Source organism: Aeromonas sp. FDAARGOS 1404, assembly GCF_019047085.1.
Taxonomy (GTDB): Bacteria; Pseudomonadota; Gammaproteobacteria; order Enterobacterales; family Aeromonadaceae; genus Aeromonas; species Aeromonas veronii.
Map to the genome: position 1 here is coordinate 2,647,501 of NZ_CP077237.1, position 195,000 is coordinate 2,842,500.

At 56.4% G+C, this 195,000-nt stretch carries 176 protein-coding genes, 1 tRNA gene, 2 rRNA genes, 1 pseudogene and 1 riboswitch (2 of these 181 cut by a window edge); of the genes and pseudogenes, 104 read left to right on the forward strand and 76 right to left on the reverse strand.

All coding sequences use genetic code 11. The features are described from left to right. The 3 genes from I6L34_RS12315 to I6L34_RS12325 form a co-directional block, all read left to right on the forward strand. A 23S ribosomal RNA gene (locus tag I6L34_RS12315) occupies positions 1-956 on the forward strand (it extends 1,934 nt beyond the left edge of the window). A gap of 109 nt (positions 957-1,065) precedes the next feature. Then, positions 1,066-1,180, forward strand: a 5S ribosomal RNA gene (gene rrf, locus I6L34_RS12320). 96 nt (positions 1,181-1,276) lie between these two features. After that, positions 1,277-1,353: transfer RNA gene (locus tag I6L34_RS12325), tRNA-Asp, on the forward strand. A gap of 479 nt (positions 1,354-1,832) precedes the next feature. Here I6L34_RS12325 and I6L34_RS12330 read toward each other — a convergent pair. Both I6L34_RS12330 and fabR read right to left on the reverse strand, forming a co-directional pair. Then, positions 1,833-2,198, reverse strand: coding sequence for a YijD family membrane protein (locus I6L34_RS12330; RefSeq protein ID WP_019444675.1), 366 nt, complete (start codon positions 2,196-2,198; stop codon positions 1,833-1,835). Between the two features lie 19 nt (positions 2,199-2,217). Further along, entirely contained in the window at positions 2,218-2,838 is a 621-nt protein-coding gene (gene fabR / locus I6L34_RS12335; protein WP_005339921.1) for an HTH-type transcriptional repressor FabR, read from the reverse strand. 147 nt (positions 2,839-2,985) lie between these two features. On the opposite strand from fabR, the gene I6L34_RS12340 reads away from it, so the two are divergent. Continuing rightward, entirely contained in the window at positions 2,986-4,104 is a 1,119-nt protein-coding gene (locus I6L34_RS12340; protein WP_058056275.1) for an acyl-CoA desaturase, read from the forward strand. A gap of 79 nt (positions 4,105-4,183) precedes the next feature. Here the strand turns inward: I6L34_RS12340 and I6L34_RS12345 are convergent, their stop codons facing one another. Further along, entirely contained in the window at positions 4,184-4,327 is a 144-nt protein-coding gene (locus I6L34_RS12345; protein WP_162182404.1) for a hypothetical protein, read from the reverse strand. A 187-nt stretch (positions 4,328-4,514) separates the two neighbouring features. Between I6L34_RS12345 and I6L34_RS12350 the strand changes: the two genes are divergently transcribed. Further along, positions 4,515-5,141 (forward strand): lysoplasmalogenase, encoded by a 627-nt coding sequence (locus I6L34_RS12350; RefSeq protein WP_005348507.1) that lies wholly within the window; start codon positions 4,515-4,517, stop codon positions 5,139-5,141. A 78-nt stretch (positions 5,142-5,219) separates the two neighbouring features. Here the strand turns inward: I6L34_RS12350 and I6L34_RS12355 are convergent, their stop codons facing one another. Next, positions 5,220-6,773, reverse strand: a complete 1,554-nt coding sequence (locus I6L34_RS12355) for a DHA2 family efflux MFS transporter permease subunit (RefSeq protein WP_026034841.1) — start codon at positions 6,771-6,773, stop codon at positions 5,220-5,222. Further along, positions 6,773-7,825: an HlyD family secretion protein gene (locus I6L34_RS12360; RefSeq protein ID WP_005357630.1), complete on the reverse strand. Its 1,053-nt coding sequence runs from the start codon at positions 7,823-7,825 to the stop codon at positions 6,773-6,775. The genes I6L34_RS12355 and I6L34_RS12360 overlap by 1 nt, the downstream gene beginning before the upstream one ends. A gap of 96 nt (positions 7,826-7,921) precedes the next feature. Between I6L34_RS12360 and I6L34_RS12365 the strand changes: the two genes are divergently transcribed. Next, on the forward strand, positions 7,922-8,824 hold the full coding sequence (locus tag I6L34_RS12365) for a LysR family transcriptional regulator (protein ID WP_019444678.1): 903 nt from the start codon (positions 7,922-7,924) through the stop codon (positions 8,822-8,824). A 9-nt stretch (positions 8,825-8,833) separates the two neighbouring features. Continuing rightward, the gene (locus I6L34_RS12370; protein ID WP_216954767.1) at positions 8,834-9,148 is read left to right on the forward strand and encodes a DUF2007 domain-containing protein; all 315 of its coding nucleotides are present in this window, start codon (positions 8,834-8,836) and stop codon (positions 9,146-9,148) included. An 11-nt stretch (positions 9,149-9,159) separates the two neighbouring features. Here the strand turns inward: I6L34_RS12370 and I6L34_RS12375 are convergent, their stop codons facing one another. Continuing rightward, positions 9,160-10,443, reverse strand: a complete 1,284-nt coding sequence (locus I6L34_RS12375; protein WP_216954768.1) for a dicarboxylate/amino acid:cation symporter — start codon at positions 10,441-10,443, stop codon at positions 9,160-9,162. Between the two features lie 209 nt (positions 10,444-10,652). Here I6L34_RS12375 and I6L34_RS12380 point away from each other — a divergent pair, with 209 nt between their 5' ends. Then, a complete protein-coding gene (locus tag I6L34_RS12380) occupies positions 10,653-10,898 on the forward strand; it encodes a YecH family metal-binding protein (protein ID WP_005357633.1) in 246 nt (81 codons plus the stop codon). Between the two features lie 99 nt (positions 10,899-10,997). Next, positions 10,998-11,597, forward strand: a complete 600-nt coding sequence (locus tag I6L34_RS12385) for a YhgN family NAAT transporter (protein ID WP_041202392.1) — start codon at positions 10,998-11,000, stop codon at positions 11,595-11,597. A 77-nt stretch (positions 11,598-11,674) separates the two neighbouring features. Here I6L34_RS12385 and I6L34_RS12390 read toward each other — a convergent pair whose 3' ends face one another. Next, the gene (locus I6L34_RS12390; protein WP_005357635.1) at positions 11,675-12,643 is read right to left on the reverse strand and encodes a LysR family transcriptional regulator; all 969 of its coding nucleotides are present in this window, start codon (positions 12,641-12,643) and stop codon (positions 11,675-11,677) included. A 276-nt stretch (positions 12,644-12,919) separates the two neighbouring features. On the opposite strand from I6L34_RS12390, the gene tatA reads away from it, so the two are divergent. The 3 genes from tatA to I6L34_RS12405 all read left to right on the forward strand — a co-directional run bounded on the left by tatA (position 12,920) and on the right by I6L34_RS12405 (position 15,051). Then, positions 12,920-13,081: a twin-arginine translocase TatA/TatE family subunit gene (tatA, locus tag I6L34_RS12395; protein WP_005339944.1), complete on the forward strand. Its 162-nt coding sequence runs from the start codon at positions 12,920-12,922 to the stop codon at positions 13,079-13,081. A 16-nt stretch (positions 13,082-13,097) separates the two neighbouring features. Beyond that, positions 13,098-13,400, forward strand: a complete 303-nt coding sequence (locus I6L34_RS12400; RefSeq protein ID WP_005339945.1) for a YfcZ/YiiS family protein — start codon at positions 13,098-13,100, stop codon at positions 13,398-13,400. Between the two features lie 229 nt (positions 13,401-13,629). Next, positions 13,630-15,051 (forward strand): lytic transglycosylase F, encoded by a 1,422-nt coding sequence (locus I6L34_RS12405; RefSeq protein WP_216954769.1) that lies wholly within the window; start codon positions 13,630-13,632, stop codon positions 15,049-15,051. Here I6L34_RS12405 and I6L34_RS12410 read toward each other — a convergent pair. Further along, entirely contained in the window at positions 15,029-15,205 is a 177-nt protein-coding gene (locus tag I6L34_RS12410; RefSeq protein ID WP_216954770.1) for a hypothetical protein, read from the reverse strand. The two genes, I6L34_RS12405 and I6L34_RS12410, sit on opposite strands and share 23 nt — an antisense overlap. 73 nt (positions 15,206-15,278) lie before the next feature. On the opposite strand from I6L34_RS12410, the gene I6L34_RS12415 reads away from it, so the two are divergent. Then, positions 15,279-16,532, forward strand: coding sequence for a phosphatidylserine/phosphatidylglycerophosphate/cardiolipin synthase family protein (locus I6L34_RS12415; RefSeq protein ID WP_216954771.1), 1,254 nt, complete (start codon positions 15,279-15,281; stop codon positions 16,530-16,532). A 520-nt stretch (positions 16,533-17,052) separates the two neighbouring features. Here I6L34_RS12415 and I6L34_RS12420 read toward each other — a convergent pair. The 6 genes from I6L34_RS12420 to I6L34_RS12445 form a co-directional block, all read right to left on the reverse strand. Then, the gene (locus tag I6L34_RS12420) at positions 17,053-19,608 is read right to left on the reverse strand and encodes a TRAP transporter permease (protein ID WP_139438671.1); all 2,556 of its coding nucleotides are present in this window, start codon (positions 19,606-19,608) and stop codon (positions 17,053-17,055) included. A gap of 103 nt (positions 19,609-19,711) precedes the next feature. Continuing rightward, positions 19,712-20,683, reverse strand: coding sequence for a TAXI family TRAP transporter solute-binding subunit (locus I6L34_RS12425; RefSeq protein WP_005339950.1), 972 nt, complete (start codon positions 20,681-20,683; stop codon positions 19,712-19,714). A 413-nt stretch (positions 20,684-21,096) separates the two neighbouring features. Then, positions 21,097-23,250 (reverse strand): S9 family peptidase, encoded by a 2,154-nt coding sequence (locus I6L34_RS12430; RefSeq protein WP_216954772.1) that lies wholly within the window; start codon positions 23,248-23,250, stop codon positions 21,097-21,099. Between the two features lie 234 nt (positions 23,251-23,484). Next, positions 23,485-23,916, reverse strand: a complete 432-nt coding sequence (locus I6L34_RS12435) for a DUF411 domain-containing protein (protein WP_005339953.1) — start codon at positions 23,914-23,916, stop codon at positions 23,485-23,487. Between the two features lie 45 nt (positions 23,917-23,961). After that, complete coding sequence (locus I6L34_RS12440) at positions 23,962-24,285, reverse strand: hypothetical protein (protein WP_043826217.1); 324 nt, start codon at positions 24,283-24,285, stop codon at positions 23,962-23,964. A gap of 88 nt (positions 24,286-24,373) precedes the next feature. Further along, entirely contained in the window at positions 24,374-25,096 is a 723-nt protein-coding gene (locus I6L34_RS12445) for an SDR family oxidoreductase (RefSeq protein ID WP_005348556.1), read from the reverse strand. Between the two features lie 142 nt (positions 25,097-25,238). Here I6L34_RS12445 and I6L34_RS12450 point away from each other — a divergent pair, with 142 nt between their 5' ends. The 5 genes from I6L34_RS12450 to I6L34_RS12470 all read left to right on the forward strand — a co-directional run bounded on the left by I6L34_RS12450 (position 25,239) and on the right by I6L34_RS12470 (position 30,360). Then, entirely contained in the window at positions 25,239-26,081 is an 843-nt protein-coding gene (locus I6L34_RS12450; RefSeq protein WP_058056284.1) for a LysR family transcriptional regulator, read from the forward strand. A 101-nt stretch (positions 26,082-26,182) separates the two neighbouring features. Next, a complete protein-coding gene (locus I6L34_RS12455) occupies positions 26,183-26,779 on the forward strand; it encodes an NAD(P)H-dependent oxidoreductase (protein WP_216954773.1) in 597 nt (198 codons plus the stop codon). 67 nt (positions 26,780-26,846) lie between these two features. Further along, entirely contained in the window at positions 26,847-28,703 is a 1,857-nt protein-coding gene (locus tag I6L34_RS12460; protein WP_216954774.1) for a monovalent cation:proton antiporter-2 (CPA2) family protein, read from the forward strand. Then, positions 28,700-29,086: a SirB2 family protein gene (locus tag I6L34_RS12465; protein ID WP_042081419.1), complete on the forward strand. Its 387-nt coding sequence runs from the start codon at positions 28,700-28,702 to the stop codon at positions 29,084-29,086. Before I6L34_RS12460 ends, I6L34_RS12465 begins: the two co-directional genes overlap by 4 nt. 287 nt (positions 29,087-29,373) lie before the next feature. Then, positions 29,374-30,360, forward strand: a complete 987-nt coding sequence (locus I6L34_RS12470; protein WP_005339987.1) for a YafY family protein — start codon at positions 29,374-29,376, stop codon at positions 30,358-30,360. A gap of 854 nt (positions 30,361-31,214) precedes the next feature. Here I6L34_RS12470 and I6L34_RS12475 read toward each other — a convergent pair. Beyond that, positions 31,215-31,526, reverse strand: coding sequence for a DUF1145 domain-containing protein (locus I6L34_RS12475; RefSeq protein WP_058056286.1), 312 nt, complete (start codon positions 31,524-31,526; stop codon positions 31,215-31,217). Next, positions 31,510-32,139, reverse strand: coding sequence for a 16S rRNA (guanine(966)-N(2))-methyltransferase RsmD (gene rsmD / locus I6L34_RS12480; protein ID WP_005339991.1), 630 nt, complete (start codon positions 32,137-32,139; stop codon positions 31,510-31,512). The genes I6L34_RS12475 and rsmD overlap by 17 nt, the downstream gene beginning before the upstream one ends. Positions 32,140-32,249: 110 nt before the next feature. Here rsmD and ftsY point away from each other — a divergent pair, with 110 nt between their 5' ends. From ftsY to hutH, 10 genes are all read left to right on the forward strand, one after another. Then, entirely contained in the window at positions 32,250-33,821 is a 1,572-nt protein-coding gene (gene ftsY / locus I6L34_RS12485) for a signal recognition particle-docking protein FtsY (RefSeq protein WP_216954775.1), read from the forward strand. A gap of 89 nt (positions 33,822-33,910) precedes the next feature. Then, positions 33,911-34,579: a cell division ATP-binding protein FtsE gene (gene ftsE / locus I6L34_RS12490; protein WP_005339995.1), complete on the forward strand. Its 669-nt coding sequence runs from the start codon at positions 33,911-33,913 to the stop codon at positions 34,577-34,579. Further along, positions 34,579-35,532 (forward strand): permease-like cell division protein FtsX, encoded by a 954-nt coding sequence (gene ftsX, locus I6L34_RS12495; RefSeq protein WP_005339996.1) that lies wholly within the window; start codon positions 34,579-34,581, stop codon positions 35,530-35,532. The genes ftsE and ftsX overlap by 1 nt, the downstream gene beginning before the upstream one ends. A gap of 451 nt (positions 35,533-35,983) precedes the next feature. Next, on the forward strand, positions 35,984-36,838 hold the full coding sequence (rpoH, locus tag I6L34_RS12500) for an RNA polymerase sigma factor RpoH (RefSeq protein WP_041209606.1): 855 nt from the start codon (positions 35,984-35,986) through the stop codon (positions 36,836-36,838). Positions 36,839-36,963: 125 nt separating this feature from the next. After that, entirely contained in the window at positions 36,964-37,623 is a 660-nt protein-coding gene (gene can, locus I6L34_RS12505; RefSeq protein ID WP_033112576.1) for a carbonate dehydratase, read from the forward strand. Positions 37,624-37,634: 11 nt separating this feature from the next. Next, positions 37,635-38,339: a histidine utilization repressor gene (hutC, locus tag I6L34_RS12510; RefSeq protein ID WP_216954776.1), complete on the forward strand. Its 705-nt coding sequence runs from the start codon at positions 37,635-37,637 to the stop codon at positions 38,337-38,339. A gap of 154 nt (positions 38,340-38,493) precedes the next feature. Continuing rightward, positions 38,494-39,729, forward strand: coding sequence for an imidazolonepropionase (hutI, locus tag I6L34_RS12515; RefSeq protein WP_254202856.1), 1,236 nt, complete (start codon positions 38,494-38,496; stop codon positions 39,727-39,729). Further along, on the forward strand, positions 39,722-40,666 hold the full coding sequence (gene hutG, locus I6L34_RS12520) for a formimidoylglutamase (protein WP_216954777.1): 945 nt from the start codon (positions 39,722-39,724) through the stop codon (positions 40,664-40,666). Before hutI ends, hutG begins: the two co-directional genes overlap by 8 nt. Before the next feature lie 54 nt (positions 40,667-40,720). Then, positions 40,721-42,430: a urocanate hydratase gene (hutU, locus tag I6L34_RS12525; protein WP_216954778.1), complete on the forward strand. Its 1,710-nt coding sequence runs from the start codon at positions 40,721-40,723 to the stop codon at positions 42,428-42,430. A 4-nt stretch (positions 42,431-42,434) separates the two neighbouring features. Beyond that, positions 42,435-43,967: a histidine ammonia-lyase gene (gene hutH, locus I6L34_RS12530; protein ID WP_216954779.1), complete on the forward strand. Its 1,533-nt coding sequence runs from the start codon at positions 42,435-42,437 to the stop codon at positions 43,965-43,967. A gap of 145 nt (positions 43,968-44,112) precedes the next feature. On the opposite strand, the gene I6L34_RS12535 is transcribed toward hutH, so the two are convergent. Both I6L34_RS12535 and I6L34_RS12540 read right to left on the reverse strand, forming a co-directional pair. After that, a complete protein-coding gene (locus I6L34_RS12535; protein ID WP_040069504.1) occupies positions 44,113-45,210 on the reverse strand; it encodes a calcium:proton antiporter in 1,098 nt (365 codons plus the stop codon). 300 nt (positions 45,211-45,510) lie between these two features. Then, positions 45,511-47,037 carry an EAL domain-containing protein gene (locus I6L34_RS12540; protein WP_216954780.1) on the reverse strand — a complete coding sequence of 509 codons (1,527 nt, stop codon included), beginning with the start codon at positions 47,035-47,037 and terminating at the stop codon, positions 45,511-45,513. A gap of 504 nt (positions 47,038-47,541) precedes the next feature. On the opposite strand from I6L34_RS12540, the gene I6L34_RS12545 reads away from it, so the two are divergent. Further along, positions 47,542-49,470 (forward strand): EAL domain-containing protein, encoded by a 1,929-nt coding sequence (locus tag I6L34_RS12545; RefSeq protein ID WP_058056293.1) that lies wholly within the window; start codon positions 47,542-47,544, stop codon positions 49,468-49,470. Positions 49,471-49,534: 64 nt separating this feature from the next. Here the strand turns inward: I6L34_RS12545 and I6L34_RS12550 are convergent, their stop codons facing one another. Continuing rightward, complete coding sequence (locus tag I6L34_RS12550) at positions 49,535-50,458, reverse strand: 1-aminocyclopropane-1-carboxylate deaminase/D-cysteine desulfhydrase (RefSeq protein WP_216954781.1); 924 nt, start codon at positions 50,456-50,458, stop codon at positions 49,535-49,537. An 87-nt stretch (positions 50,459-50,545) separates the two neighbouring features. Here I6L34_RS12550 and I6L34_RS12555 point away from each other — a divergent pair, with 87 nt between their 5' ends. The 27 genes from I6L34_RS12555 (at position 50,546) to tldD (ending at position 79,735) form a co-directional block, all read left to right on the forward strand. Then, on the forward strand, positions 50,546-51,409 hold the full coding sequence (locus I6L34_RS12555; protein WP_005340015.1) for a hypothetical protein: 864 nt from the start codon (positions 50,546-50,548) through the stop codon (positions 51,407-51,409). Beyond that, positions 51,409-52,002 carry a PilN domain-containing protein gene (locus I6L34_RS12560; protein ID WP_216954782.1) on the forward strand — a complete coding sequence of 198 codons (594 nt, stop codon included), beginning with the start codon at positions 51,409-51,411 and terminating at the stop codon, positions 52,000-52,002. The genes I6L34_RS12555 and I6L34_RS12560 overlap by 1 nt, the downstream gene beginning before the upstream one ends. Next, complete coding sequence (locus I6L34_RS12565; RefSeq protein ID WP_005340017.1) at positions 52,002-52,649, forward strand: hypothetical protein; 648 nt, start codon at positions 52,002-52,004, stop codon at positions 52,647-52,649. Before I6L34_RS12560 ends, I6L34_RS12565 begins: the two co-directional genes overlap by 1 nt. Further along, on the forward strand, positions 52,642-52,971 hold the full coding sequence (locus I6L34_RS12570) for an MSHA biogenesis protein MshK (protein ID WP_005342886.1): 330 nt from the start codon (positions 52,642-52,644) through the stop codon (positions 52,969-52,971). Before I6L34_RS12565 ends, I6L34_RS12570 begins: the two co-directional genes overlap by 8 nt. Positions 52,972-53,041: 70 nt before the next feature. Next, positions 53,042-54,715, forward strand: coding sequence for a pilus (MSHA type) biogenesis protein MshL (gene mshL, locus I6L34_RS12575; RefSeq protein WP_216954783.1), 1,674 nt, complete (start codon positions 53,042-53,044; stop codon positions 54,713-54,715). Positions 54,716-54,807: 92 nt separating this feature from the next. Continuing rightward, positions 54,808-55,698: an ExeA family protein gene (locus tag I6L34_RS12580; protein WP_075116156.1), complete on the forward strand. Its 891-nt coding sequence runs from the start codon at positions 54,808-54,810 to the stop codon at positions 55,696-55,698. Next, positions 55,695-56,774 (forward strand): tetratricopeptide repeat protein, encoded by a 1,080-nt coding sequence (locus I6L34_RS12585; protein ID WP_058056300.1) that lies wholly within the window; start codon positions 55,695-55,697, stop codon positions 56,772-56,774. The genes I6L34_RS12580 and I6L34_RS12585 overlap by 4 nt, the downstream gene beginning before the upstream one ends. Positions 56,775-56,848: 74 nt before the next feature. Then, positions 56,849-58,558: an MSHA fimbrial ATPase MshE gene (gene mshE / locus I6L34_RS12590; RefSeq protein WP_216954784.1), complete on the forward strand. Its 1,710-nt coding sequence runs from the start codon at positions 56,849-56,851 to the stop codon at positions 58,556-58,558. 3 nt (positions 58,559-58,561) lie between these two features. Next, the gene (locus tag I6L34_RS12595) at positions 58,562-59,782 is read left to right on the forward strand and encodes a type II secretion system F family protein (protein ID WP_216954785.1); all 1,221 of its coding nucleotides are present in this window, start codon (positions 58,562-58,564) and stop codon (positions 59,780-59,782) included. Positions 59,783-59,802: 20 nt separating this feature from the next. Continuing rightward, on the forward strand, positions 59,803-60,264 hold the full coding sequence (locus I6L34_RS12600) for a hypothetical protein (RefSeq protein ID WP_058056357.1): 462 nt from the start codon (positions 59,803-59,805) through the stop codon (positions 60,262-60,264). Positions 60,265-60,341: 77 nt separating this feature from the next. After that, on the forward strand, positions 60,342-61,013 hold the full coding sequence (locus tag I6L34_RS12605) for a prepilin-type N-terminal cleavage/methylation domain-containing protein (protein WP_058056303.1): 672 nt from the start codon (positions 60,342-60,344) through the stop codon (positions 61,011-61,013). Positions 61,014-61,027: 14 nt separating this feature from the next. Then, positions 61,028-61,462, forward strand: a complete 435-nt coding sequence (locus I6L34_RS12610; protein WP_042032245.1) for a prepilin-type N-terminal cleavage/methylation domain-containing protein — start codon at positions 61,028-61,030, stop codon at positions 61,460-61,462. Positions 61,463-61,547: 85 nt separating this feature from the next. Beyond that, positions 61,548-61,994 (forward strand): hypothetical protein, encoded by a 447-nt coding sequence (locus tag I6L34_RS12615; RefSeq protein WP_050547840.1) that lies wholly within the window; start codon positions 61,548-61,550, stop codon positions 61,992-61,994. Next, positions 61,981-62,541 (forward strand): prepilin-type N-terminal cleavage/methylation domain-containing protein, encoded by a 561-nt coding sequence (locus tag I6L34_RS12620; protein ID WP_075116154.1) that lies wholly within the window; start codon positions 61,981-61,983, stop codon positions 62,539-62,541. The genes I6L34_RS12615 and I6L34_RS12620 overlap by 14 nt, the downstream gene beginning before the upstream one ends. A gap of 38 nt (positions 62,542-62,579) precedes the next feature. Then, positions 62,580-63,470 carry a PilW family protein gene (locus I6L34_RS12625; RefSeq protein ID WP_075116153.1) on the forward strand — a complete coding sequence of 297 codons (891 nt, stop codon included), beginning with the start codon at positions 62,580-62,582 and terminating at the stop codon, positions 63,468-63,470. 37 nt (positions 63,471-63,507) lie between these two features. Continuing rightward, positions 63,508-63,933, forward strand: a complete 426-nt coding sequence (locus I6L34_RS12630; protein WP_141108923.1) for an MSHA biogenesis protein MshP — start codon at positions 63,508-63,510, stop codon at positions 63,931-63,933. Then, a complete protein-coding gene (locus I6L34_RS12635) occupies positions 63,933-67,664 on the forward strand; it encodes a DUF6701 domain-containing protein (protein WP_216954786.1) in 3,732 nt (1,243 codons plus the stop codon). Before I6L34_RS12630 ends, I6L34_RS12635 begins: the two co-directional genes overlap by 1 nt. Positions 67,665-67,868: 204 nt before the next feature. Beyond that, positions 67,869-68,909 carry a rod shape-determining protein gene (locus I6L34_RS12640; protein ID WP_005340051.1) on the forward strand — a complete coding sequence of 347 codons (1,041 nt, stop codon included), beginning with the start codon at positions 67,869-67,871 and terminating at the stop codon, positions 68,907-68,909. Between the two features lie 42 nt (positions 68,910-68,951). Continuing rightward, positions 68,952-69,842: a rod shape-determining protein MreC gene (mreC, locus tag I6L34_RS12645; RefSeq protein ID WP_005340053.1), complete on the forward strand. Its 891-nt coding sequence runs from the start codon at positions 68,952-68,954 to the stop codon at positions 69,840-69,842. Beyond that, a complete protein-coding gene (gene mreD / locus I6L34_RS12650) occupies positions 69,842-70,327 on the forward strand; it encodes a rod shape-determining protein MreD (protein ID WP_005340054.1) in 486 nt (161 codons plus the stop codon). The genes mreC and mreD overlap by 1 nt, the downstream gene beginning before the upstream one ends. 2 nt (positions 70,328-70,329) lie before the next feature. Continuing rightward, positions 70,330-70,917: a nucleoside triphosphate pyrophosphatase gene (locus I6L34_RS12655; RefSeq protein ID WP_005340055.1), complete on the forward strand. Its 588-nt coding sequence runs from the start codon at positions 70,330-70,332 to the stop codon at positions 70,915-70,917. A gap of 95 nt (positions 70,918-71,012) precedes the next feature. Continuing rightward, the gene (gene rng / locus I6L34_RS12660; protein ID WP_005340056.1) at positions 71,013-72,482 is read left to right on the forward strand and encodes a ribonuclease G; all 1,470 of its coding nucleotides are present in this window, start codon (positions 71,013-71,015) and stop codon (positions 72,480-72,482) included. After that, positions 72,483-76,376, forward strand: a complete 3,894-nt coding sequence (locus I6L34_RS12665) for a YhdP family protein (RefSeq protein ID WP_216954787.1) — start codon at positions 72,483-72,485, stop codon at positions 76,374-76,376. Positions 76,377-76,410: 34 nt separating this feature from the next. Beyond that, positions 76,411-76,743, forward strand: a complete 333-nt coding sequence (locus tag I6L34_RS12670) for a Dabb family protein (protein ID WP_216954788.1) — start codon at positions 76,411-76,413, stop codon at positions 76,741-76,743. Further along, positions 76,740-77,327 (forward strand): nucleotidyltransferase domain-containing protein, encoded by a 588-nt coding sequence (locus tag I6L34_RS12675; protein WP_216954789.1) that lies wholly within the window; start codon positions 76,740-76,742, stop codon positions 77,325-77,327. Before I6L34_RS12670 ends, I6L34_RS12675 begins: the two co-directional genes overlap by 4 nt. A gap of 19 nt (positions 77,328-77,346) precedes the next feature. Then, complete coding sequence (locus I6L34_RS12680; protein ID WP_058056311.1) at positions 77,347-78,153, forward strand: carbon-nitrogen hydrolase family protein; 807 nt, start codon at positions 77,347-77,349, stop codon at positions 78,151-78,153. A gap of 133 nt (positions 78,154-78,286) precedes the next feature. Continuing rightward, positions 78,287-79,735: a metalloprotease TldD gene (gene tldD / locus I6L34_RS12685; RefSeq protein ID WP_216954790.1), complete on the forward strand. Its 1,449-nt coding sequence runs from the start codon at positions 78,287-78,289 to the stop codon at positions 79,733-79,735. Positions 79,736-79,867: 132 nt separating this feature from the next. Here tldD and I6L34_RS12690 read toward each other — a convergent pair whose 3' ends face one another. From I6L34_RS12690 to I6L34_RS12700, 3 genes are all read right to left on the reverse strand, one after another. Then, positions 79,868-80,071 carry a hypothetical protein gene (locus I6L34_RS12690; RefSeq protein ID WP_005340062.1) on the reverse strand — a complete coding sequence of 68 codons (204 nt, stop codon included), beginning with the start codon at positions 80,069-80,071 and terminating at the stop codon, positions 79,868-79,870. Positions 80,072-80,230: 159 nt separating this feature from the next. Beyond that, entirely contained in the window at positions 80,231-80,953 is a 723-nt protein-coding gene (locus I6L34_RS12695) for a MarC family NAAT transporter (protein WP_108612743.1), read from the reverse strand. A gap of 138 nt (positions 80,954-81,091) precedes the next feature. Beyond that, a complete protein-coding gene (locus tag I6L34_RS12700) occupies positions 81,092-82,411 on the reverse strand; it encodes an MFS transporter (RefSeq protein ID WP_216954791.1) in 1,320 nt (439 codons plus the stop codon). 166 nt (positions 82,412-82,577) lie between these two features. Here I6L34_RS12700 and I6L34_RS12705 point away from each other — a divergent pair, with 166 nt between their 5' ends. Both I6L34_RS12705 and aphA read left to right on the forward strand, forming a co-directional pair. Beyond that, entirely contained in the window at positions 82,578-83,252 is a 675-nt protein-coding gene (locus tag I6L34_RS12705) for an adenine nucleotide alpha hydrolase (protein WP_216951666.1), read from the forward strand. A gap of 106 nt (positions 83,253-83,358) precedes the next feature. Further along, the gene (gene aphA / locus I6L34_RS12710; RefSeq protein ID WP_005348672.1) at positions 83,359-84,078 is read left to right on the forward strand and encodes an acid phosphatase AphA; all 720 of its coding nucleotides are present in this window, start codon (positions 83,359-83,361) and stop codon (positions 84,076-84,078) included. Positions 84,079-84,150: 72 nt separating this feature from the next. Here the strand turns inward: aphA and I6L34_RS12715 are convergent, their stop codons facing one another. Beyond that, the gene (locus I6L34_RS12715; RefSeq protein WP_005348674.1) at positions 84,151-84,417 is read right to left on the reverse strand and encodes a hypothetical protein; all 267 of its coding nucleotides are present in this window, start codon (positions 84,415-84,417) and stop codon (positions 84,151-84,153) included. Positions 84,418-84,586: 169 nt separating this feature from the next. On the opposite strand from I6L34_RS12715, the gene I6L34_RS12720 reads away from it, so the two are divergent. Then, positions 84,587-85,408: an HDOD domain-containing protein gene (locus I6L34_RS12720; protein WP_005357745.1), complete on the forward strand. Its 822-nt coding sequence runs from the start codon at positions 84,587-84,589 to the stop codon at positions 85,406-85,408. 128 nt (positions 85,409-85,536) lie between these two features. Then, positions 85,537-86,034 (forward strand): GNAT family N-acetyltransferase, encoded by a 498-nt coding sequence (locus tag I6L34_RS12725; protein WP_058059976.1) that lies wholly within the window; start codon positions 85,537-85,539, stop codon positions 86,032-86,034. A 153-nt stretch (positions 86,035-86,187) separates the two neighbouring features. On the opposite strand, the gene I6L34_RS12730 is transcribed toward I6L34_RS12725, so the two are convergent. Further along, positions 86,188-86,364, reverse strand: a complete 177-nt coding sequence (locus I6L34_RS12730) for a hypothetical protein (protein WP_005340085.1) — start codon at positions 86,362-86,364, stop codon at positions 86,188-86,190. Positions 86,365-86,869: 505 nt separating this feature from the next. Further along, positions 86,870-88,147 carry a sodium:proton antiporter gene (locus tag I6L34_RS12735; RefSeq protein ID WP_216954792.1) on the reverse strand — a complete coding sequence of 426 codons (1,278 nt, stop codon included), beginning with the start codon at positions 88,145-88,147 and terminating at the stop codon, positions 86,870-86,872. Positions 88,148-88,363: 216 nt separating this feature from the next. Here I6L34_RS12735 and metH point away from each other — a divergent pair, with 216 nt between their 5' ends. Next, positions 88,364-92,059, forward strand: coding sequence for a methionine synthase (metH, locus tag I6L34_RS12740; RefSeq protein WP_058059975.1), 3,696 nt, complete (start codon positions 88,364-88,366; stop codon positions 92,057-92,059). A gap of 231 nt (positions 92,060-92,290) precedes the next feature. Next, positions 92,291-93,187, forward strand: coding sequence for a 30S ribosomal protein S6--L-glutamate ligase (gene rimK / locus I6L34_RS12745; protein WP_005340088.1), 897 nt, complete (start codon positions 92,291-92,293; stop codon positions 93,185-93,187). 54 nt (positions 93,188-93,241) lie between these two features. Here the strand turns inward: rimK and I6L34_RS12750 are convergent, their stop codons facing one another. Next, positions 93,242-94,504 (reverse strand): HAMP domain-containing sensor histidine kinase, encoded by a 1,263-nt coding sequence (locus I6L34_RS12750; protein WP_058059974.1) that lies wholly within the window; start codon positions 94,502-94,504, stop codon positions 93,242-93,244. Next, complete coding sequence (locus I6L34_RS12755) at positions 94,501-95,169, reverse strand: response regulator transcription factor (protein WP_005340090.1); 669 nt, start codon at positions 95,167-95,169, stop codon at positions 94,501-94,503. The genes I6L34_RS12750 and I6L34_RS12755 overlap by 4 nt, the downstream gene beginning before the upstream one ends. Before the next feature lie 88 nt (positions 95,170-95,257). Between I6L34_RS12755 and I6L34_RS12760 the strand changes: the two genes are divergently transcribed. From I6L34_RS12760 to thiH, 9 genes are all read left to right on the forward strand, one after another. Beyond that, positions 95,258-95,680, forward strand: a complete 423-nt coding sequence (locus tag I6L34_RS12760) for a hypothetical protein (protein WP_005340092.1) — start codon at positions 95,258-95,260, stop codon at positions 95,678-95,680. Positions 95,681-95,766: 86 nt separating this feature from the next. Continuing rightward, positions 95,767-96,252 carry a hypothetical protein gene (locus I6L34_RS12765; RefSeq protein WP_058059973.1) on the forward strand — a complete coding sequence of 162 codons (486 nt, stop codon included), beginning with the start codon at positions 95,767-95,769 and terminating at the stop codon, positions 96,250-96,252. A gap of 260 nt (positions 96,253-96,512) precedes the next feature. Beyond that, complete coding sequence (aerA, locus tag I6L34_RS12770; protein WP_162838751.1) at positions 96,513-97,976, forward strand: aerolysin AerA; 1,464 nt, start codon at positions 96,513-96,515, stop codon at positions 97,974-97,976. Positions 97,977-98,228: 252 nt separating this feature from the next. Beyond that, a riboswitch (TPP riboswitch) is annotated at positions 98,229-98,341 on the forward strand. A 280-nt stretch (positions 98,342-98,621) separates the two neighbouring features. Next, a complete protein-coding gene (thiC, locus tag I6L34_RS12775; RefSeq protein ID WP_302054746.1) occupies positions 98,622-100,613 on the forward strand; it encodes a phosphomethylpyrimidine synthase ThiC in 1,992 nt (663 codons plus the stop codon). After that, positions 100,610-102,217: a thiamine phosphate synthase gene (gene thiE / locus I6L34_RS12780; RefSeq protein ID WP_216954793.1), complete on the forward strand. Its 1,608-nt coding sequence runs from the start codon at positions 100,610-100,612 to the stop codon at positions 102,215-102,217. Before thiC ends, thiE begins: the two co-directional genes overlap by 4 nt. After that, positions 102,207-102,995, forward strand: a complete 789-nt coding sequence (locus I6L34_RS12785) for a HesA/MoeB/ThiF family protein (protein WP_216954794.1) — start codon at positions 102,207-102,209, stop codon at positions 102,993-102,995. Before thiE ends, I6L34_RS12785 begins: the two co-directional genes overlap by 11 nt. Beyond that, entirely contained in the window at positions 102,992-103,198 is a 207-nt protein-coding gene (thiS, locus tag I6L34_RS12790; RefSeq protein ID WP_069555221.1) for a sulfur carrier protein ThiS, read from the forward strand. Before I6L34_RS12785 ends, thiS begins: the two co-directional genes overlap by 4 nt. 85 nt (positions 103,199-103,283) lie before the next feature. Beyond that, positions 103,284-104,051, forward strand: coding sequence for a thiazole synthase (locus I6L34_RS12795; protein WP_123173902.1), 768 nt, complete (start codon positions 103,284-103,286; stop codon positions 104,049-104,051). A 173-nt stretch (positions 104,052-104,224) separates the two neighbouring features. Beyond that, the gene (gene thiH / locus I6L34_RS12800; RefSeq protein WP_254202970.1) at positions 104,225-105,295 is read left to right on the forward strand and encodes a 2-iminoacetate synthase ThiH; all 1,071 of its coding nucleotides are present in this window, start codon (positions 104,225-104,227) and stop codon (positions 105,293-105,295) included. A gap of 687 nt (positions 105,296-105,982) precedes the next feature. Here thiH and I6L34_RS12805 read toward each other — a convergent pair. The 5 genes from I6L34_RS12805 to I6L34_RS12825 all read right to left on the reverse strand — a co-directional run bounded on the left by I6L34_RS12805 (position 105,983) and on the right by I6L34_RS12825 (position 109,800). Further along, positions 105,983-107,503, reverse strand: coding sequence for a cell division protein FtsZ (locus I6L34_RS12805; RefSeq protein ID WP_216954796.1), 1,521 nt, complete (start codon positions 107,501-107,503; stop codon positions 105,983-105,985). A gap of 284 nt (positions 107,504-107,787) precedes the next feature. Beyond that, a complete protein-coding gene (locus tag I6L34_RS12810) occupies positions 107,788-108,366 on the reverse strand; it encodes a GNAT family N-acetyltransferase (protein ID WP_216954797.1) in 579 nt (192 codons plus the stop codon). A gap of 3 nt (positions 108,367-108,369) precedes the next feature. Next, a complete protein-coding gene (locus tag I6L34_RS12815) occupies positions 108,370-108,795 on the reverse strand; it encodes a GNAT family N-acetyltransferase (RefSeq protein ID WP_216954798.1) in 426 nt (141 codons plus the stop codon). 28 nt (positions 108,796-108,823) lie between these two features. Then, positions 108,824-109,459, reverse strand: a complete 636-nt coding sequence (locus I6L34_RS12820; RefSeq protein ID WP_216954799.1) for a Vat family streptogramin A O-acetyltransferase — start codon at positions 109,457-109,459, stop codon at positions 108,824-108,826. A gap of 23 nt (positions 109,460-109,482) precedes the next feature. Further along, the gene (locus I6L34_RS12825; protein WP_005355042.1) at positions 109,483-109,800 is read right to left on the reverse strand and encodes a hypothetical protein; all 318 of its coding nucleotides are present in this window, start codon (positions 109,798-109,800) and stop codon (positions 109,483-109,485) included. Between the two features lie 349 nt (positions 109,801-110,149). On the opposite strand from I6L34_RS12825, the gene I6L34_RS12830 reads away from it, so the two are divergent. Further along, on the forward strand, positions 110,150-111,040 hold the full coding sequence (locus I6L34_RS12830; protein WP_058059743.1) for a sensor domain-containing diguanylate cyclase: 891 nt from the start codon (positions 110,150-110,152) through the stop codon (positions 111,038-111,040). 471 nt (positions 111,041-111,511) lie between these two features. After that, entirely contained in the window at positions 111,512-112,786 is a 1,275-nt protein-coding gene (locus I6L34_RS12835; protein ID WP_005340121.1) for an amino acid permease, read from the forward strand. Positions 112,787-112,852: 66 nt separating this feature from the next. Here the strand turns inward: I6L34_RS12835 and I6L34_RS12840 are convergent, their stop codons facing one another. Next, on the reverse strand, positions 112,853-113,491 hold the full coding sequence (locus I6L34_RS12840) for an exopolysaccharide biosynthesis protein (protein ID WP_216954800.1): 639 nt from the start codon (positions 113,489-113,491) through the stop codon (positions 112,853-112,855). Positions 113,492-113,742: 251 nt separating this feature from the next. Between I6L34_RS12840 and I6L34_RS12845 the strand changes: the two genes are divergently transcribed. Further along, positions 113,743-114,366: an outer membrane beta-barrel protein gene (locus I6L34_RS12845; protein WP_216956917.1), complete on the forward strand. Its 624-nt coding sequence runs from the start codon at positions 113,743-113,745 to the stop codon at positions 114,364-114,366. Between the two features lie 90 nt (positions 114,367-114,456). Here I6L34_RS12845 and I6L34_RS12850 read toward each other — a convergent pair whose 3' ends face one another. Next, complete coding sequence (locus I6L34_RS12850) at positions 114,457-115,380, reverse strand: GGDEF domain-containing protein (protein WP_216954801.1); 924 nt, start codon at positions 115,378-115,380, stop codon at positions 114,457-114,459. Positions 115,381-115,885: 505 nt separating this feature from the next. Here I6L34_RS12850 and amt point away from each other — a divergent pair. After that, positions 115,886-117,313 (forward strand): ammonium transporter, encoded by a 1,428-nt coding sequence (gene amt / locus I6L34_RS12855; protein WP_058054153.1) that lies wholly within the window; start codon positions 115,886-115,888, stop codon positions 117,311-117,313. 70 nt (positions 117,314-117,383) lie between these two features. On the opposite strand, the gene I6L34_RS12860 is transcribed toward amt, so the two are convergent. The 9 genes from I6L34_RS12860 to I6L34_RS12900 form a co-directional block, all read right to left on the reverse strand. After that, positions 117,384-117,851: a glycine zipper 2TM domain-containing protein gene (locus I6L34_RS12860; RefSeq protein WP_005340126.1), complete on the reverse strand. Its 468-nt coding sequence runs from the start codon at positions 117,849-117,851 to the stop codon at positions 117,384-117,386. A 97-nt stretch (positions 117,852-117,948) separates the two neighbouring features. After that, positions 117,949-118,446 carry a GNAT family N-acetyltransferase gene (locus tag I6L34_RS12865; protein ID WP_021231619.1) on the reverse strand — a complete coding sequence of 166 codons (498 nt, stop codon included), beginning with the start codon at positions 118,444-118,446 and terminating at the stop codon, positions 117,949-117,951. Positions 118,447-118,558: 112 nt separating this feature from the next. After that, complete coding sequence (locus I6L34_RS12870) at positions 118,559-118,963, reverse strand: nitrous oxide-stimulated promoter family protein (RefSeq protein WP_005340128.1); 405 nt, start codon at positions 118,961-118,963, stop codon at positions 118,559-118,561. An 87-nt stretch (positions 118,964-119,050) separates the two neighbouring features. Beyond that, on the reverse strand, positions 119,051-120,853 hold the full coding sequence (locus I6L34_RS12875; protein WP_058056335.1) for an aminopeptidase P family protein: 1,803 nt from the start codon (positions 120,851-120,853) through the stop codon (positions 119,051-119,053). A 33-nt stretch (positions 120,854-120,886) separates the two neighbouring features. Then, positions 120,887-121,552 carry a GntR family transcriptional regulator gene (locus tag I6L34_RS12880; protein WP_058056336.1) on the reverse strand — a complete coding sequence of 222 codons (666 nt, stop codon included), beginning with the start codon at positions 121,550-121,552 and terminating at the stop codon, positions 120,887-120,889. 193 nt (positions 121,553-121,745) lie between these two features. Next, positions 121,746-123,371: a phosphoenolpyruvate carboxykinase (ATP) gene (gene pckA / locus I6L34_RS12885; RefSeq protein WP_058056337.1), complete on the reverse strand. Its 1,626-nt coding sequence runs from the start codon at positions 123,369-123,371 to the stop codon at positions 121,746-121,748. 149 nt (positions 123,372-123,520) lie between these two features. Continuing rightward, a complete protein-coding gene (hslO, locus tag I6L34_RS12890; RefSeq protein ID WP_216956918.1) occupies positions 123,521-124,405 on the reverse strand; it encodes an Hsp33 family molecular chaperone HslO in 885 nt (294 codons plus the stop codon). Between the two features lie 77 nt (positions 124,406-124,482). After that, positions 124,483-124,881, reverse strand: a complete 399-nt coding sequence (hslR, locus tag I6L34_RS12895) for a ribosome-associated heat shock protein Hsp15 (RefSeq protein WP_005356527.1) — start codon at positions 124,879-124,881, stop codon at positions 124,483-124,485. A 256-nt stretch (positions 124,882-125,137) separates the two neighbouring features. Further along, positions 125,138-125,518: a hypothetical protein gene (locus I6L34_RS12900; protein WP_005340143.1), complete on the reverse strand. Its 381-nt coding sequence runs from the start codon at positions 125,516-125,518 to the stop codon at positions 125,138-125,140. Positions 125,519-125,703: 185 nt separating this feature from the next. Here I6L34_RS12900 and I6L34_RS12905 point away from each other — a divergent pair, with 185 nt between their 5' ends. Together I6L34_RS12905 and ydiK are read left to right on the forward strand one after the other, a co-directional pair. After that, positions 125,704-127,092 carry a phosphatase PAP2 family protein gene (locus I6L34_RS12905; protein ID WP_216954802.1) on the forward strand — a complete coding sequence of 463 codons (1,389 nt, stop codon included), beginning with the start codon at positions 125,704-125,706 and terminating at the stop codon, positions 127,090-127,092. Next, positions 127,089-128,174: an AI-2E family transporter YdiK gene (ydiK, locus tag I6L34_RS12910; RefSeq protein ID WP_216954803.1), complete on the forward strand. Its 1,086-nt coding sequence runs from the start codon at positions 127,089-127,091 to the stop codon at positions 128,172-128,174. Before I6L34_RS12905 ends, ydiK begins: the two co-directional genes overlap by 4 nt. A gap of 234 nt (positions 128,175-128,408) precedes the next feature. Here ydiK and I6L34_RS12915 read toward each other — a convergent pair whose 3' ends face one another. Further along, positions 128,409-128,867: a hypothetical protein gene (locus I6L34_RS12915; RefSeq protein ID WP_216954804.1), complete on the reverse strand. Its 459-nt coding sequence runs from the start codon at positions 128,865-128,867 to the stop codon at positions 128,409-128,411. 570 nt (positions 128,868-129,437) lie between these two features. Between I6L34_RS12915 and dhaR the strand changes: the two genes are divergently transcribed. After that, complete coding sequence (gene dhaR / locus I6L34_RS12920) at positions 129,438-131,339, forward strand: dihydroxyacetone kinase operon transcriptional regulator DhaR (protein ID WP_216954805.1); 1,902 nt, start codon at positions 129,438-129,440, stop codon at positions 131,337-131,339. A 95-nt stretch (positions 131,340-131,434) separates the two neighbouring features. On the opposite strand, the gene I6L34_RS12925 is transcribed toward dhaR, so the two are convergent. The 8 genes from I6L34_RS12925 to I6L34_RS12960 form a co-directional block, all read right to left on the reverse strand. Beyond that, positions 131,435-132,517, reverse strand: coding sequence for a glycerol dehydrogenase (locus I6L34_RS12925; RefSeq protein WP_216954806.1), 1,083 nt, complete (start codon positions 132,515-132,517; stop codon positions 131,435-131,437). 150 nt (positions 132,518-132,667) lie between these two features. Next, the gene (gene dhaM, locus I6L34_RS12930) at positions 132,668-133,384 is read right to left on the reverse strand and encodes a dihydroxyacetone kinase phosphoryl donor subunit DhaM (protein ID WP_216954807.1); all 717 of its coding nucleotides are present in this window, start codon (positions 133,382-133,384) and stop codon (positions 132,668-132,670) included. Between the two features lies 1 nt (position 133,385). Then, positions 133,386-134,015: a dihydroxyacetone kinase subunit DhaL gene (gene dhaL / locus I6L34_RS12935; RefSeq protein WP_216954808.1), complete on the reverse strand. Its 630-nt coding sequence runs from the start codon at positions 134,013-134,015 to the stop codon at positions 133,386-133,388. Positions 134,016-134,024: 9 nt separating this feature from the next. Continuing rightward, entirely contained in the window at positions 134,025-135,095 is a 1,071-nt protein-coding gene (dhaK, locus tag I6L34_RS12940) for a dihydroxyacetone kinase subunit DhaK (RefSeq protein ID WP_064341830.1), read from the reverse strand. A 238-nt stretch (positions 135,096-135,333) separates the two neighbouring features. Continuing rightward, positions 135,334-136,692 (reverse strand): NCS2 family permease, encoded by a 1,359-nt coding sequence (locus I6L34_RS12945; protein WP_005340164.1) that lies wholly within the window; start codon positions 136,690-136,692, stop codon positions 135,334-135,336. A gap of 305 nt (positions 136,693-136,997) precedes the next feature. After that, the gene (gene cspA, locus I6L34_RS12950) at positions 136,998-137,210 is read right to left on the reverse strand and encodes an RNA chaperone/antiterminator CspA (RefSeq protein ID WP_005316548.1); all 213 of its coding nucleotides are present in this window, start codon (positions 137,208-137,210) and stop codon (positions 136,998-137,000) included. Between the two features lie 595 nt (positions 137,211-137,805). Continuing rightward, on the reverse strand, positions 137,806-138,090 hold the full coding sequence (gene yjbD / locus I6L34_RS12955; RefSeq protein WP_005340165.1) for a DUF3811 domain-containing protein: 285 nt from the start codon (positions 138,088-138,090) through the stop codon (positions 137,806-137,808). Positions 138,091-138,236: 146 nt separating this feature from the next. Next, the gene (locus tag I6L34_RS12960; protein WP_075116113.1) at positions 138,237-139,139 is read right to left on the reverse strand and encodes a cation diffusion facilitator family transporter; all 903 of its coding nucleotides are present in this window, start codon (positions 139,137-139,139) and stop codon (positions 138,237-138,239) included. Positions 139,140-139,600: 461 nt separating this feature from the next. Between I6L34_RS12960 and I6L34_RS21960 the strand changes: the two genes are divergently transcribed. Continuing rightward, the gene (locus tag I6L34_RS21960) at positions 139,601-139,726 is read left to right on the forward strand and encodes a hypothetical protein (RefSeq protein ID WP_019445191.1); all 126 of its coding nucleotides are present in this window, start codon (positions 139,601-139,603) and stop codon (positions 139,724-139,726) included. 72 nt (positions 139,727-139,798) lie between these two features. Here I6L34_RS21960 and I6L34_RS12965 read toward each other — a convergent pair whose 3' ends face one another. Then, the gene (locus tag I6L34_RS12965; protein ID WP_234781296.1) at positions 139,799-140,554 is read right to left on the reverse strand and encodes an ABC transporter substrate-binding protein; all 756 of its coding nucleotides are present in this window, start codon (positions 140,552-140,554) and stop codon (positions 139,799-139,801) included. A gap of 780 nt (positions 140,555-141,334) precedes the next feature. On the opposite strand from I6L34_RS12965, the gene I6L34_RS12970 reads away from it, so the two are divergent. Both I6L34_RS12970 and I6L34_RS12975 read left to right on the forward strand, forming a co-directional pair. Then, positions 141,335-142,348, forward strand: a complete 1,014-nt coding sequence (locus I6L34_RS12970) for a protein kinase (RefSeq protein ID WP_216954809.1) — start codon at positions 141,335-141,337, stop codon at positions 142,346-142,348. After that, positions 142,345-143,541: a hypothetical protein gene (locus tag I6L34_RS12975; protein ID WP_104015817.1), complete on the forward strand. Its 1,197-nt coding sequence runs from the start codon at positions 142,345-142,347 to the stop codon at positions 143,539-143,541. Before I6L34_RS12970 ends, I6L34_RS12975 begins: the two co-directional genes overlap by 4 nt. On the opposite strand, the gene I6L34_RS12980 is transcribed toward I6L34_RS12975, so the two are convergent. After that, a complete protein-coding gene (locus tag I6L34_RS12980; RefSeq protein ID WP_216954810.1) occupies positions 143,533-144,240 on the reverse strand; it encodes a hypothetical protein in 708 nt (235 codons plus the stop codon). The two genes, I6L34_RS12975 and I6L34_RS12980, sit on opposite strands and share 9 nt — an antisense overlap. A gap of 92 nt (positions 144,241-144,332) precedes the next feature. Here I6L34_RS12980 and I6L34_RS12985 point away from each other — a divergent pair, with 92 nt between their 5' ends. The 3 genes from I6L34_RS12985 to I6L34_RS12995 all read left to right on the forward strand — a co-directional run bounded on the left by I6L34_RS12985 (position 144,333) and on the right by I6L34_RS12995 (position 147,671). Next, a complete protein-coding gene (locus tag I6L34_RS12985) occupies positions 144,333-145,076 on the forward strand; it encodes a metallophosphoesterase (RefSeq protein ID WP_216954811.1) in 744 nt (247 codons plus the stop codon). A gap of 73 nt (positions 145,077-145,149) precedes the next feature. Then, positions 145,150-146,460 (forward strand): hypothetical protein, encoded by a 1,311-nt coding sequence (locus I6L34_RS12990; protein ID WP_216954812.1) that lies wholly within the window; start codon positions 145,150-145,152, stop codon positions 146,458-146,460. Positions 146,461-146,810: 350 nt separating this feature from the next. Continuing rightward, positions 146,811-147,671, forward strand: coding sequence for a TIGR02285 family protein (locus I6L34_RS12995; protein ID WP_216954813.1), 861 nt, complete (start codon positions 146,811-146,813; stop codon positions 147,669-147,671). Between the two features lie 139 nt (positions 147,672-147,810). Here the strand turns inward: I6L34_RS12995 and I6L34_RS13000 are convergent, their stop codons facing one another. The 4 genes from I6L34_RS13000 to norV all read right to left on the reverse strand — a co-directional run bounded on the left by I6L34_RS13000 (position 147,811) and on the right by norV (position 152,188). Further along, a complete protein-coding gene (locus I6L34_RS13000; RefSeq protein ID WP_204381163.1) occupies positions 147,811-149,028 on the reverse strand; it encodes a 4Fe-4S binding protein in 1,218 nt (405 codons plus the stop codon). A gap of 108 nt (positions 149,029-149,136) precedes the next feature. Beyond that, positions 149,137-149,478 carry a DUF1971 domain-containing protein gene (locus tag I6L34_RS13005; protein ID WP_081043423.1) on the reverse strand — a complete coding sequence of 114 codons (342 nt, stop codon included), beginning with the start codon at positions 149,476-149,478 and terminating at the stop codon, positions 149,137-149,139. A 62-nt stretch (positions 149,479-149,540) separates the two neighbouring features. After that, the gene (gene norW, locus I6L34_RS13010) at positions 149,541-150,710 is read right to left on the reverse strand and encodes an NADH:flavorubredoxin reductase NorW (RefSeq protein WP_204381164.1); all 1,170 of its coding nucleotides are present in this window, start codon (positions 150,708-150,710) and stop codon (positions 149,541-149,543) included. After that, entirely contained in the window at positions 150,707-152,188 is a 1,482-nt protein-coding gene (gene norV / locus I6L34_RS13015; RefSeq protein WP_017408675.1) for an anaerobic nitric oxide reductase flavorubredoxin, read from the reverse strand. The genes norW and norV overlap by 4 nt, the downstream gene beginning before the upstream one ends. A gap of 170 nt (positions 152,189-152,358) precedes the next feature. On the opposite strand from norV, the gene norR reads away from it, so the two are divergent. Together norR and I6L34_RS13025 are read left to right on the forward strand one after the other, a co-directional pair. Further along, positions 152,359-153,885, forward strand: coding sequence for a nitric oxide reductase transcriptional regulator NorR (gene norR, locus I6L34_RS13020; RefSeq protein ID WP_058053329.1), 1,527 nt, complete (start codon positions 152,359-152,361; stop codon positions 153,883-153,885). 126 nt (positions 153,886-154,011) lie between these two features. Continuing rightward, entirely contained in the window at positions 154,012-154,674 is a 663-nt protein-coding gene (locus tag I6L34_RS13025) for a response regulator (RefSeq protein ID WP_058055682.1), read from the forward strand. 113 nt (positions 154,675-154,787) lie between these two features. Here I6L34_RS13025 and I6L34_RS13030 read toward each other — a convergent pair whose 3' ends face one another. The 3 genes from I6L34_RS13030 to I6L34_RS13040 all read right to left on the reverse strand — a co-directional run bounded on the left by I6L34_RS13030 (position 154,788) and on the right by I6L34_RS13040 (position 157,905). Next, entirely contained in the window at positions 154,788-155,747 is a 960-nt protein-coding gene (locus I6L34_RS13030; RefSeq protein ID WP_081043421.1) for a sensor domain-containing diguanylate cyclase, read from the reverse strand. A 257-nt stretch (positions 155,748-156,004) separates the two neighbouring features. Continuing rightward, the gene (locus I6L34_RS13035; RefSeq protein ID WP_107683372.1) at positions 156,005-156,757 is read right to left on the reverse strand and encodes a hypothetical protein; all 753 of its coding nucleotides are present in this window, start codon (positions 156,755-156,757) and stop codon (positions 156,005-156,007) included. A gap of 188 nt (positions 156,758-156,945) precedes the next feature. After that, positions 156,946-157,905, reverse strand: a complete 960-nt coding sequence (locus I6L34_RS13040; protein ID WP_216954814.1) for a diguanylate cyclase — start codon at positions 157,903-157,905, stop codon at positions 156,946-156,948. Between the two features lie 837 nt (positions 157,906-158,742). Between I6L34_RS13040 and I6L34_RS13045 the strand changes: the two genes are divergently transcribed. Further along, positions 158,743-160,308, forward strand: coding sequence for a sensor domain-containing diguanylate cyclase (locus I6L34_RS13045; protein WP_047437265.1), 1,566 nt, complete (start codon positions 158,743-158,745; stop codon positions 160,306-160,308). A gap of 372 nt (positions 160,309-160,680) precedes the next feature. Here the strand turns inward: I6L34_RS13045 and I6L34_RS13050 are convergent, their stop codons facing one another. Beyond that, positions 160,681-161,232 (reverse strand): antitoxin Xre/MbcA/ParS toxin-binding domain-containing protein, encoded by a 552-nt coding sequence (locus tag I6L34_RS13050; RefSeq protein WP_201976755.1) that lies wholly within the window; start codon positions 161,230-161,232, stop codon positions 160,681-160,683. 12 nt (positions 161,233-161,244) lie between these two features. Here I6L34_RS13050 and I6L34_RS13055 point away from each other — a divergent pair, with 12 nt between their 5' ends. The 3 genes from I6L34_RS13055 (at position 161,245) to I6L34_RS13065 (ending at position 162,761) form a co-directional block, all read left to right on the forward strand. Beyond that, entirely contained in the window at positions 161,245-161,436 is a 192-nt protein-coding gene (locus I6L34_RS13055) for a hypothetical protein (protein ID WP_058059819.1), read from the forward strand. Positions 161,437-162,031: 595 nt separating this feature from the next. Next, entirely contained in the window at positions 162,032-162,439 is a 408-nt protein-coding gene (locus tag I6L34_RS13060; protein ID WP_042024860.1) for an H-NS family nucleoid-associated regulatory protein, read from the forward strand. A gap of 61 nt (positions 162,440-162,500) precedes the next feature. Next, positions 162,501-162,761: a hypothetical protein gene (locus tag I6L34_RS13065; RefSeq protein ID WP_216954815.1), complete on the forward strand. Its 261-nt coding sequence runs from the start codon at positions 162,501-162,503 to the stop codon at positions 162,759-162,761. 75 nt (positions 162,762-162,836) lie between these two features. On the opposite strand, the gene I6L34_RS13070 is transcribed toward I6L34_RS13065, so the two are convergent. The 4 genes and pseudogenes from I6L34_RS13070 to I6L34_RS13080 all read right to left on the reverse strand — a co-directional run bounded on the left by I6L34_RS13070 (position 162,837) and on the right by I6L34_RS13080 (position 166,126). Continuing rightward, positions 162,837-163,664 (reverse strand): Fic family protein, encoded by an 828-nt coding sequence (locus I6L34_RS13070; RefSeq protein ID WP_235671866.1) that lies wholly within the window; start codon positions 163,662-163,664, stop codon positions 162,837-162,839. Positions 163,665-163,778: 114 nt separating this feature from the next. Next, a pseudogene (locus tag I6L34_RS21855) lies at positions 163,779-163,964 on the reverse strand (DUF4172 domain-containing protein); the annotation flags it as partial. A 609-nt stretch (positions 163,965-164,573) separates the two neighbouring features. Further along, positions 164,574-165,677 (reverse strand): DUF3289 family protein, encoded by a 1,104-nt coding sequence (locus tag I6L34_RS13075; RefSeq protein ID WP_216954816.1) that lies wholly within the window; start codon positions 165,675-165,677, stop codon positions 164,574-164,576. A 242-nt stretch (positions 165,678-165,919) separates the two neighbouring features. Next, entirely contained in the window at positions 165,920-166,126 is a 207-nt protein-coding gene (locus tag I6L34_RS13080) for a helix-turn-helix domain-containing protein (RefSeq protein WP_074045178.1), read from the reverse strand. Positions 166,127-166,244: 118 nt separating this feature from the next. On the opposite strand from I6L34_RS13080, the gene I6L34_RS13085 reads away from it, so the two are divergent. Next, complete coding sequence (locus I6L34_RS13085) at positions 166,245-166,811, forward strand: hypothetical protein (protein WP_216954817.1); 567 nt, start codon at positions 166,245-166,247, stop codon at positions 166,809-166,811. Positions 166,812-166,869: 58 nt separating this feature from the next. Here I6L34_RS13085 and I6L34_RS13090 read toward each other — a convergent pair whose 3' ends face one another. The 7 genes from I6L34_RS13090 to I6L34_RS13120 all read right to left on the reverse strand — a co-directional run bounded on the left by I6L34_RS13090 (position 166,870) and on the right by I6L34_RS13120 (position 175,540). Continuing rightward, positions 166,870-169,119, reverse strand: coding sequence for an AAA family ATPase (locus I6L34_RS13090; RefSeq protein WP_216954818.1), 2,250 nt, complete (start codon positions 169,117-169,119; stop codon positions 166,870-166,872). After that, complete coding sequence (locus I6L34_RS13095) at positions 169,116-169,622, reverse strand: hypothetical protein (protein WP_058059302.1); 507 nt, start codon at positions 169,620-169,622, stop codon at positions 169,116-169,118. The genes I6L34_RS13090 and I6L34_RS13095 overlap by 4 nt, the downstream gene beginning before the upstream one ends. After that, positions 169,619-170,038, reverse strand: a complete 420-nt coding sequence (locus I6L34_RS13100) for a hypothetical protein (RefSeq protein WP_005895563.1) — start codon at positions 170,036-170,038, stop codon at positions 169,619-169,621. Before I6L34_RS13100 ends, I6L34_RS13095 begins: the two co-directional genes overlap by 4 nt. Then, positions 170,035-172,098, reverse strand: coding sequence for an integrase (locus tag I6L34_RS13105; protein ID WP_254202860.1), 2,064 nt, complete (start codon positions 172,096-172,098; stop codon positions 170,035-170,037). The genes I6L34_RS13100 and I6L34_RS13105 overlap by 4 nt, the downstream gene beginning before the upstream one ends. Continuing rightward, positions 172,095-173,633: a site-specific integrase gene (locus I6L34_RS13110; protein ID WP_254202861.1), complete on the reverse strand. Its 1,539-nt coding sequence runs from the start codon at positions 173,631-173,633 to the stop codon at positions 172,095-172,097. Before I6L34_RS13110 ends, I6L34_RS13105 begins: the two co-directional genes overlap by 4 nt. Next, positions 173,599-174,771: a site-specific integrase gene (locus I6L34_RS13115; RefSeq protein ID WP_216954819.1), complete on the reverse strand. Its 1,173-nt coding sequence runs from the start codon at positions 174,769-174,771 to the stop codon at positions 173,599-173,601. Before I6L34_RS13115 ends, I6L34_RS13110 begins: the two co-directional genes overlap by 35 nt. Positions 174,772-174,952: 181 nt before the next feature. Beyond that, on the reverse strand, positions 174,953-175,540 hold the full coding sequence (locus I6L34_RS13120; RefSeq protein WP_058059298.1) for a single-stranded DNA-binding protein: 588 nt from the start codon (positions 175,538-175,540) through the stop codon (positions 174,953-174,955). A gap of 426 nt (positions 175,541-175,966) precedes the next feature. Between I6L34_RS13120 and I6L34_RS13125 the strand changes: the two genes are divergently transcribed. The 12 genes from I6L34_RS13125 (at position 175,967) to I6L34_RS13180 (ending at position 190,518) form a co-directional block, all read left to right on the forward strand. Continuing rightward, complete coding sequence (locus I6L34_RS13125) at positions 175,967-176,614, forward strand: LuxR C-terminal-related transcriptional regulator (protein ID WP_042080923.1); 648 nt, start codon at positions 175,967-175,969, stop codon at positions 176,612-176,614. Continuing rightward, on the forward strand, positions 176,614-177,057 hold the full coding sequence (locus tag I6L34_RS13130; protein WP_058059297.1) for a curli production assembly/transport protein CsgE: 444 nt from the start codon (positions 176,614-176,616) through the stop codon (positions 177,055-177,057). Before I6L34_RS13125 ends, I6L34_RS13130 begins: the two co-directional genes overlap by 1 nt. Before the next feature lie 11 nt (positions 177,058-177,068). Beyond that, positions 177,069-177,470 (forward strand): curli assembly protein CsgF, encoded by a 402-nt coding sequence (locus tag I6L34_RS13135; protein ID WP_019445195.1) that lies wholly within the window; start codon positions 177,069-177,071, stop codon positions 177,468-177,470. A 7-nt stretch (positions 177,471-177,477) separates the two neighbouring features. Beyond that, positions 177,478-178,317: a CsgG/HfaB family protein gene (locus I6L34_RS13140; RefSeq protein ID WP_005355003.1), complete on the forward strand. Its 840-nt coding sequence runs from the start codon at positions 177,478-177,480 to the stop codon at positions 178,315-178,317. A gap of 186 nt (positions 178,318-178,503) precedes the next feature. Continuing rightward, on the forward strand, positions 178,504-179,025 hold the full coding sequence (locus I6L34_RS13145; RefSeq protein ID WP_058056347.1) for a curlin: 522 nt from the start codon (positions 178,504-178,506) through the stop codon (positions 179,023-179,025). 34 nt (positions 179,026-179,059) lie between these two features. Beyond that, positions 179,060-180,649 carry a curlin gene (locus I6L34_RS13150; protein ID WP_058056348.1) on the forward strand — a complete coding sequence of 530 codons (1,590 nt, stop codon included), beginning with the start codon at positions 179,060-179,062 and terminating at the stop codon, positions 180,647-180,649. Further along, positions 180,649-181,074, forward strand: coding sequence for a curli-like amyloid fiber formation chaperone CsgH (gene csgH / locus I6L34_RS13155; RefSeq protein WP_058056349.1), 426 nt, complete (start codon positions 180,649-180,651; stop codon positions 181,072-181,074). The genes I6L34_RS13150 and csgH overlap by 1 nt, the downstream gene beginning before the upstream one ends. A gap of 89 nt (positions 181,075-181,163) precedes the next feature. Then, the gene (gene uvrA / locus I6L34_RS13160; protein WP_058056350.1) at positions 181,164-183,992 is read left to right on the forward strand and encodes an excinuclease ABC subunit UvrA; all 2,829 of its coding nucleotides are present in this window, start codon (positions 181,164-181,166) and stop codon (positions 183,990-183,992) included. A gap of 121 nt (positions 183,993-184,113) precedes the next feature. Then, positions 184,114-185,787 (forward strand): diguanylate cyclase, encoded by a 1,674-nt coding sequence (locus tag I6L34_RS13165; protein WP_216954820.1) that lies wholly within the window; start codon positions 184,114-184,116, stop codon positions 185,785-185,787. Between the two features lie 457 nt (positions 185,788-186,244). Further along, the gene (locus I6L34_RS13170; protein WP_019445202.1) at positions 186,245-186,838 is read left to right on the forward strand and encodes an OmpW family outer membrane protein; all 594 of its coding nucleotides are present in this window, start codon (positions 186,245-186,247) and stop codon (positions 186,836-186,838) included. A 222-nt stretch (positions 186,839-187,060) separates the two neighbouring features. After that, positions 187,061-189,040 carry a methyl-accepting chemotaxis protein gene (locus I6L34_RS13175; RefSeq protein ID WP_216954821.1) on the forward strand — a complete coding sequence of 660 codons (1,980 nt, stop codon included), beginning with the start codon at positions 187,061-187,063 and terminating at the stop codon, positions 189,038-189,040. Positions 189,041-189,048: 8 nt separating this feature from the next. Then, positions 189,049-190,518: an ABC transporter substrate-binding protein gene (locus I6L34_RS13180; protein WP_216954822.1), complete on the forward strand. Its 1,470-nt coding sequence runs from the start codon at positions 189,049-189,051 to the stop codon at positions 190,516-190,518. Positions 190,519-190,590: 72 nt separating this feature from the next. On the opposite strand, the gene I6L34_RS13185 is transcribed toward I6L34_RS13180, so the two are convergent. Next, positions 190,591-191,391, reverse strand: coding sequence for a GNAT family N-acetyltransferase (locus I6L34_RS13185; protein ID WP_058056353.1), 801 nt, complete (start codon positions 191,389-191,391; stop codon positions 190,591-190,593). 329 nt (positions 191,392-191,720) lie between these two features. Between I6L34_RS13185 and metF the strand changes: the two genes are divergently transcribed. Further along, on the forward strand, positions 191,721-192,611 hold the full coding sequence (gene metF / locus I6L34_RS13190) for a methylenetetrahydrofolate reductase (protein ID WP_005340191.1): 891 nt from the start codon (positions 191,721-191,723) through the stop codon (positions 192,609-192,611). A 69-nt stretch (positions 192,612-192,680) separates the two neighbouring features. Here metF and I6L34_RS13195 read toward each other — a convergent pair whose 3' ends face one another. Both I6L34_RS13195 and I6L34_RS13200 read right to left on the reverse strand, forming a co-directional pair. Then, positions 192,681-193,745: a DUF3103 family protein gene (locus I6L34_RS13195; protein WP_021231648.1), complete on the reverse strand. Its 1,065-nt coding sequence runs from the start codon at positions 193,743-193,745 to the stop codon at positions 192,681-192,683. 122 nt (positions 193,746-193,867) lie between these two features. Next, on the reverse strand, positions 193,868-195,000 hold the 3' portion of the coding sequence (locus tag I6L34_RS13200) for a benzoate/H(+) symporter BenE family transporter (RefSeq protein WP_058059296.1). The gene runs 43 nt beyond the window's last position; the window shows 1,133 of its 1,176 coding nt (coding positions 44-1,176); its start codon lies beyond the right edge, outside the window; the stop codon is at positions 193,868-193,870.

The following is a 195,000-nucleotide window of genomic DNA, read 5'->3' on the forward strand; positions in this document are numbered from 1 at the left end:
GTAAGTTCCGACCTGCACGAATGGTGTAACCATGGCCATGCTGTCTCCACCCGAGACTCAGTGAAATCGAATTCGCCGTGAAGATGCGGTGTACCCGCGGCTAGACGGAAAGACCCCGTGAACCTTTACTACAGCTTGGCACTGAACATTGAACCTACATGTGTAGGATAGGTGGGAGGCTTTGAAGGCGTGACGCCAGTTGCGCTGGAGCCGTCCTTGAAATACCACCCTTGTATGTTTGATGTTCTAACGCAGGGCCCTGAATCGGGCTCGCGGACAGTGCCTGGTGGGTAGTTTGACTGGGGCGGTCTCCTCCCAAAGAGTAACGGAGGAGCACGAAGGTTGGCTAATCCTGGTCGGACATCAGGAGGTTAGTGCAATGGCATAAGCCAGCTTAACTGCGAGACGGACAGGTCGAGCAGGTACGAAAGTAGGTCATAGTGATCCGGTGGTTCTGAATGGAAGGGCCATCGCTCAACGGATAAAAGGTACTCCGGGGATAACAGGCTGATACCGCCCAAGAGTTCATATCGACGGCGGTGTTTGGCACCTCGATGTCGGCTCATCACATCCTGGGGCTGAAGTCGGTCCCAAGGGTATGGCTGTTCGCCATTTAAAGTGGTACGCGAGCTGGGTTCAGAACGTCGTGAGACAGTTCGGTCCCTATCTGCCGTGGGCGTTGGATGATTGAAGGGAGTTGCTCCTAGTACGAGAGGACCGGAGTGAACGAACCTCTGGTGTTCGGGTTGTCACGCCAGTGGCACTGCCCGGTAGCTAAGTTCGGAATCGATAACCGCTGAAAGCATCTAAGCGGGAAGCGAGCCCTGAGATGAGTCATCCCTGACCCCTTGAGGGTCCTAAAGGGCCGTTGGAGACCACAACGTTGATAGGTGGGGTGTGTAAGCGCAGTGATGTGTTGAGCTAACCCATACTAATTACCCGTGAGGCTTAACCATACAACACCCAAGAAGTGTTCTAAGGCTTGTAACAGATACCAAGCGAACTACTAATTCAGTGATAATGACCTAGTCGTTATTCACGTCAGCTTTCTAGATTAAGAATTTGCCTGGCGGCCATAGCGCCGTGGAACCACCTGATCCCATGCCGAACTCAGAAGTGAAACGCGGTAGCGCCGATGGTAGTGTGGCATTCGCCATGCGAGAGTAGGACACTGCCAGGCACGCAATTAAACGGTGATGTGAAGAATCACGTCACTGGCTGCGAGGATGACACCTCACTGACGCGGCAAACAATTTAGCGCAAGCTAACCGAATGCGGAGCGGTAGTTCAGTCGGTTAGAATACCGGCCTGTCACGCCGGGGGTCGCGGGTTCGAGTCCCGTCCGCTCCGCCACTAATTTGAAGGCCTTCCCTACTGGGAAGGCCTTTTTGCTATGTGCGATCTTGCCCATAAGTCCCACAGATTTGTACGCAAGAACCAACACAAAGCCCGGTTTCATAACCGGGCTTTTGTATTTTTAGCGCCTTAAACCACCAATATCTGGCTTTTCTCTGCCAAGTAAGAGTGCCAGATAGCCGATTATTCCCACCATTTTCTGGCTATATCCGAGCCCTATCAGTTTCATTCACTGCCATTTGAACGACTCTACAGATGGTCAAATCAGCCTTCTGCCGCCTGCTGACTACAGGGCAGCCCCATATTGACTACCTCCGCTTCCATCTGCACGTCGATCTTGAAGCCCAGCAGCTTGGCTAGGTTGGGAATACCGAGATTGCCGGATTAATCAGGTACCGTTCAAGCAAAGAGGCCTTCCCGTCGGGAAGGCCTCTTTGCTTTATCTATCAACTGATTACCATCACTCGGTCGATTTATCAGCGCTTCTCTTTGTTGCCAATGCTCAGGCCGAGCTTGATGGAGAGGGCTGCCAGTAACAGCAGCATCATGATCAGGGAAAAGAAGTTGCTGCCAAGCTCCGGGTATTGCACCTTGAGCAGCGCGGAGTGGCCGAAGACACCGATAAAGAAGCAAAGCAGGGTGCAGATGGGGGTGTTGCCCACCATGGGTTCATGGCGATAGTGCTGGAACAGCTGATAGGCCGCCAGCCAGAGGGCAATCAGCGGGAAGAAGGAGAAAGGCACGACCGAGTTGGTCAGCACGGCCAGAGAGGCATCGCCACAGATACCAATCAGCATGGCCATGGCGAGCGGTTTTTTCGGGATCATAAGCTGTTCAGTCATATCGTTCTCCATCCTGTGGTCATGGGTGAGGTTCACGGCGCTTCTGGTTTTGTACCTCGGCGCCCATGGCGATCATCCGCAGTTGGCGAATTGTTCGGTCGGAGAGTGCACGGCACTCTTCGCTGGTCATGTCGAGTGCATCGGCACCGGCACTGAAGACGATGGTGACCATGGCTTCTGCCTGGATGTAGGCATCTTCCCGTGGTGCTTCTGTGGTGGCTTCCAGATAATCGGTCAGCTCTGCGATAAAGTGCTGGATTTCGCGAGCCACCGCCTGACGAAAGGCGGCCGAGGTGCCGGAGCGTTCCCGCAGCAGCAGCCGGAAGATGTTGGGGTTGTTCTCGACGAACTCCATAAAGGTTTGCACCGAGGTGCTGATGACACTGCCACCACCGGCAATGCGCTGGCGTGCCTGGCGCATCAGTTGGCGCAGGGTAAGGCCTCCTTCGTCAACCAGGGTCAGGCCCAGTTCCTCCATATCGCGAAAGTGGCGATAGAAAGAGGTGGGCGCGATGCCCGCTTCGCGAGCGACTTCCCGCAGGCTGAGATTGGAGAAACTCCGATTGGCGCACAGTTGGCTGAATGCAGCATCGATCAATGTACGCCGGGTTTTTTCTTTTTGTTGAGCGCGAATACCCACGAAATCAGTCACCTTCAGCTTATTGAGGACAAATGATAACCCGAAGGCGCCTCAGGATCAGGTTTGTATCCTACTTTTTTACCATTGACCGTGAGGAAATCACCATAGAAAATGGCTAACAGCTGTTCGCTGAAAGGATGCAATGAGATGGCCAGACCCCCCATTATTTTCACCAATACCCTGCTGTTCTCCCTCTCCGGGATAGTGGCGTTGATTGTCGTGCCCTGGTACGGCGTGAGCCACGGTTACGATCTCTGGCAGTGGGCCAGTTTCCTGTTGTTGTTCTGCCTTAGTGGTCTCTCCATCACCGCAGGCTATCACCGGCTCTGGTCGCACAAGGCCTACAAGGCGCACCTCGCTTTGCAGTGGTTGTTTGCCATCGGCGGTGCGTTGGCGCTGCAGAATTCGGCCCTGCACTGGTCGGCCGATCACCGCCGTCACCATCGTCATGTGGATGACAACGATAAAGACCCCTACAGCGCGGGGCGCGGCTTCTGGTATTCCCACATCGGCTGGATGTTGCGGGAGCATCAAGGAGATCGCTATGGTGATTACAGCAATGTGCGTGACCTGCAAAACAACCCGGTGGTCGCGTTTCAGCACCGTCACTATCTGACGCTGGCACTGGCGGCTAATCTGGGGCTGCCGCTGCTGCTCGGCCTGTGGCACGGGGACTTGCTCGGCATGTTGCTGTTGGCGGGCGTACTGCGGATGGTGATGACTCACCACACTACCTTCTTCATCAACTCGCTGGCCCACATCTGGGGCAGTCAGCCCTATACCGATCGCAATACCGCTCGCGATAACGGCATTCTGGCTTTTTTCACCTTTGGCGAGGGGTACCACAACTTTCACCACCTGTTCGAGAATGACTACCGCAACGGCATTCACTGGTGGCAGTTCGATCCGACCAAGTGGTTGATCCGGCTCGCCTCCTGGTGTGGTCTGGCGTGGGATCTCAGATCCTCGCCGGAGGAGCGTATCGAACAGGCCCGGCTGCAGATGCAGCTGAAACGGGCACAAGCCAAGTTGCGCAAGCAGGAAGATCGCGAACTGTGGCAGGCGCTGCTGCAGGAGGAGTACGACAAGCTGAGCCAGCAGTTGCAACACTATTATGCCAGTCGCAAGCGGCTGCTGGAGCTGCGCAAGCGCAAGGCGCTGGCGCGCTATGACCGCCTCAAGCTGCAACTGGAGTACCGCGCACTGCGGGATGGCCTTATCGCAGGTAAACGCAACTGGAGTCGTCTGCTGGCAGGTATTGCATGATGCCGTCCGGTTATCACAGAGACTAAAAGAGAAGACCGCCTGCTGGCGGTCTTCTCTTTGGTATGCGTGTTTGAACGGACTAGTTGGCTTGGCTCTGCTGTTGCTGCAACTGATCCAGTGCCTGCTGCTCCTGCTGGCTAAGACCCAGTTGTTCACAGGCCTGCTCAAAGCTGATCCCCAGATGGCACATCATGATATCGATGGCGGGCAGATAGTTTTTCATAGCTTCTTCCATGGTGATCCTCCAGACCCGTCACTTATGCCCTGAACCACTCGGGGCGGCAATTAGACTTTAGGCTTAGTCTGTCCATTTGATAAGCACCCCTGCCACTGGGGGAGGGAATTTGTTACCCTGCACCATGATAAAAACGGTTGCCGTATGACTGCGAGCAACAGGTGAGGAGCAGGGCATGTTATTGAGTTTCTTGATCATCGCTTCAGGTTGGTGGCACATCCGTGCGGCCTACGGTTCAGACAGCCGCCAGTTCTATATCAGCAAGCCGCTGACCATGCTGCTTATCATCGCGTTGGCGTTCGGCTACCAGAGTTATGACCACGATGGTTCCCACGCCTGGATCCTGCTCGGCCTCTGCCTCTCGCTGGCGGGCGATGTGCTGCTGATGCTGCCAAGCGATCGCTTCATTCAGGGGTTGGCGGCATTTCTTGTCGCGCATCTCTGCTATATCGTTGGTTTTGCCCAAGGACCATTGCTGCTCAATCTGGTGGATGGTTTGCTGCTGTTGCTGATCGCCGGCATGGTCTTTGGCCTGCTGTGGGGCAAGCTGGGGGAGATGCGGATCCCGGTCTTCTGCTACATGCTGGTGATCATCGGCATGGCCTGGGTGGCTGCCGGGGCCTGGCACGCCTCTCTCACAGCCGGTTCGGCCGCCGCTCTGGTGGGGGCGCTGATGTTCCTCTTCTCCGACAGCATGCTGGCGCTCGATCGCTTCCGCCGCCCCTTTCCCCACGCCCGCGCCTGGGTGATGAGTAGCTACTTCGCGGCGCAATTCCTGATTGCAGGGTCGCTGGCGGGATAACGCCTTCTGGTTGAGTGCAGGTAACAGATAACGAAAAACGGGCCTTGGCCCGTTTTTCGTTTTATGCTCGGCGGTTTTTCACGCCTCTAGCGGTTCGGCATCCGCAGCCCGTGGGGCAGGGGATTTGAGCAACAGCATCAGGCCGCTGGCGATCAGCAGGAAGATCCCCATGATGTAGAACACCTGGTTGTAGGCCATGATGGCCGCCTCCCGGTTGATGGTATTGGCCAGCATGGCGTGGGCTTGCTGCTGAGCAATCTCGGGGCCTGAACCCTGCGCCATCATGCTCTGGGCCAGCTGCAGCAGATAGTTTTGCCCCTCGATACTGCTGGCGGCCAGAGTGCTGCCAATTTGCAGCACATGGGTGCGGGTATCGTTGTCGAGCATGGTCGCGATGATGGCGATACCGAACGCACCACCGAGGTTGCGCAGCACGTTGAGCAGGGTCGAGGAGGAGGGGATCTCGTCGTGGCTCAGGCTGGCGGTGGCGACCAGGGAGAGCGGCACCATGATGAAGGGCTGCCCCAGCGCCCGCACGATAAGCGACTGGATCAGCTGCGGCCCGGCGTAGTCGGCACTCATGTTGACGTTCATAAAGCAGCTGACGGCGAAGATCAGGAAGCCGAAACTCACCAGATAGCGCGGGTCTATCTTGTGGGTCAGTTTGGGCACCAGCGGCAGCACCAGCAGTTGCGGTAGTCCCATCCACATCAGGACTTCGCCGATTTCCAGCGCGTTGTAGTTGTGGATCTGGGTCATATAGAGCGGCAGCACATAGATGGAGCCCATCAACGCCATGCCGAGGATCAGATAGGCGAAGCAGGCCAGCGCGAAGCGCGGGTTGTGCAGCAACCGCAGATTGACCAGCGGGTGACGGCGGATCAGCTGGCTGATGACGAAGAACACCAGCGCCACCGCCGAAATGACTGCCAGTCGCACGATGAAGCTTGAGCCGAACCAGTCTTCCCGGTTGCCCTCTTCCAGTACCACCTCCAGCAGGCCGAGGCCAAGCGCCATGGTGACAATCCCGATAAGGTCGACCCGCTTGATCACGGCCCAGTCCACCGGTTTTTTATCCAGCCCGTGGGCCAGCATGGCCATCACCAGCAATCCTGGCGGCACGTTGAGATAGAAGATGTAGTGCCACGACATCTGCTCGGTGAGCCAGCCACCGAGGGTTGGGCCGATGGCGGGGGCGAAGGTGGCGCAGAGGCCAAACAGCGCCATGCCGGTGGCCCGCTTCTGTAACGGCAACAGGGTGACAATGAGGGAAAAGGCCATCGGGATCAGCGCCCCGCCGGTGAAGCCCTGCAGCGCCCGGAAGACGATCATGCTGGTGAGGTTCCAGCTGAACGAGCAGAGCACGGAGGCGGCGATAAAGGCGCCAGTGGTCCAGAGCAGGTAACGGCGCACGCTCAGCCCCCGGCTCAACCAGCCGCTCAGGGGGATGGCGATCATCTCCGCCACCAGATAGGAGGTGGAGATCCAGGAGCTTTCGCTCAGGGTGGCCGACAGGGCCCCCTGAATATCCTTCAGGGAGGCATTGGTGATCTGGATATCGAGGATGGCCATAAAGGCGCCGATAAGGCCCCCCATGACCGCGATCCAGTTGCGACGTGGAATGGGCTCCATCAGTTGGCAGCCACCACGGGATCAGGAGTGCGGGTATCCACGATCACTTCGGTCGAGAGACCCGGCAGCAGCTTGCCTGCCAGCGGGCCCGGCTCGGGGATGCGGATCTTCACCGGTACCCGTTGCACGATTTTGGTGAAGTTGCCGGTGGCATTCTCCGGTGGCAGCAGGGCGAACTTGGCACCGGTCGCCGGGGCCAGGCTGTCGATAATCCCTTCGACCGGTTGATCCGGGTAGGCATCGAGTACCACTTCGACCTTCTGGCCCGGCTGCATATGGGCGAGCTGGGTCTCCTTGAAGTTGGCCTCGACCCACACCTGTTGCAGAGGCACCAAACTGGCGACCTGCATGCCGGACTGGACGTAGAGCCCTTCCCGCAGGCTGCGCTTGCCGATGATGCCATCGGCCGGTGCCCGCAGCTCGGTGTAGCCGAGCTCCAGCTTGGCCTGCTCCAGTTGTGCTTCGCTCAACGCCAGCTTGGCCAAGTTCTGTTTGCGCTCGGCATCCAGTACCAGCAGTCGCTCACGGGCCGCTTGCAGGGCGGCTTGGGCCTCCCGGGCTTGCGCCTGATTGACCTGCAGGCCGGCACGCACCTCGTCCAGACTGTCTTGCGAGCTGTAGTGGCGCTGGTTGAGCTGACTGATCCGGTTGACCTGCTGGCTGGCGCGCAGCTGTTCGGCCTTGGCGGAGGCGACCTTGGCCTCGGCCTGCTGAATCAGGCTCAGTTGTTGGGTGCGGGTGGCCGCCAAATTTTCGGCCGTCGCCTGATTGAGGCGCAGGTCGGCTTCGGCCTCCGCGACCCTGGTTTTGTATTCGCGATCATCGAGACGGGCTATCAGTTGGCCCGCTTTGACCGGCTGGTTGTCGGTGACCAGCACTTCGCGGATATAGCCGGGCAGCTTGGAGCTGATCCCGGTCACTTCACTTTGCAGATAGGCGTTGTCGGTGCTTTCAAAATAGCGGCCGTGAAGATACCAGTAACCGGCGAACAGCAGACCGAGCAGCGCCAATATCATGGCTGCCAGCAGGGGAATTTTTTTGTGTTGACTCATTTTTGTGATTCCTGAACTTAAGGGGCGCAGGCTAACACTGGTCAACTGTTTCGATTAGTATTGGTTCACGAGATATACAGTTTCACTGGTGCAACAATGGATCTCAATGCCGCGTTAATTCTGGTGCGTATCGTCGACAAGGGCTCGTTTACGGGGGCCGCCCGCGAGCTGGGGATGACCAAGGCGATGGTCAGCCGCCGCATCGCCGAACTGGAACAGCGGCTCGGAGTGCGTCTGCTCTATCGCTCCACCCGTCAGCTCACTTTGACCGAGGAGGGGGAGAAGTACTACCTGCACTGCAGCAAGGCGGTCGATGCCCTGACCGAAGCCGAGCTGATGCTGAGCGCCAGCCAGCAGGAGGTAACCGGCACCCTCAAGCTGGCGGTGCCTATCGAGACGGGGCAACTGGTGGTTGGGCGCTTGGTCGCCAAGTTTTTGCAGGCCTATCCCGCCCTGCAGGTGGAGCTGGAGCTGACCAACCGGGTGGTGGACCCCATCAGTGAAGGGCTGGATGCGGTGGTGCGGATTGGCGATATGAGCGACTCCAATCTGGCGGCGCGCCGACTCTGGAGCACCGGACGGCTGCTCTGTGCCAGCCCGGACTATCTGGCCCGCAGCCCGGTCATCGAGCGGCCGGAGGATCTGGCCAACCACGAGCGGGTGACGGTGAGCAGCGGGTTTCTCGCCTCTCACTGGTGCTTCGAGCTGGATGGCAGAGAGGTGCTGGTTGACCCCCCATCCCGTTTTCGGGTCAATAATATTACCTGTGCCCGGGAGGCGGCGAAGGCGGGGCTGGGGTTGGCCTCGTTACCCGCTATGCTCTGTCAGGATGAGCTGGCCAGCGGCGAGCTGGTGATCCTGCTGCCAGAGTGGCAGCAACCCAGGGTGCCGATTTATTTGCTGTTTCCGGAGCGGCAACTGATGCCGCGCAAGTTGCGGGCATTCATCGATTTCATGATTGAGAACGGCGCCGAGTTTGGCATCGACAAGTTGTTGTAAGGGGGAGCTATGGATAACTGGATCAATCTCTATCGCGCCTCACACACCCTGGAGGCGCACGCGTTGAAAGGGGCGCTGGAGGCGGAAGGGGTGCAGGTGCGCCTCAATGGCGAGGGGCTGTCTGGCGCCCTTGGCGAACTGCCGGTCGACATGTTGCAGGTGACCCTGATGGTGCGGGCAGGGGATCGCAGCAAGGCAGGAAGGGTCATCGAGCGTTACCAGCAGCGTCAGGGTAACGGCTGGCTGTGCGGCCAGTGCGGGGAGGAGAACGGCGCCAACTTCGACGTCTGCTGGCGCTGTCATCACGATCCCCACGACAGTTGATCTCTCTTCCGCTAGCGCGGCGGGAACTCGATATCTTCCCCTGCGCTGGCATCGTGATAGGTCGCCAGATCCAGCTCGTTTTCGCTGCGGGCGATCAGCACCGACACCAGAATATCCCCCGATACGTTGACCGTGGTGCGCGCCATGTCGAGGATCCGGTCAATGCCCGCAATCAGTGCCACCCCTTCCAGCGGCAAGCCCACCGCCGTCAGGGTCAGGGTCAGCAGCATCAACCCGGTGCCCGGGGTGCCAGCGGTGCCAATACTGGCCAGGGTGGCAATGCTGATGATGGTCAGGTAATCGACCATGTGCAGATCCACCCCGAATGCCTGAGCCACGAACAGCGCTGTGACCCCCTGATAGAGGGCGGTGCCATCCATGTTGATGGTAGCGCCGATGGGCAGCACCTTGGCGGTGATGGCGGGGGAGACTCCCAGCCGCTTCTCGGCGCAGGCCAGACTGATGGGCAGGGTGGAGTTGCTGGAGCTGCTGGTGAAGGCCACCGCCTGAGCGTCAACGATGCTCTTGAAGTAGTGCAGTGGATTGAGCCGTGCCAGCAGGAGCAACAGAGTGCTGTAGACCCCGAGCACGTGCAGCAGGCAGCCGAGGTAGACGGCGCCGATCACCTTGAGCAGCGGCAGCAGCAGGTCGAGACCGTACTTGCCGGTCATCCAGGCCATCAGGGCGCAGACACCGTAAGGGGCGAGCGCCATCACCATCTGGGTCAGTTTGAACATCCCCTCGGCCAGCGATGTGAAGAAGAGGATGGCGGGACGGCCACGGCGACCGCTGGCATTGAGGGCGACCGCCAGCGCCACCGCAAAGACGATCACTTGCAGGATCTTGCCATCCACCATCGCCTGTACCGGGTTGCTCGGTACCAGATGGCTCAGCACGCTGGCCAGGGTTGGTGGTTCCGACATACCGACCCGATCATAGGGGCCCATGTCGGCACCCATGCCGGGTTCCAGCAGCCAGCCCATCATCAGGCCGATGCAGATGGCGATGGCGGTCGAACAGAAGTAGAGGCAGATCGCCTTGCTGCCGATGCGATCGAGGGCCTTGCCCTTGAGCAGCGAGGTGAGACCGGCGATGACCGAGCAGAAAATGAGGGGCACCATCAGCATCTGGATGGTGTTGACGAACAGGACGCCAAGGGGCTTGAGCAACAGGGCTTGCTCTTCAAAGCCGACGCCCAGACCCACCCCTGTCAGCATGCCGATCAGGGTCTTGAGCCAGAGTGGTCGGCGGGTCCAGATCTGCCAGGGCTTGAGAGCCTCTCCATGGAACAGCATGACGCCAATATCCTTATACATTGTCTGCGATGGCCAAAAAGGGGCGCCAGTGTAGCGATCCCTGACGCGGGTTGCCACATTATCGACAAAGCGGTGGCGGTGACCACTCCCCTGACCAGGAAATGCGCAATTTATTGGCCTATATCAAGATCCCTCCGGACGGGGAGATATTTAATTGGCATTAAATATGTTCATTATTGAGGTGAGAGATGTCGCAATCGGTTCATGGTCACGAAGTGATGGAGATGATGTTGGCACAAGGGGGGCAATTTACCCGTGCCAGCCTGAAACAGGCGATGGCCGAACGGTTCGGTGCCGAGGCCCGTTTTCATACCTGCAGCGCCAGCGAGATGGATGCGGAAGCGCTGATCGACTTTCTGGCTGCTCGCGGCAAATTCATCGACTCGGCCGAGGGTTTCCAGACCCGTGCCGACAAGATCTGCAACCACGGTTAATCCCGCTGCGAGCGCATCATGGCGCTCGCTCAATTCTTCGCCCTTTGCTATATTTCGCCCCCTCTCTTTTCCCTATTCAGGGCGTAGCCCGGGCGTTGTATGGATACTTTCTCTGCCGCAGTCATGCTGTTTCTGATCATGGACCCGCTGGGCAACCTGCCGGTCTTCCTCTCTATCCTGCGTCATATCGATCCCAAGCGCCGCCGCAAGGTGATGGTGCGCGAGCTGCTCTTCTCGCTGGCCATCATGATGCTGTTCCTGTTCGTCGGTCAGCAGATCCTCGGTTTCCTCAACCTGCGGCAGGAGGCGGTCAGCATTGCTGGGGGCATTATCCTGTTCCTGATCGCCATCAAGATGATCTTCCCGAGTGAGGGGGGCGTGACCGGGCTGGCGGCGGGCGAGGAGCCCTTCCTGGTGCCGATGGCGATCCCGATGATCGCCGGTCCTTCTATCTTGGCTTCTTTGATGCTGCTGGCCAATCAGGAGCCGGCCCGGATGGTGGACTGGTCGCTGGCGCTCTTTATGGCCTGGGCCGCCAGCGCGGTGATCCTGATGTTCTACGAGGTATTCAACAAGCTGCTGGGTGAGCGGGGACTCACTGCGGTGGAGCGGTTGATGGGCATGCTGCTGGTGATGATCTCGGTTCAGATGTTGCTGGACGGGGTACATCACTATCTGGCGGTGACCGGTCAGGGCTGACCGGTTTACATACCGAAATAAATGAAACGGGGCTACGCAGAGCCCCGTTCTTTTTTTCCTGCCGAGAGGGCGTGCCGTCACCCGTGAGTGGTCGCAGCGGGTTCCAGTTTGCTCATGATGAGGGAGAGCAACAATTCCCGCAGCCAGCGGTGGCCCGGATCCTCGCTGTGACGCTGATGCCAGATGAGCAGATGGGAGATGCTGTCCAACCCGATGGGCAGCGGCAACTGCAACAGCGGATAGACCTGGGTGGCGTGGCGGGCGTAGAGCCTGGAGAGGGTCACTATCATGTCGGAGTGCATCCCCATCCGCAGCGCCGCCTCGAAGGAGGGCACGGTTGCCTCGATACGCCGGTAGAGATCCTGCTCTGCCAGCTTGTGATCCAGCATCCAGCGGTCCCGTCCCTCGCAGTAAGTCTGCACATGGGGATAACTGAGGTAGTGCTCCAGATTCCAGTTGGGCTCTCGCAGCGCGGGGTGGTGCTGCTGCACCAGACAGGTGAGATCATCGACCGCCAGCACTCGCTGACAGATGCTGTCGGGCAGGGTATCGAGCCGATAATCGGAGCTGATGCAGTTCTCCCGCACCGCGAAGGCGATGTCCACCTGTCCCTGACTCATCTCGGTCAGACTGTTCTCGGTCCACTCCTCGTAACGCAAGCGGATCCTTGGTGCCTGCCGCTTCAGCTCGCTCAGGTAGAGCGGGGCAAACAGGGTGAAGGCGCTGTCCATGCTGGCGATGACGAACTCCCGCTCCGAGCTGGCGGGGTCGAACTCGGGCGGCTGGATCAGGTTATCCAGCGACAGCAGGATGGGTTGCAACTGCTGTTGCAGCGCAAGGGCGCGGCCGGTGGGTTCCAGCCCGTAGGCAGAGCGGATGAAGAGGGGATCATTGAAGGTATCGCGCAGACGGCCGAGGGCTTTGCTGACGGCGGACTGGCTCAGATGAAGGCGGCGTGCCGCCTTGCTGCCGTTGCGCTCCTCCAGCAGCACCTGCAGGATAATCAGCAAATTGAGGTCGATGCGACCCAGTTGTTCCAGCAGCATGATATGAATCCTCTTCAATTCTAAGATGAATTTATACCATTTGTTTTCATATCTTGGCGATCTTATCCTCGAATGGTCTCAGGTTCGCATGAACCACTGGTACAGGATGTAGCGGTTGAGGGGACATGTAGCACAATCAATATGGCGACCTTTGGGTCGCCCTATTTTTTGGCTATGATTTATTTGCTCACTTGCACCTGCCTTGATTTTGCCCAACAATCCCTGCGCTCTATTTTGATACAAGTAACAGATATCTCTTTGTGAGGGAGTATCCCTATGGGACTCGGTGGAATTCATATCTGGCATATGTTGATCCTCTTGCTGGTCGTTGTGCTGGTCTTCGGCAGCAAGCGTCTTGCCAGTGCAGGTGAGGATCTGGGTACCGCCATCAAAGATTTTCGCAAGGCGATGCGTGACGACGCAAATCATCCGAAATAAGCAGTAGGAGTAGAAAATGTCTGTAGACGAGAAAGTTGAACTGAACGAAACCTGTGACAGCTGTGGCTGTTTTGCCGAGATCGGCACCATCATCGGCGAAGGCGACGATGTGATGGATCTGGTGATTGAAGCCGCTGCCGAGGCTGATGCCCGCGCCAAGCTGGCTGCCTATGAAGCACTGGCCAAACAGGTCACTGCCGAAGCTCAAGTGAGCAGCGAACTGACCCAGGGCGCCAACGGCGTGATCCTGAAAGCCCGCCTGCAATTCACCTGCACCGCCGAAAAACTGATTTTCGAAATGCGGGCCCGCTCTATCTGAGTTGTCTGATAACGCGGCAGGTTTGCCTGCCGTGTTGACCCTTCTGCTGTGGGTCGGCGTTCTATAGTTACTCTATCCCACAGACGTTTTTGCCCGGCGCGAGTCGGCCAACAGAAGGCGTAAACATCATGACGCAGCGATGGATCTCTGCCCCCAATCCCACCCTCTATCGTGATCCGAGCTGCCAACAGGCAGCAGGCGTGACCTCAGCACAGGGGCAGCCATCGTGATGCAACGCTGGATCTGGGCGCTGCTGGCCCTCTGCTGTTTTCCCCTGCTGGCGGCTGAACTCAAGCCACAGCGTCTGCCCCAACCCGGGGACCTCGAAAGCATTCTGCAAAAGCGCGAACTCAGGGCGCTGGTGGTCTATGAGCGCGGCTTCTACTTTCTCGATCGCGGCGCCCAGTACGGCATTCTGGTCAATCAGCTGCAAGGGTTCGAACGCTGGCTGAACAAGACCTATCTCGCCAAAGAGAAGGTCAAACTCAAGGTGGTCTACATCCCGGTGCGTCAGGACAAGCTGCTGGACTATCTGACCGAGGGGCGTGGCGATCTGGTGGCGGCGACCATGACGGTGACTCCGACCCGGCGTGAACAGGTGGCCTTCTCCCGGCCGCTCATTTCATCCATAGAGGAGTGGGTGGTGAGCCAGCAGAGCCTGCCCGCCTTCAGCCGCATTACCCAGCTCTCCGGCAGGCGGGTCTGGGTGCGGGCCAGCTCCAGCTACTACGAGAGCCTGCGTCAGCTCAACTGGCTGTTTCGCGAGCTGGGGCTGCCCCCCGTCTATATCGAGACGGTGCCCGAATATCTGCAGGATGGCGATCTGCTGGAGATGGTGGCCGCAGGTATTATTCCCCTGACGGTGACCGACAGCTACAAGGGGCGGATCTGGCTGGGTGGCATGATCTCCGGCCTCAAGGCCCACAAGCTGATCCCCCTGCGCAGCAACGGCACCAGCGCCTGGGCGCTGCGCAAGAACAGCCCCGAGCTGCTCAAGGCGGTCAATGGTTATCTGGCGAGTGTCAGCCGCAACAGCCTTTACAGTGACATGACCCTGCGCCGGTTGCTGGTTCGCAGCGATCAGATGAGCAATATCCTGGCGCCGGACCCCATGGGGCGCCTCGCGAACATTCGCAAGGTGCTGGAGAAGTACGCCAATCAATACGATCTCGACTGGCTGATGCTGGCGGCGCTTGGCTACAAGGAGTCCGGCCTCAATCCCAAGGCGCGCTCGCCCAAGGGGGCCGTGGGCCTCATGCAGCTGCTACCCAGTACGGGGCGGGAGGTCGGCATCAACGGCGCCAGACTCACCACGCTGGAGGGCAATGTGGAGGCCGCCTGCCGCTACATGCGGTTGATCCTCGATACCTACTTCAATGATCCCAAGCTGGATCGGCTCAACCGCCACCTGTTTGCCCTCGCCGCCTACAACGCCGGGCCGAACCGGGTGCAGGCGCTGCGAGGCAAGGCGGAGAAACTGGGGCTCGATCCCAACGTCTGGTTCGGCAACGTGGATCAGTTGGTGGCCAACGAAGTCGGACAGGGGCCGATCAACTATGTCGGCACCATCTACAAGTACTACGTAGCCTATCGTTTCAGCCTGCCCCAGATCGAGGGCAAGGCTGCCGCTATCGAAGCGGCTCAGCCCTGAGCCGGTTGACCGGCAGGGTCGCCTGCACGGTCGGCAATTGCCAGCCACCGTCCCTGTGTTGCAAAAACCAGTGGGCGGGGTCGGTGGCCGGGATGAGATCTGGCTGGCTGAGCTGGCCCAGATAGCGCAACATCGGGGTATCATGCAGTTCCATCAGCAACTCCTTTTGAATATGTGAAGAGGCTCGCCAGCGTTATGACACCCGGCCATGACAGCAGGATGACACCATGATCCCCGGATCCTTTGCCCTGATCGATGATCCCCTGCTGGCGCTCAAGGTGCGTTGCCACTGGATCCGCCATGCCCGAGAGCGGATCCAGGCGCAGTACTACAGCTGGGAGGAGGACAGCAGCGGCAAGCTGCTGCTGAGCGAGCTGCTTCACGCCGCCCGGCGCGGCGTCAAGGTGCAGCTGCTGGTGGATGATCTCTATGCCGGTGACAACCGCTTTCTGGAGATGGTGGCTCACTACCCCGGGATCGAAGTGCGGCTGTTCAACCCCTTCTGGCTGCGGGGCTGGCGCCCGCTGGCACTGCTGCTGGAGGGACTGCTCAGCTTTCGCCGCATCAACCACCGGATGCACAACAAACTGCTGCTGGTGGATGGCAAGCTGGCGCTGATCGGCGGGCGCAACATAGGCGATCGCTACTTCGGTCTGGATCTGCAAGCGCCCTTCGTGGATCTCGATCTCGCCTGTCAGGGGGGACTGTGCCAGCAGATGGCGCAGGGGTTCGAGCAGTTCTGGCACAGCCGCTGGAGTCACCCCATCCGCCATCTGCTGCGCCGCGAGCTGCTGCCCGCCGAAATAGAGGTGGTCAACGACTTCCTGTTCACCATGACGGATCCGGCGGTAGCGACGGTCTACGATCTGCCCGCGGCGCTGTTTGACGAGAGCGATGTACCGCTGCAGTGGCACGAGGGGCGGGCAGAGGTGTGGTTCGACCGTCCCGGCAAGGGGCTTATCTCCCGTCCCACCACCGCCCGTCAGCTCTGGCGCCAGCTGGCTGACAATCCCGGCTCGCTGGGGTTGGTTACCCCTTACCTCATCCTTACTCGCGGGTTCCGGCACCGTCTGGCGCGGCTACGCCAGCAGGGGGTCGCCATCGACATTCTCACCAACTCGCTGGCCAGCACCGATGTGCCGCTGGTCTATGGTGCCTATCAGCGCTATCTTGGCTGGTTGCTGCGGCGCGGGATCCGGGTCGCCGAGTTTGACCATGGCCACGGCAGCCTGCACGCCAAGCTGATCCTGCTGGGGGAGGAGCGGGCGCTGTTTGGCAGCCTCAACCTCGATCCCCGCTCGCTGTTTCTCAATACCGAGCTGATGCTGCATCTACACTGCCCGCAGATCTGCGAGGCGCTGCGAATGTGGCTGACTCGCTGGCAGGAGCAGGCCGGTGGATTGCCGCGCAAACCCGAGGGGTGGTCAAGGCGACTGATAGCCCGCCTGAGCGACTGGTTGCCACTGCGGCGTTGGCTGTGAGGCGGCCATTTTTTGTGCGAGATCTCGCAAAGCCTTGTAAGCCATTGCTGATGCCCTTTGCGGGTGAATAACCATGCATGAATCTATCTTACTGTTTTATAACAATTTAGTGGTGATGATAAGGCTGTTTTTTGTACTCTGATGTGAATGGAATCAGCATAAAAACGTTTTTTATTTTGTTTTTATGCGTAATATTTCAGTTGCAAGGACAAACACGGTGGCTTGTCTGCCGTGTGGACGAAGGTTGTAACGGGTAGCTGGTCGGTTGCATCGCTGCAATTGGCGCTCACGTCAGATGGGTCGCGAACTATCGAAAAGTGAAACAGAGACCCGGTGTGGCCGGACTCCAATATGGAACATGCCATTTGCGAGGGGGTGACATGGACATGTCACCCCACTTTTTTGGCCGCTCGCCACCGTTTACCCTTTCCATGACTGTCGCTCATCGCAAGAGCCGCAGAGGGCAAGGCAATAAAAAGAGGGCCGCAATAGCGGACCTCTGTCTCATCTGCCCGGTGGATTAACCGGCCTTGATGCTGCGGCGACGCTGCAGCCAGACGATCGCCCCGAACAGCAGGAAGCCCGGGATCCACATCCACTCCTTGGTCCAGCGCTCGGTCGGCGCCTTGACGGTGAGGATCTCCTGATCGAACTCCAGTCCCATGGTGGCGGCCGGGCTGCCAAAGGCGACGTTGTCGATCAGCGTCTTGCCATCCTGCTCATAGAGGCTCAGCCCCAGATTGGCCAGCCGCTCCTCGCCATTTGCCCCATCCGGTACGGCGACCAGCAGGGTGAACTTGCGTGGCTTGCCCACGGCATCTTCACCGAGGATCCGCAGCCGCAGGGTGCTCTCCGCCTCCACTTCACCCATGGTTTGGGCCAGCTGGGCAGGCGGGGTCTCGCGATAGGGGTCGTGCACCATGTCCATCCAGAAACCCGGGCGGAACAGGGTAAAGGCGACCAGCAACAGCAGCACACTCTCGTACCAGCGGCTCTTCACCAGGAACCAGCCCTGAGTGGCGGCGGCGAAGATCAGCATGGCGATGGTCGCCACGATGAAGATCAGCACCCCGTGGGCGAAGTCCACGTCGATCAGCAGCAGGTCGGTGTTGAAGATAAACAGGAATGGCAGCGCCGCGGTACGCAGGCTGTAGTAAAACGCCGTGATCCCGGTCTTGATGGGATCGCCCTTGGAGACAGCCGCAGCCGCGAAGGAGGCCAGTCCCACCGGTGGCGTCACATCCGCCATGATGCCGAAGTAGAAGACGAACAGGTGCACCGCGATCAGCGGCACGATCAGCCCGTTTTGCTGCCCCAGCGTCACGACCACCGGTGCCAGCAGGCTGGAGACGACGATGTAGTTGGCGGTGGTGGGCAGCCCCATGCCAAGGATCAGGCTCAGCAGGGCGGTGAGCAGCAGCATCAGCAGCAGGTTACCCATGGAGAGGAACTCCACCAGATCCGCCAGCACCAGACCAACCCCGGTCTGGGAGACCGCACCCACGATAATCCCCGCGGTGGCGGTGGCAATGCCGATACCGATCATGTTGCGGGCACCGGCAACCAGCCCTTCCCGCAGATCCACCACGCCGTCAGCGACGGTGCCGTAGTCGTGCTTGCCGTCCTTGCGCAGCCAGTTGAGCAGCGGGCGCTGGGTCAGCAGGATGATCACCAGCATCACGGTACCCCAGAAGGCCGACAGCCCCGGCGAGAGGCGCTCCACCATCAGGCACCATACCAGTACTACCACCGGCAGCAGGAAGTGCAGGCCGGAGAGCAGCACGGCGCGGGTGTTGGGCAACTCGGTGAGCGGCTTGTCGGGATCTTCGGCAGGCAGCGGTTCATTGCTGGCGGCGATCTTCAACAGAGCCACATAGGTGGCAGCCAGCAGTACCGAGATCCCCGGCAGGGCGTAGTCACCCAGAGCAGGTTTGAGCCAGCCGAGGCCATAGTAGACCGCCAGTGACAGGCCGCTGATGAGGGCCGCGCCAAAGGCAAAGCCGGTCAGGCGACGCAGCCAGGGTTTGGGCTGATGGTTGCCGATGGGCTGCATGCCCAGTTTCAGCGCCTCCAGATGGACGATGTAGAGCAGCGCTATGTAGGAGATGGCGGCAGGCAGGAAGGCGTGCTTGATGATCTCCACATAGGGGATACCCACGTATTCGACCATCAGGAAAGCCGCAGCCCCCATCACGGGTGGCATGATCTGGCCGTTGACCGAGGAGGCTACTTCCACCGCCCCCGCTTTCTCTGAACTGAAGCCCACCTTCTTCATCATCGGGATGGTGAAGGTACCGGTGGTCACCACGTTGGCAATCGACGAGCCGGAAATCAGACCGGTCAGGCCGGAGGCGACCACTGCCGCCTTGGCCGGGCCGCCGCGCAGGTGACCGAGCAGGCTGAAGGCGAGCTGGATAAAGTAGTGACCGGCACCGGCCCGCTCCAGCAGGGCGCCGAACAGCACGAACAGGAACACGAAGCTGGTGGAGACGCCAAGGGCGATGCCGAACACCCCTTCGGTGGTGATCCACTGGTGGTTGGCCAGCGCGGTAAAGCCGACCCCGCGATGTGCCAGCAGTCCCGGCATCCAGGGGCCCGCCAGGCTGTAGATCAGAAAGACGATGGCGATGACCGCCAGTGCTGGCCCCAGGGCGCGGCGCGCCGCTTCCAGCAGCAGCGGAATGCCGATGCAGGCGGTCACCAGATCGGCGGTGGTGAGGGTGCCGGGACGCAGCGCGAGTGCTTCATACATCACAAACAGGTAAGAGGCGGCGCCAGCAGCGATCAGGCCGAGGGCGATATCACCGAGGGGTACCCGATCCCGCGGCGAGGAGCGAAATGCCGGGAACACCAGAAAAGCGAGCAACAGAGCAAAGGTGAGGTGAATGGAGCGGGTTTCGGTGTCATTGAGTACGCCAAACCCCACCATGAAGGGGAGTGGCGAAGCGATCCAGAGCTGGAACAGGGACCAGGCCAGCGCCAGTGCTGTGATGAGCCAGCCCATGATGCCCAGCGGCAGGCGAGCGCCCACATCCTGGGCGATCAGTTCCTCGGTAGAGAGTTGTTTATCTTGCATAGGGTTAACTTGTGCCAACGAGTACAACAAGAGCGACACCCGCCCCCGCAATCAGGCGGCAGACGGGTGTCGAAGAGAGTGACAAAGGCCCCGGGGCCTTCAATCAGAGCCAGCCGCGCTCTTTGTAGTAGCGGGCAGCCCCTTCATGCAGCGGTGCAGAGAGACCCACCTTGATCATGTCGGCCTCTTTCAGGTCGGCAAAGGCAGGGTGCAGGCGCTTGAAGCGATCCAGGTTGTCGAACACCGACTTGACCAGCTGATAAACCACTTCCGGATCGGTTTTAGCGCTGGTGGAGAGTACCGCTTTGCCACCGATGGAGGGGGTCGGCTTGTCGCTGCCCTTGTAGATGCCGCCCGGGATCTCGGCCTTGCTGTAGTAGCTCTTCTCGGCCAGCAGCTTGTCGATGTCGGCGCCGGTCACCGGTACCAGTACCGCATCTGTGGTGGTGGAGGCTTCCTGAATGGCGCCGTTCGGGTGACCGACGAAGTAGCTCATGGCATCGATGTTGTTGTCACCGAGGGCGGAGGCCTGTTCGGCCGGTTTCAGCTCGGAGACCAGACCGAAGTCACCCTTCTTCCAGCCTTTGACCGCCATGATCTCTTCCATGGTGTCACGTTGGCCGGAGCCCGGGTTGCCGATGTTGACGCGCTTGCCTTTCAGGTCGTCAAAGCTGGCGATCTTGGCATCGCGGCGAGCCAGGATGGTGAACACCTCGCTCTGCAGGGAGAAGACGGCGCGCATGTCGTCCATGGCCCCTTCGGCCTGGAACGGCGGCAGCCCCTTCATCGCCTTGAACTGGTGGTCGGATTGCATGATGCCGAAGTTGAATTCACCGCTGCGGATGCCGTTGACGTTGGCAACACCGCCGCCACTGGCCGGGGCGTTGCACTTGATCTGGTGATCGGCGGCGCCGCGATTGAGGAAGCGGCAGATGGACTGGCCAGCGACATAGTAGACGCCGGTCTGACCGCCGGTGCCTATGGTCACGAAGCGCTCCTGCGCTTGTACCGGACCACCGAATGAAACACCGACCAGAGCCGCCGACAGGGCGCATGCCAAAGTTAATCCTTTCATTTTTTCTCCCTTTTCTTTGATTTTGTTTATCCGATCCCCGGATAAATTGATGGCAGTCCCGTTCTGCGCCGGGCTTGCCCGCTCTTCTCGTTGCGCGAAAGCGGGGGAGTTGATCACCCCCTTTCCGGCAGTCACCCTCATCCTGTGGTGAGGCTACCGACCTCCTGTCGGTCGAAGATAAATTGGCCCCTGAGGGGCCAAATAAAAAGTTGCAAGCACTCCGATTAAGCACATTCACCCAACATAAATCAAACGAAATGGCAAAATAGCGGAGTTAAATCTTGAGAAACATGACCTCGATCATTCATTTTCTTGCCGAAGATTAATTTGATATGGAGGGAAATGGAAGAGGGAAAAACTACGAGAGGATTCTTATGCGGCCCTTGAATGACAAGGGCCGGAGTCATGAGAGATCAGTTGGCCGGGGTGGCCAGATCCAGGAGAAAGGCGTATTCCAGCGCGATATCCTCGTAGGCTTTGAAGCGGCCCGACTTGCCGCCGTGGCCGGCGTCCATGTCGGTGTTCAGTAACAACTTGTTATCATCCGTTTTCAGATCGCGCAGCTTGGCGACCCACTTGGCGGGCTCCCAATACTGCACTTGCGAGTCGTGCAGCCCGGTGGTGACCAGCAGGTTGGGGTAGGCTTGCGCCTTCACCTGATCGTAGGGGCTGTAGCTCTTCATGTAGTCGTAGTAGCGCTTCTGGTTCGGGTTGCCCCACTCGTCATACTCCCCGGTGGTGAGGGGGATCGACTCGTCCAGCATGGTGGTGACCACATCGACAAACGGCACCTGCGCCACCACGCCGCGATAGAGTTCGGGCGCCTGATTGATGACCGCCCCCATCAGCAGGCCGCCGGCGCTGCCGCCCATGGCGTAGACCTGATCCCTGGCCCCGTAGCCTTGCTCAACCAGCGCCTTGGTGACATCGATAAAGTCATTGAAGGTGTTCTGCTTTTTCAGCAACTTGCCATCTTCGTACCAGTGACGGCCCAGCTCTTCACCACCCCGGATATGGGCGATGGCGTAGACGAAGCCTCTGTCCAGAAGGCTCAGGCGCGAGCTGCTGAAGTCGGGATCCATGCTGGCGCCGTAGGAGCCGTAGCCATAGACCAGCAGCGGATTCTTGGGCGCATCGGCCTGCTCTTTCTTGAACTTGTCCTTGCGATAGACCAGCGACACCGGCACCGATACGCCGTCGCGGGCGGTCACCCAGAGTCGCTCGCTGGCGTACTGGTCGGCCTTGAAGCCTGCCACCGGCTGCTGCTTGAGCAGGGTGCGCTTGCCGCTCGCCATATCCAGCTCATAGGTAGAGGCGGGGGTGGTCATGGAGGAGTAGCCATAACGCAGGGCGCTGGTATCCGGCTCCGGGTTGTAGGCGAGCCAGGTGACATAGGCGGGATCGTCGAAGGCGATCTCCTTCTCGTCACCGCTCTGCCAGTTGATCTGGCGCAGTCGGGTCAGCCCCTTGTTGCGCTCTTCCAGAACCAGCCAATTCTTGAACAGGGCGTAGCTCTCCAGCAGTACTTCCGGATTGGGGGCGATCACCGCCTTCCAGCGATCGACCGGGCTCTCTTTGGTCTCGTAGAGGCCGAAGTTCTTGCCATCCTTGTTGGAGCGCACATAGAAGCGGCCGCGGTAGTGATCCAGGCTGTATTCGTGATCCACCTGGCGGGGCAGGAACAGGCGGGGGGCGTGCTCCGGCTGGTTGGCATCGATCAGCCGCGCTTCGCCGGTGGTGGTGCTGGAGAGGGCGATGACGATGAAATCTTCCGAGGTGGTGGCGTAGAGGCTGATGTAGAAGGAGTCATCCTTCTCCTCGTAGACCAGCTTGTCCGTGGCCGGATCCGTCCCGAGCGTGTGGCGATAGACCTGATAGGGCAGCAGGGTCTGCGGGTGCTTGCGCACATAGAAGACGGTCTTGTTGTCGTTGGCCCACACCAGATTGCCGGAGGTATTTTCCAGTTTGTCGGTGGCCCACTGGCCACTCTCCAGGTCGAGGAACTGGATCTGGTACTGACGGCGGGAGAGGAAATCTTCCGCCACCGCCAGCCAGCGGTTGTTGCGGCTCACCTCAAGGGCGCCGAGGGCATAGAACTCGTGCCCTTCAGCCCGCAGGTTGCTGTCGAGCAGCAGGCTCGCCTGCTCTTCACCGAGCTTGGTGCGCGAGTAGATCCCGTACTCCTTGCCCGGCTCATAGCGGGTCTGGTAGCGGTAGCCATTCTTCACATAGGGTACCGACTCATCCTGCTGGGGGATGCGGGCGACCATCTCTTTGTAAAGCTGTTCGCGCAGGTGTTGGGTCGGCTTGAGCATGGCCTCGGTATAGGCGTTCTCGGCCTTGAGATAGTCCAACACCTCGGGCTTCTGCCGCTCGTCGTCACGCAGCCAGTAGTAGTTGTCGATGCGGGTATCCCCGTGTTTTTTCAGAGTGCGGGGATGTTTGGTGGCCACGGGCGGCTGGATTGGATGTTCGCTTGTCAGCATGGCGGGCTCTTCATTGGCATAAGTGGGGGGGAGAACTGTCAGAAAGGCTAGCAGCAGAACTCCTCGGGAAAAGGTAAACATGTCGCATCCTTGGCGCTGGAAAGGGTTGGTAGACCTGAGCATCGGCTCCATGAATTGGCGTTAAATCTGCCCCTTGTTGCCGGTGGTTGCAAGCAATCCCTTGTTATTGCAGGAAATGTAATCAAAAAAAGCCGCTATCTCGCGATAGCGGCCCTCTTTCTGGCCATGAGCGGCAAGAGTCCGCTCAGGTGTGCCTCACATGATATGGGAGTGCCGGTTCATGGCCAGTTTTCGTCAGCCGGGGTAGCTCGACCAGCGGTTGGTCGCGCCCTCGTTGCTGATACTCAATACCTCATAGGGATGGCCCGGAATATCCATGCCCGGCGCACTCTGGGGCATGCCCGGAATGGTCAGGCCACGGATCGCCGGTTTTTCCCTGAGCAGCTTCTGCACATCGGCGGCCGGTACATGCCCCTCGATCACATAGCCATTTACGATACCGGTATGGCAAGAGGCCAGTTCCGGCGCGATACCGTATTGCTGCTTCACTGCGCCGAGCTGTTCGGTTTCGATGACCTCCAGTTCGAAGCCATTCTGCTCCATGTGCTCGTTCCAGCTTTGGCAGCAGCCACAATATTTGGATTTGTAGACGGTCATCTTCTCGGCCGCGAGGGCCGAAAAGCTGACGGTACCGGCCAGCATGGCCAGTAACAGGGGTTTGTACATCACTCACCTCAGATGAAAGAAAAGATGCCCGATACGGGATGACTTTCAGGCCTGAGTGCGAGGGGGACGTTCGAGCCGCTTCAGCGGCGCTTCCGGCATATAGAGAGAGGGGGAGGCGAAGTCGGGACTATCCGGTTCCAACACCGCCACCGTCAGGCTGTCGCTGGCCAGCAGCGTCATCGAAAGTGCAGTGGTGAAACTGCCGCAGGGCATCGCTTTTTCCAGCGAACGTTCGCTCTGGCTGCAGTGAGTGGTCAGGGTACAGAGATCGGTTGCAGCCCGGCTGCCAAACGACATCAACACCAGCACCAGGCTCCACAGGGGGAGCCAGCGACGGGCGTGAGCGAGTTGGCGACGGGTGAGAACCATGGAATGACTCGAAAATAACAAGGGGCACATGGTAACCCTGTGCCCCGGGGGAGGGTCAAGCCCTCCCCATAGAGTCAGTCAGCCAGGATTAAGGTTGCTGACGGGTCGCCGCCAGCACTATCTCGCGCACGCAGACGTTGGCAGGCTGGTTCCAGGCGTAGAGCACGGCATCGGCGATCACTTCCGGCGCAATGACGCCACCCATCTGATCTTTCCAGTCGTGGTAACCGGCCTTGATGCTCTCGTCAGTGGTGTGGCTGAGCAGCTCGGTCTCGACCGCACCCGGGGCAATGGTCACCATCCGCACGCCGACATCGGCCACCTCTTCCCGGATGTTCTCGGTCAGGGCGTGCACGGCGAACTTGGTGGCGCAGTAGGCAGCATGGTTCGGGAAGGTCTTGCGACCGGCGATGGAGCTGATGTTGATGATAGTGCCGCTGCGGCGCTCCTTCATGCCTGCCAGCACTGCGTGGACTCCGTTCAGCACCCCCATCACGTTGATATTGAGCATCTGTTGCCATTCGGCGGGATCCTGCACATCGGCCTGACCCAGCAGCATGACGCCGGCGTTGTTGACCATGCAGCCGACCGGGCCAAATTTGGCTTCTGCCTGCTGGACGGCGGCTTTCATGGCGGCGGTGTCGGTCACATCGACCCCGATGCAGAGGGTATCGGGCAGGTTCAGCGCCTGCATAGGCTCGACCCGGCGGGCCAGCAGTAGCAGCGGATGACCGGCGGCAGAGAAGGCACGGGCGATGGCGGCACCGATCCCGGCGGAGGCACCGGTGATCACGACGAGAGATTTGGACATGGGTCTTTCCTTCTGATTCAAGAGTCGGTTTGAGCAAACAGGTGGCTGGCCAGCACGGAACCCAATCACTATAGTCACTGCATCTATAAGTGATAAATATTGTTTTCCGCTGGTTATCATCTGAAAAAACTATGGTTGGTTTATGCTGGACTTGAGATTGCTGCGTTTCTTCATCGCCATCTATGAAGAGAAGAACATCACGGCGGCGGCCGAGCGCTGCCACGTCAGCCAGCCCTCCCTCTCGGCGGGACTGCGCCAGCTGGAAGAGGCGCTCGGTGACAGCCTGTTTGTCCGGGGCAAGAAGGGGGTGGTGGCGAAAGATCCGGCCCACTATCTCTATCCTCACGCGGTCAAGCTGGTGGAGGAGGCGCGCCGTCTGCCGGAGCTGTTTCGCCAGAAAGCGACGCGTGCGAGGCTCAATATCGCCATCATGCCGGACTTGAGTCGCCGTCGGGTGGCCGGGCTGTTGCAGCAAGTGCAGGGCGTGCTGCCGCAGCTGGATCTCACCCTCTCCGACTACGCCACCCCCGCCGACTGCCGCTTGACGCTGGATGCCTTGCGCCGGGAGGACGAGATCTTCCTGCCGCTGTGGGAGGAGGATTACGTGCTCTGCGTGCCAGTCGATCACCCCCTGGCCAGTCGCGAAAGGATCGAGCTGGCCGAGCTGCAACATTATGATTTTATTGAGTGCCCGCCCTGCGAAGCCCATCAGCAGACTATCGGCCTGCTGGCCTGTGACCGCCTTACCCTCAATCTGGTGGCCAAGGCCGAGAGCAAGGGGCTGGTGATGGCGCTGGTGCTGGCGGGGGTCGGCATCAGTTTTCTGCCGGACGGGCTGGTCGAGGATGAGGCAGGGCTCTGTACCCTGCCGGTGAGCGGACCACGGATGTTTCGCCGGATTGGGCTCTGCTATCCCGCCCACCAGACCCTCAATCCGGCGCTGCGGGAGCTGATACCCGAGTTGGCAGGCTATGGCGCTTCCTGATAAGGTCGCTCTCCTGTGCACCTTTACGATGCAGCTCCCCAGACTCCCCTTTTCTGTTTACCTCGCCTTGCACCGCAAGGCTTTGTTCGGGTGATGTGGTCATGAAACGCATTCTGGTTATTTTTTCCCATCCCGCTTTGCAGAGCTCGCGGGCCAACAAGCAGCTGTTGCAGGCGATTGAGAGGCTGGAGGGGGTCACGGTTCACGACCTCTATCAGCACTATCCCGACATGTTTATCGATGTGAAGCGGGAGCAGGCGCTGCTCTGTGAGCACGATATCATCGTCTTCCAGCACCCGTTTTACTGGTACTCCTGTCCGGCCATCATGAAGGAGTGGATGGATCTGGTGCTGGAGTATGGCTACGCCTACGGCCCCGAAGCCCACGCCCTCAAGGGCAAGCAGTGGCTGAGCGCCATCACCACCGGCGGGGCGCCGGAGTCCTACTGCAGCGAGGGTTACAACAGCCGACCTCTGCTCGATTTTCTGCTGCCCTTTCAGCAGGCGGCCACCTTGTGCGGCATGAACTGGCTGCCCCCTTTCGTGCTGCACTCCTTTCACAAGATCAAGGATCCCGCCGCCCTGCGCCGCTGCGGGCAGGACTACCGCCAGCTGCTTTGCGCCTTGCGTGACGATCAGCTGACCCCGGAGCAGCTGGCCGGGCGCCCTTATCTGCGCGACTTGCTGGAGGTGCTCTGATGAAACATGGGCAGCTTGTTGGCCGAGCTTATGAGCCGGATCAGACGTTCGAACGGAGGGCTGACTGATGGGCCACGGGATCCTGTTTGATGCCTTTATCTATCTCTCCGCCGCCGTTATCGCGGTACCGCTCGCCAAGCGCTGGGGGCTGGGCTCGGTGCTCGGCTACCTGCTGGCGGGGATCATCATAGGCCCCTTTCTGCTGGGGCTGGTGGGGGAGCAGAAGGATGTGATGCACTTCGCCGAGTTTGGCGTGGTGCTGATGTTGTTTCTGGTCGGCCTTGAATTGCGTCCGGCCCTCTTGTGGCAGTTGAAGGGGCCGATCCTCGGCACCGGTGGCCTGCAGGTGCTGCTCACCACGGCGGCGCTGACCGGCGTGGCGCACCTGATCGGTCTGCCGCTGCAACAGGGGCTGGCCATCGGCCTCATTCTGGCGCTCTCCTCCACCGCCATCGTTCTGCAGAGCCTGCAGGAGCGTAAATTGATGCAGAGCGAGAGCGGTCGCTCCGCCTTTGCGGTGCTGCTGTTTCAGGATATTGCGGTCATTCCGATCCTGGCGCTGCTACCGCTGCTGGCCATGGCACCGGTCGCCAGCAATGGCGGCTCCGAGCTGGCAGGTTGGCAGCATGGTCTGCTGGTAGTCGCGGCCATCTCCGGCATAGTGCTGGGTGGCCACTATCTGATGCGGCCGGTGTTCCGTGCCATCGCCCAGTCCCACATGCGGGAGATCTTCGTCGCCGCAGCCCTGCTGCTGGTGATCGCTATCGCCGTGTTGATGGAGTCGGTGGGGCTTTCGCCCGCTCTCGGCTCCTTCCTCGCCGGGGTGGTGCTGGCCGACAGCGAATATCGCCATGAGCTGGAGGCCGACATAGAGCCGTTCAAGGGCTTGCTGCTCGGCCTGTTCTTTATGTCGGTGGGGGCGGGGATCGACTTCGAACTGTTTGCCGAACACCCCTTCCTGATACCCACTCTGGTGGTTGGCCTGATGGTGCTCAAATGGCTGGTGTTGATGGCACTCGGTTTCATCATCCGCATCTCGCCGAGTCAACGCTGGACCTTCGGGCTGGCGTTGGCGCAGGGGGGCGAGTTTGCCTTCGTGCTCTTCTCGTTTGCCGCCCAGAACCGGGTGCTGCCCGGTGAGACCATCTCGCTGCTGACGCTGGTAGTAGCACTCTCCATGGCGCTCACCCCACTGCTGCTGATCCTCAACGATCGGGTGATCCAGCCCTGGTTCGATTACCGTAACCAGAGCGACGCACCGCAGCATGAGCAACCTGAGCTGGTGGAGCATCCGGTGATCATCGCGGGCTTCGGCCGCTTCGGTCAGATCGTGGGGCGTCTGCTGCATGGTCACGGCATCGGTACCACCATCCTCGAGCAGGATGCCAGCCAGATAGAGACCCTGCGCAAGTACGGCTATCAGGTCTTCTATGGCGATGCCAGCCGGATCGACCTGCTCCATGCCGCCGGGGCGCACAAGGCGAAGCTGCTGGTGCTCTCCATCAACGATCCGGCTACCTCGCTGGCGGTGATCGAGATGGTGCAGAAGCACTTCCCGCACCTGAAGATCCTGGCGCGAGCGCTAGATCGGCCCCACGCCCATGAGATCCTGCGCCACGGGGTCGAGAGCGTTCACCGGGAAACCCTGGGCTCTGCGGTCGACCTGGGGGTGGAAGCCCTGACCCAGCTCGGTTTTCGGGCCAACCAGGCCTGGCGGGCGGGGCAGACCTTCAAGCAGCACGATAACTGGCTGTTGCGCGAGCAGGTCAACTATCTGGACGACGAACACACTTATATCAACAAGAGCCTGCAATACCGGGAGATCCTCTCCGATCTGTTGCAAGACGACGAGGAGGGGCAGGAGCGTATCCATGCCCACAACTGGAATAGCGGGCTACCCGACGACGACAAGGAAGCAAAATGATTGCCTATTACCCCATGTTCAAACACCTGCATATGACGCTGGCGCTGGTCAGTCTGCTGCTCTTTATCTATCGCTGGAGTCTGGCGCTGGCCGGCAGCGATCGGTTGCAGCAGAAGTGGCTGAAGATCCTGCCGCATATCAACGACACCTTCCTGCTGCTGTTTGGTGTGTTGCTGGCGGTGGCCTTGCAGTTGAGCCCGGGTCAACAACCCTGGCTGATGGCCAAGCTTATTGCACTGGTGCTCTATATCGGTCTGGGTGTCATGGCGCTCAAGCGCCCGGCCCGCGGTCAGAAGCTGGTGGCCGGTGTGGCGGCACTGGCGGTGTTTGGCTACATGGTCGGTGCGGCCATCACCAAGTCAGCCTGGTCGTGGCTGATGTGAGCAAAAGGGGAGAGTCATGCTCTCCCCTGAAATCATATTCTGAGATGAATTAATTAATCGGAGTTTTATGCTGGCAATAAATCGCAACATAGAACTTTCATTTGAGGGATTTTTGGCTAATTTTAGCCTCTAGCGGCTCCTTTTTTGAGTGTATTGTCTTTATAAATCAATTCTTTAGTGTGTTTTGTATGAAAATGGCGACAGTTGTCGCAGCAAAACTTGCGACATAGACTGTCGCAAGTCACGACTAGCATACAGTCAACGCTAAACCAGTGAAGGCAAGCACCATGAGCAAGAAGCTGTTACGACAACTGACCTTGGCGCGTTGCATCCCGCACCGCCCTTACAAGCTGACCGCCAGCCAACTCCAGGTAAAACTGGAAGAGGAAGGTATCCACGTCAGTCTGCGTACCGTGCAACGGGACCTGGAGGAGATGTCCGGCATGGGACTGTTCGACCTCACCTCGGACGAGCGCAGCAAACCCCATGGCTGGTGCTTCGAGCGCCACGGCCTCAACGACTTTGCCAATATCATGCCGCTCTCGCTGGCGGTGGCCCTGAAAACCTGGAGTGATCAGGCGAGCCAACTGTTGCCGGCGAGTGTACTGACCGAATTGAACCCGCTGGTCGACAAGGCCAGCCAGGTGATCCGCGACAGCCAGAGTGAACTGGCCGAACGCTGGCTGGAGAGTGTCCACCAGTCACCGCGTCCGTTTGCCGGCAACCCGGAGATCCGCCGCAGCACCCTGATCCGCGATGCGCTCTGGCGTGGTCGCAAGTTCAGTGCCGAGATCCAGCGCGTGATCAAAGAGCGCACCGTGTGGCTCTGCTACGACCGTATCAACCCGCTCGGCATTCTCAATCAGCCGGACGGCCCGATCCTGCTCTGCACTCTGTCCGAGCTGGATCCCAAGGTCTACGGCATCCCGTTTGACCATATCAAGAACGTGGAGCTGACCAACTTCAGCGCCACCCAGCCGAAGGATTTCAATATCCAGAAGCTGATCCGCGATCAGGGCTATCAGGATGTGAGCGGCCCGATCCGCTTCGTCGGCCGGATCGATGCCAACAGCCAGTCGCTGGTGGATAACCAGATCCCCGGCAACAATCCGCGCATGACCCGCTATGACAAGCGCAGCGTGGTGGTGGAGACCGAAGTGCAGGACACCCCGGAGTTTCGCAGCTGGTTGAACAACATCGGCGGTGAACTGGAAGTGCTGGCACCGGAATCGCTGCGCAAGGCCTATCTCAATCCGGCCAACCGCTTGAGCTGATTAAAAAATTGGAATGTTGAAGAGTCGAGCCTGGTCTCGGCTCTTTTTTTGCGGTTTTTTTAAGCATATTTATTCAACTAATTTTTAAGTCTTAACGTCAGGATTGAACCGTTTTCCTGCCCCGTTTTTGGGGGCGAAACCCGTGTAAGAGATCTGCCATAGCGACTGTAAGAGGCTGGCGCTTTGAGCCGTACGCGAAGCCATGCCAGAATGATCGAGCTTTCTCGTGAAACTAAATAAATGACTGATATTAAAGGGTTAGTTTTTAAGTTTATTTTTTGAGATGGGAGCTGCATCGGATCTTTATCATCGGATGGCCCTTGTTCGGGGTGCGCATTTCCTTAGTATGGGTCTCACAAGGACGGAGCTGGTCCGGCAGGATGCAGGGCAGCGCATAAAGATGGAATAGTCCGCAGGATGTGGACAAGGGATACCTCAGGATGAGTTCGATAATCAGGATGGTTATCGTCACGGATGAATAAAGGAACACCGCGGGATGCGGCAGGACACTCTCGGGATGGGAGCAGAACGAACGGAACCGCGTTCTTCAGGATGAACAGGACCTCGCCGGATGCGAGAGGAATACTTCAGGATGAAGTGAGATAACCCGGATGGTTATCTGTCAGGAAGACGCAAGGAACCCCACAGGACGTGGTAATGGACACCTCCAGGATGGAGACAGTGAAGCAGTTCAGGATGAATTGCCAGGCCAGGAACGCCGCAGGACACGCCAACGGATTGGAAAGGGGATATTCCAAAGGATTAGGATAACGTCAGGGATTGCAGGGAGCATTGCAGTTCTACGGACAGGACGACACGACTCTAGGGGACGGCTACCGCCGTCCCCTTTTCTTTTATGGTTTGTCCGAGAGATTGCCGCGCTGGGCGGCGTTGACGATCTCTTGCAGGCGCTGACGAATGTCGACCATGCCAAACACGCCAAATATCAGCACAGTGACAAATTCGGCCTTGGTGACAGCGAAGTAGCGTTTGCAAGCTGCCTTGATCATGCTGGCCTGCAGCCAGTGCAGCAGGGCGACGATCACGCCGCAGACCGGCAGAAAGCCGTTGAGTTTGCCGGGCAGCGGGGCGATCAGGCTTATCAGCACGCCAAACCAGAAGAACAATATCAGCCCCATCGCCAACAGATTAAAGACTCGCTTCATTGTTTACCTCCCTTAGATAGAGTTGATAGCAGACCTGACCGGCTTGTTTGTCCTTGAGTAGTTGCCAGCTGGCGGGTAGCGCCAGATCGGCCATCTCCTTCTCCCGCTCCAGATAGATGAGGGCGTCCGGCGCCAGCCAGCCGCGCTGCTCCAGCAGTTCGCACACTTGCGGCAGCAGCTCGCGGCGAAACGGCGGATCGAGGAACACCAGATCAAACGGCGTGGCCGGGCCTTGCAGCCAGCTCACTGCATCTGACTGGATCACCTGACCCTGGCTGCTGCCGAGGGCGGTCAGGTTCTTCTTGATCTGGTCAGCGGCCCCTTTGTCCATCTCGATCAGGGTCACCTGCTCGGCATAGCGCGACAGCGCCTCCAGTCCGAGTCCGCCGCTACCGGCAAACAGATCCAGGCAGCGGGTGCCACGAATGTGGGGGGCCAGCCAGTTGAAGATGGTCTCCTTGACGCGATCCGTGGTGGGTCTGAGCCCCTCCACATCCTTGACCGGCAATTTGCGGCCTCGCCACTGGCCGCTGATGATTCTTACAAAGCCCGATTTTCCTTGTGGGGCGGGACTCTTGCTCGGGTTGCTACGGCTGGATTTCACTCTGGGCATCGCGTTTCATCGTCAGAAAATAAAGTGGTAGTATAAGGCGGTTCATTTTTATGCCGACCCGCCAAGGGACGGCTATCTTAGCAGTCAGCCTTTGATGTGAGTATTTTTAGATGGCAAAAGGTTTGTTTTCCTGGCTGGGTTTCGGCCGCAAGAAAGAAGAGGCTGAGGCTGTCCAACCACAGACACCCCAAGCCACCCCCATCACTGTAGAGCCCGAGGTCACTGCTACCCCCGCTCCTGTTTCCGATACAACAGCTTCCGATAGTACGCCGGCTGTGGCCCCCGAAGTGCCTGCCAGCGCACAGAATCCCGTTTTACAAGATGATTGCTGCCCGCCGACCGAGCTGGACGACCGCGGCCCGCTGGTGGTGGAGGAGTGCGCTTCCGATCTGGAGCCGGTGATCGTCAATGAAGCACTGATCGCCGAAGAGGATCGTGCCGCTGAAGCCGCTCGCATTGCCGCCGAAGCCCGCGCTGCGGAAGAGGCTCGTATTGCTGCCGAAGCCCGCGCTGCGGAAGAGGCCCGTATCGCTGCCGAGGCTCGCGCCGCGGAAGAGGCTCGTATTGCCGCCGAAGCCCGCGCTGCGGAAGAAGCTCGCATTGCCGCCGAAGCTCAGGCTGCGGAAGAAGCCCGTATCGCCAAAGAGGCCCAACGCGCTGAAGATATGCGCCTGGTCGCGATGGAGGCTGAGGCCGCTGCACTGGCTGCTCTGCCGTTGGCCGCCAAGGTGGACGACGACACCCAGGACAAACCGCAGCGGGAGGGCTTCTTTGCTCGCCTCAAGCGCAGTCTGGTGCGCACCAAGGAGAATATCGGTTCCGGTTTCTTCGGCCTGTTCCGTGGCAAGAAGATCGACGATGAGCTGTTTGAAGAGCTGGAAACCCAGCTGCTGACCGCCGATCTCGGTGTGGATACCACTACTCGTATCATCGAGGGGCTGGTGCAGCACGCGGACCGCAAGCAGCTCAAGGATGCCGAGGCGCTCTACGGCCTGCTCAAGCAGGACATGGGCGAGATGCTGGCCAAGGTCGAACAGCCGCTGGTGATCGACACCAGCAAGAAGCCTTATGTGATCCTGATGGTCGGCGTAAACGGCGTCGGCAAGACCACCACCATCGGCAAGCTGGCCAAGCAGTTCCAGGCTGAAGGCAAGAGCGTGATGCTGGCGGCGGGTGACACCTTCCGTGCCGCAGCGGTCGAACAGCTGCAGGTTTGGGGTCAGCGCAACAACATTCCGGTGATTGCCCAGCATACCGGTGCCGACTCCGCTTCCGTGATTTATGACGCCATCGAGGCTGCCCGATCCCGTGGCGCCGATGTGTTGATCGCCGACACCGCCGGTCGCCTGCAGAACAAGAGCAACCTGATGGAAGAGCTCAAGAAGGTGGTGCGGGTGATGAAGAAGCTGGATGAAGAGGCTCCCCACGAGATCATGCTGACGCTGGATGCCGGCACCGGCCAGAACGCCCTGAGCCAGGCCAAGCTGTTCAGTGAGGCGGTGGGCCTGACCGGTATCACTCTCACCAAGCTGGATGGCACGGCCAAGGGCGGCGTCATCTTCGCGGTGGCCGACAAGTTCCAGATCCCGATCCGCTATATCGGGGTGGGCGAGGGGATCGATGATCTGCGTCCCTTCGTTGCCAACGATTTCATCGAGGCGCTCTTCAGCCGCGATGAATAAGTCCGGCCGCGATGAGTCAGCTCAGCCGTGATGAGTAAGTGTTCCATGCCCCGACTCCGGTCGGGGTTTGTCAATTTCAGGGAACCGTTATGATTCGTTTTGACAAGGTCAGCAAGGTATACAGCGGCGGCCATCAGGCGCTGCAAAAGGTCAGCTTTCACCTGCGCAAGGGGGAGATGGCCTTTCTGACCGGGCACTCGGGGGCGGGCAAGAGTACCCTCCTCAAACTGATCAGCGTGATGGAGCGCCCGACCGATGGTCGTGTCTTCTTTCATGGCGATGATGTCAGCCATATCCAGCGCAGCCAGATCCCCTATGTTCGTCGCCAGATCGGGATGATCTTTCAGGATCACCGCCTGCTGATGGACCGAACCGTGTTCGACAACGTAGCGCTGCCGCTGGTGATCGATGGTTACAGCCATGCGGACATCAACAAGCGGGTGGCGGCGGCGCTCGACAAGGTGGGGCTGCTCGGCAAGGAGCGTTACCAGCCGCGGATGCTCTCCGGTGGTGAACAGCAGAGGGTCGGCATCGCCCGTGCCATCGTCAACAAGCCGCCGCTGCTGCTGGCGGATGAACCGACCGGCAACCTGGATCCCCAGCTCTCCATGGATATCATGCGGCTATTTCAGGAGTTCAACAATTTTGGGGTCTCGGTGCTGATTGCCACCCACGATCTGGGGCTGATCGCCCGCATGCGCTATCGCACCCTGACCCTCAAGGCGGGTCGCATGTATTCGGCCGGGGAGGAGCTCTGATGGCTATCGTTCGTCATAAACAACCGCCGCTGCGCCGTCTGATGATGTACGGGGTTGATCATGTGCGGCAGGCGTTTGCCAGTCTCGGGGAGCTGTGGCGCAATCCGCTCGCCTCTCTGATGACGCTGGCGGTGCTTGGCGTCAGTCTGGCGCTGCCATCCTGCTTCCACGTGCTGCTGAAAAACGCCGAGGTCGTGGAGGGGAGCTGGCAGAGCAGTTCCCAGATCTCCCTTTACCTGCGCAAGGATCTGCCGGAGCAGAGCATTCTCGATCTGCAGCACAGGATCCTGCTCTATCCCGAGGTGGATTCGGTCACCTACCTGAGCCGTGACGATGCGTTGCGGGAGTTTCGTGAGATCTCCGGCTTCGGCGATGCCCTCGATTATCTGGACAGCAACCCGCTGCCGCCGGTGCTGAGCGTCATTCCGGATCCACGCTGGCAGAACCCTGAAGGGGCCGCCGAGCTGCTCAGCAAGCTCAATAACGAGGTGGGGGTCGAGCAGGGCAAGCTGGATCTGCAGTGGCTGACACGACTGCAGGGGATCATGAACCTGCTGCGCCACACCATTACCGGTATCGCGGTGCTGCTGCTCTCCGCCGTGTTGCTGATCGTCGGCAATACCCTGCGTCTCAACATCCTCAACCAGCGTTCCGAGATTGAAGTGCTCAAGCTGGTGGGGGCGACCGACTCCTTCATTCATCGCCCTTTCCTCTATACCGGTATCTGGTTCGGGGTGATCGGCGGCATGCTGGCCTGGTGGCTGACCGAAGTGATGGTGATCTGGAGCGAAGGGGTGGTGAAGGAGCTGGCGGGCTTGTATAACAGTAACTTCCGGTTGGTTGGCATGGGGGCGGTAGACGGGATCAATCTGATCTTGCTGGGCGCCCTGCTGGGGCTGATTGCCTCCTGGTTCTCGGTCCATCGCCACATTCGCGACATCGAACCATCCTGATTACTTTGTCATCAAAGTAAATCGCTGGATTTTGAGAGGCGGATCAAGTAAAAGAGGGGCCGTTTCTGGCTTGGCCCCCATAGTCAGAGTATTCTGAATAACAATGATCTTCCGGATCTTCGCTAGATCCAGTGAACCTTCTGATTTATAAGCAGTCTATTAAAGCTGAAGCATTTATACGGGTGTGGCCCCTCTGCCTTGCTCGTCAGACTTGGCAAGCATGTGAAGGTTGCGAGCTCCGCAACAATGGACTTAGCATGCTACTTTTCGGGGGTCCTTCATTGTGACCCCCTTTTTTTGACTGTTCATTCATGATTCATCCTGCAGGCTTAAGATAAGCCGGTCTAAAACTGGGCATGTTCTTTGATACACGCCGCAGAATGGCATCCGGTCAGTAGACAGACCCTCTCAGGGTGTTAGACTGATTCGATTGAAAAGTAAGAGGTAACAGATGGGAACTTCATTGCAGCGCACTATGGCTCTGATTCCGCAAGGTAGTCTGGAAGGCTATATCCAGGCAGTAAACTCTATTCCTGTGCTGAGCGCAGAGGAAGAGCGTGAACTGGCTGAGCGTTTGCAGCAGGATGGCGATCTCGAGGCTGCCCGCCAGCTGGTTATGTCGCACCTGCGCTTTGTCGTTCATGTCGCCAAGAGTTATGCCGGTTACGGTCTGCCGCAGGCCGATCTGGTACAGGAAGGCAACATCGGTCTGATGAAGGCGGTCAAGCGTTTCGACCCGAGCGTCGGCGTGCGTCTGGTTTCCTTCGCCGTGCACTGGATCAAAGCCGAAATTCACGAATATGTTCTGCGCAACTGGCGCATGGTCAAGGTGGCAACCACCAAGGCCCAGCGCAAGCTCTTCTTCAATCTGCGCAAATCCAAGAAGCGTCTGGGCTGGCTGAACCACGAAGAGGTGAAGGCCGTGGCTGCCGATCTCGGGGTTTCCGAGAGCGACGTGACCGAGATGGAAGCGCGCATGAGCAACTACGATCAGGCGTTCGATCTGGTTGGCGATGATGAAGATGAGGGCGGTTTCGCACCGGTTCACTATCTGGAGGACAAATCCTCCGATCTGGCCGCGACCATCGAGAACGACAACTGGGACGATCATGCGACCCGCCGTCTGAGCTCGGCGCTCTCTTCTCTCGACGAGCGCAGCCAGCACATCATCCGCGCCCGCTGGCTCGACGATGACAGCAAGACCACTCTGCAGGAGCTGGCCGATACCTACGGCGTCTCCGCCGAGCGAGTGCGTCAGCTTGAGAAGAACGCGCTCAAGAAGCTGAAAGATGCCATGGAGGCTTGATGCCTCCGCGCTGAAAACAGGGCCTGATGGCCCTGTTTTTGTTTCTGCCGCCGGTAATCGGGGCTTGCCCTGATAACCCTTGGGTATGTTATGTTGCCGCCACAGCCACATGATGGAGAGCAGAAGTGAAACTGTTGAAGGACCTGTTTACCAATAACCGTGAGTGGGCCGAGCGGATCAAAGCGGAAGATCCCGCCTTCTTTGCCACCCTCTCTGCCCAGCAGGCTCCCGAATACCTCTGGATCGGCTGCTCCGATAGCCGGGTGCCCGCCAACCAGCTGATGGGGTTGCTGCCGGGGGATGTCTTCGTTCACCGCAACGTCGCCAATCTGGTGGTTCACACCGATTTCAACTGCCTCTCGGTGCTGCAATATGCGGTCGAGGTACTCAAGGTGAAGCACATTATCGTCTGCGGTCACTATGGTTGCGGCGGGGTCAAGGCGGCGATGCAGAATCAGGAGCTGGGGCTCATCGACAACTGGCTGCGCAACATCAAGGATGTCTACTTCAAATATGGTGAAGAGCTGGAGGCCATCGAAGATGAGCACGAGCGCTTCGACTATCTGTGCGAGCTGAACGTGGCCGAGCAGGTGGCCAATGTCTGCCACACCACCATCATCCAGAACGCCTGGCGCAAGGGGCAGGAGCTGGCCGTCCACGGCTGGATCTACGGGATCAAGGATGGTCTGCTGCACGATCTCGATCTCTGCATCAGCGGGCCGGATCAGATCCCTGACGTCTACCGCGCCTGGCCGGATATGCGTCCGCCGCACCGTCGGCGCTAAGGAGCATCCCGTTGGCGCCAGCCCTCTATCTGCAGATCAAGCAGCACATTCTGGATCGGATCCGCGAACGCCACTATCAGGCGGGGGATCGGATCCCGACCGAAGCCGCTCTGTGCGAGCAGTTTGTGGTGAGCCGGATGACGGTCAACCGGGCGCTGCGCGAACTGGTGGCGGAAGGGTGGCTGGTGCGTACCGCCGGATCCGGCAGCTTCGTGGCGGACAGGCGCACCGAATCGCCGCTGCTGGCCATTCGCAACATAGCCGACGAGATTGCCGAACGGGGCAGCGAATACAGCGCCCGGGTGATCCGGCTGCAGCGGCTGGCCGCCGACGAGAAGGTGGCGGTGCAGCTTGGGCTGCGGGTTGGTGCCCCCATCTTTCACAGCCTCATCGTCCATCAGGCCGATGGCGAGCCGTTGCAACTGGAGGAGCGGTTCGTCGATGCCGAGCGGCTACCGGATTATGGTGAGCAGGATTTCACGAAACAGACGCCCAACCGCTATCTGATGGAGCTTTGCCCCCTGTCGGAGATGGAGCACGTGGTGGAAGCCGTGTTGCCGAGTGCCGGTGAGGCTGGATTGTTGCAAATTCGCGTGGATACACCCTGCCTATTGTTGCACAGGCGCACCTGGTCGGAAGGACATCTGGTCTCCTACGCCAGATTGCTCTCCCCCGGTTCCCGCTACAAGCTGAGCTCCAAGGCGCAGCTGTCTTGATTGTCTATACAAATTGACTCTTCTCAAGCCCACCTCTGGTGGGCTTTTTTGTGCTTAAACTCTAAGCGTGATGCTGTTATCAGGTTGTGAATCCTGCTCTTTATTTCGCCGGATGGATCGATTATAAGGATATGTATATACATTTGAGGTCGCTATGAACAAGGAACTGTTGAACTGCGAGCGGGTCTGGCTCAACGTGACGCCCGCCACCCTGAATGCCGGACTGGCCGATTACGGTCTGCTGCCGCTCCATGCCATCGGCGTGAAGGATGGCAAGATCCACACCCTGGTGCCGATGGCCGAGTTGAAGGGGCCGCCTCCCGCCCATTGGCTGGATATGCAGGGCAAGCTGGTCACCCCCGGCCTTATCGATTGCCACACCCATCTGGTCTTTGCCGGCAGTCGCGCCGAGGAGTTCGAGCTGCGTCAGCAGGGGGTGCCCTATGCCGAGATCGCCCGTCGGGGCGGTGGCATCATCAGCACGGTGCGTGCTACCCGCGCCGCCAGCGAGGATCAGCTCTTTGAGCTGGCGCTGCCGAGGGTGAAATCCCTGATCCGCGAAGGGGTCACCACGGTGGAGATCAAGTCCGGCTATGGCCTGACGCTGGATGATGAACTCAAGATGCTGCGGGTGGCCCGCCGACTGGGAGAGGCGCTGCCGATCCGGGTCACAACCACTCTGTTGGCGGCCCATGCGGTACCGCCGGAGTATCGCGACGATCCCGACAGCTGGGTCGAGACCATCTGTCAGGAGATTATCCCGGCCGCCGCCAAAGCGGGCCTGGCCGATGCGGTGGATGTCTTCTGCGAGCATATCGGTTTCTCGCTGGCCCAGACCGAGCAGGTCTATCTGGCGGCGGATCAATACGGCATACCGGTGAAGGGGCATATGGATCAGCTCTCCAACCTTGGTGGCAGCACCCTCGCCGCCAACTTCGGCGCCCTTTCGGTGGATCATCTGGAGTATCTGGATCCGCAGGGGATCCTGGCGCTGGCCCAGCGCGGCGTAGTTGCCACCCTGCTGCCCACCGCCTTCTATTTTCTCAAAGAGACCAAACTGCCGCCGGTCGCCGCGCTGCGCAAGGCGGGGGTGGCGATGGCGGTCTCCTCCGACATCAACCCGGGCACGGCCCCCATCGTCTCGCTGCGGATGGCGATGAACATGGCCTGTACCCTGTTTGGCCTGACTCCGGTGGAGGCGATGGTCGGGGTGACCCGCCACGCCGCCAAAGCGCTTGGCGAGCAGGAGCGCTTTGGCCAGCTCAGGGTGGGGATGGCGGCCGATTTCCTGATCTGGCACTGCGCCCATCCGGCCGAGTTGAGCTACATGGTCGGCGTCGATCAGCTGGCAGGCCGCATCTTCAACGGCGAGGAGACCCTCCATGGATAAGTTCAACCCGATCGACATGGCGCTCTGGCAGGGACGACAGGATCCGGAAGATGGCGAACTGGCCCTGCGCTGGCACGACAAGGTGCTGCCCTGGGCCGCCGGGGCACAAGAGGCAGCTGGTGTAGTGCTGCTCGGTTTTGCCTGCGATGAAGGAGTGCGCCGCAACAAGGGGCGTGTCGGCGCCGCCGGGGCGCCGCTGGCGGTGCGCAAGCTGCTGGCAAATACCGCCTGGCACCTGAATCGCCCCGTCTACGATGGCGGGGATGTGAGCTGTACCGATGGGGATCTCGATGCCGCCCATGGCCGTCTGGCCGAGCGGGTCGCTGCTGCGCTCGAACTGGGCCACTTCCCGCTGGTGGTGGGGGGCGGCCATGAGGTGGCCTTCGGCAGTTGGAGCGGCCTTAACAGTCATCTGGGCGGCAGTGGCAAGGTCGGCATCATCAACTTCGACGCCCACTTTGACCTGCGGATGAAGCAGGAGCTGGCCAGCTCCGGCACCCCCTTCTTCCAGATTGCCGAGCAGTGCGCCGCTCAGGGCACACCGTTTCACTACGCCTGCCTCGGGGTGGCCGAGACCGCCAATACCCAAGCCTTGTTTGCCCGTGCCAAGGCGCTGGGAGTGTGGCATGTGCTGGACGAGGCGATGACCCAGACCGGGCTGCCAGCCTTGCTAAGCGGACTGGATGCCTTTATTGCCGATTGTGATCACCTCTATCTGACCATCGATCTCGACGTGCTGCCCGGCAACCTGATGCCGGGAGTGAGTGCCCCCGCCGCTCGCGGCGTGGAGCTGACGGTGATCGAACCGCTGATCGCCCATATCCGGGCCAGCGGCAAGCTCAGGCTTGCTGATCTGGCCGAGTACAACCCGACGCTGGATCAGGACAACCGCAGTGCCCGCGTGGCCGCGCGACTGGTTCATCTGTTGACCCGTTAACCCCTTTGGCCGCCCGTCGCCGAAGGCACCCTATTGATACAACAAGGAGTGTGTATGTCTGTGCAACAGCAGGATCCCCGTCATGATCCGAACCGCGTGATCCGTGCCCCGCGCGGCACTGAACTGACCGCCAAGAGTTGGCTCACCGAAGCGCCGCTGCGGATGCTGATGAACAACCTGGACCCCGACGTGGCCGAGCATCCCCAGTCGCTGGTGGTCTATGGCGGCATCGGTCGCGCTGCCCGCAACTGGGCCTGCTTTGACAAGATCGTCGAGGTGCTGACCCGGCTCGAGGAGGATCAGACCCTGCTGGTGCAATCCGGCAAGCCGGTCGGGGTGTTCCAGACCCACAAGGATGCGCCCCGGGTGCTGATCGCCAACTCCAATCTGGTGCCGCACTGGGCCAACTGGGAGCACTTCAACGAGCTCGATAAGAAGGGCCTGATGATGTACGGCCAGATGACCGCGGGTTCGTGGATCTACATCGGCACCCAGGGGATCGTACAGGGCACCTACGAGACCTTCTTCGCGGTGGCCAACCAGCACTTCAACGGTGAACCCAAAGGGCGCTGGATCCTGACCGGTGGTCTCGGCGGCATGGGCGGTGCCCAGCCGCTGGCCGCCACCATGGCCGGTTTCTCGATGATCGCCGTGGAGTGCGACGAGACCCGCATCGATTTTCGTCTGCGCACCCGTTATGTGGACAAGAAGGCCCACACTCTGGATGAGGCGCTGGCCATGATTGAAGAGGCCAAACAGAGCGGCAGCGCCGTCTCCGTCGGCCTGCTCGGCAACGCTGCCGACGTGTTCGCCGAACTGGTGGCCCGTGGCATCACCCCGGACGTGGTAACCGACCAGACCTCTGCTCACGACCCGATCCACGGCTATCTGCCACAGGGTTGGAGCGTTGCCAAGTGGCGCGAGCTGCAGCAGAGCGCCCCGCAGGAGGTGAATCTGGCCGCTCGTCGCTCCATGGCCCGTCAGGTGGAGGCGATGCTGACCCTGCAGGCTCGCGGTGCGGCGACTCTGGATTACGGCAACAACATCCGTCAGATGGCGCTTGAGGAGGGGGTTGCGAATGCCTTCGACTTCCCCGGCTTCGTCCCCGCCTATATCCGCCCGCTGTTCTGCGAGGGGATAGGCCCGTTCCGCTGGGTGGCCCTCTCCGGTGATCCGGAAGATATCTACAAGACCGATCAGAAGGTGAAAGAGCTGATCCCCGATGATCCTCACCTGCACAACTGGCTCGACATGGCCCGCGAGCGCATCGCGTTTCAGGGGCTGCCGGCGCGGATCTGCTGGGTTGGGGTCAAGGATCGGGTACGCCTCGGTCTGGCCTTCAACGAGATGGTGAAAAACGGCGAGCTGAAAGCCCCCATCGTCATTGGCCGCGACCATCTGGATTCCGGCTCGGTGGCGAGCCCGAACCGCGAGACCGAGTCGATGATGGATGGCTCCGATGCCGTCTCCGACTGGCCGCTGCTCAACGCCCTGCTCAACACCGCTGGCGGCGCGACCTGGGTGTCGCTGCACCACGGCGGCGGGGTCGGCATGGGCTTCTCCCAGCACTCCGGTGTGGTGATTGTCTGCGACGGTTCCGATGATGCCGCCAAGCGGGTCGGTCGCGTGCTGCGCAACGACCCTGCCACCGGGGTGATGCGTCACGCCGATGCGGGCTACGAGATTGCCATCAACTGTGCCCGCGAGGCGAAACTGGATCTGCCGATGATTGACGGCGCCAACGGTGTCAAAGGAAAGGTGTAACACCATGTTTGAATTGACTATTACCCCGGGCGAGCTGGATCTTGCCACCCTGCGCCGCGTCAGCCGCGAGCCGGTACATATTGCACTGGATCCGGCGGCGTTGCCGGCGATCCACGCCTCTGCCGCCACTGTCTCCCGGGTGATCGAGCAGGGACGTGTGGTGTACGGCATCAACACCGGCTTTGGCCTGCTGGCCAACACCCGCATTCCGGTGGATCAGCTCGACGAGCTGCAGCGATCCATCGTGCTCTCCCACGCTGCGGGCATCGGCACCTATATGGATGACGCCACCGTTCGGTTGATGATGGTGCTCAAGCTTAACTCGCTGGCGCGTGGCTTCTCCGGCATCCGGCTGGAGGTGCTGGAGGCGCTGATGAAGCTGGTCAACGCCGAGGTCTATCCGCTGGTGCCGAAGAAGGGCTCCGTCGGCGCCTCCGGCGATCTGGCGCCGCTGGCCCATATGAGCTGCCTGCTGATCGGTGAAGGCAAGGCTCGTCACGACGGGCGCGAGATCGATGCCTGCGAAGCGTTGCGGATCGCCGGGCTTGAGCCCATCGCGCTGGCACCGAAAGAGGGGCTGGCGCTGCTCAACGGCACCCAGGCGAGCACCGCCTTCGCGCTGGAGGGGCTGTTCCACGCCGAGGATCTGTTCGCCGGAGCCATCACCATCGGAGCCATGAGCGTGGAGGCTGCCCTTGGCAGCCGCCGCCCGTTCGATGCCCGCATTCACGCGGTACGCGGTCAGCGTGGCCAGATTGATGCCGCTGCCTGCTATCGCCATCTGCTGGGGGATCTCAGCGAGATCGGCATGTCCCACCACAACTGCGAGAAGGTGCAGGATCCCTACTCATTGCGCTGCCAGCCGCAGGTGATGGGGGCCTGTCTGACCCAGATCCGTCAGGCGGCCGAGGTGCTGGTGTGCGAAGCCAACTCGGTCTCCGACAACCCGCTGGTGTTTGCCGATGACGAGGAGATCCTCTCCGGTGGCAACTTCCACGCAGAACCGGTGGCCTTCGCCGCCGACAATCTGGCGCTGGCTATTGCCGAGATAGGTTCCCTCTCAGAGCGGCGAATGGCGCTGCTGATCGACTCGCGGATGTCCGGTCTGCCGGCGTTTCTGGTCAACAACGGTGGAGTGAATTCGGGCTTTATGATCGCTCAGGTCACCTCGGCGGCGCTCGCCTCCGAGAACAAGACTCTGGCTCATCCCGCCTCGGTGGATAGCCTGCCTACGTCGGCCAATCAGGAGGATCACGTCTCCATGGCGACCTTCGCTGGCCGCCGGCTTGCCGATATGGCCGAGAACACCCGCGGCATTCTGGCAGTTGAACTGCTGGCGGCGGCACAGGGGCTCGATTTTCGCGCGCCGCTGCGCAGTACCGAGCTGATCGAGCTGGCCAAGGGACGACTGCGGGCAGAGGTGAGCTTCTACGACAAGGACAGGTACTTCGCGCCGGATATCGAAGCTGCCGCCGCCCTGCTGGGCCGTGCCAGCTACAACGACCTGATCCCGGCCGGGGTGCTGCCCAGTCTGTAAGCCTTGATCCCCCTTCTCTCCTGGCGGGAGAAGGGTTGGGGATGAGGGGGAAGCCGCTTCACAGGCGCCGGTGACAGCCGGGAGCAGATAACAAAAGACCGCCCAATCGGGCGGTCTTGGCGTGTCTGACGTTGGCTGAACGCGGTTATTCGTGTTCGAACATCAGGAACAGATAGACCACGAACAACACCAGATGGGTCGCACCATGGAGCACATTGGTGCGGCCGCTGCTGAAGGTCACTTTACAGACCATCAAGGTCGTGACCAGCAGTACCATATCGGCGGGGGAGAGGCCGAGGCGCACCTCTTGACCCAGCATGGAGCCGATAAAGAGCACGGCAGGCACGGTGAGGGCGATGGTGGCCAACACCGAGCCGAAGTAGAGGTTCATTGCCCGCTGCAGCTGGTTGTTGAAGGCGGCCTTGATGGCGCCGACTGCTTCGGGGGCCAGCACGATGCAGGCGACGATAAATCCGCCCAGTGCAGCGGGTGCTTCCATCACATGCACCCCGTAGTTGATGGGGATGGCCAGGGTCTTGGCCAGCAGGATCACCACCAGCAGGTAGGCGAGCAGCAGGATGGTGTGATAGACGTTGCTCTGCAGCGGGCCGTGGTGCTCCTCATAATCCTCATGATCGCTGTCGACGAAGAAGTGGCTGTGGCTGCGGGTCTGGATCAGCAGAAAGACCCCGTAGAGCAGGATCGAGATGATGATCAGCATCCACGACATGGCGCGCGACATACTGCCGATTGCACCACCCTCGGTGAAGTTGGGCAGCACCAGACAGAGCAGGGCCAGCGGGATGATGGCCACCAGATAGGATTTGACCCCGTCCAGATTGAAGCTCTGGGTGTGGTAGCGCCAGCCGCCAAACAGCAGGGTGAAGCCCACCAGACCGGTACTCACCAGCATCACTACCGCAAACATGGTATCGCGGGCCATGGTGGGGTTGGGTTCACCGGTCAGCATCACCGAGGAGATCATCACCACCTCCAGCGAGATGACCGAGAGGGTGAGGATCAGGGTGCCGAAGGGTTCGCCCAGCTTGATGGCGAGGGCATCGGAGTGGCGCACCACCGAGAAGATGGCCCAGGTGACGATGGCCAATAGTGCCGCCGAAACAGGAAGATAGATCCCGAGCGGAGTTGTCTCTGTCAGCAGGTCACTGCCCAGGGTCTTGAAAAAGAGCAGGGTCAGCAGGCCAACGGGCAGGGCAATCTCTTGCCGGATAACTGTCTTCATAGGCAATGGTTCTCTATTGGGGGTCTTGACGACCGGATGACATAAACAGGCTGCACGGTTATCGGTTGCGCAATAACCGGCTCCTTATGATAAAGGTTGTTATCCCCGTCAGGGCAGATCATTTTGTTGCTGAATGTAAATAAGGGGTGGCAGGAGGCGGTTCGACTTCACCATGGCGCCGGGCTAAGGCCAGTAGGGGGATTTACCCGCCTGATGGTCGGAGCGCTACCGCCAGCATCAACCTGATGATGTCGAGCCGCTGGCCAAACTGTTTCGCGGCCAGATCCTGCCATATCTGCGTTAGCTGGCCTTCTGGTGTTGCAACTGCCACTCCCGTTGCCAGTGGGTCAGTATCTTCAGCGGCATGGGCTTGCCGAAGAAGTAGCCCTGGATCAGATAGACGCCGTGCTGGCTCAGATAGTCGACCTGCAACTGGCTCTCGACCCCTTCGGCGATCATCTCCATGCCCGATTCCCGACCGAAGACGATGATGGCATCCAGTACGCTGCGCTTGAGGTCGTTGGTGCCTATGGTATCGACGAACATCTTGTCGATCTTGATCTGGCGGATCCCCAGGCTCTGCAGGTAGGCAAAGCCGCCGTAGCCGGTACCAAAATCATCCAGCTTGAAGTGATACCCCATCTGTTGCAGCAGGGTGATCTCCTCGGTGGCCGCCTTGATGTCGAGGATCGGCTTGCGCTCCGTCAGCTCGAAGGTGAGCCGGGTGGGTGAGGGGTTTTGGCTGTGAGCGAGCAGGGTGCGCAGCAGGGGCTGCTCGATATGGGCCGCCACCAGATTGACGCTGACCCACTGCTCCGGTGCCAGCTGCGGCAGGTCAGTGATCACCTGCTCCAGCAACTGTTCGGTCATCGGCAGGATCAGTCCCTGCTCCTCTGCATATTCGATAAAGGTGCCCGGGGGGATCAGCTCGTTTCCCCGCTGCCAGCGCAGCAGCGCCTCGAATCCCACCACTTGGTGGGTACGAGCATCCACTATCGGCTGGTAGAGGGGAATAAATTCCTTGCGTATCAATCCTGTTTGCAGCAGTCCTTTGAGAGAGCGCCGATAGCTGCGCAGCAGCCAGTATGTGACGCTTAACAGGGCTCCGAGCGCGATACCGAACCAGAGACCGTAGTGATTGAGTTGGTCATAGGCATATTGCTCCAGCGCTTTTCCCGCCCAGACCGTCTGTTTGGTGAGTTCATTGGGATCGAAGAAACTCAAGCTGATATTGCTCTCTTCCTGTTTGATCTCCTTGTCGCCACGGGGAAAGTGGACTGTGCTTGCATCGGTATCCTGTCGACTGAACTCCAGATAGAAGCAGTGGCTACAGGGGTGTTGCAGCAGGTCGTGGCTCCAGCTGTTATCCAGCACCCAGTAGGCGAGGTTGCCGCCGGTTCGGTAATAGGCCACCAGCTCCTGCTCGGTATTGTATTTAGCTACGGTGGCAGCGACCCCCAGTTTGCCGAACTTCTGCCCGCTGTCTTGGAGTTCCTTGATCAGCGGGATCCCCACCCCCAGGCTGGAACAGCTGTTGCCGGAGGCGAGTTCCAACCCCTGCAGGCGGATATGAGTGCTGTAGAAGCGCGGATCGCGCAGCAGCTCCATGTCTTTGGCGCCGCAGTTGAACTCAAATCGTGCCAGCTGGTTGTTGATGGCGGCATCCAGCTCCCGGTGGCGTTCTGCCATGGCCCCCCTGAGCTCGGCAACCTTCTCTTTCAGCAGATGAAAGGTCATCGGCTTGGCAAACCACAGGCCGAGAAACTGGCTGCCCACGACAGGCAGGACGAACAGCAACAGAGCGATCCAGACGGGTGATTTACGCAAAGGAAGTACCTGCCAGTTTCATGAGACACAAATGGACTTTGCCATCATAGAGCATTAGTGCAATCAATTTGAGTCCGACTTGTCACACTTGTTGATTGATTTTTTAACTGCATGATTTTAAATGTGTTTATTATTAACTTTGGCTAGATTCAATCGCTGACCTGTCATAAATGACAATTGCTCAGCTTATCCGAACTGCATTAGAGTAGCCCTGCGGTTTGACTCACCGTGTGTTCAATACTCCTGTATCTGTTTTTTGTCAGTAGCACAGAGTGTTAGTTTTGATATGAGTGTTCCTTTTGGTCCCCTTTGAGGGACCATTTTTCTGTCTGTCATCCCGCCCTGTCCCGCATCTGTAGCCCGTCATCCTTGGTATTCTGCCTCTGCTTTGGGTTATGCTTGCCCGCTTAAATTGCAGAAGCGGGATCTTCATCCATAGCTGTGGCCCGATCGCCGCTGCTACCATGAGGCGACATGGATGATGCTGGGCATACGGAAAGGCGCATGAAACTCACTACACAGCTTGTCTCATTTATCACCCTTTGCGTGATCGCAGCCATGGCGACCGTGCTGATTGGCGGGGTGTTCAGCTTTCGCGAGCTGGGCATGGAGTTGCAGCAAAAGAAGGTGGATGCGCTGGTCGAGGTGATCGACAAGCAGCTCGATGTTGCTCACGACATGGAAGATATGAGCCACTGGCTGCCCACTCTGCTGCGGGCTGCCCATGTGGTAGAGCTGGAGGTGCGTCAGAATAACCAGCGGGTCTACTGGTTCCGCGATGTGCGCAATCCGGTCGACGAACAGCTGCTGGTGCCATACAGCCACCCGCTGCCCCATCAGGCCGGTATGCAGGCCAACTTCAAACTGGAGCGCCCCTTCAAGGAGGCGGAATACTCCATCAAGGCGATGTCCGGCATCTCGCTGGGCATCTTTATCGTGGTGTTCGGTCTCTGGTACTCCATCCGCTGGCTGCGCCAGCAGTTGCGCGGGGCCGAGCTGCTGGGCATTCGCGCCCAGCTGATCCTCGATGACAAGCTCTCCAAACTGAGTCATGACCCCGGCGAAGAGTGGCCGGTGGCCGCCAGTCAGGCCCTCGATCATCTGCTCGCCGAGCTGGCGGATGCCCGCAAGGAGCGCAGCCGCTTCGACAACTTCATTCGCAGTAACGCCTTCGTCGACAAGATGACCGGCATCGGCAACCGGCTGTTTTTCGACAACCGGCTGGAGAGCGCCATCATGGAGGCGAGTGTGATGAGCGGCGGCGTGCTGCTGATCGATCTCGCCTGTCTGGAGGAGCTGGAGGCCGATCAGTTCGAGTTGCTGGGGCACGATTTGATGATGGAGGCGAGCGCCACCATCGGTGCCTTCGTGCGCAAACACAACGGTGCCCTGCAGGCTCGCTATGCCGGTCAGGTCTTTGCGGTGCTGCTGCCCAATATGTCCGAGAGCGAGATGGTGGATAGCGCCAGCCAACTGCTCAAGAGCCTGCAACGGCTGCATTGGCCGCAGGAGGTCAATCCGGAGACTGCGGTCTATCTCGGCGCCGTCTGTTATCAGGCACAAGACAGCCTGCTCAAGGTGCAGGAGGAGGCGGAGCTGGCCCTCAAGAGCGCCCGTCTGCAAGGGCACAACGGCTGGTTCCTTTACGAGAAGCAGCTGGATGAGGAGCAGAGCAGCAAGGGGACAGTACGCTGGCGCACCCTGATCAGCCGCCGTCTCGAAGAGCACGGCATCGAATTTTACACCCAGCCGATCCAGCAGGATCGGGGGCAGGTGGTGTTGCAGCAGGAGCTGCTCACCTATCTGCACGACGAGCAGGGGCGTGCCCTGCAGGCGGGGATCTTCATGCCGATGGCGGAGAAGGTGGGCTTGTTGCTGCAACTGGATCGGCTGGTGGCGGAGCGCACTCTCGCCCTGCTGCGCCAACGATCCGAGCAGAGCTGCCCCATCAGCCTGACCCTCAGTGCCCAGAGCCTGCTCAACCGCGAGTTCCAGCGCTGGCTCTTCTTCGCCCTGTTCCAGCTGCCGCGCAGCACCAACGAGCGGTTGATCCTGCAACTCTCCGAATCCCAGGTGACCCGCCACTTCGAGGCGCTCAAGCGGCCGCTGCGCTCCTTGCGGATGCTGGGTTGCCAGCTGGCCATCGATCATGCCGGTCAGGATGTGGTGAGCACCCAGTACATCAAGGAGTTCGAGATCAACTTCCTCAAGCTGCACCCCAGCCTGGTGCGGGAGATCCATGCCCGTCAGGTCAACCAGATGGCGGTGCGCAGTCTGGTAGGCGGTTGTGCCAATACTCGCACCCGGGTGCTGGCAGTGGGGGTGGAGAGTGGCGACGAGTGGAAGATGCTGCGCCACCTCGGGGTGCATGCCGGGCAGGGGCCCTGGTTTGCCGAGCCCCAGCGTCTGGTGCTGGAACCGGCTGGTGATTGAGATAAACAACAGAGGGTCGCCTTGGGGCGACCCTCTGTTGTTTGCGGTTGCCGTAAGTCAGGGATCACAGTCGCCCCTGCTCCCGCAGCCCGGCGAGCCCTTGCATGCCGCCGGTGTGGATAAAGACGATTTTGCTGCCGGGGGCGATACGGCCTGCCGCCAGCTCGCGAAACAGCCCCCACATCGCCTTGCCGCTGTAGATAGGCTCAAGGGGCAGATCGGTCGTGGCGCTGAAATCCTGTACCCACTGCCAGAGGGCCGGGCTGAATTTGGCGTAGCCACCGTCGTGGTGATCGAGCGCGATGCGCCAGCCGGGGATATGGGCCGCCGCGGGATGGAGGCGACACACCTCGTCAGCGATAAAGCCGCCTCCTTTCAGTACCGCAATGGCGAGGATCTGCTCCCGATCCCGTTTGCCGGCGATCAGGCCCGCCAGAGTGCCGCCGCTGGCGCAGGGCAGTACCCAGAGATCCGGCGAGAAGGGCACTTCGCCGACCAGTTCCGCCACCCCGGGGATGGCCAGCGGGCTGCTACCCCCTTCCGGCACGATCAGGGTATCGGGGGCATCGAATTGGGCCAGCCAGTCGGGATCCTGCCGTCGCCGGTAACTCTGGCGGTCGACGAAAACGAGATCCATGCCCCAGTGCCGGGCATCCCGCAGGGTAGAGTTACTGACGGCGTCATATTCGCCCCGTATGATACCGGTAGTACGAAGACCAGATTGGCACCCCGCTGCCGCCAGCGCGTGGATATGATTGGAGTAGGCGCCGCCAAACGAGAGCAGATGCCGTTTGCCGTGCTCTTTGGCATGCAGCAGGTGGTACTTTAGCTTGCGCCACTTGTTGCCGGAGATGGCCGGATGGATCAGGTCATCCCGCTTGCACCACAGCTCGACGCCATAGCGGGTCAGCAACGGATGGTGGAGGCGTTGCAGGGGGGAAGGGAGGATGGCTTGACCCTCTGACTCGGCGGAAAGGTTGGCTTGCAATGGTGAGTCCGTCTTTTAATCTGGAGGCTAATCTGCTGTTTATGTTAATATTTCATACATTTAATCACTATTGATGGGCGGGCTTACATGAAACAACTGTTCAGACGGTCGACGCCAAGCCGCCAGGTCGGGCTCTTGCTGGCCAATGACAGGATCATGCTGGCTGCGGTGGGCAATCCCCCCGTCTTCGCGACGCGCACCATCAACGGCCCACAGGAGTGGGCAGTGGCCATGAACGAGCTGTTCAGCCGTCATGGGCTGGCCAAGTCTACGGTGCGGGTGGCCCTCGCCGCCAGCCTTTATCAACAGATCCAGATCGACAAGCCTGCCGTGCCTGACGCCGAGATGGCGGGGGCGCTTCCCTGGGCCATCAAGGACTATGTCAGCGAACCCGTGCTGCAACTGGCGATGGATTATGTGGACTTGCCCACCCCGCCTGCCGGTCGTCCGCGCATCAATGTGATCTGCCTGCCCAAGAGCCGGGTGCAACAGCTGGCCGATGCCATCAACGGCATCGCCACCCTGCAATCCATCATCAGCGACGAATTGGCGCTGACCTCTCTCTATGACGCTGACGAGACGGTGCGCATGCTGCTGTGGCAGCCCAAGGGGCAGGATCTGCAACTGCTGGTCTTCCATCAGGGCGGGCTTTGCTTCTCCCGCCAGCTGCGCGGTTTTACCAGCCTGACTGGCGAACATGAGCCGGATAGCATGCTGCTCGATTCACTGGCGCTGGAGATCCAGCGCTCCCTCGACTATCTGGCGGGCCAGCTGAAATTGCCCGAGCTGGGGCAGATGCAGTTTGCCGTCGCCTCGCCCTTTATCGGTACCCTGGTGCGCCACATGGAGCAGACCTTCGGCTTTGCCGTCTCCGCCATGGCCAACAAGGCGGTCTTGGCTGGCGTCGAATACCTCTCGGCCTACGCAGCCGCCATCGGGGAGGATGCGTGATGAAACGTCAGATAAACCTCTATGGCGCCGAGTTTCGCCCCAAGCGGCAGTGGGCCAGCCTCAATCAGATGGCGCTGGTATGGGGCTTTGCGCTGCTGCTGATCCTGTTGACGGGTGTCGGTTACAGCTGGCAACAGCAGCAGGTCAACCGGGCGCTGGCGCAGCGCTCTGCCGAGCTGGAACTCAAGCGCAGCGAGGCGCAGCGGCTCGATGCCGAGTTGGCGCGCCATCAGGCGGATCCCCGGCTGCAACAGCAACTGGTCAACATGCAGGATGAGCTGACGGCCAAGCAGGGGCTGATGCGCCAATTGGGCAGCCTGACCCTGCAAAAATCCCAGGGCTATGCCAGCGTGATGGCGGATCTCTCCCGCATTCGCAACAGCAACCTCTCGTTGCAGCGCATCGAGATCAACGAAGGGCGGATCAACCTCTCCGGCTTTGCCGGACGCAGTCAGGATGTACCGGCCTGGGTCAACCGCTTCAAGCAGACCCCGAGTCTGGTAGGCAAGGAGTTTGGTGAACTGACCCTGAGTCGTGACAAGGAGGGCCGTCTGACCTTCCAGTTGAGCGGCATTGCGCGGGAGAAACCCTGATGAACCTGAAAGCACAATGGCAGGCATGGGGCCAGCGTATCGCCGTGTTGAGCCAGCGGGAGCGGGTGTTGATCCTGCTGACTGGTCTGGTGCTGCTGGGCGCGGCCGGACTCTACGGCTGGCTCGATGGCGCCGATACCCGCCTGCAGCAGGATCGCATGGCCCTGAGCGCCGCCGAGCGCGACCTCGAGATCATGGAGCTGGAAAACCTCGGCAAACAGGCCCGGCTCAAGCGGGATCCCAATCAGGGAGTTCGCGACCAGCTGGCGCAAGTCGAGGCGGATCTGGCCCGGATCGACGATGAGCTGAAGGCCCAGACCGTCGATCTGATCCCGGCGCACGAGATGCCGCTGGTGCTGGAGGCGCTGCTCTCCCGCTCCGCCAACCTTCACATGCTGGCCCTCAGTTCGCTGGAGCCGACCCCGCTGATGGCGGGAGAGCAGAAGGTCAATCTCTACAAGCACGGTATCCGGCTTCAGCTTGAAGGCGGCTATTTCGATGTGTATCAATATCTTAAAGCGCTGGAAGCCTTGCCGCGGCACTTTTACTGGAAGCAGTTCGACTATCAGGTCAAAGCCTATCCCGGCGCGGTGGTGGAGATGGAGATCTACACCCTGAGTACCAGCAAGGAGTTTATCCGTGGCTAGAGTATTTGCGTTGTGCTGTTGCCTGTTCAGTTTGCTGGTACAGGCGGAGCAGGTCGAGGTATTGCAGGATCCCACCGCGCCACTGGCGGATGTGGCGGTTGGCGCCCGTGCGACCGGCGAGAGCAGCGCCGGTTTGCCGAAGCTGCAGAGTGTGGTGCTGGGCAATGGCCCGGCACTGGCGGTACTCAATGGCAAGAGTTATCGGGTCGGGCAACAGGTGGACGGCTATACGCTGGTGGCCATCAATGCCGATGCCGTGGTGCTGGAAAAGGCGGGAAAACGCCATGCGGTAACACTGTTTGCCAGCAAGATCCGGGTTTGAGTCGTGCTTGCCTCTCGAGAGGTGAATCGGCTTTATCGAGTTTAATTGCAAGTCAGGGTGCCCTAATTACATGAAAAAACACCGTCTCTGTCTGATCACCGTGGCCATGATGGCTGCAGGCTGTACCACGTATCAGCACCCCGAGCCGACCCAGGCGAAGGATGCCCTCAAACAGGCCATGAACGAACAGCAGAAACAGGCTGCCCCTCTGACCGCCTTGCCCAAATCGGTGCAAAGTGAATTGCTGCAGTTGAACCGGCCGCAGATACCGGTCGGCATGCCGGAGAAGCGGCTGCGTATCGCGGCTCACGACGTGGAGGCGGTGGAGTTTTTCGGTTCCCTGTTCAAGGGCTCCCGCTACAGCGTGGCGGTGCACCCCGGGGTGGCCGGGCTGGTCTCCGTCGAGCTCAAGGATGTGACTCTGCCGGAAGTGCTGGCGGTGGTGGGCGACATGTACGGCTTCGACGTGCAGCGCAAGGGCAATGTCTTCCATATCTATCCGGCGGGTCTGCGCACCGAAACCATCCCGGTCAACTACCTGATGATGTCCCGTCGTGGCCTCTCCCGCACCTCGGTCAGCACCGGCGGGGTGACGGCCAATGACAGCAATAACAGCAGCGACAGCAGTTTTGACAATGCATCGAACAACAACAGCGGCAGCAACAGCTCAACCAGCAACAACTCGAGCGGTGACAACAACAACGGCACCCGTATCGAAACCGACACCAACAGCGACTACTGGACCGATCTGCGCGACTCCCTGCAGACCCTGATTGGCACGGGTGACGGTCGCGCCGTGATCACCAGCCCGCAGGCAGGTCTGGTCACCATTCGCGCCTACCCGAAAGAGCTCAAGGCGGTGCGTGAATTCCTGACCCAGTCCGAGAGTCACCTCAAGCGGCAGGTGGTGCTGGAGGCGCGGATCATCGAAGTTGCCCTCAACGAAGGGTATGAACAGGGGGTCGACTGGAGCGGTCTCTCCGCCAGTTGGGATGGCAACAAGGGGATTACCGGTGGCCAGTCGCTTGCCAATACTCAGCTGCCCAGCACCCCCAACCAGATCTTCAGTGCGCTGGGCGGCGGCGCCGGTTTCAAGATCTCTGATGGCAACTTCAATGTGGCGGTCAACCTGCTCAAGACCCAGGGCGATGTGAATACCCTCTCCAGTCCCCGTGTCACCGCAACCAACAACCAGAAAGCGGTGATCAAGGTGGGGACGGACGAGTATTACGTCACCAATGCGTCCACCACCATTACCACTACCTCGACGGGCACAGACAAGACACCTAACGTGGAGCTGACCCCCTTCTTCTCCGGTATAGCGCTGGACGTAACGCCGCAGATCGATGAAGAGGGGAAGGTGCTGCTGCATATCCATCCCTCGGTTATCGATACCGAAGAGCAAAACAAGGTGATCGACATGGGTACCTCGGGTGGCAAGTTGCAACTGCCGCTCGCCAAGAGCTCGATCCGCGAATCCGATACCGTGGTGCAGGCCAATAACGGTGACATCATCGTTATCGGCGGTCTGATGAAGACCGACAAGCAGGAGATCGTCAGCAAGGTGCCGCTGCTGGGGGATATTCCCTGGGTGGGTGAAGCCTTTACCAACCGCCGCGAGAGCACCAAGAAGGTGGAGCTGGTGATCATGCTCAAACCGACCGTGGTGGAGAAAGATACCTGGCAAAACGAGCTGCAACGCTCCTCCGAGCTGCTCGACAAGTGGTATCCGGCCAAGGGCTGACCCATGACACCAGATGCGGTCACCCTTATCCCGAACGGCCTGTGCTGCCTTGCCAGCACAGGCGGCTTGCTTGTCGTGGCAGGTGAGGTCCCATGTACCTGACCCACTTCGGCCTGCAGGAGGCGCCGTTCAGCCTCACCCCCAATACCGGCTTCTACTACGGCCTGCCGCCTCACGAAGAGGCGCTGCAGGTGCTCAACTGGGCGCTGGCGCAGGGGGAGGGCTTTATCAAGGTGACCGGCGAGGTGGGTACAGGCAAGACCCTGCTCTGCCGCAAGCTGCTCAGCGAGCTGGGTTCGGAAGCCCGTCCGGTGCGGCTTGCCTGGTTGCCCAATCCCCATCTCACTCCGGCCGAGCTGCGTATCGCGCTGGCGCTGGAGCTGGGGTTGGCGGTACGGGATCAGAGCGAGCTGGATCTGACCGATCGTATCCATCGTCACCTGATCAGCCTGCACCAGCAGGGCAGCCGGGTGGTGGTGCTGCTCGACGAGGCGCAAGCGCTGCCGGACGAGACGCTGGAGGCGATCCGCCTGTTCGGCAATCTCGAGACCGAATCGAGCAAGCTGCTGCAGATCGTGCTGTTCGGCCAGCCGGAGCTGGATACCAGACTGGGCAAGCCGCATCTACGCCAACTGCGCCAGCGGATTGGCTTCTCCTACTGCCTGCGGCCGCTGCGTTTTGACGAGACTCGCGCCTATCTGGAGCACAGATTGCAGGTCTCCGGTTACCGCGGGGCACCGCTGTTTGCAGGTCGCGCCATGCGCCTGTTGTGGCGCGCATCGCGAGGGATCCCGAGACTGATCAATATCCTGGCGCAGAAGTGCTTGATGCTGGCCTATGGTCAGGGTGTGCGCCAGATCGATAGCCATCTGGTACGGCTCGCCATTCGCGATACCGACGATGCCAGCCGCTTTGCACCACGGCGCTGGTGGCCCCTGTTACTGTTGCTGGGGTGCGCCCTGGCTTATGGAGTCTGGCCATGAGCGTCATCAACCAGATGCTGAAAGATCTGGATCAGCGTCAGCAAGGATCCGATGGCGCTGCCGTCTATATTGCCCCTGCGCGTCAGCAGGGATGGTGGATGTTGCTGCTGACCCTGATCTGCGGTCTGGCACTGGGGATCCTCGGTTGGCGAACCTGGATCTACTGGCAGCAGACCCATACCGTGACGGCTGCCAGTGAAGTGATCGCCCCCGATGTGGTGGCAAGGGCCGCCGCGCCAGTCAGCCCGCCCGAGTCGGTCGAGGTGGCGGCCGCGCTGCCGTTGCCAAGTCAGGACGAGGTGAATGATGAGGCAGGGGTGAGTGAATCGGGCGACACGGCCTATGGGGCGCCCTTTGATGCCTCCAGCGATGTTGACGAGTCCGAGCCGACCGATGAAGAGCTGCAGCCCGAGCTTTACGCCGAACTGGCGGCAGAGCAGCAGGCAGTCGCCAGCGCGCCGCGCAAACCGAGCGTATTGAAGATCGAGACGGTGGAGCTGTCGGCCAAGGAGCTGGCGGCACTGGCGGAGCGCAAGGCGACTACCGCCATGGCCAAGGGAAGCCTGCGGGATGCGCAGGACAACTACTATCAGGTGCTGGCCCACGATCCCTATAACCAGGGGGCGCGCGAGCAGCTGGCGGGGTTGCTCTACGGCGAGGGCCGCCTGACCGAGGCACGTCAGCTACTGGAGGAGGGGATCCGGCTCGATCCCCAACAGGCCGATTTTCGTCTGCTACTGGCCCGCCTTGCCATCAGCGAGGGGCAGCAGCAGCAAGCGCTTGGCTGGCTGTCCGGTTATCAGCCAGATCTCGCCAGCAACATGGACTACTACGCCACCTGGGCCGGGCTGACTCAGGAGCTGGGCCAGAATGCCGATGCGGCGGCGCTCTATGTGAAGCTGCTGCGTCAGCAGCCGGATCAGGGCCGCTGGTGGCTTGGCCTCGGTGTGGCCGAGGATGGCCAGGGTCACAGCCAACGGGCGCTCGATGCCTATCGCAACGCCCTGCTGCACGGCAACCTCGGCGAGGCGTCGACCAACTGGCTGGAACAACGAATTGGTCAACTAACCCCTTGATAAACAGCAGGTTCGATTAGCTAAGCCTAATCGGATGCGGCAACGGGTGTGAAGTAACAGAGATCGGAGCAAACATGGCACAACCCAGACTGAAAATGCGCCTCGGCGACCTGCTGGTACAAGAGCAGATCATCTCTGATGATCAGCTGCAGCTTGCCCTGCAGCAGCAGCGTCAGACCGGCCGCAAGCTGGGCACCACTCTCATCGACCTCGGCTTTATCAGCGAGGTGCAGCTGTTGCAGTTCCTTGCCCGCCAGCTGGATGTGCCCTTCTTCGATCTTAACAACCTCACCATCGACGCCGCCGCGGTGCCGCTGCTGCCCGAAGTGCAGGCGCGTCGCTATCGGGCGCTGGCGGTCAACCTTACCGACGACAAGGTGACGGTGGCGATGTCGGATCCGGCCGATCTGAGCGCACTTGATGCCGTCGCCGCCCTGCTCAGCCCGCGCATCATGGTGTTGGCGGTGGCGCGGGAAGGGCAGCTGCTGGAATATTTCGATCGCCTCTATCGCCGTACCCGCGAGATTGAGAGTTTCGCCGAACAGCTGCAGGAGGAGTATCAGGACTCCGGCTTCGAGCTGGGCTCCAGCAATCTGGGGGCTAACGACGAGGGGGAGGCGACGGTGGCCAAGCTGCTGCGCTCCCTGTTTGAGGATGCGGTGCAGGTAGGGGCGTCGGATATCCACATCGAGCCGGACGAGAAGGTGCTGCGGATTCGCCAGCGGATCGACGGCATCCTCCACGAGAATATCCTCAACGAGGTGCGCATCGCCCAGGCGCTGGTGCTGCGCCTCAAGCTGGTGGCTGGGCTCGATATCTCCGAGAAGCGCTTGCCGCAGGATGGCCGTTTCAATATGAAGGTGCGTGGTCGCGATGTGGATGTGCGGATGTCCACCATGCCGGTGCAGTATGGCGAGTCTGTGGTGATGCGTCTGCTGGATCAATCCTCCGGCATCCTGTCGCTGACCGAGACCGGCATGCCGCCTGAGATCTTGACCCGTTTCCGTCGCCAGCTCAAACGGCCACACGGGATGATCCTGGTGACCGGCCCGACCGGTAGCGGCAAGACCACCACCCTCTATGGCGCCCTCTCCGAGCTCAACCAGTCCAGCAACAAGATCATCACGGTAGAAGACCCGGTGGAGTATCGTCTCTCCCGCGTCAATCAGGTGCAGGTCAACCCCAAGATCGGCCTCACCTTCTCCAACGTGCTGCGCTCCACCCTGCGTCAGGATCCGGACATCCTGCTGGTGGGGGAGATGCGGGACAACGAAACGGTTGAGATCGGCTTGCGTGGCGCCATCACAGGTCACCTGGTGCTGACCACACTGCACACCAACGATGCGGTGACCAGTGCCTTGCGCCTTATCGACATGGGGGCGCCCGGCTATCTGGTGGCGAGCGCCCTGCGGGCGGTAGTCGCCCAGCGGCTGGTGCGGCGGGTATGTGAGCACTGCGTCGAGGAGAGGGCGCCCGACGAAGGGCAGGCCACCTGGCTCACCGTGCTCTCCGGCGAGGCGCTTGGCCAGCATACCTATCACAAGGGCCGGGGTTGCCAGAGCTGCAACTTTACCGGTTATTCCGGCCGGATCGGGGTCTACGAGCTGCTGGAGCTGGATCAGCCGATGATGGATGCCTTGCGCCGCAACGATGCGGAAGGGTTCGCCAAAGCGGCCCGGCAACATGAACACTACCGGCCGCTGGCCCTCACTGCCCTCGATTATGCCCGTCAGGGGATCACCTCGGTGGATGAGGTGCTGCGACTGGCCGAGGATTTGGGGTAAGCGATGGCTAACTTTGCCTACAAGGGGCGTGACGGCCAGGGCAACGCCACCAGTGGCGTGGTCGAAGCGGCCAACGAGATGGCGGCCGCCGAACAGCTGATGCGCCGTGGCGTGATGCCCACCGAGCTCAAACCGGGCAAGGCCAAATCCGCAGCCATCGACTGGTCATTGTTGCTGGAAGGGAGCGTCAAGCTGGACGAGCTGGTGATCTTCAGCCGTCAGATGTATGCCCTGACCCGGGCTGGGATCCCGATCCTGCGCGCCATTGCCGGGCTGGAGGAGAGCACTCACAGCAAGCCGCTCAAGCGGGCGCTTCACTCTCTGGGGGAAGATCTTGGCAACGGTCGCCCGCTCTCCAGCTCGATGCAGGCGCACCCCAAGGTGTTCAGCAGCCTGTTTGTCGCCATCATCCATGTGGGTGAGAACACAGGTCAGCTGGAAGAGGCCTTCTTGCAGCTCGCCAACTATTTCGAGCTGGAGCTGGAGACTCGCAAGCGGATCAAGACCGCCATGCGCTACCCCAGCTTCGTGATGATCGCCATCGGTATCGCCATGGTGATCCTTAATATCATGGTGATCCCGGTGTTTGCTGGCATGTTCGCCAAATTCGGGGTGGAGTTGCCGCTGGCGACCCGCATTCTGCTCGCCACCTCGCACTTTTTTGTCAACTACTGGTGGCTGCTGCTCGCCATTCTGGCGGGGATGGTGTTCGGTTGGCGCCGCTGGGTCGCCACCACCAAGGGCAAGCTGACCTGGCACCGCTGGCAGCTCAAGTTGCCGATCGTCGGCACCATCATAGAGCGCTCCCTGCTGGCCCGTTTTGCCCGCAGTTTTTCCATGATGCTCAAGGCCGGGGTGCCGCTAAACACGGCGCTGACCCTGGTGGCCGATGCGGTGGATAACGCTTATATGGCGGGGCGGGTGCGGGATATGCGCGCCGGTATCGAGCGGGGCGAGAGCCTGCTTCGCACCGCCAGCAGCAGCGGCCTGTTCACCCCGCTGGTGATGCAGATGATCGCCGTGGGGGAGGAGACCGGTCAGGTCGATGACCTGCTGCACGAAGCGGCCGAGTATTACGAGCGCGAGGTGGATTATGACCTCAAGAGTCTCACCGCCCGCATCGAGCCGATCCTGATCGGGATCGTGGCAGTAATGGTGTTGATCCTGGCGCTGGGTATCTTCACGCCAATGTGGGACATGATGCGAGCCGTAAGAGGCAAGTGATCGGTGGGGTCGAAGGCTGGATGAACAGACAGACGCAGCAGGATGATCGCTGGCTGACCGGATATAGGCGGATCGCCGTGATCATCCTGTTGATGGTGATTGTTGCTACGTTGGTGCGTAGCTATCAGGGCCACCGGGAAGAGGCGCAGCAGCTCACTCTCACCTTGCTGGGGGAGCAATTTGCCGAGCGGGCACAGCGTTTGCACGGCATTTGGCTCGATGAGCGGCGCCCGCAGACTCTGCATGTCTCTGGCAAGGGGTGGCAGTTTGACGCCCGGGGTTGGCCCTTGGGGCTGGTGCCGCTGCAATCCCCTTCGGAAAATTGCCGTCAGTTGTGGCTGGCACTGATGGGTGAGACGAAGGGGGGCATGCCTCCCCTGCAAGTTCTGGCCCGCCCCGATGGCAGTGGTTGCGAGATGGGGTGGGATGGTTATTGGCTGGTTTATCAGTTTTCTGACGGGCGGGTGATGAAAAAGCCTTGAATGAAGCTAATCATATGACCCAACTACATGATTTTTTTGGGCCTGCATGAAATAATGCGGGGCATTACGGAGGGAGCATGACAATGAAACCAATGGCACCAACAATGCCGAAAAACGGGATGCGAAGACGGTCTGCCGGCTTTTCCCTCATTGAGCTGGTGATCGTTATCGTGATCCTGGGGATCCTGGCGGTGACTGCACTGCCGCGCTTTCTCGATGTGACTGACGAAGCGAAAAAGGCTAGCGTGGAAGGGGTCTCTGGCGGTTTTGCTACCGGCGTTTCACTGGTGCGGGCGCAATGGGAGGCGGAAGGTCGCGCCAAACAGGACAGCCTCAACACCGTGCTTTATGACGGTAGTCGTTTCTATCTGACCACTCCGACCGATACCCAGATCACTAACGGCGAGCTGTCGCCCGGCTATCCCATGGATACCGTTGCCAGCGGTAATCCCGATGTGGATCCGGCCAATCTGACCGCCGAACGTTGTCTCAATATTTGGGAGGGGTTACTGCAAAACCCGCCCAAGGCTACGGCCAGCTTCAATGAAGTACGCGGTAGCGGCAATGACCTGAAATACTATGCCACAGTGAGCAGTAATGGACTGGATTCGGTCTGCCGTTACTATTTGGTCAATAGTTTGAGTAAGGGCAGTGATGGCAAGTATCAGGATCCGCAAGGCAAGACTGATGCATTTATGAGTTTCAGTTACCGTCCGGCGTCCGGTCAGGTGACCACCAATATTAACTGACAGAGGAAAGTGAAATGAAAAAACAGGCGGGTTTTACCCTGATCGAACTGGTTATCGTGATCATCATTCTGGGTATTCTGGCGGTCACCGCTGCACCCAAGTTCCTGAATCTGCAGGATGATGCTCGTAAAGCAGCTGCTGATGGAGTTAAAGCATCTCTGCAGAGTGCTTCACAAATGGTTTATAGCAAAGCCGCTATTCAAGGAATTGAGTCAACTTCAGGGGCTGTCTCAATTGCAGGTACCACTGTTAACACTATTTATGGTTATCCAACCACTACTGATGTTGACAAGACTGTTACTCTGGACGGTTGGGCTGTTGTGTCAGGTACTCCTGGTACTTTCAAGCCTAATGATCAAGCCAATGGCAAGTGCTCGGTCACTTACACTCAACCTGGTGCTGCTGGAAGTGCACCAAGCATTGCTGTAGCCACTGATTGCGGTAAATAAAACATTTTGGGGAGGGGAAACCCTCCCATTTTTAGTCGGAGTATCAGTGTCCAAAATACGAGGCTTTACCCTTATCGAGCTCGTAATGGTGATCCTGTTACTCGGGATTCTAGCCGCCTTTGCCGTGCCCAAATGGCTGGGCAAAGGCGGCTTTGAAACTCAAACCGTACGTGACGAACTGCTGACCCGGCTGCGGCTGGTACAGACCGTCAATATGCACGAACCGGCCAATCGTTGTACCTCACTACTTGTTGAATCTGGCCAATTTGGCCACAGCACAGAATCCCCATGTGATAATCCTGCGGCCATATCGAGCTGGAATGCTAATCAGCACACCCGTGGTCGGTTGGTGACCGCCTCTGACGGAATCACTCTTTCCCTGAACAGCAACAAAAGTTTCGTACTCCGCTTCGATCAGATGGGCCGCCCGCTTGGTAGCTGCGCCGGTGGCTGCGAGCTGCAAGTCACCGATGGTCGTGAAACCAGCCGTATCAAGATTGAATCCGAGGGGTTTATTCATGAGATCCCTTAAGCGTGGTTTCACCCTGATTGAGCTGATCGTCGGCATAGTGCTGCTGGCGGTGGCCTTGACCGGCATATTGGGGTTACTCATCAATCAGGCGCCGCAGGCGGTGGATCCGGTGCAGCAGGTGCGTGCCGCCCAGTTGGCTCAGCGTCTGACTGGCGAGATCCTGCAAAAGTCGTTTGATGAACATTCGGATCATAACGGTGGTCGTTATCGTTGTGGCGAGCAGGTGGCAGGGGTGACCATCTCTTCCTGCTCCACCAGTTATGGCCCGGATGGCGAGCCCGCATCCTATGCCTATAACGATGTGGATGATTTCGATACCGCAGGTAATTGGGTGGATGCCAACACGCTGACCCAACCTGAGGTGGGTGTCAGCAGCGAGGAGTATCGCAACTATCAGGTGAAAATTGCGGTGAGTGGAGCCGATTTCAGCGACGGCACCTTCAAGAGTTGTGTCGCCCCCTGCTCTGTGGGCAAGCGCATTGATCTGCAGATCAAGCTACCGGATCAGAGCGTGCTCGACTTCTCTTTTTATCGGGGTAATTACTGATGGATCGCTCCGCTGTCGGGTGTTGCTTGCCTGTCCGAATGTCCGCGCCTGTAACCACTTCCGGCGTTCGATTACGCCTGGCGGCCAATCGAACCGACCGTAAACCTCAGGGTAATCGTGGCTTTACCCTGGTCGAGCTGGTGATGGTTATCCTGCTGCTCGGGATAATGGCGACCTTTACCAGCCAGTTTATCGGTATCGGTACCCAGATTTATGGCGATGCCAGCAGCCGCGAGCAGCTGATGAGCGATGCCCGCTTCGCCATGGAGCGGCTTAACCGCGAACTGCGCGATGCGGTGCCGGGATCGGAGCGGATCGAGACGACTGGCGGGACATGGGTCGACACCGGCGCCTGTTTGCGGTTCTGGCCCATCAGCACCTCGAGCCGCTATCTGGCACTTAACCGCGCCATGTCGGGGAGCACGGCCACCCTTGAGCTGGTGATGGCGACCCCGGCTTCTGCTGCCAATCCGCTGGATGTGGATGCCACTGCCGTCAAAAAAGATGATCAGCTGATCGTCTTCCCCGTGCCGGACAAAAAAGTCGGTTCGCTCACGGCAGGCTGCGATTATGGCCGTTGTGTAGCCAGGGTTACCGATGTGCTGACGCCCGTATCCGGAGCGCAAACTATCCGCTATACCAGCACCGAGAGTCTGACTGGCCTCTCTCCTGGCAGCCGGGTCTACTTTGCCAACCAGCAGGTACGTTACTGTGTGGAAGGAAACACGCTGACCCGCGCTACCGCGCCCATTGGGGCATCCTTACCTGCACAGGGCGTGTTGATGGCGGATTCCCTTCGCATAGGCACCTTCTATAGAGAAACCTCGGCGTTTAACGCCGAAGGGGAGTTTGGTATGCGTTTTGTGTTCGAGCGCAAGGGGGAGTCGGTCACCTTCAACCACAAGATAGAGGTGTTCAATGTGCCCTGATCCACAGGCTTTCGGACGGATGCGAGGCAGTGCCTTGATGATCGCCCTGTTTGTGATTGTGGTGATGGCGCTGCTGGCGGCTGCAATGGGCCGTTTTCTGGTCGATAGTGGTGAGAAAAATACCGTGGAGGTGCGCAGCGTGCGTGCCCTGCTGGCCGCCCAGAGCGGGCTGGAAGTGGCACTCTATCGGTTGTTCCCCAAGCGCACGCTTGCCCAACCGAACCCACCTGCGGTCTGCCTGGCAAGCAGCCCACTGAGTTTTGCCAGCAATCCAGGGTTGACCAACTGTCAGGCTGTGGTTCGTTGCGCCACGGTGCCGGTGACCTACAACGGATCTGTGACCAATGGCTATCGTCTCGAGAGTATCGGAACCTGTGGCAGTTCCGACCTTAACAGTGCCAACCCTTATTTTGCCGTGAGCCGAACCCTGATGGTCGAAGCTTATGATGGAGGAACTCCCTGATGCGCAATTTATGGATCGTCGCAGCCGTGTGGCTATTTAGTGGCGCAGCAGGGGCGTTTCAGCAGATTGATAGTGAAACCTTTTTTCCCGCGGTGGCGCAAGGGCATCGAGGTGATGGTGGAGGTACCTGCTCAACCGGTAGTGGGGGGCGTCTGGAACAATATGGCACTGCTCGTATCAATGGTACACAAGGGGCTGATTTAAATTTTTGTTCTTCAAACTCCCCATTACCAGAAAGAGGTTGCGATACAGTTGAGAGTGGAGATCGGCGTTGTACCATCGCGGGCTCCCGGGAGCTTGCATTACCCATCACCGGTGAAAACGTATTTTTAACCAGTTCTAACGCAGGCGGTAACGTAACCTGTAACTCTTCACTGCTCATTGGTTCAAATGTGCAAAGTCAGTTTCGAGACCTCACACTTAATAATGGCTGCAGGCTCACTTTTTCAGATAGCCAGAGTGAATACCGACTACGGACATTAACAATCAATAATGGTGGCAAGGCCATTCTTCCGGCTGGTGATTATTATATAAATTCGTTGAATCTATTTGGTGGTAGCCTCATTGAGGCTCTTGGACAGGTAAGAATATTTGTCAATAACTCTACATCACTAGAAAATGCCAGCTTGTTACGTGCAAACGGTGGTTCTATTCTATTATTTGGCTATAACAGTATAACTATGAATAGCAGCAGTCGTGTTGATGGCTATGTTTACAGCAATCAAACGCTAACAATGGAAGGTAGTTCTGTTATCAATGGTCGAGTCAGTGCTCGCAATTTATTGATGTATAACAATGCAGTGATAAATATAAGTGCTGATACCCCATTGTCACAATGTTTCAGTGACGATTTTTCGAGACCAAGTCTGGGCGATAACTGGGTTGTATCTCAGAGAAATAATAGTGAGTTGCCATCTATTCAGAGCAGTCGCTTGCGGATGACCCGAAATATTGGCAATCAGGCCACCTCTGCTACCTATCAGCGTTTATTCCCGGCTGCAAACAACTTGGTTGAAGTAACCTTTCGTTATTATGCATGGTCACCCACTTGGTTTAATACCGGGGGGGATGGATTAGCGGTGATTCTTTCTGATGCGACAGTAACCCCGCAGCCTGGTAGTTTTGGTGGCGCGCTCGGTTATGCTCAACGTGATAATGGAACGCCCGGTTTTGCCGGTGGTTGGCTTGGCGTCGGTCTTGACGAATATGGAAACTTTTCCAACGGTAATGAAGGAAAAGTTGGTGGCCCGGGATTCCGTGCTCAAGCAATTGCGATTCGGGGGGGCGTCGGTTCAAGTTATCGCTATTTGGCAGGCACGGCGGCCAATCTTAATCCCAAGATTGATGTGAGTGGCACCAGTTCCGCCCAGCCCGGCCATCTCTATCGGTTAAGGATTGATTCACGTGTGGCTGGCCGCTCCATGGTCTCGCTGGATAGAAACACTGGCTCCGGATTTAGTACCCTGGTTGCGCCATTCGATGCGATGGCGACCGCTGGGCAGGAGCAGGTTCCTGCAGATTTTTTGCTGTCGCTTACAGGGTCAACTGGAGGCGCCAACAATAACCATGAGCTGGATGATATCCAGATCTGCGCCCTGCGCTCCAACCCGATCGGGGTGCAGATTGATCATTTCCAACTTGATCACTCCGGTCAGCCACTGACCTGCAATCCCGAGACGGTGACGGTCAAGGCGTGCGCCGATGCAGCATGTTCCACGCTTATCACAGACCCGGTTACTGCAACCCTGAGTCTTACCCCAACTTCTGCCAGCAATGGTTGGATTGGCGGCAATACGGTGACCTTTAGCAGCGGTTCGACCACGGTGCAGTTGCGCAACAATACGCCGACCGCGGTGACCATAGGCGTTTCCGGCTCGACTCCGACGACCAAGCCATTCAGTACCACCTTGTGCAAGGCCGGGGCCGGTACGCCCAGTGCGGCAGCCTGTACCCTGAACTTTGCCGATAGCGGTTTCTTCTTTGATGTGTCTGATACTTATTCCAACCAGCCTCAGGATGTGACTATCAGTGCGGTCAAAAAAGACGACATTACCAAGCAATGTGTGCCCGGATTTACCGGCGTGAGGTCTGTCGGCTTTTGGGGAACGTACAACAATCCAAATACCAATAACTTTGGTAGCAAGATCTCGATAGATGGCAATGCCATCGCTACCTATGCCGCCAGTGTTCCTTCACCAACGCCAACCACCCTTAACCTGGCTTTTGATAATCAGGGTAAAGCGACCTTGAAAAAAGTGACCTACCCGGATGCGGGTCAGATGCAGCTTTCAGCCAGTCATAATGGCAGTGGTGAGACGGCGGGTCTGGTGATGAAGGGGGCCGACACGTTTGTGGCACGTCCGGTCGGCCTGTGCATTACGCCCCCGCAAGGGGGCTGCGCGGCTGGTGACAGCAGTTGTCCGGTCTTCAAAAAAGCGGGGGAGGCGTTCCAGGTAGATATCAAGGCGATGGCCTGGGAATCCGCCAATGATGGGGATATCTGCGTCGGGAATCAGACTACGCCCAACTTTTCCCTGCCCAATATTGCTCTGGGCAGTACGCTGGTGGCACCCAATCCGGGCACCAATGCAACGCTGGGTACTACCGCCTATAGCCATGTGGCTGCGGCCAACAGTGCCAATAACGTTAGCCAGACCGTGAGCGAGGTGGGAGTGTTCCGGATGACGGCGACGCCACCGGCGGCAAAGTCGCCAGAAGGAAGCACTATATCTACGGGCTATTTCGGCTATACCATCCCTCCCGCCAGCAGCATGCCGGTGGGCCGCTTCGTACCCTGGGATTACAGTTTGAGTAATGGTTTTATCACGCCTGCCTGCAATGCCTTTACATATATGAGCCAGCCCTTTGCCAGCGGTTTTGTCCTCACTGCACGCAATCTGCAGAAAGGGACGACAGAGAACTATAAGGGGGCGTTCGCTAAAGGTGTTGCTGAGATGGTGGCTGCCAATGCTCTGGATGGGGTTGCGCGTGACAAGCGTATTACACTATCTCCCTCGCTCAGCTGGGCAAGTGGTATTGCGAGCGTTAATCAGCAGTCACCTTTGGGGCTGAATACTCGCTTTGATCGTGCAGCGAGTCCAGAAGCACCTTTCGCCACGTTGAGCTTTGGTCTCAAAGTCGATGATAAGGATGGCGGCAATACACTGTTGGCTAATCCAAATATGAATACTGCTGTCGCTGGGACATGTTCCGGATCGGGGTGTAATGCGGTGCTGCTGGGTACTCAAAAGCTGTTGTACGGCCGCCTGCAGGCTGGTACGGCGGCGGGCCTGGCCTCGGCGCCGCTGGCCATTCCACTGCAGATGCAATATTACGAAGGGGGCAACTGGCTGCAAAACAAGGAAGATAAATGTACCCAGCTCTCTTTGGCCAATCAGGGGTTCACTTTCCTCAATTCGAGTCACACCTTTGATGCGGCGACTCGCGAGCTGAATCTGGGGGCGGGTCGCAAGATCAAGCTGGGGTTGGGTAGTTCTGCACCGGGTGGGGATGCTGCACTGGCGAAAGAAGGGGAGATCCTGTTCCACTTTGCCAAGCCGGACATCTCGGTGCGCATCCCCTACAAGGTCGAATTGGCAAAACAGCCATCATCGCCACTCTGGTTGTCTGACCCAACGAGTGCCAATGACGGCAACCTGCAAGGTGAGGCCATTTTCGGCTCCAGCCGGGGTAATGACAGAATTATTTATCGGCGCGAAGTATTGCATTGAATGATGTGAAAGGGGGGCTGGCTCAACAGCATCCCCCTAAATCCTTGTTTATTAGTGTTTGCAAGCGTGTGCGAGTGAGTGATGACTCGCATTTTTGTCGCGCCTGATTGATTGGCGACAGTTTGAGCGCTTGCCCATTGGGGTGGGCATTGGTAAAGTTAGCCGGTTTTCTGCACCTCCAAATTCTTAGGATTTCCCGTAGCCATGTTCAAAAAGCTCAGAGGCGTCTTTTCCAACGATCTGTCGATCGATTTGGGAACTGCCAACACCCTGATCTATGTAAAAGATCAAGGGATCGTCCTTAACGAACCCTCAGTTGTCGCCATTCGCCAAGAGCGCGGGAACGCCAAATCGGTCGCTGCTGTCGGTCATGCCGCCAAGCAGATGCTGGGCCGTACCCCGGGCAACATTTCCGCAATCCGCCCGATGAAAGATGGCGTGATCGCCGATTTCTATGTGACCGAGAAGATGCTGCAGCACTTCATCAAGCAGGTTCACGACAACAACTATTTCCGCCCCAGCCCGCGCGTGCTGGTGTGTGTACCCTGCGGTTCAACCCAGGTTGAGCGTCGCGCCATCAAGGAGTCCGCACTGGGCGCCGGTGCCCGTGAGGTCTACCTGATCGACGAGCCTATGGCTGCTGCCATCGGTGCCGGCCTGCCGGTATCCGAAGCGACCGGTTCCATGGTGGTTGATATCGGTGGTGGTACCACTGAAGTGGCCATCATCTCCCTGAACGGTGTGGTCTACTCCCAGTCCGTCCGTATCGGTGGCGACAAGTTTGACGAGGCGATCATCAGCTACGTCCGTCGCAACTACGGCAGCCTGATCGGTGAAGCCACTGCCGAGCGCATCAAGCACGAGATTGGCTCCGCCTATCCGGGCGAAGAGGTGCGCGAGATTGAAGTCCGTGGCCGCAACCTGGCTGAAGGTGTACCGCGCAGCTTCACCCTCAACTCCAACGAAATCCTGGAAGCGCTGCAAGAGCCGCTGTCCGGCATCGTCGCTGCCGTCATGGTAGCGCTGGAGCAGTCTCCGCCGGAACTGGCTTCCGACATCTCCGAGCGCGGCATGGTGCTGACCGGTGGTGGCGCACTGCTGAAAGATATCGACCGTCTGCTGATGGAAGAGACTGGCATTCCTGTCGTCGTGGCTGAAGATCCCCTCACCTGTGTGGCCCGTGGCGGCGGCAAGGCGCTAGAGCTGATCGATATGCACGGTGGCGATCTGTTCCACTACGAATAAGACCCAAAGCCGGCCAGCGTGCCGGCTCTTTTTTGACGACCCATGAAACCCATTTTTGGTAGAGGCCCTTCGCTTCAGTTACGGTTGTTTCTCGCCGTCATCATCTCCATCGCTGCCATCGTCGCGGATTCCCGCTTCGGTGTGTTTACCCATGTCCGCGTCTACCTCAGTTCGTTAGTCAGTCCCCTGCAATACATGGCCAATGCGCCGGGTACCCTGCTCGACACCATGTCGACCCAGGTGCAGACCCGCGCCGATCTCATCGAGCAGACCAAACAGCAGGAGCAACAGCTGTTTACCCTGCGTGCCCGTCTGCTCAAAATGGATCAGCTGGAACACGAGAATCAGCGGCTGCGTGAGCTGCTGGGTTCGCCGGTGCACAAGGAATCCCGCAAGATGGTGGCCGAGCTGCTGTCGGTGGATTCCGACCCCTTCAGCCATCAGGTGCTGATCAACAAGGGGGCGCTGGATGGCGTCTACAACGGTCAGGCGGTGATCAACGATCAGGGTGTGATTGGTCAGGTGCTCCACGTGGGCTCCACCACCAGTCGCGTGCTGCTGATCACCGACTCCAGCCACGGCATTCCGGTGCGGGTGCTGCGCAACGACTTGCGCGCCATCGCTTCCGGCAGTGGCGAGCTCGACAAGCTTGAGCTGCGCAACCTGCCGCGCAATACCGATATTCAGGTGGGTGATCTGCTGGTCACCTCCGGTCTGGGTGGCCGATTCCCGGAAGGTTATCCGGTGGCGACTGTGACCCGCTCCGAGTATGTGGAGGGCAAGCCCTTTGCCCAGGTCGAGGCCAAGCCGCTGGTGGAGCTGGACAGGCTGCGCTATCTGCTGCTGCTGTGGACCGACAAGAAGCCTGAAGTACATGATGAGGATGGCGAACGGGCGGCTCCCGCTGCGTCCGCCGCAGGAGCCACCCGCTGATGCTAGAACCCGCCAGCGGCAGGATCTGGATCTGGATCTCGATCCTGCTGGCCTTGAGCCTGTCGATCCTGCCGCTTCCTTTTGAATTTGACCCCTTCCGTCCGGACTGGCTGGCCATGGTGCTCATCTACTGGGCACTGGCTTTGCCGCACCGGACCAACGTCGGCACCGCCTGGGTGGCGGGCCTGCTGCTGGATGTGCTGCTTGGCAGCACCCTCGGCGTGCGGGCGATGGCGATGGCCATTACCACCTATCTGGCGGCCTTCCAGTTCCAGAAGATCCGCAACTTCTCCCTCTGGCAGCAGGCACTGATCATCGGTGGCCTCTCGCTGGTGGGTAAAATGACGGTATTCTGGGCCGAGCATCTGTTCAGCCAGGCCAGCCTCAACTTCTCCTACTTTTGGTCGACGTTGACGACGATGCTAATATGGCCCTGGGTGTTTCTGGTGCTGCGCAAGGTGCGGCGCCGCTTCAATATCAGGTAAATATGAACAAAAACAACGAACCACAACTCTATCTCGCCTCGGCTTCTCCCCGTCGCCGTGAACTGCTGACCCAGATTGGCTACCGCTTCGAGGTGCTGAAACTGGATGTGCCCGAGCAGCGGGAAGAGGGTGAAAAGGCGCAGGATTATGTCTGCCGTCTCGCCCGTGACAAGGCGATGGCGGGCGTGGCGTGTGCGCCGACGGCGTTGCCGGTGCTGGGTGCCGACACCATAGTGGTGCTGGGCGACCGGGTACTGGAGAAACCGTCCGATCTGCTGGATGCCAAAGATATGCTGGAGTCCCTCTCCGGCAAGGTGCATCAGGTGATGACGGCGGTAGCGCTGGCCAGCAAGGATCGTTGTGACGTGCGTCTGGTCACCACCAACGTGGCGTTTCGCAAGCTGGACGAGGCCGAGATCGAGGCCTACTGGCAGACCGGTGAGCCCTGTGACAAGGCCGGGGCTTATGGCATTCAGGGTATTGCCGGCAAGTTTGTCAGCCGCATCGAAGGGAGCTATAGCGCCGTGGTCGGCCTGCCCCTGCTGGAGACAGACCTGCTGATCAAGCATCATCTGGAACAGCTCAAATAATTTCCCGTCAGCTGTGCTCTGCTGCGTTTCTCCCTTGCGCGCGTTGTACCGGATTGGCTCTATAGAATTCAAAACTGGAACAGGCAAGGTTACTTATGTCGGTAGAACTGCTGGTTAACGTTACCCCCTCCGAAACCCGGGTCGCTCTGGTCGAAAACGGTCTGCTGCAGGAAGTGCATGTAGAGCGTCAGGCCAAACGCGGCATCGTGGGCAATATCTACAAAGGCAAGATCAGTCGGGTACTCCCGGGGATGCAGGCGGCCTTCGTCGATATCGGCATGGACAAGGCGGCCTTTTTGCACGCCTCTGATATCGTCCCTCACACCGAGTGTGTGGCGGTGAAGGAGAAGGAGCAGTTCCAGGTCGGCAACATCGCCGAGCTGGTGCGTCAGGGGCAGGACATCATGGTGCAGGTGGTGAAAGATCCGCTGGGTACCAAGGGTGCCCGTCTCACTACCGATATCACCCTGCCATCCCGCTATCTGGTCTTTATGCCGGGCAGCGCCCACGTCGGCGTCTCCCAGCGTATCGAGTCCGAAGCGGAGCGGGAGCGCCTCAAGCGCACCGTGGCCGGTTATGTGGATGAGCTGGGTGGCTACATCATCCGCACCGCTGCCGAAGGGGTGGGGGAGCAGGAGCTGGAGCAGGATGCTGCCTTCCTGAAACGGCTGTGGCGCAAGATCCTCGAGCGCAAGCAGAAGTATCCACCCTGCAAGATCCTCTACGAGGATCCCAGTCTGGCATTCCGGGTAGTGCGTGACTTCGTCGGTGCCGAGCTCGACAAGATCCGCGTCGACTCGCGCCAGAGCTTCGATCAGCTCAAGCGCTTCACCGAGGAGTACGTGCCTGAGCTGGCCAGCAAGCTGGAGTACTACCCCGGCGAGTCGCCCATCTTCGATCTCTACGACGTGGAGAACGAGATCCAGCGGGCGCTGGAGCGCAAGGTGGAGCTGAAATCCGGCGGTTACCTCATCATCGACCAGACCGAAGCCATGACCACGGTGGATATCAACACAGGCGCCTTTGTCGGCCATCGCAATCTGGAAGAGACCATCTTCAATACCAACGTCGAGGCGACGGCGGCCATCGCCCGTCACCTGCGCCTGCGCAACCTTGGCGGCATCATCATCATCGACTTCATCGACATGCAGTCGGAAGATCACCGCCGCCGGGTGCTGCACAGCCTGGAGCAGGCGTTGTCCAAGGATCGCGCCAAGACCAACGTCAATGGCTTCTCCCAGCTCGGTCTGGTGGAGATGACCCGCAAGCGCACCCGCGAGAGTCTGGAGCATGTGCTCTGCTCCGAGTGCCCCGAGTGCAAGGGACGCGGCCGGGTCAAGACGGTGGAGTCGGTCTGCTTCGAGATCCTGCGGGAGATCATCCGGGTCAATCGTGCCTACGATGCGGATCAGTTCACCGTCTACGCGGCCCCGGCTGTGGCCGACTACCTCCATGGCGAGGAGTCCCACAGTCTGGCGGAGCTGGAAGTGTTCATCGGCAAGCAGGTGCGGGTAGTGAGCGAACCCCTCTGCGGTCAGGAGCAGTTCGACGTGGTGATGATGTAATTGGTCTATCGCTGGCTGAGTCGGGGCTGGTTGGCCCTGGGGGTCCTGTTCGTACTGATGGCCATGCTGGTCACCCTGGTACGGGTCGGGGGCCCTTTGCTGAATCAATACCGGGAGAGTCTGATCCACACTCTGCTGGGCGATTCACAACTCAAGGTCAGCGTGGAGCAAGTGGGGCTGGACTGGACACAGTCCGGGCCCGCCCTCGAACTGCAGCAACTCGCCATCGCCCCGGATTCGGGGCGTTTTGCCGTACAGCTCGGCAAAGCCTGGGTGCATCTCGACTTCTGGCGCACCATTAACGAGCTCAAGCCGGTGTTTGGCGAGCTGATCCTGAGCGATGGCGATATCACCATCGACTTGCGCCAACCGGCTGACGAGAGCCCCTCCGGCGATCCCCAGCAGGGAGCCCTGCTGCGCTTTCTGCTGACCCAGCTCTCCACCTTCGATGTGCACAACACCCGCCTCAGCGTCACCACCTCCCTCGGTGATCTGCGCGCCCTCGACATCGCCCAACTGCGCTGGCAGAACCGTGGCAAGCGCCATCAGGGGGTCGGCAAGGCTTATCTCATCAACGGGGTGGGCGAGAGCACCCTCGATCTGATTCTGGATGTGGACGCCCCGACTGCCCGGCTCGATCGCCTCAAGGGTCAGCTCTATCTGGGGGCCCGCCAGCTCGATATCACCCCGACCCTGGCCAAAATCCATGCGGGCGAACCCAAGGTTGCCGGTCAGCTCGACTTCCAGCTCTGGAGCGAGTTTGACAGCGGCAAGCTGGGCAATACCCTGCTGGCGTTTGGCAACAACTACCTGATCTGGAAGGATCCCAAGAAAGGGGAGATGCACCGTTTCGGTCTCGATGGTGGCAAGATCCAGCTGCGCCGTGAGGGCACCGACTGGCAACTGGCGAGCCATAACGTCACCTTCAAGCTGGATGGCAAACCCTGGTTGCAGAGCCGCTTGCAGCTGGAGCGGATCGGGGATCGGGTGCAGGGCTATCTGCCCAGTATTGAGTTCGACAAGATCACCCAGATCAGTCAGCTGGTCTCGGCGCTCTACCCCACACTCTGCGAGACCCTGCGCCAGACCAATCCGCAGGGTTCGGTGCAGGAGCTGACGCTGCTGGCCAATGCCGACTGGCAGGAGCTCTCCCTCAGTGGCCGCTTCAGCAAGGTGCGTCTCAAGGCCTGGCAGGATATACCCGGGATGCAGGATCTCAACGGCGAGTTCTGGCTTACCCCTACCGGCGGTAGTGCCAGATTGGCGCTGGCGAACGACAAGGTGGATCCCGCCCGTCACTTCAAGGTGCCAATCCCGGTCGACCACTTCTCGGCCCGCCTCGACTGGTGGCGTGAGGAACAGGGCTGGGTGCTCTACGGGCAGGATATCGCGCTGGATAACCCGGATCTGACCCTGGCCAGCCGTTTCCGCCTCGATCTGTTCGAGCACCCTTTCCTGGCCCTGACCGGCCGCATCGATGTGAAGAATGCGGGCCATGCGGATCGCTACTTCCCGCTGCAGGCGATGGACAAGGGGCTGGTGGATTACCTGAGCGGCGCCATCAAGGGGGGCAAGGCCAAGGGGGCCGACCTGCTCTGGTATGGCGAGTTCAGGGACTTTCCCTACGACAACGGCAAGGGCATCTTCCAGGTGGCGGTGCCGCTGGAGCAGGCCATCTACGAATTCTTCCCCGGTTGGCAACCGCTCACCGACCTGCAGATCGATCTCTTGTTCCAGAATGCCGGTCTCGATATGCGCAGCCGCTCCACCAAACTCGGCAAGGCGAGCTCCGACTCGGTGCATGCCTGGATCCCGGCTCTCTCCCCCGGTGCCCACCTCTATGTGGATGCCAAGGTGCAGGGAGAGGGCAAGGCCATCAGCGACTACCTGCAGGACTCTCCGCTGGGCAGTTCGGTAGGTCAGGCGCTGCGGGAGATCGAGATCCGCGGCCCGATGGCAGGATCGGTCAAGCTCGACATTCCTCTCGATGGCGAGAGCGAGGTCAAGGCGAGCGGCGATGCCACCTTCAGCAACAACAAGGTGCGGGTTGCCAGTCTGGATCTGCCGCTGGAGAAGGTGCAGGGACGCCTCGAATATGACAACGAACAGACCCGTTTCAGTAACCTCAAGGCGAGCCTGTGGAACCAGCCGTTGACCCTCGACTATCAGGGGCGCCAGCATCCGGATCACTATCAGGTCGACCTCGATTTCAAGGGGCAATGGGATAGCCGCCGCCAACCCGCCGCCATCTCTTCATTCGGCATTCTCAACGGCCGCAGTAACTGGGGCGGCAAGCTCGGGTTGACCCTGCCCGACAGCAAGCCATTTAGTTTCCAGCTGGCGCTCGACTCCAACCTGCAGGGGATGGGGCTGGATCTGCCGCTGCCGCTGGCCAAGAGCAGTGCCAGCCGGCTACCGCTCAAGGTGCTCGCCCGTGGCCGGGATGGCAGCGCCGACATTCGTGCCGTACTGGGGGCTGATGTGGATATGCAGACCCGACTGGTCTACGGCGAAGGGGTACCTTATCTCAGCCGGGTGCGGGTCGATGTGGGCCAGCCGGGCGCCCGGGTAATGCGCGATGCCCCCATGCTGCTCGCCATCAACCAGCAGGAGGCCGATGTCGGTGGCTGGCTGGCCAGACTCAAGCAGTGGTTGCCAGCGCAGAACCAGACCGGCAATGCGGTGGTTGGCCCGGCCTTCCTGCCGCAGGAGTGGTGGGTGGATGGACAGCTGGCTCGCGCCTATATCGGCAGTGCCACCCTCAAGGCGGCGCGTTTCACCGTGGGGCCGACCAATCAGGCGACCGAAGTGATGATCGACAGCCCCGATGTGATGGGGGTGATCCGCCTGCCTGCAGTAGCCAATCGTCCGGTGGATGCCAAGTTTGCCCGTATCTACTGGTCCGGCAAGAGTTCGGATCTCAGCCCGGATCCCGATGCCAAGCAGGACAACGCCATCATGGCATCCATCCCCTGGTTGAAGGTGAGTTGCGTCGATTGCCGCTTTGGCGAGCTACCTCTTGGGGAAGTGAAAGGGGAGCTGGTGCCCGGCGCCAACAAGGTGACCCTCAAGGGGCTGGATGTGCGGCTGGCGGGGAGTCAGCTCACCGGCAGCGTCGACTGGCTGGCCAATGGCAACCGGATGCAGACCCGCGCGCGTGGCAAGCTGACCAGCAACAACAGCGAACTGCTGCTCAAGCGGCTCGGCTACACCTCGCCCATCGGCGATGCCCCCGGGTCCCTCGCTTTTGATCTGAACTGGCAGGATGTGCCCTATCGCCCGAGCCTGCCGACTCTGGGGGGAAGTGCCAACTATCGGCTGGAGGGCGGCACCCTGCGGGAGGTCAACGACAAGGGGGCGCGACTGCTCTCCCTGCTCAGTCTCGACTCCCTGCTGCGCAAGCTGCGGCTCGATTTTCGCGATGTGTTCGACAAGGGCTTCTACTTCGAATCCATGTCCGCCTCTGCCACCATCAAGCAGGGGCAGGTCAGCAACGATGATTTCTATATGAAGGGGGCGGCAGGCAACCTGCGCGGCGAGGGGATCGCCGATCTGGTGCGCTGGCGGCTCGACTACGAGCTGAGCTTCTCTCCCAATCTGGGGGGCACCCTGCCGGTGGTGGCGGCCTTCTCCATCACGCCGGTCACGGGTCTCTATGTGCTGGCCCTCTCCAAACTGCTGGAGCCGGTGGTGGATGTGGTGACTCGCATCGATTTTCGCATCTCGGGCCCGCTCGACGCACCCAAGCTGATCGAGGCGGGACGAGATCGCGCGCGCATCAAGCTCAACCAGCAGCAGAAAGAGGCGGTTGACGCCGTTGCTCCCAGCTTGCCGACCCAAGAGGTGACCCCTTTCCTGCTGAGCCCCAAACACGCTGGGCCGGCTCAGCGCTAAACGAGCGGCCCGGCATCATCACAAGGAGTGAGCCATGATCCGACATATCCTGCTGATCGCCTTCAAGCCGGGCACCCAGCCTGCCCGGATAGATGCGGTGCGTAACGCTTTTCTCGCCATTCCCCATCAGGTCAGCGGCGTGATCGCTGTGGAGTGGGGTCGGGATGACAGCCCGGAGGGGCGAGCCGAGGGGTTTACCCACAGCGTACTGATGACCTTCGCCGACGAAGCGGCCCGCCAGCGCTATCTGCCCCATCCTGATCACGATGCCCTCAAGGCCATCTTCCGCCCTGTGCTGGAGCGCATCATAGTGCTGGATTACACCCTGCAGGCGGGGGATCGGGTTGTGCCAGAGGGGCCGTTATGATGGTGGATGAGCACTGGGCTGCCATCCCTCCACTGCAGCGCGCACTGCTGGAATCGGTTATGAAACATGGCGCAGCTCATCCTGCGATTGATGCCGGGGTAGTGGTTGGGTCGCTCGCCAAGGGCAAGGCAGACCGGGTATCCGATGTCGATCTCTTGCTGCTGGCCGAGCCGGGCTTCCATAAGCAGGGAGACGAACTGGTGCGCACCATTGTGGGGGATCGGCCCATCTTTCACTGCTGGCAAGGAAGACATGAAGAGGTCTGTTCATACTGGCGCGTCATCTTCCTCGACATGTCCAGCATCGAGATCCATATCCTTGATCGGGGGGCTGAGTTCCCCCTTGCCAAACCTTACTTGCCACTGTTCGATAAAACCTCCTCCCTTGGTGCGCTTGAGGTAGCTGGCCCCGCCCCAAGCCATTGGGACTTTCCTGCCTATATGGCCGAAGGGGATGGGCTGGTGTGGGAGTTGTTCGATTGCCTCAAATGGGCGGAACGGGGCCAGCGTGGCTTGGTCAGGCATCATCTTCGCAAGCTGCTGGCCGAGATGGATAAAGACCCGAATATTGTGGATCGCGATTAACGCGGACAAGGAGAGAGTCATGTGGTTAGCCGCAATACAGCTGGTATCTGGCCGTCACTGGCAGGATAACCGGGAGCAGATCGCCGCCGAACTGGCGGCCTTGCCCAAAGAGCGGCCGCTGCTGGTGCTGCTGCCGGAGAACTTCGCCCTGTTTGGCGAACGGCAGGGTTATCTGGATGGGGCCGAGGCCATAGGTGAGGGCCCGATCCAGCAGCAACTGGCTGAATGGGCCCGCGATTACGGCATCTGGCTGGTGGCCGGGGCTATGCCGACCACCATCGCAGGTTCCGACCATATCCACACCAGCTCGCTGGTGTTTGACCCCAGCGGTGAGCTCAGGGGCCACTACCACAAGATCCACCTGTTCGACGTGGATGTGGCGGACAATCACGGTCGCTACCGTGAGTCGGAGACCTTCAGCCCGGGGGAGGCGCCTGTGTTGGTGGACTCTCCCTTTGGTCCCCTCGGCCTCTCGATCTGTTATGATCTGCGCTTTCCCGAGCTCTACCGCCAGTTGGCCCGTGCTGGTGCTCGCGTGCTGCTGGTGCCTGCCGCCTTTACCGCCGTGACCGGCGAGGCGCACTGGGAGCCGCTGCTGCGGGCTCGCGCCATCGAAAACCAGTGCTACGTAGTCGCTGCTAACCAAGGCGGCACTCACGAGACAGGGCGCCAGACCTGGGGCCACAGCATGGTGATCGACCCCTGGGGCCGGGTGCTGGCGAGCAAAGAGTCCGGGCGCGGTACTGTGCTGGCGCAGATGGAGCCCGGGCTTATCGACGAATTGAAACGCACCATGCCAGTGCTGCAACACGCCCGTTTGCTCTGATGGTGTGGTGAAAAATTGAAACGCAGCCGTTTGCCCGTGCTGGAGCATGCCCGTTTGTTGTGATGGTGTGGCTTGTTGCCAACCCGTCGGCAAGACGATTTAAAACAGCTCGTTACGAGAGTGGAGAAGAAGATTGAGTCTATTGAGCCAGGTTAGTGCCTCCCTGTTGGCCCCGAACGACCTCGACGAAGGGCGCCTGCAGCAGCTGCTCGGCAGCCTGATGAGCCATCAGGTGGAGTTCGGCGATCTCTATTTCCAGCGCAGCTGGCACGAGTCCTGGATGCTGGAAGATGGCATCGTCAAGGATGGCAGCTACAACATCGATCAGGGGGTCGGGGTGCGCGCCGTTAGCGGCGAGAAGACTGGCTTCGCCTACTCGGACGAGCTGAGCCTGCTGGCGCTGCAACAGTCGGTGACTGCCGCTCGCGGCATCGCCGCAGCCGGTGCTCACGGCAAGGTGAAGGCGTGGGCCCGCACCGAAGCGAACCTGCTCTATCCGGCCATGGATCCGCTGCAGACCCTCGACAAGCACCAGAAGATCGCCCTGCTGGAGCAGATGGACAAGTTCGCCAGAAGTCTGGATCCCGCCATCAATCAGGTGATGGCCTCCATCAGCGGTGTCTACGAAGAGGTGCTGGTGGCCGCGACCGACGGCACCCTGGTCGCCGATGTGCGCCCGCTGGTGCGTCTGTCGGTGACCGTGATCGCCGAGAAGGGCGATCGCCGTGAGCGTGGCAGTGCCGGCGGCGGCGGCCGCTTTGGTTACGACTGGTTCCTCGAACTGGACGGGCTGGAGAGCCGTGCCTTTGGCTATGTGCGTGAAGCGGTGCGTCAGGCGCTGGTCAATCTGGAAGCCATCGACGCGCCAGCCGGCACCATGCCGGTGGTGTTGGGCTCCGGCTGGCCTGGCGTGCTGCTGCACGAGGCGGTAGGTCATGGTCTGGAGGGGGATTTCAACCGCAAGGGATCTTCCGCGTTTGCCGGTCGCATCGGCGAGCAGGTGGCCTCCAAGCACTGCACCATCGTCGATGACGGCACCCTGCCGGGTCGGCGCGGCTCCGTCTCCATCGACGACGAGGGGACACCGGGTGGCTACAACGTGCTGATCGAGAACGGCATCCTCAAGGGTTACCTGCAGGACAAGCAGAACGCCCGTCTGATGGGGGTGCCGCTCACCGGCAACGGTCGCCGCGAATCCTACGCCGCCATGCCGATGCCGCGCATGACCAACACCTATATGCTGGCGGGTCAGTATGATCCGGCGGAGATCATCGCCTCGGTGAAGAAGGGGATCTATGCCCCCAACTTCGGCGGCGGCCAGGTGGACATCACCTCCGGCAAGTTTGTCTTCTCCGCCTCCGAGGCCTACCTCATCGAGGATGGCAAGATCACTGCCCCCATCAAGGGCGCGACCCTGATCGGCAATGGCCCCGAAGCGATGAGCCAGGTCTCCATGGTGGGCTGCGATCTTGCGCTGGATCGCGGTGTCGGCATCTGCGGCAAGGAGGGGCAGAGCGTGCCGGTCGGTGTCGGCCAACCCACCCTCAAACTGGATCAGCTCACCGTGGGTGGCACTTCGTAGGTTCGAGTTAGCAGCGCAGCGGCGTAACCCGACGCATTCAAACCCCGGCTCTTGCCGGGGTTTTGCTATTCAGGGAACCACAGGCAACAAAAAGCCCCGGTCGTTGGACCGGGGCTGGCGGGTTATTCGGTATCAGTTGACGGATATGGCGCGGGCGTCGATGAAATAGCGAGCGTTACCCTGTTTGTCGATCTGGATTTTGGCAACCAGTTGCTCTTGATCTTTATATTCCCAGCGTTGCTCGATCTTGGCGAGGGATGGGCTCGCAATCCCAACCACGTTCAGGTACTCGTGAAACAGGCTATGGCTCCCTATTTCGGTCAGCATCTTGTCCATCTGCATACTCTCCTGAAGTTGAGTGGGTATTCATCAACAAACCTATCAGCGTCCATCTGAATACAGTCTGTATGAAAAACAAACTAACTCATTTGTGTGTCAATAACATGATCAGGAACAAGATCAGTGCAGATCGTCAGGGACTTTTTGATACCGTTTTCAATCAGAGCTGGTGGGCTTCTGCGGCAACTGATCAAACGTGCCGGAAGCCTTTGGTAGCGCCGGTGCGGTTTGCACGGTCTGGCCGCCGTGGAAGACCGGATCCTGTGCCACTTCCTTGATGCCGTTGATGCAAAACTGCATACCCATGCAGACCAGCAGGAAGCCCATGATGCGGGTCATGGCATCGATGCCGGTGGCGCCCAGGATCTTGCAGACCGGATCCGCCAGCTTCAATACCCCCCAGCTGATCAGGCTCATCAGGGCAAATGCCGTTACCACACCGGCGTAGATGGTGAGGCGGTTGTACTCGTCAGGCAGCTCGGCAATCTGGGCTGCCCCGCTTATCACCAGCGCCATGGTACCTGGCCCGCACATGCTTGGCATGGTGAGCGGTACGAAGGCAATGCTCTGGTTTATATCGACCCCGCTCTGCTGGCTGGGGGCGGGGAACAGCATGCGAAAGCCGATAAAGCCGATGATGAGGCCACCGGCCAGGCGCAAGCCCGGAATGGAGATCCCGAACAGGTCCAGGATCGAGGATCCGATAAAGAAGGTGATGCAGAGGGTGCAGAACAGATAGATGGCGGCCAGATTGACCTGACGGCGCACGTGTTCGCGCGACATCCCCTTGCTCAGTCCCAGCAGCAGGGTGGCCGTGGTGGGCGGGTTGACCATGGGCAGCAGCGCCAGCAAGGTGAGTAATACGACCTGAAAGAACATCTTGAGCCTCGGATAAAGAGTGGGAAGCCATGGGGCGATGCGGGTGGCAGGCCCCAGAGGGAGGCTATCTTATGCTGGCGAAACTGAACATAAGCAGTACAAAAAAGCCCCGGCAGATGCCGGGGCGTGTTGTTCGGGTCAGGCCGCTTGCGGTGCTTGCTGTTGCCGGATGGCCCGTTGCTGGAACCAGAGCCAGAGACCGATGGCGAAACCCAGCACTGACAGACTCACCACATAGTGGGAGGGGGCCAGCATGTCGCTCTTCATCCAGAGGGTCACCGCCATCGGGGTGAGGCCGCCGAAGATGGCGTAGGCCACGTTGTAGGAGAACGACAGACCGGAGAAGCGCACCACCGGCGGGAAGGCGTTGACCATCACGTAAGGCACGGCGCCGACAATCCCGACCGCAAAGCCTGCCAGCATGTAGAGCGGCACCAGCTGGCTAGTACCGGCCGCCAGACCGTGATAGAAGGCGTAGCTGGAGCCCGCCAGCAGCAGGGAGCCGAACATGAAGGTGAGACCGCTGCCCAGCAGGTCGATCAGTCGGCCATAGACGATACAGCCGAGGGTCAGGGCCACGATGGCCAGCGAATTGGCGGTCAGGGCGTCGGCCGGGCTGATGCCATAGACCTTCTGCAGATAGGTGGGGGTCATCAGGATCACCACCACGATACCGGCGGAGAGCAGCCAGGTGAGCAGCATGGAGACCACCACGCTGCTCTTGTGGTTGCGCAGCACTGACTTGAGGGGCAGTTCGTCAGCCAGGGTCTTGTTGGCTTTCATCTCGGCGAAGACCGGGGTCTCGTGCAACCAGCGCCGCAGGTACATGGCGACGATGCCGAAGATACCGCCCAGCAGGAAGGGCACTCGCCAGCCCCAGTCACTCACTTCGGCCGGGGTCAGGCTCTTGTTGACCGCAGTGGCGATCAGGGAGCCGAGCAGGATGCCGGCCGTCAATCCCGCCGTGAGCGTGCCGCAGGCGACCCCAACCCGACGGGCAGGGACGTGCTCGGCGACAAACACCCATGCGCCCGGCACTTCACCGCCGATGGCGGCGCCTTGCAGGATCCGCAGTCCCAGCAGGGCGATGGGGGCGCCGATGCCGAGCACTGCATAGGTGGGCAGCAGACCGATCAACAGGGTCGGCAGCGCCATCATGATGATGCTGAGGGTGAACATCCGCTTGCGACCGATGAGATCGCCAAAGTGGGCCATAATGATGCCGCCGAGCGGGCGGGCCAGATAACCGGCGGCGAAGATGCCGAAGGTCTGGAACTGGCGCAACCACTCGGGAATATCTGCCGGGAAGAACAGCTCGCCGATGGCCACGGCGAAGAAGACGAAGATGATGAAGTCGTAAAACTCCAGCGCACCGCCGAGGGCAGCCAGACTCAGGGTTTTGTAATCCTGTCGATTGAGGGGGCGGGCGTGATCGTGTTGTTGTGTGCTTGTGGTCATATCCGTATGTTTCCCATCGGTTTTTTTAGTTATTGTCACCCCGTGCAAGGGGCATATACAGGTGATCGAGAGTATGCTGCCTGCCTCTTGTGTGTAAATCGCGCAATTCGCAACACTGTCTTGCATCTTTTTGGGGCAATCCGAATGCCCCGCTGGCGGAGGAATGATGGAAAAGAAACGGGTACTGCTCTCCTGGAGCAGCGGCAAGGATTGCGCATGGGCACTGCATCAGTTGCGGCAAGATCCTGCCATCGAGGTGGTGGGGCTGTTTACCACCCTCAATCAGGCATTCGAGCGGGTGGCGATGCACGGGGTGCGCAAGCAGCTGTTGACCGAGCAGGCCGCCTGCGTCGGGCTGCCCCTTACCACCATCGATCTGCCCTGGCCCTGCAGCAACGAGGATTACGCCCGCATCATGACCGGCTTTATCGCTGATGTGGTGGCACAGGGGATCCGCCATATGGCCTTTGGCGACTTGTTCCTCGAGGATGTGCGCGCCTACCGGGAGAAACAGTTGGCCGGTACCGGCATCGAGCCGCTCTTCCCGCTCTGGGGCAGCAACACCAGGGAGCTGGCGCAGCAGATGATGACGGTGGGGTTGAAGGCGAAGATCAGCACCCTGGATCCGAAAAAGCTGGATGGTGCGCTGGGGGGCCATGAGTTTGACGAGGCACTGCTGGCGGCGTTGCCGGAGGGCGTTGACCCATGTGGCGAGAACGGCGAGTTTCACACCCTGGCCTATGATGGCCCCATGTTCTCCCGTCCGCTCGGCATTCGGGTCGGCGAGACAGTGCTGCGCGATGGCTTTGTCTTTACCGATTTGCTGCCAATCAAGGATTAATTATCGGGCGTCAAATGCTCCCTTTTGCAGGAGTATTCACAGATTTGAGGGGCGGGATGGGGGCACTATTGGCCCCCTCTTTTGATTCAAGATGACAACCTGCCTTATGAAACATTTCTCTCGTCCGGCGCTGCTTGCCTCCTTGCTGGCTGCCGCCCTCTCTCTGCCTGCTGTGGCGGGTCAAGCCGCTACCGTTCAGCCAATCCCTGCCGGTGTCACCACCGTCACCTTGGCCCAGCAGGCGCCGATCCACTGGGTGTCGGTGGAGCAGATTGCCAAGAGTCTGGATGGCCTGCCGCCGATGGCGGTCGGGTTTGATATCGACGATACCCTGCTCTTCTCCAGTCCGGGCTTCTATCGCGGCAAACAGGAGTTCTCGCCCAACGACGAGAGCTATCTGAAGAACCCCGCCTTCTGGGAGAAGATGAACAATGGCTGGGATGCGTTCAGCATGCCGAAAGAGGTGGGCAAGGCGCTCATCGCCATGCATCTCAAGCGCGGTGACCACATCTATTTCGTCACCGGCCGCTCGGCCACCAAGACCGAAACCGTGAGCCAGACCCTGCAGCAGACCATGAATATTCCGGCCGACCAGCTCAATCCGGTGATCTTCGCCGGTGATCAGCCGGGCCAGAACACCAAGGTGCAGTGGCTCAAGGATAAGCAGATGAAGCTCTTCTACGGCGACGCCGATGGGGATATCAAGGCGGCGCAGGAGGTCGGCATTCGCGGCATTCGTCTGCTGCGGGCCGCCAACTCCAGCTATCGGCCACTGCCGTTGGCAGGGGCGCTGGGGGAAGAGGTGATCATCAACTCCCAGTTCTGATCCGGAGCGGATCCATGCAAAAGGGCGGGGCCATTGGCACCCGCCCTTTTTGCATCCGTCATCCAGCTCGGGTCAGTCGTCTGCCCACGGCATCTCGGGCAGGCTGTCGAGGAACTCGCCGTAACGGGTCAGATTGAAGGGGCCCTGATCGGCCTCCATCGCCATCAGCTCGGCCCCGAGGGCGCAGGCGATATATTGCAGCGCCTCTTCCCGCGGGGTGCCCTTCATTACCAGCCGCATCAGGGTCGCCTTCACATGGGGCGGGTGGCCGTCGTTGAGCTGGTTCTCCACCATCTCCAGCAGCGCGTCTTCATCAAAAAATTCCTGAGTGTCGTTCATGGGATATCCGCAACAGTGAATGTGGCGGCCAGTATAGCCTGAATGTGACTAACACCTTGAATGACCAGCGAATAAACAATCCGATGGGGAGGCCATTTGTTACCCATAATTAGGAGGAGTTTGCCAAGGCAAACAGGTTGGAACACAGATAACATGGATGGACACGCCTATGCCCACGATAGATTCCCTGCTGGCCGAGCCCAAGCTACTGCCCCAGATCCCGGAAGTGATGCGCGATTTGATCCAGACCTTCAATGAAAAGGATCCGGATCTGCTGAAGATCAGCAAGTTGATCAACAAGGACCCTGTCATCTCCGCCAAGTTGCTGCGGCTGGCCAACTCCGCCAAATTCGGCAGCAGTCGTCAGATCGGCACCGTCAATGAAGCCGCGGTGCGGCTTGGATTGGCGATGGTGCGCAACATGGTGCTGGCCTGCGGGCTCACCGAATCGGTCACTGCGGTGCCCGGCATTGACCTCAAACATTTCTGGGGCTGCGTCTTCAATGTGGCGGAGCTGGCGCGTCGTCTGGCGGTGAAGAAGGGGATGAAGGGGGATGAGGTCTTTACCTGCGCCCTGCTCTACGATCTTGGCCGACTGGTGATGCATGTGGGCCTGCCGGAAAACACCGTCCATCACATCCACGATCTGGAGTTGCACAAGGGACGGGCCAAGGCGGAAGAGCTGGTGGTCGGCTTCAACTATGCCCAGGTCGGGGCGGCCATGGCACGCTACTGGAAGTTCCCCGAGACCATCAGCAATGCGGTGGAGTATCACTACAACCCCATGCTGGCCAAGGAGTTCTCCGCCGAGGCTGGGCTTATCCATCTGGCGATCGTGCTGGCTGCGCAATCCGATGTGGGGGAAGAGGCGCCACCCGAGTGGCCCCACAAGGTGGCAGATGCGCTGGGGCTGAGCTGGGCCGATTGCGCCGCCCAGTTCACTGCGCTGCGCGAGCAGGGTAATGGCTACGCTGGGTTGCTGGCTGCCTGAGCCCGTTTATCCCATCTCATCAGGGGCCAACGCGGCCCCTTTTTCATGGCCGATGGTGCCACAGGCTTGCCAGCCCGGGAGTGACGGGGCACTCTTTGCCCTTCACTTTCCGTTTGAGAGCCCTTGCCATGATTGCCTCCTCCCGCCTGATCCTGCGCGAAATGCTCGCCACCGATGCCCCCTTCATCCTTGAGCTGCTCAATGACGGCGACTTTTATCGTTACATCGGTGATCGGGGCATTCGCACCCTGGAGCAGGCGCAGGAGTATATCCAGCAGGGGCCGGCAGTCAGCTATGCCCGCTATGGTCACGGGCTCTATCTGGTGGAGCGCAAGGAGGACGGTGTCAGCCTCGGTATCTGCGGTTTGATCAAACGCGATACCCTGGAGCAGGTCGATATCGGTTATGCCTTCCTGCCGCAATATCGCGGTCAGGGCTACGCTATTGAAGCGGCGCATGCAGCCCTTGCCGATGGCAAAAGCCGGTTGGGGATCGGGCAGGTAGTTGCCATCGTCACTCCGGGCAACGAGCGATCCATCGGCCTGTTAGCCAAGCTGGGGCTGGTGCGCAGTCGACTGGTCAAGTTGAGCGAAGATGCTGATGAGTGCCTGCTGCTGGAGCAGTGATCAAGGTCAGAGAGCTGAAAAGCGAATGGCGAGGTGGCTGTCAGGCTGAGTGACAAGCAAGAGGCCGGGTCTGGCTAAAGGCGTGAGAGAAGCAAAGAGGCCGCCGTGAGTTGCGGCCTGTCTGCATCGGGCGCTGCCGGAGGGCAGGCAGGTTCAGTTGAGGTCTTCGATGGAGAACTCGCCAGCGATACCATCACAGGAGATGGCGAAACCGCCGCTGAAGCGGGTGCTGAACTGGATCAGAAACGCATCATTGTCGTGCTCTTGCACAGGCAGGTTGATGGGCTTGCTGCGACGCAGGGGCTTGTGTGTTTGTACTGCTTTCATCATGGTATTTCTCTATATAAATTAGGTGTTTGCTCCTTGTATTGGCAAATGTCAGGTCAATGGGCGCGGTCGATTGGGTGAACGACAAGCGCGCAGGAATACCCAGCCCGGTTAAGGGGCGTCTGCACTTTCAAGGAATATGCTGATGCATAAATCAAATTGGGTGGGCAGATCGGGTCTGCACCGTGAGAGCCGGGCAACGCAGGCAGACAGCCTGACGGTTCTCAAGGCGAGTAAATCAGAAGAAGGTTATGCGGGTACTGGCAGGATTCATCGTGAGGTGAAGCATTGCAGGGCAAACATAAACAGGCTGATTAACTAGCCGACGCGCATTCTCTCCTCGAAATGAATAAAAAGCAAACAATAATTTGCCGATGTTGAAGTCAGTACGCTTTTCCTCTGTGTAATCAAGGTGCTATCAGCAGCAAATATCCACAGCTATCAGTCATAAAAAGAGGGCTCCCGACGGGAGCCCTCTCTCATTCTGCAATCAGCACTGTGGACCGACTCAGTAGTCGCCACAGGCCTTTTTGGCAGCCGTGATCATCGGGGTGATGGTCATGCCTTGCACCACGATGGAGAACATCACCACCGAGTAGGTCATCACCAGGATGACCTGACGCAGGTCGACGCCATGTTCCGGGATCATCATGACGCCGGAGGGGAGTGCCAGTGCCATCGCCATCGCCAGACCACCGCGCAGGCCACCCCAGGTGAGGATCCGTACCGAGAAGGTGTTGTAATTGCGGAATCGGCGGAAAGCCACATAGGGCAGCGACACACTGATAAAGCGGGCGCCCAGGCAGAGCGGCACCGCAATGACCAGCAGGATCCAGTCACGCCAGGCGAGATCCAGCAGTACCAGCGCCAGACCGATCAGCAGGAACAGCAGGGCGTTGAGGAACTGGTCCATCAACTCCCAGAAGTGATCCAGGTGATGGCTGCTCTGCTCGGAGAAGCCGGAGTGACGGGTCCAGTTGCCGATCATGATGCCGGTGACCACCATGGCCAGTGCGCCGGAGACGCCGATCATGTTGGCAAAGGCGAAGCCGGCGGTCGGGATGCAGAGGGTCAGCAGCAGCTCCAATGAACCGTCATCGGTGGCGCTGATCATCACGTGGGCGATGAGGCCCAGCACGGCGCCGAACAGGATGCCTCCGAGGGCTTCGTGCAGGAACAGACCGGCCACGCTACCGAAGGTGGGTTCGACACCGCCAAAGGCGACGGCAAACACGGTAGCGAAGATGACGAGGCCAACACCGTCGTTGAACAGGGATTCCCCTTCGATCTGGATGGCGATCTGGGGTGGCGCCTTCATCTTCTTGACGATGGCCAGGACGGCAATCGGGTCAGTGGGGGAGATCAGCGCGCCGAACAGCATGCAGTAGACCAGCTGCAACTCCCAGCCCAGCAGCTTGGCGATAAACCAGAAGCCGTAGCCGATGAGGAAGGTGGAGAGCAGGGTGGCAATGATGGCCAGAATGGTGATCTCCCACTTCTGGCTACGCAGCGCCTTGAGGTTGATGCCGAGGCCACCGGCGAACAGCAGGAAGCCCAGAATCCCCTTCAGCAGGAAGTTCTGGAAGTCGATGCTCTCCATTGTCTTGACGGCAAGAGGTTCCAGGTTGAACCAGCCCAGTTTGCCAAACAGCACCAGCAGTGCGGAGATCAGCATGGAGCCCGCAGTAATGGCGATGGTGGTCTGGATCTTCACAACATACTGGTTGGCAAAGGCGATAAAAATCGCCAACGCTGCCAGAAAACAGAGTGTGTAGTAGACGCTCATAGTTATTTTTTTCTCGTTGGTAGACAGCAAGCACGTATCCCTATGCAGGACGGGCATAGGTTACTCTCGGGCCCTATGTTACTCATTACCCATAAATGAGTATATGGTGGCGCATTTGGACTGATAGACGGCTAGATTTCCATTTTATTTGTTTGCTGTTAGGATGCTGTTTACGCAGTTGCATGGATGTAAGAGGAACACGCGGTGTCGAACGTAATGTCGAGCAGAGAGCCGAGCAAGCAGTCGGACGTAACAAAGAAGCTGGAAGCCTGCCTCAGGGAGCGGATCCTGATCATCGACGGGGCCATGGGCACCATGATCCAGGGCTACAAGCTGGGGGAGGCGGATTATCGGGGTGAGCGGTTTGCCGACTGGCATACCGACATCAAGGGCAACAACGATCTGCTGGTGCTGACCCGTCCGGCGGTGATCCGCGAGATCCACGAGCAGTATTGCGCTGCCGGGGCCGACATTCTCGAGACCAACACCTTCAACGCCACTCGCATCGCCATGGCCGATTACGAGATGGAAGAGTTCTCGGCCGAGATCAACCGTGAAGCCGCCCGTCTGGCCCGCGCCGTGGCGGACGAGTGGACGGCAAAAGATCCCGCCAAGCCGCGTTTCGTGGCAGGGGTGTTGGGCCCCACCAACCGCACCGCCTCCATCTCGCCGGATGTGAACGATCCCGGCAAGCGCAACGTCACCTATGACCAGCTGGTGGCCGCTTACACCGAATCGACCCACGCCCTGATCGAGGGCGGCGCCGACATCATCCTGATCGAGACCATCTTCGATACCCTCAACGCCAAGGCCGCCGCCTTCGCGGTGGAAGGGGTGTTCGAGGCGCTGGGCTACAGCCTGCCGGTGATGATCTCCGGCACCATTACCGATGCCTCCGGCCGCACCCTCTCCGGCCAGACCACCGAAGCCTTCTACCACTCCCTGCGCCACGTCAAACCGGTCTCGTTCGGTCTCAACTGTGCGCTTGGCCCGGACGAGCTTCGTCAGTATGTGGAGGAGCTGTCTCGCATCAGCGAATCCTGCGTCAGCGCCCACCCCAACGCCGGTCTGCCCAATGCGTTCGGCGAGTACGACCTCGATGCGGGTGAGATGGCAGAGCATATCCGCGAGTGGGCCCAAAGCGGCTTTCTCAACATGGTCGGCGGTTGCTGCGGCACCACCCCGACCCATATCCGCGCCATGGCCGACGCCGTGGCGGGCATCAAGCCGCGCGTGCTGCCCGAGCTGCCGGTAGCTTGCCGCCTGTCGGGCCTCGAGCCCCTGATCATCACCCCTGAATCCATGTTCGTGAACGTGGGGGAGCGCACCAACGTTACCGGTTCGGCCAAGTTCAAGCGGCTGATCAAGGAGGGGCTCTACGATGAGGCGCTCGACGTTGCCAAGCAGCAGGTGGAGAACGGTGCCCAGATCATCGACATCAACATGGACGAAGGGATGCTGGACGCCGAAGCGGCCATGGTGCGCTTCCTGAACCTTATCGCCGGTGAGCCGGATATCGCCCGGGTGCCTGTGATGATCGACTCCTCCAAGTGGGAGGTGCTGGAGGCGGGCCTCAAGTGCGTGCAGGGCAAGCCGGTGGTCAACTCCATCTCCATGAAAGAGGGGGAGGAGAAGTTCATCCAGCAGGCCAGATTGCTGCGCCGCTACGGCGCAGCCGTCATCGTGATGGCGTTCGATGAAGCGGGTCAGGCCGATACCCGCGCCCGCAAGTTCGAGATCTGCCAGCGTGCCTACCGGATCCTGGTGGATCAGGTCGGTTTCCCGCCGGAAGACATCATCTTCGACCCCAATATCTTCGCGGTAGCGACCGGCATCGACGAGCACAACAACTACGCGGTGGACTTTATCGAGGCGGTGAAGGACATCAAAACGCACCTGCCTCACGCCATGATCTCCGGCGGCGTCTCCAACGTCTCGTTTTCGTTTCGCGGCAACGAGCCGGTGCGGGAAGCCATTCACGCGGTTTTCCTCTACCACGCCATCAAGAACGGCATGGATATGGGGATCGTCAACGCCGGTCAGCTCGCCATCTATGAAGACATTCCGGCGGAGCTGAAAGAGAAGGTCGAGGCGGTGGTGCTCAACCTCAATGACAATGCCACCGAGGAGCTGCTGGCCATCGCCGAGAAGTATCGCGGTGCCGGTGCCCAGGCTGAGGATCCGCGGGATCAGGAGTGGCGCAGCTGGCCGGTGGGCAAGCGGCTGGAGCACGCACTGGTCAAGGGGATCACCGACTTTATCGAAGAGGATACCGAAGAGGCGCGCGCTGGCGCCGAGAAGCCGCTGCACGTCATCGAAGGGCCGTTGATGGATGGCATGAACGTGGTCGGCGACCTGTTCGGCGCGGGCAAGATGTTTCTGCCGCAGGTGGTGAAGTCAGCGCGGGTGATGAAGCGGGCGGTGGCCTATCTGCAGCCCTATATCGAGGCGGAAAAGTCGGGCGGCTCCAGCAACGGCAAAATCGTGCTGGCGACCGTGAAAGGGGACGTGCACGACATCGGCAAGAACATCGTCGGGGTGGTGCTGCAGTGCAACAACTTCGAGATTGTCGACCTCGGGGTCATGGTCTCCTGCGAGACGATTCTCAAGACTGCGCGTGAGATCGGTGCGGATATCATCGGGCTGTCGGGTCTCATCACCCCGTCGCTGGACGAGATGGTGCACGTGGCCAAAGAGATGGAGCGTCAGGGCTTCAAGCTGCCGCTGCTGATCGGCGGTGCCACCACCTCCAAGGCGCACACAGCGGTCAAGATCGAGCAGAACTACTCGGAGCCTGTGGTCTATGTCTCCAACGCCTCCCGCGCGGTAGGGGTGGCCCAGAGTCTGCTCAGCCCGGATCTCAAGGAGGCATTTGTCGCCCGCATCGACAAGGAGTACGAGATTGCCCGAGAGCAGCATGCCCGCAAGCAGCCGCGCTCCCGCCCGGTCAGTCTGGCCCACGCCCGCGCCAACCGGCATCAGCTGGATTGGGTTGGCTACCAGCCGCCGAAGCCCCACGAGCTCGGGGTGCAGAAGTTCGAAGATGTGGCCATTTCGGTGTTGCGCCCCTACATCGACTGGACGCCGTTCTTCCTCAGCTGGGAGCTGGCAGGCAAGTATCCGCGCATCCTCGAGGACGAGATCATTGGCGAGGAGGCGACCAAGCTGTTTGCCGATGCCAACGCCATGCTGGATCTGCTGGAAAAGGATCAGAGCGTGCGCTGCGCCGGGGTGATCGGCCTGTTCCCGGCCAACGCGGTAGGGGACAGCATCGAGGTCTACAGCGACGAGTCGCGCACCGAGGTCATCAAGGTGCTGCACCACCTGCGCCAGCAGAGCGAGAAGCAGGGCTTCCCCAACTACTGTCTGGCGGACTATGTGGCGCCGAAAGAGAGTGGCAAGCCCGACTGGATCGGCGCCTTCGCGGTGACCGGCGGCATCGGTGAGGAGGCCATCGCCAAGGCCTACAAGGCGCAGCACGATGACTACAACGCCATCCTCATTCAGGCGGTGTGCGACCGTCTCGCCGAAGCCTTTGCCGAGTATCTGCACGAGCAGGTGCGCAAGGTACATTGGGGTTATGCTCCCGACGAGGCCCTCAGCAACGAGGAGCTGATCCGCGAAAACTATCAGGGCATCCGTCCGGCGCCCGGTTATCCGGCCTGCCCGGAGCACACCGAGAAGGGGAGCATCTGGGGGCTGCTGGAGGTGGAGCAGGCTATCGGCATGCAGCTCACCGAATCCTACGCCATGTGGCCGGGGGCGGCGGTGTCCGGCTGGTACTTCTCTCATCCCGAGAGCAAATACTTCGCGGTGGCGCAGATCCAGCAAGATCAGGTGGAAGATTACGCTGTTCGCAAGGGGATGACGCTGGCAGAGGCCGAGCGCTGGTTGGGGCCAAACCTGAACTGACTCCCGCGTGACATCGGTTGATCTTTAACGAGAAACGGCGGCATCCTTGCTCGGGTTGAACAACCTGCGCAGAGCCGCCGTTTAACCTGTTGGTCACAGTGATGTGGTAGCGTGCGGTTTGGTGTGGTTTGTCTTGTTGTCAGGATAAACAATTGGCGTTGTCTTGGCGCTGTGGCACCTTATACTCTCCCGCCCCATCCTGCCCAGGCACAGCCTTCTAGCGGAATTGTCATGAAGATCGCCATTTTATCCCGTGAGCCGAAAAACTACTCCACCCGCCGTCTGGTCGAGGTGGCACAGGCGCGCGGTCATCAGGTAGAGGTGCTCGACACCCTGCGCTGCTATATGAATATCGCTTCCCACAACCCCTCCATTCACTACGAGGGTGGGGAGCTGGGAAGCTATGACGCCGTGATCCCCCGGATCGGGGCCAGCATTACCGCCTACGGCACCGCCGTGCTGCGCCAGTTCGAGATGATGAACACCATGGCCCTCAACAGCTCGGTGGCCATCAGCCGTTCCCGCGACAAGCTGCGGGCGATGCAGTTGCTCTCCCGCCATGGTATCGGCCTGCCCATCACCGGCTATGCCCACAGCACCCACGACGTGCCCGACCTCATCACCATGGTGGGCGGGGCGCCGCTGGTGGTGAAACTGCTGGAGGGAACCCAGGGGATTGGCGTGGTGCTGTGCGAGACCCAGAAAGCCGCCGAGAGCGTGATCGAGGCCTTTATCCAGACCAACAACAACATTCTGGTGCAGGAGTATATCCGCGAGGCCAATGGTGCCGACATCCGCTGTCTGGTGGTCAACGGCAAGGTGGTTGCCGCCATGCGCCGTCAGGCCCAGCCGGGGGAGTTTCGCTCCAACCTGCACCGTGGCGGCACCGCCGAGGCGATCAAGATCACTCCGGAAGAGCGCGCAACCGCGGTGCAGGCCGCCAAGATCATGGGGCTGGATGTAGCGGGGGTGGATATCCTGCGCAGCGCCCGTGGCCCGCTGGTGCTGGAGGTCAACTCCTCCCCCGGCCTGCAAGGGGTGGAAGCTGCCTCCGGCAAGGATGTGGCCGGCAAGATCATCGAGTTTCTCGAACTCAAGGCGAGCCGCAAGAACAAACCGGCGGAGTGAGCCGCGGGCTTGCATCCGTCAGATAAAAACAGGGCGCCCTCGGGCGCCCTGTTGCTATCTGGCTGGTGCCGCAGCACCCTCTCCCGGAGGGAGAGGGAACTGTTCGGCGGCGAGCATCGCCAGCCTTGCGCTAAATACGCCATCCTCGAGCCGGGTGTCGATCTGCCAGCCCAGCTTCTCGCAGATACGCTGGATGATGGTGAGGCCACAGCCGTAGCCGAGGATCTGATCCGGCGCCGCTGCCGTCGGGTTGCTGATGGTGAGCACCGGGCCACACAGCTCGATGTCGATATGTCCCTCGGCATAGCTCAGGGCATTTTTCAGCAGGTTGCCGAGGGCGATGGCGAGCAGGGAGAGGGGGGCATTTACTTCGCTGCTCTCGTCCAGATTAAGCCGGATATCAAGTGCCTCCCGCTGCAACAGCGGAGCGAGGCGGGCCAGCTCCTGACGGATCAGCGGGGTTACCTGCTGCAGCGGTCGCTCCACCGCCTCCTTGCGGCCCAGCAGCAGGAAGGTCTCGGTGAGCAGCGCCATCTCGTCGGCGGCGGCGCGGATGCGGGTGGTGGCGCGGGCGGCCGGTGCGGGCAAGTCCGTCACCTTGCCGAGCAGCGCGGCCGAGCCCTGGATCACCATGTTGGGGGTGCGCAGCTCGTGGCTGGCGAAGCGGCTGAACTCCTGCTCGCGGGCGAACACAGCGCTCACCTCCTGCTTGCCGGCCAGCAGCGCCAGCTCGATGTCCCGCAGCTCCTGCCAGGGGGCATCGGGCTCGAAATCCGCCTGATCCGGGGTGAGGTGGGCGACCCTCTGTTGCAGCCGCTGCAGCGGCCCCGTGATATGGCGTACCAGCCAGATGCCGAAGCCGAGGCAGCCCAGCAGCAGGGTCACCCCGATCAGTCGGGTCGCCAGATGCAGCTTGTCTTCGTAGGGATCCAGGTAGTCATCGGCGTCGTCATTGAACACCAGATAGAGCAGTCCCTCGCCGGAGGGGTGACGGGCCACCAGAAAGTGTTTGTCCTCCTTGCCCAGCTGGTGCTCGAAAAAGCCGGGGGTCTGGTAGGGCTTCAACCACTTAGGCAAGCGGCCCGCCTCGGTCCAGTAGCTGGAGAACTGTCTGGGGCTTGGGGCTGCGGCCGCCGGGCCGAGTCGCAGCCAGTCATCGCTGTAGCGGGTCACTTCCGCCTCCAGCCAGTGGCGCAGGCTCAGCTCCTCCATCTTGTCTTCGGCCACCAGCATCAAGCCGGAGAGCAGGATCAGCAGCACCACCCCGGCGCCACCGAGCGCCATGATCAAGCGGCGGCGCAGGCTCGGCAGGCTCATGCGCTCACCAGTCGGTAGCCCTGGCCGTGCAGGGTCTCCAGCATGGGAGTGGGGAAGGGTTTGTCGAGCGCGTTGCGCAGGGCGTAGATATGGCTGCGCAGGGCATCGGAGTCGGGCTCCTCATCCCCCCAGACGGTGTCGAGCACCTCCTGACGGCTGACGATGGCGGGGGCGCGGCGGGCCAGCAGGGCGAGGATCCGGAACGGGATCTTGCCGAGCTTGAGGGGCTCACCGGCGCGGGTGGCGCGGCCGCTGGCGACATCGACCGTCAGATCGCCAAAGCTGATGGCCCCCACATCGCCGCGCGGGCCGCGCAGGCTGAGGGCTTGCAGCCGCACCTCCAGCTCCTCCATGGCGAACGGCTTGACCAGATAGTCATCCCCTCCCGCCTTGAAGCCTGCCAGCTTGTCTTCCAGGCTGTCGCGGGCGGTGAGAAACAGCACGGGAGTGGCAATCCCCTGCTCGCGCAGGCGCGCCACTGTGCTGAGCCCATCGAGGCGCGGCATCATCACATCCATGATGATGACGTCGAAACGCTGCTCCTCCAGCAGTTGCAGCGCCGCCTGACCGTGATAGGCACAATCGAGGCGGTGACCGGCCAGCTCCAGATAATCCATGATGGTTTCCGCCACCTGAGGATTGTCTTCCACTACCAAAATCTTCATGCTTTGCTCTCCTGGTTGGCGAGCGTTTCACGCTCTTTTCACACCGGATTCGGCATCCTGTTTGCCAGTGTAACCCCGAGGATCCCTGATGAAGAAGTCTCTCTGCGCCCTTCTGTTGCTGATCTTGTTGCCACTTGGCACCGCACAGGCGACCGAATTCAAACTGACCGGCCGCACCACCTGGCAGCTTGGCCAGTTGATGGTCAACGGCATGCCGTTCGTGATCGACGACCAGACCCGCTTCAAGGATTGGCTCAACGAAGATGATCTCGGCGGCACCTGGGTCGAGATGAAGGGGGTGGTGGAGAACGGCGTGCGCTATGTGCGCAAGGTCGAAGCCCTCGACGAAGATGACAAGGACGAGATGGATCTGGAGGGGCCGGTCGAAGGGGGGCGGATCTGGGGCTACACCACCTCTGACAACAGTCTGGCGCCGTTCGAAGGGCGCTGGCTGGAGCTGGAGTGCAAGTTTGACGGCATGCGCCTGAGCCGCTGCCGCGAGGATGACTGATCCGATCTCTGCGTTCCGATTAGAAATGCTCCCGAATGAAGCCCATGCTTGTCCAGCATGGGCTTTTTGTTCAGGGACGAACGAAGATGGAACAATCGAGAAAGTGGTGTGCATGGATGCTGGGTGTGCCGCTCTGGGCGGCGCAGGCGGGAGCCGATGAATTGTGGCTGGTGGAGCTGGAGCACAGCGACGGCATCCGCCTGCAATTTCAGGGGGCCGAGGTGGAGCAGGGCAGTGCCGCCATCTGGCGGCAGGGGGAGATTTGGCCGCAGCCACTCAAACCCGGCGACCAGCTCGCCCTGCTGGTGGCAGATGGCGTTGCCACCCGCATTGAGCTGCTGGCCGCCAGAGCCCCGCTGGCCAATCTGCCCTGGCAGCGGGCGCAAGATCGCCTGCAATCCTTCGATGAACGGCAGCTCACGTTGGCAACCCTGGGCACAGTGCCACTCAATCCACAGGTGCGCTGGGTCAACGGTTCCGTCGCCGATCTGCATGCCGGGAGCGAGCTGGTATTGATTCGTTCGGCGGATGGAATATTGCAGGGAATTGAAGTGATCAATCCGGAAGAGTAATTCAGCTTCTTCTTATTTAATATAGCTTCACCATATTGTGGCAGCCATTAAATAATGACTGTCACAATATTTATGATTTATCCCTCAATAAAGTCATCGCTCTAATTATTTTCCTGTATCACCATTATTTTGTTTGTCATGGATGTTTTTTGGTGGTTTATTTTATTTGTGTCAGGTTTTGTCGGAGTCCATACCTGTCAAATGAAAAAGGATATTTCTACACAATAACAATTATCGTATGTCTGAAAGAGGGATAAATGATGAATAGAATAATTACCGCCAATCTGGCGTTTTTGGCGTCTTCATTGATGCTCGCTCAGGTGCAGGCGGCTGAACCTGTCTACCCTGATCAGGTCAAGTGGGCGGGTCTTGGCACGGGCGTCTGTGCCAGTGGTTACCGTCCTCTGACCCGTGATGAAGCCATGAGTATCAAGGGTAATCTGGTCAGCCGCATGGGGCAGTGGCAGATCACTGGGCTGGCTGATCGCTGGGTGATTATGGGGCCGGGATATAATGGCGAAATCAAACAGGGTACTGCCGGAGAAACCTGGTGTTATCCCAATTCACCGGTTTCCGGAGAAATACCGACACTCTCTGACTGGAATATTCCGGCGGGTGATGAGGTCGATGTGCAATGGCGTCTTGTCCATGACAATGATTATTTTATCAAGCCAGTCAGTTATCTCGCCCATTATTTGGGATACGCTTGGGTAGGTGGAAATCATAGCCCCTATGTCGGGGAGGATATGGATGTTACCCGGGTTGGCGATGGCTGGCTGATAAAGGGAAATAATGACGGCGGCTGCTCCGGATATCGTTGCGGGGAGAAGAGCTCCATCAAGGTAAGCAACTTCTCATATACCCTGGAACCCGACTCCTTCAGCCATGGTCAGGTCACCGAGAGCGGCAAGCAGCTGGTCAAGACCATCACGGCCAATGCGACCAACTACACGGATCTGCCTCAGCAGGTGGTGGTGACCCTGAAGTACGACAAGGCCACCAACTGGTCGAAGACCGACACCTACAGCCTGAGCGAGAAGGTGACCACCAAGAACAAGTTTCAGTGGCCGCTGGTGGGGGAAACCGAACTCGCCATCGAGATCGCTGCGAGCCAGAGCTGGGCTTCCCAGAAAGGGGGCTCAACGACCGAGACCGTCTCGGTTGAAGCGCGCCCCACGGTGCCGCCTCACTCCAGCCTGCCGGTGCGGGTTGCCCTCTACAAGTCCAACATCTCCTACCCCTACGAGTTCAAGGCCGAGGTCAATTATGACCTGACCATGAAGGGCTTCCTGCGTTGGGGCGGCAATGCCTGGTATACCCATCCTGAGAATCGCCCCACCTGGGAGCACACCTTTGCCGTCGGCCCGTTCCGCGACAAGGCAAGCAGCATTCGCTACCAGTGGGACAAGCGTTATATCCCGGGTGAAGTGAAGTGGTGGGACTGGAACTGGACCATCAGCGAGTATGGTTTGTCGACCATGCAGAATAACCTGGGTCGTGTGCTGCGCCCGATCCGTTCGGCGGTGACCGGTGACTTCTATGCCGAGAGCCAGTTTGCCGGCGATATCGAAATCGGTCAGCCCCAGACCCGTTCCGCGGCCTCTGCCCAGTTGCGTAACGCCTCTGCTGAAGGTGTGGCCCTGACCGGTGTGGATCTGGATCAGGAGGCCCTTGCCAACGAAGGGTTTGGCAATGTATCCCTGACCATAGTTCCGGTTCAATAACCTCACTCGCAGGCCCCTTTCATAGGGGCCTGTTTCTGTTTGCCCTGCGCCCCTCGATTTTCCCTCTTTTTCTCCTCTTGTCCCTGCATGATCACAACAGGAAGCTATGGCTTGCCAAGGTGATGCCAACGCAGGTTTGACCTGTACTTGGGGTGGCCCCGTGAGCGAGGCATTGTTCACTCATTTGTTGAAAGAGGCGTGTTGGCCAGATTGTTAACGGCTTGTGCTTTAAATTTTCCCCCTTATACTGGCGCCATCTTGTCGGAGTGCTGACCGTCGAACGACGCGAAGCTGAGACCGTTAATTCGGGATCCGTGGAACCTGATCAGGTTAAAACCTGCGAAGGGAACAAGGGTAACTTGCGGGTTACCGCGCCGGAGGAGGAACAAGCCTCTTCCGCTCATCGAAGGGAGCACCCTTGATGAGTCAGGGCGCACAGGAGGGAGTCTGTCCCGTCCGGTTGTCCAGCACGTGGGGCGCCTTGCCCACAGCGTGCAGAGAGCGGGAAGCGGCAGAACAGCAGCGCGGAGATCCATCCCGCGCGCACTCCCTCCCGAGATAAACACCCCGCCGCAAGTTCATCTTCTCCTCGAACTCCAGACAAGCAAACACCCATAACTTCAACCAGTTAATGTGAGTTTTGCTATGTCTACTTCCGTATCTGATACCACCAAATCCAGCCGCCGCGAGCAGCGCTCCAGCGCTCAGGCCTTTATCGACAGCCTCAAGGGGATGGCTCACCCCAACTCCCGCCGCATCTTTATCGAAGGCTCCCGCCCCGATATCCGTGTACCCCTGCGGGAAATCCAGCTGGCCGACACCTTCGTCGGCGGCACCAAAGAAGATCCCAAGTTCGAACCCAACGAACCGCTCCCGGTCTACGACACTTCTGGCCGTTACGGGGAGGAGGGGGTCGCCATCGACGTGCGCCGTGGCCTGCCGCGCCTGCGGGAGAACTGGGTGCTGGAGCGCGATGACACCGACGAACTGCCGGGGCTCAGCTCCACCTTCACTCAGGAGCGTCTGGCGGACGAGGGGCTCGACCACCTGCGCTTCGAGCATCTGCCAAAGCCACGCCGCGCCAAGCCGGGTCGTCGGGTTACCCAGCTCCACTACGCCCGCGCCGGCATCGTCACTCCCGAGATGGAATTTATCGCCATTCGCGAGAACATGGGGCGCGAGCGGGTGCGCTCTGAACTGTTGCGCACCCAGCATCCGGGCCGCGATTTTGGTGCCCGTTTGCCCCAGAACATCACCCCCGAATTTGTGCGCGATGAGGTGGCCGCCGGTCGCGCCATTATCCCCAGCAACATCAACCACCCGGAAGCGGAGCCGATGATCATCGGCCGCAATTTTCTGGTGAAGATCAACGCCAACATCGGCAACTCGGCGGTCACCTCCAGCATCGAAGAGGAGGTAGAGAAGCTGGTCTGGTCCACCCGCTGGGGCGCCGACACCGTGATGGACCTCTCCACCGGTCGCTATATCCACGAGACCCGCGAGTGGATCCTGCGCAACAGCCCGGTGCCCATCGGTACCGTGCCCATCTATCAGGCGCTGGAAAAGACCAACGGCATCGCCGAAGACCTCACCTGGGAGCTGTTCCGTGACACCCTGCTGGAGCAGGCCGAGCAGGGGGTGGACTACTTCACCATCCACGCCGGCGTCCTGCTGCGCTTTGTGCCGATGACCGCCAAGCGCCTCACCGGCATCGTTTCGCGTGGCGGCAGCATCATGGCCAAGTGGTGCCTCTCCCACCATAAAGAGAACTTCCTCTACCAGCACTTTCGCGAAATCTGCGAGATCTGCGCCGCCTATGACGTGGCTCTGTCGCTGGGCGATGGTCTGCGTCCGGGCTCCGTCTATGACGCCAACGACGAGGCCCAGTTCGCCGAGCTGCGCACCCTGGGCGAGCTCACCAAAATCGCGTGGGAGTACGACGTGCAGGTGATGATCGAGGGGCCGGGTCACGTGCCGATGCACATGATCGAGCGCAACATGACCGAGCAGCTGGAGCACTGCCACGAGGCGCCCTTCTACACCCTTGGCCCGCTCACCACCGATATCGCGCCGGGTTACGATCACTTCACCTCCGGCATTGGCGCCGCGCTGATCGGCTGGTACGGCTGCGCCATGCTCTGCTACGTCACCCCCAAGGAGCATCTGGGCCTGCCCAACAAGGAGGACGTGAAGCAGGGGCTGATTACCTACAAGATCGCCGCCCACGCCGCCGATCTGGCCAAGGGGCACCCGGGCGCCCAGATCCGCGACAACGCCATGTCCAAGGCGCGCTTCGAGTTTCGCTGGGAGGATCAGTTCAATCTGGCGCTGGATCCCGACACCGCCCGCGCCTATCACGACGAGACCCTGCCCCAGGAGTCCGGCAAGGTGGCCCACTTCTGCTCCATGTGCGGGCCCAAGTTCTGCTCCATGAAGATCACTCAGGACGTGCGCGATTACGCGGCGAAATTGGAAGCCGTTGAGATCAAGCTGGTCGGTATGGATGGCCAGCAGGAGCAGGTAGTGGCTCAGGTGGAGAGCGGCATGGCCCGCATGGCTGAAACCTTCAAGGAGACCGGTGGCGAGATCTACCATCAGGCGGCGGTGCTGAAACAGGCCGCAGGGGAGGAGGCGTGAGCAGCGCAAGCGGGGCTGTCAGCCCCGCCGATCTGCTGCCTGTGACGGACTCCCGCCCAGTTGTCTGGACCATCGCCGGTTCAGACTCCGGCGGCGGTGCCGGCATTCAGGCCGACTTGCACACATTGCATGACCTCGGCGTGCACGGCTGCTCGGTCATCTCTGCCATTACCGCCCAGAACTCGGTGGCGGTGAAGATGGTCGACCCTGTGCTGATGCAGACCTTCACCGCCCAGATCGACGCCCTCGGCGTCGATCTGCCGCCTGCCGCCATCAAGATCGGCCTGCTGCCGACCCGGCTTCACGTTGAGGTGCTGGCCCGCCGACTGGCTGCCATCGAGGCTCCCTTCGTGGTCTACGACCCGGTGGCCATCGCCAGCACCGGCACCCCGATGGCGGAGCCCAATATGCTGGAGGCGGTGCGCGAGCAGCTGTTACCACGTCTGTCGCTCATCACCCCCAACGGTCCCGAGCTGGAGGCCCTGACCGGCTTGCCGGTCAGCAGCCCCGAGCTGGTGCGCCTCGCCGCCCGCCGTCTGCGTGAACTCGGCGCCCGCGCCGTGCTGGTGAAGGGGGGTCATCTGGAGTGGAGCGGCGATCTCTGTCTCGACTACTACCAGGATGAGACCCGCGAATTCTGGCTCGCGGCGCCGCGCCTCGATACCCGCCATGGCCACGGCACCGGCTGCTGCTACGCCAGCGCCATCGCCGCCGTGGTGGCGCAGGATTATCCGGTAGAGGACGCCATTACCCTCGCTCGAGCCTACCTGCAACAGGGGTTGGCGGCGGCGCAGGGGGTGGGCGCAGGCCCGGGTCCCATCGCCCATCTCGGCTGGCCAGCCGATCTGACTCACTTCCCCCGCGCCGTATTGGCGGGGTCAACCCTCGATCGCCGCTTCGGACTTTATGAGACAAGCAGTGCCCGCCTGCCGCAGGGCCCCTTCGCGCCGACCGAACACAACCTCGGCCTCTATCCGGTGGTCGATTCGGTCAAGTGGCTGCGCCGCCTGCTGGGGCAGGGGGTCAAGACCATCCAGCTGCGGATCAAGAATCTGCCCGCCGCTCAGGTGGCACCGGCCATTCGCGATGCGGTAGCGCTCGGTCGCCGCCATGGGGCGCGGCTCTTTATCAACGACTACTGGCAGCAGGCCATCGAGGCGGGCGCCTGGGGCGTGCATCTGGGACAGGAGGACATGGAGACCGCCGATCTTGCCGCCATTCAGGCGGCCGGGCTGCGCCTTGGCATCTCCACCCACGGCTACTTCGAGCTGATGCGGGCCCGCGAGCTGGCCCCCTCCTATATGGCGCTGGGTCATATCTTCCCGACCAACACCAAGGCGATGCCTTCGCGCCCGCAGGGGCTGGTGCGGCTGCATCGCTACCGCGCCCTGATGGCGGAGTGGCCGACGGTGGCCATCGGCGGCATCAGCGAGGAGCGGGTGGCGGCGGTCAAGGCCAGCGGGGTCGGCAGTATCGCGCTGGTCTCGGCCATCACGGCCAGCGACGACTGGCAGGGGGCGACCGAACGGCTGCTTGCCGCCGTGGGGGCTGGGGATGAGCCGCGCTCGGCCACTGTTATACAGGAGGCAGAACATGCGCTCTGATGAGGCGTCTCTTAGTGATAAAGAGTATCTGAGATACGGCCGCCAGCTGATGCTGGCGGAAGTGGGGGAGGCGGGGCAGGCGCGGCTTAAGGATAAATCTGTGCTGATCGTCGGCCTCGGCGGGCTCGGCTCGCCGCTGGCCCTCTATCTGGCCGGGGCCGGGGTCGGCACCTTGTGGCTGGCCGATGGCGATACGGTCGATTCCAGCAATCTGCCGCGCCAGATCCTGTTCGATAGCGAGGCGGTCAACCACTCCAAGGCCGAGCTGGCCCGCGAGCGGTTGGTTGCCCACAACCCGCTGGTGGAGCTGATTGCCATCAACCAGCGGCTCGATGCCGTCAGCCTGCCGGAGTTTGTGGCCGAGGTAGATCTGGTGATCGACTGCTGCGACAACCTCGCCACCCGCCAGGCTATCAACGCCGCCTGCGTGGCTCAGGGCAAGCCCTGGGTCTCCGCCGCCGCAGTGGGGTGGCAGGGGCAGCTGATGGCGCGCACCAGCAGCGATCACGCCTGCTATGCCTGCCTCTATCCGCTGGATACCAAAATCGCCGAGCGCTGCGAGACCAGCGGCGTCACCGGCCCGCTGGTCGGGGTGATGGGCTCTTTGCAGACGCTGGAGGCACTGAAACTGCTGCTCGGGATGCCAAGCCCGGTCGCTGGCACCCTGCGCCGCTTCGATGCTTTGACCCATCAGTGGCAGACCCTCACGCTGGCCCCCGATCCCGATTGCTCGGTCTGTTGCCAGCATTCGTGCCGGAACAAGGAGATCACATCATGACCCTCACCATTCGACTCAACGATAAAGCCCAGCCGCTGACGGCAGGGCAGAGCGTGGCCGACCTGCTGGCGGCGCAAGACGTTAATCCACAGGGGGTGGCGGTGGCCCTTAATGGCGCCGTGTTGCCCCGAGGCCGCTGGGCCGAGACCCGTCTCAATGACGGGGACGAACTTCACCTCTTTACCGCCATTGCGGGAGGCTGACCCATGATGCTCGCAGTCCCATCTTCGAGCGCTCTGCCTTGCGGCGGGGCCACATCTCTTCTTATCGCAGTGGCAGGAGGCTGACATGCTCAAGATTGCCGATCACACCTTCTCATCGCGCCTCTTTACCGGCACCGGCAAGTTTGCCCGCCCGGACCTGATGGCCGCCGCCATCGAGGCGAGCGGCTCCCGGCTGGTCACCATGGCCATCAAGCGGCTCGAGCCGGGCAAGGCCCATGACGATATCCTGAGTCCCTTACTGCAACTCGGGGTCAAGCTGCTGCCCAACACCTCCGGCGCCAAGACCGCCGCCGAGGCGGTGTTTGCCGCCCATCTCGCCCGCGAGGCGCTGGGGACGAACTGGCTCAAGCTGGAGATCCACCCCGACCCGCGCTACCTGCTGCCCGATCCCATCGAGACGCTGAAAGCCGCCGAGCAATTGGTGAAAGAGGGCTTTGTGGTGCTGCCCTACTGCGGTGCCGACCCCGTGCTCTGCAAGCGGCTGGAAGAGGTGGGCTGCGCCGCCGTGATGCCGCTCGGTGCGCCTATCGGCTCCAATCAGGGGCTGGTGACCCGGGAGTTTCTCTCCATCATCGTCGAGCAGGCCAATGTGCCCGTGGTGGTGGATGCGGGCATAGGTGCGCCGAGCCATGCGGCCGCCGCCTTTGAACTGGGCGCCGATGCCGTGCTGGTCAATACCGCCATCGCAGTCAGCGGCGACCCGGTCGCCATGGGGCGTGCCTTTGCGTTGGCTTGCACTGCCGGTCGCAGTGCCTATGAGGCCGGTCTCGGCGCCCGCGCCCTGCAGGCCCAAGCCTCCAGCCCGCTCACCGATTTTCTGGGGGCGTTATGAGTCATGATGCTGGTGCGATGAGTGACTTCGAGCCTTTTACACAATCCCAAGTGCGCCTGAGTGATAGCCCCCCTCTCGGCTCTTCACAAAATAAGGGAGAGGGGCTGGGGGTGAGGGCTAAGGAGCCAACCTTTCTCGACCGCTGGTACGAACTTGATTGGGGCGATATCGGCATGCAGATCCGCGCCAAAACTGCCGCCGATGTGGCTCGCGCCCTGAGTGCCCCCCGCCGTACCCTGGCCGATTTTATGGCGTTGATCTCCCCTGCCGCCGAGGCGTATCTGCCGCAGATGGCAGCCGAGGCCGAGCGGCTGACCCGCCAGCGCTTTGGCAACACCATCGGCTTCTATGTGCCGCTCTATCTGTCGAACCTCTGCGCCAACGACTGCACCTACTGCGGCTTCTCCATGAGCAACCGCCTCAAGCGCAAGACCTTGAATGCAGAGGAAATAGAGCGCGAATGTCTGGCCATCAAGGCGCGCGGCTTTGACAGCGTGCTGCTGGTGACCGGCGAGCACGAGCACAAGGTGGGGCTCGCCTATTTTCGCGAGGTGATGCCCATCATCCGCCGCCACTTCAGCACGGTAGGGATGGAGGTGCAGCCCCTCTCGCAGGCCGAATATGCCGAACTGAAAACCCTCGGCCTTGATGCCGTTATGGTCTATCAGGAGACCTACCACGCCCCCACCTACGCCCGCCACCACCTGCGCGGCAACAAGCGGGATATCGCATGGCGCCTTGCCACGCCGGATCGGCTGGGCCGCGCCGGTATCGACAAAATCGGCTTGGGGGCGCTGATCGGTCTCTCCTCGGACTGGCGCGCCGACAGCTACTTTGTCGCCGAGCATCTGAGCTGGCTTGAGCGTCACCACTGGCAGAGCCGCTACTCGCTCTCCTTCCCGCGCCTGCGCCCCTGCACCGGTGGGCTTGAGCCTGCCGTGGTCATGTCGGATCGCCAGCTGGCCCAACTTATCTGCGCCTGGCGCCTCTTCTCGCCCACGCTGGACTTGTCCCTCTCCACCCGCGAGTCGGCTACGTTTCGCAACGGCGCGGTGCGCCTTGGCATCACCCAGATGTCGGCCGAATCGCGCACCCAGCCGGGGGGCTATGCCGAAGGGGATAAAGAGGAGCTGGAGCAGTTCGCCATCCACGACGACCGCCCGGTGGGTGAAGTGGCCGCCGCGGTGCGGCAGGCGGGGTTGCAGCCGGTGTTTAAAGATTGGGAACCCTTCTTGGGCCGATAGGGGCGGCCACGCCCCCCTTTGCCGGTGGCATCCCGGCGTCCAGCCAGACTCCGAGCCTGTGGCGAGCAGGCACGGCTGCGCCGTGCAATCGTAGGGTCGATTAGCCGTCAGGCGTAATCGTCCGTTCCGTGTGATGGGGGAATGGCACGGCCTTGTCGTGCAGGACGCGAGGCCGTTGGCCTCGAAGGGGTTTCGCCCGCCCTTCGGGCTTGGGCGAGTAACTTTTCTTTGCGTGGCCAAAGAAAAGTCACCAAAAGAAAGGCCACCCCCGCCAATCCGACCGCTACGCGGTTGCCCTCGGGCCAGGAGCAAGGTCGGACGGATCGCCGCAGACGGCACATCCCTGTGCCGGCTGCGTCTGCGCCATCATCCCTGATGGCGCTCCTGACCTTGCTCCTTCCCCTCGGCGGATTGGAGGGGGAATCAAAACCGTGCCCGCCATAACCTCAAGGAGTAGTCGTAGGGTGCAATAAGCGGAGCGCATTGCACCGCGATTGTGACGAGAGGTGCAATTCACTTCGTTCATTATACCCTGCGGCATTACGGTACTATTTTGGTAAACTTGATAAAACAGTTGTTATTAATTGATACATAGAATTGCCTGCTACACCATAAAAAACATTTTCTGCCAGTGTTTTTAGTGTTATTGCCGTTTGGTCATCCGTTACATGTTTCTCGATTTCATCTTTAATGTTTTGGTAGGATATCAGAAGATATTTCATTATTCATGTTATCACGTAACAATGAAAGTAGCTCTTGCGGCAGCTGACTATAACTCGATATTTGCACTGCAATGTTGTCTTGGGTTTTCGTTAAACTTTTGCATATGACTTGTTGAAGTGATTTCATCTGGTTTTCGAGAGAATTCACTCTGGTTTTATAATCATCATTTTCTTCTTTATATATCATTATAATTTGATTGCTGAATTTTAGTTCCATAGCTGCCATTTCCAGTTTCATTTTCATTTTTTCAACATGATAGCTGGATTCTAGAATATCGTTAGGGGACTTTTCTCCAATGACAGCCAAGCCGAATTCAGATAAGGATTTTTCTATTTTCTCTACATTCCCAGAAGGGGTTTCTACTATTAAAAAAACTTTGTTTCCTGATTGTTCAATGCTGACTTTAGCTTCTACTCCAGAATATTTCTGATGAAGAAATTCATTGAAATATGACAGAATGGACAATCCTGCACTGGCTTGGTGAGGTTCGAAAGTGATTGATTTTGAAAGCTTAACCATGTCAAAATTATTTTTTGCAATTGTTTTGTCAATAGGAAGTTCTGGCAAACCAGTGACAATTATTGTGACACTCATCTTATCTGATAATTCAGGGTCTATAACCGTACCCATCACGATAGTTGCATTTTCATTTGCGAATTCTCTTACTACATTGCCAACAATTTCAAACTCTTCAATGGTCATATCCATGCCGGCAGTAATATTAACCAAGATCCCCTTGGCTTTTGATATGTCATGACTCTGTAATGCTGGAGATTCCAATAGCTTTCTCACCGCTAATTCAGCTCGTTCCTCCCCATCTTGAAAAGAATAACCGATGGCACTTAAACCCATGTTTCTAATTATTGTTTTTACATCCTCTAGATCAACGTTTATCAACCCAGGACGGGTAACTAGATCCATCATTCCTTTTATCACTGCACGAAAATGGTTATTGGAGTCATGGAATAAGTCACTTGTTTTACTTAATAAATTGTTTTTTAAGTTGGACTCCAAAAATCTATCATTTTCTATACAAACCAAAGAGTCTGTATTTTCTAATAATGATAAATATGCTTTTTGTGAATGCAGTATTTTACTCCGACCCTCAAAACTAAATGGAAATGAAAATAATCCTACACATAATATACCAAGCCTTTTGGCAATCTTAGCAATATATGGAGATACTTGGCTGCCAGTTTCTCCTCCCAAACCTGAAACTAAAAAAACAACATTGGAACCACTTATTGCCTTCTCGATTTCTTCATCAATAAAATGAACGTGCTCTTTTATTAAGATTGATTCAGCCTGGTTTCGGGTATGCCTGTTGATTATTTCTAGTGATGAGTGAACATATATTTTTTTGACTTCAGCTTCTTCTAAATCGCTAGACTTGAATATGTCATCCACAATTTTGCATCCAACGCTCCCAATTCCTAATACTATTGGGGATACATATTCTTCAGGTGCGTCTAAAAAATCAAACATATCTTCATCCTAGAAGTTAATTTTTCGAGAAGTATCTGGTAGAGCTTATCGTCATACTACACGAGGGGTTAAATAAAACCCAGCAAGTATTGCTGTAGTATATATTACAATGCCTGCCGGCCAATACATTGAGTTAGTTCAAGTTTTATGGAAGATGTGTTTTTATATGTGGTTGTATTCGTCTTTATGGTGTTTATCCAGCCTCGGTAATTTATGCATTTGACTACTCGACAGCTTGGCCTATGGAGTGTCTAAATAAGGACGTCATACAGGTTTCCTTTTATTTATGGTTGGCCATCTGGGAACTCATGGTTACAAGATTCAGCCAGTGGAAAAAGAGCATAGATATGCGCATCAATAGGCTGGCCATGTAGGAAGATACGATTCCTTGCCCGGCACTCAAAGGTGGCCCCTGCTGCGATGGCAACAGCTTCGCTGGCGGTGTTGCCGATTCCCATCACGATCTCCAGCCGAAATAGTCCCAACTGCTGAAAGCCAAAGTCACGGAGCAGGGTGACCGCCTGTCGGGCGATGCCACAGCCTTGGCGGGGTTGGCGTACCCAGTAACCGATATTGCCGTAGCGATGATGGGGTGGCAGCTGATTGATTCCTGCGCCATCCAGCAGTTGGCCGGTGGTGACGCAGAAGATGCCCATGTCAAAGGCGCGTCCCGCCTCGCGATCCTGATCGCAGCTGGCAAACCACTCCAGCGCGCTCTCCCGAGTAAATGAACGGGAGCACCAGCTCATCCATTTGCCGACCGTCTCGATGGATTCGTGGGCCGCGCGGACAAACTCGTCGGCATCGCCAGATTCGAACGGGCGGATCACGATATTGGCATTGGCAAGGCGCGGGAATGTCATCAATTAATCCTGCTTTTTCAGAAAGTAACTGATATGCCCCGGCGGCATATCGGGCAGCTGGCCAAAGACTTCGTAACCCTGCTTCTGGTAGAAGGGGAGAGCCTGAAAACTGGTGGTTTCCAGATGGTAGTTGCTAATGCCCTTGCTTTGGGCGTATAGCTCCATGGCGCCGAGCAGGCGGCCGCCCCAGCCATCGCGGCGGATGCTTTCGTCGATCCAGAGCCAGTCGACGTGAAGCCAGCCCCACTTGATGTCGGCGATGATGCCGCCGTGTACCTTGCCCTCTTTATCCTTGATAAAGCTGGCGATCCGCTCGCGCCGAAGTTCGTACAGTTGAGGGCCTGCCTGGCTGACGTTGTAGCCCGTCAGGCCAATGCGCAGCGCTTCAACATCATCGTCCTGAGGCGGTTGGGGTGGGGTGAGTTGCATAGTGCTTCCTGCTTGATGGTGGTTGTCTCTAACGGGTTGCCGCTTCCAGCGCGGCTATCTCGCCGCCGCTTATAAGCGGCAGGTTGCGGCTGATCAGCTCTACCGGCCAGTCCCACCAGGCGATGGCGTTGAGACGGGCGATGGTGTCGTCGTCGAAGCGGTAGCGGATCACCTTGGCGGGATTGCCGCCGACCACGGTATAGGCGGGCACATCGCCGGTGACCACGGAGCGGGCGGCGATGATGGCACCGTTGCCGACTTTTACTCCCGGCATGATCAGGGCGTCATAGCCAATCCAGACATCGTTACCGATCACGGTATCCCCCTTGTAGGGGAGGCTGCCCGGGGCGGGGGCGGCGCTTTCCCAGCCGTTGCCGAAGATAAAGAAGGGGTAGGTGGAGAAGCCGGAGGTCTGGTGGTTGGCGCTATTCATGATGAACTTCACCCCGCGGGCGATGGCGCAGAACTTGCCGATGATGAGCTTGTCGCCGATGAAGGGGAAGTGGTAGATGACGTTGCGCTCGAAGCCCGCCGAATCCTCCGGGTCGTCGTAATAGGTGTAGTCACCCACCTCGATATTGGGCCCCTTGATGGTGTTCTTGATAAAGCACACCTGGGGAAAGCCGTTCATGGGGTGGGGATTGGCGGGATCGGGTCCGTGCATCCGGGCTCCTTGGGTTGGCCGGGCTAGAGCGCCGGGAAGTAGCAGGCGCTCATGTCGATGGGGTGATCTGGGCAATTGGGTAGATAGAATTGCCAGCCTGCATCGGAGAAAGCGCGCAGTTCGGTTTCGACAAACTTGATGGCGAGGCTCAGGGCCTGCAGGCTGTCGATGCCGTAGATAAAGGTCTTGTCGCTCAGCCCCGCCAGCTTCACCTTGCAGCGCCAGTCACCGCTGGCGGACTTGGGATCCGGCTCGGGGGCCTTGATGGCGATCTTGAGGGTGAGCTGTTCCCCTTCGGTGCTGATGGCGTCGAAGCGGGCGGTAACGATGGCGTTTTTCATCTGGCGATTCCTTTTCCGTGGTACAGCCCCTGCGGTTGCGGGTGGCTGGCGTTCCTGATGGCTGATGAGGTGAAAACTGGACTCAGGACGGCCAGCGTAAATGAACTTGTGAGTTGAAACAATGGGATATGCGTGACCGGGTGAGGGGGCTTTCGCCGCCGTGAGCGAGCGCAGTGGCGGGAGTGGGAACGCGCTGGCCACCTGTGGTGGCCGAGAGGCTGGCGGGCTGCTAGATGTAAAGGATTGTTGGCTGTGGACGCAGATCTTTCTGTTCTGCCGATGAGGGCGAGCGAGTCCTCTTGAGGCAGAATATCTCCCCCCTGTTTGACGTTGAAGTACAGGAGTCTCCGTGGCGCTTTCGGTAACCCAGCTTTATGAAGTGATGGCCCAGTTGCCAGATCCCGTCTTTATCCTCAGTGAAGATGGCTATTACGTGGAATATATCGGCGGTATGGAGCAGCAATCCTATCACGATGGCAATCCGCTGGCGGGCAAGCAGCTGGCCGATGTGCTGCCACCCGAGATGGCCATATGGGTCAAGGCGCAGGTAGCAGAGTCGCTGGCGAGCGGTCAGGTGCTAGTGGTGGAGTATGAGCTCTCCGCCGCCGAGGTGGGGGGGATTAATGCCGCCGCCGGGCCGCAAGGGATACAGCGTTTTGAGGGCAAGATTGCGCCGCTACCCTCCCTCTATGACGGCAAGCGGGCGGTGGCCTGGGTGACCCGCAATATCACCCGCCAGCACGAGTTGCAGCAGCGACTGCTGCGCCAGAGTGAAACCGACCAGCTGACTGGCCTCCATAACCGCCGTTTCTTCTTCGAGCACTGCCAGCCGTTGCGGGCAGGGGAGGCGCCCTGTGGTCTTATCATGCTCGACATCGATCACTTCAAGCAGATCAACGATCACTACGGCCATCAGCAGGGAGATCGGGCCTTGCAGCGCTTCAGTAGTTGTATCGATGCCCTGTTGCGGGCGGATGACCTCTTTGTGCGCAGCGGTGGCGAGGAGTTTCTGATCCTGCTGCCGCGGATCGATGAAGCCGGTTTGCTGCAGATGGCGGAGCAGATCCGTGCCGCCGTCGAAGCGTTGCCTGCCGATCCGGTCGCCATTACGGTCAGTCTGGGCACAACCCTGGTGCAGCCGGAGGAGGAGATCAATCAGGCGCTGGCTCGGGCCGACGAGTGGCTCTATCGGGCCAAGCGGGCAGGCCGCAACCGGGTGGCGCACTGCCCGGCAGGTTGAAAGTGCCGCCCCGGTCGCTGTCGGAAATAGCCTGCGCTTTTACTCTGAATAAATTGGCTGACATCACTGTCAATTAGTAGAAAAGTTGGCCGTATTATTTAACTCATATTCCACAGCTTAAGGTGTTAATATTATCGGCCTGATCGCTGGTCTTATTTGTGTTGTTGGGCAACAGCATGAGGTTTTATCGGTATGTTATCAAACAGGCGTGAATCTGGTTTTGGGTGACGAATGTGATACATCCTGTTGTCTTTTGAAACATTCCGATTCAAACAGTCATGAATTATTAACCTTGACCCGGATAGCGATTTCAACGATGGTAGCGTGGCAGCTCCGTTTCTCTCCGGTGGCCCTGTTGGCCGCTGGCGGCGTTGTTTTTTCATGTGCAGGGCGATATGCAACGACATATCTCCAGCCTGTTATTCGGGCCAATAAAAATAATGATGACAGATTAATAAGGTATATATTGCAATGAGTGTTTCTATTGCTGAAAAGAGTAACCCTGTTTCAAAATTGAAATGGGAGAAAAGCGATTCGGTATGGACCATGGGCCTATATGCCACTGCTGTCGGTGCCGGTACGTTATTTCTCCCTATTACGGTTGGCAGTAATTCTCCGGTTATTTTGCTGTTTATTTTATTGCTGGCTTTTCCGCTCTCTTATTATTCCCACCGGGCATTGAGCCGCTTTGTGCTCTCCAGCTCCCACAAGGAGGGGGATATCACCCATGTGGTGGAGGAGCACTTCGGTGCCAAGGCGGGCAAACTGCTGATGCTGGTCTATCTGATGGCCTTCTACCCCATCATTCTGGTCTACAGCATCTCCATCACCAATGCGATTCAGAGCTTCGTGGTTCACCAGCTGGGGGATGCCGAGCTTCCGCGCGGCTTGCTGGTGCTGGGGGTGATGCTGGGCCTGCATCTGGTGCTGCTGGCCGGCAAACAGATCGTGGTGTCGGCCATCAGCGTGCTGGCGCTACCGATGGTCGCCTTTCTGATTGGCCTCTCCATCTATCTGCTGCCCCAGTGGAGCCTCTCCTATTTCAGCGAGAGTCAGGCGGTGGACTGGCGTGATCCGGCGTTCTGGAAATCCCTCTGGCTGATCGTGCCGGTGATGGTCTTCTCCTTCAGCCATGCGCCCATTATTTCTTCCTTCAGCGCAGCGCAGAAAAAGCGTTGTCAGGAGAGTGCCGACCTGCGTGCCAAGCGGATCATCAAGTGCAGCAGCATGCTGATTTGCGGCAGCGTGCTCTTTTTCGTGGTGAGCTGCGTGATGAGTCTGAGTCAGGCGGAGATGGCGCTGGCCCGCACCGACAATATCTCCGTGCTGTCGGCGCTGGCGAACAAGTTCTCCAACCCGCTGATCGCCTATGTGGGGCCACTCATCGCCATTCTGGCCATGTCCAAATCCTTCCTCGGCACCTCCATGGGGGTGAGCGAGGGGACGGTGAGCATGGTGAGCGGTGCCTGTCAGGGGCTGGGGCTCTCTCTCAAGGAGTCGACCATCGCCCGGGTGTCATCGGTGATCCTGTTTATGGTGACCGCCGTCATCACCTATCTGAACCCCAATGTGCTCGACATCATCGAGCGCGTCAGTGGCCCGCTGATCGCGGTGATCCTGTTTCTGCTGCCGGCCTGCTCCATCTATCGCTTGCCCGCACTCAAGCGTTATCGCGGGCCGAGTACCCTTTTTGTGTTGGTGATGGGGCTGCTTGCCATCTCGGCCCTTATCTACGATCTGCTTTGACCGGGCGGTATCCCGCACAAATCAAAAAGGGCGACCATCTGGTCGCCCTTTTTCTGTGCATCGGGGTTAGCCGAGCAGGCCGCTGGCGCTCTGGCCCGCCATCAGCAAGCCGATGGCCAGCACGCTGAACCAGATCAGGGTTGCACTTACCAGCAGATAGCCGCTGGCGACGAACAGACCGTCCCGCTGCAACATGCCGGTGGCCAGCAGCAGGATGGCCCAGGCAGGCATGGCGTTGGTGAAGGGGATGGCGCCCAGGGGCAGCATCAGCAGCAGGGCGGCCAGCATGATCAGCAGGCCGTTGCAGCGGTTGACCGTGTTGCTGCCGGTCAGCACCAGCAGGCGTGGGCGGATAACGCGATCGACCCGGGCCAGCAGATCCGCCCCCTTGTGCAGGGTCGGCTTGAGCTGGTCGGCGGCGAAGCGGCGCTCCATCAGGATGGCGGGCAGCCAGGGCACCCGATTGAGGGTGATGCCGATGCCGATAAAGAGGATCAGCAGGCCAAACGGGGTGCTGACCCCGGGAATGGAGACCGGCAGCAGGAAGGGGACGGTGAGCAGGACGCAAAACAGCAGCATGCCCTGTTCGCCCACCAGCTCCAGCATCTGGCGCAGGCTGATGTGGCTCTCGTCGATGGCATGCGCGGTGGCCCGCAGGGTATCCGCGAGGGTGGTTTGGGGGTCGTGAAGTTGCGCGGCAACCATTCCCTGATGTCCTTCTGAGTGGTGATAACGGGCCCCGATGACCCGATTTGGCGCCAGCATACGTGGCAGAGGTTAACCGTCGATGAATGGTGGCAGGGGGGCATAGCGGCGCCAGTGGGGCGGCTCGGCGGAGGTTCTGGCGAGGGGGACATCGCGCGATGAAAGTGATCCGGTACAGCCGCCGTTTAGGATGGGCGCAGGATGCCTCTGGTATGCTTTCTGCACAATCACACAGGGAGCAGGGGATGATGATGAAGAGAGCCGGGATAGCGATGATGGGGTTGTTGCTGCCACTGGGGCCGGTCTGGAGTGCCGAGGGCGCGACCACATCCGGTTGGCAGGTGACGCCGTTTTTCGGCTACAGCTCGTCCATCGACTTCGAGAAGAGTGACGAGGTGGTGCAGCCGGTGCCGGTCTCGGCCTCGCTCGATTCACTGCAGGGGCAGGGCTCCGGCATCTGGGGCTTCTTTATCAGCAAGGAGGTGGATGATCCCGGCATGATTGAACTGCTCTACAGCCATCAGTCCACCACTCTCTCTCCCGACCTGCCGGATCGCCTGACGGTGGACACCCTGCACTTTGCCGGTGCGCTTACTCTCTCTGACAACCTGATGGCGCCCTATATCGGCGCCGGGATCGGGGTGACCCGCTTTGCCGCCTATGACAGCGAGGTGGCCCCTTCCATGTCGCTGGCGCTCGGGGTGCAACCGCGTCTCACCGAGCATCTGGCCTTGCGGGCCGAGGTGCGCGGCTATGGTTCGCTGGTTAACGACAACAACCAGTTTCTCTGCAACCCGGAGCAGTGCGTGTTCAAGGTGCGCGGGGAGCTGGTAACCCAGTGGCAGGTCAATATCGGTCTTACCTTCCGCTTTTAGGCGAGGGGATTTTCCCTATGAAACAGGGGCCATTAGGCCCCTGTTTCAGCAGCAATGTTTCGCCGTGATCGGCAATCAACCTGCAGATCTTCATACCTCCTTGTTAGTCGGCATCGCCCATACCGCGCAGTTTCTGCCCGCCTCCTTGGCGCCATAAAGCGCCTGATCCACCCGTTTGAACAGCGAGACTGCCGGCTCCTTGGGCTCGCGGATCCCCACTCCCAGGCTGACCGTCATGGTATGGGCTGGGTCGAGTGCTATGGTGCGGGTCGCAGTGAGCAGGGTGTTGGCCAGTTGCTGTAGCTCGGCTTCGTGGGCGACGGGCAGCAGCAGGGCAAACTCTTCACCCCCGACACGGGCCGCCAGCGCACCGGGCGGGCAGTGCTGTTGCAACAGCTCGCCAAACTGCTGCAACACCCGATCCCCGATATCGTGGCCGTAGTTGTCATTGATCAGCTTGAAGTGATCCAGATCCAGCAGGATGAGGGCGTGGCAAATCCCCTGTTCCAGAAACAGCTGCTGATGAAAGTAGCGCCGGTTTGGCAGCCGGGTCAGATCGTCAAACAGCGCCTGTTGTCTGAGCTGGGTATTGATGTGAAAGAGGTGGTGCATGGTGCTCAGGATGCCGATGCTGCTGAGCAGGATGCCGCTGGATCGCAGCAGATCCTCGGCATAGATGGCGAGCCAGAGTGGCTGTGCCACCAGCTCATCCATGATGTCGGCGGTGGCTCCCATGATCCACAACATCAGACCGCAGGAGAGCATGCGGTAGGTGTGGGTGGGCAGGTGGGCGCACTGTACCACCCAGAACAGGAACAGCATGGTGAGCCAGTTGATCACCTCGAAGCCAAAGCTGACGGCGTAAAAGCGCTCGTAGGGAAAGTGGGGCAGCAGCAACAGATGCAGGGCCATGATGGCCAGCATCACTATCCCCAGCAGCGCGATGTGGGCGCGATGCTCCCGGTCGAGGTGACGGTAGTGGGAGAGGCTGATGTCGAGACGATCGAACTGCATGGTGTTCCTCGGATTGGGACTGCCATCAGGTTGCAAACAAGAGGCTGCGTAATGGCATGCCGTGGTCGGATAACAGGAAACGGCTGGTCTGTCAGTGTAAACGAGCGGGCCCGCAGCGCGCGATATCGATGACGTCAGCTTGTGGGCTGGCTCCGGGTTTGCGCACTTCTGGTGCGCGACGTATCGCCTGCCCTGTGACAGGGCGACCCTGGGCAGGTTAGCGCAGTTCATGCGCCAAATTGGTGCATTGATGATGCGCGACCTTGCTAATGCAATGATTTAAAAGAATTTAAATTTGTGGCCCGCTTTATGCTTTTTACATGTCAGACGGTCTCTTGCGGTCATCGACGGCAGACGCAGTGATGAGGAAGTGGCAAGAGGCATCCCCGTGCCGGGCACGGGTGTGATTCTGGCGGGTTGCTGCAACACCTTGCGGCTCGCCACAGATTCAATCAGGGAAACGGAGCCGGTCTCGTACCGGTACGACAGGGAAGGAGAGTGCTCTATGGTCAAAAAATGGATGATGGCGGGTCTGACGATGTTGCCTGCCTTGCTGGTTACCCCAAGTTGGGCCGAAGAGGTCGCTCAGGTACAGGCGGCGGTGGCTCCGGTTGCCGCCGTGACAATCAACAAGGGTGACAACACCTGGATGCTGCTCTCGGCGGCGCTGGTGATCCTGATGTCGATCCCCGGTCTGGCTCTCTTCTACGGTGGTCTGGTGCGGGCTAAAAACATGCTGAGCGTGCTGATGCAGGTCTTTACCCTGTTCTGCCTCATCTGCGTGCTCTGGGTGATCTACGGCTATTCGCTGGCCTTTACCGAAGGGGGCAATTTCTACGGCTCCTTCAGCAAGGTGCTGCTCAAGGGGGTGACCCCTGACTCCATCGCCGCCACCTTCAGCAAGGGTGTCGGGATCAGCGAGCTGATCTATGTGGTGTTCCAGGGGGCCTTTGCCGCCATCACCTGCGGCCTTATCGTGGGGGCGTTTGCCGAGCGCATCAAGTTCGCTGCCGTGCTGCTCTTCTCGGTGATCTGGTTCACCTTCGCCTATATCCCGCTGGCTCATATGGTGTGGTACTGGGCGGGTCCGGATGCCTATACCAGCGCCGAGGCTGCGGCCACGGCGACTGCAACTGCCGGTTATCTGTTCCAGCATGGTGCGCTGGACTTTGCTGGCGGCACAGTGGTGCACATCAACGCCGCCGTGGCGGGTTTGGTGGGTGCCTATCTGGTGGGCAAGCGTCTGGGCTACGGTCGTGATCCCATGACCCCCCACAGCCTGACCATGACCATGATCGGCGCCTCCCTGCTCTGGTTCGGCTGGTTCGGTTTCAACGCGGGCTCCGCGCTGGAAGCCAACGGTATCGCCGCACTCGCCTTTATCAACACCTGGGTGGCGCCGGCTGCAGCAGCTCTCTCATGGACGCTGGCCGAGTGGGTGATGAAGGGACGTCCCTCCCTGCTGGGTGCGGCATCCGGTGCGGTGTCCGGTCTGGTGGTGATCACCCCGGCAGCCGGTTTCGTCGGTGTGGGCGGTGGTCTGGTGATGGGTCTTATCAGTGGCGTGGCGGGTCTGTGGGGTGTCCACGGTCTCAAGCGCCTGCTGGGTGCCGATGACAGTCTGGACGTGTTTGGCGTACACGGGGTGTGCGGCATTCTCGGCGCCCTGCTGACCGGCGTCTTTGCCAGCCCGGATCTGGGCGGCACCGGGGTGTGGGACTATGTCACCAATCAGGTGGCCGAGGGCTACTCCATCCTGACTCAGGTGAAGATCCAGGCTATCGGGGTCGGTGTCACCCTGCTCTGGTCCGGTGCCGTGGCGGCGATTGCCTTCAAGGCGGTCGACATGCTGGTGGGTCTGCGGGTGAACGGCGATGCCGAGCGGGAAGGGCTGGATGTCACCTCCCACGGCGAGAAGGCTTACAGCATGTAATCCCGAATGCCAGACAACAAAAAACCGCCGGGATCGGCGGTTTTTTTATGACTCGAGAGCTGCAAAGCCCTTAGTTCACGACGGCCACGTTGATGCTGCCATTGCCCTGGGTCATGCGCACACGGGCGCCCGGGGTGAAGGTGGGGCTGGCTTTTTGTACCACCACGATGGCTTCGCCGTTCTCTTTCTTGATCTCCAGCTCGACGCCGTCGACCTGATTCATCTTGTTGCCGATGGCGTTGCCTGCCGCTGCACCGGCGATGGCGCCGCCTGCGGCTGCGATGTCTCGTCCGGTGCCGCCACCGACTGTGCTGCCCAGCAGGCCACCGACTACGGCGCCGCCAATGGTGCCAATCAGGGAGTTCTCATCGGCCTGGATCTTCACCGGGCGGGTGGAGATGATGGTGCCGTAGCTGACGGTCTGCACCTGTTTGGCGCGGTCTTTGGTGTAAACATCGCCAGAGTAAACGTCACTGTTGGCGCATCCGGTGATGGTGGTTGCTGCCAGCAGGGCAATAAGGGTCATACGCTTCAACATGGTGGGCCTCCTGGGCTGCACGTAATTTGAACAATCCGGTTGATGAGTGAACTTTACTCCAACCCCGTCACACATGAAATCGGCAAAATGTAACCAATTATGCGTTCTGTAACCGGTTTTGTCCTTGAATCGCAGCTGTACCGGAGAGGGTTTTAACCAGCAGCAGACGGTCTTCTCCGGGGCCGAAATAGTCGGCTATTTCCGCCTGCAATGTGTAACCGAGCCGGTAGTAGAGGCGCTGGGCCGGATTGGCCGGATCGACTGTGAGCCGCAGTTCGCTGATCTGCAGCGCCTGCTGGTTGGCCTCCATCTGGCGCATCATTCGTTCCGCGAGGCCGAAACCGCGTGCCTCGGGCAGTACCGCCAGCGAGAGTACCCAGCCTTGCGACCGCTCCTGACCAAATCCCCCCAGCACATACCCCACCAGCTGCCCCTCGTATTCGGCCACCAGCAACAACTCGGGCCACAAATCCATCGCCTGACGGAAGAAGAAGGCGGGATAGACATCTTCGCCAAACACCTTGGCATCGATCTGCCAGATGGCGTGCATGTCATTGTGGGTAGCGGTGCGTAGCAGGGGCGGGTTGTGGTGCATCAGGACTCCATTGGCAGCAAACGGATCGGCAACGCCGCTGACCTTGGGGTCAACGGCAAAAAAGGAGTCATAGGGTAGTGGTCATCCCCTGCCGGATGCAAGGGATTGGCGGTTATGGCGGCAGGGGGCGGCTCTGGGGCAGTTTGGGGGCCTTGCGAAAGCCGTCGAGCAGGTGGCGGAGGGTGAGCCAGGGGTGGCGCAGCAACATGCGCGGGCCGCTCCACTTCATCACCTGCTGGATCTGTTTGCGCATCGCCGGGGCGTAGCAGTGGATATTGCAGTTGGCGCAGGTGGGTTTGTGGCCGTGGCCATAACGGCAGCGACGAAGGCGCTGATGGGCGAAATCCCGCAACTGGCGACAGTGGCGGCAATGGGGATCCTGATGATGGTGCTGGCAGTAGAGGCGGATCATGGCGCTGACCGTCTGCTGCTCGCGCATGAGTCTGGGATGGTCACTCGCCTTTTTGCTGGCTGCGGCGTGTGAGCCCCGGGCTGGGCTGGCATGATGACTTTTCATGGCCGCCATTCTCCTGACCTGCTCGCTTTGGGTGTTGATACAGGTCAAAAGGGGGGATAAAAAACAGGGCCCGCAGGCCCTGTGTCATCAGATGAGGCTGGTTGCCTGCTCCAGCCAGGCGAGATCTTCGCCCTCGAGCAGCGGGCTCAGGCGGCGGAACACCTCGACATGGTATTCGTTGATCCAGCGGAATTCGGCCGGGCTCAGCAGGCTGCGGTCGATCAGGCGGGTATCGAACGGCACGTAGGTCAGGCGCTCGAAGCCCAGCATCGGCAGCTCGCCAACCTGTTCCAGCTCGGTCACGACTACCAGGTTCTCGCAGCGGATGCCGAAGCCATCTTCACGGTAGTAGCCCGGCTCGTTGGAGAGCACCATGCCCGGTTGCAGGGCAACCATGCTCCCTTTCGGCGCGATGCGCTGGGGCCCTTCGTGGACACTCAGGAAGTGGCCGACGCCGTGACCGGTGCCATGGTCATAGTTGTAACCGGCCTGCCACAGCGGCATGCGGGCCAGCACGTCGAGCTGGATACCGGCGGTGCCACGGGGGAAGCGGGCCTGATCCAGCGCGATATGGCCCTGCAGTACGCGGGTAAACATCGCCTTCTGCTCGTCGCTCACCTCACCCACCTTGATGGTGCGGGTGATGTCGGTGGTGCCATCCATATACTGGGCGCCGGAATCCAGCAGATAGAGGCTGTCCTGGCCAAACGCGCGCGGGGTGCCGTTGGTATGGTGGTAGTGGCACATGGCGGCGTTGGGGCCGAGCGCGGAGATGGTATCGAAGCTCGGCTCGACGTAGTGCTCCTGCTCGCGGCGGAACGCTTCCACCTGATCGGCCAGGGTGCCTTCATCCACCCCCTCGAACTCGCCGGAGGCGACCAGCCGATCCAGCCAGGCGAGGAAGCGGGTCATGGCCACACCATCGCGCAGGTGAGCGGCGCGCATGCCGGTCAACTCGATCTCGTTCTTGCACGCTTTCGGCAGCATGGTGGGGTCTTGCCCTGCCACCAGAATGGCACCCGCCTCTTCCATGACGAGCTGGGTCCAGGCGTTGGCGCTGTCCGGATCGGCCAGCACCTTCTGCTGATCTTCACCGATGCGCTGCAACACGTCGCCCAGCTTGTCGATGGGGTAGACGGAGACATCCTGCCCCACGTGTTGGGTAAAGGCGAAGCAGTCAATTTTGTCGGTATCGACGAAGAAATCCATGCTGGTGTTGGCGTAGAGCACCGCAAAGCCCAGCACCACCGGCAGCCGGTCGATATCGCGGCCGCGCAGGTTGAGCAGCCAGTTGATGGGCTCGGCCTGGGTCAGCAGCACCGCATCCAGCCCGCGCTTGCGCAGGTCGGCCGCCAGCTGTTCACGTTTGGACTGGCTGGACTGGCCCGCCAGCTCCTCGCTGTAGAGGATGACCGGGCTCTTGGTCGGCTCCGGGCGATCGCTCCAGTTCAGGTCGATGGGGTTCTGCTCGACGCGGATCAGCTCGATACCGCGCTCGGCCAGCACCGCTTTGGCATTCTTGTACCAGGTCAGGCTGTGCAGGCGGGCATCGAAGCCAACCCGGGAGCCTGACGGCAGCTGCTCGGCCAGCCACTGCACATGAGGATTTTCAATGAGGTGGAGGAATTCGAACAGTTCGGCGGGGGTTTGCATCCGCGCCTGCACCGTATAGCGACCATCGACAAAGAGGGCTGCTCGCTGGGCCATGATGATGGCGACCCCGGCAGAGCCGTTGAAACCGGTGATCCAGTCAAGCCGCTCGGCATAGGCGGGGATGTACTCGCCGAGGTGCTCATCATCGTGGGGGACGATAAAGGCGTCCAACTCCTGCATGGCCAGCTCGGCCCTGACTTGGGCGACGCGGGTTTCAATTATCTCGAAATTATTCATGTCGTTAGTGCCAGATGGTTGCTATATGAGTGTTCAGTTTTTATGGCCGCTGGCCAGGATCCGCTTGATCGACTGACCCGCTGCTTCGATATGCTGCCTGAGCAGCACCACCGCCTCGTGTTTGCGTCGGGCGCGGCACAGTTCCAGCAATTGGGCGTGTTCACGCTCCGCCTTGTCCACGCCGTCGCTGGCAAACAGCAGCTCGAAGCGGACATAGCGGTCACAGCTCAGATTGATCTGGGCGATGAGATCCAGTGCCTGGGGGCGACCGGCTGCCTGATAGAGGGTGGCGTGAAAGCTGTGGTTCAACTCGGCCCAATGTTCGATCTGGGTGCCTGACTCCAGGGCGTGATCAAACTGGGCGAGGATCGCCTCCGCTTGCGCGAAGGTGGCTTCCGTCATCTTGTCGACGGCGTGAAACAGGGTATCGGCTTCCAGCAGCGCTCGCAAATAAAAGAGCTCTTCGATGGCCGAGGCGTCCAGCATGGTGACCACGGCGCCGCGATGGGCTTCGAACTTGACCAGCCCCTGCGCTTCCAGCTGCATCAGGGCTTCACGCACCGGGATGCGGCTCACGGCCAGCTCTTTGGCAATGGCATCCTGACGCAAGGGGGCGCCAGCGGGGAACTCCCCACGGAGGATCCGGCCACGGAGGTTTTCCATCACCATCTGGGTTCGGGTCTTGTAGGGTGGGGTCATGGTCGGGTCACGATTGGGCGTTACAGAATTGTATATTGTATAAAGTTTGGCTGAATCTAACCTGTCACAACAGGCAAAGGCAAGGTTTTGCCCCCTTTAACGGGGGCGATGGCGGCGTTCGGGGCTCCACAAAAACAAAAATGCCGGTCAGCGTGGCTGACCGGCATGATGTCACTGATACGAAGCGAGCCTGTTACAGCTGCGGGCCTGCCGCAACCAGACGTTTGCCTTCATCGTTATCGGTGAAGCGCTCGAAGTTCTTGATGAAGCGCCCGGCCAGATCGACGGCCTTGGCATCCCACTCGGCCTTGTCGGCGTAAGTGTCGCGCGGGTCGAGGATCGCCGGGTCCACATCGTGCAGCGCGGTCGGGATCTCCAGATTGAAGATCGGCAGCACCTTGGTCTCGGCCTTCTCGATGGAGCCATCCAGGATGGCGTCGATGATGGCGCGGGTATCCTTGATGGAGATGCGCTTGCCGGTGCCGTTCCAGCCGGTGTTGACCAGATAGGCCTCTGCACCTGCCGCTTCCATCCGTTTTACCAGCTCCTGACCGTACTTGGTCGGGTGCAGGGAGAGGAAGGCTGCGCCGAAGCAGGAGGAGAAGGTCGGAGTCGGCTCGGTGATGCCGCGCTCGGTACCGGCCAGTTTGGCGGTGAAGCCAGACAGGAAGTGGTACTTGGTCTGCTCCTTGGTCAGTTTGGAGACCGGAGGCAGCACGCCGAAGGCGTCGGCAGTCAGGAAGATCACCTTGGTGGCGTGACCTGCCTTGGAGACCGGCTTGACGATGTTGTCGATGTGATAGATGGGGTAGGAGACGCGGGTGTTCTCGGTCTTGGAGCCATCATCGAAGTCGATGGTGCCATCGGCAGCAACGGTCACGTTCTCCAGCAGCGCATCGCGACGGATGGCGTGGTAGATGTCCGGCTCAGCCTCTTCGGAGAGCTTGATGGTCTTGGCGTAGCAGCCCCCTTCGAAGTTGAACACGCCGTGGTCATCCCAGCCGTGCTCGTCATCGCCGATCAGCTGACGCTTGGGATCGGTGGAGAGGGTGGTCTTGCCGGTGCCGGAGAGGCCGAAGAAGATGGCGACGTCGCCGTCCTGACCCACGTTGGCGGAGCAGTGCATGGAGGCAATGCCGCGCAGGGGCAGGAAGTAGTTCATCATGGAGAACATGCCCTTCTTCATCTCGCCACCGTACCAGGTGCCACCGATGAGCTGCATCTTCTCGGTCATGTTGAAGGCAACGAAGTTCTCGGAGTTGAGACCCTGCTCCTTCCAGTTCGGGTTGGTGCACTTGGCACCGTTCATCACCACGAAGTCAGGCTTGAAGGTTTTCAGCTCTTCATCGCTCGGACGGATGAACATGTTTTTCACGAAGTGTGCCTGCCAGGCCACCTCGGTGATGATGCGCACGGCCAGGCGGGTATCCGGGTTGGCACCGCAGAAACCGTCGACTACAAACAGGCGCTTGCCGGAGAGCTGTTTGGTGACCAGCCCTTTCAGATGTGACCACACTTCCGGGGTAATCGCTTTGTTATCGTTTTTACCCTGGTCAGACCACCACACAGTATCCTGGGTAGTGGCATCTTTGACGATATATTTATCTTTCGGGGAGCGACCGGTGAAGATACCGGTGTTTACGTTGACGGCGCCCAGCTCGGTCACCACACCGCGCTCGAACCCTTCCAGGTCAGGGCGTGTCTCTTCCGCGAAAAGCTGCTCGTAAGAGGGGTTGCGAACGATTTCTTGGCTGTTTTTGATGCCGTACTGGTCCAGTCCTAATTGTTGGGCCAGGGTGGGTTCTGCCACGATTGTCATTGTATTCTCCTGGGTTCAGAGGTTGGTAGGGTTCTATCTGACGGTCATCCTATCACTTAGGTGGTAGAGTTTAGCGATCGCCATCAAACTTTATAAAATAGGGTATTTTTTTGTTATTAAAGTTAAAGGCGGGTTTTGCCCGCCTTTAATTAGTGTAACTGGTTTGCATCATTGCCGGGAGCCCTGCTGAACAGGGTTTCGACATCGATCCCATTAAATTGGTACTGGGCGCCGCAATAATCACAGTGCATGTCGATCTTGCCGAGCTCCTGCACCATCTCTATCACCTCTTCCTTTTCTATCTGCAACAGAGCCCCTTCGCAGCGCTCGCGGGAGCAGGTGCAACGGAACTCGACCGCCTGCGGATCGAACACCCGCACCTTGTCCTGATGGTAGAGACGGTAGAGGATCTCTTCTGCCTGCAGGCCGAACAGCTCTTCATCCTTGATGGTGCTGGTGAGCTGGGTCAGGTGATCGAAATCGTTGCTGTGATCCTCGCTCTGGGCGGGCAGCTCCTGCAGCATGATGCCGGCAGCGCGCGGTTCGCCTTCATGGTAGCCGGTGCGGATCCACAGCTTGGTGGCCAGCTGTTCGGAGCGGGCGAAGTAGTGCTCCAGGCAGCCTGCCAGGGTGTCGGCGTCCAGCGCTATGATGCCCTGATAGCGCTCGCCCTGCTCCGGGGTGATGGTGATGATCAGCTGGCCATTGCCAATCAGGCTCTGCAGCTTGCCATCGCTCGGCAGTTCGCCTTCATAGCGGGCCACGCCGCGCAGCTGCTGGTTGTTGTCACCGTTGATCACGGCCAGACGCACCGGGCCATCGCCCTGCAGTTGCACCGTGATGGAGCCTTCAAACTTGAGGGTGGCGGTCAGCAGGCTGGTGGCGACCAGCAGCTCGCCCAGCAGCTTTTGCACCTGCACCGGATAGTTCTGGGCTTCCACTACGTGGCGGTAGGTGTGATCCAGCTGGACCAGCTCGCCACGCACTTCGTACTCTTCAAACAGATAGCGATACAGCAGATCTTGGTTGCTCATCATGTATTCCTGGCTTTTCGGTGAGGTAAATCGGGCGGGCTGGGGTTGATGCCAGCCCGGTATCAAATCGGGGTCGGTCAGTACTGTTTGACCTTGAGCAACTGGCGTCGCTCCTGCTTGTCGGGGCGGCGCTCGGGGCTGGGGGCAAACTGGCTGTTGAAGCGGCGCGCCTCGCTGTTCTCGGCCCGTTTTTTCAGGCTCTCGGCGGTCTCTTCATAGAGCTGCTGGGCCAGCGGGGCCGATTTGCGCTGCTCGCTCAAGGCCAGCACCCGCACTTCGCGTTCGTCCTGCCCCTGCCAGAAGCGGATCAGTGCCCCCACTTCCACCTGTTTGCCCGGTTTGCTGCGCTGACCATTGTAGTGCACCTTGCCCCCGTCGATCTGATCCCGCGCCACGGAGCGGGTCTTGTAGAAACGGGCTGCCCACAACCACTTGTCGAGACGAACCTCGAGGGCACTTTCTGCATGATTGGGCATGAACAGGCTCCATAACGGGGAAAAGAGGTGGTCGATTATACCAGAGCACGGGGTCGGGATAGAAATCGGGCCGCCGCCGCGCGGGGCGCAAACCATGTCAAGGTGATGCAACATATAGGCAGTTTGCTGATTCAAAAGGGAAAGCCGCTGCTTTATCGGGTATTCATGGGGGCTGGGAAGGGCCTTCATACCGCGCATATAGCACTGCCGCCCCGGTTGGGGGCGGCAGTGTTCACATCCATCAACCATGTCAGAGTCAGAAGTGATCGTGCTGATCCGGCTTCTTCTGGTCGTGGGGGCCTTCGCTGTGGGCGATGGCGGTGCGGATCAGATCAACCCCGGCGCGGATAATCAGCACCCCCATGTTGACCAGCTTGACGCAGACCCACATGAAGGTGATGAGCAGGATCAGCTTGAGCACGGTCTGGAACGCTTCCAGGAAGTTCTGCTCCAGCTGGGCGGTCAGGCCGTTGGCGCTGGTCATCAGCCAGGTGTAGACCTCGCGCACGAACGGGATGCGGCTTGGCATCTCCAGCACATCCAGTGCGGCAGGGAGCGCCTGGAAGATGACGATGCTGCCGAACAGGATCAAAATGACACCGATGGCGATGCCGAGGAAAAAGCCGAACTGTCTCATGGAGGGCTCCAGCGTTTGCTGCATGAAATTGAAGATAGCCGCCAATAGTAGGGAGTGCCCTGCTTCATCGCAATCTTCCGTGCACCGCCAGCGCGGCGGGAACGGCGGCAATCCGGCCGCTACCGTTGCCCAACTATCTGATTTCTGGGAGGCTTGTCGCCATTGTGCATAGGGAAAGCAAATTGATGTCGAGAACCCTCTTTTTACTCTTGCTGGCACTGTTTGCCGCTCTGCCAGCCCTGAGCGCCGAACCGGCGACACCGACGGCAGCGGCCTGCGCTATTCGTCATCAGGATCAACTGCTGCTGGTGCAGGATCGCATCTCCTCCCGCTACAGCCTGAGCGGTGGCTATATCGATGGCGGCGAGAGCCCGCAGCAGGCGGCGCTGCGCGAACTCTTTGAGGAGACCGGCTTGCGGGGGGAGGTGGTGCAGGAGCTGGGCCGCTGGCAGCGGGCGGTTATCTTCGCCTGCCGCACGCTGGAGCCTATCGTCGCCCAGCAAGATTCCGATTTTGTCTCGCTGCTGAAGGCCCCCAATCTTGGGGGAGAGATCCTTAACGCCCGGCTGATCGCCATCGACCAGCTCCCCCGCGAGCAGCGCCGTTTCCCGGATCAGCTCGACTGGCTGCAATCCCGACTGGATAAGGTGCCGGAGAGCGAGGTGCGCTGGCAGGCCGATTTCGTGATGCAGGGCAATGCGCTGCATCAGGTCGAGATCCCACTGATGCAGCGCCTGCAGCAGTGGCTGGGGCCCGATGTCTGGTGGCTGTCGGTCAGCAATCTGTTTGGTTCAGGCGGCTTTCAGCTTGCCCTGATACCTTTGCTGCTCCCGCTGCTGGGATGGCCGCGGCTGCGCCAGTTGCTGTTCGCCATGCTCTGGCTCGGGCTGCTGGTGCAGGCGAGCAAGGAGGGGATCGGCTGGCCGCGCCCCTTCCATCTGCAACCACTGCTGGCGACCCAGAGCGCCCAGGGCTTTGGCATGCCGAGCGGCCATACCGCTTCGGCCCTGCTGTTCTGGGGGGCGCTGCTTGGCTGGCTCTGGCCGACCCACCGCTGGCGGGCGCTCTCGCTGGCCCTGTTGCTGGCGCTCACCACAGGTCTGGCGCGGGTCTGGCTCGGGGTGCACTTTATCTCCGACGTGGCGGTGGGCCTGCTGATAGGCACCTTGCTGCTGGCGGTTCGTCCCTACTGGCGTGCCGACAGGCAGTCGGCGGCTTGGCTGCTGCTGATTGCATCTGCGCTGGCGTTCGGTGGGCTGACCCAGTCGGCCTATCTGACCGGGATCGGCATGGCGGCCCTCGGGATCTGGGTTGGCGGTTTGCGCTCACTGACCCGCGGCGGTTATCCCCCCATTGTGACCGGCGCGGTCACGCTGGCGGGGGGCGCTCTGATCGGGGCGGGGCTCTGGGCGCTACCGCTGCTGACCAGCAGTTCGCTGGCCATCCTGCTTGGTCAGTTTGTGCTCTTTTTCGGGCTGGGGCTCTGGTTGAGCGCTGGCCTCTGGTGGATACTCTCTTTCTTGAAATGCGACACACGACCCAAGGGCAACGGCTCTGACAAGGGAACTCTATGAATGTGAAAAAAGTGGATTTGGCCAAGATAACCCTGGGGGTGCTGTTTCTCAGCATCCTGATTATCTCCTGTTTCCTGGTGTTGCAGCCCTTCCTGCCTGCGCTGGTGTGGGCCACCATGATCACCATCGCCACCTGGCCGCTGATGCTGATTGTGCAGCGCCTGTTGTGGGGCAAGCGCACCCTGGCGGCCCTCTTTATGACGCTGGTGCTGCTGCTGATGTTTGTCATCCCGCTATTTATGACGCTGGCCAATGTGGCGGAGAAGGCGCCCATGCTGATCGAGCTGGGTACCCATATCAGCCAGTCACCGCCGCCGGAGCTGCTCTGGCTGCAACAGATCCCGCTGGTGGGCGACAAGCTCTATGACTTCTGGCAGCAAATTCTGGCGAGCGGTGGTCAGGTGCTGTTTGCCAAGCTGGCCCCCTATTTCGGTCAGACCGCCCGCTGGTTGGCCTCTCAGGCCGGTAATCTGGGGCTGTTGTTTGTCCACTTCCTGCTAACGGTCGGTATCTGCGGTGTGCTCTATCATTCCGGTGAAGTGGTGGCGACCGGCATTCGCCGCTTCGCCCACCGGCTGGCGGGTCAGCGTGGCGACAACGCTACAGTGCTGGCTTCACAGGCGATCCGTGCCGTGGCGATGGGCGTGGTGGTGACCGCACTGGTGCAATCCTCGGTGGCCGGTGTCGGCCTGCTGATTGCCGGTATCCCCTACGCCATGGTGCTGATGGTGGTGATGTTCCTGCTGATCGTCGCCCAGATCGGCCCCTTCCCGGTGCTGTTGGCCTGTATCGGCTACCTCTACTGGAGCGGCGACACCACCTGGGGCACCTTCCTGCTGGTGTGGTCACTGATTGCGGGCACCATGGACAACTTCCTGCGCCCCTTCCTGATCAAGCGGGGCGCCGACTTGCCGCTCATCCTCATTCTGGTGGGGGTAATCGGCGGCTTGCTGACCATGGGGATCATCGGTCTCTTTATCGGCCCGGTAGTGTTGGCGGTGGGCTACACCCTGCTGGATGCCTGGATCAAGGAAGATGACCAACCGGCGACCGCAGCGGTTGAAGCGCCCAAGGCCGAGTGACGATTCAGTAAAAAGACGATTCAGTCTCCATCTATGATGCAAAGAGCCGCCCGGTGTGAACTGGGCGGCTCTTTTGTTTGTGGTGATCGTGGTTTATGGCGATCGAGTCAGATTGGTTGATCCACACTAACCTGCATATCCCATATATGACCGTCCCATGCCGGTTCGATTACGCCTTACGGCTAATAGAATCTGCGGGCTCGTTAATGACCTATCTTGAGACGATGGTTATATTTATTGTGCAGAACTCAATAAATTACCTACCCGAGTTAGTAAGTTATCAAGGCTTAAGGCAGAACTAATTAGTTGACCTGCAGCATCTTTTGCCCCACTTTTCAAAAACGATAGCAATTGTTCCCCAAGAGTATCAGAACTATTTAGAGAATTTGGCACTGACTTAAGTAGCTGTAATCCTTTTATTGATAGAGTTACACTTGAACTATTGTGATGTTCAATAGTGCCTATCACGTAACCTGTATCGATTAACCATTTGATGGTATCGCAATAGAACTGGCGATCATCTTCTGATAAATCAGACGGTTCTCTCCACACTCCCTCATCATCTACTCCTCCTTGCTCAGTGCATTCGAAAACATGATAAATATCGACGTGACTTCTGACTGGGAATTTTCTGTATAGCTCTGCAAGGATTAAAGCCACTAACTTGTCAAACTTCTTTATATTATTTTCCACAGAACCTCCGAAGGTAGAATGGTGATTAGGTAGCAATCAATTTGAATGTTTTAATAAATTTCAATATAGCCTGGAATTACATGAATTAAATTGGAGTGATTTTTTGTTTTTTAGTTAGTTTTGATTGCATTTTATTGGTACTTTTGGGGGACCATTTTCCCTGTGGGACAAAAATACGCTCTTGGAGCCGCAATGGAAAGAACTACCCAGTTTCCTCCTATATGAATAACTCGGGAGTGTGATCGAAATGACACCCCATATGGCGTAGTTGGCCAAGATGCGGAATGGCGGCTGGTTCAGAGACTTGTGGTCAACAGAAATGGGCGGAGACAAATAACCCGGGGCGTGGCAACGCCCCGGGTTATCAGTGGGTAGGAGGGGGTCAGGCGGGCGGGCTGGTGAATGGTGATGCAGTGAATGCCGCCACCACCGGTGACCTTGTCGCCTAATTCGCGTGTGAACCCGACCGGGAGAATGACGGGCTTGCCACCCTCTGAGGCAGGTCACTGAATCGGGTGCGCTGGCGTGGTTAAATGGTCGGCTCACATCTTGCCGGATATTGCTGTGACCATGCCATCTGACCTTCAGCCGCTGCTCGCTTGGCCTGACTATCTGCAGGCATCCTGGCTGCGCTGCGCCCACCAGACCAGTGCCACCCTCTGGCATCCGCCCCACAGCGCCAAGGGGCAGACCTTGCAGAGCCTGCGCCAGCGCAAGCGCGACCTGCTCACCACCGGCGAGATGGCCCTCGAAGATCTCTACGAATTTATGGAGGGGCGCCCCTGCGCCCTGCTGCTCACCGACGAGAGCGGCTGCCTGCTGGCCCAGACCGGTCATCCCGACACCCTGCGCGAGCTGGCGGCGCTGGGGTTTGGCCCCGGCGCCTTTTTCAGCGAGGGGCGCATCGGCACCAATGCCATCAATCTGGCGGCGCTGGAGGGCGTGCCGCTCTGCGTCAGCGGCCCCCAACACTTCAATCAGACCCTCCACCCGTGGCACAGCTGCGCCAGCCCGGTCTACAACAGCAATGGCCGTCAGGTCGCCATCATTGCGTTGATTTGCAAGGTGGAGGAGGCGAGCGCCGGCGATCTGGCGCTCACCGTCAGTGCCGGGCGTGAGCTGGCCCATCTGCTGCAGATGGAGACCCTGATGCAGGAGTCCCAGCACCACCTGAGCGAACTGTACGCCCTGCTCGATGGCATGGATGACGGCGTGCTGGCCTGGGATCCGCAGGGCCGACTGCGCTATCTCAACGCGCTGGCGGCCAACCGGCTGCGGCTCGATCCGGCGCTCTGTCTCGGCCAACCGCTGGAGCAGCACCTGCTGTTGCCCCAGCGGTTGCAGCTGGCCATCAGGGGGCAGACGCCGCTCAGTCATGTGGAGGTGACGCTGGAGCGGCTCGGTGGGCAGGAGGGGGAGTTTATCAATGCGCTGGTGAGCCTCAAGCCGCTGCCGGGGCCGGAGGGGGTCAGCTTTATCGCCCTGCTGCACCCGGTCGATCGGCTGCGGGCCATTCACCAGCTGCGCCAGACGGTGCCCGAGCTGTCGGCGCTGGTGGGGGAGTCGAGCGCCATGCGCAAGCTGCTGCGCTACGCCCGGCAGGCGGCCCAGAGTCAGGGGCCGATCCTGCTGCGCGGTGAGGAGGAGGTGGGCAAGGCCCAGTTGGCGGAGGCGATCCACTTTGGCAGCGAGCGGGCCGCCGGGCCGCTCATTACCCTAAACTGCAAGGCGCTGCCGAGCGAGCGGATGGCGCTGGAGCTGATGGGCTCCGACGAAGCGGGGCAGGAGCGGGCAGGCAAGTTCGAGCTGGCCCACGGCGGCACGTTAGTGCTGGAGCAGGTAGAGTGTCTTTCCGCCCCCATGCAGGCGGCGCTGCTGCAACTGCTCAAGACCGGCCGCATTCAGCGCTTCGATTCGGCCCGCATCCTGCCGCTCAAGGTGCGGATCATCGCTACCAGCAGCGCCCCGCTGGAGCAGCTGGTGCAGGAGGGGCTGTTTGGCCGCCAGCTGCTCTATGCCTTGCAGGCGTGCGAGCTGTGGCTGCCTGGGCTGCGGGAGCGCGCGGCGGATCTGCCGGGTCTTATCAGCCAGCAGTTGGCGGCGCAGGGTCGCGAGCCGGTGCGCCAGTTCAGTCCGGCGGCCCTCGATTGCCTGCTCGCCTATCCCTGGCCCGGCAATCTGGGGGAGCTGCGCAGCGCCGTCGAGCATGCCCTGCTTCACGCCGGTCAGGGGCCGATCCCGCCCGAGGCGCTGCCTGCCGCCATTCGGCACGGTTATCAGCGGGTGGCGGACGAGGTAGTGGGGCAACCGCTGCTCACGCTGGCGGAGTTGGAGCGGCAAGCCATTTTGCGCTGCGCTCACGCCTGCAAGGGGCAGGTGAGCCAGATGGCCCAGCATCTTGGCATCAGTCGCACCACCCTCTGGCGGCGGCTCAAGCTGCTCGAAATTGATCCCGCCGACTATCACGGCTGATGGCTATTGAGGCCGTTGCAAACCGGCCCGTAGAAAACGAAAAGGCCCCGCAGTTGCGGGGCCGTTTTTATATGGCAAGGTCAGTGGTGGCGCTGCTACAGCCCCAGTTGGTGGGCGGTGACGATGGCCGCCAGCACATCCTCGGCAGTGACCTTGAACGGCATATTGTGGATGGTCTCGCCCTCGGCGGTAGAGGCTTTGGCCACCTCCATCAGGCGCGCCATATCCAGCTCCTTGACCCCCATCATATGCAGGTTGGTCGGCAGGCCAACCGAGCGGCAGAAACCCAGTACGGTTTCGATCTCCGCCATCGGGGCGTTCTCCAGCACCAGCTGCACCAGGGTACCGAACGCCACTTTCTCACCGTGGTAGAGGTGGTGACACTCGGCCAGCTGGGTCAGGCCGTTGTGGATGGCGTGGGCGGCGGCCAGCCCGCTGCTCTCGAAGCCGATACCGCTCAGGTAGGTGTTGGCCTCGATGATGTTCTCCACCGCCTTGGTGCAGAGCCCCTGCTCCACCGCCAGCTTGGCCTTGTAACCATCGGCCAGCAGAGTCTTGTAGCAGAGCTCGGCGATGGCCTGCGCCGCCAGAGTCGAAGCGCCACCGGCCATGGTCTGGCAACCGGAGACCTTGTTGGCGCGCGCCTCGAAGTAGGTGGAGAGCGCATCCCCCATGCCGGAGACCAACAGCTGCACGGGGGCGCGGGAGACCACGCCGGTATCCATGATGACCATGTTGGGGTTGGTCGGGATCATCAGGTATTCGCTGAACTGCCCTTCCGGGGTGTAGATGACCGCCAGTGCGCTGGTGGGGGCATCGGTGGAGGCGATGGTGGGCACTATGACCACCGGCACCTTCTGGTAGAAGGCGACCGACTTGGCGGTATCCAGCGTCTTGCCGCCGCCGATGCCGATGATGACGTCAAAAGGGGTCTGCTGGCAGCGGGCCAGCAGGCGGTCGATCTCGGGGCGGGAGCACTCGCCGTTGAAGCAGTCGAACTCGGGCTTGATCCCCGCGCCGTGGAAGCTGGTGGCCACGGTATCGCCCACCAGCTTGGTGACGAAGGCGTCAGCCAGGATCAGCGGCTTGCTACCGAGCGCCTTGACGTAGTTGCCGATATTGGCGAGGGCCCCGTTGCCTTGTACGTATTTGCTGGGGCTGATGATGATGCGGTCCATATTCTATCCCTCTCTTTATCTATTAAGACTTCTCTTAAAACTAAAAGGGGCGAAGGGGCGGCAGTGCCGGGGACTCCTTCGTCTTTACTTGCACAACAGTGGCGCAGCGGCTGGCCGATAAGGTCGCTGCCGCGCCTTGAAGCAGGCAGCTCAGTCGCCGAAATGCTCGTCGGCCAGCTGCTGGAAGCAGGCCAGGGCGGCATTGGCATCCTCGCCGCGTGCCAGCAGGGTGAGCGCGTCGCCCTGACGCACGTTGAGCATGGCGAGCCGGGTCAGGCTGCGGGGATTGGCCTCTTTATCCCCCTTTTGCAGCTTGAGTTCGGCGGCAAAGGGCTTGAGGGCGGCCACCAGTCGGGCGGCGGGGCGCACATGCAGGCCGTGGGGGTTATCGACCACCACCTCACAGCGCAGCCAGCCGTCGTCAGCAACAGGGGCCGTCTCGGTGGCGGCCAGCGCTGGGCTGGCAGGCAGCATCGCCTGTTTCGGGCCCAGCGCGCCGAGCGCCTCGGCGGCGACCTCGTCCAGCGTCAGGCCGGAACCGGCCGCCACCACGGCGGCCAGAGTACCTTCGACCAGCGGGGCGGGGCAGAGCCGCACCCTCGCGCTTAACTCGGGGGGCAGCAGTTCGAGGGCGGTTTCGGCACTCAGGAGGGCGCTGCCCAAGTCCATCAGCACCAGCACGCCACTACCGTCATCCGCCTCTTCAATCGCACTCATCACCGCGATGGCATCGGTGCCGATGGGGTGGTCGGGGTCATCGACCCCGGCCGCCAGCAGCAATCGGGCCGGGCTGCCGAGCTGGTCGGCCAGCGCTTTCAAGCCGGCCGCCAGCATGGCGCTGTGAGAGACAACTACGATTCCGATCATGTCACAACCTCGCTCTGTCACGCAGGGCGGTCAGCAGCAGCAGGGTCGAGGTGGCCCCGGCATCCTGATGGCCGATGCTGCGCTCGCCAAGATAGCTGGCGCGCCCCTTGCGGGCCTGCATCTGGATGGTCGCCTCGGTACCGGCTGCGGCGGCTACCACCGCCTTGTCCAGCGCTTCATTGAGCGGCAGCTCTTGCTGCTGCGCCTGTTGCAGGGCCGCCAGTGCCGGCCACCAGGCATCGCACATGGTCTTGTCGCCCGGCTCGGCGCGGCCGCGGGAGACGATCCCCTCCACCCCGTCGCTCAGCATTTTGCACAGCTGACTGAGGCTCAGGCTCTGGCAGGCGTCGGTGCTGGCTGCCGCCCGGATAAAGAAGGTGCCGTAGAGCGGGCCGCTGGCACCGCCGACCGAGGAGAGCAAGGTCATGCCGGTGGTTTTCAGCACCTGACCGATATCCTTGTCCGCCACTGCGGGCAGCTTCTCGGCCACCTTGGCGAAGCCGCGCTGCATATTGAGGCCGTGGTCGCCGTCGCCGATGTCGGTATCCAGCGCGGTGAGGTAGTCACGCTGCTCGGTGAAGATATGCTCGCAGTCGAGCAGCCAGTTGACGATGTGATGCTTGCTTAACATAGGTTCTCCTTAGCAGCCGCGACGCAGGGCGGGGGTGTGAACGGGGGCATCCCACAGGGTCATCAGCTCGTCATCCACCTTGAGCAGGGTGATGGAGATACCGGTCATGTCGAGGGAGGTGCAGTAGGGGCCGATCAGGTTGCGCACCAGATGGATGCCCGCTTCTTCGCACAGGGTTGCGAGGCGACCATAGACGCCATAGAGTTCGGAGATGGGGGTGCCGCCCAGGCTGTTGACCAGCGCGATGACTCGATCGCCCTTGTTGAGCGGTTCGATAAAGGTGTGCTCCTCCTGCCAACTGCCGCTGGTGCGATCCCAATGGCGCAGGGTACGGCCGTAGGGGGTGTTGTCAGCCAGCTCGCTGAACATGTCGTCCACTAGTGTATTGAGGTCGGTGAAGGGGCGGCGCTCGATGCCCGGCTCGCCGTGAATGCCCACGCCGAACTCCATCTCGTTGTCCGCCAGGGTGAAGGAGGGCTTGCCAGCGGCCGGCACGGTGCAGGCATGCATGGCCACGCCTATCGTGCGGCTCTGGTTGTTGATGCGGCGGGCCAGCGCCTCGCAACGTGCCAGATCGTAGCCCGCTTCGGCGGCGGCACCGACCAGCTTCTCGCACAGCACGGTCGTGGCAACGCCACGGCGACCGGCGGTGTAGAGGCTGTCTTTGACCGCCACGTCGTCATCGATCAGGGCGAAGCCCACCTTGACGCCGTCGCCGTGCAGCAGCTCGACCGCGGTCTCGAAGTTGAGCACGTCACCGGTGTAGTTCTTCACCAGAAACAGCACGCCCGCGCCACCATCAACGGCCTGACCGCACTCGTACATCTGATCCGGCGTCGGAGAGGTAAAAATCTCGCCGGGGCAGGCGCCATCCAGCATCCCTTTGCCCACCAGACCGCCGTGCATCGGCTCGTGGCCGCTGCCACCGCCGGAGACCAGCGCCACCTTACCCATCACGGGGGAGTCGGCGCGGGTGATGTAGTGGGGTTCGATACGTACCTTGAGCTCGGGGTGGGCGGCTGCCATCCCCATCAGTTGTTCACGGACCACGGCATCGACGGCATTGATCAGTTTCTTCATGGCTCACTCCTTGGCTTGCCACCGCACGGGTGGGCAAATGGTTGATGGAGCCAGTCTAACGACAGAAAGAGGGATAAAAATGACGGCCTGTTTGGTTCGGATTTGAAACAGCAGAAGGGGAATCGGTGTTTCAATCTGAAACGGCGCAGGGCAAGCGGGCGGGAAACTGTTAGCTGACTCACAGCCATGAAAAAGGGCCCTGCAGGGCCCTTCGCTATAACCGGAATATGCGGACGGGTTAGATGGCCCAGCCACCGGCATAGAAGATCACCAGCGCCAGGGCGATGATGACGGTGCCGACGTTCAGCTTCTTCCACTCGGCAGCGAAGATGCGGCCAACGACCAGCGCCACGAAGCCCAGCATGATGCCGGTCACGATGTTGCAGGTCAGTACGATGAAGACGGCGCACAGCATGCCGGAGAGGGCATCGACCGAGTCGCTGAAGTCCAGCTTGGTGACGTTGCCCAGCATCAGCAGACCGACGTACATCAGGGCTGGTGCGGTGGCGTAAGCCGGTACCAGATAGCTGAGCGGGGAGAGGAAGATCATCAGCAGGAACAGCACGCCGACCAGCGCGGCGGTCAGACCGGTCTTGCCACCGGCCGCGGTGCCTGCGGCGGATTCGATGTAGACGGCAGCCGGAGCACCACCTACGGCGCCTGCCACCATGCTGCTGACGGAGTCGGCAGTCAGGGCCTTGCCGCCGCTGATGATGTGGCCACGTTCGTTGATGAGGCCAGCCTGACCGGCCACGGCACGGATGGTGCCGGTGGCGTCAAACACGGCGGTCATCACCAGTGCCAGTACGGTCGGAATGACCACCGGATTGAGGGCGCCCAGCAGATCCATGCTGCCTACCAGAGAGCCTTTCTCGCCAGTCAGGCTCGGCATGGCGAAGAAGCCCTGCCAGGTCACTTTCGGGTCGAAGATAAGACCGAGGATGGAGATGGCGATAATCACCATCAGGATGCCGCCCGGCACCTTGCGACGCTCCAGACCGAAGATGGCGGCCAGACCCAGCACCGTCATGATGACCGGGAAAGCGGTGACTTCACCCAGTTGCACCGGCAGACCGGCCCCTTCGTTCTTGATCACCATGCCGACGCCGTTGGTGGCGATCAGCAGCAGGAACAGACCGATACCGATGCCGGTGCCGTGAGCGATGCCGGAGGGGAGGTTGTCCAGGATCCACTGGCGCACGCCAGTGACGCTGATCAGGGTAAACAGCACACCCATCAGGAAGATGGCGCCCAGAGCGACCGGAATGCTCAGCCCCTGACCCAGCACCAAGCTGAATGCGGTAAATGCGGTGAGAGAGATGGCGCAACCGATAGCCATCGGCAGTTTGGCCCACAGACCCATCAGCAGGGAGCCGAAGGCAGCGATCAAGCAGGTCGCCACGAAGACGGGACCCTGCTCAAAGCCGGCGGCACCCAGCATGTTCGGCACCACTATGATGCTGTAGACCATCGCCAGAAAGGTGGTCAGCCCCGCGACCAGCTCCTGACGCACGCTGCTGCCGCGCGCAGAAATGGAAAAATAAGAGTCCAGAAAGCCGCCTGTCCCTGTTTGGGCGGCCATATCTTGCTTTGCCATAACTAATCCTGAAAGTGTGAAGGAAATCGTTTGCGTTGGTGGCGCGCAAAATAGCAAGAATTCGCGGCAAATACAGCGGATAACCTGACTTTTTCGTCACTATTTTACATTTTGAGTCCATTCGGAGCTCATTCTAAGACTCAAGCGGTGAGAGCGTGTAAGGGAGGGATCAAGCGGTCGGGGGAGGGGAGACTCAGTGAGGAAAAAGCGGGGAAAAACAAAAAACCCGCCGAAGCGGGTTTTTTTAATTCTTGCAGAGCTGTCAGCAGTTGGCATGAGCCATCAGCAGCATGCTCCGGCTTGAATTACAGACCAACTACGTTGGCAGCAGCCGGGCCTTTCTGGCCTTGCTCGATGGTGAACTCAACGCGCTGACCTTCGTCCAGGGTTTTGAAGCTGGTGGACTGGATAGCGGAGAAGTGTACGAACACGTCTTTGCTGCCGTCAGCCGGGGAGATGAAACCAAAACCTTTCTCAGCGTTGAAGAACTTAACGGTACCAGTCATTTTGTTAGACATAATAATTTCCTTAAATAGTGTTTAATGCCACCTAAATGGCAATTTTTGATTTTTCGTCAGCAATACGTATGGGGAGCACTAAAGAAGGAGAATTATTTGATAAGAATTATCCGAGGATAACGCTTATGCTAATCACTGCTTTACTAAAATGACTGCCTAACATAATCAGGTCTGAACTGCCGAACCATCGAGAAAGATTAAAACACGCTCTCATTTTTAAAGCAAACTTTATCTCAATATTAATGTTTTGTAACAGCCAAAAATATCATTTTTTATAGTAAACATGATGCATTTCAACGGCATAGAAAAATCAACGAGGACTCATATCACCCTGTAGCAAACCGGATTCGGCTTTTTTGTCCTGACTATGTAGCCAGTTCTGGCAAAAAATATGAGAAAAAATGAAAAGCTGGCGATAGATGGGGATTGTCAGTTGGCGTTCTCTCTAACGCGCAATGTAAATCACTTCTTTGCTGCCGCGATTAGCTTCTGAGCTGCAAATCAATGGCGGCGCCAAATCTGGTTCATCGGGCATCGCCCAGACATGCAAACGCCCGCTGGCACCAAGTGCCTGCGGGCGTTTTGCAAGAAGGGATCAGCGCTTGCTGCGAAACTTGTTGCTGACCGAATCAATCCAGCTGAAGGTTTCCGGCAGCACCTGGTTCTTGGCGCGCTCTTTGGCTTTCTCGCGAGCCAGCTTGGAGGCAGCCTTGGCCGCTTCGGCGCGGTCCGCCACAATTTTCAGGCGACCCTCTTCGCGGATCTTGTTCCGCTCCCCGTTGGTCAGCTGGTGGTCTGCATTGGCTTGTGCCTTTTGCAATAACAAGGCTATCTCGGCTTTTTCGGCCTCGGTCAGATCTTTCATTTCCAGCTTTTTCACGGCGTGCTCCTGCGGCAGGGTGGTTAGACACCCTAACACAGTTGTGCCGATCACTTCTTATGCAATCGGCTTTCCGGCAGTAAAAATGCGGGTTTGTGCCAACTTTCCGTTATTTCGCTGCCACTTTCCCGCCTGTTTGCCACATTTCAATTTATGGCGAGCGGTGAGGGCAGCTCTTGTTCCTCCGGTTCGACGTGGATCAGCACGATGGCGTGGGGCAACTGCGCCATGATGGCGTGCTCGATGCGATCACAGATATCGTGGGCTTCTCCGATGCTCATCTCCGGGGGCAGGGTGAGGTGGAAGTCGATATGGCGGCGGCGTCCGGCACGACGGCTGCGCAGATCGTGGAAACCACTGGCGGCAGGGCAGCATTCGGTGATGATGCGGCTGGTCATCGCCAGCTCTTCCGGGCTCATGCTCTGGTCGATCAGCGGCTGGAAGGCCTCGTTGAGCATGCTGATCGCCTCTCTGACAATAAAGATGGCGACCGCAATGGCGACCAGCGGGTCGAGGATGGCGAGGGAGTAGCCGAACAGACCGGCCAGCCAGATCCCGCCAAGACCGACGGCGACACCGGCTGAAGTGAGTACATCCGCCTTGAGATGAAGCGCATCGGCAGCCAGCGCGACCGACTCCTCCTCTCGGGCCACCTTGTAGAGGTAGGCCGAGACACCGCTGTTGACCAGCGCCGAGATCACCATCACCAGCACGCCCCAGCCAATGCTTTCAATCGGGCTGGGGGTGATCAGCTTGTCGACGGCTTCGAAGATGATCCAGCCCGCGGCCAGCAAGATAAGCAGTGCTTCGATGACGCCGGAGACATTTTCAATCTTGTCGTGACCATAGGGGTGGCGTTCATCGGGCGGGAGATCGGACTTTTTCACCGCGAACAGGGCGATCAGGGCCGCCACCAGATCCATGGCGGAGTGGATCGCCTCCGAGATGATACTGACCGAGCCGCTGGCGAAACCGGCCACCATTTTCATGATGATCAGACTGATATTGGAGCAGACCGACACCATGGCGGCTCTGGTTTTTCTGTTCATGTCACAGCTTCCTGAATAAAAACGGATATTTCGGTGCGGCGCGCATTATATCCGGCTGACCGGAAATAACCTATTCGGTGTTGTAACCTGATGTTTTCGGTGATATTGCGAATGCTTATTAAAATGGTGGCCTCTTGCGCGGCAATAAATAATGAGAGGGATTTATATTTATCCGTGAAAATATCTAGCCTACGATGGCTTAATATAAGCGTGACAACATTTAATAATGCGAATTACTCTTTTTTGGTCTTTCCTGTCGAGGTCGTTTGGCCTCCGCGCTCAGGGGGCGGAGACCGGCATTTTTTGGACGAGAATGAGGCTGGATCCGGATGCCGCTGGAGGGTATGCTGGGTCTGGTGATGGTCTTGCACCATCCCACCAAGCGTACTGAAGTTGATGATTCGGATGGCATGCTGGCTCCCATGAGGAACCAACTGTCTGGGTAACATTTTTGGAGTTTGATGATGAGTAACAAAGAACATCACAACGGCAAAGATGCCAAGAAAAAACCGCAGATGTCACTGAAAGAGAAACGCGAAGCCAAACGTCAGAAAGCAGAACTGAAAAACGGCAGCGCAATGAAGTAACGCTCCCCTACTGCTGTTCCTTCGGAGCCAGTACAAAGCCAGCCCTTACCGGCTGGCTTTTATGTTTGTGGCTCACGGCGTAGCGCCGTAAGCCGCGAAAATCTGGTGATAACGACCATCCTGACGCATCGCCTCAAGGCGCTCATCAAACAGATTGCGGGCATCGGCCGTTCGGAAGGCAAAGTGATAGACGGTGGGCGGGAAGAGGTCTGCTTGCCTGACCTGATTGCGCTCGTAGTGCTCGCCTGCCTGGGCGGTGGCAATCAGCTGGTCGAGGTAGTAGTAGAACACCCGCTCCTCCAGTACCACTGCATCCACCCGGCCGCGCATCAGCTGATGTACCTGCACCTGCTGCTTGGCTACCTCCTCATAGTGGGGATTCTGGTTGGCCATGGTGGCGAACGCGCCCCCCAGAATGATCCTTGCCCGTTGAAAGGCGGTGACCCGTTTTGAATGCAGGTCGTCCAGAGTACTGATGTGGGTGCTGCGCAGGGTGAAGATCCGGTTATGGAAGGTGATAACGGGCTGGGTCAGAACGTGAGGATCAACCATACCGGGTCTGACGTTGATGATGGCATCCAGCTTTCCTGACTCGAACAGGCGGAAGGTACGCTCCAGCGGCAGAAATTCAAAGCTGGGCTCATAGCCGCTGCCTGCGAACGCCGCTTTCAGCAGATCCAGCTCGATGCCACGTTGATTACTTTCGATGACATAAGGGGGGATGGCAAAGCTGACCCCGACCTTGAGTGGCGTTGCCTGCAATTGGCCGGAGAGCATGCTGGTCAGCAGTAGCAATAAAGGGGTGAGCAGTTTCATTACACTTTTCACAAAGCGTTCCTGTGGAGAATATCCATCACTGTAGGGGAGGCAACCAAAAAGCGTTATATCCCTTTCGGGCTGAGAGGTTCAGCCTGAGTGCATAAAAAAAGACCCTGAGTTATCAGGGCCTTTTCAATATTCTGTTCTTAGAAGGGAAGGGCAGGAACATTTCAGTGTAACTGCCACTGTGTGTGTGAGTTGGTTGAGTACAAGCCAAGTAACCACAAGTTCTATCCACCTTGCTATCTCACCCACACGTCCTTAAATCGCATTAAACCTATCATTAATGCAGTTCGTGTCAACATCTCATGCATTTACGATAAAAAAGTTTACACAATTTTTCGAACGTCTTTCTCTGCGTATAGAGGACATACTACACCAGTTCTGATGTCTCGGGGCTGTGAAGTTGCAATCCTTAACGGCAACTACCCCTCCCTCAACTGCATGCCACCCGATCTCTTGGTCTGCTACCAGGTGTGGGTCGAAGATACTGAACTGAACCGAATAGCAAGTGAACGCATGAGAGAACGTCAGTGGAGCGCGGAATGACCTATGACTGTGTGGGTTGGAAAGTAACAGACTGCCGCTTGGTTTAACCCTACCGTGCAACAGCCGCTGTAATCACCCTACTACACGTCTTCACCATCAGGTTTACATCAGAATGAAGTCATGGGCTGCTGGATTGGTACATGCTATCAGAGCTTTGTCGCCCATGGGGGAAAGCAATGACAGTTCAAACAATAGTCAAGGGAAAAGATGAGTCCAGATGTTAGTTCTAATTGAATCTTGATGAAGATCAAAACCTGGAAACAGATATATATATTTTTTTACGAAAATATTGTAGTAGATCTTTTTCTATTCAGCCTTGCGAGAGATTTGCTAATGCTAGAAGGAAATCAAGAGTCCATCGAATTGATAAGGGCCTTATACCCAAATTTCGAAATAACGGGTGTACCTAAGGCATCTGGTCAAAGGGCTGTATACTTTGGTATTTTTACTGGTCGTTCAGATATTGAACCTGAAAATTGTGATAAGTGGGGAGAGGTTGTTCTTAAAATGTCGAGTGTGACATCAAGAACAACTATCTCATACATGGAAAAAGAAGTTGAGGTTCTTAATCAAATCCGAAGTCCATCATTTCCTCGATTATTTTTTCATGAAGCAATCACTCTCCACCCAGAAACTGAGGAACCACTGAATCCGATTAAGTTTGTGAGTATAGAGCAAAGAATGAATGCTCAGCCATTAACGAATTTAATGAGTGGCTATAATAATGAGCCAGCAGTTATCTCATTTTTAGAAAAAATACTTATTGCAATGGATTGCTTATGGGGCCATCCACAAAAATTAGTACATAGGGACTTAAAACCAGACAACATTTTAGTTAAAGATGATGGTTCTCTTGTCATTATAGATCTTGGTCTATTACGGCAAGAAGGTTCTGCTGGCGTAACGTATAGCTTCTGTGATTTTGGCCCCTGTACGCCTGCCTATGCGAGCCCTGAGCAAGCTAAAAATGCAAAGAGAGATATCTCATTCAAGAGTGATCTCTTTTCTATCGGCATTATTTGTTACCAGATGCTAACTGGACAGCACCCATTTATGGTTTCTGATGGCACAAACTATAATGATGAAATATTAGAGCGAGTATGCAGCCACACTCCTGATGCTTTACATACAAAGGGTATTGATAGAGATTTATCAAATATAATTGAAAAAATGATGAGCAAGGAGCCATATCTGAGATATCGTGTTCCAAGTAAAATCATCAATGAATTGAATGCAATTAAGGAGCGGATATGAGTTTACGTTTATTTCATCAATCTGGACACTGCGCTAACTGGAATAGAGATTCTTTCGAAACAGATCATATTGGCGATGGTATCATTTTCAGTCCAGTTCATGAAGCATGTACAACTGTTTCAGAATATAATAAAAATCTTAAGTCGGCTTCATTGTTTGATCCACAGTTCTATTTGCCTAGTTCTCAAAAGCAGAAGTTACAAACATACAGTTTTTTCCCAAATACTATTATGGGGGAAAAGGGCTTTTCAACAATTGACTTTATGGCTGTCTCTTACGAGGCGGCAAAACGATGTGTTGAATTCCAGTTGGAGAATGATTTTTTAGAAATCATCATTCCAGCAAGATTTTATGAGTATTTTGATGATAAATATATAGACGGTCAATCTCAGCAGTTTGTACATCCATTTCTTGAAGAGATAAAGAAGCAAGATCCACTTGGTAGCAAAAAGGTTTTACTAACCGTGCCAATGACCGCTTCAATGGTGAACAGCAATGAGTATAGAAATAAAGTTCTCAACTGGATTACAAGTTACCCTGAAATTGATGGTGTCTATATGTTCTGCCAGCATGACAGGAGTACAAAGCAAATAAATGATCTGACGTTTCTGACTCAGTACATGGATGTTATTAAGGCATCATGTGATGCTGACTTAGAGGTTCTGGTTGGGTATTCAAATACTGAATCATTACTATATTCATTGGCTGGTGAAATAAGTCTAACTGTTGGCGCATTTGAGAACACTAGAATGTTTTCTTTAGACAAGTTCATTGTGACCGATGGGGATAGAAGAGGGCCTAAAGCCAGAATTTACCTGCCTAAATTATTGAACTGGATTAACTTCGATGAAGCCAAAATCTTAAAAAATCGATACCCTGTCATCTGGGATAAAATATATACTGCAACAGATGAGTCTGATGCCGCATTTAAACAAACCAAAGATCCTACATTCAACTCCCCTATTTTGTATAAACACTATTTTAAAGTGTTCAGCAGCCAAATTGATACACTTTCATCTTTGAACACTCAGGGACGGTATAACCAGCTCAATGCATGGATTGATGAAGCTATAGATCTACATGATGAAATCATTAGCGATGCATTCAAGCTTGACAAGCATGGTAATGGAGAGCATTTGAATACTTGGAGTAATGCAATTCGTATATTCGCACAATCCAATGGTTTAGTTTAATAAGGATTGCGCAATCATCGCATTAGCTTTCCAGTAGGCGATTTCAGAAAAGTGCGTTTCTTCAACAGGGGAGAAATGCACTAAGTAATCACCTTCTATAGAGATGGTTGCCAATCCAACATTATAACGTTTAAATTCATCAATATTTTTTATTGCGGGGTTTGCATGCTTTTTGTCAAGTACAACCCAACTTTCATTAGCAAAAGTTTTATAACGACTCGCTTGCCAAAGAGCTCGCTTCCAATCTTTCAGCTTTGCTTCTACGGCCTTTATTGTATCTACAATATTCTCAGGCTCTTTTACTTTTACATAGATACCATTTTCTTTTTGTTTGCAGTAACCTGCATCAACAAATTCTTTGATCGCTTTTTTCGATAATGAGATAGATGCGCCTGAAATTTTAGAAATGTGCTCGGCATCAAAGTTGGTTTTTAATGGCAACTGTTTGAGTGTGTATGCCCAAGAAGGTGTGATCTGCCCCAAATTTAAGGCTGCTTTCCTTCTCTTATACTCGAAGATGATTGCATCAGCTATGCCAAAACCACAGTCGAACTCTCTTTCAAAACCGATATTTTTCTTAAATTGCTTTCTCACAAGAGATTGCAAGCTGTTTACAAGAGCAAACTCTGAGTCGAACGCATCTTGCGAGCTATCAACGTTCGCCAATGAAGCTGATTTTATTGTAATTAGAGGACTCATATTCAACTCTTGCTCTTTATCATATACAATAAAACATTATAGAGTATTATGTTTAAGTATTCCATATTTTTTTGGTGGCTGCAATGAGTGGAATGAATATTATAACTCACAAGATACTCAAGAAAAATAATCTGGGGACAGATTATTTTATTGGTGACTTACATGGGCAAATTACTTCTTTGAAGCGCATTCTGTCTGTGGTGAACTTTGATCCTGATATTGATAGGGTAATTTGCACGGGCGATTTAGTTGATCGTGGGGCATGTTCACTAGAGTGTTTGAGGTTAACGGCGCAAGGTTGGTTCTATTCTGTTGTAGGTAACCATGAGGAATTCATTCTGGATGAAGATAATTCATCACCATATAAACGCTCTATTTGGGAAAGAAACGGTGGGGGGTGGTGGTTCTCACTTACAGATGAGGAGCGCCAGGAGTGTCGAGCCCTTATCGTGAACAATATGAGCTTCACTTTATCAGTAGAGCTTGAAGATTATCATATTGGGGTTATTCACTCAGAGGTTCCAATGAAGACATGGCCAATCTGTGACTCTGTTTTAAATGAATATCGGCGTGAGATCCTGTGGGGGCGAAGTGTCATTTCATCTGAGGAAGAAAACTCCATATCAGGAGTTGACCTTATTATTTCTGGACATACCCCTGTGGACTACCCCCGATTTGTCGGGAATCAACTATTTCTAGATACCGGTTCTGGTTACTCTCCAAGTGAGCGCATTAATAACCCACATCTCACAGCTTGTAAAATTAAAAAAGGAGTGTTTGATTTCATACATGGCACAGCGTTCACATGTACCACTTCACAAATTATTGTGACCTAAAAATAATATATTTATTACGCTATAATTTTTTAATTAATAGTTTCATTTGTGGGTAGATATGGCAAGAATCCTGATGACTCGCGCCCTTGATGACAACGGCCATATCGTTGATGTCAAAGACGTTGTGAGTGGAAAAGCATGCAATTGCACATGCATAGGTTGTCAGGGCGCTGTCTGGGCTATGAAAGGGCAAGTTAAAGCCCATTATTTTGCTCATGAGCCTAATTCAATCGAGCAGAATTCCTGTACCTGGAGGCCAGAAACCGAAATACATATCTTGGCTAAAGAGGTTTTAGCAACGGATAGGCAGTTGATACTGCCGATTGGAACTATAAACCCAATCCATAAAAACATAGTTTTTGATGAGATGGTATGTGAGGTTTATGAGGGCCGAGTTATCCCGGATGTAATTGGGTTCATCGATGGAGAGAAGGTTCTCATCGAAGTTGCAGTTACGCACTTTTGTGGTCGAGAAAAAATTAAAGAATTAAAAATGGTGAATGCAACCTGCGTTGAACTTGACCTTAGTCTATTTCGTGTGAAAGGAGAGATAATCTCAAAAGAAGAGATTAGAGATTATCTTAAAAAATGCCCTAAAAAATGGGTGTCTGTGGCTCCTATTGGCAACTTCTCCGAAATGATGTACTCCCATAATAGGCAGCAGTTATTATCTTTACAGCATCAGTATTCATCATTGAGTTCAAAACATGATGCAGAGGTTAAAAGGCTTAATGCAGAATACAACGCGATAAAAAATACGAGTCAATCTGAGCTAAGTGATATGCAGCGAGTAATTCAACAGTCTCGGCATGCAGAAGGCAAGGCTAACGCAATTCTGAGAAGATGGGAGAGAGTATTAAAAGAAAAAGAGTTGTCTATTTTAGAGGCACAGGAAAAAATAATCCTATTGGAAGATCAATACAGAAGCTTTGAAATGGAATTGAAAGACCGTCTCTATCATATACAAGATGAAGTTGATCAAAAGCAAGACTTACTACGCGATCTTCTCAATTTAGATGAACTTAAGGCTGAGTTTTATTCACAGGTTGATGATATAAATAGAACCATTAAAGCCAAAGAGGCTCAGCTTGATGCTAATGAAGTCGAAATACGTAGGCGTTCAGCTTCCTTAGATCTAATACAGAAAAATTTAAATGATAGCCTCATCTCACTACAAGCACGAGAAGATGCCTTAACAGAAAAATCCAAAGACTTGGCAAGCATCGTGGATATTAAATCAAGAGAGCTGGCTAAAGTAATGTTTGAGCAGTTGTTGAAAGAAAAATCAAATGAGATAAAAGCACTAGAGGAAAAAGAAAGGAAAGCAAAAAAAGATATTGATGATTTAAGGCGAAAATATAGTTCATATATCAAAATTCCATGATTTTCAAATACTGATTGTGTAGGTGTGGTTCTCACCTGAAAACCATTTTTTATCTAACCATTGACTGACAGCACTTGATCTCAAGAGCACGCCACATAGCGTACAAGCTCTATGGGCTCTATGGGACAGCAACAATCAAGCCTCATGCTGCCGTGTATGGCGACAAGCGGGAGAGTTCAGCGTATCAACGTTCAGCACCATCCTTGACGATACAGAAAACCAGAAATTTCTACGTTAGTAGGTTTACGAAAGCGCATACGTATGCCAATATTTTCTTGTGAAGATGTTAGTGTTGCTGACTAATCGCCGCACTATGGTTTATATCAGTATAATAGAGAGGTGAAATTGCCATGAAAAGGATTCTTCTAATACTCATCTCTTTTATTATATCTGTCGATGTAACTGCAAAAGAGACAATCCATTGGGTTCAATATGATATCCCTCCATTTTATATTAAGGATGGTAGCTATTCAGGTAGAGGTGTGGTTGATGTTACTGACGCTATGATCAGAGCTGAATTGCCCCAGTATAACCATGTGATCATATGGGCTAACATCGCCAGGATCCGGCATATGATGGAGCAAGGACAGAAAGTTGTTTGTGGAAATATGATAAAGACACCTGAAAGAGAGAAGTATCAAACATTTTCTACTTTTCATAAAACACTATCAACTGCACCACATGTAATCATACCATCCAGTGAGCTTAACACTTATAAGCAGTATATAATTGATGGAGACGGTGTTGATTTGCTTCGGTTGATTCAATCGAAGGATAAACTTGGCTATTTCATAGCATCTCGTTCATATGGAAGTAAATTTGACCTCGCAATTAAAGATAAAACAAATAAGAGAGTTAACTACTCTCTCAATGCTCCGATGGGTAATGTCCTGGATATGCTATTAAAAGATGTAAATGGTTTTACCATCGCATACCCAGAGGAAATTATCTATTACACAGAAAGTAAGTTTGGGTATGGCTCATCAACAGTATCTGATTTAAATAAAAAGGCTTATCTAGGGAAGTTCAAAGTTCTTCCGATAGCTGGACAGCCAAAAGAAATATCAACTTATGTTGCTGCACCGAAAACTGAGTGGGGTTATAGAGTTATATCTGATATCAATGAAGTGCTATCAAAGTTAAAATCTAATCCAGCATATATTAATGAAGGCTATATGTGGCGTGACTTACCTAACCATGATATGCGTTAGGTATATAGTGATTCTATCCATTGAATACATATACCCTAACGCTATCTAAGTTAATATACCAACTATCGAAATCTAACCTGGATACACCTTATTTCATCAATGTTGATTATTTATGCTTTTGTGAGATAAGACATCAACTCTAATGTGAAAGACTCGACAGAATATCCAATAGGTAGCGGCGTTGTTCTAATGGTGTGTTGCTTGTCCAAAAATCGAAAATCACATGAGCTAGCAATGGCATTAAGAGAAGTAAAACACACAACATTGCAAGCAGTTTCTTTGCTGAAACCTTTTTATTCGCAGTGCCAAAATGAATAGCATTAGCTTGTTTTGGGCATGCAGAGATACAAGTTAAACAGTTTGTACACTCAAGATTTCTGACTGATATAAGTTCATGAACCTGTATTCTTGATGGACATGCTCTACTGCATTTATCACAATCGTATCCCTTGCTTCGTAAACAGCTGCTGGAAGACCTGCGAATACGCAATGGTGTCAGAAGCCCCAGCAAGGAAAGCCATCCACCATAAGGGCATAGGTATCTACAGAAGCCTTGCTTGAAAAACATCGTGATACTTAATACCCAAACAAAAAAAATACCTGATATAAAGTTCAAGTTGAAAAAGAAGGCTCCCATTTTCATGTCAGCAGCTTGGTGATACTGGCTCATCAAGTACCCTGGCAGTGCAACATTTGGAACAGCAAGAATAACTATGAACATCAGAAATGATAGAACTAGAAATTTCTGAGATTTGAGCAGTAGGTCTAGCCATTTTGGCGGAGCCCACTCACCTGGTAGCAGCAAATTTCGAAAATGATGCAGCCATTCACCGACAACCCCAAGAGGGCAAAACCATGAGCAGAAGGCACGACCTAAAATGAGTCCAGATAAGGAAATAACCAAGACTGTGATTGTTGCAGCTGGATGGTGGTAATCAGTAATGCCCAAACTCAACAACGCCCGCAAGCCAAGACCGCCCGCTATAGGTAGAAAGCCATCTACGATATCAGGTCTAGACAGCCAAGGTAGGTCACCCTGGTGGAGTTGAAAAATATAAACACCATACTGTATTGTTACAAATCCCCACGATGTAACTAAGAAATATCTAACTAAACTACGAAGTTGTTGATCTCCCGAATCATATAATACGGATATTAATTTATATCTATAAAGCATGACAATAGCGACAGCAAGCACGATTAAACTACTTAGTGGTGGCTTGGCTGCTACCGTCAACCATACAGCGGCGGTTAGCATCAGGAACAGCTGCCAAGACCAACCTGAACGCTCATGCCACTGGAACAACAACAGATACACCAAGCCACTCAGCATGGTTATGGTTTCAATCCCACTCATCTAGCCAACCCCCATCGAAAAAACAGCCAATCATAAACAACATTCCAGTTGTTTATTTTGATCTGGATGGGTAGTTAGCCTTGTTTGTGGCGATGACCAGATTGTAATTTATTCTCTCGTCTTAATGAGCGGGGTATCTGAGCTTACGTTTTCAGCCCAAAAGTGGATATTGAATCTAGCATCTTCAGATAGTTCAACCCTGTGCCAATACTGAGGTGGGCTGGTTGCAAACTCTCCGGCTCGGATTACAAGCGTAATTTCAGGTATCTTCGCTGTTTCATCAGCAAAACCGTAATATGTTACCGTCCCCTCCATTACACATAACTGACCGAATACGCCAGCAGCTGTATTGTGATGGGTTAATAGAGCCTGTGGTACGTTTTCATTTGTAAAGAATGGGGTTGAACGGCGAACAACCCAATGAGCTGGTATACTATGCAGTAGCGACATGTTTTATCCTTAATAATCTATGAAATTAAGTAAGGCTGAGCATATGCTCAGCCAGCAATTATTCATCTAGAAAGAAGGCGTAGAAGTGGGAATGCAGCTCCCATTTGGTCTCCACCTACGACAAAGCCGCACATTTCACCATCCTCGCTGCGAGCTTCTGCGACCATTCCATTTTTATTCCATCTAAACTGCCATGAAAGGTCTGTACCTTTTGTTCTACCAGCTAACTGCAAAGGATATTGAAGTGTTTTTACCTTCACTAGCATTGGAGGAAGCGTTAGTGGTGTTGGCTTACCAATCAGAGTTTTAGATAATGCATTGGCACCGAGAACAATTGGCTGCAAAAAGGGGCGTAATTCACCTTTCCACTCAACGCAATCACCAAGCGCATAAATGTGCTCACTCGATGTTCTCAGGTATTCATCCACTACAATTCCACGCCTTACAGCCAGTCCCGCATTCATCGCTAAGGATAGATTCGGTTGTAGACCTATAGCTGAAATGACAAGATCCTGTTCACTGAAACTGCTGTCAGTGAGCTCTATCGTAAAGGATTCGTTGGCATCTTCTCTTTGTATCGACTTGATACCTAGACCAAGTTTTAGGTCAACCCCCTGCCCCCGTAAGGCTTGCAGTAACGGTTGACTCAATGCGGCTGGCATTAATGTACTTAGGGGGCTGTCCGCCAGATCTACAAGCGTCACAATTCGGCCTTGACCCACCATATCCATAGCCAACTCACAGCCGATCAAACCTGCTCCGAGTACCATAATGCGTTTTGCATTCTTAATTAATTGTTCGGCATTGGCATAATCATTTTGGCTATTGAGGGTTACCATTTTATCCGAGTTGGGAACGGGAGGCAGTATAGAACTGGCCCCAGTTGCCAGCACTAGCTGGCCATAAGAAAAATCGCCATTATTTGTGTGTACCATTTTGTTATTCGGACTAATGCTATGCACAATCGTATTAGGTGACAGAATGATACGTTGCTGTTCAGCAAATTGAGCCCCCGTCAACTTTGTCATTGCGCTGGCGGTGTAACCACGACTGACCACATGACTCAAGTCCGGTTTGTTATATTCATTGCCATTATCAGCGGTAATAAGACGGATCGGTCTTTCACCATCTAATTTACGCAAGCTTTTTACCAACTGCTGAGCGGCAAAGCCGCTACCGATGATGACTATATCCTGGCTGGAACCAGCATAATGCTCATTTAATGCGCTCATACACATGCCTCCACTGCGCATGGTTCGAATACCTCCTTGCCGATGCCGCAGCCAGGGCAAAGGAAACTCTCCGGTACAAGGCTCCAGGGAGTGCCAACCGCAACCAATTGATCCGGTTCACCTAAGGCGGGGTCATAAACCCACTGGCAGACTGTGCAAAGCATTGCTTGCTCATCGTCTACTCCGGCTACAACTGACTGGGTGGTCTCCTCTACAGGGGAGATATCAACAGTGAATGGCACTTGATGGGCTGCTTTTTCTGGGCGAGGCACCTCAATAGGATGTAACGCCCATTGACGAGCGAGCTGGCGTCCATGCTCTCGGCACTCTGCCAGTGCAGAACCATCTGGTCGCCATTTGGCTTTCAGAGAAATGCTGATATCAAAGCCTGCATCCATCAATCGGGTCTGGATACGATCTACTGCACCACCAGTCCAGCCGTAACTGCCGAATGCAGAAGCACGCTTGTTTCTAAAGCGCAGGCCAGTTATCTCCTCCAGCATGCCTGCCACCTTAGGCATCATGACGTTGTTCATTGTGGATGAGCCCACGAGTATTCCCTTGGAGCGGAACACTTGTGTCAGGATCTCGTTCTTATCGTGGCGGGCTACGTTGTAGATCTTGACTGCGACCCCAGGGTCAACTTCGTGAATACCCTGTGCGATGGCATCGGCCATCATACGGGTGTTGTTTGACATCGAGTCATAGAACAGGGTGATACGATCTTCTTGGTAGTGGTCTGCCCACTCCAGATACTTGAGAATAATTTGGGTCGGATCCTCACGCCAGACAATACCGTGGGAGGTTGCCACCATGCTTACTGGCAGGTTGAATCCAAGCACCTCTTTGATTTTAGCTGTCACAAGTGGGCTGAATGGGGTGAGGATATTTGCGTAGTACCGTTGGCACTGCTCCATCAATTCGGTTTGATCTACTTCGTCATTGAACAGATGCTCATCACAATAGTGTTGACCGAAGGCATCGTTAGAAAACAACACTGCGTCCTCAGTCATGTAGGTCATCATGCTGTCGGGCCAGTGCAGCATAGGTGTTTCAATGAACACCAGCTGCTTGCCATTACCGATGTCGAGACTGTCGCCTGTTTTGACTGGATGGAAGTTCCATTCAGGATGATGATGGTGTCCCGTGATTGAGTCGATAGCGTTGTGAGTGCAGTAAATCGGAGTGCCTGGGATACGAGCCATCAATTCGGTCAGTGCCCCTGCGTGATCTTCCTCAGCATGGTTGATCACCACATAATCGATAAGGTTAAGATCGATCTCTGCTGCAAGGTTTTGAACGAACTCTCGGCTGAACTTATGATCGACTGTATCAATCAGCACGTTCTTCCCTTCACGGATGAGATAGCTGTTGTAGCTCGTCCCCTTGTTTGTCTTGTACTCAGTACCATGAAAATCTCGAACTTCCCAGTCCCGTTGGCCGACCCAGTGAATGTTGTTTTTGACATGAATGGTCATCTGGCAATTCCTCAGTATGTAATAGTTGGTATTTCTTGATATCAACTATTGCAGCTAACATGCCAACTCATAACTCATTGTTTTTATGAGACTTAGTTTATTTTCTTGTTAAAATGACATAGTATTGATATTGTTTAAATGACAGCATTAATGTCATTTGGACACTAACAATGATTTCGACAGACAGTTTGGCTCGTATTGCTATAGACATACAGCTGGGGATTTCACATCAAGACAGATTCCACCGCCTTATCCAGAGTATTCGCAGCCTACTGAACTCAGATGCGTCAGCCTTGCTACGGTACGAAGGAGGCCAGTTCATCCCGCTCGCCATCGATGGCTTAATGCAGGACGTATTAGGACGCCGTTTCGCCATCAAGGAGCACCCACGCATGGAGGCAATTGCTCGTGCTGGTGACGTAGTACGCTTTCCGGCAGATAGTAACTTGCCAGACCCCTATGATGGCTTGATCCCTGATCATGCAGAATTTAAGGTGCATGCTTGTGTTGGTTTACCTCTGTTCTCCGATCAAGTCTTGATTGGTGCATTGACCATCGATGGAATGAATCCTGCCCAGTTTGATGACATTAGCGATGAAGAGTTGCGTTTAGTTGGTGCACTAGCGGCAGCGGCGTTAAGTAACTCATTACTACTAGAGCGTTTAGCTCGCCAGAGCAGTGAGCCATTAATACCTTCAACACCAACAGGTGCAGATAGATTCGAGATAATCGGGCATTCTCGGGCGATGCAGCAGCTAAAGCATGAAGTAGATATAGTTGCTAATACTGATTTAAACGTCCTAATTTTGGGCGAAACGGGTGTAGGTAAGGAGTTAATAGCAAAAGCTGTACATCTTGGCTCGCCACGGGCAGATCGCAAATTGGTATATCTCAATTGCGCAGCTCTACCGGAATCCGTAGCAGAGAGTGAACTATTTGGACATGTGAAGGGAGCGTTTACAGGCGCTATTCATAACCGTGCGGGTAAATTTGAACTAGCGGATAAGGGCACATTGTTCCTGGATGAAATTGGTGAATTATCCTTATCATTGCAGGCAAAATTGCTACGTGTCATTCAATATGGAGACTTGCAGCGGATTGGTGATGACACTCCACTAAAAGTCAATGTACGTGTGCTTGCTGCAACGAATCGAGACTTGAAGAAAGCGGTCATCGATGGCGAGTTTCGAGCAGACCTCTATCATCGCCTGAGTGTTTTCCCTATACATGTACCAGCCTTGAGAGACAGAGAGGATGATATCTCCTTGCTGGCTGGTTACTTTTGCGAGTGCTGTCGAGTGAGTATGGGGTTAGAGCAACTGCGGATCCAACCTCAAGCACTGCATCTTTTGAAGGGCTATGACTGGCCTGGTAATGTGCGCGAACTGGAGCATGCCATTCATCGTGGTGCCGTATTGGCTAGAGCAGAGCAACGAAGTCCGGTTCTGACGCTTGCAACCCATCATTTCAGTATAGCTATACCACCAATGCCTCAATCTGGCATAAGTCCTACCGAAAATATGGATGACTTCGCTAGTAACCAAATGGGTTTGAGAGCATCAACTGATGCATTTCAGTCTGCGTTAATTAAAAAGGTACTAGCAGATCATAATGATAATTGGGCTGCAACAGCACGAGCCTTAGACATTGATTGTGGTAACTTACATCGTCTAGCCAAACGACTGGGGTTAAAATGATAAAGATACATAGCTATGGGCCATTATAGAGTTGCATCCTGAATATCGGTTAACGTGTTGATTTATAGTGTTTTTTTATGCACGTATGGTGTAATGTGACGCTAGCATGGTATTGAGAATGTAGTTATGGATAACAAAGTTTCAATCGAAGAAATGCAAGCATTAAAAGTATTGCTTGTAGATGACCACGCTATATTGCGGGCAGGAGTCAAAGCTACACTCTCAACAGATCACCTTATGAAGGTGATTGCAGAGGCTGGCAATGGTAAAGAAGGATTAGATCTGGCAGTAGAATATGAACCAGATTTAATATTGCTTGACCTTCAAATGCCAGTGCTTAATGGATTAGAAACGCTGAAGAGAATCAGAGCAAAGAAAATAAAAAGCAAGGTCGTTATCTTCACCGAGTCAGATTTGGAAATTGATGTTGTAGAAGCGTTTAGGTTCGGAGCAAATGGATATCTTTTAAAAGATATTGAACCGCTTGATTTAATCAGCTGCATTAAGAGTATATGTGCAGATGCATCAGTTGAAAGCCCTCAGCCAAAAAATAAACTCATGTTAAGTTTATCATCAGAAATAAATGTTGGCATTATCGAATCATTAAGCCATAGGGAAATTGATGTAGTAAAGCTTCTTGCTGAGGGCCACTCGAATAAAGTTATATCCAAACTTTTATTCATATCACCAGGGACTGTAAAAATACATGTGAAAAATATTTTAAGAAAACTTAATCTAAAATCAAGAGTCGCCGTCACTATATGGGCGCACAACAGAACTATTAAGTAGATTTAATAATCTGAATGAGCACAGATAAAAAAGTTCATGTTGCTCTTATCATTGTAACTCATTAATCTCCTGCTGAGAACACATAATTAATTTACCCATGGCTAGCATCTAATTTATCCATCTTGCTTGCAACGATACATTTCGTCATCTGCTAATCGAAGTAACATGTTTAGATCTGGTGGAGTCGTGGGATTATAGCTCACTATACCTACTGAGCAAGATAGGGTGTAGGCTTTACCGCTGTGTAAGTTGAATTCATCAAATGAGATATTTATCCTACTACGCATATATTGTAAATACTCATAGTTTGTCTCAGGAACTAAAACTACATATTCATCACCACCTAATCTTGCACAAATATCAGAGTTTCTAAAAACCATATTTATTAGTCTGGCAGCTTGGCACAATGCATCATCTCCCACATCATGACCAAAGCGATCGTTTATCGATTTAAAATTATTCAAATCGATAAACAATAATGAAAGACTTCTCTTTGTTCTAAATGCATGCTGCAAATATTTCTCAGCTAAAAGAATAAACCCTCGTCTATTAGTGATCCCAGTAAGTTCATCTATTGTAGCCATTTGTACAGCACGTAACTCGCTCTCAACTGTAGATGCTAAGTCAGTAAATAAACGTCTCTCTTTGTCACCAAAAACCCTTGGCTTCCGATCTATAATGCACAAGGAACCAATGTGCAGTCCATTCGTTATGACTAATGAGTGTCCAGCATAGAAGCGAATATATGGCTCCCCAATAACCATCGGATTCTCAGCATATAGGGGATCTTGAGTTGTATCCTCTATAACAAGCATGCTCTTTGTGAGAAACCCTTTTTTACAAAAGGAGATATTCGGAAGTGGTTCATGCATGTTTAAACCATAACAAGGTTTAGCCCATCCATGCTCATTATCTTCAAAGGATATTAGGGCAATAGGCACGTCAAAAATATTACGAGCCATCCTTGTTATACGAATGAAACGTTCCTCTGTAGGGGAATCAAGTGCTTGAAGACGGCGTAACGCATCTAGGCGTAGAAAGTCGGGATCTGAGGTTTCATGAAGAGGTTGCATCCTTGCTTCCTTTTTTCATATCGGTTTTAAACGCAAATAGTATGGCATTCTTTGAGATGCAACAGAATGGAATGTAGCATTACATATGACGGATTTTAGTTGTAGTGTGATCGTTAACACATTAGCTTCTCGCATGGGATTCAACTCGACAGGAGACCAAGCCAGCATCACATCATGAGCGGCCTCAATGGAAGCCTTGCGGCTAAGGGGAGACCATGGAGGATGATATTACAATGCGCGGCAAAAAATATTTCTAGTTAATCATGGTAGCAATATTTATCTTTCAACTGTTCAATCTTATTTTCCACTTTCATCATGTTTAGCGTAGAGGCTAATCTTTGTGCTAGCGTAAAATGCCTATTATTAAGATAGGCATAGCCTTCTAATTTATCTACAACGCCAGCCGAATGTACTTTTTCGTATTCTGGTGAGCTTTCAAGTAGGTCTTTTTTGTTTTTATCAAATACAAGGGTTTGCTCAATAAATATATCTGTACGCCCTTTTATCAGTTTTTTCAATCCCTGTTCTGTCGTATTCACATCAGTAAGTAAAGATGGTTTAATCAACTTTGAGAGAACCTCTCCTGCGCGCTTAGAACCTCTTCTAAACTCAATCTTTAAACCATCTTTGTTTAAGTCATCCCAAGAATTAAATTCTAACTTTTTATCATATACATATGCCTCGATAGTCACATAAAAATGTGACTCGTTCACTCTAATCATATTTTTTGTTTGTTGCTGATATTCTAATGGTCGATGTATCTCTCCATCGACACTTCCATTCTCAGCCAGAATTGGGGCTCGTCCACCAGGAACGCCACGATAAATTAGTTTATATCCTAGTCTGGAGAATGCCTCGCTGTAAATATTATGAAGCCAACATCCATACCTTGATTTGAAGGTGTCATCTGAACTCACCAAAACTATAGTGTTTTCAACAGCACTTACACCTAGCGAGAATATAATGAAAAAAATATAAAATATGTTTTTTATAAGGTTTTGTGAAAACATATAGATCTCACATTGACATATCATACGCTCAATATAGCTCAAAATTAAACTTTCTTCATTTTTAAATGAAAAATATATGATGACTACTGGATTGCTTTGTAATATTTACATATTTAACTTTAAAGATTACTCGCACGCCCTGTATCTAGAGTTACAACGCCGAACGACATAGAATGAATCGATGCCTATTATGAACGCAGCCCTTTGCATACATACATCTCCTCATCTGCTTGCCGGAGTAGTTGATCTAAATCAGGTGGAATACTAGCATCGTAAATAACAATTCCTAAGGAGCATGACAACTGGTATGGCTTACCACTATGACTATTGAAGTCATCTATTGCATGATTCAGCCGCTCTTTAATTCTCTGACAATGTTCACTACCAGTGCCAGGTAAAAGGACAACGAATTCATCCCCACCAAGGCGAGCGAATATATCAGCATCGCGGAATACTCGGCATAACAACTCGGCCATATGTCGCAACGCGTCATCGCCAATGTCATGACCAAACTTATCGTTAATTAGTTTGAAGTGATTTAGATCTAAAAAAAGTAAGGCCGCTGGGTGTTTTACACGAAATGCATATTTCAAACTTTTTTCGGCGAGCAGCATGAATCCTCTACGGTTAGTTATCCCCGTCAATTCATCTATGGTTGCTCTCTGAACGGCTTGTAACTCACTCTCAACCATGGATGCCAAATCAGCTAACAGCGCTTGGTCTCGTGGGCTAAAACCCCTGGGTTTAGAGTCTATGATGCACAATGTACCCAGCTTCAAACCGTTCCCAACTTCTAGTGGATGGCCTGCATAGAAGCGAATGTGTGGTTCCCCCGTGACTAAGGGGTTGTCAGAAAATCGTGGATCTTGGGCCGCGTCTTCAACTACCAACAGTTCTTCACCGAGAATTGCATGACCACAAAAAGAAATGTCTCGCGGTGTCTCCAATACCGGCAACCCACAACATGACTTGAACCACTGTCTGTTTTCATCCACCAATGAAACCAATGCGATGGGCACATCAAACATGTTGCGAGCCATCCTGGTAATCCGGTCAAAACGCTCCTCTGCGGGGCTATCAAGTATCGCTAAACGGCGCAATGCGTCTAAGCGAAGCGGTTCGTTATCCGGTACTACAGGGCTTTGCATCAACATCTCCTTGTTGTGTGGGCACTGTACGCTGCCAACATATACTGTGCATCTGTAGATCTGATGTACTGACAGTATATTACAGTAGGTAGACCTATGATTTCGAGCCATCTCATCTTTGATGACAGGAGCAGTGTTTGCACTCTTGGTAGCGTGGTTGTCGCTCGCTCGACAAACAAGAGCTCGCCTAGAATCCCCCTAGTTTTATTCGACCATCCTAGCAAAAAGCCATTCCGCAGTTAACTTGTTTGTCATTAATGAACTAACCTCATATCATCAAGTCTCCCAGTTTTTGCATCTGGATGTTTCACGATGGTCAGAGTCATTTTTCAAGCCAAGGTACATACCTCCGTTGACTCAGGCGGGTGGGTCGAAGTCCCACATTTATGCTTGCAACACTGCGTTATAGAGGACTTTAAGGCTCACCCTCGCTGGAGAAGATTCATCTCATCTTTAGAGCTGGATGAGATTCTCGAACAGCACACCACTAGGTTGTTTGGGGAGGCCAGGCGATTAGATCTGAACACTGTGCCTGAAGGTGTCTCTGTAGATGTGTTCGGGGCTTTGGCTATTGTTACTATAAATTTGATGCAGTGTGACACATACCATTGAAAATATAATATATTCAGACACTTATGACTTTAAAGCTCAGGCCATCGTCTTCATCGTAGACAAACCTTAACGTTCAGATTGTATGAACGGTAGTAAGTAGTTATCGAGCAAGTCGTCCTGAGGGGGCTCGTTCAGGTTCGAGGAGGGTGATCACAATGATGGGCTCATTTAAAGCTTTCTGGTATGGTTAGCCCATCAGATTTTTTCAGACAGGATGTCGGTGTAATGAGTGATAAAACCCAGTGGAAAACATGGTCATTGATTTCCCGCATGCGTCTTGGGTTAGTTCTGCTTTTCGTCCCCATATTAATTCTCGGGGCCATTTATTACTATCATATGACCGTCACTCTGCAACGTGATTTACAGCAACAGTTAGTATCCAAGAATGATCAACTTCATAATGTTTTGATTAAGCCATATATTGATACCCTCACAACACAGTTTGAGCTTATCTATCGCAATGTTGATTATAAAGACTTTATAGATAACAAGATCAAACATCAGTCTGAATACTTAAAGGACTGGCGGCGTTATCAGGAAACTGCTGGGCTACAATACATCTATGTTGGCACAGAGCATCGACAATTGCTTGTTCATCCTGAATGGCAACCAGACTCAAATTTTAACCCACGCATAAGGCCATGGTATCAACTTGCCGTTAAAAATAAAGGCAAGATGGTTTGGACTGAACCATATTACGACTACATTTACGGAACGCTATCCCTCTCATTAGCTAAAACAATTGAAGATCCGACAGGGAAGTTAGTTGGTGTTTTTTCAATTGATACATTACTTCAACCCATATCAAAGTGGCTTAATTATAAGCAAGATGCTGGGTATCAGATGTTGGTGAATGGGGCTGGTAAGATTTTAGTTCATCCAGATAAAGAGCTAATGTTTACTCCCATGAAAAATATGACCTGGCTTTCAAAGTTCACAAAAGAAAAAGGCGTATTCCATGATAAAGAATCTGAGATGTTTGTGGCATATAACAAAGTCGATGGTCAAGACTGGATCTTGGTTAGTGTCGTTCCAGAATCTACATTACAAGGTGTCATTGAGAGTGTGTCGCTTAATGTTCAAGGTATCATCGCACTGACCTGCATTTTTTATCTCTTGCTAGCTTTGGCTTGGTCTAAATATTTTCAAAAAATGCTCAATGAGCTATCAAATGTTATTCGGTCAAGTCGTAACAATTCATTAAAATCACCTAAGAATAGAATGGTTGAGTTATCACATGTGTATGACGAAGTGGCAAAATCGACACATGAATTATCAGAAGCTCGCTTACAGGCTAATGTTGACCAACTGACAGGTTTATACAACCGTAGATTTTTTGACATAAAGCTATCTCAGCTATTAAAAAAGCAAGAACCATTTTATTTAGCACTGTTAGATTTAGATGACTTTAAAAAAGTGAACGATACGTTCGGACACCAAACTGGTGACTCTGTATTAAAAAGAGTAGCGAAACTTGGAAATTCAATTTTTTATGAGCATGGCTGGTTCTGTCGATATGGTGGAGAAGAATTAGCTGTATTGTTTGAAGTGGGCTCAGGGAACTTAGCGATATCTTTACTGGAGGCATTAAGGCATGGTGTTGAGCATCTGGACTGGCGTGAAGATGCTCTTCGAGTAACACTCAGTGGTGGGGTTGCTGTTAGTAAAAAAGATATTAGTGCAAAAGAGCTTATAAATGCAGCTGACATTCAGGTTTACAACGCTAAACGCGATGGTAAGAATCGAATTTACGAGTGCATATCAATAACTACTGTTCATGACACCATGTAGCGTGAATCCCATATGATTGATATATATGCAAGAAATAAATTGAAGTTTTACTATTCAGTGCCTTAGGCACTAATTTAACCAGTTATTGTAAGGGTATCTCCTTCGATAGAATTCGTTATTAGATTGTTATGACCTTCAATTATGAGTGTTTATTGATGAAATAATAGCCGTGGGTGTACAAAACTGGTTTATCTTCGCTGCGTAGCAGCGGAATAATGGTGAGCTGCTTAAATTTAATTGAAGCTCTCATAATTAGTAAATGGACAGTTTTCCGAATTTTTCAAGTGGGGTAAATGAAATAAATTTCAAAAAATGATGAGATTGGTTGTTTTTGAAGCATTCTGTGGGGATTCGCCTATCAGAACCCTCGATTTAGTTGCACACCCCATGCTGAATCCGTCCCACCAAATTCACAACAGCCTGAACCCCCATCGGTGTATTCAGCAATGTGGCTGGAGCCACGCCACCGAGGCCCCAGGCTGGTCTGTTTATCCATGACAACGCCTTGGCAGTATCGTTCTTGTTGAGGGATAGTGCCGCATTGAGGGCCTGTACAACGCCGTATACCCTGGCACCCTGAGAGATTGATAGGGGAGCCCCAATCCTCAGCTTGCGAGCAACAGTGTGGCGGCTAATGCCTGCTAAGCGGCATATCAAACCTATGTCTGCACTCATCAATTCAGCCAGTCGATGAATGATGCCAGGAGCAACGCCAGCCACGATCCATAGATGTGCTCCTAGTGGGTCACGAGGAATACCAAGACCTTCTAGGAGACGGTTCGGAGTAACTGCGTCACTACTAGGATGATAGGTTGCATAGGGCATCATGTAGCACTCCTCATTGTACAAACACGACCTCTCATGAGCTATCCTACCCCAAACTGTCGTTTTGAGTGGAAAATTAACAACCAAATGCCCCTGCATTGAGGAGGGCTGATGACCGAGTTGGTCTGTACTGAACCAGGTTTAGGCATTGAGCTGGGGACTACTTTTCAGGTTCTATCGGAGAACGGCTCTGAATGGGAAATCCTGTTGGGGAATGAATACCGCAGGATCAACAAACGCAGCGGGCGCGTTACAGGTTGGAAAACACCTCCAAAATTTGAGTGCAAAGGCATCCAAAAATAACATATCAAATAAGTGCTCAATGCTGGTTATGCCAGTAATAATGTTGACTAGCGGCTTCACCTTTCATAGAATCAAGGCACAGGGAGATTCGCTACCCTAAGTGCGAAGTTGAAACAAGGGAGAGTCGCTACCCTGAGTGCGAAGTTGAAAAAATGCTGAAACCCTGCCTCGTTGCGGGGTTTTTTGCTTTCTGGAGACATGGATGTGTAGTGGCCTAGTCATCCAAGACTTCCTCTTAAGTTAAGAGGGGCGAAGTGTCTGGATCCTCAAGGGGCAAATCTAAAATTTCTTATCATCGACTCATTCTGTGAGCCAATGATATTGTCCTATCGGCTCATTTCGTGAGCCGAACAAGATCCTTCATCGGCTCATCTGGTGAGGTGGTCTCAACGCTCACTACCACTTGGATTTAATTTTTAGCTACATATTTTCATAGCAGATTGGAGCTAGGCCAATAAGTAGATCCAAACGCAATTTAGCTCAGGATTTTTAAATGATGCTTTTTCGAATCATCTTGGTGCCAAAAACAGTGGAGCTGATGCTGGGATTGAGAGATAATTTTCCTGATATAAAAATGTGATACATGAGGATAAAAATGAACGATTTTTTGAAAATACTGATGAATATTCGTAGTCTGCGAGCTGCATTGCGCGAGCTCTCTTTCGAGCAGCTGGTCGAAATCAGAGAAAAATTCGAAGAGATTTTTGCTGAGCGTGAGCAGCAAGAGAGCAAATTGAGAGAAGAGTCCGCTGAACGCCTGCAAAAACTGGCTGAGTTTACCGAGCTGCTGAAACAAGCGGGCATAGATCCGAGTGAGCTTGTTGGTACTGCAACCACTGCAAAAGCAGAGGGTACAGTAAAGAGCAAGCGCGCTCCTCGTCCTGCAAAATACAAATACACCGAAGACGGTCAGGAGAAAACCTGGACTGGCCAAGGTCGCATGCCCAAGACCATCGCAGAAGCAGTGGCTAATGGTCGTGCATTGGAAGAGTTTTTGATCTAGTGCTGAGAGCCCATGCCAGCTCGGCGTGGGCCTTTAATTCTATCTGTAGTAGGAGCACCGTATGGGGAGGACATTAGAGAACATCATCTCATCCGAATCACCGGAGGTTGTCCAGAGAGCAAAGGCGCTGGCCGAAGAGCAACTGGTACGTCTCAGTGTGACCAAACTGCTTTCAAATCTCATGGCTGGTGATGTTCCTGAAATAGATCCCGATGTTCTCGATGGTTTATTGTCGCTCAAAAGGTCTGTTGAGAGTAATGACTGTCGGCTAAGTTTATTCGTTCATATGCCTGACGGAACTAATCATGGCGTCAATATTTAACTAAAGATCGTCATTGGTACGTTAATCGCAGATTTTATCTACCAAATAAAAATAACACCCCATGGCGATGCTTTTTCAAACTCCCTCGGTGTGCAAGCGGATCTGATAGCGTGTATTGCGTCCGCCACCAGGTAATTTCTCAATGCACCCCCTACCCACCAATTCGGCCAGATGGCGTGTAGCCGTCGCCTTGCTGACTCCGGCGACTTTTTGATATTGGCTGGCGTTGATGCCATTTTCAAAACCTTGTTGGCCGCCATCCAATAAACGGTTAATAACCTTGGTTTGCTCTGGACTCAGACCATCATGACAGTGCTGCAACCAGAAATGTTTTTTGGCAAGAGAACGGTCAATAACCTGTAACGCCAGCTCTATGGAGTAATCCAGTGTGTCGAGGAACCAACAGATCCAGGAGGTAATATCTAGCGAGCCCCTCTGCGCTGACTCAAGCGCTCGATAGTAGTCACCCCGCAGCTCTAGAATGGCAACTGACATGGCATACAGCCGGATGCTGTGGCTGTCAGCCTGTGACAGCGCGAGATCGGTCAGTGCCCGCGTGAGCCGCCCATTGCCATCATCAACGGGATGCAGGGTCACGAACCAGAAATGGATGATTGCGGCACGAAGAAGCGGATCCATCGTGGGGTCATGCCGAGTCTGGTTAAACCAGGGGATGAACTCGGCCAGTTGATCGTCCAGAGTTGCTCTGGGCGGTGCCTCAAAATGCACGGTGGGGCGATCAACACGCCCAGAGACAACCTGCATCGGCTCATCTCCTCGCAACTGCCCTACGTTCACTGGCTGCACCGACCATTCGTTGGCGGGGAACAGCCAACGATGCCATTGGTAAAGTCGTTCAATTGTCAGTGGTTGTTCATGGTTGTCGATGGCATCCAGCATCATGGCCGCGAGCCCCTCTGAGCGCTCTGATACTGGATAGGACTGAGTTTGTGGGCTCCCTAACCGCCTAGCTAGGGATGAACGCACGGATTGTGCATTGAGGCGTTCGCCTTCGATAGCGGACGAGGCGATGATGTTAGCCAATAATGTGTCCAACGTTTGGTCGGGGTTCCCCAACCTGGAATGACTACCGATTAGAATTCCCTGCCTGCGTTGCACCTGCCGTAATCTGGGCAATATCTCGCTATCCTGCCAACGAAAATGGGGCCAGTCGTCTTGTTGCCAAATCCAAAATGGTTCCATTATTTCCTCATCCAACGTGCTAAGGTCTCAATAATGAGCCGACCCCGCCCATCATTCAGCTCAATATTTGAGCCGAATATAACACATGCAGCAGACCAGCAGAGCTGGTAATGAGGATGGAGATACAGGCTGAAAATCTCAGACCGGAGCTGATGAAAAACTGGATTTATTGCTGCTGGGTGGAGCTACTGCAACCAGTGGATAGACAAGGCGGGAACTCATTTCCGTTTCGAACAGCTCTTGTGAGCTTGCAGCTTACGCTGCATGAATCCACCCCCAAGAAAATGCCATTCGGTCTACTCATTCATATGCCTGACGATACTAACTAATATTGGGATGCCAGTCTAAGCCACCAAAAGAGAAGAATTGAACCACCGAGTAGATTACCTGCCAGGTATTTCCAAGAGCGATCTGACAAGAACAAAATCGCACCCAGTATCGTTATCAAACCCCAGAGATAGGGCATGAGCAGTACATATAGGCCAGTCAGTGAGTATTCATCGTTAAACCAGTCATAGACAGGCTGAATGAACAGGATCGATGCATTCAAGAGGTGATAGAGCATGAACAACACGAATACCCATGTTCTCTCTGTCTTCACGGCTGCGCTCACTTTAGTTCCCCTTGGAATGGATAGCTGAGTTCAATGACGGTCAAAAATGGCTTGTAGGCAAAGCGCTTGTAGTGTTGAAGAACAAACCAGCTTCTGAAACCGGACGCCAGGCCGTAGAACTTGACTCTTCCGGTCGTGGGGTCAGGGCCAATGTCAGGATAATCGAGACCGAAGTGGTCATATAGCGTTACTTTGATCGTCCCCTTGTAGAAGTCGCCAAACTTTTCATATGTCGCGATTTCCGCCTTGCCTGCCCAGACATCGTTCACCGCAATTGTGAGGCCCTGCACCTTATCCGCCGCAGAGTTGAAGATAGGTAACCGAAAGCCGGAGGTCTTGCTGTATTGCTGCATCAAGTCACTCAGAACAAGCTTGTTCACATCACCATCAAGTTCGGCCAGCTTTGCCTTTACTTCCTTGATAAGGGTATCTGAGAACTTGATCGTGGTCGGGTGAGCTCGCGCAGCTCTCGTCAACGCTTGGTTCCGGTATTCACCCCCCTCAGATTTCTCGAACTTGGCGATCATGGCCAGAATGTTCATTTTCAAGTCACCAGTTGCAAACAATGTGGCCATGTTGCGGAAGCTACTAAAGAACACCTTGGGGTCAGTCTTTTCGAGATCACCAATAAAGCCGTCATCTCCCATCTTCCCTACGAACATGGGGATAGCCTTGATCTGCTCTGCCGTCATTTTGCCGTAGGTCATATCTTCGGCGGGGCTGCCATCAACGTTCTTACCTGGCTCACGTTTCGACTTGTAGATGAGCACAGGTACACGATAGGTTGTGGCTGACGTTGTATCGGTTTTGGGCTTGAGAGCAGGAGGAATGGTTTCTGCCTTCGGGCGCTCTTTCTCTGCCGAACCGAACCACATTGTCGTCTTGGCTTGGGCATATGCTGACTTGATGGCCTGCTCAAACTTTGGTGTTCCCCTCACCGAGATTTGATCTCCCTGGATAGTGCAGCAAGCAAACACATCAGATTGCATCCCCAATATGACCTTCGACCCGTCATCAAGGCTTCCAGCCACAGGGCCTAGAATGCGCTTGAACTCGTCCTTGGTAAGTTGGCTGATGTCTCTGAGGTCTGGTTTCTGCATGTATAGAGGGCTCGATGAAGAGTAGTGAGAGGATCACTTTATCATCAATGCGCCAATCGAGACCATGTAGGCATTTTCTGAAAACGGCAGTTTGTGACGCTTTCTATAGATAGGCTACAGGGGGGGGAATAGCTAATAGGAAAATGCTAAAGCTGGCAATGAGGCTAATTACCATCACTGTGAATAATTATAGGGAAATATAGTTTTATCTGGGTGAAGATATAATTATTTGGAAAATATATCTATGGCAGCAACTCGCGAATGTCACACCCCATTACTCTGGCAAGACGATAAGCCTTTTCCAGGGTGATATTAACCTCACCACGCTCAATTCGTCCTACGTAGCTTCTATCAATTTCGGCCGCATATGCGAGTGCATCTTGCGATACGCCCAATTGAAGCCGTCTATTACGTACAGCATCACCAAATTTTTTTGCTAGATCTTGCATGTCTCGCCTCTCACTGGCGAGCACTATCTCTGGTTGTCTGGCTAACAACCACGGATTATAATCCGCAATCGAGTTTAGATTTCCACTAATTGTTTTCGTTCGAGACCAAGGATTACTTATGAGCTCCCAGACTGTGTGGTTACCCACCGCGCTCTACACCGCACTCATTCGACTGCACATGGATGACTTCACTGCGATAGGATTTGTAAATGCCATTTTTGGTGACAAAGCAGAATCGCAGATACGTAAGCGGCGTTATACCTTCATTTATCGGCATCTGATCAAGCTCGTAAATCAGGGACTTCTAAAAAGGAAGCATGTTGATGATGGGAAGCGCTTTTCTCATTTCATAAGGACTCCCCAGTTCGATGAAGTGCATTTCAAAGAGGAATTTATTGGGCCGAGTGCGCATGTAACGGTATCGGGTAAGGAGCGTGAGCCGGAAACGTATGAATCCGTTCTGGAAGGGTTAAGGGCGAGAGCAGAGCACTACCGCCAGGCGTTGCAGGAATGTGATTCAATGCTTGCTGAGTACCAGGAGTTAAGATCGGACTTCTCCGTATTGGATCCAGCGATTGAAAGGGCCATAAGCAATGCCGTTGCAGAAAGTCGCGATTTGCGGGGCAGGCTGGAGGCCGTGGAGAGGCTTTTGAGGGGGCTGATGGCGTTTAGAAGTGCCTCTTGATGAACGGTCAGAATAGATAGACTTGGCTGAGAATCAAAGGGCTAGTAATTTCATGCGGTTATCTATCAGCAGCAAAAGGAGAATCAGCCATTGCTTGTATTAGCAACGCTTTAACCTTATGTCCAAGATCAACATTTCGTTTGCTCGCTGACTCATGTGTTAGTGCTTGGCTCAGAATATTCAGAGGCCCGATCAAGTAGACCTTTTCTACGGCTCGTGTAATCGCGGTATAACACATTGTTCGATCAATATTTGGGGCCTTATCCAGAACAATGATGACTTGCTTAAACTGTGAACCCTGACTCTTGTGAATCGTCATAGCATAAGCGTGGCGAAGGGCATTGATTATATCCAACGAGATCTCTCGTTCTATGCCGTCATCCCATAGAATCTTGCCAAAGCTAGACAAAGGCTCATCGGTGTTATCATTATTTATAATTTTCATTACGTTGTAAACTTGGCAAATGGTTCCTATGGAACCATTCATCAGGTCATGAGCATAAAGGTTGGAGCAACACATTACTTTGTCATGTAGTTTAAACTCAGTATCTAAATAGTGATTTGCTTCTTCTATAAATACCTTTAATGGTTTACTGTTATTCAATGCTACGCAGCGTTTATTTATATCATTAACCATTTTGTTTGTAGCGCAAATTATTTGTGTTTCATCAGGTTTTTCTAAATATATTGAGACTGCTCTCTTTTGAATTGCATTGGCTCCATTGATATCAATATGGACGACATCATCGTAGCTAAATGTTGGAAGAATACCATTACGGATAGAAGCTGAAATAGCAGGAATGTTTGAGAGTTTATCTTGCCGACGAACCTCTGTTAATGTGACTTTTGGAATGTCGTGTATTGGCACCAGTTCATGGAAAACAAGACCGAAATCTACAGGTGGAAGTTGCCCAATATCGCCTAACATAATTACATGTGCAGAGTTAGGAATACACCTCAATAGGCGGTACATACTAGGTAAGTCCACCATTGAGCTTTCATCGACAACAATAATAAGTTGTCTACCTTCATAACTATTAGCATTGAAGTTTCTAATAAATCTTGCGATAGTATTAGCCTCTTGATTTGTTGCCTCTGCCATCCTTTTTGCTGCTTTGCCTGCAAGTGCGACTTGTATTGGTCTTATATCTAACTCACGAAACACCGAATAAAGTGAATCTAATAATGTAGTTTTGCCTACACCTGCACCACCATTAATAATTAGAAAACGATGTTTTATAGCCCCAAAGATAGCTTCTTTTTGAAGAGAGCTTAAGTTAAAACACTGTTTGCTTTCGTATTTATTGATATAGTAGTTTATCCTTTTTTCATCGATAGATAATTTACTTGGGGTTGTGATGAGGTTCACCAATCGCTGAGCAACATATGCTTCCATGGTGAAAGCACCAGCACTCTGTAATTCATTCTCACCGACCTCAAGAATGTTTTCACACGATGTGGCGAGTGTGAATGCTTGATTAACATAGCTCTCTGTTATTTCTGGATTATTGGGAATATGTAAGAGCTGTTTCAGCCATATGTCTAGATCATATCGTGTTGCTAATGTACTCCCACTAGAAAGGTGACAGTACAACGCCTCCTCGGCTGCTGCTGCGAGCCGAATAGGAGCATCCAATTGAAAGCCTAGAGCCAGTGAGATTCGATCACATTCATTAAAATCAACACCAAATGCTAATAATCGGTAAGGGTCTTCACTTATCTTACTTATGGTGTCTTGTTGATAATACTCTGATACCAAAAATGAGGTGGATATTGATAATCCAAAATGTGCATTGCAGAAACGCATAGAATCAATATTTATATAGCTACGCCATGCATCGATAGTATTTTTTGCAGTGCTTTCACTTAATATCTTATGCAGGCTTACAACATCCCCATTATCCAATATTTCAAATAGGGACTCACCAAATGTAGACCATAATTTACGGGCTTTTACTGGGCCAACACCTTTAAATCTAGCGTGACTGCCTAACATCAGTACGATCTGCTCCCCTGACGGCCTAATAAGATCTAGGTATTGAGGGGTGATTACAGTGAGAATACCTCCGTGCTCTACTCGTCTACTATACTGCTTTTTGATAGCTAATTTAACCAATGCACCCTTCGCCAATATTAGTGACAGGCGATCACTGTTATTTTCAATTATGTGAATGATGTAATTGCGCTTGTAATTGCAATTACGTAGAGTGTCAGGATCTATCTGCACAGCATGAAATGAGCGACCTTTTCTGGATGAATATGGTGGTCTCGTGATGCGAAAAAACTTCTCTTGCTCGAAGTCATTCATCTCGGCACCCGCTTAAATATTTCTAGCAATTCCATACGATGCTGTTCTCGATGTGAATTTGATTGAAGAGATTTATATTCTTGCTTTAAGCCTTCTAAATGAGATTCAAGTTCTGCAACCCGTAGCTGTAATTGACGAATTATTTTGTCTTTCTCTTGAATGCTCTTTTCTTGCGGGCTGTATCGCTTTGCAGGTGCTTTTGAAGTATCCCTAGCCTGGTAGGGAAGTTCCTGTAAGGTATTCTGCTCAGCTAGCCATTGTGCCTTACTTTTAAGGTACGCAACAATGTACTTATTTTGGTAATAGCTAGAGCGAGATATGCCAATCTCTTTTATTATGGCAGTTGCATTTAAACTGCCATTTTCTATGAAGTATTGCCATTCAGCAAGGTCAAGTGGCCCGACCAAATTAGCCACCTTAACAAGATTTTCACGCGCCTTGGCATGCATTTTATCAAGTTCAAAATCTTCCAGTTCATGGCTAATACTGAATGCTTTATTCATTTTTTAAGATCTTTCAATCTGGCTTTTGTCTTCATGGAGTGTGGGAGCGGTGCTTCCAACTCCTCAATAGACATACCACGACTTGTTGCATTAGCGAACCAGCGGACAAAAGTCTCATCATAGTCAGCTAATAGTTTTTTTAACTTGATATTTTCTTCTTTTATTTTATCAAGTTTTGATTGGGTTTCTTCTGCACGCCTGCCGATATCTTCTAATATGTTGCTACTTTGATTGGCTTCTTTATAAGCCTTAACGATAGCTTCTTTTTTTGACAATGCTTGCCGAGTAAATCCTGTCTCCTGTTCCAGTTCCTTCCACGTGACTTTATTTTTCCCACTGCGGGCAGCTAGGATTACGATGAGTTTGCAGAAGTCTTGCTCTAGTGCTGCTGTAATTTGTTTCTGTTCTTTTTTCATATTGCAACGCACCCATTATTACCATTAGGGAAAACTTGCACTAATTCACCATCTGAAATTGAATTATCCTGCTCAATGGCGAGGGCTATACGACAACCATTTAATAGTTCTTCATGAGAACGTAGCCAGTTATTGGAACCATGATATTCAGCGTCAACTGCTGCTTTAACATGTTGAATTCGAGATTCTTGTTCAGCTTGAAGTTTTTGTAAATGGATGATCTCTTCCTGATTTCCTTTTATACGATAATACTCAGAACATCCACGGACACATGCATAGTATTTTCCACATGGAGAGTCACTATAGTCATGTTTACATAAGCCAATAGCAGTGATGAGTGTTGTGCCAATGTCTTCTATCGTTTCAAGAACCTCATCACGGTCAACCAGTGTAAAGATCACCGATGCCTCTTTTGCTTGCTCTGGTGTTATATTTGAGGCGGCAAAGAGTATGTCTGCGTTATCCATGACTCTTTTAGCTGGATTAGTGTGGTCATAGGCTACATTGTCTAGAGTATACTTTCGCCCAAAGTATCGAGCAATCTCTATAGGGGTTACTGAATCTGAGAGCTCTAGCATAGTGTCTAGAAAGTGACGGAATTGATGTGATGTCAGCCGGATCTGCTCACCTTGATAGCACAGATTTTTGCGTTCAAATACATTTTTTATACCCAATTCGGGACGACCCGCTATATAGTCATATATTTGAGTATATGATACCATTGTGAATTCCCAAGGCTCAGCTCTCTTATCAGAATGATGCTGCTGATGTTGGGTAACAAAAATTAGTTTATCTAGAGAATCAGCCACAGTTAACTCTGAAATCTGTTTCCATAACTGAGCGATAGACTTCTGTGCTAATGAGAATGCCTTTCCCTTTAAGTCTGATGGGTGGAATGCGACCGCAATTTTACCTGTGTTTGGATTCCGTTTATTCGTCAGGTTGATATTTCTTTTCTTTAGATAGGATGTGAGATTTGGACGTGATGACCAATTTAATCTTTCCCAAATATCAGTGACAAACAACTCACAATCTTCAGTGATAATTGGGAAGAAGTCGTATTTCCCATTAGCAACGCATTTAATCGTGTCACGTACAGGTGCTAATATTTCAATGGCGCTAGTCAGACCTTTCTTTAGGATTGGTAACAGGCTTTCGGTTATTGGTTTGGTTTGATATCCAGCCCCCTTTTTGGCTCGGTAGCGGATCTCATTAATGGATAATATGTCCATTTCACCTGTGAAGACGTTTTGCTCCTCAACCTCCCTAACCTGTAAGCAATCGACATCTAGGCAGATCACCTCATCAAATCGCAGACCCGTTGCAAACATGATTTCTACCATAGCCTGAAACAGTGCATCGTCACCTTCTAGATTCGAGTTAGAAAGTGTTGCTACTGCGATGAGGCTTTCATGGGTAGGTAGCTTCTCATGCCGTTTGGTAGTTGACTCAAAATCGATTCTTGTATCACTAGCGGTCTGGGTTTCTCCGCGTTTAGATGACTTTTTGAATCCAATCTTTTGGATGGATAGCCGCTTTTGGTTAATGAATTTCGCAATAGATTCAAGTCTCTGACCAATACGGTAAAAGGTAGAACTTTCTAGTTTATCGTGTGCTTCCGCCTCTGCGACTTTGAAGTCATAAGTAGTAAGAGTGCTTGCTGTAATATTTCTTTTTAGCATCGCATTATCTAAATACCGATATGCAACAATATAGAAATTGAGTGTTCCTACATCTTTTGGCTTCTCAATTTGCAAGGCTGAAATATGACATTTAGCTATGTCAGATAAATCCAGATTGTGAAACGCCTTCATGGCATCGCGTGATGACTTAACTTTTTTACCTAGATTGTTATCTCGACTAAAATTGACGGATATATTATTTCCAGATTTTCTGGCTTGAGTCTTACAAATACCCTTAGCATCCCAGCTAAAGGCATCCCATTCCCAACCTTCTAATGTTGCAAAGGGAGTGTTTTTTTTGTAAAAGTGAACTAATTGAGCCAGATTGCTATCAGCATCTACACCAATTGATGGTAATAATTGTAGGCTGGTATTCATAGTTCACCCCTGTCAAACATGTCAGCAAACTTGCGAGCAGCTAAAAAGTTTTTATGTTGAAGAATATTTATGGCGTGAGCATCACCAAATGCTGTTTTTACTTCCTCTACCATCGTATCTACAACTGCCTTATGGTCAACGTCTTCAAAGGCTTCTAGAGAAGAGCAGTTGTAACAAGAAAGCGGGGGTTGCAGAGAGCATGGGGTAGCGCTACCGCAGCTACCAATTTGAACAAGATTTAGATTTTTCGATGGCGCGAAAATACCTTGTCCTCGCTTAGAGGCATTATCAGGCGTGACAACTTTACCTGCAAATGCATCGAGTATATCCATGGCCTCACTTCGCAGTACATCATCTAGTTTTTTGGCAACAGTATGCGATTGTCTATAATAAACTTCTAGTTGTTGTAAATCACTATGATCCATTAGTTCAGCAACAACAGACATAGGAGTGCCTTTGGCGATTAACCGTGAACAGAAGGTTTTACGAAGTCTACGGTTGGTTACCTTGAAGTCCAATCCAACAGCCATTCTGAACAGATTGGTGATGTATGTCATCTTGAATATCTTTACTTGCTGCTTAACTAATTCATCTCTAACACTATAATAATCTGAGATAACAGGCCAATCATCAGTAATTTTTGTACCTAGTATATCTTCGTAACGAGCTCTCATTAATGAAAGTAGTTTTGCAAGTGTTTTTGTTATGGGGCGAATTTTATATACATTATTATTGGCCTGCCCTCTTTGTTTTGCTCTCAAAACTTTTAGTGTGTATACACCGTTGTCTGAGAGCTGTAAGTCAGAGAACTTCAGCCTCATCACTTGGATATTTCTCATGCCAAGAACCTGGGCGCATTTCAGTGACACCAATCCCTGTAATGCATGCGTGGTTAGTGTTTCTGGAGAAATGGAGTTTAATGTGGAGATGAAAATTCGCTCTTCCTTGATCGTGAGCGGGCCACGGTTAGGTATTTCCATAATGACATCAAGACCTTTACCTTCGTCTGTACCAAACTTTATACCGGCTAGGTAGTAATCATAAAAATCTTCATCGAAATGTGGTAGACCTTCTTCAACACACCATTTATACATCATTCTTAAAATGGATTTAGTGCCCGCACTGCGTTCAGAGATCATAAATTCTCTGTAGATTTCTTGTGTTTTTTCCGCGATGTTTTCTGCTGAAATATCGTCAGGGATTTTTAGTAAACGCCAGCATTTATAATGTGAGAAAAGTGCATAGTTAGAGTAGATATGACAAGCATAAGAAATCCATGCGCGAGCATGTTCTCTTAGTTGGTGAGGGATTTTGTCAAAGGATATGGTCTCCCGCTCTGGTTCCAGAACTACTTTACTTTGTGTTAAATCCAGTCGTTGGCCTGACTGACTTACAGGATATGGGTCATAAGCAAATTTTTGGTGCTGGTCTATTTGTACCAACATAATTTCGTTTTTATCTATTTTTTTTGTCGGCATAGCCACCACCTCGGCAATCATATTATGATAATTTTCTATGTGATTCCATTTCAGCATGAAGTTGGTTTAGAACTAAGTTGCATTGTTCCATTATTGAACCAGCTTCATATATTAGACTACTATCTGAGTTATACGTCCACCCCCCAACATTATTTTTTAGCTTTTTCTGTTGAGCTGCATCAATTCCCATTTTGGTGAGCATTCTGTCAAGATTTTCAAAGAGGGTATGTCTTAATTTATGCGGGTGGATATCTGACAACTCTAAAATCTTATTCTTAATACTTGAGAAAACATCATCCAGTGCTGCTATTGATAGCGGATTATGTGGTTTGGTTGTCGCTAAGAGTAGATAAGGGCTCTTCATAGCTGAGTCGCCAAGAGATTTTCTGGCCTGTTTATATTCATCAATCAGTGATGCTAGAGGAAATGAAATAGGTATGATCCGGCCAACTGTTTTTTCGCGAGGTGATCTACCACGAGGATCGTTATGCTCGACATTCTGTTGTGTCAGGATAAATGGGTAAACTCCATGTACCAGCTTGCTCGTATGGCAGTTTGATGTTGTAAGTGATAGCAGTTCACCTTTCCTAATTCCTGTTTCTAAAAGTAATCTAAGAATTAGCTTGTTACGTAACTGAGTAGCTTTATTCCAGCCAAGCAAACTTGGCATTTCCATGACATCATACAGTGTTGCTTGTTGGACTAATGACAAACCAAGGGCGCGGCCTTGAGCTGTCTTTGGTCTTCTCAGCTTGGCTAGTTTTACTTGAAGTTTTTCCATCATCTTGGGTATTTGATGGAATAGAGGATCTGTATTACGGCGCTTGGAAATTGCTTTATCGGCTAAAAATTGAAAGTAAACCAATACTAGGTCAAGGCGTTGATTGAAATAATCAGGACTAACAATATCTGGCCGGAGGGGTCTTGCTCCGTTGATATCGTATGAGTGATGCTCAAGGTGTTTGAGAAAACTCTGGTATAAGCCCGTATCAGCAAACCCTGTGTCAGCAACAATTTCCGCTAGATCTACTTTTAGCATTGCTGCCCATCGTTCGATATGGATTAGGTGGTTTGCATTATTCTCCTGTGTTTTTTCCGCACCATACAGGTGTGTCAGTGTGAACTCACATAGCCTTGGGATGGGGAGTCCTCTCTCATCAACGATTAGATACTTACGTTCATTGTACTGCTTCATGTTGACGGTTCTGAGCTTCACTGCATCATTCCTTTACACTTTTAGACACCTATTCCTAATGTATACTCCGAGCTTTCAGAATGAGCAATCTTTACATGTTTAGAAATGAAAAAACCCCGAGATATCGGGGTTTTTAGGCATTTTGCTTTACAGGGCGCTTTACATTTTAAAAAATCCGGCCCTAGAACGGGATATCGTCGTCGAAATCCATCGGCGGCTCGTTATATACCGGCGGCGCAGATTGCGGCTGCTGGGCAGGACGGCCATAACCGCCTTGCGGTTGCATGTTCTGCTGCGGAGCCGGTGCCGGGCGCTGCTGATTCATCGGCTGCTGGGCAGGCATGCTCTGCTGCGGCTGACCCCAGCTACCCTGGGATTGGCCACCCATGTTCTGGCCCATGCCCTGACCGCCTTGCGGACGACCACCCAGCATCTGCATCACGCCAGTGAAGCTGTCGACCAGCACTTCAGTGGTGTAGCGCTCCTGGCCGCTCTGATCTTGCCATTTGCGGGTCTGCAGTTTGCCTTCCACATAGACCTGGGAGCCCTTCTTCAGGTACTCGCCAGCCACTTCGGCCAGCTTGCCCATGAAGACGACGCGATGCCATTCGGTACGCTCTTTCTGCTCACCGGTCTGCTTGTCGCGCCAGGTTTCGGAGGTAGCCAGAGTAATGTTGGTCACAGCACCGCCACTCGGCATGTAGCGTACTTCCGGGTCTTGCCCGAGGTTACCGATCAGAATGACTTTATTGATGCCTCGACTGGCCATAATCTCTCTTCCACCTTATTTACCGGCCAGGTCGAAACCTGGTCCAACACGACTAGATACCTGATTAGTTGCTGTGTGCGGGGCGCAATGTCCCGCAGACGCATGTGACGGTCATAGTAACAGTTGCGAAGCGGATTGGCAGCATCCTTAACCGGCTTGATGTGCCAAAGGTAACTGTTGGCTCCTGCCGCAGTGATGGTCGGGTTGCAGCTGTTTCCGGCGCATCCGGCATCACATTTCTGCCATATATTCCTGTTATGCTGGCCGATTGGCGAATTGGAATCGGTTTTTAAATCGACTAAAAACATATGGTTACGATATTTATGAGATCCATTCTCATACTTTTTTAATATTGTGCTCCCATACCTCCTTGGTAGACTCAGTCGGCCAGATTAGGTGGTTTACAGGTTCAAGGAAGAGCACACAATGAAAGCCGCATGCCCGATCGCACTGGTCACTGAAAATAATGTGCAGGCCAGCACATTTGCTGCATACCTCATCTCTCATTTGAGCCGTCCCGTCCAGCTAATCCACGAGATTAATCAGCTAGATAACCAGTGTGACGGCACGCTGTTTCTCATCGATCTCGACTATATCCGCTCTGGCCAGTCATTGGGCTGGAACCGGGCGATCTCCGAACGCTTTGGCATGGCGACCACTGTGCTGCTCAATGCTCCCACTGCGACGGATCGCGACCTGCTGCTGATGTGGCCGCAGATCTGTGGTTTGTTTTTCCGTCAGGATCCGCTCGACCGGCTGGTTGCCGGGTTGCAGAAAATCCTGTTGGGCGAGTACTGGATGCCGCGCCACCTGCTGTGCGAGCTGGTTGAATACTATCGCCAGGGCAATAGCTACCTGCTGCGTAACGACACTCTGCTGACAGCCAGAGAGCAGGAGATCATCCGTTATCTGATGACGGGCGCCTCCAATGTCGAGATCGCCGACAGCCTGTTTGTCAGCGAGCACACCGTCAAATCCCACCTCTATAACGTCTTTAAAAAGTTGAATGTGAAGAACCGGATCCAGGCGGTGAGCTGGGCCAAAGAGTATCTCGATGCTCCGGACTCCCACTGATGAAAGCGCTCTCTGTGGCGTGTTGCCTCGCGCTGCTTTGGGGCTGCACGACCGTTGTGGCGGCCGAGGCCGATGCACCGCTGGAGTCGGTGCAGCCGGAGCAGGAGAGTGATCGGCTGGATGTGGATGGTCTGGTGCTGGATCGCACTTTTACCCGTTTCGGTCAGGGCTTTTATAACGAATTTACCCGATTGCGCAGCGATGAAGACCCGGATGCCAGAGAAAATCTGACGATTCATGAGCGCCCGACAGCTCGCTGGGGCAGCCTGATCTGGATCACCCACAACCGGAAGGTGATTTTTAAAACCGCACTCTCTCCCGGCCGCAATCAGCAGGAGCAGAGCGCCAAACTGGCTTGGTCACAGGTCAGGCAGACCCTCGAACAGCAGAAGATCGCGACCCTGTTCATGGATACCTTCGATTTGGAACATGATGAACTATAAGGATATTTCTCATGCGTGCCCGGTTATGGCTAGTTGCTGCACTGATAGCGCCAACGCTCCATGCGTCGGAGCTTGTCTATCGCCCCGTCAACCCCAGCTTTGGGGGTAACCCTCTAAACAGCAGTCATCTGCTTGGCACCGCCAATGCGCAGAATGATTACAAGGATCCCGCCAGTGGCAGCGGTAGCAGCGGCACCTCGGCGCTGGATCGCCTGACCTCCAACCTGCAATCCCGCCTGATCAGCCAGCTGTTGGCCGATATCGGCAAGGATGGCAGCCAGAGCGGCAGTCTGGTGACCGATGATTTTGCCATCAATGTGGTGGATGAAGATGGCACTCTGGTGGTTTCGATCACCGACCGGGTGACCAACCAGACCACCATGATCGAAGTGAATGGCCTGATTGCCGACTGAGGGCGCGATGAAACGACAACTGTTATTGATAGTGCCCCTGCTTGCGCTGGCTGGCTGTGCGACCCATATCGGCTCACCCGTTGCTGATGAGAAGGCAACCCTGATGCCGCGATCCGTCTCTTACAAGGAGCTGATCAGTCTGCCCAAGCCAAAAGGGAAAATTGTCGCGGCCGTCTACGATTTTCGCGATCAGACCGGTCAGTACCTGCCTGCACCGGCCTCCAACTTCTCCACGGCAGTTACCCAGGGCGGGGTCGCCATGCTGAGTACGGCTTTGTGGGATTCTCAATGGTTTGTACCGCTGGAGCGGGAAGGGCTGCAGAACCTGCTGACCGAGCGCAAGATTGTGCGGGCGGCCCAGAACAAGCCCAACGTGCCCGGCAACAATGCCAATCAACTGCCCTCGCTGGTTGCCGCCAACATCCTGATCGAGGGGGGGATCGTCGCCTATGACAGCAATGTACGAACCGGCGGGGCGGGGGCCAAGTATTTTGGCATTGGCGCCAGCGGGGAGTATCGGGTCGATCAGGTGACGGTCAATCTGCGCGCCGTCGATATCCGTTCAGGCCGGATCCTGAACAGTGTCACCACCTCCAAGACCGTATTGTCGCAACAGGTGCAGGCCGGGGTATTCCGTTTCGTCGAGTACAAGCGCCTGCTGGAGGCCGAGGCCGGTTTCAGCACCAATGAACCGGTACAGATGTGTGTCATGTCGGCTATCGAGTCCGGGGTGATCCGGCTAATAGCCAATGGCGTGCGGGACAATCTGTGGCAACTGGCTGACCAGCGGGATATCGACAATCCGATCCTGCAGGAGTACCTGCAAGACAATGCCCCGCTGCTTTGAGTTTTCCCGCTCGCGCAATGCCCTCCCTGGTGGAGGGCATTTTTTTGGCCTCCATCGAATACGAATTAAGACTTTCTGCTCAGCGACAGGGCGGCGCTTTTCATCCTCGAATCAGCGGAGTGCCTGATAGGCCGCCTCTGGTCTGACAGGGATACTGTGGGCGTTTTCCAACAAGGCGATGGCGCGATGAAACACCTGTTGAGTACTCTCTTTTTTCTGCTGATATCGGGCGCCCCGCAACTCGCCGCAGAGCCTGCCGTCTTCGACGAGCTGGCGATGGCAAGCGAGCTGGATTCCGGTCTGCAGAACGATGGTAATCAGGCGCTGTTGTGGCAACTCGGTAGCGAGCAGCAACTGCATCTCACCCAGCAAGGGGAGCTGAATCAGGCGCGTCTGCTGCAACAGGGGTGGGCCAATGAGTTGGCACTCTCCCAGGTGGGAGATGAGAACTGGGTCAATGGCGCGCAACTGGGCGAGGGCAATAGCGCCGAGCTCTATCAGGCGGGCATCAATAACCGGATTTGGCTGCTGCAACAAGGCAGCGGCAATGAAGCCTGGATCAGTCAGCAAGGGGCAGACAATCAGGCCCGGGCGATCCAGCTGGGTGATGGCAATCAGGCCAGCATCGAGCAAAACGGTAACGGATTGGCGGCAACCGTTATTCAGACGGGAGCCAATCAGCAAGTAAATGTCGTTCAAACCAACTGAGCCTAGGCTCAACCATTAGCACGAGAGGGAAATCATGTTTAAACGTACCATCATTGCCTCGGCAGTTCTTCTGGCGACCAGCACCGCTTGGGCGGCATCTACTGGCAATCAGGCTGAGGTGACTCAGGCTCAATTCTCCAGCGGCAACCTGGCGTACATCCAGCAGGTCGAGGAGAGCACGGCTAACAAGGCGGCGATCTATCAACAGGGTAACGACAACCTCGCCTCGACCGAGCAGCGCAATACCGGTGCTTCCACTGCTGATATCAAGCAAGCCGGCGGCCAGAACAAAGGGGAGGTATTGCAGCAGGGGGTGACCAATAAATCGACCGCGACCATTGATACCAACGGGCAGCTGAACAAGGCCTCGATTACCCAACAGTACTACAACGGTGAGGCCACGGCCCGGGTGAGCCAGCTCGGTGACAGTAACAATGCTCTCATTAAACAGGATGATGGTAACGGCGCCATTTCAGTGATTGAGCAGCAAGCGGATGGTAACAGCGCGCAGATCAATAACTACTGGTCTGATTATGCCAGCGCGACCATTACCCAGTCAGGAGAAGGTGGGCATATTGCGGATGTCGATCAACGCGAATCCGATGGTGCCGTTGCCAGCGTGGCTCAAGAGGGTGGCAATAACACAGCCTTAGTCGCACAACGTACAAGCAACTTCGGTTACGGCCCAAACGAGGGCACCTCTGCGGTCGTCAAGCAAAGTGGCAATGACAACACTGCCGAGGTCACTCAGTTGGGGCTGGCCAACGTGGCAACGGTGGAGCAAAGCGGGACCGCTGGCAGCGTGACAGCCCAGCAGTCTGGTGCAACCGCCGGACAAGGGAATAACCTGCTGGCCAAGCAGGCTGGTTCCGGTGAAACCGCCCTTCTGACCCAGACCGGGAGTCGTAACCAGATCGACTCTGAGCAGAGAGGTTCTGAGGATCTGTTGACCATCACCCAGAATGGTAACGAGAACATCGCCAATGCCAGACAGAGCGGAACTGGTGAAACGGCGGTCGTGACTCAGCTGGGTAATGGCAACCAGGCCGATACCAACCAGCAGGGTTCTGGCAACACTGCGCAGGTCACTCAGGATGGCAACAATAACCAGGCGGTGGTTGATCAGCTGGCCAGCAGTGTGGGTGGGTCTGTCACTATCGATCAGTTGGGTAGCGACAACTATGCCAATGCAGTGCAAGAGGAGGGTAGTCGCAACAAGGTCGATATTGACCAGAACGGCACTGGCAACCAGGTTGCCGCCGCGCGTGGCGTTGAGGGCAAAGGAGCCTGGACCTGGGGCTCGGACAACGAGCTGGTCGTGGCTCAGAAAGGCACTGACAACTGGGCTTATGCCGATGCGTCTCACTCTGACTCTGTGGTGACAGTGACTCAGGATGGGAAACTGAACAGCGCCAAGGTCGAATCCTATCTGGGGAGCGACAACACGCTCACCGTAAGCCAGTTAGGTGAAAAACACGTGGCCAACGTTTACGTCAATGGCGGCATGGGCGGTGGCAATAACGAAGTTGACGTTGCACAAACCGACAGCCTCAACACTGCCAATGTGACGGTCTATGGCAGCGATAACATGGCCTATGTCTATCAGGGTTCTGGTAGCAACTGATGGTTATCTCCGGATTCAGGGGCCTGCGGGCCCCTCTTTTGTTGGTGCTGCTCTGTGAGTTGATGCTGGTTTATCGCGTTCCTTCACCAGCAACTGCAAGGGAAACCGAGATAGAACCCGATCCGTCGATCCGCTTGTCCCTCAATATGGTGCAGAGCGAACAGGGGCTGTCACTTGCACCGACGCTGCTCAGCAAGCGCAACTTGAAGGTGAGTGTCAGGTTGCTGGTGCGCAGCGAAGGGGCGGCCGGGAGCACGACTCAGCGCCAGAGCCGTAATCTGTCGCTGCAGGCTGGAGTGGTCATGGCGGTTGGCAAAATAGGGCTGGGTTTGCGTTGCCCCTATCGGGTCGAGGTCACCGCCCGGATATGGCAAAACGAGCGGCTGCTGGTGGAGAAAAAAGAGCAGATGGCGTGCGCCGGATGATGCGCATTTCCTCTCATGACTGTCTATTCATCCAGTAGTCTCTATGCCATACTGACTCGCTCAGGTTTCTGTATCGAGCGTGCAACAAGATGGAAAAGATCGTGGTCCGGGGTGCTCGCACCCACAACCTCAAGAACATCAATCTGACCCTGCCCCGCGACAAGCTGATCGTGGTCACCGGCCTCTCCGGTTCGGGCAAATCCTCTCTGGCGTTCGATACCCTCTATGCCGAGGGGCAGCGCCGCTATGTGGAGTCCCTCTCCGCCTATGCCCGCCAGTTCCTCTCCTTGATGGAGAAGCCGGACGTCGACCATATCGAGGGGCTCTCGCCCGCCATCTCCATCGAACAGAAGTCCACTTCCCACAACCCGCGCTCGACCGTCGGTACCATCACCGAGATCTACGACTACCTGCGTCTGCTGTTTGCCCGGGTTGGTGAGCCGCGCTGCCCGACCCACGCCATTCCGCTCGCCGCCCAGACCATCAGCCAGATGGTGGATCAGGTGCTGGCCCAGCCGGAGGGGAGCAAGCTGATGCTGCTGGCCCCGGTGGTGCGCGATCGCAAGGGGGAGCACACCAAGCTGCTGGAGAACCTGGCGGCCCAGGGCTACATCCGTGCCCGTATCGACGGCGAGGTGTGCGATCTCTCCGACCCTCCGACTCTGGAGCTGCACAAGAAGCACACCATCGAGGTGGTGGTGGATCGCTTCAAGGTACGCGAGGACCTTGCCTTGCGTTTGGCCGAGTCGTTCGAGACGGCGCTGACCCTCTCCGGCGGCATCGTACTGGTAGTGCCGATGGATGGTGAAGAGGGGGTTGCCCCCATGACTTTCTCCGCCAACTTCGCCTGCCCGGAGTGTGGTTACTCCATGTCGGAGCTGGAGCCGCGCATCTTCTCCTTCAACAACCCGGCAGGTGCCTGCCCGACTTGTGACGGCCTCGGGGTGCAGCAATATTTCGATCCGGCCAAGGTGATCGGCGATCCGGCCATCAGTCTGGCCAACGGCGCGATTCGCGGCTGGGACAAACGCAGCTTCTACTACTTCCAGATGCTCAAATCCCTCTCCGAGCACTACAAGTTCGATCTGGAGACTCCGTGGGAAGATCTGCCACTGAAGACCCAGGAGGTGATCCTGCGCGGCTCCGGTCGCACCGAGATCGAGTTCCGTTACATGAACGATCGCGGCGATGTGGTGGTGCGCAAGCACCCGTTCGAGGGGATCCTGCACAACATGGAGCGGCGCTACCGGGAGACCGAATCCAACTCGGTGCGTGAAGAGCTCTCCAAATACATCGCCAACAAATCCTGTACCAGCTGTGGTGGCAGCCGACTGCGGGAAGAGGCGCGCCACGTTTTCGTCGACAACCGCAATCTGCCGGCCATTGCCGAGCAGTCCATCGGCGATGCGCTCGCCTTCTTCGAGGGGCTTAACCTCACTGGCCAGCGCGCCCAGATTGCCGAGAAGATATTGAAAGAGATCGTCGAGCGGCTCGGCTTCCTGGTGAACGTCGGTCTCAACTACCTGAGCCTGTCGCGCAGCGCCGAGACCCTCTCCGGTGGTGAAGCGCAGCGCATTCGACTGGCCAGCCAGATTGGTGCCGGGCTGGTGGGCGTCATGTATGTACTCGATGAGCCTTCCATCGGTCTGCATCAGCGCGACAACGAGCGGTTGCTCAAGACCCTCACCCATCTGCGCGATCTGGGCAACACGGTGATCGTGGTGGAGCACGACGAGGATGCCATCCGCCTCGCCGACCATGTGCTGGATATCGGCCCGGGGGCTGGCGTGCACGGTGGCGAGATTGTTGCGCAGGGCACCCCCCAGCAGATCATCGACAATCCGGAATCGCTGACCGGTGACTACCTCTCCGGTCGCAAGCAGATCGCCATTCCGGCCGAGCGCACGCCGCTCACCGGCAAGTGGTTGAAACTCAAGGGGGCAAGCGGCAACAACCTGCGCAACGTCAATCTTGATCTGCCCATCGGGGTGATGACCTGCGTGACTGGCGTCTCCGGTTCCGGCAAGTCGACCCTGATCAATGACACCCTGTTCCGCATCGCCCACCGCGAGCTTAACAAGGCCACCGAGTCCACCCCGGCGCCCTATCGCAGCGTCGAGGGGCTGGAGCATCTGGACAAGGTGGTGGATATCGACCAGAGCCCCATCGGTCGTACCCCGCGCTCCAACCCAGCCACCTATACCGGTCTGTTCACTCCGATCCGCGAGCTGCTCTCCGGCACCCAGGAGGCGCGTTCGCGCGGCTACCAGCCGGGCCGCTTCTCCTTCAACGTGAAGGGGGGCCGCTGCGAGGCGTGTCAGGGGGATGGCGTCATCAAGGTAGAGATGCACTTCCTGCCGGATGTCTACGTGCCGTGCGATGTCTGCAAGGGCAAGCGCTACAACCGCGAGACCCTGGAGGTGAAGTACAAGGGCAAGAATATCCACGAAATCCTCGAGATGACGGTGGAAGATGCCCGCGAGTTCTTCGATCCGGTGCCGGCGGTGGCGCGCAAGCTGCAGACCCTGATGGACGTGGGCCTCTCCTATATCCGTCTCGGCCAGTCTGCTACTACCTTGTCGGGCGGGGAGGCGCAGCGGGTCAAGCTGGCGCGGGAGCTCTCCAAGCGGGATACCGGTCAGACCCTCTATATTCTGGATGAGCCGACCACCGGCCTGCACTTCCACGATATCCAGCAACTGCTCAAGGTGTTGCACCAGCTGCGGGATCGCGGTAACACCATCGTCATCATCGAGCACAACCTTGATGTGGTAAAAACTGCCGACTGGATTGTCGATTTGGGGCCAGAGGGAGGCGCCGGTGGTGGCCGCATTCTGGTGACGGGGACGCCGGAGGAGATTTGCGCTAATAAAGAGTCTCATACAGCTCGTTTTTTACGACCGCTATTGGCGCGATAAGCCGTTATAATCGAGGGGCCTTTGGCCCCTTTTTGTTATAAAAATCGGGAGCATAGGGGGAAGCTCGTCAAGTGTGGGCAGGCTTGGCATCTCAGCATCATGGTAATGGATATATCGGGTTATGGCTCAGGCTCCGCGCACGATTGATCATCAGTTGGCTTACTCCATGTTCCCCATCTGGCTGGGGGCGATCCTGCTATTGCTGGTCCTGCTGGCGTGGGCCCAAATCCCGGCTGCCAGCCGGATTGAAGAGCAGCGAATGAAGGAGCATCTGCTGCGCGTGACCAAGGCGGTGCAGGCGGATGTGGCCGCTCTGGATGCATTCAGTCGGGATTGGGGCATCTGGGATGACAGTCACCGTTTTATGGACAACAAAAGCAGGGGGTACATCGAATCCAACCTGTTCAGTGATATGCCGATGCGGGATTTTAGTCTCAACCTGATGAGCTTCATGGATCTCACCGGCTACGAAATCTGGACGCGCACCCTGCTACCCGATGCGCCGGGGATCAATCCGGACCAGTTTCCCTACTTCCTTGATGAACTGAAAAAGCAGTTAAGGGCGCGCTCGGTGGCGCAAGGGGGCATCAATCTGCACGGGATCCGTGCTTCCCAGTGGGGGCCGCTGATGTACTCGTGGCAGCCGATCAGAAACAGTGACGAGTCGGCACCGTTCAACGGTTTCTTGCTGGTTGTACGTTGGCTCGACAAGGCCTATCTCGAGCAGGTATCGGAGCGTACCGCGCTGCCTCTGGCGATTTCCCACGCCAATCTGGATATCACCGCTACCTTCAAACAACTGAAACCGCAAATAACGTATCGCCTGATCGACCTTGGGCTCACCCGGCTTAGGGGAGAGGTGCGACTGCTCAACAGCGATAACCAGCCGGTGCTGACTCTGGTGATTGAGGAGGAGAGAAAGATCTTGAGTGGTGTCATGGAGGGGGCGCTCTGGACCTTTATCGGCATGCTGTTTATCAGTTTTATCTGCGTCATGATCGCCATGTATCGGCTCAATAGCATTGTGCTTACCCCGTTGCAGCAGCTGGTGTCGGCGCTGCAACGCTTTGGCGATCGGCCAGATGCCACCTTGATCCCCTATATCGACAGCAGCGCCGAGATGGCGACCCTGAGCGGCAAGTTCAAGGAGATGGCCAGCAAGGTCAGTCAGCAACACGATGATTTGTTGGAAAAATCCAGCCAGATGGAGATGGCTGCATTCACCGACCCCTTGACCCGTTGTTTCAATCGTCGCTATCTCGATGGTTGGTTGCAGGCCAACCGGGCCAAACCTTGTCTGTTATTGCTGCTGGATCTGGATCATTTCAAGCGGATCAATGACCGCCTTGGCCATGACATCGGGGATCTGGTGCTGAAACAGTTGGCGGATCTGCTGCGCAAGGTGGTGACAGGAGAGCGCGAGCCGATCATCCGGTTGGGCGGGGAGGAGTTCTTGTTGCTGCTACAAGTGGATGACGAGCAAGAGTTGGCGTTGCGGGTCGAATATCTGCGCCAGCGTGTCGCTCAGCACCGCTTTGGCAGAGAGGATGCGCCACTCAGGTTGACGGTGTCGCTGGGGTTCTGCCGCTATCCGTTGCACCCGGAGTGTCCGGATTCATTCTGGAGTCATAGCTTCAAACTGGCTGACATGGCGCTGTATCAGGCCAAAGTCGGCGGGCGAAATCGGTGGTGTGGCTACGCAGGTAGCCTCTCTGCTGAGGGAATGGGCCAGACTCCGGAACAGCTTGCCGAAGGGGGGCATATCACCCTGCTGCACTCTATCAATCCGGATTAACCCTGCCGTACCAATACCAGATAGGCCAGGGCGATAATAAAACCGAGCAGGATAAAGAGAAAGGATCCGATTCCCCACACGGCTGCGAGAAAGGCCCCCACCTTTTGCCATTTCGACTCATTTTTCATAAATAAACCATTACTTCCCAGTAACTTGTATGGCGCAAAAAATACGCTGATTTGCCCATATTAACAACAATTAATAGCCGCTCTGCCGCGCAATAAGGTGTGGTTTGTTTGCTCCTTTTGGCGCTGGGTGCGGGTAGTTACAACCTGTCGAAACAGGTATTTCGGCTTGTTTTCTGGGGACTCAACGAGATTGGGATGGTGCGCAAAGATGTCACACCAATCGATTTATTTCTGTGCAACCTTTGCTCCAAGTCAATAACTTTGCATTTACAAGGGCATATAGTCAGCGGGCTTACAGCATCAAATGAAAACAAAAAAGGGATTACGTGATGAAAAAATTACTTCCTCTGATGATTGCCGCTGCAGTGACCTCTCCTTTCGCCATGGCCCATCAGGCTGGCGATATTCTGGTTCGTGGTGGTTTGGCTGTAGTGTCTCCACAAGACAGTGGTAACAGCTTTGAAATCAATGACAATGCTCAGCTGGGTTTGACTTTGACCTATATGGCTACAGATAACTTCGGCGTTGAGTTGCTGGCTGCTACCCCATTCTCCCATTCAGTGAAGATTGGCGATACCGAAGTAGCCAAGGTCAAGCATCTGCCGCCAACCCTGATGGCTCAGTACTATTTTGGCGATGCCCAGAGCAAGGTTCGTCCGTACGTCGGTGTTGGTGTTAACTACACCAATTTCTTTGACGAGAAAGGTCGTGGCCCTCTGACCAACAGCGATGTGAGCCTGGATGATTCTTGGGGTGTTGCTGGTCAGGTTGGTATCGATATGGCGATCACTGACCGCTGGTTTGTCAACGGCTCAGCCTGGATCATGGATATCGACACTGATGTGCATGTAAATGGTGGAGATGGAATCAAAACCAAGATTGACCCAATGGTCTTCATGGTTGGTGCGGGCTACCGCTTCTAATGATTCTGACTGCGGTTCTGAACGGACCGCGGAAGATAGCAAAGTACGTCTCTTTCAGCCCGGCTTGTGCCGGGCTTTTTTCGTATGGCTGATTTTGTCTGTACTGTGATCCAACCCGATACAAATCAATTAAATACCTACCGCTTTATTTCAGTTATTCGCCACCCCTGCCGATAGTGACTATGTTCACTTTACCTTCCCCCAATGAGTGAGGATGTCTCCATGGGTTTATCTATCGTGCAGCGGATCATCGCCGGATTCGTGTTGATGCTGCTGTTGCTGATCCTGCTTGGTGTGATCAGTACCTTTAAAATCAAGGGTATAAATGACGGCCTCTCTGCCGTATCTGACCGGGCAACCCCGCTGGTGGTGGCTGTCGCAGGTCTCAAGGGGGCACTGCAGGATAGTAACCGCTGGGTGCTGGTCTACCGCACCAGTGAAGATGCTGCCCAGTTGCCGCAGCTGGCAAATCAGTTCAAGGAGCAGCAGAACCGCTTCGTCCAGCTGAGTCAAGAGATGGGTAAATTTACCGACGTAGCGGATGCTCGTGCCCGCTTCCAGCAGGTCGAGAGTGCTACCACCCAATTTTATGGCTTGGCGGATCAGGTGTTGGCCCAGCATCGGCAGTGGGTCAGTGCACTGGAGCAGCGCCACAAGCTGGAGATGGAATTTATCCGCCTTGAGGATACTTACCAGTGGGCGGCGGATCTGCTGCTGCAACAGACCGCCAGCAAACGCTCCATGCGCAACAAGGCGGAGCTTATTACCTCGGGTATCGCCCGCGACCTGAAGAATATCCGTCGTGCCGATGCCAAAACCGACCTGAACGAGCTGGAAAAGGTACTCAGCAAGGATATCGAGATGGCCCGCAAGCGGTTGGAGCGGGTGCTGGTGCCCGATGATGTGAAAGCGCGCTTTGTCTCCAATCTGGATCGGATGCAGGAGCTGGCGCTCGGCGCTCAGGGCTTGCTGGCAACCATGCGTCAGGCTCAGCAACTGGCGCTGTCGCTGGCCACGCAAAATCAGCAGCTGGATGCCAGTCTGGCCAACAGCCTCAATTTGCTTGATGAGATGGGAAAGTCTGCCGGTGCCATCGCCAGCGATAGCCGGATCAATGCCGATGCAGCGGTCAGTAGCGCCAGCTTCTGGATCCTGGTGGTTGCCGCGATGTCGGCCGCTGCCGCTCTGGTGATCGGCTATACCACTGCGCGCAGCATTCAGCGCCCGTTGCAGATGATCAACAAGGAGCTCGATTACATGGCGGCCGGTGACATGACCCGCCGCATCAACTACCGCAGCAGTTGCGAATTTGGCAGCCTCTCTCGCTCCATCGATACGCTGGCGGGCAAGACCGGTGAACTACTCTCTCAAATCAATGCAGGCTCCCGCCATCTGGTGGATGAGGCGAGCCGCGCCGCCGAGATCAGCGAACGGGCCATGTCCCGGGTACAGGAGCAGAAGAGTCAGACCGATCAGGTGGCCGCCGCCATTACCGAGCTGGAGGTGAGCGCCACCGAGGTGGCCCGCTCTACCGATGGCACCAAGCGGGAAGTGGATCTGGCCGATGAAGAGGCGCGCAGTGGTCGCCAGAAAGTGGCCACCACTCGCCGGATCACCGAGCAGCTGGCTGGCGCCATGGAGGAGGCGGTCGGCATCACCTACAAACTTGGGGAATTCAGCAACAACATCGGCAGCATTCTCGATGTGATCCGCAGTATTGCCGAGCAGACCAACCTGCTGGCCTTGAACGCCGCCATCGAAGCGGCCCGTGCAGGCGATGCAGGTCGCGGTTTTGCGGTGGTGGCCGATGAGGTGCGGGCACTGGCCAATCGCACCCAGACTTCGACCGAAGAGATCCAGGGGATGATTGAGAACCTGCAGAGCTCCAGCAAGCATGTGGTTGAAGTGATGGGGCGTAGCCAGGAGCAGACCCAGAGCTGTGTCGATCAGACCCGCGAGATGGATGTGGCGCTGCAATCCATTGCCGAGCGGATGGGGGCCATCAAGTCGATGGCGGATCAGGTGGCCCATGCCGCTCAGGAGCAGATCTCCGTCAGTCAGGGGGTCGCCCGTCATATCGCCGGTATTGCCGATGTGGCATACGAGACAGAGCGGGAGGCGCGGGAATCCGCCAGCAGCAGCGAAGTGCTGGCCGACCTGGTTGCCAAACAGCAGCAATTGATCGCACATTTCAAGGTCTAGGAGGGCTTATGTCTAAAAAGTGGATTGGAGCCCTGAGTCTCCTGTTGTGTGGCCAGCTGATGGCCAGCGAGCTGGTGATTGAAAGCTGGCGAACCGATGACAAGGCGTTGTGGGAGCAGAAGATCATCCCGGCCTTTGAAGCGGCGCATCCCGGCATCAAGGTGAGTTTTCATCCGGTGCAGAACGTCAACTACATGCCCACTCTGTGGGAGAGCCTGAAAGGGGGCAAGGCGGGGGATCTCATTACCTGTCGTCCGTTTGATGATTCGCTCGCCCTGTTCAAGGCTGGCCATCTGGCCGAGCTGACCGAAATGGCGGGGATGGAGAACTTCCCGAGTTTTGCCCAGTCACCGTGGCAGACCGATTCCGGTGCCCAGACTTTCTGCGTGCCGATGGCCTCGGTGATCCATGGCTTCTTCTATAACAAGAAGATCTTCAGTGAGTTGGGGCTCACCTTGCCGCAAACCCACGACCAGTTCTTCGCCGTGCTGGACAAGATCAAGGCCGACGGGCGTTATGTGCCGCTGGCCATGAGCGGTTCCGAGAGCTGGGTTGCCTCCGAACTGGGGTTCCAGAACATTGGTCCGAATTACTGGAAGGGAGAGGACGGCCGTCTGGCACTGATCGGCGGGCAGGAGCGGTTGGACAACCCGCAATATGTGAAGGTGTTCGACGAGCTGGCCCGCTGGCGTTCCTACCTCGGTGAAGGTGGCGAGAGCCGCGATTATGCGACCAGTAACGAGCTGTTCACTTCGGGCAAGGCCGCCTTCTACGTGGCGGGCTCCTGGGAGATTGCCCCCTTCACCGGCAAGGTCGATTTTGGCGTCATGCGTCCGCCGGTGGCCAAACAGGGTGATGGCTGTTTCTTTACCGACCACACCGATATCGGTATGGGGATGAATCCGGCCAGCAAGAATAAAGAGGGGGCAATGGTTTTCCTGCAGTGGCTGACGACGCCGCAATTTGCCGAGCTCTATACCAACTCGCTGCCGGGATTCTTCTCCCTATCCAACCACTTCTTCGATGTCACCAATCCGGCGGCCAAAGAGATGATGGAGTGGCGCGATCAGTGTGACTCGACCATTCGGGTGGCGACCCAGATCCTCTCCCGTGGTACGCCCAAGTTGGGGGATGAACTGGCAGAGGTGAGTCAGGCTGTGCTGCTTGGCAAGATGGAGCCCAAAGCTGCCACGGATCGACTGGAAAGTGGCTTGAAGAGTTGGTATGCCCCTCATCAGGGCAACAAGGCCAAGAGCGCGGATTGTCAGTGTGATGCGGTTGCTCCTGCTCCTGCCCCTGCTTCGGCTTCAGCGCCAGCGACTGAGGTGTCCGCAGCTCCCGCGACCAGTGAAACGCCTGCCGTGGTGGCACCCGTAGAACCCGCATCAGCCGCCGCTGCACCATTACCGGCGCAGTCGGATGAGGTAGAGCAGGCGCTCTCCAACGAGTTGGAAGCGCCACAGCAGCCACAGCAATAGGTCATCGGCATCAATAAAAACGGGAGGCATCAGCCTCCCGTTTTTTATGGCTCGCGGCCAGCAGGTATCGCTTTATTGTGCTTCGTGGGGCCAGCGGCAGAGGCTGCCGATGCGGGCAACCGGGGCAAACCCCAGAGAGCGGTAAATGCGCTGGGCATGGTAATGCTCGTCAGCCACTATGATCAGCTGTTTGGCGCGAGACAATCCTGCGCGAGCCACTTGACTCAGCAACTGGCGGCATAACCCCTGGTTGCGCCACGCATGGTGCGTGCGTACCAACTGGAAGCGCCCAAGTGTGCCGCAGAAGAAGAGGCCACAGCTGGCGACCAGTTGCCCCTCTTGCCAGATCCCCCACCAGTCCCCGAGGCCATCGACAATCATGGCCTGATAGAGCGCCTGGCGGGATCGCAGATAGGGAAGATAGCTCTGTTCCGAGTGTCCCTCATCCCGTTCATTGAGTTCGAAGTCGAGCCACTCAGGCCAATCAGCAGTGTTGAAGGTGCGTGCCTCAACCTTGTTCATGTCGCCGTGAGGAGGTGGGCAACTCTGTTCATCCAGTGCCAGCACCACGCACTCCATATATTGGTAACCCGTTGCGACAAAACCGGCGATCCGGCTGTTTTGTCCGGCCGCCAGTGGCCATTGGAAGGTGCGGTGGCGCACTCGAGGATCTTGACCGATCAGCTGATCAAATGTGGCTTCCAGCCAGCCTTTGTCACGGTCGCTGGGTGGGTTGGGGAGTAGCAGGTAGTTGCCGAAGTAGTAATCGGGAGCATCCGGCGTGCGAACCGCCCAGAACTGATCGTGCTGAATAACCTCGCCCTGATAGCGATCGAACAGCAAGTCGGTGGCAAAGCCGGGGTGGGTATCCATGATGGTGCTCCTGCAAAGACTCATTCTGTTATCGGCAGGAGTGGGAAATAGATGAAAAGGGGCCGGAGAAACCTCCGGCCAAACAATCACACGCAGATTCAGAACGTCCAGGACGATCTGCCCCCATCATAACTCGACTGGGGCAATTTTGGGATGGGCACTTTTCGGTTACGTACCGTTAATTTTGTAAATATGAAGTTCGTCAGATCGGATGTGAGGTAAATCCCTGTTGACTTTGTGTCGTTTTACTCATAAATATAAAGACGTTTAGACGTCCAAACATCCGTTTTGACGTAGGCAGATGGATTGCAGGACAGGGAGAAGAGCAGATGGGTTTTCACAGTGCACGTCAGGTTGAAGCGCTCAACCAGAGCTTGGCAGATTTGAATGGCGATATATCGGTCAGTTTCGAGTTTTTTCCGCCCAACAGTGAAGGGATGGAGAATACCCTCTGGCAGTCCATCGAACGGCTGAAGGTACTGGAACCCAAGTTCGTCTCCGTCACCTATGGTGCCAACTCCGGTACCCGTGATCGCACCCATAAGGTGATCAAGGACATCAAGGAGCGGACCGGCCTGATTGCGGCGCCGCATCTGACCTGTATCGATGCCAGCCGCGACGAATTGCGCACCATCGCCCGCGACTACTGGAACAGCGGCATTCGTCATATCGTGGCTCTGCGTGGTGACTTGCCGCAGGGGTTGGAGAAGCCGGATATGTATGCCACCGATCTGGTTGCCTTGCTCAAGTCGGAGGCTGACTTCGATATCTCGGTTGCCGCCTATCCGGAAGGGCACCCGGAGGCCAAGAGTGCACAATCCGACCTGCTCAACCTCAAGCGCAAGATTGATGCCGGTGCCAACCGCGCCATCACCCAGTTCTTCTTCGATGTGGAAACTTACTTGCGCTTTCGGGATCGCTGCGCCGCCATCGGCATCGATGCTGAAATCGTGCCGGGAATCCTGCCGGTCTCCAACTACCAGACTCTGGCCAAGTTTGCCGGTTTTACCAACGTGAAGATCCCGCGCTGGATGCATCAGCGTTTCGAGGGACTGGATAACGATCAGATGACCCGTAACCTGGTGGGGGCGAGCATCGCCATCGATCAGGTGCGCGTGCTGAGTCAGGAAGGCGTGAAGGATTTCCACTTCTATACCCTGAACCGCTCCGAGCTGACTTATGCCATCTGCCATACTCTGGGGGTTCGTCCCAAGGGTTGACCTGTGGTCACCGCGATAAAAGCAAAAAGCCAATGAGTTGCTCATTGGCTTTTTCGTTATGGCCGATTATCAAGGTCTGGTCGGGGCGATCTCTTTTGGCTCAAGATCGATAACCGCATTACCGGCAGCCCCCGGATACTGGCGATAGACCTGATCCTGCTCCAGTGTGTAGAAGGTATCCAGATAGTCGTCGTTGTTGGTCATCCAGGAGTCGGGCAGTGCCTTGACGATGCGACCGCCGAGATCGAGGAAGGGCAGGGCTTCCGGCACGCCACCCGCAGTAAAGCCGAGTTTGAGAGCTTCAATCAGCAGGGCGCTCAGCTCCTTGTAGTTGACGTTGTCATCCTGCTCCATCATCACCACATCGACGGCACCCCAGCGATAGCGATCCCAGTAAACCAGGATCTGGTTGGGGGTGTAGTCTGTGTTGTCATAGTCGAGGTAGGGCATGTCGACAATATCGACCACTGGTTCATCCCGGCTGGGATTAACCCCTGCGACCACTGCATACACTTCGGCTGCGCCGAGCAGCCAGGGCTCCTGATCATCCTTCAGTCTGATCTTTTTCAGGATACTGGTCTTGAGTGGCGCCGTGCTGGCCGCCACTCGCGGAGCGCTTTGCAGATCCGCATCGGCCAGCGCTTTGCGCATTACCTTCAAGCCTGCGTTTTTGGCTTTGACGGGATCGGCTTCGACTACCAGAACCGGCCGGGCCGGTGCCTTGTCCACATCCAGATAGACGGGATTGCCAGCGCTGTCGAACGCTTCAATGGCGCTCCAGCTCTTCTCATCCCCACTAGGAACATAGGCGACCAGCGGTTCGACGCCCTGTTGCAGTGCGGCGGCCTGATCGGTGTTGGCCAGTCGCAACTGCATCAGTTGCTTGACCTCGCCATCCAGTCCTTGCCGGCTGATGGCCGCCTGGTTGGCATCGCTCGCCTGCCGTTTAAGCCGTGGACTGGCCTTCTGCAGCAGGTTGGGAAGCGGGCTCTGATATTGCTGATTGCTCAGCAGGGGCAGCAGGTTTTTCTGCTGAAGTGCGAGCTGGCGAGCCAGCTCTCGATCCGTATCGGCAGCCTGGACGCTCGTAGCACCCAGTATGGCCAGTAGTAACAAGACAGCCTGATTTTTCATTTTTATACTCCGTTGCATGGAACCTGACAGGGCACCATGTCCGGGAAGATTGGTGCCCTGACACCACTAGAGGGAAATTAGTTTCACTTGTGAATCATTTTATGTGGATAGTGTGCAGAGGTTCACGGTTTGAGGTTCAATTGATTCCTTTGTCGATATGATTGGAACTGATAGATAGCCAGACCAATCAGCAGACCCCAGCAGGCTGCCGCGATGCCGAGCGGGCTGATCCCGGACGCGGTAATGATAAAGGTGAGCAGCGCAGCTTCTCGCGCTTCATCCTCTTGCAAGGCCGAGTGCAAGCTGCTGCCGATGGTGCCTAACAGGGCCAAACCAGCGACGCAGGTGACAAGGGCTGCCGGAAAGGCGCTAAACAGGGCCGCGACGGTTGCGCCGAAGCAGCCGGTCACAAGATAAAAGCAACCCGCCCATACCGCAGCTGGCCAGCGGCGCTTGGTATCCGGGTCGACCTCTTTGCCCATGCAGATGGCGGCAGTGATGGCGGCCAGATTGAAGGCATAGCCGCCAAAAGGGGCGAGCAGCAGGCCAGTCAGGCCGGTCCAGCTGATCAGCGAGGAGGTGGAAGGCTGATAGTCGTGGGCCCGCAAGATGGCAATCCCCGGCATGTTTTGCGATGTCATGGTGACAATGAACAGCGGCAGCGCGATGCCAAACAGGGCATCAAGGGAGAAGACTGGCCATGTCCAGACCGGGCTGGCGAGTTGCCAGTGAAGGGTGCCCAGTTGCAAATCCCCCCGCACGCTGCAGATCAGCATCCCCACTCCCAGTACCAGCACCATGGTATAGCGGGGCCAGAGATGACGACCCAGCAGGAAGGCCAGCAGCAGGGTGCCAAGCAGCAAGGGATCTTGCGGGGCGACCTTGAACAGCTCCAATCCGAATCTGAGCAGCACGCCAGCGAGCATGGCGGCGGCCAGTGGAGCCGGAATATGTTTCATCAAACGGTCGAACCAGCCGCTGATGCCACACAGCGTGATCAGCAGGGACGAGATCACAAAGGCGCCGATGGCTTCCGCCAGAGTGAAGTTGCCCAGCGTGGTGATCAGCAGTGCCGCGCCCGGTGTGGACCAGGCGGTTAGTATGGGTATGCGGTAATAGAGAGAGAGGCCGATGCAGCTCACCCCCATGCCGATCCCCAGCGTCCAGAGCCAGGAGGCGACTTGAGCAGTATCAGCACCTGCTGCCGTGGCGGCCTGGATGATCAGGATGACGGAACTGGTGTAGCCGACCATCA

Bases quoted from the DNA above. Each gene is read 5' to 3' on its own strand.
- I6L34_RS12330 (WP_019444675.1), bottom strand. From the start codon at position 2,198: ATGACTGAACAGCTTATGATCCCGAAAAAACCGCTCGCCATGGCCATG.
- I6L34_RS12340 (WP_058056275.1), top strand. From the start codon at position 2,986: ATGGCCAGACCCCCCATTATTTTCACCAATACCCTGCTGTTCTCCCTC.
- I6L34_RS12345 (WP_162182404.1), bottom strand. From the start codon at position 4,327: ATGAAAAACTATCTGCCCGCCATCGATATCATGATGTGCCATCTGGGG.
- I6L34_RS12350 (WP_005348507.1), top strand. From the start codon at position 4,515: ATGTTATTGAGTTTCTTGATCATCGCTTCAGGTTGGTGGCACATCCGT.
- I6L34_RS12355 (WP_026034841.1), bottom strand. From the start codon at position 6,773: ATGGAGCCCATTCCACGTCGCAACTGGATCGCGGTCATGGGGGGCCTT.
- I6L34_RS12360 (WP_005357630.1), bottom strand. From the start codon at position 7,825: ATGAGTCAACACAAAAAAATTCCCCTGCTGGCAGCCATGATATTGGCG.
- I6L34_RS12365 (WP_019444678.1), top strand. From the start codon at position 7,922: ATGGATCTCAATGCCGCGTTAATTCTGGTGCGTATCGTCGACAAGGGC.
- I6L34_RS12370 (WP_216954767.1), top strand. From the start codon at position 8,834: ATGGATAACTGGATCAATCTCTATCGCGCCTCACACACCCTGGAGGCG.
- I6L34_RS12375 (WP_216954768.1), bottom strand. From the start codon at position 10,443: ATGCTGTTCCATGGAGAGGCTCTCAAGCCCTGGCAGATCTGGACCCGC.
- I6L34_RS12380 (WP_005357633.1), top strand. From the start codon at position 10,653: ATGTCGCAATCGGTTCATGGTCACGAAGTGATGGAGATGATGTTGGCA.
- I6L34_RS12385 (WP_041202392.1), top strand. From the start codon at position 10,998: ATGGATACTTTCTCTGCCGCAGTCATGCTGTTTCTGATCATGGACCCG.
- I6L34_RS12390 (WP_005357635.1), bottom strand. From the start codon at position 12,643: ATGCTGCTGGAACAACTGGGTCGCATCGACCTCAATTTGCTGATTATC.
- tatA (WP_005339944.1), top strand. From the start codon at position 12,920: ATGGGACTCGGTGGAATTCATATCTGGCATATGTTGATCCTCTTGCTG.
- I6L34_RS12400 (WP_005339945.1), top strand. From the start codon at position 13,098: ATGTCTGTAGACGAGAAAGTTGAACTGAACGAAACCTGTGACAGCTGT.
- I6L34_RS12405 (WP_216954769.1), top strand. From the start codon at position 13,630: ATGCAACGCTGGATCTGGGCGCTGCTGGCCCTCTGCTGTTTTCCCCTG.
- I6L34_RS12410 (WP_216954770.1), bottom strand. From the start codon at position 15,205: ATGGAACTGCATGATACCCCGATGTTGCGCTATCTGGGCCAGCTCAGC.
- I6L34_RS12415 (WP_216954771.1), top strand. From the start codon at position 15,279: ATGATCCCCGGATCCTTTGCCCTGATCGATGATCCCCTGCTGGCGCTC.
- I6L34_RS12420 (WP_139438671.1), bottom strand. From the start codon at position 19,608: ATGCAAGATAAACAACTCTCTACCGAGGAACTGATCGCCCAGGATGTG.
- I6L34_RS12425 (WP_005339950.1), bottom strand. From the start codon at position 20,683: ATGAAAGGATTAACTTTGGCATGCGCCCTGTCGGCGGCTCTGGTCGGT.
- I6L34_RS12430 (WP_216954772.1), bottom strand. From the start codon at position 23,250: ATGTTTACCTTTTCCCGAGGAGTTCTGCTGCTAGCCTTTCTGACAGTT.
- I6L34_RS12435 (WP_005339953.1), bottom strand. From the start codon at position 23,916: ATGTACAAACCCCTGTTACTGGCCATGCTGGCCGGTACCGTCAGCTTT.
- I6L34_RS12440 (WP_043826217.1), bottom strand. From the start codon at position 24,285: ATGGTTCTCACCCGTCGCCAACTCGCTCACGCCCGTCGCTGGCTCCCC.
- I6L34_RS12445 (WP_005348556.1), bottom strand. From the start codon at position 25,096: ATGTCCAAATCTCTCGTCGTGATCACCGGTGCCTCCGCCGGGATCGGT.
- I6L34_RS12450 (WP_058056284.1), top strand. From the start codon at position 25,239: ATGCTGGACTTGAGATTGCTGCGTTTCTTCATCGCCATCTATGAAGAG.
- I6L34_RS12455 (WP_216954773.1), top strand. From the start codon at position 26,183: ATGAAACGCATTCTGGTTATTTTTTCCCATCCCGCTTTGCAGAGCTCG.
- I6L34_RS12460 (WP_216954774.1), top strand. From the start codon at position 26,847: ATGGGCCACGGGATCCTGTTTGATGCCTTTATCTATCTCTCCGCCGCC.
- I6L34_RS12465 (WP_042081419.1), top strand. From the start codon at position 28,700: ATGATTGCCTATTACCCCATGTTCAAACACCTGCATATGACGCTGGCG.
- I6L34_RS12470 (WP_005339987.1), top strand. From the start codon at position 29,374: ATGAGCAAGAAGCTGTTACGACAACTGACCTTGGCGCGTTGCATCCCG.
- I6L34_RS12475 (WP_058056286.1), bottom strand. From the start codon at position 31,526: ATGAAGCGAGTCTTTAATCTGTTGGCGATGGGGCTGATATTGTTCTTC.
- rsmD (WP_005339991.1), bottom strand. From the start codon at position 32,139: ATGCCCAGAGTGAAATCCAGCCGTAGCAACCCGAGCAAGAGTCCCGCC.
- ftsY (WP_216954775.1), top strand. From the start codon at position 32,250: ATGGCAAAAGGTTTGTTTTCCTGGCTGGGTTTCGGCCGCAAGAAAGAA.
- ftsE (WP_005339995.1), top strand. From the start codon at position 33,911: ATGATTCGTTTTGACAAGGTCAGCAAGGTATACAGCGGCGGCCATCAG.
- ftsX (WP_005339996.1), top strand. From the start codon at position 34,579: ATGGCTATCGTTCGTCATAAACAACCGCCGCTGCGCCGTCTGATGATG.
- rpoH (WP_041209606.1), top strand. From the start codon at position 35,984: ATGGGAACTTCATTGCAGCGCACTATGGCTCTGATTCCGCAAGGTAGT.
- hutI (WP_254202856.1), top strand. From the start codon at position 38,494: ATGAACAAGGAACTGTTGAACTGCGAGCGGGTCTGGCTCAACGTGACG.
- hutG (WP_216954777.1), top strand. From the start codon at position 39,722: ATGGATAAGTTCAACCCGATCGACATGGCGCTCTGGCAGGGACGACAG.
- hutU (WP_216954778.1), top strand. From the start codon at position 40,721: ATGTCTGTGCAACAGCAGGATCCCCGTCATGATCCGAACCGCGTGATC.
- hutH (WP_216954779.1), top strand. From the start codon at position 42,435: ATGTTTGAATTGACTATTACCCCGGGCGAGCTGGATCTTGCCACCCTG.
- I6L34_RS12535 (WP_040069504.1), bottom strand. From the start codon at position 45,210: ATGAAGACAGTTATCCGGCAAGAGATTGCCCTGCCCGTTGGCCTGCTG.
- I6L34_RS12545 (WP_058056293.1), top strand. From the start codon at position 47,542: ATGAAACTCACTACACAGCTTGTCTCATTTATCACCCTTTGCGTGATC.
- I6L34_RS12555 (WP_005340015.1), top strand. From the start codon at position 50,546: ATGAAACAACTGTTCAGACGGTCGACGCCAAGCCGCCAGGTCGGGCTC.
- I6L34_RS12560 (WP_216954782.1), top strand. From the start codon at position 51,409: ATGAAACGTCAGATAAACCTCTATGGCGCCGAGTTTCGCCCCAAGCGG.
- I6L34_RS12565 (WP_005340017.1), top strand. From the start codon at position 52,002: ATGAACCTGAAAGCACAATGGCAGGCATGGGGCCAGCGTATCGCCGTG.
- mshL (WP_216954783.1), top strand. From the start codon at position 53,042: ATGAAAAAACACCGTCTCTGTCTGATCACCGTGGCCATGATGGCTGCA.
- I6L34_RS12580 (WP_075116156.1), top strand. From the start codon at position 54,808: ATGTACCTGACCCACTTCGGCCTGCAGGAGGCGCCGTTCAGCCTCACC.
- I6L34_RS12585 (WP_058056300.1), top strand. From the start codon at position 55,695: ATGAGCGTCATCAACCAGATGCTGAAAGATCTGGATCAGCGTCAGCAA.
- mshE (WP_216954784.1), top strand. From the start codon at position 56,849: ATGGCACAACCCAGACTGAAAATGCGCCTCGGCGACCTGCTGGTACAA.
- I6L34_RS12595 (WP_216954785.1), top strand. From the start codon at position 58,562: ATGGCTAACTTTGCCTACAAGGGGCGTGACGGCCAGGGCAACGCCACC.
- I6L34_RS12600 (WP_058056357.1), top strand. From the start codon at position 59,803: ATGAACAGACAGACGCAGCAGGATGATCGCTGGCTGACCGGATATAGG.
- I6L34_RS12605 (WP_058056303.1), top strand. From the start codon at position 60,342: ATGACAATGAAACCAATGGCACCAACAATGCCGAAAAACGGGATGCGA.
- I6L34_RS12610 (WP_042032245.1), top strand. From the start codon at position 61,028: ATGAAAAAACAGGCGGGTTTTACCCTGATCGAACTGGTTATCGTGATC.
- I6L34_RS12615 (WP_050547840.1), top strand. From the start codon at position 61,548: ATGGTGATCCTGTTACTCGGGATTCTAGCCGCCTTTGCCGTGCCCAAA.
- I6L34_RS12620 (WP_075116154.1), top strand. From the start codon at position 61,981: ATGAGATCCCTTAAGCGTGGTTTCACCCTGATTGAGCTGATCGTCGGC.
- I6L34_RS12625 (WP_075116153.1), top strand. From the start codon at position 62,580: ATGTCCGCGCCTGTAACCACTTCCGGCGTTCGATTACGCCTGGCGGCC.
- I6L34_RS12630 (WP_141108923.1), top strand. From the start codon at position 63,508: ATGATCGCCCTGTTTGTGATTGTGGTGATGGCGCTGCTGGCGGCTGCA.
- I6L34_RS12635 (WP_216954786.1), top strand. From the start codon at position 63,933: ATGCGCAATTTATGGATCGTCGCAGCCGTGTGGCTATTTAGTGGCGCA.
- I6L34_RS12640 (WP_005340051.1), top strand. From the start codon at position 67,869: ATGTTCAAAAAGCTCAGAGGCGTCTTTTCCAACGATCTGTCGATCGAT.
- mreC (WP_005340053.1), top strand. From the start codon at position 68,952: ATGAAACCCATTTTTGGTAGAGGCCCTTCGCTTCAGTTACGGTTGTTT.
- mreD (WP_005340054.1), top strand. From the start codon at position 69,842: ATGCTAGAACCCGCCAGCGGCAGGATCTGGATCTGGATCTCGATCCTG.
- I6L34_RS12655 (WP_005340055.1), top strand. From the start codon at position 70,330: ATGAACAAAAACAACGAACCACAACTCTATCTCGCCTCGGCTTCTCCC.
- rng (WP_005340056.1), top strand. From the start codon at position 71,013: ATGTCGGTAGAACTGCTGGTTAACGTTACCCCCTCCGAAACCCGGGTC.
- I6L34_RS12670 (WP_216954788.1), top strand. From the start codon at position 76,411: ATGATCCGACATATCCTGCTGATCGCCTTCAAGCCGGGCACCCAGCCT.
- I6L34_RS12675 (WP_216954789.1), top strand. From the start codon at position 76,740: ATGATGGTGGATGAGCACTGGGCTGCCATCCCTCCACTGCAGCGCGCA.
- I6L34_RS12680 (WP_058056311.1), top strand. From the start codon at position 77,347: ATGTGGTTAGCCGCAATACAGCTGGTATCTGGCCGTCACTGGCAGGAT.
- I6L34_RS12690 (WP_005340062.1), bottom strand. From the start codon at position 80,071: ATGGACAAGATGCTGACCGAAATAGGGAGCCATAGCCTGTTTCACGAG.
- I6L34_RS12695 (WP_108612743.1), bottom strand. From the start codon at position 80,953: ATGTTCTTTCAGGTCGTATTACTCACCTTGCTGGCGCTGCTGCCCATG.
- I6L34_RS12700 (WP_216954791.1), bottom strand. From the start codon at position 82,411: ATGACCACAAGCACACAACAACACGATCACGCCCGCCCCCTCAATCGA.
- I6L34_RS12705 (WP_216951666.1), top strand. From the start codon at position 82,578: ATGGAAAAGAAACGGGTACTGCTCTCCTGGAGCAGCGGCAAGGATTGC.
- aphA (WP_005348672.1), top strand. From the start codon at position 83,359: ATGAAACATTTCTCTCGTCCGGCGCTGCTTGCCTCCTTGCTGGCTGCC.
- I6L34_RS12715 (WP_005348674.1), bottom strand. From the start codon at position 84,417: ATGAACGACACTCAGGAATTTTTTGATGAAGACGCGCTGCTGGAGATG.
- I6L34_RS12720 (WP_005357745.1), top strand. From the start codon at position 84,587: ATGCCCACGATAGATTCCCTGCTGGCCGAGCCCAAGCTACTGCCCCAG.
- I6L34_RS12725 (WP_058059976.1), top strand. From the start codon at position 85,537: ATGATTGCCTCCTCCCGCCTGATCCTGCGCGAAATGCTCGCCACCGAT.
- I6L34_RS12730 (WP_005340085.1), bottom strand. From the start codon at position 86,364: ATGATGAAAGCAGTACAAACACACAAGCCCCTGCGTCGCAGCAAGCCC.
- I6L34_RS12735 (WP_216954792.1), bottom strand. From the start codon at position 88,147: ATGAGCGTCTACTACACACTCTGTTTTCTGGCAGCGTTGGCGATTTTT.
- metH (WP_058059975.1), top strand. From the start codon at position 88,364: ATGTCGAGCAGAGAGCCGAGCAAGCAGTCGGACGTAACAAAGAAGCTG.
- rimK (WP_005340088.1), top strand. From the start codon at position 92,291: ATGAAGATCGCCATTTTATCCCGTGAGCCGAAAAACTACTCCACCCGC.
- I6L34_RS12750 (WP_058059974.1), bottom strand. From the start codon at position 94,504: ATGAGCCTGCCGAGCCTGCGCCGCCGCTTGATCATGGCGCTCGGTGGC.
- I6L34_RS12755 (WP_005340090.1), bottom strand. From the start codon at position 95,169: ATGAAGATTTTGGTAGTGGAAGACAATCCTCAGGTGGCGGAAACCATC.
- I6L34_RS12760 (WP_005340092.1), top strand. From the start codon at position 95,258: ATGAAGAAGTCTCTCTGCGCCCTTCTGTTGCTGATCTTGTTGCCACTT.
- I6L34_RS12765 (WP_058059973.1), top strand. From the start codon at position 95,767: ATGGAACAATCGAGAAAGTGGTGTGCATGGATGCTGGGTGTGCCGCTC.
- aerA (WP_162838751.1), top strand. From the start codon at position 96,513: ATGAATAGAATAATTACCGCCAATCTGGCGTTTTTGGCGTCTTCATTG.
- thiC (WP_302054746.1), top strand. From the start codon at position 98,622: ATGTCTACTTCCGTATCTGATACCACCAAATCCAGCCGCCGCGAGCAG.
- I6L34_RS12785 (WP_216954794.1), top strand. From the start codon at position 102,207: ATGCGCTCTGATGAGGCGTCTCTTAGTGATAAAGAGTATCTGAGATAC.
- thiS (WP_069555221.1), top strand. From the start codon at position 102,992: ATGACCCTCACCATTCGACTCAACGATAAAGCCCAGCCGCTGACGGCA.
- I6L34_RS12795 (WP_123173902.1), top strand. From the start codon at position 103,284: ATGCTCAAGATTGCCGATCACACCTTCTCATCGCGCCTCTTTACCGGC.
- thiH (WP_254202970.1), top strand. From the start codon at position 104,225: ATGCAGATCCGCGCCAAAACTGCCGCCGATGTGGCTCGCGCCCTGAGT.
- I6L34_RS12805 (WP_216954796.1), bottom strand. From the start codon at position 107,503: ATGTTTGATTTTTTAGACGCACCTGAAGAATATGTATCCCCAATAGTA.
- I6L34_RS12810 (WP_216954797.1), bottom strand. From the start codon at position 108,366: ATGACATTCCCGCGCCTTGCCAATGCCAATATCGTGATCCGCCCGTTC.
- I6L34_RS12815 (WP_216954798.1), bottom strand. From the start codon at position 108,795: ATGCAACTCACCCCACCCCAACCGCCTCAGGACGATGATGTTGAAGCG.
- I6L34_RS12820 (WP_216954799.1), bottom strand. From the start codon at position 109,459: ATGCACGGACCCGATCCCGCCAATCCCCACCCCATGAACGGCTTTCCC.
- I6L34_RS12825 (WP_005355042.1), bottom strand. From the start codon at position 109,800: ATGAAAAACGCCATCGTTACCGCCCGCTTCGACGCCATCAGCACCGAA.
- I6L34_RS12835 (WP_005340121.1), top strand. From the start codon at position 111,512: ATGAGTGTTTCTATTGCTGAAAAGAGTAACCCTGTTTCAAAATTGAAA.
- I6L34_RS12840 (WP_216954800.1), bottom strand. From the start codon at position 113,491: ATGGTTGCCGCGCAACTTCACGACCCCCAAACCACCCTCGCGGATACC.
- I6L34_RS12845 (WP_216956917.1), top strand. From the start codon at position 113,743: ATGAAGAGAGCCGGGATAGCGATGATGGGGTTGTTGCTGCCACTGGGG.
- I6L34_RS12850 (WP_216954801.1), bottom strand. From the start codon at position 115,380: ATGCAGTTCGATCGTCTCGACATCAGCCTCTCCCACTACCGTCACCTC.
- amt (WP_058054153.1), top strand. From the start codon at position 115,886: ATGGTCAAAAAATGGATGATGGCGGGTCTGACGATGTTGCCTGCCTTG.
- I6L34_RS12860 (WP_005340126.1), bottom strand. From the start codon at position 117,851: ATGTTGAAGCGTATGACCCTTATTGCCCTGCTGGCAGCAACCACCATC.
- I6L34_RS12865 (WP_021231619.1), bottom strand. From the start codon at position 118,446: ATGCACCACAACCCGCCCCTGCTACGCACCGCTACCCACAATGACATG.
- I6L34_RS12870 (WP_005340128.1), bottom strand. From the start codon at position 118,963: ATGAAAAGTCATCATGCCAGCCCAGCCCGGGGCTCACACGCCGCAGCC.
- I6L34_RS12875 (WP_058056335.1), bottom strand. From the start codon at position 120,853: ATGAATAATTTCGAGATAATTGAAACCCGCGTCGCCCAAGTCAGGGCC.
- I6L34_RS12880 (WP_058056336.1), bottom strand. From the start codon at position 121,552: ATGACCCCACCCTACAAGACCCGAACCCAGATGGTGATGGAAAACCTC.
- pckA (WP_058056337.1), bottom strand. From the start codon at position 123,371: ATGACAATCGTGGCAGAACCCACCCTGGCCCAACAATTAGGACTGGAC.
- hslO (WP_216956918.1), bottom strand. From the start codon at position 124,405: ATGAGCAACCAAGATCTGCTGTATCGCTATCTGTTTGAAGAGTACGAA.
- hslR (WP_005356527.1), bottom strand. From the start codon at position 124,881: ATGCCCAATCATGCAGAAAGTGCCCTCGAGGTTCGTCTCGACAAGTGG.
- I6L34_RS12900 (WP_005340143.1), bottom strand. From the start codon at position 125,518: ATGAGACAGTTCGGCTTTTTCCTCGGCATCGCCATCGGTGTCATTTTG.
- I6L34_RS12905 (WP_216954802.1), top strand. From the start codon at position 125,704: ATGTCGAGAACCCTCTTTTTACTCTTGCTGGCACTGTTTGCCGCTCTG.
- ydiK (WP_216954803.1), top strand. From the start codon at position 127,089: ATGAATGTGAAAAAAGTGGATTTGGCCAAGATAACCCTGGGGGTGCTG.
- dhaR (WP_216954805.1), top strand. From the start codon at position 129,438: ATGCCATCTGACCTTCAGCCGCTGCTCGCTTGGCCTGACTATCTGCAG.
- I6L34_RS12925 (WP_216954806.1), bottom strand. From the start codon at position 132,517: ATGGACCGCATCATCATCAGCCCCAGCAAATACGTACAAGGCAACGGG.
- dhaM (WP_216954807.1), bottom strand. From the start codon at position 133,384: ATGATCGGAATCGTAGTTGTCTCTCACAGCGCCATGCTGGCGGCCGGC.
- dhaL (WP_216954808.1), bottom strand. From the start codon at position 134,015: ATGTTAAGCAAGCATCACATCGTCAACTGGCTGCTCGACTGCGAGCAT.
- dhaK (WP_064341830.1), bottom strand. From the start codon at position 135,095: ATGAAGAAACTGATCAATGCCGTCGATGCCGTGGTCCGTGAACAACTG.
- I6L34_RS12945 (WP_005340164.1), bottom strand. From the start codon at position 136,692: ATGGCAAAGCAAGATATGGCCGCCCAAACAGGGACAGGCGGCTTTCTG.
- cspA (WP_005316548.1), bottom strand. From the start codon at position 137,210: ATGTCTAACAAAATGACTGGTACCGTTAAGTTCTTCAACGCTGAGAAA.
- I6L34_RS12960 (WP_075116113.1), bottom strand. From the start codon at position 139,139: ATGAACAGAAAAACCAGAGCCGCCATGGTGTCGGTCTGCTCCAATATC.
- I6L34_RS21960 (WP_019445191.1), top strand. From the start codon at position 139,601: ATGATGAGTAACAAAGAACATCACAACGGCAAAGATGCCAAGAAAAAA.
- I6L34_RS12970 (WP_216954809.1), top strand. From the start codon at position 141,335: ATGAAGATCAAAACCTGGAAACAGATATATATATTTTTTTACGAAAAT.
- I6L34_RS12975 (WP_104015817.1), top strand. From the start codon at position 142,345: ATGAGTTTACGTTTATTTCATCAATCTGGACACTGCGCTAACTGGAAT.
- I6L34_RS12980 (WP_216954810.1), bottom strand. From the start codon at position 144,240: ATGAGTCCTCTAATTACAATAAAATCAGCTTCATTGGCGAACGTTGAT.
- I6L34_RS12985 (WP_216954811.1), top strand. From the start codon at position 144,333: ATGAATATTATAACTCACAAGATACTCAAGAAAAATAATCTGGGGACA.
- I6L34_RS12990 (WP_216954812.1), top strand. From the start codon at position 145,150: ATGACTCGCGCCCTTGATGACAACGGCCATATCGTTGATGTCAAAGAC.
- I6L34_RS12995 (WP_216954813.1), top strand. From the start codon at position 146,811: ATGAAAAGGATTCTTCTAATACTCATCTCTTTTATTATATCTGTCGAT.
- I6L34_RS13000 (WP_204381163.1), bottom strand. From the start codon at position 149,028: ATGAGTGGGATTGAAACCATAACCATGCTGAGTGGCTTGGTGTATCTG.
- I6L34_RS13005 (WP_081043423.1), bottom strand. From the start codon at position 149,478: ATGTCGCTACTGCATAGTATACCAGCTCATTGGGTTGTTCGCCGTTCA.
- norW (WP_204381164.1), bottom strand. From the start codon at position 150,710: ATGAGCGCATTAAATGAGCATTATGCTGGTTCCAGCCAGGATATAGTC.
- norV (WP_017408675.1), bottom strand. From the start codon at position 152,188: ATGACCATTCATGTCAAAAACAACATTCACTGGGTCGGCCAACGGGAC.
- norR (WP_058053329.1), top strand. From the start codon at position 152,359: ATGATTTCGACAGACAGTTTGGCTCGTATTGCTATAGACATACAGCTG.
- I6L34_RS13025 (WP_058055682.1), top strand. From the start codon at position 154,012: ATGGATAACAAAGTTTCAATCGAAGAAATGCAAGCATTAAAAGTATTG.
- I6L34_RS13030 (WP_081043421.1), bottom strand. From the start codon at position 155,747: ATGCAACCTCTTCATGAAACCTCAGATCCCGACTTTCTACGCCTAGAT.
- I6L34_RS13035 (WP_107683372.1), bottom strand. From the start codon at position 156,757: ATGTTTTCACAAAACCTTATAAAAAACATATTTTATATTTTTTTCATT.
- I6L34_RS13040 (WP_216954814.1), bottom strand. From the start codon at position 157,905: ATGCAAAGCCCTGTAGTACCGGATAACGAACCGCTTCGCTTAGACGCA.
- I6L34_RS13045 (WP_047437265.1), top strand. From the start codon at position 158,743: ATGAGTGATAAAACCCAGTGGAAAACATGGTCATTGATTTCCCGCATG.
- I6L34_RS13050 (WP_201976755.1), bottom strand. From the start codon at position 161,232: ATGCAGGGGCATTTGGTTGTTAATTTTCCACTCAAAACGACAGTTTGG.
- I6L34_RS13055 (WP_058059819.1), top strand. From the start codon at position 161,245: ATGACCGAGTTGGTCTGTACTGAACCAGGTTTAGGCATTGAGCTGGGG.
- I6L34_RS13060 (WP_042024860.1), top strand. From the start codon at position 162,032: ATGAACGATTTTTTGAAAATACTGATGAATATTCGTAGTCTGCGAGCT.
- I6L34_RS13065 (WP_216954815.1), top strand. From the start codon at position 162,501: ATGGGGAGGACATTAGAGAACATCATCTCATCCGAATCACCGGAGGTT.
- I6L34_RS13070 (WP_235671866.1), bottom strand. From the start codon at position 163,664: ATGATGCTGGATGCCATCGACAACCATGAACAACCACTGACAATTGAA.
- I6L34_RS13075 (WP_216954816.1), bottom strand. From the start codon at position 165,677: ATGCAGAAACCAGACCTCAGAGACATCAGCCAACTTACCAAGGACGAG.
- I6L34_RS13080 (WP_074045178.1), bottom strand. From the start codon at position 166,126: ATGCAAGATCTAGCAAAAAAATTTGGTGATGCTGTACGTAATAGACGG.
- I6L34_RS13085 (WP_216954817.1), top strand. From the start codon at position 166,245: ATGAGCTCCCAGACTGTGTGGTTACCCACCGCGCTCTACACCGCACTC.
- I6L34_RS13090 (WP_216954818.1), bottom strand. From the start codon at position 169,119: ATGAATGACTTCGAGCAAGAGAAGTTTTTTCGCATCACGAGACCACCA.
- I6L34_RS13095 (WP_058059302.1), bottom strand. From the start codon at position 169,622: ATGAATAAAGCATTCAGTATTAGCCATGAACTGGAAGATTTTGAACTT.
- I6L34_RS13100 (WP_005895563.1), bottom strand. From the start codon at position 170,038: ATGAAAAAAGAACAGAAACAAATTACAGCAGCACTAGAGCAAGACTTC.
- I6L34_RS13105 (WP_254202860.1), bottom strand. From the start codon at position 172,098: ATGAATACCAGCCTACAATTATTACCATCAATTGGTGTAGATGCTGAT.
- I6L34_RS13110 (WP_254202861.1), bottom strand. From the start codon at position 173,633: ATGCTGAAATGGAATCACATAGAAAATTATCATAATATGATTGCCGAG.
- I6L34_RS13115 (WP_216954819.1), bottom strand. From the start codon at position 174,771: ATGAAGCAGTACAATGAACGTAAGTATCTAATCGTTGATGAGAGAGGA.
- I6L34_RS13120 (WP_058059298.1), bottom strand. From the start codon at position 175,540: ATGGCCAGTCGAGGCATCAATAAAGTCATTCTGATCGGTAACCTCGGG.
- I6L34_RS13125 (WP_042080923.1), top strand. From the start codon at position 175,967: ATGAAAGCCGCATGCCCGATCGCACTGGTCACTGAAAATAATGTGCAG.
- I6L34_RS13130 (WP_058059297.1), top strand. From the start codon at position 176,614: ATGAAAGCGCTCTCTGTGGCGTGTTGCCTCGCGCTGCTTTGGGGCTGC.
- I6L34_RS13135 (WP_019445195.1), top strand. From the start codon at position 177,069: ATGCGTGCCCGGTTATGGCTAGTTGCTGCACTGATAGCGCCAACGCTC.
- I6L34_RS13140 (WP_005355003.1), top strand. From the start codon at position 177,478: ATGAAACGACAACTGTTATTGATAGTGCCCCTGCTTGCGCTGGCTGGC.
- I6L34_RS13145 (WP_058056347.1), top strand. From the start codon at position 178,504: ATGAAACACCTGTTGAGTACTCTCTTTTTTCTGCTGATATCGGGCGCC.
- I6L34_RS13150 (WP_058056348.1), top strand. From the start codon at position 179,060: ATGTTTAAACGTACCATCATTGCCTCGGCAGTTCTTCTGGCGACCAGC.
- csgH (WP_058056349.1), top strand. From the start codon at position 180,649: ATGGTTATCTCCGGATTCAGGGGCCTGCGGGCCCCTCTTTTGTTGGTG.
- uvrA (WP_058056350.1), top strand. From the start codon at position 181,164: ATGGAAAAGATCGTGGTCCGGGGTGCTCGCACCCACAACCTCAAGAAC.
- I6L34_RS13165 (WP_216954820.1), top strand. From the start codon at position 184,114: ATGGCTCAGGCTCCGCGCACGATTGATCATCAGTTGGCTTACTCCATG.
- I6L34_RS13170 (WP_019445202.1), top strand. From the start codon at position 186,245: ATGAAAAAATTACTTCCTCTGATGATTGCCGCTGCAGTGACCTCTCCT.
- I6L34_RS13175 (WP_216954821.1), top strand. From the start codon at position 187,061: ATGGGTTTATCTATCGTGCAGCGGATCATCGCCGGATTCGTGTTGATG.
- I6L34_RS13180 (WP_216954822.1), top strand. From the start codon at position 189,049: ATGTCTAAAAAGTGGATTGGAGCCCTGAGTCTCCTGTTGTGTGGCCAG.
- I6L34_RS13185 (WP_058056353.1), bottom strand. From the start codon at position 191,391: ATGGATACCCACCCCGGCTTTGCCACCGACTTGCTGTTCGATCGCTAT.
- metF (WP_005340191.1), top strand. From the start codon at position 191,721: ATGGGTTTTCACAGTGCACGTCAGGTTGAAGCGCTCAACCAGAGCTTG.
- I6L34_RS13195 (WP_021231648.1), bottom strand. From the start codon at position 193,745: ATGAAAAATCAGGCTGTCTTGTTACTACTGGCCATACTGGGTGCTACG.